Genomic DNA, 220,477 nt, shown 5'->3' with positions numbered 1-220,477 from the left:
TCTCGGGGCTGTTTGGGCCGCGACGTGAGGTCTGGTCCCCAGCTGCAGCAGCAGAGCCTGGCTCGCCCGACGGACGACCCGGCGCCGCGGCTGGTCCTGATCCGCCCGGTCGAGTACCACCTGACCCCGCATCGCCGGCATTGGAGGCATCCGAAGTCGCCGCGGCGGCGGGAGGCTCGTCTTGCGCCTGGGCTGAAGTCCCGCGCATCTCATCGATGAGTCTGCGGAAATCATCCGTGCCCACCTTCAGACCGCGGCGGGTGTTGAGTTCACCAGCCTTGAAGCCACGTAGCAACCGAGCGAGAGCTGCTACGTGGGCGTCCGTCGACGGACGACTCGTCAGGTTGCCTTCGTCGTCGAAAGCGATGCCGATCGCGGATTGAATCGCCGAGTTGCGGTAGGCGTACTCGAACGCCGACATCGGCAACTTGCTACTGACGGCATACTCCTCCAATGCGGGATCTCCGAAGGAGATCTCGCCCAACATCTGCCTGACGTTTCCCATACGGATCAGACGCACAACATCCTTGATCGCGGGCAACTGCTCCTTCAGCGCCCTGACCGTGATGCCGTCGGTCAGTTGAGCGAAGACAAATTTGGCTTGTTCGTCGAGATTCCACCGTCGCTTGTTTTCCCCGATATGCAATCGCGCCAGAACTGGAGCAGCGGCCTCCCTATCCGGGAATCGCATGACGCGGATCTTCTCCGGCAGGTCGGCTGCCTCAAGCGGATAGCGTCGCAGCAGATGCTCGATCTCTGTCTGGTGAGACGGAACGAGCGACGGGTCGAGTAGCGCTCTGAGGGCGGACAAGCGCCGATTGCCCTCGAGAATGACGAACCCGCCGTCCTCCTCAACGACTAGAGGCAACTCGTTATCAACGTAACCGTCCGGCAGAATGAGCCGTACAACTTCCATCACATCGGAAGCGGCGAACAGGTAGTTCATGGCGGCGTGCTCGCTGGGCTGATCTATCGGGAACCGGTAGTTGCTGACATCGAGCCGCAGATCGCTTACCGACACCTCGTCGATCGGGAACTGCGAGTAGACCATGATTCCTCCCCTGGCAAACACACCCTGTTACCGGGGGAGATTCTGCCAGTACCGGTCCAGTCCTGCGCGGGATTTGGTGTCGCATGCGGTCGCGGTGCCAGACCGGCGTCCGATGGGGGCACAGTTGTGGGCTGGCCAGGGTCTCAAAGTGGGTCTCATCCACGACGGTTCAATGCCGTTCGCCGCCGTCCGCGACTCCGCGGCCGCGGCGCTGAGACTAGGCCGCGTACCGCCCCGAACGTCGACTCGCGGTCTTGGAAAGCGTGTTGGGGGCAACCCCTCACGAGTTCGAATCTCGTATCCTCCGCCACTCTTCGAGCGGCCGATCGACCAGCTTCCATCTGGTCGGAGCACCATCCGGCCCTCCGCAGAGACCGCAGTGGAACCGGCCCGGGCGCATCAGCGACCGGGCCGGTTTCTGGTTGCGTCGCGCTGGCTCACTTCGAGGCAGGTGCAACTGATTGCGGAAAGCAGCGCCCGCTTGGAGGGTGCTGGGGAGGCAGCAGATCGCCCGGCTCCGCTGCTCCGCGTTCGGGAAGGGGCTGCGATGGCGTACAGCCGCAGCACCGGCGGGCTTGGCGAGCCAGGAGGTCCGACCGAGGAGCTTGAGATCGCACTGCTCGGGCCGTTGCGAGTGCGGCTGGGCGGTCACGACCTGGCCATCCCCGCCGGGCGGCTTCAGGCGGTGCTCGCCATGTTGGCGATGGAGCCGGGGCGGGCTGTGTCGAACGGGCGGCTGGCTCGGGCGGTGTGGGGTGAAGATCTGCCCGTCAACGTGCGGAAGAGCGTGCAGACGCACATTGTGCGGTTGCGTCGTCTGCTGGGTCGTTCTCGGATTCGCACCGAGCCCGGTGGTGGGTACCTTCTGGACGTCCGGCCGGCCCAGGTGGACGCAGTGCGATTCGGCGAGTTGCTCGCTGCTGTCCCGCTGGAGCCGGATCCGGGTGGGCAGCGGCGGTTGCTGGCGGAGGCGTTGCAGCTCTGGCGGGGAGCGCCGTTCGAAGGCGTCGGGTCGCAGTGGCTGGACGAGGTCGAGTCGACCCGGATGGTCGAGTTGTACGTGAGTGCGCGCGAGCACTGGGTCGACCTCGACCTCGCAGCGGGCCGGCATGACGCAGCGGTCGCCGAGTTGCGCGAGGTCACCGCGCGGTACCCGCTGCGAGAGGCACTGTGGTCGCGGCTGCTGCTGGCCCTTCGCCTCAGCGGTCGGCAAGCGGAGGCTCTTGCTTGCTACGAGGAGGTCCGGGTCCTGCTCGCCGATCAACTCGGCGTCGACCCAGGTCCCGAACTGAAGCGCCAGTACTCCGAACTGCTTCACAGCGGGCAGCCCGCCCCAGCACCGGACAGCGGTTCCTCGGCTGCAGCGGAGGACAACACGCCAGCCCCGGACCACCCGCCGGCCGCAGTACCGCGGCAGCTTCCGGCGGCGCGCGGGGTGTTCGTCGGGCGCGGGCGGGAGCTGCGAGTGATGGACGAACTGTTCGACAGCGCGGCCGATGAGCCGGCGGAGCCCGAGATGATCGTGCTGCACGGGCTCGGCGGTATCGGCAAGACCGCGCTGGCGCTGCACTGGGTGCACAGCGTGCGCGAGCGATTCCCCGATGGTCAGCTGTTCATCGACTTGCAGGGGTACGGGCCGGGCGAGCCTGTCGATCCAGCGTCCGCGCTGCACAGCCTCCTGGTCGGAGTGGGACTCCCCGAGGCGCAGATACCTGACGACGTCGAGGCACGCAGCTCGATGCTCCGGACGATGCTGGCGGACCGTCAGGCCCTGCTCGTGCTGGACAACGCTCTGAACGCCGACCAGGTCCGGCCGTTGATCCCGGGCCCGGGATCGCTCTCCGTGGTGACCAGTCGCAACGAGCTCCACGGACTCGCCGTTCGGGAAGGTGCGGACCGGATCGCGCTCGACGAACTGACCTCCGCGGAGTCGAAGGCCCTGCTGCGGGCCCGGCTCGCGACTCAGGACGTCGGTGACAATCTCCTCGCCGAGCTGGCGAACCTCTGCGGCCATGTACCGCTGGCACTGTCGATCGCCGCCGAGCGCTCCGGGTCGGCACCCGAAGCGCAGATCACGGCGCTCATCGACGAGCTGCGCACCCGGCACCACCCCCTCGCAGCGCTGGCAGTCGGTGACGAGAGCGGGGACCTGCGGGCAGTGTTCGCCCGGTCGTACCAAGCGCTCGGACCTCGCGCCGCGCAAGCGTTCCGGGTCCTCGGCCGGCATCTCGGCTCTCAGTTCGGCCTGCCGGCTGCGGCTGCCCTCCTCGGCACCACCCCGTACGACGCGGTGCCGGTGCTGGAGTCTCTCGCGGACCAGCATCTCCTCAGCCGGGTCGATGGCCGGCGGTTCGAGTTCCACGACCTTGTCCGGGCGTACGCGGTGGAGCTGGCGCATCACGACGGCCCGCCAACCGCACGCGACCGGGCGGCCAGGAACGTGCTGCCCCTGGCCACCCGGTCGCCGGCTACTTACTGAAAGTACGCCTCTTACTGGAAGTACGCCTCGATGCTCTGGGCGTGCGACCAGCAGTAGTGGGCGAAGCTGACCGAACCCCACGGGCCGACCCACTTGGTCTGGTCGGCATCGTTGTCGCCCAGTCCCCAGCAGTCGACGTGGAAGTGCGCGTACCTCGCCTGATCGGTCTGGTTGTAGCAGGTGGCGACGACGTTCTCCGTGTTGATGCCGCTCTGCTCGCACCAGTAGCCGTCGTCGGCGGCGCTCACGGCACTCTTGCTGGTCACGGGCGCCGGGTCCGCGGCCGGCGCCGCGAAGGCGGAACCCACTCCGGTCAGTTGCACAACCATCGTCCCGACCGCCGCAACACCCAACATCGCAGTCTTCCTCATGCTGACTCCTCTGTGGACCTGGAAACTTTTGATGTCCTCAGGCAACCAAGAGCCGGCGTCACCCCGGCGTCACCCCGGCGTCACCGGTCCGGGCGGACGAGGAGGCTCAGTCGACCAGAGCGCCCCCGGACAGGTTGGCGACCGTGCCGGTCATCACGCCGGCGCGGTCCGATGCCAGGAAGGCGGCGGTCTCCGCGATCTCGGCGAGCGTGGGCAGCCTCTTCAGCAGTGTGCCCTGCGCCAGTCCGCCGTCGAGGAACTCCTGGACCGACTGCCCGGAGGCTGCCGCGGACGGCTGGAACAGGTCCTTGGTGTACGAGCCCGCGGCCGGCGCATCGGCGATCGCGTGGGGACGGAGGTTGACGACACGGACGTTGGCGGGCGCCAGCTCCGCGGCCAGGAGCCGGGCGAACGCCTCCTTGCCGGCCGCGCTCACGCCGTGGCCCAGGATGCCGCCGATGGCGAGTTTGGCGCCGGGCTCGGACAGCGTGAGGATGACGCCGGGACGGTCGCTGCCCATGTGCTGCGCCACCGCCTTGGTGGTGATGAACAGCGTGCGCAGGAAGCCGTCGATCGGCCGCATGAACTCCTCCACCGAGAGGTCGGCCAGCACGGTTCCCTGGTCGTGCATGACGCTGACGGCGTTGAGAGCGATGTCGATGCCGCCGGCTGACGCCGCGACCGCGCTCGCGTGCTTCTCGACCGCCTCCTGGTCGAAGACGTCGACCTGCGCGGTTTCGACCGTTCCGCCGGCGGCAGCGATGTCGCCGGCCACGGCGTCGAGCTTGTCCTGGGTCCGTCCGGCGAGAAAGACCTTCGCGCCCTCCCGGGCGAAGACCCGGGCGACGGCGCTGCCGATGGCACCCGCGCCCCCGTAGATCACGGCGTTCTTGTTCTCGAGCAGCAAGCCAGTCATGTGGTTCCTCCGGGTGGTGGTTGATCAGGCAGGGTCGGAAGTCAGAGCTGTTGCGGTCGTCGGCGGTTTCAGGAAGCTGGCGGCCCAGGCGATCGGGATGGCGACGACGGCGATGACCAGACCGGTGATCACCGCGGCCGAGGCGGTGAAGGCGCCGATCGCCACGCCCCCGGCGTACGCGCCGAACGCGATGCCGACGTTGGCGGCGGAGGCCGGGAGCGAGGACGCGAGCTGTCCGCCGGGGCCGGCCAGGCTCACCACGCGGTACTGCATCGAGGGCACCATGCCCATGGCGAACAAGCCGAAGGTCAGCAGCGCGAGCGCCACCAGTACGGCGATCGAGCCGGCGAGGTAGAGCACCAGCAGGGAGGCCGCCACCCCGATGGCGCCGACGATCAAGGTCCGCGCCGCGTCCTGGTCGGCGAACCGGCCGCCGGCGAACGAGCCCGTCGCGGTGGCGGCCCCGTAGGCCAGCAGGAACAGGCTGATCAGCGCGCCGGAGATCCCTGTCACGTCCTGCAGGAACGGCACGATGTACGTGAGGGCCGAGAAGACGGCGGCGAACGCGACGACGTTCACGACCAGTGCGGCGAGCACCCGCGGCGCGAACGCGTACCTGGCCTGGCTGGCCGCGCCGCCGCCCGAGCTGGGCATGGACGGAATCAGCATCAGCGTGGCGACCAAGGCCACCACCCCCAGTACGGCGACCGCGGTGAACGAGCCGCGCCAACCCAGCAGTTGGCCTACCAGCGTGCCCAGCGGCACCCCCAGTGCGGTCGACACGAAGAGACCGGAGACGACCACCGAGATCGCCCGCCCCATGCGCTCCGGCGGGACGATCGACATGGCCAGGACGAAACCGACGGCGACGAACAGGCCGTGCAGCGCTCCGATCGCGGCTCGGACCGCGACGAACAGGCCGAAGCTGCCGGTCAGCACCGGGATCAGGGTGAGCACGACGACCAGAGCGATCGCGCCGATCAGGATCGTCCGCTTGTTCACCTTGATGGTGAGCGCGGTCAGGACCGGACCACCGGCGGCCAGACCCAGCGCATAGGCCGTCACCAGGACGCCGGCCGCGGGGATGGAGACCTGGAGATCCACCGCGATCAGGTGCAGCAGTCCCACCACGAGCAGTTCGCCGCTGCCCAGCACGAACATGCCGACGAACAGCGAGGCCAAAGCGAGGTTCGTCCCGCTTCGGCTCAGCGCGCCTGACCGAGTACTTGTCTGCCGCATTCGGTTCCACCCCTCATCGCCGTGCCGCGGACCACACGGCTCCACGGTAAGCGGAGGGAGTTGTTAAAAGCAACTACTGATCATTGTAAAGAACAACTGAATGTTATGGTGGTTCCGCAGTGAACGGGACGAGGAGAGTGCACATGCCAACGAGCCGCAGCTATCGGGACTCCTGCGGGATCGCCCGGGCTCTCGACGTCGTCGGGGAGCGGTGGGCCTTGCTGGTCGTCCGCGAGCTGCTGCTGGAGCCGCAGCGGTTTTCGGAACTCCGGCATGCGCTGCCCAACATCAGCTCGAACCTGCTGGCCGACCGGCTCCGCGAGCTCGAGCACCGCGGCGTGATCCGCCGGAGGCCGGCCGCGACCGAACGCGCGCAGGCCTACGAACTGACCGAGTGGGGGCGGAAGCTCGAGCCGATGCTGGCAGCGCTGGGCGAGTGGGGAATCGACGCCCCGGAGCCCCCGGCGCCGGCAGCTCTCAGCGCCAGCTCCGTACTGATCTTCCTCCGCGGTGCCGCCCGTCCCGACCCCGCCGCGGAACCGACGACGTGTCGCCTCGAGCTCGACGGTCGGGTGTGGACGGTCCGGATGGCGTCCGGGCGGGTCGCGGTGGAGCCCGGCGAGCCCGCGACCGCTGCCGCCTCACTGCGTGCCGACCCCAAGACGTTCAGCGCACTGCTGACCGATCCGGCCACGCTGCCGACCGCCCGCGACGACGGCAGCGCCACCGTCGTCGGGGACGTCTCGGCGATCGACCGGCTGCTGCGTTCGGTCAGCGAACCGTGGTCCGCCGGCGAGCAGCGGCCCGCGGAAGTGCGCAGCCTGTAGCGGGTGGAGCGAGCTTGACTCCGGCCCGCCCCGCCCGCGCGCCTTCACTGTGCGCAGTGGATCAGGAGTTGAGGATGACCAACCGCTGAGTGGCCCGGGTCATCGCCACGTAGCGATCCACCGCACCCTCGATGCCATCGCCGAACGATTCCGGGTCGACGAGCACGACGAGGTCGAACTCGAGTCCCTTGGACAGTTCAGGGGTGAGCGTGCGAACGCGCGGACCGGACGGGTGGCCGATCGGTTCGGTGGCGATGATGCAGGCGACGCCCTCCGGGTGCTCGGCCTGCCAGCCGGCGAGGATGGCATCCAGGTCGGCGACAGCACCGTGGCTGACCGGGATCCCGCTGGTGCGGATGGAAGTGGGGACGTTGGCGTCCGGGAGGACGGCGCGGATGACAGGCTCGGCCTCGGTCATGACCTCCGCCGGGGTGCGGTAGTTGATGCTGAGCGAGGCCAAATTCACGCGGTCCAGGCCTACTCGTTCGAGGCGTTCCTGCCAGGACTCGGTGAAGCCGTGGCGGGCCTGGGCTCGGTCGCCGACGATGGTGAAGCTCCGGGAGGGGCAGCGAAGCAGCAGCATCTGCCACTCGGCGTCGGTCAGTTCCTGAGCCTCGTCGACCACGATGTGCGCGAACGGCCCGGCCAGCAGGTCCGGGTCGGCGGCCGGAAGGGCGGCAACGTCGATCAACGACTCCTGGATGTCCTTGCCGCGCAGCATCGGCACCCAGCCTTCGTTGTCGTCGTCGGCCTCGATGATGTGGTCGATGACGTCGGCCATCCGCTCGCGTTCGACCGCGGCGGCGGCCGCTTGGCGACGCTTGCGACGGGACGCCTCCGGGTCACCGAGGCGCTGCCGGGCCGCGTCCAGGAGCGGGAGGTCGGCGACGGTCCACGCCTGGGGATCGCTCCGCTGCAGCGTGCGCACCTCGTCGGGGGTGAGCCAGGGGGCGCACATTCGCAGGTAGGCAGGCACGGACCACAGATCTCCGACCAGGTCGGTCGGGTCGATCAGCGGCCAGGCCTTGCCGAAGGCGTCCATCAGGTCCTCGTTGCCCAGCAGGGACCTGCGCAGCATCTCGGGCGAGACGTCGTCGTCCTCGTACTCGTCGGCGTGCTTGTCCATCAGGATCGTGAGCAGTTCCTCCAGGACCTGGTCGCGCGCCTCGTTGTGCGGCGTACTGGGGTCGGCCGATCCGAACGCCTCGGCCCAGTCGGCGGCGGTGAGCCAGATGTCGGACCAGTGGGTCTCGACCGTCATCGGCTTCGTCGGCGGTTCCTCGTACAGCCGGACCGCCGGTTCGATCGCCGCCACCATGTCCGCGGACGACTTCAGCCGGGCGACCTCCGGGTCCGCCTCGGCCGGCGCGGAGGCTCCCTCGGGCAGCAGGTCGCGCAGGGTGCAGATCTGTACGCCTTCCTCGCCGAGGCTGGGCAGTACGTCGGAGACGTAGGCCAGGTACGGCTGGTGCGGCCCGACGAACAGCACGCCGCCCCGGCTGTGCCCGAGGCGCGGGTCGGAGTACAGCAGGTACGCGGTGCGGTGCAGGGCGACGACGGTCTTGCCCGTGCCGGGACCGCCGTCGACGACGAGGGCGCCGCGGGATCCCGCCCGGATGATCGCGTCCTGGTCGGCCTGGATGGTGCCCAGGACGTCGCGCATCCGGTCCGACCGGTTGCTGCCCAGGCTGGCGATGAACGCGGACTGGTCGTCGAGCGCGGCGGCGTGCCCTTCGAACCCATCCGAGCTGAACACCTCGTCCCAGTAGTCGCTGATCCGGCCGCGGGTCCAGCGGTACCGGCGACGGCTGGCCAGCCCCATCGGGTTGGCGTGCGTCGCTCCGAAGAACGGCTCGGCCGCTGGGGAGCGCCAGTCGATCAGCAGCCGGCGGCCGTCGCTGTCGGTCAGGCCGAGGCGGCCGACGTACACGGGGTCGGGGTCGTCCGCGCCGACCATGTGCCCGAGACACAGGTCGAGACCGAAACGCCGAAGGGTCCGCAGGCGGGCGGTCAGGCGATGGATTTCCAGGTCCCGGTCGAGCGCCTCCTGGCCGGCGCCGCCGGGCGTCTTGCGGGCGGCGTCGAGGCGGTCGGACAGGTCGGCGATCGACTGCTCGAGGCTGGTCGCGATGGCCGCGAAGTGCTGCTCGTCGGCGGCGATCAGCCTCGGGTCGGCCTTGGCGGCCAGGTTGCCGGGAAGGGCGAACGCGCTGCTGGAGACGGAAGCCACGTCAGGACCTCCAATCCGAGGCCAGAGCCCGGCGATCGTCCGATGTCCCGTTGATCAGCTCGACCAGGTAGCGCGCGGCCACGGCGGCCCCGTCGGTACGGACGGAGGCGGCCACGGTGGTCGCTCGTGCGCCGGTCTCGGGAGTCAGGGCCGTCTCGAGCGCGACCGAGAGCGACTCGACGGTCGGGATCGGGCCGTCGTGGGCCACACCGATGCCGAGGTCGGCCACCCGGCCGGCCCAGTACGGCTGATCCGCCGCCTGGGGCACCACCACCTGCGGCGTACCGGCGCGGGTGGCCGTGGTCGTGGTGCCGGCACCACCGTGGTGCACGACGGCCGCCACCCGGGTGAACAACTGCTGCTGGTTGATCTCGCCGACGGCGAAGCAGTCGTCCTGGTCGTCGATCAGGCCCAGGTCGGCCCAGCCACGCCGGATGATCACGCGACGGCCCTGGGCCCGGACCGCCTCGATCGCGACCCGCGCCGCGTCCGTCGCCGCGTGCAGCGGCATGCTGCCGAAACCGACGAACACCGGTGGGCCGCCGGCTCCCAGGAAGTCCTCCAGGTCGTCCGGCAGCGGGCGCTCGTCGGGCAGGATCCACGCACCGGTCTGTACGACGTCGAGGTCGGCCGGCTCCAGCCACGGGTCGAGCACCGGGTCGGACGCCAGCCACGGGCGGTCGCCGACGACGTAGTCGCGCACGTTCGGCACCGGGGGCAGGCCGATCGACGCCCGGTTGCCGTTCAGCGCCTCGCCGAACAGCACGTTGTTGCTCTCGGCATCCAGGTCCCACAGCGCCTGGTTGTCGGTCACGTCCGGCGGGAACGACCGGCCCGCGTAGGCCAGCGGCCGGTGGTGCGGCGACGGCAGGGTCAGCTGCTGGAACGTCACCGAGACCGACCGGATGCCCAGCTTTTCGGCGATCGACAGCGCGCCGGCCACGGTCGGGATCATGCCGGTCGCCACCAGCGCGTCACACCCTTGCGCCGCGGCGGGCAGCACGGCGAACTGGCTCGCGATCAGCTCGGCCGCGCGCTCCGGGATGGAGGACGGCGGTGGCGCCGACTTCGTCAGGGCACGCGCCGACTGGCCGACCGGCACCAGCGGTACGCCGGCCCCCGCCAGCAGCTCCGCGAACTCCTCGTCCGGCGGTGCGCACACCACCGCCTCCACGCCGAGAGCCTGCAGCTGCACGCCCAGCGCAACCACCGGCTCGACGTCACCGCGCGACCCGTACGTCGACAACAACACTCGCACTTGCGACTCCCCGCATCCGTCCGTTTTTCGTCAAGGCGGACGATTCTGCGGCACCACCTGGGTCTTGCGGCAAGCCCCCCGGTGCGCTATAAGTTGAGAGTGGAAAGAGAGCGTCGCGCTCCTTTCCCTTTTTTGTGCCCGGAGCAAGGCACCGATGCGGCTACTGCTGCAAGCGGGTGGGGATCGGCGCCAACGGGTAGGTACGCCAGAAGAACGCGTCGGCGGCGTGCTGGTCCGACGGGTAGTTGACGGCTTCGACGATGCGGCGGTCGGCGATGCGGAAGGCCAGCGCCCAGGTGAGGTCGAGGCCTTCGGGCGTGGTGCTCCAGCCGCGGTGCAGGTCCACGACCCAGTCACCGTCGGCCGCCAGGAACAGCGGATCCGCGCGGAAACCGGCGCGAGCCAGCTGGGCGAAAAAGGCGAGCACCTCCTCGACGCCCTCCTTCGTGCCGGCGAGCGGGTGGTGGCCGGGGATCGTCCAGCGGATGCCGGGGGCGAAGTAGCGGTTGCGCAGGGCGGCCAGATCGCCCGCGGCATAGGCCTCGTAGTAACCGCGGATGAGCTTGACGTTGGGATGCTCGGGCCGGGCGGCGTACGCCGTACCGGGGATCGCTGCTGCTGCGGCGGCTACGGCGGCGCCGCGGAGGACGGTGGCTCGGGAGACGGAAACGTTCATGGGAAAAGCACACCTCGCCGAGGTGAGCGGCGTCCAAGACCTGCAGGTATGCCTTTCGTGCATAGGTTGCCTGCCGACGGACTCCCGGCGCCGCGTCCGCAGTACGGCGTACGCGGCGCCGAAGCGTCACATCAGCGGGATCAGCTGGGCTTCCTCCCGGTCGAGGTGGTCGGTCAGTTCCTCGATCAGGCGGTCGATCTCGGGCAGGATCGCCGCCGGGCTGCCGGTGCTGAGCAACAGCTGGAACTCCTCGAGCAGCAGGGCGATCTTGTCGTGGTCGGCCTGCAGCGCCGAGATCGTGTCGGTGAGCTCGGGATAGCGGTCGAGCAGGCTCGGAAACAGCCCGTCGCTCTCGACGGTGTGGTGGAAGTGCAGACCTCGGCAGAGCGTCAGGCAGTTGATGCGGAGCTGGGCGCCCAGGCCCACCGAACCACTCGCGGCGGAGGTGGCGACTTCCTTGCGAATCAAGGCGAGTTCGCGGCGAAAGGCGGCGTGGATGAGGATCAGGGCCTCGCCGAAGGAGGAGGCGTTGGGCGGGCCGCCCGCGACCTGGGTGAGGGCGACGACCGGGATCGTGCGGGTGGTCCGGCGCTGGTACTCGGCCCAGCCCGGGTCCGCCTCGGCGAGGCGGGCGAAGGTCTCGTCGCGCTCGGCGCCCTGCAGGACGGTGGCTTCCGCCTCGTAGGTGAAGACGCCGGTCTCCACGGTGACGCGCGGATCGGCGCGCAGGTTGTGGAACCAGTCGGGATGCTTCGGGCCACCACCGGCCGAACCCACGACCAGCAGGCGGTCCTCGGTGTCGGGGTAGTAGCCGAGCACGGCCGTGTGCGGGCGACCGGAGCGGGCGCCGGTGGTGGTGAGCAGGAGCAGCCGCGCGCCGTCGAACGGGCCGCCGACGCGGCCCTGGTTGGCACGGAACTCGGTGATGATCTGTTGGGTGAAGTCGTTCAGCATTCGCTACTTTCTGTGCGGATTCTCGATTGACGCAGGAGAAATCGACACAGAGGCGGGCCGCGATCGGCCCTCGCCGCGCTCAGAACGCGGCCGGGAACCCAACTAGTCCTTGGCTCGAGGCCGACCCGGCAGTCACCCGCCCATGGTAGGGCAGCGCCGGGCCGAAGCGCACCCCTGGTGAGGGATCCCCCCAAGCACCCCCACCCGCAGAGATGAGGGATCGACCCTCATGCCCTCAGGCCGGGGAAGCGACAGAGTTGGTGTCACCGAGCCACACCGAACAATCATCACTTGGGGGTAGCACCACCATGAAGCGTCACCGCCTTTCCGTTCTCGCCGGCCTCACCGCCGCCACCGCGCTCTTCCCGGCCGCCGGCGCGTACGCCGCCCCGGCCGAGCTGCCGATCGCCCCGCTCTGCGCCGAGCAGAAGGACGTCGCCGGCCCGCAGTACGCGGTCAACCTGTGCGACGTGACGGATGCCGACCAGTTCCGCACCCACCTGGCCGCGGAAGGCAGCAGCCACTGCGGGCCGACCTCGCTCTACAACGCGATGTACTACCTCGGCGAGCACAAGGGCCTGCCGATGCGGATCACGCCGAACGGCCAGCTGCTGACGGAGTACGACCCGGGCAAGCCGGAGGACTACGACGAGGTGACCGCCTGGATCGGCTGGCTCGGCTACAAGGCCGGAATGGGGCCGAACGGTGGCGGGTCCAGCACGGGCGAGAACCGGGCCGCGTTCGACGCCGCCACGGTCGGGGCCAAGGCGGCCGGCTGGACGGTCAATCGGGGCGGCATCGGGACCGACAACACCCCGGAGTTCGGGCTGGAGATCGCCAAGCGGTTGCGGCAGGCACCGGTTCAGCTCTGGTACGGCCGGTACGTGCTGAACGCCGACAACACGCACAGCCGGACCGGCGGCCACGCGGTCACCGTGGTGGCGGCCAAGGGTGACGTCGGCTCCGGCAAGGTCGAGCTGACCCTGCACGACCCCGCCCGCGCCGACGACCACAAGACCCCCGGCTACAAGGACACCCAGTCGGAGGTCCGGGGCGAGAAGGTCACCCTGTACCGGGTCGCGATCAACGTGAAGTCGGTGTCGGACGACGGCGTGACGACGATCAAGCAGCGCACCTACTGGCGGCTGTTCGGAGAGCAGTACCAGGGCTCGACGATGGGGTACGTCGAGGCGATCAACTGGTTCGAGGCGGCGCCGCCGGTCGGCTGAGCCTCGCCGGATCCCGGTTCCGAGCGGCCCCTGGAGGGAGGGGCCGCTCGGAGCCACGTTCGGCTGCCGGCAACCCGCTACGTCAGCGCGCGGGCCAGTTCGCGCCGGCCGGTGATGCCGAGCTTCACGTAGATCCGGCCGAGGTGGTTTTCGACCGTCTTCGGCGAGACGAAGAGCTCGTGCGCGATGTCCCGGTTCGTCCGGCCGCTCACTGCCAGTCCGGCGACCCGGCGTTCGCTGGCGGTCAGCGAGTCCTGGCCGGTGGAGATCAGTGTGCGCGGGCGATCTCCCAACGCCTGCAGGGCTTCTGCCGCTCGCTGCCTGATCACGGCAGACCCGCAGACCGCCGCCAGTTCACCGCCCCGGGCCAACGCTTCCCGTGCCTCCGTACGACGTCCGACCACGCGCAGCGCCTCGCCCAGCTCCACCAGAGCCTTCGCCAGCTCCAGCTGGGCCGGCGACTTCTCCAGTACGGCGACCGCTTCGGCCAGGGTCGCCACCCGGCGGGCACCCTGGCCGACGTCCACCTTCGCGGTCAGCCGGAGCGCGGTACCGAGATCCGATGCGGCGCCCCACCGGCGAGCGAGCTCCAGCTGGTCGGCGGCGAGTTGCCGTGCCTCTTCCTCCGAACCCAGCCGCAGCAGGGCCCACGCGGCCGGCGTACGCCAGGGCACGGCCAGTGGATCGAGCTCAGCCGCGGCCATCTCGTCGCGCAGCCGGTACGCGTGCTCGAGCGCGGCCGCCGGATGGTCCTGCTCCAGCGCGATCCGGGCCCGCAGCTCGTGCAGCCACATCATCGCGATCACCCGCGGCGCGTCCTGGCACTGCGTCTCGAAGTCGGCAAGCAGCGCCTGCGCCGCTGCCACGTCGCCCCGCTCCAGCGCGGCGTACCCGCCGAAGTGCACCGCGGTCGCCCGCAGCGCGACGACCTGGGGCGTCAGGTCCTCCGGTTCCACCGCCGCCAGCACGCCGTCCGCGTCGGCCTCGACGGCGGGCAGGTCCCCGCACCGCCAGGCAACGAAGTCGGCGACGTTCGCCACCATCGCGAACTCGATCGGCGAGCCGTGCCGCCGGACCCAGTCGCGGGCTCCGGCGATCTCCTCGCGGGCCAGGGTCACCCCGTCGGCGGCGACCAGCGACATCATCGCCAGCAACCACCCGACCAAGGTGTCCGAGTGACCGGCCGAGTCCTTGAACAGGGCGCCGTGCCGCAGTGCGCGTTCCGCCGTACGCCGCACGTCGGCCGCGGGGCTGACCTCGTAGCGGCCGCGCTGGGCGAGCAGAGCCAGCAGTGTCCGCTCGTCGGGCGTCTCGCCGGGCAGGTCGGCGAACCGGCGCAGATGCTCGGACGCCTTCTTGCGTTCGGTGGGCAGGTAGGACCGCAGGATGCCCAGTCGCGCCTCCAGGGTCAGGCGGTCCGGGGCGAAGGGCGGTCCTGGCCAGTCGGCCAAGGTGTGCACGAGCTCGTTCGCCGCCGCGAGTGGGCCGTCGATCAGGGACGTGGCGGTTGCCGCCGCTGCGAGCAACGCCGCGCGCTCCGGTACGGCGCTCGCGGCCGCCGCGGCCAGCAGGTGGTGCCGCGCCTGCGGGGCGTCGCCGCCTCGGAGCAGCGTGAGACCCAGTTGCCCCTGCAGCGAACTGTTGCCTGGGGCACCTTCCAGCGCGCGGGTCAGGTAGCTGATCGCCGTCGCGGTGTCGCCGGCGGCCGCTGACGAGGCCGCCGCCTCGCACAGCACCTCGACGGTCTGCGCAGACGAGTCCGCAGGGGTGTGGATCAGGTGGGCGGCGACCCGGGCCGCGGGGGCTCCGGCCGCCGACAGGGTCTCGGCGGCCCGGGCATGCAGCGCTGCCTTCTCGATCGGGCCGAGCATCGAGCGAACCGACTCGCGGATGACCGGGTGCAGGAAGCTGACCTGCGCGGAACTGGTGGTGACGACGTTCGCGGCGACCAGCCCGTCGATGGCTGCGGACAGCGGCGCATCGGCGAGACCGGCGATCGACCCGGCCGCCCAGAGGTCGGCGCGGGCTCCGAGAATCGCCACCGCACTTGCGAGCGCCAGGGCATCCGGAGACAGCCGGGCCAGCGTGGTGCGACTGACCGCGCTCGACGCCAGGCCCCGGACCGCGTCTGCTGTCGCCGGGTCTGTCACCGACCGGTGGAGCACAGACAACTCGTCCAGCAACGACTCGGCCAGGAACGGATTGCCGCCACTGGCCTCCAGGACCGCATCCACGACCTTCTCCGCCGGCGCCTCTCCCGTCCCAACTGCCGGGTGGGGGGCGCTCGCGAGGTGCTCCGCCGTCAGGGTGCCGATCGCCTCGCGGGACAACGGCCTCGGCAACAGACGTTCGACGTGGCGCGAGACGGTCAGTTCGGCCAGCGGACCCAGACGGTCGGACGGCGGACGGGTCGCCACCACGAGGGCGATCGGCAGGTCGGCGACGCGTTTCGACAAGTACGAGAGAAACCGCAGCGACGGCAGGTCGGACCACTGGGCGTCGTCCACGCTGATCAGCAACGGACGGGGCGAGGCCAGATCGACCGCGACCCACCAGAGCGCGTGCATCGTCCGCGCGACCTCGGCGTCACCCGCGTTCGGAGTTGCCTTGTCGAGAGCGTCCAACGCGCGGCCGGCGGGCCCGGCGAGAATCGCGGCGCGGACCTCACCGGCGTACCGGGCGATCGACCGCTCGACCATCTGCCGGACGACACCCCAGGCGAGCGCGCTCTCCAGCTCGTCGCCGATCGCCTGCATCCGGACGAACCCGCGCTGCTTGGCCAGCGCCCGCGCCTCGCCGACCAGCCGGGTCTTGCCGATGCCCGCCTCGCCCTCGATCACCACGACCCGGCCGTTGCCCTGGCCGGCGGCGTCGAGGGCCGCCGCGATCCGGCTCAGCTCACCGGGTCGCTCGAGAGTGCTGCCCATTCAGAACCGCGTCCTGGACGCCGGCAGCGCCTCGGCCACCCGGGCCAGCCGGTCGGGATCACGCAGCGGACGGCCGTGACCGAACAGCACCAGCTCCGGGCGCAGCTCGGCCAGCCGGCGCATCGAGTCGTAGTTCCGCTGGACGTCGACGGTCAGGAACTTCCACGGCTCGGACAACCGCGGCAGCCGGAAGAACACGTCACCGCACAGCAGCGTGCGGTCCGCCTCCCGCCACAGCGCGATGTGCCCGGGCGAGTGCCCCGGTACGTCGAGCACGGTGAAGCTGCCGACCTGGTCACCCTGGACCAGCCGGCGGGTGACCGGATGCGCGGGCGGCATCTTGGACTTCGCCATCAGCGCCGGGATCCGGCCGGGACCGACCACCGGAGTCGCCGTCTCGATCGCCTCGGCGTCCGCTGCGCCGGTCCACAACGGGATACCCAGCGCCTCGCAGACGGCATGACTCGAACCGAAGTGGTCCGGGTGCGCGTGCGTCACGACGTGGGCGGCGACCTGCCGGTCGCGCAGCTCGCGCAGGATCCGGCGCGCGGCAGCCGGCGTACCGGCGTCGACGAGCACGTCGTCGACCAGGTACGCGTTGATGAAATGCGGCGGTCTCCCCAACAGCTGGTGCACGCCGTCCGTAAGCTGCCGCACCTGCCGAATCCTATCCGCGGAGTCACCGCTCCGCTGCGGCATCGCCGCGCCGTCAACGCGCCCACGTCACCTGACGCCAGTACGGCGTGCGTGTTGCTCAGAGCAAGGTCAGGTCGGCGACCAGGCCGTAGTGGTCACTGAGGGGTGGGTTGACGCCGACGAGGTCGACCGTGTCGATGGTCGCCTGGGTGTCGGGGTGAGCGTGACGGGAGCCGACGAAGATGTAGTCCAGGCGGCGGTGGTGGGGCGACTGGCCGATCAGGGTGGCGATCTCCTCGCGGGCGAGAGGGTTCGCGGTGGTCCAGGTGTGGCCGGGGCCTTCGCCTCGGGTGGTCCAGGCGTCGTGGAAGTGGACGCTGGTGCCGTCGAGGGACTGGTGGCCGGAGAGGAAGCGGATGCTCGCGGAATCCGGGGTCGCGTTGAAGTCGCCGGCCAGGACGGTGGGCAGGGCGGTTCGGTGGCGGGCGTCGAGGGCGGCGATGTCCAAGGCCTGCCGCTCGCGCGCGTACTCGTGGTCCAGCTGCCAAGGAGTGGTCGGGGTGATGGCGAGCACCTCGCCCACTGGCCCCAGGTCGACCGTGACGGCCAACGTCCACCAGTGCGGATCACCCCGTACGCCGGTCCCGCGGTGCTCCAGCACTTCGGCGACGCGGTGCGGGTGTCGCGTGGCGATCGCCGTTCCGTCGTGGCGGAAGAGTTCGGGCAGGTCGGGCAGGACGTCGCGCTGGTGGGTCCGATGGGTGAGCCCGGTGCCCTCGAGCAGTTCGGCCAGCTGGTCATTGGATCCCGCCGGGTAGCAGACCTCCTGCAACGCGACCAGGTCCGGGGAAAGCCGGCGGAGCTCTTCGTTGATCAGCCGGAAGCGGCGTGGGTCGCCTACGTCGTTCTGCACGTTCAGCGTCAGCACTCGGTATCGCATCGTTGTCCGAGTGCCCGATCCGGACGTCGCGAACCGCCGGAACCGTCAAGGACCTCCGCGCCGCATGTAACCGTGCGTAATGACCAAATTCCGCATTGCGACATTTCCCGCACACATGCCTGATTCCGCAGAAATCCTGCGGAGTTTCTCGAAAAAAGGTGGAGAAAAGCTGTAACGGACTTCACCTGCACCCGATAAACGGATCGAGCGGCCTGGCTGGGGGGCTTGGTGGACGCTCCGGTGCTTCTTCGGGATCACCGGTTCGATGGAGGGGCCCCAGCAGGTGCTCGCCCGGGGCGGGGTGAGCACCTGCACACGGGGACCCGCCAGGGGGGCAACGAGGGGGGGGGAACACGGGGCAACTCTCCGGGGGGAACCAGAGAGCCAACCGCGAAGAGCCGGCGTCGATCAGGTGGATCGACGACCGGCTCTTCGGCTGTCCGGGGTCAGCTCCGAACGGTCGGTTCCGGACGGTCAGCCCTTGATGCCGACGTTCGCCATGCCCTCGACGAAGCGCTTCTGGGCGAGCACGAACATCACGATCATCGGCAGTGTCGCCAGCGCCGTACCGGCCATCAGGTACGGCCACTGCACCTCCGCCGGGTTCTGGGCGAAGATCGCCAGCCCCAGCTGCAACGGCCGCAGCGAGTCCGACGTGGTGATCATCAGCGGCCAGAGGAACCCGTTCCAGGCCGCCTCGATCTGGAACACGCAGATCGTGATCAGGGCCGGCTTGATCAGCGGCGTCATGATCCGCCAGAAGATGCCGAACTCGCCCAGCCCGTCCACCCGGGCCGCCTGCGCCAGCTCGCTCGGCAGCGACACGAAGAACTGCCGGGCCAGGAACGTGAACAGCGGCGCGGCGCCGAGCGGGATGATGAGGCCCCACCAGGAGTTCAGCCAGCCGATGCCGCCCTGGCCGAGAATGTTGTTGCCGCCGAACAGCGGGATCGACTTCACGATCAGGAACAACGGCACCAGGATGATCTGGAACGGCACCAGCAGCAGCAGGATGAAGTAGTTGAGCAGCGCCTTCGAGCCGCGGATCGGCAGCTTGGCCAGGGCGTACCCGGCCGTCGTGCAGACCGCCAGCGTGAACGCCGTCTCACCGACCGCGATCAGCAGGCTGTTGCGGAAGTAGCGCAGGAACGGCCCGGACTGCATCGCCTCGACGAAGTTGCGCCAGCGCAACTCCCCCGGCAACCAGGAGAACTTGGCGATCTCCAGCTCGTTCTTGAACGCCGTCAGCACCATCCACACGAACGGCAGGATCATCAGGATCGCGCCGACCGTCAGCGCGGCGTACAGCAGGATCCGGCCGATCCGCAGCGACGAGGGCTTGCCGGCCGCGGCGGCGGGCAACGGGACGCTAGTCATGGGAGTCCGCCTTCTGGAGCAGGCGTCCGGCGCCGATGAAGAGCGCGATCACCAGCATCATGATCACGGTCTCGGCGGACGCGTAGCCGAGTTTCAGGTCCTGGAACGCGTTCTGGTAGATGTCCAGCACCAGCACGCGGGTCTCGGTGCCGGGACCACCTCTGGTCATCACGTACACCAGGTCGAAGACCTGGAAGGTGCCGACGATCGAGGTGATCAGCACGAAGAACTGCACCGGGCCGAGGGCCGGCCAGGTGACGTGCACGAACCGCTGCCAGCGGCCGGCACCGTCCAGGTCCGCCGATTCCAGCAGGCTGCGGGAGACGCCCTGCAGCGCGGCCAGGTAGATGATGATCTTGGTCCCGAGGCCCTGCCAGATCCCGACCACCATCAGCGAGCCGAGCGCGGTCGACGGATCGGTCAGCCAGCGGTTCGGGGCGAAGCCGAACAAGCTGAGGAACCCGTTCGCCAGACCGGAGCCCGGGTTGTAGATCCACAGCCAGATGGTGGCGATCGCGACCGTCGCGGTGACCGTGGGGATGTAGAACGCGGTCCGGAAGAAGCCGAGGCCGCGGATCTTCTGGTTGAGGCCGACCGCGATCAGCAGGGAGATCGCCATCGAGATCGGGATCACCACCACGGCGTACAGGACCGTGTTGACCAAGGACGCCTGGAAGTCGACGTCGCGGACGAGGTCGCGGTAGTTGGCGAGGCCGACCCAGGACCACGAGTCGCCGAAGCTGTAGTCGGTGAGGCTGAGCACCAGCACGGCGATCACCGGGATCACGATGAAGATCGCGGAGTGCGCCAGCGCGGGCGCCAGCAGCACCCAGCCGGCCCGGACCTGGCTGCGGATCAGCGCGCGGCTGTCCTTGCCCGGAGCCACCTTGCGCGGCTCGGCGACGGCGGTCGGGCGTTCCAGTGTGGCGCTCATCGTGACTGTCCTGCCAGGTTGGCCAGTACCTTGGCGGGATCCTTCTGACCGAGGATCGCCTGGGTGAGCTGGATGTCGAAGTTGCCCCGCATCTCCAGCCAGTTGGTCGGCGGGCTGTTCTCGTTCACGGCGTGCGGCAGGCCCTCGGCGACGAACGCGCTCAGCGGGTTCGACTTCGCCTGCGGCGAGTTGATCGCGTCCCGGTAGGCCGGCAACTTCTTGTTGAGCTTGGCCATCTCGTCCAGGGTGCTCGGCTGGGTGAGCGCCTGGATGAACGCCCAGGCCGCGTCCTTGTGCCGGCTGCGCGACCCGATCGAGGCGAGGTCGCCACCGACGTACTCGATCTCCTGGCCGCTGTCGAAGCGGAAGAACCGCAGATCGTCACAGTTCTTCTGGCCGATGCCCTTGTCGGAGCAGTCGACCGCGCCGCCGACGATGCCCATCGCGGCCTCACCGCTCAGCACCAGCGGCTGCTGCGACGCGTTCTGCTGGCCGTAGGGCTGGACCTTGTTGACCATCGACTTGATCCAGTTGAGCGTCTCCAGGCCCTTCTCGTTGCTGTAGTTCGGCTCCCCGTCGACGTACAGCGGCGTGCCGGTCGAGGCGAGCAGCGTGGTGTAGGTCTGCCGGTAACTGCTGGCCCCGGCCAGGAAGTCGAACCCCGGCCTGGTGATCGTGCCGCTGCCGTCCCGCTTGGTCAGCTTCTCGGCCGCGACCTCGAGCTCGGCCAGCGACGCCGGCGGGCGGTCCGGGTCCAGTCCGGCTTCGCGGAACGCGCTCTTGCGCAACGCGACCGCGCGCGCGTCGGCGAGTAGCGGGTACGCGTACAGCCTGCCGTCGTACGTGGCCGGCTGGATCAGCGCCTCGAGGCTGCGCTGCTCGATCACCTCCGGCGTCACGCCGTACTGCGCGAGATCGAGAAAGATCCGCTTCGACGCGAAGGGCTGGATCCAGCCGACGCCGGTCACCATCACGTCGTACGAGATGCCGGCGGCGATCGACGTCGACATCTTCTCGTTGAGGTTGTTGTACGTCGCGAAGTCCGGCTCGACCTTCATCGCCGGATAGGTCTTCTGGAACTCTTGCACGACCTTGGCGAACGCCTCGCGGCCCTTCGTGCTGGCCGGGAACGACGGGATCAGCACCCGCAACGTCCCGGTCGCCTCGGCCGGTGGCACGCCGTCCGTCGACTTGTCGATCACCCCGTTGCCACAGGCACTCGCGGCCAGTCCGACCGCGGCCGCCAGCACCACCAGTCCAGCACCACGTCTCACAGGGGGCTCCTTCGCTGCCGTGTGCTCCGCCCGTGCGTGACGGCCGGACCACCGAGTGCAGCGAAAGTATGGGAAAGGGCTTTCCGCGTCAATACCTGGCGCTCGAATGATCAGATTCGATCAGCGAGGACCGCTCCGCAGGATTCCCGGACCCGCAGTTCCGGCAAGAGGCTCAGATGCTGCGTCACTCCCCGCCGGTCGCTGCCCGCCCGCAGCCGGCGCAGTAGCAGCTCACACGCGGTCTCGCCGAGCTGGAACTTGGGCGGACAGACAGCGGTCAGCGGTACCACGGCCAGCGCGGCGGTCTCGTCGTTGTAGGCGATCACGGCCAGGTCGTCGGGGACCCGCAGCCCGCGTTCCATCGCGCGCTCGACCAGCCGGGCCGCATGCTCGTCGGAGTGCACCACCACGGCCCGGGCCCCGTACGCCTCGCACTCGGCGAGGAACGCGTCGAGCTGGGCGATCGAGTGCGCATCCTCGCCGCGCGCGGGCAGCACGACCGGGGAGACGAACAGGTCGACGCCGAGGGTGTCGGCCGCTCGCGCGACGCCCTGCCGCAGCCAGTGCGCGGTGGCGCTCGCGTCCAGGCTGATCCCGATCCGGCGATGGCCGAGCGAGACGAGGTGCCGCAGCGCGAGCAGCGCGCCGTACGCGTGATCGGTCCGCACGTGGTCGTACTCGTGGTCCACGTCGGGGAATCCGAAGGCCCGCTCCATCAGCACGACCGGTACGTCGATGTCGTCCAGCCGGCGACCGACCTCCGCGGCCCGCTCGTCGCCGAGCGCGGTGGCGATCAGCAGGCCGGCGACGTCGAGGGCGAGGATCTTGTCGATCCGCTTCTGCTCGACCTGCACGTCGTACCCGGAGACGCCGAGCACGAGACGGGCGCCGTACCGGTCGGCCATCGCCTCGGCGCCGCGGATCACGTCGGTGTAGTAGAAGGTCGAGCTCGGGACGACGAGGCCGACGGTGAGCTGGGGCCCGGCTTGGGAGACGCCGGCGGGGGAGGTGCCGACCGCCCCGCCGTGCACCCTGCGGAGCAGTCCGGCGGAGTCCAGCTCGGCGAGATCGCGGCGTACTGTGATCGCGGAGACGCCCAGCTCGGCGGCCAGCTCGCCGACCCGGAGCCGGCCGCGGCGGCGCAGGCTCCGCAGGATCAGCTCGTGGCGCTCAGGTACCAGCATCGCGACGGCCCCCTGGAATGGTGCACAGTGATCTGTGCGTGATTGTTCGTGATCATACGATCATCCGCGCCGACGAACCGAAGGAGACGGTGTGAGCGAGGGAACGAGCCGGACCAACGTCGTGATGTCCAAGCTCTCGACGGCCGGCGACCTGCTGATGCTGCAGCTGGCCTTCCTGGTGCTGAGCGTCGGCATCGTCACGCTGTTCCCCGCCGCGTTCGCGCTGCAACGGGTGTTGCCGTACGCGATCGGTCAGGAGCATCCCTCGTTGCTGCGCCGGTTCTGGGGCGAGTTCAGGTGGGCCTTCCGGCACTTCTGGCTGGCCGGCCTGGGCCTGTACTTCGGCGGCGTGGCGCTGGCGTTCGGCCTGCTCTTCTGGGCCTCGACCGGCGGCCCGATCCGGATCTTCGCACTGGCGGTGCTGATCCCGCTGACCGGGATGATCATCGGGCTGTACCTGAGCGCGCTCGCCGTCCTGCCGGACACCGCGGAGGACGCGACGCCGCGCAGCCTGTTCCGTGCCGCCAACCTCTTCCTGCTCCGGCGCTCGCTCGCGGTCGCCGGTGGGGTGATCGGCCTGGCCACCTGGTTCCTGCTGGTCGGCCGGCTGCCCACGCTGTTCGTGATCGGCTCCGGCCTGGTGCCGGCGCTGCTCGCGTACTGGATCTCGCGCACCACGACGAACCGGCCGCAGAAAAGTTCTCCCGACGTGTCAATCTGAGCGGTCCCGGTTCGACGTAGGGGTGTAGGCAACCCCACGGACCCGAGGAGACCCAGCATGTACGCGACGACCGAATCCCTGGCGACGACGCCGGCCGCGCAGGGCAGCGGCCGTTCCCGCTGGCTCGCGCTCTACACACTCTGCGCGGGCATGTTGATGATCGTGCTCGACGTGACCGTGGTGAACGTGGCGCTGCCCGCGATCCAGGACGATCTCGGCTTCACCAGCTCGTCCCTGGCCTGGGTGGTGAACGCCTACCTGATCGCGTTCGGCGGGCTGCTGCTCCTGGCCGGACGGCTCGGCGACCTGCTCGGTCGGCGCAACATCTTCGTCGCCGGACTCGCCGTGTTCACGGCGGCCTCGGTCTGGTGCGGCTTCGCCGGCTCGCAGGAGATGCTGGTCGCGGCACGGTTCCTGCAGGGCGTCGGCGGCGCGCTGACCTCCGCGGTGATCCTGGGCATGATCGTGACGCTGTTCCCGGAGCCGCGCGAGCAGGCCAAGGCGATCGGTGTCTACGCGTTCGTCGCGTCCGCGGGCGGTTCGATCGGTCTGCTCGCCGGTGGCGTGCTGACCCAGGCGATCAGCTGGCACTGGATCTTCTTCATCAACCTGCCGATCGGTATCGCGACCGCCTGGCTGGCGATCCGGCTGATCGACAAGGACAGGGGCCTCGGGATGAGCCGCGGGACCGACGTACCGGGTGCCGTGCTGATCACCGCGGCGCTGATGGTCGGCGTGTTCACCATCGTCAGCCCGGCCGCCGAGCTCGGCTGGACCGCGCCCCGCACGATGGCGCTGTCGCTGCTGACGCTGACACTGCTCGGCAGCTTCATCCTGCGTGAGTCGACCGCCGCCACCCCGCTGGTCCCGCTGCGCATCTTCCGCTCCCGCACGCTGACCGGGGCGAACCTGGTCCAGGCGCTGTCCAGCTCGGGCATGTTCGGCATCTTCTTCCTCGGCTCGCTCTACCTGCAGCGGGTGCTCGGGTACGACGCGCTGGAGATCGGGCTGGCGTTCCTGCCGACCACGCTGGTGATGGGCGTGCTGTCGGTCCGGTACTCCGAGCAGCTGGTGACGCGCTTCGGTCCCCGGCGGCCGCTGATCGCCGGGCTGGTGCTGATCGTGATCGGGCTGGTGCTGTTCACCCAGGCGCCGGTCGGCGGCAACTACGTCGTACACGTGCTGCCGGTCCTCATTCTGCTCGGTCTGGGCGGCGGCATCTGTTTCCCGGCGCTGATGGGCCTGGCGATGGCCGACGTCGAGCCCGAGGACGCAGGTCTGGCCTCCGGCCTGATCGGCACCACCGCCGAGGTCGGCGCCGCCCTCGGCCTGGCCGTCCTGGCCACCCTGTCCGCCACCCGCACCGAAGACCTGGCCGGGGCCGGCAAGCCCGCCCTGGACGCCCTGACCAGCGGCTACCACCTCTCCTTCGCCGTAGCCGCCGCCATCGTCGCCGCCGCGGTCGTCATCTGCTGCACGGTGATGCGCCCGGCAGCGCAGCCTGCCCCGGACACCGAAGTGGTTCCCGACGCCGCCTGACCCACCGCCGTACGCCGGTCCGTCGTCCATCCCGGACGGCGGACCGGTGCGGTGTTTCAGCGCGGACGCCGAAGTTCGCCCGGAACGACGAAGACGGCAAGAACCACCCCGACCGGAACGCCGAGCGGCGGGGCGGTTGTCCACAGGGTGAGGGGTGGAAGTCGTCGTTCGTCGGCTCGATGGTGAAGGATGTGGGCAGCATCGAGGCCGCGGGCGATCGGCGGCAGGGTGCCTCGGTTTGTTGGACGTAGAGGGGAACGGCACAGTGGTTTTGCAGTCGATCGAGCAGCGGATCGCCGACGAGCTGGAAGTGGGTGTCGGGCAGGTCCGGGCGGCCGTCGGGCTGCTGGACGAGGGCTCGACGGTCCCGTTCATCGCGCGGTACCGCAAGGAGGTCACCGGAGAGCTCGACGACGCGCAGCTGCGCGCGCTCGAGGAGCGGTTGCGCTACCTGCGCGAGCTGGAGGAACGCCGGCAGACCGTGCTCGAGTCGATCGAGAGCCAGGGCAAGCTGGACGACGCGCTCAAGGCCTCGATCCTGGCCGCCGAGACCAAGTCGCGGCTGGAGGACATCTACCTGCCGTTCAAGCCGAAGCGGCGGACCAAGGCGATGATCGCCCGCGAGGCCGGGCTGGAGCCGCTCGCCGACGGGCTGCTCGCCGACCCGTCGTACGAGCCGCTGGCCGCGGCCGCCGTCTTCGTGAACCCCGACGCCGGCGTCGCCGACCCGCAGGCCGCGCTGGACGGCGCCCGGGCGATCCTGGTCGAGCGGTTCGCCGAGGACGCCGATCTGATCGGCGAGCTGCGCGAGCGGCTCTGGAGCCAGGGCCGGCTGGCCTCCAAGGTCCGTGAGGGCAAGGAGACCGAGGGCGCGAAGTTCTCCGACTACTTCGACTTCGACGAGCCGTTCACCAAGATGCCGTCGCACCGGATCCTGGCGATGTTCCGCGGCGAGAAGGAGGACGTGCTCTCGCTGACCGTCGAGCCGCTGCCGGCCGGCGTCGAGGTGGACGGGCCGACGGAGTACGAGACCACGATCGCCCGCAAGGTCGGCATCGAGAACCAGGGCCGCCCGGGCGACCGGTGGCTGGTGGAGACGGTGCGCTGGGCCTGGCGGACGAAGATCCTGGTGCACCTGGGCATCGACCTGCGGATGCGGCTGCGGCAGACCGCCGAGGACGAGGCGGTCCGGGTCTTCGCGGCCAACCTGCGCGACCTGCTGCTGGCCGCGCCCGCCGGAACGCGCGCCACGATGGGCCTCGACCCGGGCTTCCGGACCGGCGTCAAGGTCGCCGTCGTCGACGCGACCGGCAAGGTGGTCGCCACCGGCGTCATCTACCCGCACGTTCCGCAGAACCAGTGGGACAAGTCGATCGCCCAGCTGGCCGCGCTCTGCGCCGCGCACCAGGTCGACCTGATTGCCATCGGCAACGGTACGGCGTCGCGGGAGACCGACAAGCTGGCCGCCGAGCTGATCGCCAAGCACCCCGAGCTGAAGCTGACCAAGGCCGTGGTGTCCGAGGCCGGCGCGTCGGTGTACTCGGCGTCCGCGTTCGCCTCCCAGGAACTGCCCGGCATGGACGTCTCGCTGCGCGGCGCGGTCTCGATCGCCCGCCGGCTGCAGGACCCGCTGGCCGAGCTGGTGAAGATCGACCCGAAGTCGATCGGCGTCGGGCAGTACCAGCACGACCTGCCGGAGAACTCGCTGTCCCGCTCGCTCGACGCAGTGGTCGAGGACTGTGTGAACGCGGTCGGCGTCGACCTGAACACGGCGTCCGCGCCGCTGCTGACCCGGGTCTCCGGCATCACCCCGGGCCTGGCCGAGAACATCGTCCAGCACCGCGACCAGAACGGCCCGTTCGCCACCCGGACGGCGCTCAAGGAGGTGCCGCGGCTCGGCCCGAAGGCGTTCGAGCAGGCGGCCGGCTTCCTGCGCATCCCCGGCGGCGACGACCCGCTGGACTCCTCCAGCGTGCACCCGGAGGCGTACCCGGTGGTGCGACGGATCCTGGACAAGACCGGCTCGGACCTGAAGTCCCTGATCGGCAACACCGCCGCGCTGCGGTCGGTCAAGGCGGCCGACTTCGTCGACGAGACCTTCGGTCTGCCGACCGTCACCGACATCCTGGCCGAGCTGGAGAAGCCGGGCCGGGACCCACGGCCGGCGTTCAAGACCGCGACCTTCGCCGAGGGCGTCGACAAGATCGCCGACCTGAAGCCGGGCATGCGGCTGGAGGGCCAGGTCACCAACGTGGCCGCGTTCGGCGCGTTCATCGACATCGGCGTGCACCAGGACGGCCTGGCGCACGTGTCGGCGCTGTCGAAGAACTACGTCAAGGACCCGCGCGAGGTGGTCAAGCCCGGTGACATCGTCAAGGTGAAGGTGCTCGAGGTCGACATCCCGCGTCAGCGCATCTCGCTGACGCTGCGGCTGGACGACGAGATCGGCGCCCCCACCTCGGGCCGTTCCGGCGGCGGCCAGAGCCGCGGCGCGGCGGGGCAGGGTCAAGGCGGCGGACGTGGTTCGGGCGGCCGTGGACCGGGCAGCCAGGGCCGCGGTCCCGGTGGCCAGGGCGGTCGGGGTCCCGGTGGCCAGGGCGGCGGGCGCGGCCCGGGTGGTCAGGGCGGCCGCGGCGGCGCCAAGCAGGGCACCCCGATGGACGAGGGTTCCCTCGCCGACGCCTTCCGCAAGGCCGGCTTCACCGTCCGCTGAGCGCACCGGCGTGGCGACGGTCCTGTTCCAGCCAGGACCGTCGCCGCGTCGTACTGCCGCGCCGGAACGCCTGCGGAACGGCCTGGCCGCCAGTTCGTCGCCGCTGGCCCGAGGTGGAGATGGAGCCGGTCGGCGGTTCAAGCTGCCCGATCGTTCGGCCGGTGCCGAACCGTCGCGGGTTTACCGTGGGGCGATGAGTCGAGAAGCGATCAGGCAGCGGTATCTGGAGATCAACGGCGACCACCCGATGACCGCCGAGGACGACGCCTACGTGACCAGGCAGTTCCGGGTCCTGGACGAGCTGTGCGCGGAGCAGGGCCGGGACGCCGACGAGGTCCGGCGACTGATGCTGGCGGAGAAGCTCCCGATGCCGGGTTACCTCCGCTCGGACGGCGCCGAGATGGTCCCGGCCGACCTGTTCGCCTTGGCCGACCAGGCCGAGGATCTGCGCGCGTGGTTCGTCGCTCAGTGGGCGGATGTGGCCGAGGGCACCGAGGAGTGGGGCGCGTACTTGAGCGGTCAGTACGTGTGTCTGCACTCGGTGACCCCGGCGACCATCCAGCGAAAGGGCCAGTTGATCGAGGCGATCAAGTCGGCCACGGATCCGGCCGAACTGAAGTCACTCGTCGACGAACTGGACGCACTGGAGCCTGAGTTCACCGCCTACGACCGGCTCCGCTTCGGCGGCCCGGTCTCCCGCGACGTCTACATCACGCCTTTCCGGTCGGCGACCTCCGCAGTCTCCGCGACAACGAGCAGCGTCACCGCCAACTGAGCTGGCCCAGCGACCTCCGCGATCTCCGCGACCGCGAGCGGCGTCGCTGCTGACTGAGCCTGTCCTGCGACCGGCTTGCTCGCCTGCCCACCAGACGTCAGCAGTTCGCCATCACGATCGTGCGCACTCTGGTGCTCGACGAACTGGACGGCGTACTCGACTTCCAGCCGCGGACCGATGGTCGGCGAGCACGCGGCGGTTGACGTCTCCATCACGTTGCGGCCGCGGTTTGGCCGCGTCCGGCCGGCGGATCGATGCGCGCTCACGACCGCCCCGACGTACCGGCCGAGCAGGTCGCGACCGGCTGGCGTCCTCCGGACCACACCGGGCTGGGTCAGCGGAGGTCGGCCAGGTGGCCGCCGGGGTCGCCGAGGTGCACGGCGGTGGCCTTCGGCTCGTAGCCGAGGCGGCGATAAATGCGGTCAGCGCCGTCGTCTCCGGGCGTGAGCCAGGCGAGAGTCGCGCCGCCGACCTCAAAGGCCTGCTGGGTCGCGTAGGCGGTCGCCAGTGCGCCCAAACCCTGCCGACGATGGGAGTGCAGCGTCCCGACGCCCGCCACCTCGGTCACGCCATCCGCGATCGCGGTCCACGCCGCGGTCGCCACTGGTACGCCATCCATCCGGATCAGTACGGCGCCTCCGTCGGCGGGCTCGGGCTGGAACGGGCTCGCGACGTCGTCCGTTTCGTACGCGTCGCCCGCGATCGCATTCGCCGCCTCCTGCTCCTCGGCCGACGCCACCACCGCCGCAGTCACCCCGGCAGGAAACTCCGGAACCAGCAGATCACCCGGCTCGACCGCCAGCAGCGGCGGACGCGACACGATCGTCATCCCGTGCTCGACCAGTACGTAGGCAAGCCCCGGGTTCGCTTCCTCGACCAGCTCCGCACTCAACCACCTGCCCTCGGCGGCGAACGCCTTGCGAATCGTCTCCAGCGCCCAGGGCACCTCCGCGGGGTCGAACGGCACACCCGGTTCGGCGGCGACCGCACGGGACAGGAACCAGACGTCCTCGTCGTGCAGCAGCCCAACCAGCGGCCCGGCGACGACCTGACGGCGCGACCGAACCAGCCCTTGCAACTGAGCGGAGGCAATCCGCGCGGCAATCCCCATCCCCCGACCCTATCCGCGCCGCCACCCGGCAAGCACCCGCACCGTCCCGACACCCACCGCGCCGTACGGGCTGACCCGAGGCCACGTACAGGCTGACCCGAGGCCACGTACTGGCTGACGCCGAGGCCAGTCCCCGGCCACCCCGTCGCGCATCTGGCGGGTTAACCGACCAAATGCAGGGTTGGCCCACGACATTCCGGCGGGCCAACCCTGCACTTGCAGGGTTAACCCCCGAAAGACCGCCATCCCGGCCGGAGCCATGCCCCCTGACGCCGTACGGACGGATGCCGCAGCGCGTCCCCCGTGCGCCATCGCGCGTCCGGTGGGTTAACCACCCAGACGCAGGGTTGGCCCACGACATTCCGGCGGGCCAACCCTGCACTTGAAGGGTTAACCCACGAGGGAGTGCTTGCTGGGGCCGGGTGGTGCCGAGGTGGACGGGTGCTGAGGTGGGCGAGCGGGGCTAGGTGGTGGAGAGCAGGAGGAGGTCTAGCAGGCGGTCGAGGTCGGTGGGGGTAGGAGTGGTGGGGAGGATTACGGCTAGTGCTTGCAGGGTGGTCAGGAGATCGCCTTGGATCGCGGAGCGGGGGCGGTTCGACGCGACGGCCAGGCGGTCGATCACCTGAGCGGTACGAGGTGAGGCAGCCAGGAGCGCGGCGCAGGGGTCGACGGCGCTTGCAGCGTCGACGGCCGCGCCTGCGGCGTTGGCGCCATTGCCCGCGCCGCCCGCGGTAGCCGCGTTGCCCACCCGGTCCGCGTTGGCCCTAATGCCCGCGCCGCCCGCGGTAGCCGCGTCGCCCACCCGGTCCGCGTTGGCCCTATTGGCCGCGGCGACCGCGTGGCTTGGCTCGTCGACGGTTGGCGCGTTGGCGGCGTACGCCCCGCCCCCGGAGGCGTCGGCTGCAGCGTTGGTGCCGGTGCCGGTGGCGGGGGCGGTGTCAGGGTTGGTGGTGTCGGCGTGGGTGGGGAGGTTCTCCAGTTCGACGCGGAGGTGGGTGCCGAGGGCGGTGGCGAGGCGGTCGAGGGTTGCCAGGGTTGGGTTGCCGCGGCCGTTCTCCAGGTTGGCGATGTACGGCACGGACAGGCCGGCGTCGACCGCGACCGAGGCGATCGTGCGGCCCGCGGCTTTGCGTCGTGCTCTGAACTCTGGTCCTAGTTCCACCTGATTCAGACTATCCTCACAAAATAGTATTGACCACGATTCTTCCGTGGAGATACTGTCCAGCCGGTGAGCGTCTGGGCGAACCGCGACTTCCGGCTGCTGTGGACGAGCAATGCCGTCTCCGGCGCCGGTTCCTGGCTGCTGGTGGTCGCGGTCCCCGTGCACGTCTTCCAACTGACCGGGTCTGCCGCCGCGACCGGGCTGACTCTCGCGCTCGAAGCCTTGCCGGCTCTGCTCCTTGGCCCCTGGGCCGGCGTACTGCTGGACCGGTGGGACCTGTCTCGCGCGATGTGGATCGCCGATCTGGTCAGTGCCGCTGCGGTCGGGCTGATCCTGTTCGCGGATCGGCCGGAGCGGCTTTGGCTGATCTACCTCGCCGTCCTGGTCGAGAACGTCGCGAGCACCGTCTTCCGCCCGGCGGCACGAGCACTGCTCCCGGCGGTGGTCGGCACCGGTCGCGAACTGGCCGCGGCGAACGCGCTGACCGCCTTCACCGGCAGCGTGAACAGACTCGCCGCGCCGCCGCTCGGCGCCCTCCTGCTGGCCGGCCCCGGCATCACCTTCGTCCTGACCGTCGACATCGTCAGCTACTTGTTGTCGGCAGCAACCATTGCTGCGATTCGCCGTCGTCCGGACCGTGCGCTCCGGCAAGCCCTGCATCCCCTCGAAGGACTGCGGTACGCCGTGCGCAGCAGACCGCTCCGAGGACTTCTCACCGGCAACGGCATCTTTCTCACGGCCAACGCGGGCCTGACAGCCCTTCTGGTTCCCCTGACCGTAGAACGTCTCGACGCTCCCGGCCACACCGTCGGCTACCTGATTTCCGGCCTCGGCGTCGGCTACCTGGTCGGCGCCGCTGTCAGCGTGAAAGCCCTGTCCTGGCTGGGCATCCGCGAGCTCATCGCCGCGACCCAACTCGCCACCGCCGCCGCATTCTTCGCCTTGGCGAACGCACCGAATGTCCCCTGGGCCATCGGCGCCGCTGTGCTGATCGGACTGCCGGGCAGCGTCCTGCTCATCACCACCGAGACCACCGTGCAGCGCGTCACCAGGCCCACGATGCTGGCCCAGGTCGGCGCGCTCTTCTTCGCCGTGGATGCCTTGGCCACGGTGATCGGCGCCGTCGTCGCTCCGGCCGCTGTCCTCGTCGCCGGACTGCCGCTGACCCTCAACCTGCTGGCCGCGGTCGCCGTACTGGCCGCACCGGTCACGCTTCTCGTCCTACCGGGGCATCCAGCCGAGTTGACCCGGAAGCCGGCGCCCGAACGCTTCTCTCGCTGACGGCAACGACGAGTTACCCCCAAGCAGTGGACAAAGCTGTGGACAACCTGAAGCAGAAGTTGCTGTAGGCATCGACCGCGCCGAACCCACCGAACTACTGGGCCGACGGCCGGATGATGTGCTGCTCGATCGCGCGGGCGACGGCGGCGGCGCGGGTGTCGACGCCGAGCTTGGTGTAGATGTGCGACAGGTGCGACTTCACCGTGGCCTCGCTGACGAAGAGGCGTTTGGCCAGTTCGCGGTTCGACTGCCCGGTGGCGAGCAGGCCGAGGATCTCCACCTCGCGTTCGGTCAGCACCGGCCCGGGAGAGCCGGCCCGCTTCACCAGCCGGGCCGCGACCGCCGGGGCCAGGACCACCTCGCCCCGGGCGGTACCGCGGATCGCGCGGAACAGGTCGTCGGGTGGCGCGTCCTTCAGCAGGTACCCGGAGGCGCCGGCGTCGATCGCGCTCATGATGTCCGCCTCGGTGTCGTAGGTGGTGAGCACGAGCACCTGCGGCGGCTCCGGCAGCGCCCGCAGCCGCGCGGTGGCCTCGACGCCGCCGGGACCACGACCGAGGTTGAGATCCATCAGGACGACGTCCGGCCGGACCGCCGCGACGAGTTGCTCGGCGCTGTGCGCGTCGGACGCCTCACCGACCACGGTCAGGTCGTCCTGCCCGTCGACCAGCGCGCGCATCCCGGCCCGGACCACCGGATGGTCGTCGACCAGCGCCACCCGGATCACGAGCGCTCCAAGGGAACCGAGGCCGCGAGCGCAGTACCCTCCCCCGGCTCGCTCTCCAGGACCAGCGTGCCGCCGAGTTCCCGGAGGCGGCTGCGGATGCCGGCCAGTCCCCGGCCGCGGTCCGGATCGGCAGGCGGCGGGCGCTCGGGCAGACCGCGACCGTCGTCACGGACGTCGAGCGCGACAGCGTCCGGCTGGTAGGTGAGCGTGACCACCGCGGTGGTTGCGGCGGCGTGCTCGAGCACGTTCGCAAGCGCACCCCGCGCAGTGCGCAGCAGGGCGGTCTCGATCTCCGGGTCGAGGCGTACAGGCGTTCCATGGACCTGCACGCGGATCTCCACCGCACTGTGGGCAGCGAGCCGCTCGCACGTTTGCCGCAGTACGGCCGGCAACGCCGGATCACCCGGCCCCGACGCGAGCTCCGCCGGTGCGAGGTCGCGGACCACCCGGCGTACTTCGTCCAGGCCGTCGCGGGCAGTCGCCGCTGCCTGGGCCGCGTGCTCGCGCGCCGCGGCCGGGCGGCTGTCCCACTCGCGGTCGGCCGCCTGCAGCAGCAGGTTGATGCTGGACAGGCCCTGCGCGACGCTGTCGTGGATCTCCCGCGACAGCCGCGTCCGCTCAGCCAGTACGCCGGCCCGGTGCTGCGCGTCGGCCAGGTCACCCTGAGCTGCGTGCAGGTCGTCCAGCAGCGCCTGCCGGGCGAGCGCGTCCCGCTCCAGCGCCCGGTACGCGCCGACGGCGAGCACTGCGACGCAGACCGGGCCGAGCACGATCGTCGGGTCCAGCCGGTCCGACATCCGGGTCCAGGTGACCACCGTGGTCACGACCATGCCGGCGACCACCGCACAGGCCGGCCGGAACGGCAGCACGCGCAGCGCCACGAAGGACAGCGGCACAGCACACCAGGCGAACGACGGCGCCAGCAGGACCAGGCCGAACCAGACCGCGATGAGCAGGGCGAGCCATACCTGGCTGGGCAGCACCCGGTGCGCGGCGTACGTCGCCAGCAGGGTCGCGGCTCCGGCGAGCACCCAGGGCGCCCGGTCGCCGAACCCGTGCCCGGACAGGTACCGCACCGCGGACGCCGCGACGAGAACGACCAAGGTCGCGTGCAGCAGCGTCACGAGCCCGTTGGCACGGCCGAGAATCCCGGCGGCCCAGGTCGGTGCGGTCGGACGCGAGCGTGAAGTGGTCATCTGGAGCCGATGGTAGGCCCGCGGACCGACGGATCGAATCATCCGATCGGCTACTTCATCGTCCCCGAACGCCCGTCGTGCGCCCGCCGTCCGCGGACCAGGCTGGACCGTGTCGACCGTCCAGCACACCAGGGGCGTGTCCCCAATTCCGCGCAGCAGGCGGGGAATTGGAAGACACGCCCGAAATGCGAGGTATTCATGTCTGTTCGTTCCTTGTCCGCGACGCTGGCGCTGTCCGCCGTGCTGCTCGGCGCCGGGATGCCCACGGCCTCTGCCCGCCCGGCAAGCTACGAGTTGCCCGGGGACCCGGTGGTGAGCGGCGCGGGCGGGTCGAAGTACGAGGGGATCGGGTACGACGCCCGCACGCAGCGGTTCTACGTGTCGGAGACCACCGGCGGCGAGATCCACCGGGGGTCGCTGCGGTCCCCGGCCGCGGCCGAGTGGCTGGCCGGCGACGGCACCGACGGCCGGTGGACCGCGCGCGGCATCACCGTCGACGCGCACGGCCGGGTGTACGTCGCGGGCGGGCCGAACGGCATCGACCACCCGGGTGCACCCGACTTGTGGGTGTACGACCGGTCCGGCCGGCTGCTGGCCGCGCTGCGTACCGGCGTACCGAACGCGTTCCTGAACGACGTGGTCATCGGCCCGGACGGCGCGGCGTACTTCACCAACTCGAACGCAGCCCAGGTGTTCCGCGTGGCCGAGCGGGACGGCCGCTGGGCGGTGCGCACCTGGGCCGACGCAAGCGGGACGATCCCGACGCAGGCCGGGTTCAACCTCGGCGGCATCGTCGTGTCGGCGGACCGCCGCGCGCTGGTCGTGGCCCAGGGCAACGTCGGCAAGCTGTGGCGGTTCGACCTGCGGACCGGCGCGGTCTCGGCGGTCGGCACGGGTGGCGCTGACCTGGTGAACGCCGACGGCCTGGTGCGCCAGGGCGACCTGCTGTGGGTGGTGCGGAACTTCTCCCGGACCCTGACCACGCTGCGGCTCTCCGCCGACGGACGCACCGCCACCCTGGTCGCTGCGACTCCCACCGACCCGGACCGCGTGTTCACCACCGCGAAGCTGGCGCAGGGACGGCTGCTGCTCGTGGACAGCAAGTTCGACGAGCCGGTCGGGCTGCCGCCGTACCAGGTCGTTGCGCTGACTCCGCCGGGCCGATGACCCGTACTGCGACTGCCGTGGCCGCCGTCATCCTGGTGACGACGGCCACGGCCTGCTCGCCTCAGCAGGCCGCCTCGCCCCCAACCAGTACGCCGTCCGCCGCGCAGACCAGCCCGACCACCACGCCGATGCGAACACCAACTGCGAGGACCTCCCCCGTGCCGACCACCGACAGCCTGGACCGGCAACTGATCGCCGCCGCCTGGAAGAACGACGTGGCCACGGCCCGGCGGTTGATCGCCGCCGGGGCCGACGTGAACGCTGTCGACGACACCGTGCAGAGCGCCTTCCTCATCGCCGCGAGCGAGGGCTACCTGGACCTGCTCGAGCTGACCCTGCAGCACGGAGCCGACGTCCGCCGCCTCGACAGCTACCGCGGTACTGCGCTGATCCGCGCCGCCGAGCGCGGGCATGCCGCAGTGGTCGCCCAGTTGCTGCGCGCCGGTACTGCCGTGGACCACGTCAACCGGCTCGGCTGGACTGCGCTGCACGAGGCAGTCCTGCTCGGTGACGGCAGTCCGCGGTACGTCGACACTGTGCGCCTGCTGGTTGCTGCCGGAGCAGACCGCCACCGTCCGGCCGAGCGGGACGGGACAACCCCGCTGCAAGGAGCTCGGACTCGCGGACAGACGGCAGCGGTCGCAGTACTGAGCACCGCGCCGCCGAGTCGTACGGAGGCGGCTGCGGCGCTGCTGACGGCAGCCGAGGCGGGTGACGCAAACCGGGTCGCGGCAGCACTGGCCGCGAAAGCGCCGCTGGAACACAAGGACGGGCAGGGCCGTACCGCCCTGCTGCTCGCGTCGCTGCACGATCGGGTCGACGTGGCGCGCCTGCTGGTCGGGCTCGGCGCGGATCCGGACGCGCAGGACGAACGCCAGGACTCGGCCTGGCTGGTGACCGGGGTGACCGGCAGTGTCGCGATGCTGGAGACCCTGCTGCCGGCGAAGCCTGATCTCAAGCTGCGCAACCGCTTCGGCGGCGTCTCCGTCATCCCGGCGAGCGAACGGGGGCACGTGGACTACGTCCGACGCGTGGTCCGGACCGGTATCGACGTGAACCACGTCAACGACCTCGGCTGGACCGCGCTGCTGGAAGCGGTGATCCTCGGCCAGGGCACCGAACGGTGGCAGCAGATCGTCCGCATCCTGCTGGCGGCCGGCGCCGATCCGTCCCTGCCCGACCGCGACGGCGTCACCCCGCTGCGGCACGCCACCACCCGCGGCCACGACCAGCTCGCCGCCATCCTGCGCGCCGCCGGCGCACGCTGACTCCGGCGATGGCGGGCGGCGTCAGGAAGAGACGGAATCGCGGGCGTCGTAGTGAGCGCGGGCGGCGGCGATCTCCGACTGGTGGATCTCGGTCCAGCTGACCAGGGACTGGATGGTGTCGTGCAGGGTCACGCCGAGCGGGGTGAGCTCGTAGTCGACGCGCGGCGGCACGACCGGATGCACGGTACGCCGGACCAGGCCGTCGCGCTCGAGCTGGCGCAGCGTGACGGTGAGCATCCGCTGGCTGATGCCGTCGATGGTCTTCTTCAGCTCGGTGAAGCGCATCGTGCGGTTGTCGAGCAGCGCGATCACCAGCAACGACCACTTGTCACCGATCCGGTCCAGGATCTGCCGGACGTCGCAGTCCTCCCGGGTGTCCCACTGGAACGCGTCCTCGGTGCAGCAGGAGTGACTCGGTTCCTTCGAAGTGCCTTCTTCCATAACCCTTGATGGTTCCTCACGATGGGTTCAGTTACAAGTGATAACCGACCTGACGACGAGGAACCAGCTATGTCTACGACCAACGCCCCGGACCGCCTCACCGGGCGGGCCTGGGCCGTTCTGCTCGTGCTCTGCGGCGCGATCTTCCTGGAGGGCATCGACATCTCGATGATGGGCGTCGCGCTGCCGTCCATCCGAGCGGAGCTCGGCCTGACCACCAGCGAACTGCAGTGGGTGGTCAGCGCGTACGTGCTCGGCTACGGCGGCTTCGTGCTGCTCGGCGGCCGGGCTGCGGACCTGCTCGGCCGGCGCCGGATGTTCGTCGGCTGGCTGACGGTCTTCCTGGTCTTCTCTGGCCTCGGCGGTCTGGCCACCGAAGGCTGGATGCTGATCGTGGCCCGCTTCATCACCGGCGTCGCGGCCGGCTTCATGACGCCGGCCGGCCTGTCGATCATCACCACCAGCTACCCGGAGGGCCGGCAGCGCACCAAGGCCCTGCTCGTGTACGCCGGAATCGCGGCCGCCGGCTTCTCGCTCGGCATGGTCGTCGGCGGCCTGCTCACCTCGATCGACTGGCGCTGGGTGTTCTTCGCGCCGGTGGTGCTCGCCGCCGTCCTGCTGCCCGCCGCGCTCGTGCTGCTTCCCCGTGAGGACTCCACGAGCGCCGAGGACGCACCACGGACCGCCCGCCGGTTCGACGTCCCCGGCGCACTGATCCTCACCGCCGCGATGCTGCTGCTCGTCGCCACCGTCGTCCGTGCCCCGGACGTGCCGAAGGGGCAGACCCTGATCACCTTGGCCGGTGGACTGCTCCTGCTCACCGCCTTCGTCCAGGTCGAACGCCGCAGCCCGGCACCGCTGATCCGGTTGGGAATCCTGCGCAACGCGCCCCTCGTCCGGGCGAATCTCGGCGCGATCCTGCTGGTCGGCTCCTTCGTCGGCTTCCAGTTCATCGCCGTGCTCTACCTCCAGGAACTGCGGCACTGGTCCGAGCTGGAGACCGGCCTGGCCCTGATGGTGCTGGGGATCGACGCCGTGCTCGCGCCCACCCTCACGCCGTGGCTGGTGAACCGCTTCGGCGTCGGCCGGGTGATCCTCGGTGGCTTCGCGGTCGCCGTGGCGGCGTACGCGCTGTTCCTTCCGCTGGGCGCCGATCGGACCTACCTCGCGATGCTGCCGACGTTCCTGCTGCTCGGGCTGGCCTTTGCGCTCGCGTACGGCCCGTTGACGATCGCGGCGACCAACGGCGTCGCCGAGGAGGAGCAGGGGCTGGCGAGCGGCGTACTGACCACGTCGTTCCAGTTCGGGTCCGCGCTGGGGCTGGCCGCGGTGGCCGCCGTGCTGGCCGCGTTCGACGAGCTGACACACACCGGCCTGCGGACGGCGCTGCTCGTGCCGCTGGTGGCCGCGGTCCTCGGACTGCTCGCCGGAGCCCCCGAGCTGGCCCGGCGGACGGCCCGGGTCTGAAGGGAATCCTTCCGCGCGAAGCCCGCGACCCTCGCCCGGTCGCGGGCTCTGCGCACTCACTCGACCAAGGGTGCCCGCGCGATCGCGAAGAGTTACCAGGATGTGCGACATTTCGACCAGGCCCGAATAGCCGGCGGCGTTCCGGATCGTTATCGGCAAATCCGCAGGAACATTCTTGACAGTAGAAAGCCACTGCTTGTCCGGAACCGGTCCCAGGCGGTCTGACCAGCGGTTTCGGTGCTGCCGCGGAGTCCGGCGTAAGGCCTCTGTAAAGGTCCTCGGCGGCCTATTCCCGGCGCACCGCTTTATGCGGTGTTCTTTCCTTACCACCCGGAAGCACGTGAGCTGGATCACCGTCGTCCTCACTGTCGGCAACCAGCTCGAGACCCGCGGTGGATGTGCCTCACCCGTCCCCAGGCGGCCGAGCGTCCCACTCGGCGCCGGCAGAGCAGAAGGAAACGCCCCCATGACCGAGTCGCTGGAGATCCCCGCAGAGCAGCGCCGCGTGCGGGTCTGGTTCGGCGCTCACCCGATCGCGGACCACACCGCGACCCCCGACCAGGCCGCGCAGTACGAAGAGGCCATGCGGCGGCGGTTCGCCTCGCTGCGGGTCACCAACGAGCCGGCTCTCGTCACCAGCGGTCCGGTCCGATGACCACCCGTCCGACGCTGCTCGGCTACGTCCGCGCCGACGCGCTCAGCTGCGCGGAGGAACTGGCCGCCGCAACCGACTCCCTGGTCGCCTTCGCCAGCGCCGAGGGGTTCACGCTCGGCACGGTCTACACCGAGCGGGACGCCGCCGAGTCCGCCGCGTTCCACGCGCTGCTGGACGAGGTGAAGCGGTCCGACGTCCGCGCGGTCGTGGTCCCCACCCTGCAGCACCTCGGCGCGGTCGGATCGCGCGGGGCGATGCAGCACCTCGAGTTCCACCAGGCCCAGGTCTGGCCGGCGGGCGCGAGGTAACCCCAGACAAGCGGAGCCGGCGTCTTGACCCCTGCATCGGCGCCGGTTCCGCTCTCCAACCTCCACAGCTGCACCGGGTCCGCCCGGGTGGTAGTGGACCACACAAGGCCCCACCGGCTGCTACCGGTGGGGCCTTGTCGTTGCTGCAGGCCATCAACGCGCCGCAGCCGGCCGCGGTACGGCGGACGGCCGGTCAGGCGATGATCGTGTAGCCGTACCGTCGCATCACCGAGGCCGTGCCGGCGTCGAACACCCCGGTCACCGGCAGCCCGAAGCGCCGCTGGATCTTGCGGGTCATCTGCTGGAAGTGCACCCGCCACGGCACCCCGGCCGGCGGCCTGACCTCGTGCCTGCCGATCGCGGCGACCTTCGGGTGCGCGGCCCAGGCCAGCACCTGCGCCCGGTCGGCGCCCCAGACACCGCTCATCGAGTCGTGGGCGCGCGCGTACGCCATCGCGCCCAGCGAGATGCTCGTGTTCGGCGGCGGCTGCGCCACCGGGCCCGTGACCGGGTGGTGCTTGAGATGGATCTCCCAGGTCATCCCGTAGTAGCCCGGAGGCCCGTCGTCGCGACCACGGTCGGCCAGCCCGTTCTTGCACCGCCGGTACTCCGCGACCTGGTGCGCGGCGCCGCGAGACAGGTCCTTGTCGCCGACCGCGATCGCGTGCACGTGGTACGGCCAGTTGCCCTGGGCCGGCGTCCGCAGCCAGGCGGCGAAGCCGACCTGCCGCATCGCCAGCACCACCGCCTTGCGCTGCGCCGCGGTCAGCCCGGTCGCATCCAGGTCGACCGCACCCCCGCCGTCGTGGGTGCCAGCCGACGCGGCCACGCCACCCTTGTTGTACGACCCCTGGACGATCCTGAACTGCCGCCCGGCCAGCTTCTCGGCCGCCTGCAGCATCGCCACCGTCCGCCGGTTGAGCTGCTTGCCCCGCCAGGTGATCCTTGCTTCAGGCATCTACTTCACCCCGGACCGCGGCCAGGATCCGGTCCGCGTCCTCCGCGGCGCCGAGTGCCTCCAGCTCGTCCAGCTCGTCCTCGGTCAGCTCGTCGCCGACCAGCCCCTCGGAGACGTCCGCCATCGTGCCACCCCTCCCCCACGTCACGTCCGGGGCCTCCCCTGCCCCGGAACCGCGCTCCAGGGTAGGCAGCCGCGGCGCGATCCGTCCACGGTCGCCGGCGGCCGGACGTTTGAGGAATGCAAAGTTTTCGCTTGCGAGCGGGTGTGACCACCCCGGCCTGGGGTACGAGTTGAGTGTCCCGCGGTTCGGTCGGCCCCATTCGGGCATGGGTGGAGCTCACCGAGCCGCGAGTTCTCCCACTGAGGGGCGGGAGAACGACCGAAGGCGGCGGGCGCATCCCACGGTGCGCCCGCCTCCCGGCCACCCTCCACCGCGCCCTCGGTGACAGTTCGGAGCCGCCATGAGTCCGCAGGTGTACCGCGCGCCACTGCGCTCCCGCCGCGACGAGGTCCCGGCCGGCCTGGCCGTCGACCGTGCGTTGTCCGAGGGTGTCTGCGGCTTCGGTGGCGCTCTGATCCCGCCACCGCCCGACCTGGACGCCGCGGTCGAGGGATTGACCAGCACGTACGACGAGCGCGCGGGCCGGAGTCTCCGGCGGTTCGCGGACGTGCCCGACGGGGCGTTCGTCTGGACCCGGGAGCCGGACGGGCTCTACCACCTCGGGCGGCTGACCGGTCCCTGGCGCTACGACGACTCCCCTGCGGCCGCCGCGGCCGATCTCGTGCACGTCCGGCCGTGCGAGTGGCTCGAGCGGGCCTTTGCCGAGACGGACGTGCCCGCCGGTACGGCGTACACGTTCTCGCGGGGCGGGCGGAACTTCCAGCGGATCCGGGATCCGCAGGTCGAGGACGCGACGGCCGCGCTGTGGGGCTTCCCGTCAGAGGGCTGAGGCGACGAAGAGGTAGCGGTTGAGGCTGAAGAAGTAGCTGTCGCCCTGGCTGCGCAGGTCGTCCGCCCAGGCCTGCGCCTCCGCCTCGGTCACGCCGGCCCGGCCGGGCACGAACGCGGAGACGATGTCGATCAGGCCGGCGCTGTAGGTCCGGTAGTCGAAGCCGGCGTTGAGCAGCGGGATCACCTGGAGGTGGGTCCGGGTGAAGCCGGCCTTGGCGAGCGCGTCGCCCAACGTGCGCGGCAGGTGCGGGTCCTGCAGGTGTTCCTCGAAGGCGGTCAGCACCCGCCGCATCCGCGCATCGTCGCTCGAGCGCCAGACGATCGAGTCCCAGTCGGTGTCCAGCAGCACGACCCGGCCCGCTGGGCGGAGTACGCGGCGGACCTCGGCGAGCGCGCCCGCCACGTCGTCGACGTACTCGAAGACCTGGGTGGAGACGACGACGTCGAAGTCGCCCGAGCCGTACGGCAGCCGGTCCACCGACGCCGCGTGCAACTCGACCTCCGGCCCACCCGGCACCTTCGCCCGGGTCGCGGCGATCGCCAGCATGCTGTCGCTGACGTCGACCCCGCACACCCGCCCGTCCGGCCCCACCTCGGCCGCCATCTCCGCGGCCAGCAGTCCCGGCCCGACCCCGACGTCGAGCACCCGGTCCCCCGGCCGCAACGCCAGGGCGATCCGCACCACCCGCCGCTGCTCGACCACGTCCGGCGTCGTGTACACGGTCTCGATGTGTCGAGACACCTCCGGATCGAACCTCAAACTGCTCATCCCCATCCCTCCGACGTGCTCCTCATCATCACCCCGCCCACCGCCTCCCGGCGAGAGCAAACGCATGAGCAGATGCACGCGAGCAGGCTCGTGGGAGGTGTGAGGGGACCGTCGCGGCGTACGGGGTTCGGCTAGCGTGCTGGGGTGATCGAGCTGCCGGAGAGCTTTCTCGCGATGCCGCGGTGGTGGAAGGAAGGGGGCGAGTGGCTGGCCGGGCTTCCTGGGGCGGTGGAGGAGCAGTGCGCGCGGTGGGGGTTGCGCATCACCGGCGAGGTTGCCCACGGCTCCAACGCGGTGGTGGTGCCGGTCGTCCGCGACGGGGTTGAACTGGCGCTGCGCATGTCGCCGCCCGGCGATGAAGTAGCAGCCCAGGTCCGCGCCCTGCGGTGGTGGAACGGGCGGGGAACGGTCCGCCTGTACGACGCCGACGCCGGCCGCGGCGCCATGCTGCTCGAGCGGCTCGGGGAGTCGCTGGCCGAGCGGCCTGTCGGGGAATCGATGCAGGTCCTGGGACGGTTGATGCGGCGGCTGGCGGTCCCGGCGCCCGCGGACGCGTTGTCGACCGCGGACATCGTCGCGACGCGATCGGCCGAGCTCGAACGCGACTGGCAAGCCCTCGGCCGCCCGTTCGACGAGAGCTACCTCATCGCCGCTCTCCGGGTCGCCGGTTCGCTCGCCGTCACGGATTCCCAGGCGTCGGTCGACGGTGACCTGCACGCGGACCAAGTACTCCGCGACATCCAGCCGCTCGACGCGGTCCCCGGCCGCCGGCGCGAACCCTGGCTGGTCGTCGATCCAGTCCTGCTGCGCGGCGACGTCGAGTTCGACCTCGCCCGCATCCTCTGGACCCGGCTCGACGAGATGGGTGACGACGCGGAGATCCTGCAGCACTTCGCGACCGCCGTCGGGGCAGCCGGCCTCGACCGTCGGCGCGCTCGGGACTGGATCGTCTTCAGGACCGTCGACTACTGGCTGTGGGGCTTGACCGCCGGTCTCACCGAAGACCCTGTCCGCTGCCACCGCCTGCTCGACGCCTTCCTGCCCTGAAGTGTCGGCAGGACGAAAGGCGGATCGCCACCACTCCCCAACCTCCGTCGGCAGGCGTGACCGACGGAGGTTTCGGCGTGCCGCGTCCGACTGCTGCGCCTTGCTGAGTGGTGGAGATCCGCCGCGCAGAGAGCTCAGTGCGCCGGGGCGAAGTCCAGGAAGCCGATGACCTGCTGGATCTGGCCGGCGGGAGTGAGCGTGACGATGTCGGTGCCGCCGGCGATCGGCGCCCGACCCTCGGCGGCCAGCTCCCACGTCCAGCGGAGGTGGTTGTGGTGGTGGTCGATCTCGCCGGTACGGGTGAACCGGTGGCCGGGGAAGAGCTGCTGGGCGCCGGCGATCAGGGCGTTCAGTTCCTGGTGGCCGGTGGCCTCGAAGCTGGGGTCGACGAAGGCGCCGTCGGAAGCCCAGGTGGTCGTGATCGCGGTGGCCCGGCGGTCGCTGTCGGTCTCGTTCCAGAGGGCGAAGTAGCGGTCGGCCAGCGCGGCGGCGTTGCCCTCGGCGCCGGTGGCGGCCGGGTCGTGGGCGGTGGTGGCCGGGGTGGAGTCGGTGCTCATCTCGGGTTCTCCTCGAGTCGTTGGTTGACCGGAAGCTTGCCGCCGGTCCGGGCACGGCGGCGATGACCTCGGAGGTCATGGTGGTGATCACCTGGACGGCTACCGTCGGAGCATGACGATGATCGCCGAGGAGACTTTCCAGCGGCCGGTGGGCGAGTTGTTGCGGAGCTGGCGCGAGCGGCGGCGGCTCAGTCAACTGGACCTGGCCAACCAGGTCGAGGTGTCCACCCGCCATGTCAGCTTCGTCGAGACCGGCCGGTCAAAGCCGAGCCGGGAGATGGTGCTGCGGCTGGCCGAGCACCTCGACGTACCGCTGCGGGACCGCAACCAGCTGCTGCTCGCCGGTGGGTACGCCCCGGTCTACAGCGAGGCGTCGCTGCACTCGCCGGTGATGCTCGCGATCCGGGAGACGCTGCGCCGGTTGCTCAAGGCCCACGAACCGTTCCCCGCGCTGGTCGTCGACCGCTGGTGGAACGTCGTCGAGGCGAACGCCGGCATCGCCCTGTTCACCGAGGACGTCGCGCCCGAACTGCTCGCCGCTCCGATCAACGCGCTCCGGCTCACCCTGCACCCGGACGGCCTGGCGCCGCGGATCAGCAATCTCGCCGAGGTCCGGGTCAGCGTGCTGAGCAGCTTGCAGCGCCAGGTCACCGGCACCGCCGATCCCGACCTCCAGGACCTGTACGACGAGCTGCGCGGGTACGGCGCCGACGGGGAGCGGGCGGAGTTGCCGGTGACGGCGGAGGTCGTCGTACCGATGAAGCTGCGGCGCGGGGACCGGGAGCTGTCGCTGCTGACCACGATCGCGACGTTCGGCACGCCGTTGGACGTGACCGTGTCGGAGTTGATGATCGAGCAGTTCTTTCCGGCCGACGAGGCAACGGCCGACTACCTGAAGGAGTTGTGAATGCCGCCTGACCAGCGACTTGGTGACGCCGTGGAACTGCACCTGGCGTGGCTGGACTTCTACCGGGAGACCGTGGAGCGCAAGCTCACGGGGCTCAGCGAGGAAGAGCTGCGCAGCAGCCGGCTGCCGTCGGGGTGGACGCCGTTGGAGCTGCTGAAGCACCTCGTGTTCGTCGAGCGGCGGTGGTTGCGCTGGGGCTTCCTGGCGGAGGACGTCGACGAGCCGTGGGGTGACAACGGTCCGGACGGTCGCTGGGGGCTCGACGGCGACGACACCTTGCCCAATCTGCTCGCGGAGCTCCGGTCCGGTGGCGAACGGACCCGAAAGATCGTCAGCGGGGTGGACGGCGACGGGTCCGGTGAGGTCCTCGCGACGGTCGCTGCCGAGGGTGGGCGGTTCGGCGCCGACGACGTGAAGCCGACGCTGGGGTGGATCCTGTTCCACGTTCTGCAGGAGTACGCCCGCCACACCGGTCAGCTGGACGTCGTCCGGGAACTGGCCGACGGCGTCACCGGCGAGTAGGCCCACCCGCCGGATTGCTTGCCCAGCGCAACCCGGCCGCAGCTGGTCTCGGTGTTACCAGCTGTGGCCGGGCCGACCGGCGTGGGGGAAGGGCTACCGGTGGGTCGGCAGCACGGTGGGCCGCTGGGTGGGCAGGGAGGGCAGGCTCGGCAGGGCCGTCGGCAGCGTCGGCTTCGCGGTCGGCAACGGCGGCAGCGTGGGCTTGCCGGGCAGCGTCGGCTTGGCGGTCGGCAACGGCGGCAGCGTCGGCTTGCCGGGCAGCGTCGGCTTCGGCACCGAAGGCTTTCCGGGCGCGGACGGCTTGGTCGTCGGCACGGTCGCCGGCGGGAGCGTCGGCACGTGCTCGGTCACGCACGGCGGCACCGGTGGCTTCGCGGTCGGCACCGACGGTTTGGCAGTCGGGACCGGCAGCCGCGTCGGCTTGCCGGGAAGCGGCGCGGCAGTCGGGTTGGCGGTCGGCAAGGATGGCTTGCCCTTCGGCAGTTCGGCGGGGACCTTGACCGACGCCGAGACCTCAGCGGTGACCGTGGGCACCTGCGGCCGACAGGTGCGGTCCACGGACGGGATCGGGGTCGGCGTACCGGTCGGCAGGGCGACCGGTACCGACGGCTTGCCGCCGCCGGCCAGCAGGTTGCGGACCTCGGTCGGTCCACCGACCGCCGCGGACACCGTCGCGACCGTGCCGGCGAGCCCGGCCACTCCCACGGCGGCGAGTCCGCGCCGGATCCAGGCGAACCGCCGCCCCCGGCGCATCAGGTCGGCCGGGTCGGGCTGCCACGGGTCGAGGTCGTACTCGAGCGCGCTGCGCACCCGCTGCTCGTCGCTCATCTTGTTCCTCCCACTGGGGTTTCGATCAGATCGGGTGCCAGACGCAGCTTCGCCAGCGCGCGGGACGCGGTGCTCTTCACCGTGCCGGGCGCCATCCCGAGCAGGTCCGCGGTCTCGGCCTCGGAGAGGTCCTGGGAGTACCGCAGCGCGACCACCGCCCGTTCCCGCACGGTGAGCCCGGCCAGCGCGGCGAGCACGGCCTCGCGGGTCTGCACCTCGGCGGCGAAGTCCGCGACCGCCCGGTCGTCCCAGCCGTTGTCGACCGGGTCGCTCGGCACCTCGTTGGACCAGCGCCGGCGGGCCTGGGAGAGGAACCGGTTGACCAGCACCCGGCGGACGTAGCGCAGCCGGTCACCGTCCAGCCGGTGCCACTTCGGGTACGACCGCATCAACGCCTGCTGGACCAGGTCCTCGGCGGTGTGCCGGTCGCCGCAGAGCATCTCCGCGAACCGCAGCAACGGCGTCGACTGGGCCCGCACGAACCGCTCGAAGTCGGCGTCGCCGGCCCGGCTCATCGCTTCTCCTCTGCCTCTGTCACACCGGTCCAAACCCGCTGGGTCACCGATCCGGTTCTGTTCGGTCACCAGATCAAGCGAAGAAATTAATTCACGCGCTATACAAGAGCGCAGTTTGTTTGTCACATTAGGTGCGCCGGGTGTCGCACCCGGTGACAGCGTCCTCACCGCCCCGGAGGTACCGCCATGCGTATCACCCGCAGGTCCGCGGCCGCACTCTGCGTCGCCGCCGCCCTGGCCGCCGTACCACTCACCGCCACGGTGCTGCCCAGCACCGCGGCCGGCACCGACCCGGTCACGGTCGCCGCCCGACCGGCCGAAGGCTCCACCAACGTGCGCGCCGACGGTCGCCGGATCGTGCTCGGCGACGCCGCCGCCACCACCGGTTCCGCCGAGATCAGGCAGCGGTCCGGCATCGCCAACCTCGATCCGGTCCGCTTCCCGGCCCCCACGTCCGCCGTCGTGGTCGACTACACCACCGGTACGCCGGACCGGTCGACCGCCGAGGTCGACGTTCGGGCCCTGGTCAAGGACAGGTGGTCCGAGTGGACTCCCGCCAAGGCCGGTACGCCGACCGCGCTGCCCGGCGCGAGCGATCTCGTCCAGCTGCGCATCATCGTCAGCGCTCCGCCACAAGGCGGCAGCCCGTGGGTGAGCGACGTCCGGGTCCAGCCGACCGACCAGGCGTCGCCCAGCGCAATGACGATCCAGGCCGCGCCGCTCAAGTCGCGCGTCTTCGCCACCCGCGAAGGACTCGTCGGCGGTACGACGGCCAACGGCCACGTGATCGTCAACCGCGACCACTTCGTCGCCCTGCCGTCCCGGCGCGGGCTGGCGAACAACGGCTCGGGCAACTACTCGGTCAAGGTCTGCACGACCGCCGGCACGATCCGGTGCGCGTTCGAGCCGGTCTGGGACGTCGGCCCGTGGAACACCAAGGACGACTACTGGAACCCGAGCTCGATCCGGGAGATGTGGAAGGACCTGCCGCAGGGCCGGCCGCAGGCGCAGGCGGCGTACCAGACCGGGTACAACGGCGGCAAGGACCAGTTCGGCCGTACGGTCGCCAACCCGGCCGGCATCGACCTGGCCGACGGCACCTTCTGGGATGCGCTTGCCCTCAGCAACAACGCCTGGGTGGACGTGACCTACCTGTGGACCGGTGACGGCGGGCGCGGAACGGTCTCGATCAGCTCCGGGTACCTGAACGTACGCAGCACGCCCAGCTCCACCGGCGCGATCGTCGGGATGGCGGGCAAGGCCGCGCAGGTGCCGGTCGAGTGCCAGACCACCGGCCAGAGCGTCAGCGGTTCGCAGGGCACCTCGAACGTCTGGTTGCGGGTGCACACCGGGATGTACGTGGCGAAGGCCTGGATCAGCGCCGGCACCTTCGGCGCCTGCTGAGCCGACCGCGTCCGGAGAGCCTCGGGCGGGACTCTCCGGACGCGGGTCCGGCTCAGCCGTTCAGCGGATCGCCCACAGCGTTTCCGAACCGTCCGAGCAGCCGGCCGCCGGCGTCGTACGCGAACACCGAGACCCCCGGCCCCTTCGCGTCGGGACGGGGCTGCTTGGCCCCGCTCATCACCACCGAGGACTGCACCCACCCAGGGATCCCGGCCAGCCGGTACACCTTGGCGTACCAGGCCTTGCCGCCGAGCGTGTACACGACCGTGCTGACGCGCTCGTTGCGGAACACCGAGCTGTGCACCGGACCGACGCTCTGCAGCCCGAGCGCGCGGCCGTCGCCGAGGTTCGTGTTGCCGACCGTCCGGCGCCAGCCGAACGGCTCGTACTGCGGTTCGCCCGGCACCCGGCTGATCACGGCCCACCGGGTGCCCCGGGTGGTGAAGGAGAGGTGGTGGCCCAGCTTCACCTGCTGTCCCGGCGCCAGCGTTCCCACCGCCGGCCGCTTGTTCTGGAACGTGTACTTAGTTGCCTTTGACTCCTTCTTTGAGGGTGCCGCGGCGACGGCCGCCGCGCTGCCGGCTGCCGCGACCTGGGTGTCCGCCGCGGCGGTCCCGCCGGTTCCCCCGGTGAACGCGGTCGCGGCGATCGCCACTCCGGCCACGGCCGCCGCCGCGACGCCGGTGGTGAGCAGCTGGATACGGTTGCTCCTTCTGCGCATTGATGTCCTCCACAACAATCGGTGATGCTGTCTCGGGCTGAAGACGCGAACCGACGTCGCCAGGTTCTTCACCGCAGCAAAGGCTCCGGAGCGTCGCCGTACCGAGCCAGCAGCGTCCCGTCGGCGGAGTACGCGAACACCGAGACCCGTTCGCCGGGTGCCTGCGACGCGGCCTTCAGGTCGGCCCAGACCGCGATCCAGCCCGGAATGCCCGCCAGCCGGTTCACCTGCCCGTACCAGGCTTCGCTGCCGCGGGTGTAGACGACCGTGCTGACCCGCTCACCCCGGAACACCGAAGTCTGGACCGCTCCGACGCTCTGGACGCCGGGCTGCCGCGCATCGGCGAGGTTCGGGTTGCCCACGGTCTTGCGCCACCCGAACGGCTCGTACGGCGATGCGCCCGGGGCTCGGCTGATCACCGCCCAGCGGGTGCCGCGGGTCGCGAAGAACAGGTGTCCGGCGATCGGCGCCTCGCCGGTGACGGGCACTGTGGCGATCGGGCGCTCGGTATTGCGGAAGGTGTACCGGGCGGACGGCGTGAGCACCGGGGACGGCGTACTGGCGACCGGTGGCGCGATCGGGAGCTCGCGCGCGGGTCCGCCGCCGAGCACCACGCCGGTCGCGGCCACAGCGACCACCGCGGCGCAGGCGACGACCCCGCCGGCGGCGACCCGCAGCCGGCGCCGTCGGTAGGCGCCCGCGATGACCTTGCTCGGATCGAGCGGGCCGGCCGGTTCCGGGGCGGAGCGCAGCAGGGTGATCAGCTCGTCGTCGTTCATGTCCGTTCTCCTACGTAGCTGCCGCTCAGGTGCGGGGCGGCGCGCAGCTTCTGCAGGGCGCGGCTGGCGGCGCTCTTCACCGTGCCGACCGCGACCCCGAGGATCGACGCCGTCTGGGCCTCGGACAGGTCCTCGACGTACCGGAGCACGACGACGGCCCGTTCCCGCGCGGTCAGCGTCGCCAGCGCGGCCGCGATCGCCAGCCGGCGGTCGACGTTCGCGGCCTGGTCCGGAGCCCCACCGCCGAGCCGCTGCTCGAGGTGCTGGTCCAGCTCGGCGGCGTGACCGCTCGGACGCTCCCGCCAGAGCCGGCGCCGGGCCCAGGAGATGTGCTGGTTGACCACCGCCTGCCGGACGTAGCTGAACGGGTCGCCCAGCTCGATCCGGTCCCAGCGCAGGTAGGCCTTCTCCAGCGCGGTCTGGACCAGGTCCTCGGCGAGCTCGGGGTCGCCGCAGAGCATCCGCGCGATGTGCACCAGCCGCGCGGACCTGGCCAGCACGAAGGCCGTGAAGTCCTCGTCCCGTCGCTCGCTCCGCCCCATACCCTCTCCGTCCTTCCACCGCTCAAGACGCCGCCGGGCGGCGGGAGGTTCTGCCGGCGGGGAAGTCGGTCGTCAGCGGGGGCGGACGGTGGGACCGACGCGCTCGACGGAGGACAGCTGGCCGACCGGGTCTGCGGGGATGGCCGGTCGGAGAGGAGGCACAGCGGGCATGGCCGGGGCCGGCGGCAGGGTGAGGTGGGCCAGGCCGGTCGGGGCCGCGTCCGCGGCCAGGCGGACCCGGTCGCGGCCGGCGGCTTTGGCGGCGTACATGGCGCGGTCGGCGCGGCGCAGCAGTTCGTCGACGGTGTGGCCGTCGGACGGGTAGACGGCGACGCCGACCGAGACCGTGAGGTGGAAGGTGTCCGGATCCAGCTCCGGGTCGTCGAGCACGCCGGCGCACATCGCGGCCAGCGGGCTGGCGGCGACCGCGCTGCGCAACCGGTCGGCGGTGACGGCGGCATCGGTCCCGTCGGTGTCCGGCAGCGCGATCACGAACTCCTCGCCACCGAACCGCCCGATCACGTCCTTGGCCCGGATCGCGCTGCGCAGGATCGTCGCGACCGCCCGCAGCGCCTCGTCGCCGACCAGGTGGCCGTGCCGGTCGTTCACCTGCTTGAAGTGGTCGATGTCGATCAGCAGCACCGCCATCGGCTCGCGCTGGGTGCGGGCCGTGCGCAGCATCTCCTCGGTCCGCTGCCGCCACCAGTCGACCCGGCCGAGCTTGGTCTTCGGATCGGTCTGCACCTCGGACTCCAGCTGGCCGAGCAGCAGCGCGCGCTGGGCGGTCAGCGAGATCGGCACCGCCAGGAACGCGAACCACGGGCTGACCAGCGCGGCGGCGGCCAGCAAGCACCCGAACGTCGCCGCGGTGGCATCGACCCAGAGGTCGTCCTTGCCGCCGATGGTGTCCCGGCGACCGCTGCCCGGGACGATCAGCGAGATCGCGAGTCCGCAGAGCAGCGTCTCGGTGGCGACGTAGGCGAAGGCTGCCGCGGCCATCGCGGCGACCAGTCCGAACGAGGCGTCACCGGTCATCTCCCGCGCACCGGTGAAGACCGCGTGCGCGGCACCGACGCCCAGGACGTGCACCGCGGTGCTGAACGCCCAGCGGTACGGGATGCACTTGCCGGCGCGGATCCGCCACCAGATCCGGAGCAGCACCGCGACCAGGATCGCCAGCGCCGGGTGCAGCACGAGCGCGGCCGCGATCATCCACGCGGGCGCGAGGTCCTTGTGCAGCGCGCCGCCGCGGTTGCGCCGGTTCTCCACCCGGCGGGCGCCCTCGACCGCAACGAGCGCCGACACGGTCAGCGCGAAGACCAGGTCGAGCCCGCGCCACGACGGCAGCTCGGCGAACGCGCGCACGCCGTACCCGATCGCGAGCAGGTCGACCAGCACGACGAGGCCGAACGCGGGGACCGTGAGGGTCCACAGCGCCCAGTTCCACACCGCCCGCCTACTCTGCGCGACCATCCCTCCACGGTACGACGTGGTTCCGGATCGTCCCAATCGGTGGCGGCGTGCTGTGGATGACGATGTGGAAACGAAAGCCATCGCTGATAAAACAGGCGTTTGATCAACGATCACCGATCGGACCGGTGGGAGCGCACGCCTGGCGAGCGCGGACCTCGGGCACCTCGACCGGCCACGAGAGCCTGCCCGGCGAGGGCCCGAAGGCCTGTCCGGACAGGGCACGAAAGGCCTGCCGGACAGGGGATATCAGCGTTTGCGGCGGGCCGCGCCGAACAGCCCGCGGACGATCTCGCGCCCGGCCGACCGGGCGAACTGCTTGAAGGCCGACGAGCCGATCACCTTCTCCACCATCGACTTGTCCTGCTTCGGCGCCCGCGGCGTCGGCTCGCTCCGCTGCGGCTGCGCCTCGGCCTCCGCCTGCGCGGCCCCGGCCTGCACCTTCGCGGCCAGCTTCTCGTACGCCGACTCGCGGTCGACCACCTCGGTGTACTTCGCGGTGTTCGGCGACGCCGCGACGGTCGCCGCCAGCTGCTCGGCGGAGGCCGGGGCCATCAGCGACTGCGGCGCCCGCAACCGGGTCCAGGCGACCGGGGTCGGCGCACCCTTCTCGTTCATCACGGTCACGATCGCCTCGCCGATGCCGAGCTGGGTGAGCACCTCGGCCAGCTCGTACGACGAGTTCGGGAACGTCGACACGGTCGCCTTCAGCGCCTTCGCGTCGTTCGGGGTGTGCGCGCGCAGCTGGTGCTGGACCCGCGACCCGAGCTGGGCCAGCACGTCGTCCGGCACGTCCTTCGGGGTCTGGGTGACGAAAAAGACGCCGACACCCTTGGAGCGGATCAGCCGCACGGTCTGCGCGATCGAGTCCAGGAACGCCTTCGAGGCGTCGTCGAACAGCAGGTGCGCCTCGTCGAAGAAGAACACCAGCTTCGGTTTGTCGACGTCGCCGACCTCCGGCAGGTCGTGAAACAGGTCGGCCAGCAGCCACATCAGGAAGGTGGAGAACAGCGCCGGCCGGTCCTGCAGGTTCGGCAGCTCCAGCAGCGAGATGACGCCCTTGCCGTCGCGCTGCTGCAGCAGGTCCGCGGTGTCGAACTCCGGCTCACCGAAGAACGCCTCCGCGCCCTGGTCGGCGAACCCGATCAGTGACCGCAGGATCACCCCGGCCGTGGCCGCGGACAGCCCGCCGAGCTCCTTCAGGTCGCCCTTGCCCTCGTCGCTGGTCAGGTGCGTGATGACCGCGCGCAGATCCTTCAGGTCCAGCAGCGTCAGGCCCCGCTTGTCGGCGTAGTGGAAGATCAGCCCGAGCGAGGACTCCTGGACGTCGTTCAGCCCGAGCACCTTCGACAGCAGCACGGGCCCGAACGACGTGATGGTGGCCCGGACCGGTACGCCGCTGCCCTGCCCGCCCAGCGCGTAGAACTCGGTCGGGAAGCCGGTGCCGACCCAGTCCTGGCCGATCGTCTTCGTCCGGGACAGCAGCTTCTCGCTGCCCTCACCCGGCTGGGAGATGCCGGACAGGTCACCCTTGATGTCCGCGGCGAACACCGCGACGCCGGCCGCGGACAGCTGCTCGGCCATCAACTGCAGCGTCTTGGTCTTGCCCGTTCCGGTGGCGCCGGCGACCAGGCCGTGCCGGTTCACCATCGACAGCGGGATGCGCACCGCCGCCGACGGGTCCGGCGTACCGTCGACCAGCAGCGCGCCGAGCTCGATCGCCGCACCCTCGAACGCGTACCCCTGCTTGACGGTCTCCACGACGTCCGGTGTCTCGGCCATCTCCACGCTGCCTTTCGAGCGACGGAACTACCCCTGCGCTCGGCATGCTAGTGCCCCGCCGGCGAAGTTCGGTGAACCTGGCCAGCGGGGCAGCGAGCGCGGTCAGCGAACGACGACGACCTTGGTCGTGCTGGTGGTGAAGGCCCAGATGGTGTCCGACATCGCCTTCTGCACCCGGATGCAGCCGTGCGAGGCCTTCAGGTTCGTGCCGAGCAGCCAGTCGGCGTGGATCTGCGCGCCGCTGCTCTTGTAGGTCGGGATCTGGTGGAACCCGATCCCGCAGGGCGCGAACCGGACGAAGTTGTTCAGGTAGAGGCTGCCGCCGTCGGTGTTGCGCTTCACCCGGGCCGGCCGGCCGCACTTCGAGCCGGTCGTGTAGGTGCCGGGCCTCAGGTAGGCCGGGTTGTCGATCATGCCGCCCTGCCGGACCACCTTGCCGGCGGCATCGATCAGCCACAGGTAGTTCTGGCTCTGGCTGATCACGATCCGCTTGCCGCCGCCGCTGGCCGGGACCGCCCGGACGTCGCAGCGCTTCGCCGACGCCGCCAGCAGCCTGCTGTACGTCGTACCGGCGAGTGAGCCGTTCTGGGTCATCTTGTTGGCGGCCTGGAACCGGATGGTGGCGGCCTTGGTCATCTGGCCGACCTTGCCGTCGACCGGGCCGGAGTTGCAGCCCAGCTTGTTCAGCCGGGCCTGGGCCGCCTTGTTCTGGCTGATGGTGAGCGCCTCGGCCGGGAGCGTCGTACCGGCCACGGCGACGACCACGGTGGCCGCCCCCGCGACCAGCTTCGTCAGTACCTTCATCGTTACCCCCTGGTTGTCCTGTTCCTTGGTGGACGCCGCGCAGCGGTGAAAGGTTGAGTCTTGGTATCGACCTTCTCCGGTGACGTTCCCGACCTCTCCCGCGACCTCCCTCCCCGCTAGACTTCGCTGGGTGATCTTCAAGCGCGTCGGCGAGGAACGGCCGTACCCCGATCACGGGTACAAGGCCAAGGACTGGTCCGTGCTGCCTCCACGGCAGATACGGCTCGACGAGCTGGTCACGACCAAGGGCACGCTCGACCTGAACGCGCTGCTCGACGAGGACTCGACCTTCTACGGCGACCTCTTCGCGCACGTGGTGGAGTACAAGGGGGAGCTGTACCTCGAAGACGGTCTGCACCGGGCCCTGCGCGCGGCCCTGCAGCAGCGGCTGGTCCTGCACGCCCGGGTTCTGGTCGTGGACTGATGCGCCCGACGGGAGGCGTCCGCCGATGACCGCCATCCACCCACAGCCGAGGCCGCACTCACGGTTCCACTGGCGTACCCCGATCACCCTGGTCGTCCTGCTGGCGATCCTGGTCGGCGGCTTCTGGTGGGGCTGGAACTCGCTGACCAACAGCAGCGCCGAGCAGACCTGCGTCGAGCAGAAGCTGCCGAACAACCGGATGGTGCCGAAGCAGGTCGTGGTGAACGTCTACAACGGCGGTGCCCGGGCCGGTACGGCGAAGCAGATCGCCGCCGAGCTGCGCAAACGCGGCTTCAACGTCGGCAAGGTCGCGAACGAGCCGAAGGGCGACAAGGTCGACGTCGTCGAGATCCGCGGCACGGCACCCGACGCCCCGGAGTTCAAGCTGATCGCCGGCCAGCTGAACCAGAAGGCCCACCCCGCGCCCGACAACCGCCCCGACCACACCGTCGACGTGGTGCTGGGCATCGGCTTCACCAAGCTCAACACCAAGGGCCTGCCGTCGGTCGCCGTCCCCCCGAACAGCATCCACTGCCTGCCCTCCATCCGCCCCACCCAGGCCATCCCCTCCGGCCAGAACCCGAACTGACCCGCCCGGGCTGCTTGCCTGAGTACCAAGAATCAGTTCGACTGGCTGAAGGTGCGTGGTCCGGCGTCGTGGACCACATGGTTGTCTCCGCGAGCTTGCTCGCGTGCCGGGCCCGGCACCCCGGCGCGCCACCGCGGCGACGCCCACCAGGCACCTGGCTGATGTTCTTGTTCTGTTCTTCTGCGGGTTCAGACCTGTTCGCGGCCGCGTTCGCCGAACCAGCCGGCCAGGCGGCCGGCTCGGCTGACGGCCCGCAGGCGGCGAATGGTCTGGTCCCGCAGCGGGCTCGGCGCAACCACCAGCATCGCGTCGCCGGCCCGCAGCACGGTCCGGCGTTCGGGCACGAACGAGTCCTGGGACCGGATGATCAGCGAGACCGACACCCCCCGCGGCAGCCGGAGCTCGCCGATCTCCACCCCCGCCAGCCGGGACTCGCTCGGAATCTGGACCTGCAGCATGTCCGCGCCCAGCGTCTCCAGCGGCGCCACGTCGATGTCGACCTCGTGCGCGGCGTTGTCGTCGAGCACCTTCAGCCGGCGGGCCAGCCACGGCAGCGACGGGCCCTGGAGCAGCGTGAACAGCAGCACCAGCACGAACACCACGTCGAACACCCGATCCGCCTGCGGCACGTGCTCGGACAGCGGGATCGTCGCCAGCACGATCGGGACCGCGCCGCGCAGTCCGGCCCAGGCGATGAAGGTCTGCTCGTTCCACGGCATCCGGAACGGCGTCGCGGACAGGGCCACCGCCGCGAACCGGCCGACCACCGTCACCGCGATACCGATCACCAGCGCCACGCCCACGTCGTCCAGGCCGATCCGCCCCGGGGAGGCGAGCAGACCGAGCATCACGAACAGCCCGATCTGGGCCAGCCAGGCGATGCCGTCCACGAACGACTTGGTCGCGATCCGGTGCGGCAGCTCGGCCCGGCCCAGGATCAGGCTGGTCACGTAGACGGCGGCGAACCCGCTGACGTGCAGCAGCACCGTGCCCCCGGCGTACGAGACGAAGGCGAGCGAGACGATCGCGAGCGGGTACAGACCGGCGGAGCCGAGGGCGACCCGGCGGAGCAGGCCGACGCTGACCCAGCCGATCACGAAGCCGAACAGTGCCCCGACCACCAGCTCGTAGACCACCAGTCCGATGAAGTGCAGCAGCCCGTCCTCGACGATCGCGCCGGTGCTGACCAGGGTGACCAGCAGCACGGTCGGGGCGTCGTTCAGCCCGGACTCCGCCTCCAGCGCGCCGCGCAGCCGCGGCCGGATCGGCACCCGGCGCAGCACCGAGAACACCGCCGCGGCGTCCGTCGGGGAGGTGACGGCACCCAGCAGCACGGCGAGCTGCCAGTCCAGCCCCAGGACGTAGTGCGCGACGCAGGCGACCACGCCGACCGACACGGTGACACCCAGAGTGGCCAGCACGACGCCGAGCGGCATCACCGGGCGGACCTCGTTCCACCGGGTGGTCAGACCGCCCTCGGTGAGAATGATGACCAGCGCCGCGAACCCGAGCGCGTGCGCCAGCTGCGCGTCCTCGAACTGGATCCCGATCGCCGACTCACCCAGCACCAGCCCCATGCCGAGGTAGATCAGCAGCGACGGCAACCCGAGCCGGCCGGACAAGCGCACGGCGACGATCGCCACCAGCAGCACCGCGGCACCGGCGAGCAGAATCCGGTCGAGCTCGTGCACGTCCACAGCGTCGGCCCTTTGGGGTCGGGGGCTGCATCCTAATTGACCCCTGCCTCCGGCAACGAATCATCCGGCCCGCGCGACCACGGGCCCGGCCGCACCGATCCGGCCCGGCCCGCGAGCCCCCCGGACACAGGCGAAGACCCTGACGCATCACACAGCATCAGGGTCTTCGGCGTTACTACCGCCCGAAGGCGGTTGGCGGTGGCGGAGGGATTTGAACCCTCGGAAGGGGGGTACCCTTCACGCGCTTTCGAGGCGCGCTCCTTCGGCCGCTCGGACACGCCACCGCCGGAGAGGCTATCAAGACCTGTGCCCAATGAAGAAATCGCGCAGCCGGGCACCCGCTTCGTCGGCCAGCACACCGCCCACGACCTCGGGCCGGTGGTTCAGCCGGCGGTCCCGGACGACGTCCCACAACGACCCGACGGCGCCCGCCTTCTCGTCGTACGCCGCGAAGACCAGCCGGTCCAGCCGGGACAGCACGATCGCGCCCGCGCACATCGTGCAGGGCTCCAGCGTGACCACCAGCGTGCAGCCGGTGAGCCGCCACTCGCCGACGTGGCGGGCCGCCGCCCGGATCGCCAGCACCTCGGCGTGCGCGGTCGGGTCGCCGGTCGCCTCGCGCTCGTTGTGGCCGCGGCCGATCACCTCGCCGCCCGCGTCGACGACCACCGCGCCGATCGGTACGTCGGCGCTGCCGCGGGCGTGCTCCGCCTCGGCCAGCGCGAGCTCCATCAGCCGGGACCAGGCCCGGTGGGCCGGGTCAGCCAACGGCCTCGATCGCCTCGTGGAACTCGGTGCCGAACCCGAGCGCGTCGGCGATCTCCTCGAGCATCTCCTCGGGGTACAGGTCGACGTCGTCGATCAGCGCGCCGAGGTCCATCGCGCTCATTCCCAGGTCGGCCACGATCGCCAGGTCACCGGCCGGCACCTGCTCGTCGTCGTCCTCGGCCAGCGGGATGTCCAGCTCGTCGATCACCTGCTTGGCCAGCGGCCACTCGGTGGCGGCGGTGACGTCGGACAGCAGCAGCCGAGCCCGGCCGCCGACCACCCGGAGCACGATGAAGAAGTCCTCGTCCACCGAGATCATCCCGATCACGCCGGCGTCGCCGGGGTAGCGCCGCAGCGCGGACACCACCGAGGACAGGTCGGGCTCGCCGCGCAACGGCAGCGGCGTGACGGTCCAGACCCCGTCCTCCCGGTACGCCGCGAGCGCGAAGTCGAGCTCGGTGGTCGTCATCGGCCCAGCCGTGGGATCAGACACCCGGTCATCGTCGCAGACTCGGGCGTCCGGTGGGAGCTTTGCCCGATCTCGAGCCGGTATCGGTGCCCCGGCGGTTCCGCGAACGACCGCGCGTCACCGCACGGGTGCACAACGGCCTCCCGGACGTCGGCGCGGCGGCGGAGTCAGTGGTGGTACGTCGCCCGGCGCATCGCGGCGCGGATCCGGCGGACCCGGGCGCGCCGAGGAGCGATCCGGTCGCGCAGCGCCTTGGCCTCCTCCAGTTCCCGGAGGAAGGCCGCGCGGCGGCGCAGGCGTTCGAGCTGCTGGGGCGACTTGCCGGTGTTCTCCGTCACGGGCGCACGTCCTTGGCCGGTTGAGGTGAGGCGCCCTGGGGCGGGCGGGGACCGGCGTCGGGACCACCGGACCCTCGGGCACAAACCAGAATCGACTGCTTCCCGACCGTAACAGCGGGCGAGGTTTCCGGTGCCGAAACGCCGGGCGGTACCGTTCCGGCCATGCAGATCCTCGTCGTGGACCACCCGCTCGTCGCCCACAAGCTCACCGCGCTGCGGGACGAGCGGACGGACTCGCCGACCTTCCGGCGACTGACCGAGGAGCTGGTCACGCTGCTCGCCTACGAGGCGACCCGCGACGTCCGGACCGGCCCGATCACCGTGCGCACGCCGGTGGCCGAGGCCGAAGGCATCAAGCTGACCTCGCCGAAGCCGCTGGTGGTGCCGATCCTGCGCGCCGGGCTCGGGATGCTGGAGGGCATGACCCGGCTGCTGCCGACGGCCGAGGTCGGCTTCCTCGGCATGATCCGCAACGAGGAGACGCTGAGCGCCTCGACGTACGCCGAGCGGCTGCCGGAGGACCTGTCCGGGCGGCAGTGCTACGTGCTCGACCCGATGCTGGCGACCGGCGGCACGCTGGCCGCGGCGATCCAGTTCCTGGTGGACCGCGGCGCCGACCACATCACCGCGATCTGCCTGCTGGCCGCGCCGGAGGGGGTGGAGCGGATCGAGCGGGAGCTGGTCGACCTGCAGATCCCGTGCAACCTGGTGATCGCCGGGATGGACTCCCACCTGAACGAGAAGGGCTACATCGTGCCCGGCCTGGGCGACGCCGGCGACCGGCTGTACGGCGTCGCCCAGTAGTCCGCGGACCAGCGCCTCTCCGGCTAGAAGGCGTACGGGTACGGCGACCAGTCGGCCGGACGCTTCTCCAGGAACGAGTCGCGGCCCTCGGCGGCCTCGTCGGTACCGTAGGCCAGCCGGGTCGCCTCGCCGGCGAACAGTTGCTGGCCGACCAGGCCGTCGTCGATCAGGTTGAACGCGTACTTGAGCATGCGCTGCGCCGTCGGCGACTTCGCGCAGATCCTCCGGCCCCAGTCGAGCGCGACCTGCTCGAGCTCGGCGTGCGGGACGACCTTGTTCACCATGCCCATCCGGCAGGCGTCCTCGGCGGAGTACTCGTCGCCGAGGAAGAAGATCTCCCGGGCGAACTTCTGCCCGACCTGCCGGGCCAGGTACGCCGAACCGAAGCCGCCGTCGAACGAGGCGACGTCCGCGTCGGTCTGCTTGAACCGCGCGTGCTCGGCCGAGGCCAGCGTCAGGTCGGCGACCACGTGCAGGCTGTGCCCGCCGCCCGCGGCCCAGCCGGGCACGACGCAGACGACCACCTTGGGCATGAAGCGGATCAGCCGCTGCACCTCCAGGATGTGCAGCCGGCCGGCCTTGGCCGGGTCGATGGTGTCGGCGGTGGCGCCCTCGGCGTACTTGTAACCGTCCTTGCCGCGGATCCGCTGGTCACCACCGGAGCAGAACGCCCAGCCGCCGTCGCGCGGGGACGGGCCGTTGCCGGTGAGCAGCACGCAGCCGACGTCGGTCGACATCCGCGCGTGGTCCAGCACCCGGTACAGCTCGTCCACCGTCTGCGGGCGGAACGCGTTGCGCACCTCCGGCCGGTTGAAGGCGATCCGGACCACTCCGGCGTCCACCGCCCGGTGGTACGTGATGTCGGTCAGGTCGAAGCCGTCCACCGCTTTCCAGGCGGACGGGTCGAAGAGGTCGCTGACGTGCGCGGGCTCGGTCACCCGCCGAGCATATTTCAGCGCTGCGGCGTGCTCTCGCGCAGCACGACCTCGGCCGGGAACGTCTCCGTCCGCGGCTCGCCGCCCTCGATCGCCAGCTCCAGCGCCCGGCGGCCCATCTGCTCCAGCGGCAGCCGCACGGTGGTCAACCCCGGCCAGACGTCCCGCAGCGTCGCGATGTCGTCGAACCCGGCCACGCTCAGCTGCCCCGGCACGTCGACCCCGCGCTCGCGCAGCGCCGACATCGCGCCGACCGCCATCACGTCGTTCACCGCGAACAGGCAGTCCAGGTCGAGCTTGTTGTCGAGCAGTTCCAGGGCCGCCGCGTGCCCGCCGTCCCGGGTGAACTCCCCGGCCCGCACGGCCACCGGCTCCAGCCCGGTCTCGGCCAGCCCGGCCACGAACCCGTCACGCCGGTCGCGCGCCGTCGCCAGCGCGTCCGGCCCGGCCAGGATGCCGAACTTCCGCAGGCCCTGCCCGACCAGCGCCCGGGCCAGCTCGGCGGCGCCGGCCCGGTTGTCCGGCTCGATCGTGTGCGCCGGCATCCCGGCCTGGCTGACCAGCGCCAGCCCCGCCCCGGACCCGAGGAACGCCTCGATCTCGGTCGCCGTCCGGGCCAGCTGCTCGGCGTCGGTGCGGCGGCTGCCGATCATCACCGCGGCGCGGGCCCGCTGCGCGCGCAAGGAGGAGAGGTAAGCGATCTCACGGTCGGCGTCACGGAACGTGCTGGCCATCATCACCAGCAGGTGCCGCTCGTCCGCGGCCCGCATCACGCCGTTCGCGATCGCCGCGAAGTACGGGTCCTCGATGTCGTGGACCAGGATGCCGACCACGTTCGTCGACGACTTGGCCAGCGCCTGGGCCTGCGCGTTCGGCGTGTAGCCGAGCTCCGCGGCCGCCGCCCGGACCCGCTCCTGCAGCTCCGGGCGGGGCACCCGGTCGCCGCCGTTGAGCACGCGCGAAGCGGTCGCGACCGACACACCCGCCCGCTGTGCGACGTCCAGCAATGTCACCGGTGCTCGCAGATTCACTGGCCACCCTCCTTCGGCTCCCCCCGGGTGGCGGTCACCCTATCGGACCCGAGGCGTTCATCACGCTGCGTGGCGGGCAAGTGGCCGACAATGTCGTCAGGACCTGGCTTCTGCCCGCGCGAGTGGCTAGCCTTCCCAGCCATGACGACCGTCCGCTCCAGGGTGACCGTCCTGGTCTCGTCCGCCGTGCTCTGCCTGGGCACCGCGACCACCGCCACGGCCGCCCCGGTGCCCGACAGCCCGGGCGCGCCGCCGGCCGAGGCGTCGGCCGCCGCGCTCGCGCCGAGCCTGACCGGCGGGTTGCCGCCGCACGTGGACCCGCGGACGAAGAGCACCAGGCCGGTCTACGACTACGCCGGAGCGATCCGCGAGTCGGTGTTCGTGGACACCCGGATGGACACCGACTCCGACGGCACCGACGACGTGATCGCGGTCGACATCGTCCGGCCCCGGGAGACCGAGGCGACCGGCGTACGGGTCCCGGTGATCATGGACGCCTCGCCGTACTTCGGCTGCTGCGGGCGCGGCAACGAGGGCGAGCGCAAGACCTACGACGCGGCCGGCGTCGTGCAGAAGATGCCGCTGTACTACGACAACTACTTCGTGCCGCGCGGCTACGCCGTGGTCGGCGTCGACATCCTGGGCACCAACCGCTCGACCGGCTGCGGCGACGTCGGCGGCCGGGACGAGGTCGACTCGGTCGTCGCGGTGATCGACTGGCTGAACGGCCGCAACACCGCGCGCACCCGCGACGGCCGGCCGGTCGAGGCCGGCTGGACCACCGGCGCGGTCGGCATGATCGGCAAGTCCTACGACGGCACGCTGGCCAACGCCGTCGCGGCGACCGGCGTCCGCGGGCTGAAGACGATCGTGCCGATCTCTGCGATCTCCTCGTGGTACGACTACACCCGCTCCGGCGGCGTGCCGTACTCCGTCGACTACCTGCCCTGGCTCGGCGAGTACGTCGGGCACGACACCCCCGCCTGCAACGAGGTCCGCGCGGATCTCGCCGAGCGCGACGACGACGAGACCGGCGACTACACCGCCTTCTGGGCCGAGCGGGACTACGTCAAGGACGCCGCCAAGGTGAAGGCCTCGGTGTTCGTCGCGCACGGGCTGAGCGACTACAACGTGCAGAGCAACCACTTCGCCCAGTGGTGGGACGCGCTGGCCGAGAACGGGGTCCCGCGCAAGATCTGGCTCGGGCTCGAGGACCACGTCGACCCGTTCGAGTTCCGTCGCGACGCGTGGGTGGACGAGCTGCACCAGTGGTTCGACTACTGGCTGCAGGACCTGCGCAACACCGTGATGCGTGAGCCGCAGGCCTCGGTCGAGGTGGCGCCCGATGTGTGGCGCGACTACGCCACCTGGCCGGCCGTGGCGAAGACCGTCGGGGTGCCGCTGGCCGAGGGCAAGCTCGGGGCCTACGGCAAGGGAACGGTGACGGTCACCGACGACCCGTCGCTGACCGAGGACGCGATCGTGTCGACCCCGTCGGAGGTCATCGCGGGGCGGCAGATGTTCCTGTCGGCGCCGCTGCCTGCGTCGATCCGGGTCAGTGGCACGCCGAGCGTGACGCTGCGGGTCAAGACGGACTCGAGCACGACGCCGGTCACCGCGCGGCTGGTCGAGTACGGCAAGGCGCAGCGCTACGCCGGGGTCCGGCGGACCTCGACCAGCACCTGCGAGGGCGCGAGCACGGAGTACGACGACAGCTGCTACTTCACGGTGGAGAAGTACACCAAGGAGACCGATCACGGCATCGTCAGCCGCGGCTGGGTCGACGCGGCGCACAGCAACTCGCTGAGCAGGCCGAAGCCGCTGCCGCCGGGCAAGTGGACCACGGTGACGGTCCCACTGCGGGCGCAGGACGAGGTCATCCCCAAGGGCCGCGTGCTCGGGCTCGCGGTGACCTTGAGCGACACGGAGTGGACGACGCCGAACGACACCGGCGCGACCATCGACATCGACCTGGCGCACAGCAAGCTGAACCTGCCGGTGACGGCGGGCAAGGTGCCGGCGCCTGCGAAGACGCAGCCCCTGAACGTGGACATCACCACCCCCACCGAGCGCCCCGACCTGCACGACCCCCTCGGCTGACCCCTCCGGCCGGCCGGTCCCCGGGACCGCCCGCGATCGGCCGCTGATGCGTTGTGTGACGACTGACCCCGTAGACGGCCTCAGTGGTGGTCCGAGGCCCCGGTCGTCACCGAAGGCGTCAGCGGCGCAGGCCCGGGGACAGTTGCTGGGGGCAAGAATCAGCCGGCGACGAACTGCATCGGGTCGCCGAAGCCGAGGTCGCGTACCCCGGCGCTGTGGAACGCTCCTACCAGCAACGACCTCCGGTGGGCCGCGAAGGTCAGCACGTGCGCGACCATGCCGCCGTAGGTGAAAACGCGTGGCGGCTCACACGTCGTGTCGACGAAGCTCTCGTCGAACCGGCCCTGCTCGTTCAACTGGTTGATCAGGGCAACAAAGCGCTCACCCGCGACGGCGTGCCGGCTGCGCAGGTCCGGGATCGGTGTCCGCACCTCCCGACCGCACTCGGGCACCTGGAACGGGCGGTCCTCGACCGAGGCCAGCCACATCTCCTGCTGCCAGACCAGACGGTCCAGCAGGTAGCGGATCGTGACGTCGTCGTCGATGCCCTCGATGGAGAGCTCGATCGGCCGGTCCAGGGCCGCCGCGTCGAGCCGGCTGCCGCGGTCGATCAGTTCGCCGGTGAGCCACACGTGGTGCTCGACCATCCTGACCAGGACGTCCATTCCCTTCACCTCTTTCCTCGCGGGCAGGCGCAAGCCGGCCGGTGGCTGGAAGTGCACGCCGCTGGGGGCTGCCAGGAAGAAGACCCTGGACGGCTCTCGCCGCCAGGTCCGCGGCGACATCCCGTACGCCCGGGTGAAGGCACGGGTGAACGCCTCGTGCGAGCTGTAGCCGGCGTCGACGGCGATCTCCAGCACCCCGACCTGCTCGGCCAGCAGCCGGTACGCCGCGCGCTCCAGCAGCAACCTGCGCCGGAACGCCGCCGGCGACTCCCCGGCCGCGGCACTGATCACCCGGTCGAAGTGGAACCGCGACAGGTGCGCCCGCCGGGCGAGCGTCACCCCGGTCGCGGGGTCGTCGGTCGTCCCGCTGCCGTCCAGGCTCTCCGCAACCGCCGCCACGAACTCGGCGTACACATCGGTCATGTCTCCACTGTGCGGCCCCCGGGCCGTCCGGGACTTGATCGAAGTTGCGGAGAGCACGAAGCTGTAACGCAGTGAGGACTACTCCATGATGTGTAGTAGTGTGAACGGCAGAGCACCGCCCGTCCGGTCTGAGGGGGCCGGGTGGGCGGTGCGTCGGAGTCGAACGGGTTGGAGTGGTGATGGATCCGAGCCAGTTGCTCAAGGGCGTGCTGGATCTGGCCGTGCTCGCCGTGCTGCGGGACGGCGACGGCTACGGGTACGACGTGCTGCGGCGGCTGCGCGCAGCTGGGCTGGAGGACGTCGCCGACGCCTCGGTGTACGGCACGCTGCGGCGGTTGTTCGCGGCCGGCGCGCTCACGTCGTACGTGCAGCCGAGCGAGGAAGGACCGCACCGCAAGTACTACGGGCTCAACCAGACCGGCCACAACCTGCTGGCCGAGTCCACCAAGACCTGGAACCACTTCGCCGGAACGATGGCCGGTCTGCTGGCCCAGAAGGAGGAGGCGGCGTGAACAGCACTCTGACCGGAGCGATCGCGATCTACCTGGCCCAGGTCCGGGCGGAGCTGAGCGACCTGCCGCCGGGTGAGCTGGAGGACGTGCTCGAGGACGTCGCCGGCCACCTCACCGAGGTCGCGGCGGAGTTCCAGCAGGAGCCGACCGCCGACGAGCTGCGCGAGCGGCTCGGCAGCCCGCGCGAGTACGCCGGCGAGCTGCGCGCCGCGGCCGGCTACCCGCCTCCGGGCCGGCCCAAGAAGCCCACCAGCACCGCGGCCGACCGGGCGCTGCACTGGGGAATCGTGGCCGGCACCGTCGGCCCGTTCTTCGTGCTCATCGGTCTGCTGACCGGCGCCTCCGACGGCCTGGCGTTCTTCGGCGCGATCGGGTTGATCGTGCTGTTCGGCGCCGCGTACATCGGCCTGCGCGCACTCGGCGCCAACCCGCCACGCAGCGTGCTGGACACCCCACGCGGGGCCCGCGCCGCCGAGTACCTGCGCGGGGTGATCGACCAGATCCCGCCGAACGTCCGGCACGAGCTGGTCGCCGTCGGCCAGCCGGTCTGGTGGGTCGCTCGCGGCATGGCCGGGGGTGGCGGCTTCTTCGCGCTGTTCGGCGCCGGGGCGGTCGCGGTCGTCGGCGCGCTGGCCGGAGCCGGGGTGTCGATCTGGGTCGGCCGCCGGACCCAGCAGGACCGCCGGTGGCTCTGGTACGTCGTACCGCTGAACGTGGTCGCCGCGCTGGCGGTGCCGGCGGTCTTCGCGGCCGCTTTCACCGGGCAGTCGAACGGCCTGTTCTCGTTCTCCGGTTACGACGACGGCAGCTCGTCGAGCAGCTACGCGCCGACCGGGCTGACGCTGGACGGTGAGTCGATCTCGAACATCTACCCGTTCGACGAGCAGGGCCGGCCGGTCAGCGTCCGCCTCTACGCCCAGGACGGCAAGCCGCTCAACCTGCCGCTCGCCGACTGCGTCGCCCTCTACGGCGAAGGCGGTGCGGGCACCTGGGAGAGCACGGAGGCGGTGAGCAACCTGTTCCCGCAGCCGGTGATCGACCACACCCTGTCCACCGAGTCGCCCGGCTGGGAGGAGTGCCGCGACACCACCCGGGCGCCTTTCGTGCCACCGCCGGCCCCGGCCACCCCGATCCGGCCACTCCGGACTCCGAGCGCCGGCCCGGGCGCGACGACGACCCCGAGCACGACCCCGAGCACGACGCCGAGCACGACCCCGTCCGGGCCGTCGCAGACCCCGCCGGGCCCGTCGGTGCCGCCGTCGGCAACGCCCTCCGGCAAGCCGACCACCCCGGCCACTCCCGGCGTGACCCTTACGGTCGCCCCCACCCGCTGACCGTCCCTAGGCGTGGTGCGCGGCGGCGACAGGGCGGTACCGGTAGCCCAGCCGCTGGTAGACCGCGATCGCTGCCGCGTTCTCCGCGTCGACCATCAGCGCGGCCCGCCCGTGCTGCTTCACCAGCTCGGCCGTCACGAACGCACACACCTGCCGCGACAACCCACGGCCCCGCGCCACCGGTCTGGTCGCCACCCCGGCCAGGAAGCCGACCTCCGGCGCACTCCAGGCGTCAGCTGCGACGCTCACCAGCGCATCGCGGTCGTCGGCGATCGCGGCCCAGCGCCGGACGCCGGTGCTGCCCGGCCAGGCGTACGACGTCGGCGACGCCTCGTCCAGCAGCTCCGCGACGCCCCGGTCGTCGGGCAACCAGCGAGCGGTCGTCGTCTCGGCCGGCGCCGCGTCCGTCTCCATCCAGCCGAACGCCGCCCGGAACGACAGCCCTGGCACCCGCTCGGTCAGTCCCCGGATCAGCGGCTCCTCGCCGAACGGCCGAAAACCCGGTCCCACGATTTCGAGCACCTGCTCGACCAACGGAGCCAGCGCGTCCACCGGCCCGGCGACCGCCAGCCGGTCGCGCCGGGACAGATCGGGCGCCGCCACGGCGACCGCCCCCTCGGCGTACCAGGCCCGGACGTCGGCGCCGAGTCGCCCCTGGCCGGCCCAGACGGGGATCAGGTCGCCTTCGGCTGCCTCGACCAGCTCTGCCGGGGTGAGGAGTTCACGCACTCGACCATTGTCCGGTCAGCGGCTCGCCCGCACGCGGCGGGGTCAGCGCTCGGCAGCCCGTTGCAGCGCGTACGGCGTGAGGTGGTGGTAGCCGCGGACCGAGACCCGGCGCAGGCGCCGCAACCGGTACGCCGAGTGGCCGTCGAGGGCGGCGGCCAGTTCGCGATCGGCCAGCACGCGACCGGGTTTGCACTCGGAGGTGAGCCGCGCGGCCAGGTTGACCGTTTCGCCGTACACGTCGCCGAGGCGGATCAGGATGCTGCCGTACGCGAGCCCGATCCGCAGCTCGGGCAGGCCCTCGGTCGCGGCAACCTCGTCCTGCAGCGCGAGCGCGACGGCGGCGCCCTGGGCGGCGGTGTCGGTGACGAACAGGACCTCGTCGCCGATCGACTTGATCACCCGGCCGCCGTTCAGCGCGACGACGTCGGCGGCCATGCCCTCGAACCGCTCGATCAGTTCGCCCAGCCCGGCCTCGGAGAGCCGCCGGGTCAGCCGGGTGTAGCTGACGATGTCGGCGAACCCGACGCAGCGGATCCCGCGGGCCAGCTCGTCGGACCCGGCCACGGCCCGGCCCGCGGCGGCGGCCAGGTGCCGGCGCCAGACGTAGGTCTGCAGCCGCTCCATCGCGGGCAGCAGCAAGCCCGCGACCTCGATCGCCTCGTCGGCCGGCAGCTTCGCGCCGGCCAGGAACTCCAGGAACATCGCCGACTGCCAGGAGGCCAGCCGCGACTGGGTCTGGCCGAGCTTGCGGGCCAGCGACGACTCGATCGCGGGGTCGATGAAGTTGTCGTCCTCCAGCGCCGCGACCAGCCGCAGCGCCTCCACGTCGTCGTCGGTGAAGGCGAGCTCGTCGTCCGGCACGGTCGCGAAGCCGAGCGCGCGCCACATCCGCTCGGCCCGCTCGGTGGAAATCCCGGCCCGCTCCGACACCTGCCGGCGGGTGAACTTCCGCTCACCCCCGAGCAGCGCCCGCTCGAACTCCTTCGCCAACGCGTCCAGGTCCGGCGCGCCGCCGGGCCGACCGCCGGAATCGCCGTCACGCGCGGCGGCGTCGCTCCGGGCATCTGCGGCGAAAACGCCTGCCGGGCCGGCGGCCCCACCGTCCGCGGTACCGGCGCTGGGGTCAGGCGTCGGGCTGGGGGCCACGGCGTTCGGCGATGGTGGCGTCGACGGCGTCGCGGAAGGTGGGCAGCCGGCGGGTCAGCTCGTCGAACTTCTCCCGGGTGAAGTGCAGCAGCTGCAGCCGCGACTTCGCCGTGACCGTTGCCGTCCGCAACCGGTTCTGCCGGACCGCGACCTCGCCGGCGATGTCGCCCGGTCCGAGCTCGGCGATCTCCTCGCCCTTGACCCGGACCGCCGCCGTCCCGGCCAGGATCAGGTACGCCGCGTCCGGCGGCGTCTGCTCCAGGATCAACGACCAGCCGGCCGGTACCGAGACCTCCTCGCCGGCCCGGAAGATGTCCTTGATCTCCCGCCCGGACAAGTCCGCGAACAGCGGCAGGTCCCGCGGGGACGTCCTACCCAGCGCCACGTCGATCCTCCGAGCCCGCCGGGCACCGCCCGGCGCTAGAGCCGATGTTTCCCGTCGGTAACTCTAACGGCTGACCGCGCCCGGGGTCACAAGGCCGTCGTCGCCGGGGCGCCGAAGTCCGGACCCGAGTGGGTGCTGGGCCTGATGGAAAACCCGTCGAAGGCCCAGGGCTACGACGTCATGACGGCGAACTTCCCGCCGCCGATCCGCTGGCTGCGGCCCGTGCTGCTGCGCAGGTACGCGACGGCGCGCAGGGTCGCTCGCCGTCGACTGAGCCGAGCCCTCCCTGCGCGGGTCAGCCGCGCGCGGAGACGACCAGCAACGGTGGTCTGCGGCGGTGAAGTACCAGGTGCGGCGACCGGCGTACCTGCTCGGCGGTGGGTTGCGGCTCGCGTACCGCCTGGACGGTGAATCCGGCGGACAGCAGCGCCTCCAGCGTCGACCCGATGGTCCGGTGGTACTTCACCACCCCGTCGACGAACCACTGTCGTTGCCGTTGGCCCTCGTCCGCGTAGTCGTCGACCACGAGATCGGCCTGCTTCACCGGAGCTGTGACCACCGGATGCTCGACCGAGAACACGAACTGTCCACCCGGCACCAACCACGCCGCCACCCGCCGTACGAGCCCAGAGAAGTCCTCGACGTAGTGCAGCGCCAGGCTGCTCACCACCAGGTCGATCGAGTCCGCCGGCAGCTCGAGCTCCGCCAGGTCGCACCGGATGTACCGGACGCCGGGGTGCGGTCGGGCGTTCGCGAGCATGGCGGCCGACGCGTCAACCGCGACCACCTGAGCACCGGACTCGGCCAGCCGTACGGCGAGGCTCCCTTCGCCACAGCCGAGGTCCGCGACCCGCAGCCCGCCGACGGGCGGCAGCAAGGCGTCCACCGCGGGGATTTCCAGCACCTCGTTGAGGCCGAGCCCGCTGCGCCGCAACTCCCGGTAGCCCGCCAGGAAGTCCGGATCGTCGTACAGGTCGGCGCCCTTCACGACAGCCACCGGACCAGGTCGTCGACGTCGATCATCGGCAGCTCCCAGCGCATCGCGAACTGCTCCAGCTCGGCCGCCTGCGCCATCACGCCGTCCGGCCGCATCACCTCGCAGCACACCCCGACCGGCGCCAGCCCGGCGGCCACGCACAGCGCGACCGTCGCCTCGGTGTGCCCCTTCCGCTCGGCCAGCAGACCAGGACGTGCGGCCAGCGGAAACACGTGCCCGGGCCGGAGAAAGTCCGACGGCACGGCGTCCGGCGCGGCCAGCCGGCGAATGGTCGCGGCCCGGTCGGCCGCGCTCACCCCGGTCCCCGGCGACGACGCCAGGTCCACCGGAACGTGCATCGCCGTTCCCTGGCGATCCCCGCCCCCCGGCATCGGCGGGACCTCCAGCCGCTGGAGAACCTCAGCAGCACAAGGGATCGTGGTGTGCCCGCAGACCTGGGTGAGCAGGAACGTCATCGCCTCCGGCCGGAACCGCTCGGCGGCGAAAACGACGTCGCCCTCACCTTCCAGCGCCGGGTCCCAGACCACCACGCCGCCTCCCGCCGCCAGCTGCGCCACCACTTTCTGAACGCCGGCCTCGCCGCTCAGGTGACCGGTCCAGGGCAGGCGGGCGACAGCCCGCAGCAGCTCGGGACCGTGCCCCTCCCGGGCCATCCGGGTGACCAGGTCGCTCTCCACGTTGACCCGGTCGCCGACAGCCAGGTCGCCGAGCGTCGTACGGCGCAGCGTGTTCGGCACCAGGACGACGGTGAAGCGGTCCTTGAGCACCTCGGCCACGGTCAGGCTGACCCCGTTCACCGCGACCGACGACTTCGCCACGAGCCGGGCGAGCAACCGGTCGGCCGGCTTGATCCAGACCCGGCGGCCGGCCGGCTCGTCATCGACCCGCAGCACCTTGCCGACTCCCTCGACATGACCCTGGACCAGGTGCCCGTCGATCCGGTCCCCCGCGGCGACCGGCAGCTCGAAGTGCAGCCGCGCGCCGGCGGCGACCCGGTCCAGCGTGGTCCGGCGACGGGTCTCGTCGGTGACCGTGGCGACCAACTCGCCGGGAGCGACCGACTGCATCGTCATCCGGACCCCGTCGAGGCAGACCGCGCCGCCCTCCACCAACGGCGCCGACGGATCGATCTGGACCCGTAGCGCGTCCGCCTCCACCGCGGTGACGATCGCGGTGTGCTCGATTTTTCCTGTGAACATGTGCCAGCTCCTGTGTCAGCGACGACCAGGGACCCTGACAGGTCCGAGCAGAGGTGCCCTCGACGGAGCACCGAGCGGGGTATCACCGCGTGGCCCCGGTTGTCGCCGGGTCACTCCGTACGCCGTACGGAGCCGACGGGCCCGGGATCAGCTCCCTGCCGTCACACCTTGGAATCGCACCAGCAGCAGTAAAGCACGGACCGAGGGGCGGGCGAGGGCAAGACTCGGGCGGTCCCGAGCACCTAGCATCGGGGGTTCGTGCGCGCAGGGTGGTGGACCGAGCTCGGGGGTGGGCTGGTGCGGGTGGCGATGGTGGGGATGGGCAGCCGGGGTGACGCGCAGCCGATGGCGCTGCTCGGCGCGGAACTCACCGCGCGCGGGTACGACGTCGAGGTGGCGCTGGCGTCGGACCTGGCCTGGATCGGTACGGCGCTCGGCTTGCGCACCACGGACCTCGGGTTCAGCGCGCGCGACTTCCTGGACTCGGAACAGGGTCGCACGTGGCTGGCGGCCGGCGACGTCGCGTCGTACGTGCGGTGGCTGCTTGCCTTCAAGCAGGAGATCGCCGAGGAGCTGCAGGCCCGGCTGGTCCGGCTCACGGACGGCGCCGATGTGGTGGTGTCGGGGACGGCGACCGAGCTGGAGTGTGCGGTGATCGCCGAGGCGCGCGGCGTCCCGTACGTCGCGGTGCACCACGTGCCACTGCGCAGCAACAGCGCCTTCCCGCACCTGCTGGTGTCGACGGAGATCCTCTCGCCGGAGCAGAACCGGCAGACGTACCTCGACGTGGATCGCGCGAACTGGCCCGTCTTCGAACCGCTGCTGAACGCCTTTCGGGGACAGCTCGGTCTGCCGCCGACCGCGGACAACACCGCGACCCGGCTGGAGCGTGCGGATTCGTTGGAACTGCAGGCGTACAGCCGGTTTCTGCTGCCCGAGTTGGCCGACTGGAGTCCGCGAAGACCGCTGACCGGCTTCATCACCCCGACCGAGTCGCAGCGTGCGGTGCTGAGCGGCGCACGGGGTGATCGCGACCTCGACGCTTGGCTGGCAGCCGGAGACCCACCGGTGTACTTCGGTTTCGGCAGTATGCCGGTGCTCGATCCCCCGGCGGCCCTCACGCTGATCGAGAAGGTCAGCGCGACACTCGGCGTACGGGCGCTGGTGGGGCTGCGGGGTGCGACGTCGAGCAATCCCGCCGTACGGGTGGTCTGGGAGCTCGACCACGAAGCTGTGCTGCCGCGGTGCCGCGCGGCCGTGCATCACGGCGGCGCCGGTACGACCGCTGTGTCGTTGCGGGCCGGTCTGCCCACGGTCGTCTGCGCCGTCTTCGCGGACCAGCCCTTCTGGGGCGCGCTGCTCCACCGCCGCGACCTCGGCAGCACCCTGCCCTTCACCGGCCTCGCCGAGCTCCCCCTGCTGGCTGCCCTCGAACCGCTGCTGACTTCGCAAGCCCGCGCCCGAGCAGCGGCGATGTCGCAGCAGCTCCACTCCGAGAACGGTTCTGCACAAGCCGCCGACGCGTTCGAGCACGCGCTCGGCGAGTGACCTGACTTCGCCTCGCGCGGCTGACCCGTTGACCCTCGTGGAGCACCCCGCTACGGTGGCGGGAAATCGATTTCTTCGCTGGCCGCCCCACCAGGAGACCTCGCATGCTGAAGCGATCCGCCCTCGTTCTGCCCTTGCTGCTCGGCGCGGCCGTGCTACCCGCCAACCCGTCCACCCCGGCGCAGGCCACCGCCGTTCCGTCGCCCGCCGCGAAGGTGGCCAAGCTGACCGGGCCGGAGTCGATCAACGACACCGAGCGCCGGTTCGCCCTGAAGTCGACGGACCTCGGCATCCTCTGGGACAACGGCGCCGGCGAGATCCTGTCCGCGTTCGGCGACAGCTACGGCAGCGGCTGGACCGGGCCGGGGGGCGGCGTCGGCGATCCGGCGACGCTCGACTGGCGCTGCAACCTGCTGCTCCGGAGCAAGGACCGCCACCTCGCCGACGGGATGACCTTCGACAGCGCGGCCGAGGACCGGCCCGGGCACGCGGGGCAGTTCCTCGACTGCAAGAAGGTCGACCGCGACGAGCACACGGTCATCCCGACGGCCGGGATCGCGGTCGGCCGGCGGCAGTACGTGCAGTACATGTCGGTCAACTACTGGGGTCCGGCCGGCAGCTGGTTCACCAACCACTCCGGCTTCGCGTACTCCGACGACAACGGCGAGACCTGGACCAAGGACCCGAACGCCCGCTGGACGAACACGGCAGTCTGGAACAGCAACTTCCAGATGACCGCGCTGGTCCGCGACCGGGGCCACGTCTACATGATCGGTACGCCGAACGGCCGTTTCGGCAACGCGTACCTCGCCCGCGTCCCCGAGCACCAGGTGCTCAGCAAGCGGGCCTGGCGCTACTGGGACGGCAGGACCTGGTCACCCAAGGAAAGCGCGGCCGTCCCGGTCGTTGCCGGCCCGGTGAGCGAGGTCTCGGTCCAGTGGAACGCGCACCTCGGCAAGTGGTTGATGCTCTACCTCGACGAGAGCCGCGCGTCCGTCGTACTACGCTCCGCCTCCGCACTGACCGGTCCGTGGAGCGGCGAGCGGGTGGTTGCCAAAGGCACGGACTTCCCCGGCCTCTACGGCACCTACATCCACCCTTGGTCGTCCGGCCAGGATCTGTACTTCACGATGTCGCAGTGGGACCCGTACAACGTGTTCCTGATGCACACCAAGCTCACTGACGACGGCAGGCCGACCAACCTGGTGACCGATCCCGGCTTCGAGGAGCAGACCGGGACGTCGCCGTCGCCGCCGTGGCAGCTCAACGGCCGAGGCGGCATCGACAGCGCCGACCTCGCTCACACCGGCGCCCGGAACGCTTACCTGCGCGACTCGATCGGTGCGCACTCGCTGCAGCAGACCGTCGCCGTCCGGCCGCACCACCGGTACCGGTTGTCCGCGTGGGTCCGCACCGCGGAGAACAACCGGGAGACCGTGCTCGGCGTCCGGACCCTGCGCGGCAGAACCGTGGCGGAGAAGCCCGGCGGCGCGCATCCGCAGTACACCCGGGTGAGTGTGGAGTTCACCTCCGGCCGGGAATCGCTCGTTCAGCTGTACGCCGGATTCTTCGGGCCCGGGCAGGACGTCTGGTACCAGCTCGACGACGTGGTGCTGGAGGAGATCCGGTGATCAACACGGCCTAGTGGGTGATGCGGCCGGACCGGCGGTTTCGGCGCGGGCGGGGCTGGCGGGGGCGGACCGGGCGGCGCGGGCCGACGAGGCGCGGGCCGGCCAGGCGGTCCTCGAGGCGACGGGCCTCGCGGCGAATGGGCTGAGCGACGTACTCGCCGAGAATGACGCCCGAGGCGAGCGCGACGCCGATCGCGACCGCGGTCGCCAGGCTGACGACGCCGATCAGGTTGCCCAGGCTCAGCAGCTCGAACAGGCCCTTGTAGATGGTCAGTCCAGGCAGCAGCGGCACCGTGCCGGACACCACGACCACCAGCGGCGGTACGCCACAGCGCCGGCCGAGCGAGTACCCGCCGAGGCCGACCACGAAGGCGCCCGCCGCCGTCGACCAGGCCGGCCCGAACTCCGCCCGCGCCATCAGCGTGAACGCCAGCGACCCCGCGGCCCCGACCACCCCGACCGGCAGCAGCGACCGCAACGGGGCGTACGACGCGTAGGCGAAGGCGACCGCCATCAGTGCACTGGCGCCGACCATGACCGGCAGGTTCGCCAGCTGGATCGTCTGCGCCTCGATCGCGACCGGCAGACCGAGCTTCAGCCCGAGCGTCAGGCCGAGGCTGACCCCGGCGATGATCCCGCCGGTCAGCAGCATCGCCTCCAGGCTGCGGGCGGCCGCGGTCACGTAGTACCCGGTGATCGCGTCCTGGACCGCACCGGTGAGGGCGATGCCGGCCAGCAGCATGATGATGCCGGCCGCGACCACCAGCGACGGCTTCACCGGCGCGTCCACGGCGTACAGGATCAGCGCGACGGCGGTGGCCACGAACGCGCCGGCGACCTGCTGGTAGAACGCGGGCAGCCGCTGCCGGTTGAACCAGCGGTTGTTCGTCTCGATCACGATCGCGGTGACGAAGGCGACCAGCGTGATCAGCCAGCCACCGCCGAGCAGCAGCGTCGCGCCGCCGGCCATCACGCCCCAGGCGAGCACCGAGGTCCACCGCGGGAACGGCGGTCCGGCGGAGACGATCCGGGCCAGCTCGCGGCTCGCCTCCTCCCGGGTCACGTCACCGCGGGCGAACCGGCGGACCAGGCGGTCGACATCGGTCAGCCGGGAGAAGTCCTGGCCGCGGTACCGGACGACGCGCACGTGCGTCTCGGGCGCGACGTCGGGCGCGGCCTGGTACGAGATCGCGATCGAGGTGAAGGTGATGTCCACCTCGCACCCGCGCAGACCGCCCGCGGCGGTCACGCCGAGAATGGTCGCGGTGGTGTCCGCCGTACCGGCACCGCTGGACAGCAGCACCTCGCCGACCCGCAGCGCGAGGTCCAGCGTGCTGTACACCTCACGCTGCTCGTCGCGAGCCCGCTGCTCCTCCACCACCCGCCGGTCCTCGGCCCGCCGGCCGCGCTGCCGCCGCTCGACCATCGCCTCGTCCGTCGGTCCTCCGCCCGCCGCCACCTTGCTGCTCTCGTCCACTCGCTCGACGCTAACGCCCTTGCCCGGGCCATTCCCAACCGGACCTGCACCACCCACCACCGTGCCACCGGCGGCCAGGCCCCCGCTCCGGCGGGGCCCGCGGCCGCTCGGCGCCGCCGCTTCCCGAGTGGTGCAGTTCCGCCCGGACGCGGCGACCCGGCCTGCAATCGCTTTCCCTGCGGCCGTACGGCCGGAACCGGCAACCGGTTGACTCGCCGTGACACCCCACCTAAGGTTGCGATCACACGCTCGGAAAGCCCTTTCCAAGCGATTCGACACCAGGAGGCCGAGCATGTGCGCCCTCGACGGTGAGTCCACCGCGACCGAGCCCGCGGAGCGGCCCAGCCGGCCCGATGCCGCGCTGCCCGGCGGGATCGGCGTCTCCCTGCTCACGGTGTACGACGTCGAGGCCCCCGACGGCCTGGTCGGCGGCACCCCGCACGTCCACCTGGCCTGCTCCGAGGGGTACTACGTGATCGCCGGCTCCGGCGCGGTCCACACCCTCAACCCCAAGGGCTTCACCGAGACCCCGTTGCAGCCCGGCACGGTCGTGTGGTTCGACCCCGGCACGATCCACCGGCTGGTCAACGGTGGCGGCCTGCAGATCCTCACGCTGATGTCGAACTCCGGCCTGCCCGAGGCCGGCGACGCGGTGCTCACCCTGCCGCCGGAGCACCTGACCGACCGCGAGACCTACCTGGCCGCGACCACCCTCACCGGCGAGGGCGAGGCCCGTACGCCGTCCGCGATGCGCCGCCGCGACCTCGCGCTCGAGGGCTTCGCCGCCCTGCGCAGCGCGTACGACGCCGAGGGACCGGGCGCGCTCGACGCGTTCTACCAGGCGGCCATCGGCATCGTCCGACCCCAGCTTCCCGACTGGCGACGCCGCTGGCAGCAGGGCGCTCGCCGCCTGGCCGACGAGACCGGCGCGGCGCTCGACGCGCTCGAAGCCGGGACCGCTCCGCACCTGCAGTCCGCGCAGCTTCACCAGCTTCCCGCGCCGACGGAGCTCGGTCGCCACGGGATGTGCGGGCGCCTCGACGTGTACGACCTGGCCTCCGGGGCCAGCCACACCTGACCCCCGGCGTACCAGCCAACGCCCCGACCGAGACCAGCGCAGCAGCGCCGAAGAGAGGCACGAACAGTGAACGAGCGACGCGTCGGCATCGTGATGAACGGCGTCACCGGCCGGATGGGCCTGCGCCAGCACCTGGAGCGTTCCATCGTGGCGATCCGCGAGCAGGGCGGCATCGCCGCCGCCGACGGGTCGATGATCATTCCCGAGCCGATCCTGGTCGGCCGCAACGAGCTGAAGCTGCGCCGGATCGCCGAGCAGTACGGCCTGACCCGCTGGACCACCGACCTGTCCGAGGCACTGGCCGAGCCGGACGTCGAGATCTACTTCGACTCCCAGCTCACTCAGCTGCGGGAGAAGGGTGTGCGCGCCGCGGTCGAGGCCGGCAAGGCGATCTACTGCGAGAAGCCGATCGCCGAGGGCCTGGACGCCGCGGTCGACCTGGCCCGGCTGGTCCGCGACTCCGGCCTGAAGAACGGCGTCGTCCAGGACAAGCTGTCACTGCCCGGCCTGCGCAAGCTCAAGCGGCTGGTCGACGGCGGCTTCTTCGGCCGGATCCTCTCGGTCCGCGGCGAGTTCGGCTACTGGGTGTTCGAGGGCGACTGGCAGGAGGCGCAGCGGCCCGCCTGGAACTACAAGCAGGCAGAGGGCGGCGGCATCGTGGTCGACATGTTCTGCCACTGGCGGTACGTGCTCGACCAGATCTTCGCGCCGGTCCGGTCGGTGTACTGCCAGGGCGCGGTGCACATCCCGACCCGGTGGGACGAGCAGGGCACCGAGTACGCCGCCACCGCCGAGGATGCGGCGTACGGCGTGTTCGAGCTGGAGGGCGGGATCATCGCGCAGCTGAACTCGTCGTGGACGACCCGGGTGTTCCGGGACGAGCTGGTCGAGTTCCAGGTCGACGGCACCGAGGGCTCGGCGGTCGCCGGGCTGCGGAACTGCCACGCCCAGCACCGGTCGGCGACGCCCAAGCCGGTCTGGAACCCGGACCTGCCGGTGACCGAGAAGTTCCGGGACCAGTGGTCGGTGGTGCCGGACAACGAGGTGTTCGACAACGGCTTCAAGGTGCAGTGGGAGATGTTCCTGCGGCACGTGGTGGATGATGCGCCGTTCACCTGGGACTTCGTCGAGGGCGCGAAGGGTGTGCAGCTGGCGGAGCTCGGGCTGCAGTCCTGGCGCGAAGGCCGCAAGCTGGAGGTCCCGGCGCTGTCGATCGAGGCCGGGTCATGACGCTCGCTCTGAAGCTTCCCGCCGTCGGCGGGCAGAGAAAGGGTGGCGAGGGAACCGGCGGCGGCTCCGGCCCGAGCCCTGCGGTGCGCGGTGACCTGGTGGAGTACCGACTTGTGGGTAAGCCGGTTGCTGAGGGCACCTACACGCCGGCGGTGAGCCGGCTGGCCTTCGCGGCGGCGCACGTGGTGGCGGATCCGCTGGGCGACAACGCGCCGGGAGCACCCGCGGCGATCGACTGGGAGCACACGCTGCAGTTCCGGCGGCACCTGTGGTCGCTCGGGTTGTCGGTGGCCGAGGCGATGGACACCGCGCAGCGCGGGATGGGGCTGGACTGGCCGGCGACCCAGGAGCTGATCCGGCGTTCCGCCGCGGAAGCACCGGACGGCCGGATCGCGGTCGGCGTCGGCACCGACCAGCTGCCCGCGGGTGAGCACACCCTGGACGCCGTGATCGCGGCGTACGAGGAGCAGCTGGCGGTCGCCGAGCAGGCCGGCGCGCAGCCGATCCTGATGGCCAGCCGCGCGCTCTGCGCGGCGGCGAACTCGCCCGACGACTACCGCAAGGTGTACGACCGGCTGCTCGCGCAGTCGTCCCGGCCGGTCATCCTGCACTGGCTGGGCGCGATGTTCGATCCGGCGCTGGACGGCTACTGGGGCAGCGACTCGCTGGACACCGCCGCGGACGTCGTGGTCGGCCTGATCGCCGACCACACCGCCAAGGTGGACGGCATCAAGGTCTCTCTGCTCGACGCGGCCAAGGAAGTTGCTCTGCGCAACCGCTTGCCCGAGCAGGTCCGGCTCTACACCGGCGACGACTTCAACTACCCGGAGCTGATCCGCGGCGACGGCCTGCGGCACAGCGACGCGCTGCTCGGCATCTTCGCCGCGATCGCACCGGCGGCGGCCGCGGCCCTGAAGGCCCTCGACGACGGCGACCTCGGGCGGTACGAACAGGTCTTCGCGCCGACCGTGCCGCTGGCCCGGCAGATCTTCTCCGCGCCGACGTACTACTACAAGACCGGCATCGCCTTGCTCGCCTGGCTGAACGGGCACCAGCCCGGCTTCGGCATGGTCGGCGGCCTGCAGACCGGCCGCTCGCTGCCGCACCTCGCCGAGACCTTCCGGCTGGCGGACCAGGCCGGCGTCCTGACCCGGCCCGACCTCGCCGTCGACCGCTTCCGGCGGCTGCTGGCCGTGCACGGAGTCGACGCATGAACCGCTACAGCCTCAACCAGGCGACCACGAAGTACTGGCCGCTGGAAGACGTGGTCGCGGCCAGCTCGAAGGCCGAGCTGTCCTGGATCGGCCTGTGGCGTGAGCCGGTCCAGGAGTACGGCGTCGAGCGCGCGGCCAAGCTGGTCGCCGACGCCGGGCTGCAGGTCTCCTCGTTGTGCCGCGGCGGGTTCTTCACCGCCACCGACGAGGCCGAGCGGCAGGCCAAGCTCGACGACAACCGCCGCGCGATCGACGAGGCGGCGACGCTCGGCACCGAGGTGCTGGTCCTGGTCAGCGGCGGCCTTCCGGCCGGCTCCCGGGACCTGGACGGCGCCCGCAGCATGGTCCGTGACGGACTGGCCGAGCTCGCGCCGTACGCCGGTGAGCGGGGGGTGCGGCTGGCGATCGAGGCGCTGCACCCGATGTTCTGCTCCGACCGGTGCGTGGTGTCCTCGCTCGGCGGCGCGCTCGACCTGGCCGAGCAGTTCCCGGCCGAGCAGGTCGGCGTGATCGTCGACGCCTACCACCTGTGGTGGGACGCGGACGTCTACCGCCAGATCCAGCGGGCCGGCGACCGGATCTGCTCGTACCAGGTGAGCGACTGGGTGGTGCCGCTGCCGGCCGACACCCTGCTCGGCCGCGGTCTGATGGGCGACGGCTCGATCGAGCTGCGCCGGTTGCGCGAGGCCTGCGACGCGGCCGGTTACACCGGGCCGGTCGAGGTGGAGATCTTCAACCAGGACCTCTGGGACGCGCCCGGTCAGCACGTCTTCGACCTCGCCCTCGCCCGCTACCGCGAACACGTTGCCTGAAGCAATCATCTGCCCGAGGCCGACGCAAAGGAGCACCGCCCCGTGACCGACCGCAGCATTCCCGCCGACGGCATAGGCATGCACCTGTACACGATGCGCGAGGCGCTCGCCGACGACTACCCGGGCACGCTCCGGCGACTCGCCGAGATCGGCTACCGGACCGTCGGGGTCAGCGGCCGGTTCGGCCACTCCGCCGCCGAGATCCGCTCGTACGCCGACGCGGCCGGCCTGCGGATCGTGCTGGAGCACGTCGGCTACCAGCGGCTGACCGACGACTGGGAAGGCGCCCTGGCGGACGTGCACACGCTCGGCGGCCGCTGGATCGTCGTACCGTCGCTGCCGGTCGAGCTGCGCACGCCGGACGGCTTCCGGGAGGCGGCCGCCGCGTTCAACCAAGCCGGTGAAGCGGCCCGGGCGGCGGGACTGAAGCTGCTGTTCCACAACCACGGGCACGACTTCGCCGAGGTGGACGGGCAAGTGCTGTTCGACATCCTGCTCGCCGAGGTGGAGCCCGACCTGCTCGGCTTCGAGCTGGACCTGTACTGGGTGGTGGACGGCGGGAAGAACCCGGTCGACTACTTCCAGCAGTACCCGGGCCGGTTCCCCGCGCTGCACGTCAAGGACATGGCCGCGGACGGGTCGTTCGAGGACGTCGGGATGGGCCGGCTGGACTTCCCGGCGATCTTCGACCGGGCCGACCGCGGTGGCGTCGAGCAGTGGCTGGTGGAGCACGACGCGCCGGTCGACCCGTGGGCGTCGGCCCGGACGAGCTACCGCTCGCTGGCGCAGCTGCGGTTCTGACGTCGGCGGCCGGCCAGCGACGCGCTATCGTTGTCACGGAACGCAAGTGATCGGCTACCGTCCGCGGTACGCACGATCGGGCATCGGCGTGCCGGACGCGTTGCTCTGACGGCGCGATCTGTCACTCTGTGAGGGGGCCCTCACCACGGCGGGGTTCCTGTCAGGCCGCCGACGCCGTGACGCCGGAGATGTGCAGTGCAGAACGAGCCCACCGTGCGGATGACGGCCGTGCGCCGTCTCTACGAGGTGAGCGCCCGGATGGGCGCGGGGCGCAGCCTGGGCGAGACCCTGCAGGCCGTGGTGGACGGGGTCGTCGACGGCCTCGGCTTCGGCATCGCCGTGCTGAACCTGCGGCAGCCGGACGGCAAGTTCGAGGTGATCGCGGTGGCCGGGTCGCCGGAGGCGAAGGAAGCGCTGCTCGGCACGGTCAGCGCGGCCGACATCTTCGACGCCGAGTTCGCGATCGCCGACGTCTGGGGCGGCCTGCGGTTCGTGCCGCACGAGCGGCTGCCCGAGGGTGAGGTGGTCGGCTGGGTGCCCGACGTACCGGTGTCCGCCGACCCGAACGCCTGGCACCCGCTGGACGCGCTGTTCGCGCCGCTGTGCTCGTCCGAGGGCGAACTGGTCGGCATGCTCTCGGTCGACCTGCCCGAGGACCAGCGCCGGCCGGGGCCGATCCACCGGGAGCTGCTGGAGATCTTCGCGACCCAGGCCGGGCTGGCGATCGACAAGGCCCGGCTGACCGACCAGCTGCTGGCCGAGAAGGTCCGGCTGGAGGCGAGCGAGACGACGTTCCGGCTGGTCTTCGAGGGCGCCGGGAACGGGATGGCGACGATCGCGTTCGACGGCCCCGAGGCCGGCCGGGTCCTGCGGGTGAACGACGCGTTCTGCCGGATCACCGGCTACACCACCGACCAGCTCGTCGGGTCGGCGCTGGCGGACTACCTGGAGGACGAGGACGCCGGGCAGAGCCGGCGTGAGCTGGACCAGCTGACCGCGGGCCAGGGACCGTACCGGTTCGAGCGGACCTTCCGGCGGGCCGACGGCCACGACATCTGGCTCGGCGGCACCGCCGCGATCGTCGGCCAGGGCAAGGACCAGCCGCGCATCCTGCTGATCCAGATCGACGACGTGACCGCGCGCAAGGACGCCGAGCGGGAGCTGCAGCACCACGCCGCGCACGACGCGCTCACCGGCCTGGCGAACCGACGACTGCTGCAGCACCGGTTCAACGCGGTGCTGCAACGGTCGCGGCAGAGTGGACGCCGCGGGGTGCTGCTGTTCTGCGACCTGAACCACTTCAAGCAGGTCAACGACAAGTACGGCCACGAGGCCGGCGACCTGGCACTGCGCGAGATCGGCACCCGGCTGCAGGCGGCGGTCCGGCAGGGCGACACCGTCGCCCGACTGGGCGGCGACGAGTTCGCCGTCCTGGCCGAGGAGATCGACGGCACCGACCTGACCGCGCTGGTGCGCCGCATCGAGGACTCGATCAACCGCCCACTGACCGGCATCGACGTCCCCGTCACCGCCAGCCTCGGCACCGCCGTCGTCAGCCCGTACACCGCCGACCTCGAAGAACTCCTCCGCACCGCCGACCACGCCATGTACGAGGCCAAACAACACAGCAGACGCTGAGCACCCTGGCCGTGCGCGGCCGCGACGGTGTTCAGCGGCGGCGGGTTCTGCGGGGGGTGCGGGTGGGTTTCTGGTGTCGTTCCTCGTCCCAGAGTTGCAGCAGGGCGAGGCAGACCGCGTTGTGGCGTTCGATCATCCGCAGCTGTCCGCTGCTGCCGGAGAACGCGGAGATCGGGGTCCAGCGCGGCTTGCCGTTCGTGTCCTTCCAGCGCACGGCGGGGAAGTCCGTCACCTGCGTGACCTGGTTCCTCTGGATCCGCCGGGTACGGAAGTAGCCGCGGACCTCGATCCCGTCCGGCCCGTACGTCGCCCCGACCCGATAGGCCCGGACCGCCAGCACCCCGCTCGCGGCGATCACCACCACCGCGACCGCCGGCACCCACGACCGCGCCCCGGCACCATCCAGCAGGGCCGCCACAATTCCGACTCCCACCACCAGCCACAGCCCTGCCTGAGCCACCCGGCTCAGCATCAACGGCCTGACCTCGTGCTCGCCAGCGGGGCTCATGCGCCGAGTTCGGCGAGGGCGGCGTCGGTGAGGCGGAAGGTGGTCCACTCGGCTTGGGGATTGGCGCCCAGGGACTGGTAGAAGTCGATGGCCGGGGTGTTCCAGTCCAGGACGGACCACTCGAGGCGTTCGTAGCCGTGCTGGACGCATTCCTGGGCCAGGGCGGTGAGCAGGGCCTTGCCGAGGCCGGAGCCGCGGTGCGCGGGGCGGACGAACAGATCCTCCAGGTAGATGCCGTGCACGCCGCGCCAGGTGGAGAAGTTGAGGAACCACAGCGCGCAGCCGACCACCTCGCCGTCGTGCTCGGCGACGTGGCAGAACACCGCCGGCGCGGGCCCGAACAACGCGGTCCGCAGCTGCTCGGCCGTCAGCCGGCACGCGTCCGGCGCCCGCTCGTAGTCCGCCAGCGCGTAGACCAGGTCCACGATCGTGGGGATGTCGTCGGGGCGCGCCCGGCGGATCCGTTCGTCAGTCGGCATGCGGACATCATCTCCGGCGCCGCAGGCGCGGCGACGGGCGGACGACACGGCTGATACGACGTCCGGGTTGTTAACGCGCAATCATGGTAAGTCCGCAGCATGACGGGTGATTTAACGCGTCGCGCTGCCTGGGCTCAGCAGGTGTCACCCGGTTACGGCGATCAAGCGATACACGGCACTCGTTCACCTTCGCGTCGACTCGTCGTCACCGGACGACTGCAGGCTGGCCCGGACCCCCCACCCGCCAAGGAGGATCCTCATGTCACTCTCCCGTCGGCGTTTTCTCGGGTACGGCGGTGCCGGCACCGCCGCGGTGCTGCTCGGCACCGGCGCCTGGGACGCCTCGACCACGTACGCGGCGCCCAGCGGCTCCGGCAACCCCTTCACCCTCGGCGTGGCCTCCGGCGACCCGAGGTACGACAGCGTCGTGCTGTGGACCCGGCTGGCCCTCGACCCGTTCGCCGTGGACGGCCGCGGCGGGATGCCGGCCAAGCCGGTCCGGGTCGAGTACGAGGTGGCCCGGGACGAGCGGTTCCGGCACGTGGTCCGCCGGTCGAGCGTGCTGGCGACCCCGGAGCTGGGCCACTCGGTGCACCCCGAGATCCACGGGCTGCAGCCGGACCACGAGTACTACTACCGGTTCCGCACCGGCCACGAGGTCTCGGCGACCGGCCGCACCCGGACCACGCCGCACCCGTTCTCCTCGCCGCGGGAACTGCGGTTCGCGTTCGCGTCGTGCAACGCCTGGCAGGACGGGTTCTTCACGGCGTACCAGCACCTGGCGGCCGAGGACCTCGACCTGGTCGTGCACCTGGGCGACTACCTCTACGAGTCGGGCGTCCGGACGAACCGGCGGGGCGTGGTGACGGATCCGCGGTTCCACACCGAGACGTTCGACCTGGCGCGCTACCGGCTGCAGTACTCGCTCTACAAGTCGGAGGCGCCGCTGCAGGCAGCGCACGCCGCGCACCCGTGGATCCACACCATCGACGACCACGAGGTGGAGAACAACTGGGCCGGCGACCTGTCCCAGGCCGACACCGAGCCGGACCAGGACCCGGCGGTGTTCCGGATCCGTCGCGCGCAGGCGTTCCAGGCGATGTACGAGAACATGCCGCTGCGGCACGACCAGATGCCGTCCGGCCCGGACGTCCGGCTGCACCGGCGGCTGCCGTACGGGCGGCTGGCCGACATCACCATGCTGGACACCCGGCAGTACCGCTCCGACCAGCCGTGCGGCGACGGTGCCTCGGCGACCTGCAACGACCGGTTCGACCCGGACAACACCATGCTCGGCGGCAAGCAGAAGGCCTGGCTGCTGGACGGGTTCCGCCGCTCGAACGCCCGCTGGCAGGTGCTCGGCAACCAGGCTCCGATGGGTCAGACCGACTGGAACCCCGGCCCGGAGACGCACGTCTGGCTGGACCCGTGGGACGGCTACGTCGCCGAGCGCAACGAGGTGCTCGGCGCCGCCCAGGACGCCGGCGTTCGCAACCTGGTGGTGATCACCGGTGACCGGCACCAGAACTACGCGCTCGAGCTGAAGCGCGACTACGCCGACCCGGCCTCGGCCACGGTCGGCACGGAGTTCGTCGGCACGTCGATCACCAGCGGTGGCGACGGCTCCGACACCACCGACCAGGGCAACCAGTTCCTGGCCGCGAACCCGCACCTGAAGTTCTTCAACTCCCAGCGTGGCTACGTCCGGGTCAGCGTCGACCGGTTCCGCTGGCGCTCGGACTTCCGCGTTGTCCCGTACGTCACCACCCCGGGCGCCCCGATCAGCACCCGCGCGACGTACCTCGTCGAGGACCGCACCCCGCACGTCCACCCGGCCTGACCTTGGCCTCCCTCCGGACCGGACGGGATTCAGCAGCCGCAGTGCTTACTCTGAACGCATCTTGCTGTTGGATTTCGTCCGGCCGGTGGGGGAACTTGGAGGGCATGGTTACCCACAAGATCCGCCGGATCGGCGACGTCGAGGTCAGTGCGATCGGGCTCGGCGCGATGCCGATGTCGATCGAGGGCCGGCCCGACGAGGACCGCTCGATCGCGACCATCCACGCCGCCCTCGAGGCCGGTATCACGCTGATCGACACCGCCGACGCCTACCACCTGACCGCGACCGACGTCGGGCACAACGAGTCCCTGATCGCGCAGGCGCTCGCCTCGTACGGCGGGGACACGTCGAACGTGCTGGTCGCCACCAAGGGCGGCCACCTCCGCCCGGGCGACGGCTCCTGGACGCTGAACGGCTCACCCGAGTACCTGAAGCAGGCCGCCGACGCGTCGCTCAAGCGGCTCGGCGTGGACGCGATCGGCCTGTACCAGTTCCACCGGCCGGACCCGAACACGCCGTACGCCGAGTCGGTCGGCGCGATCCGGGACCTGCTCGACGCGGGCAAGATCCGGCTGGCCGGCATCTCGAACGCGAACCCGGAGCAGATCAAGCAGGCCAGTGACATCCTCGGCGGCCGCCTCGTATCGGTGCAGAACCAGTTCTCCCCGGCCTTCCGGTCCAGCGAGCCGGAGCTCGAGCTGTGCGACGAGCTCGGCATCGCGTTCCTGCCCTGGTCGCCGCTCGGCGGCATCTCCAGCGCGTCCGAACTCGGCGAGAAGCACCCGGCCTTCCACCAGATCGCCTCCGAGCTCGGCGTCAGCCCGCAGCAGCTCACGCTGGCCTGGATGCTGGCGAAGTCCGAGCAGGTCATCCCGATCCCGGGGTCGAGCCGGCCGGAGACGATCCGCGACTCCTACGCCGCGGTCGAGCTGGAGCTGACCCCGGAGCAGGTGGCCGCGCTCGACGCCGCCTGAGCCGCGGAATACCGGCGTACCGGCCGTCGTTGCGGCTGACGTTCGAAGAGGCGTCAGCCGCGACGGGAGGTCCCCCATGGAAGACATGCGTGCACTGAGCTACGGCCTGGGCCGGCAGTACTTCGAGGAGAAGGACTACCGCGGCGCGATCCGGGCCCTGCGGCCGGTCGTCGAGGAGACGCCGGACGACGTCGGCACCCGGCTGCTGCTCGCCCGGGCCTACTACCACTCCGCGCTGCTCAAGCCGGCCGAGGAGCACCTGCACGAGGTGCTGACGCGCGAGCCCACGGAGTACTACGCGCATCTGATGATGGCGCGGACGCTGGAGCGTCAGTCCAGGCACGACGAAGCCGTCAAGCACCGGCGCATCGCCGCTGCTCTGACGGGCAACGACGAGCTGCTGCAGCCGCATCGGGTGTAGTGGTGTTGGGCGGAGGAGCCCCCACGCGGGTTCCTCCGCTCCCAGCAAGTCCCCTGCAGCCCCGAGCCGACCAGCACAGCACGTGTTACCAACACCACGCTCCTCAGCCCCCACCCACGGAATGGTGCCTGCCCGAGTAGCGTTATGGATGCATCGGTAGTTTAATAGTGAACTACCTACCCGAGGAGGGCAGATGCAGTTCGGTGTGTTCACCGTCGGCGACGTCACCGAGGACCCCACCACCGGGACCACGGTCAGCGAGGCCGAGCGGATCAAGGCGATGGTGACGATCGCGCTGAAGGCCGAGGAGGTCGGGCTGGACGTGTTCGCCACCGGCGAGCACCACAACCCGCCGTTCGTGCCGTCGTCGCCGACCACGATGCTCGGCTACATCGCGGCGCGCACGTCGAAGCTGATCCTGTCCACCTCGACGACGCTGATCACCACCAACGACCCGGTGAAGATCGCCGAGGACTACGCGATGCTGCAGCACCTGGCCGACGGCCGGGTGGACCTGATGATGGGTCGCGGCAACACCGGGCCGGTCTACCCGTGGTTCGGGCAGGACATCCGCAACGGCATCCAGCTCGCGGTCGAGAACTACGCGCTGCTGCGCCGGCTCTGGCGCGAGGACGTGGTCGACTGGGAAGGCAACTTCCGGACCCCGCTGCAGGGCTTCACCTCGACGCCGCGGCCGCTGGACGGCGTACCGCCGTTCGTCTGGCACGGCTCGATCCGCAGCCCGGAGATCGCCGAGCAGGCGGCGTACTACGGTGACGGGTTCTTCCACAACAACATCTTCTGGCCGGCGTCGCACACCCAGCAGATGATCGACCTGTACCGGCGGCGGTTCGAGCACTACGGGCACGGCGCCGCGGACCAGGCGATCGTCGGGCTGGGCGGACAGGTGTTCATGCGGAAGAACTCGCAGGACGCGGTGCGCGAGTTCCGGCCGTACTTCGACAACGCCCCGGTCTACGGGCACGGGCCGTCGCTGGAGGACTTCACCAGGGAGACGCCGCTGACCGTGGGCAGCCCTCAGGAAGTGATCGAGCGGACGCTGACGTTCCGGGAGAAGTTCGGTGACTACCAGCGGCAGCTGTTCCTGATGGACCACGCTGGTCTGCCGCTGAAGACGGTGCTCGAGCAGCTGGACCTGCTCGGCGAGGAGGTCGTTCCGGTGCTGCGCAAGGAGTTCGCGACGCTGAAGCCGGCGCACGTGCCGGACGCGCCGACGCACGCGTCGCTGAAGGTCGCCGCCGAGCGGGCGCACGCGCTGGAGTCGCTGTCCGCGCCGGAGCCGGTCGCGACGGGCGAGGGGGCCGAGCGATGACCGCGCCGGGTGGGGAGCGCACGATCGCCGTGGTGACCGCCGGACTGACCACTCCGTCGTCAACCCGGCTGCTCGCCGACCAGCTCGCCGCGGCCGTCCGGGACACCCTCGACGGCCGGGGCATCCCGCGCCGGGTGGTGACGATCGAGCTGCGCGACGTGGCGCACGACCTGACCAACAACCTCCTCACGGGCTTCCCGTCGGAGAGCCTGCGCGAGGTGCTGGAGACGGTGGTGAAGGCCGACGCGCTGATCGCAGTGACGCCGACCTTCAGCGCGTCGTACAACGGGCTGTTCAAGATGTTCTTCGACGTGCTGGACGACAAGGCGCTGGTCGGCAAGCCGGTGCTGCTCGGCGCGACCGGCGGCACCGAACGGCACTCGCTGGTGCTGGAGTACGCGCTGCGCCCGCTCTTCGCCTACCTGCAGGCGGTCGTCGTACCCACCGCCGTGTACGCCGCGTCGTCGGACTGGGGCCCGCACGCCACCGCCCTCCGCGCCCGCGTCGAACGCGCCGCCACCGAACTCGTCGACCTCATCTCCCACGAGCCCACCAAGCCCCCGATCGACCCGTTCGCCAACCCCACCCCGTTCGAAGACCTCCTCAAGGGCTGAGACCAGGTGTGCCGGGCCGCCCGCCCGGCTCATACTCGGCCCCATGCTCCTGCTCGCCGGTTACGTGCTCACAGCACCCACTCGCCGTGAGCCGCACCGCGACCACGCCGTACCTGATCCCTACCTGACGATCAGCGCCTGCTCGATGGACGCCGGCATCCAGCCCGAGCTCATCGACTGGTTCACGGATCGCGCCGAGGCAGAACGCGTCCTCGACCCGGCCGGCCCGCTCGACCTGTACGCCGTGGGCCTGTCCGCTCACCACGCGGCCGATCTGCGCGCGCAGTACAACGGCGAGGCGGACCTTGCCTTCGCCTTGCTCGACCAGAACCGGTCGTTGCCCGCCGACGCGGAAGTGCTCGGCCACGAGATCATCGGCTGCGAGGACCACTTCAGCTTTCACGACTGGCACTGCTACGACTTCGCTGTCGAGGCCTGCGCCGCGCTGGACCTTCGGCTCAACCGTCACGGGCTGCTCGATCGCCTCAGCGACGCCGACCGCGCCCTACGCTGGGTGCTCGCGCGCCCGGCCAGTGAAGCCCTTCCCCCTGTGCCGTGGACGGTGGTTGCCGTCGCTCGTTGTGCAAGGCCCTCAACTCCCGGTGCGGTCTGATCTCCAACGGACGAGGAGTGATCAGGCGGAAAACCGGGTATCTGGGGTGGATGGAGCTTCGGGATGGTGGGGTGGGGCGGGCCGCTTGGCGGTTGCCGTACGTCGCCGAGCGGGTCGGCGGCGCCGGGGCCGCGCGACGGGTGGCTCAGGTGGTGGGACGGCTCGAAGGCGCGCGGCGAGGCGGCGTGCACCGGGTGGCGACCCGGATCTCGCCGCGGCTGGCGGACCGAAATCCTGAGCTGGTGAAGATCTCCCCGGACTGGGCCGTCGACGCGATCGACGTCCGCCGGCACGGTCTGCGGCTGCAGCTCGACCTGCGCGACAACCTCCAGGCCGTCCTGTACTACGCCGGCCGCTACGAGCCGACCACCTCCCGCTTCCTCACCGCCGAGCTGCGCGCCGGCGACGTCATGCTCGACATCGGCGCGAACATCGGCCTGCACACGCTCGGCGTGGCCCGGCGGCTGCGTGAGCTGAGCTCCGGCCGGGTGATCGCGTTCGAGCCGGCCGAGGACTCCCTGGCGAAGTTGCAAGAAGCTGCCGAGCGCAACGGTCTCGACGAGCTGATCGACACCGTCCCGGCCGCCCTCGGCGATCGCACCCAAGAGGCCGCCCTGCACGCCGACAGCCGGTACGACGTCGCCGACACCGGCGTTCGCTCCCTGTCCGCGGACGGCGAGGTCGTGCAGCAGGTGACCGTGGTCCGGCTGGACGACTGGGCCCGGGCCAACGACCTGAACCGCCTCAACCTGGTGAAGATCGACGTCGAAGGCGCCGAGCTCGACGTACTGCGCGGCGCCGCGCACACGCTGACCCGGCTGCGGCCGCGCGCCATCCTGGTCGAGGACAAGCTGGAGGACCAGCGGTCCCGGCTGTACGAGGTGCTCGACGAGCTCGGTTACCGGCCGACCGGCGACCTGCTCGACCACAACCGGCTGTTCCGCCGGGACCGGTCGCTCAAGGCATCAACTGGCCGCCATTCACTTCGATGACCTGACCGGTGACGTAGGAGCTCATCGCGTCGGAGGCGAGGAACAGGATCGTGCCGACGCACTCGTGCGGCGTTCCGGCGCGGCCCATCGGCACGGTGCCGAGCAGGGCCCGCATCTGCTCCGCGCCGGTGTGGCGGTCGTGGAACGGCGTACTGATGATGCCGGGCGCGATCGCGTTGACCCGGATCCCGTCGGCGGCCAGCTCCTTGGCCAGACCGCGGGTGAAGGTGCTGACGGCCCCCTTGCTGGTGGCGTAGGCCACCGAGCCGCCTCCGCCGCCGTTGCGGCCGGCGATCGAGGTGACGTTGACGATCGCGCCGCCGCCCTGGGCGCGCAGTACCGGCACGATCCGCCGGCTCATCGCGAACACCGAGGTCAGGTTCACGTCCAGGATCCGGTGCCACTCCTCGTCCGCGATCTCGGTCACCGGAGTCCGCTTGACCAGGTCGCCGGCGTTGTTCACCAGGACGTCGATCCGGCCGTGCCGGGCGATCACGGCGCCGACCAGCGCGTCGGCCGCGGCCGGGTCGGCGAGATCGGCCTGGTGCACCGAACCGCTGCCGCCGGCGGTGTTCACCGCGCTCAGCGTGTGCCCGGCGCCGGACTCGTTGTGGTGGTAATGCAGAGCCACGGTCGCGCCGGTCTGCGCGAACCCCACCGCCGCGGCCGCCCCGATCCCGCTGCTGGCACCGGTGACGAGCACGACCTGGTCGGAGAAGTCGAGAAATCGCATACCCCCATCCTGCCGGACCTGCACCACTCACCAAGCTGACTGCGGCGGGAGACGGCCCGCGGCGCGGTGGCCGGGTGAGCCGCTCGCGGGCGGGTTGGTGAGTGGTGGTGGTACGGCGCTGGTGAAGGGGTTTGCGGCCGGGCCGCCGGAGGTAGCCTCGACGAATGGGGTACGACCTGGCGAAGCTCGAGCTGCGGTGGTGGCGGGTGGCCGACGCGGTCCGGCTGACCGCGGCGCACGAGGACCCCGCGATGGCCGGCCAGGGCGGCATCCGGGACACCGCGAGCGCGGTCGACTGGATCGGCCGGGTGGCCGACCTGGACAACGGCCACGTGTACGCCGTCGCCGACGCCGACGACCACCCGGTCGGCTGTGTCGCGGTGACCAACATCGACCGGCACCAGGTCGGCTGGACGTGGTACTGGACGATCGCCGCGGTCCGCGGCCAGGGCGTCGCCCGGGACGCTCTGCGCGCGCTCGTCGACTGGGCCCACCACGACGCCGGTCTGTACCGGCTGGAGCTCGGCCACCGGGTCGACAACCCGGCTTCCTGCCACGTCGCGGCCGGCGCCGGCTTCCTGCGCGAAGGGCTCGAACGCGAGCGCCTGGCCCACGACGGCGCCCGGTACGACGTCGAACGCCACGCCCGCCTGGTCTCCGACCCCCTGGAGCCACCGAGCCGCCCGGTCACCGTCGCGACCTAGGTCTCCCGGGCGGCGCGGGACAGGCGTTGCGGGCAGGCGACCGAGCGCGGCAAGCCCTACGGTTGACCCATGGCCAAAGGCAACCGGTTGTCGTTCTTCTCGCTCGTGATCGGCGGTGCGGCCGGCTTCGGGCTGCTCTGGCTGACCCGGCGCGCCTGGGACACCTGCCGGGTCGAGGTCAACGGCGTCGGCAACGGCCCGACGCTGCTGTTCGTGGGCCTGCCGGTCGCGCTGGTGGTGAACATCGTGCTGTTCAGCGTGGTGTGGCGGGTGATGAAGAAGGGCGGCGGCGGGAAGTTCCTGATGCCGCTGCTGGGCGCGCTGATCGCGATCACCATCGCCGACCTGGCCCTGTTCTCCTGGGCCGGTACCCCGGCCACCCTGCCCGCCGCCCTCTGCCCCGCGAACGTGCCACCGTGGTGGCCGGAGTGGATCCCGACCTGATCCCCGGGCGCTACCCGGTCGACGCGACCGGCGGCGCGTAGCTGCGCCACCGTTCCTCGACCACGTATCCGAGCGCCAGGTTCGCACCCAAGCTGGCGCCGTTGAGCGCCGCGCCACCGGTACCGAAGACCCGCACCCCGTCGGCGAGCAGCGCCAGGATCGACGCCGCCTTGACCGCCTGCCCGATCCCGCGCCCGCGATACCCGTCCAGGACCGACGTGAACCCGGTCTCCCCGTCCGGCCGGATGTGCGTCGCCCCGACCAGCCGGTCGCTGTCGAGCGCGCCGAACACCCGCCCTGCGGACCACAGCCCGCGGACAACCTCGACCGTACCGACCACTCGATGCGTCGCCGGGGTGTAGGGGTAGTCCCGCTCGTTCGCCGTCTCCAGCTCGTGCAGCGCGACCGCGTACTCCGGTCCGAGCTCCCGCACGATCACCCCGGCCGCGACAGCACGGCGTACGGCGTGGTCCAGCAGGGCGGGAGCGGGGTCGCGCAGCCGGGCGGCCCAGGACTCGCCGACGACGGTGTACCCGGCCGCCTCCAGTACGGCGCAGCGCGGGTCGTCGGCACGGACCACCTCGAACGTCATCCCGGCGATTGTCGCGGTCGCCGGACCCGGGCTCAACCGAGTTCGACGCCGAGGCGCCGGGCCAGGCCCTCGGCGTCGAACGGGGCCCGCACCTTCACGTCGTTGTCGAAGTACACGTACACGTTCCGTCGCTGACGCGGTGCGGGGGATCCGACCCGCTGCCCGTCGGTCGGCGTCCGGCCGCTGTGCCAGGTCTTGATCCGGCGCGCCCAGCGGTCCAGCGCGTCGTCGTCGTACCCGCTGACGTACAGCTCCTCGGCCCCGTGCAGCCGGACGTAGACGAAGTCGGACGTCACGTCGTCCAGCATCGGCCACTTGCCCGCGGTGTCGGCACACACCAGCGCGACGTCGTGCGCACGCAGCAGCTCGACGAACTCGCTCCGCTCGTACGACGCGTGCCGAACCTCCAGCGCATGCCGGATCGGGACGTCGACCGCGCACTCGAGCAGCGCGCGACCCTCCATCCGCTCGTCGTGCCGCTTCGCCAGCTCGGCCGCTTCACCAGTTGTCCTGGGCAACAGCTGGAAAAACGCGGCCAACCGGTCCTCGTCGTAGCCCAGGTTCGGCGGCAGCTGCCACAGCACCGGGCCCAGCTTGTCGCCGAGCGCCAGCACCCCGGAGGCGAAGAAGTTCGCCAGCGGGGCGTCCACCTCGGCCAGCTTCTTCATGTGCGTGACGAACCGCGGCCCCTTGACCGCGAAGACGAACCCGGCCGGCGTCTGGTCGCACCAGCGCTGGTACGACGCCGGCCGCTGCAGCGAGTAGAACGAACCGTTCAGCTCGATCGAGTTCAGCCTGCGCGCGGCGTACTCGAGCTCTGCCCGCTGCGGCAGCCCGTCGGGATAGAAGGCCTTTCGCCACGGCGCGTACCGCCAGCCGGAGATCCCGATCCGGTACGGCCCGTCCGTCCAGCGCTCCATGTCCCCGCCGGTCCCCACCCGTCAAACGGGGCCCGGCTCAGCCGAGCTTGCGCAGCAGCGGTACGACGTCCTCGGTGAACTGGGTCAGGAACCGCTCCTGGTCATGGCCCGGCCCGTGCACGACGAAGTGGTTGAAGCCGGCCTCCAGGTACGGACGGAACTGCTTGACGGCCTGCTCGGGGTCCGAGGCGACGATCCAGCGCTTGGCGACCTGCTCGATCGGCAGCTCGTCGGCCAGCCGCTCCATCTCGGTCGCGCTGTCCACGCTGTGCTTCTGCTCCGGGGTGAGCGACAGCGGCGCCCAGAACCGGGTGTTCTCCAGTGCCGCCTCCGGGTCCCGGTCGTAGGAGACCTTGACCTCGAGCATCCGGTCGACGTCCTCGAAGGTCTTGCCGGCCTTCTCGGCGCCCTCCTTGACGGCCGGGAGCAGCTTCTCGGTGTACAGCTCCATGCCCTTGCCGGACGTCGCGATGAAGCCGTCACCGGCGCGGCCGGCGTACTTCGCGACCAGCGGGCCGCCCGCCGCGACGTACACCTTGACCGGCGTCTCCGGCCGGTCGTAGATCGAGGCGTCGACGGTCGGGTAGAACGGGCCGTCGGAGCTGACACCCTCCTTGGTCCACAGGTCGCGGATCAGGTCGACGGCCTCCCGCAACCGGGCGAAACGCTCCTTGAACTCGGGCCACTCGCGGCCGGACACGGCGATCTCGTTCAGCGCCTCGCCGGTGCCGACGCCGAGCATGATCCGGCCCGGGTACAGCAGGCCCATCGTGGCGAACGCCTGCGCGATCACGGCCGGGTTGTAGCGGAACGTCGGCGTCAGCACCGACGTACCGATCAGCACCCGGTTCGTCCGCTCGCCGACGGCCGCCATCCAGGCCAGCGCGAACGGCGCGTGCCCGCCCTCGTGCCGCCAGGGCAGGAAGTGGTCCGAGACGGTGACGCTGTCCAGCCCGAGCTCCTCCGCCCGCACCGCGTACTCCACCAGGTCCCGCGGCCCGAACTGCTCCGCCGACGCCTTGTAGCCGATCCGAATGCTCACCCTCTGCTCCTCCGTTGTGGCTCGTTCATCCACTGACAACCCGGCCACCGCCCGGTCTATGCCGGGCCCTGGCGTGTCGCCACCGTACTGCGAGCGGCCGGCGTGCCGGAGATTGACGGCCGGCCGTCGTCCGGGCGACGATGGTCCGCGCGTGGCCTACGCCGAACCTCCGTCGACCGTCCCCAGCACGGTCCACCCTGGAGGCAAAGGGACTCAGTCTCAGGTCGCTGTCGAGGTCCGACCGTCTCGGACGAGGTCGCTGGGGGATGCCGTTCGAGGCTGGAAGGCCGGATGACAGCCAACAGGAGTCTCAAACGCCAGGTCCGGGCGCGCGCCGCCAAGACCGGCGAGTCCTACACGACCGCCCTCCGGCACTTCCGTCCGACTCTCCGAGGAGACGAGATGCCGAAGACCTTGCGACTGGCCGTGGCGCAGACCACCTACCGCGACGACCCGCGCGACCCCGCGCTGCTGCGCGCGAGCGGGCAGGAGATCCGCCGGCTGATGCGGGACGCGCACGCGGCCGGCGCCCGGATCGTGCACTTCACCGAAGGCGCGACCTGCTTCCCGAACAAGCACCTGATGTCGTCCACCGGGCCCGACGAGGTCGGTCCGGCCGACTGGACCCGGTTCCGGTGGGACGTGCTGCGCGACGAACTGACCGCCATCACCCGGCTGGCGGGCGAGCTCGGGCTGTGGACGGTCCTTGGCTCGGTGCATCCGCTGACCGCGCCGAACCGCCCGCACAACAGCCTGTACGTGATCTCCGACCGCGGAAAGGTGGCGACCCGGTACGACGAACGCACGCTGTCGACCACCAAGCGGACCTGGATGTACACGGCGGGGACGGCGCCGGTGACGTTCGAGGTGGACGGGTTCACCTTCGGGTGCGCCCTGGGGATGGACGTTCACATGCACGAACTGTTCAGCGCGTACGAGGACCAGGAGGTCGACTGCCTGCTCGTCTCGACGACGGGCGGCGTCCCGGTCGGCCCTGCGGAAGCTGCCGAGGCCCAGGGGTACGCGGCAACGCACCACTTCTGGGTCAGCTTCGCGGTGACGGCCGAGCACAGCCTGGCCGTTCCGTCGGGCGTGACCGGGCTGGACGGCTCGTGGACAGCCCAGTGCCCGGCCGACGGCCGGCCGGCGGTGACGCTGGTCGAGCTGAACCCCGAGGACCGGAGCCCCGGCCTGCGGACCTGGCGCCGCAACACCCGCCGCGCCCTCGCCGACCATCTGACCGCGCCCGCGGACACCCGAAGCACCACCCGCACCAGCTTCTGACCGCTCAGGCCGCGCCCCAGGTACGCCGTACGGCGTGCCGGGGCGTGGCACGTCAGCTGGTCTGGCGCCAGATGTCGTTGACGACCTGCTCGGCCCACTGCTCCCGGCCCGGGCCCGCGGTCGCGGCGACGCCGACCAACCACGACCGGCCCTGCGCGCTGAACGCGTGCGACATCATCACCGCGTGCGGCTTGCCCGGCGCCTGCAGCGAGTACCAGGTGCGGTTGTCCTTGGCCGTCCGCGGCACCGGCACCTTGTACGCCGTCGTCCACTCCTTGTCGAACGCCGCCCGCGCGGCCAGGCACCCTGGCAGATCAGCACACGGCCGTACCGCAATCCGTACGTCGAGGCTGCTGTCCTGCGGCGTCTTCGCGGTCAGCACCCGGCGGTAGATCGTCGAAGCCGACTCGACCGCCGTCCGCTCCTCCAGCACCGGCGGCTCCGGCACTCCGAACTCGAACGGCAACCCGATGCCCCGCACCACCTCCACCGAGGCATTGAGCTGGTAGGTCGACCCCACCAGCCCCTCGAACCGCTGCAGCCGCGACCACGGCGCCGACGGCGGCTTCACGATGCCCGGCAGCAGCACCGGCGACGGCAACGGCCCAGGACTGACCACCGCCGGCGGAGCAGCAGCCGGCTCCTGCTCCTTGATCTTGCTCCCCACCGCCGCCCCGACGGAGTACGCCAGGCTGAACGCGACCAGCACCACGACAACCGCCGCGGCGTAGATCCACTTCGCCGACCGCGGGCGGTCCTTGCCGTCGGCCCCTACTTGGCCCGGCCCGGGCTGCGCTCCGGCTCCGGCTCCGGCGCCTTCCGCGCCGCCCGCGCTCGCCCCTCCGCCCACGATCCCTGCACCGCCCGCGCTTGCCGCGCTCCCCGGGCCGTTCGCGCTCCCTGCTCCAGCCCTGCTTCCCGCACCGGTCGTGCCAGGCCCGCCGCTCGCGCTTCCCGCACCGGTCGCGCTCGCCGCGCCCGACCCGTTGTCCGCGCTCGGCGCAAACTCCTGCCCCTGCCCGATCCCCGGCGAATCGGCGTACCGCGGCAGGCCGCTCTCCCCGCCGACCGCGCCCTCCGACAACCCCACCGCAGGCACGGCCGCCGCGCCGTACCCCGCAAGCTGCTCGCGCACCGCCGCGATCGACTCCTGGTCGTTCCCCAGCAACCCGTCCAGCGGGTCGATCAACCGCTCGGCCCCCGTCTGCCCCGGAATCAGCTGCGTGATCGCGTACGGCGTACCGGCCGTCAGGTTCGCCGCCCACAACGGCGTCTCGTCCTGCCCCGCCCCGAACGCCGCCCCACGGCTCGCCGCACCCAGCCGCTCACGAATCACCGGATCCCCAGCGCCGGCCTCACTCAGCACCAGCGCGACGACCTCCATTCCCGTGGACGACCGCCCCCGCCAGATCTCCGCCAGCGGATGCGCCAGCAGCCGCTGGTCGAGCCGGTACCCGGGAATCTCCGGCGTGCTGTTCACTTCGTCTCCCAGATCGCGCGATCGGCCAGCACCAACGCCGCCTGCTCCGCCTTCTCGGCCGTCACCGGATAGGCCGCGTAATCGACGTGCACGACGATGTCGCCGCGCAGGACGACGACGCCGATCAGCCAGTCCTGCCCGCCGGTCCGCCCGGTGCGCTGGATTTTCGTCGGGTACGGCCGGTCCGGCACCACCTTGCCCGCCTGCCGATCGAACGCCTTGCGCGCGATCTGGTCCGGCCGGAACGGCAGCTCCCCCGCACCCCCGTCCCGCCCGGCGTACGGCGTGATCCGGACGTCAAGGGTCGCGGCGGTGAACGTGCTCTGCTGACTCTCGTCGACCACCGCCCGGCAGCGCACCTCGGTCGTCCCGGTCTGCACGAACGTCACCGGCTCAGTGGCCTTCGGCAACAAGCCCGAGATGTCCCCCAGCCGAGCGCACAGATCCGCCGGCAGCTTCCGCGCCGGCAGGATGTCGTCCTCACGCACCGGCTCCCCGGCCGCGAACCCGATCCCGAGCCCCACCACAACCGCCACCACCGCGGCGATCACCGTCCCCCGAACCACCCGACCAGCCACACCCCCGACCCTAACCACGCGAAGGTCCTGCCCGCCCACTCACCAACACCCCAGCCACCGACACGCGCACTTAGACGCACCCACCCCACACCCCGGTTCCCGCGTATCGCCCCGCCGACGAACCCCGTACCCTGCCACGCTCGCCCGCCTCCACGCCGTCACCCTCGCCCACTGCGGCCCCTCGAATCGACCAGTCACACGAACGTCGAGCCGACCAGACCCGACCGACCGCGCCGCCCACGCCGTCGTCGGCAACGACCGGATAGTCCTTGCCGCATCCCCCGACGCCCGACCTACCGGCCCGTCCGCCGGTCCGTCTGTACGCCGGTCCACCGGCGTGCCCGTACGTCCCGTACGCCGGTTCACCCATACGCCGCCTGCGCCCGAACGGGCTCCACCCCACCCGCCTCACCCCAGCAGCGTCTTGACCGTCCCACCCGACTCGCTCAACTTCGTCCCGAGCCCCGCCAGCGCTTCACCGACCGACGCCAAGATCCCTGACAGATCCTGCAGGTTCCCCGCCAGGCTCTCGATCTCCGTCGCGACCCCGCCGACCTGCCCGCTCCCGTCGTTCAGCCGCTTGGCCGCCGCGTCCCCGATCCCCGGGATCTTGTCCAGCTCGCCGGCCAGCCCCGCGAGCATGCCCGCCGCATCCTTCAGCCGGTCCTTCGCCGCGTGCATCGTGTCCGCACTCCCACTCAGCGCCTTCCGCGCCCCACCCTCCCCGTCGTCCCCGACCAGCGCCCCCGCAGCCTTCGCCGCCTGCTCCCCAGCCTCCGCCAGCCCACCACCGATCGTCTTCAGCAACTCCGGCAACCGCCCGATGAACCCCACCGCGTCATCCGGCAACTCCCGCACCAGCTTCAGCACCTTCTCGAAGTCGTCCGAGTTCTCCACCACGAACCCAACCGCCTTCTTCACGTCCCCCAGATCCCGCCCACCCAGCAGCTCACCGATATCCATGTCCGAAAGGTAGTGCCCCCGCCTCCCCCGCCACCCCACTTCCACCCCAAGACGCGCCGCCCCACCGGCGGCAGCCAACGACAAGACGGAGGCCCCAGCCCACCCCGACCCCCGATTACCACCCCGAGCCCGTCTCCATGTACAGTTTTCGTCGTTGCCTGCGCTCGTAGCTCAACGGATAGAGCATCTGACTACGGATCAGAAGGTTGGGGGTTCGAATCCCTCCGAGCGCGCCAGCAAAGCCTCAGGTCATCCAGGTGGACGACCTGAGGCTTTGTCATGTACTGCGCCCCGCACGCCCGCTCCTGCGTCGCCCGCTTGGCAACGGCCAGCAATCCCCGGCGCGGCCGAGTCGTACCTCGCGCGCTGACTCCGAGCGATCCCCCACCCGCGCCTCGCGAGTTCTGTCCAGCTGACCGCGCTTTGGCTGCCCGAATCGGCCACTGGCGCGGGTAGTTCCGCGGGACCGCCTGGCGGCCATCTGCAGAACCCGGCGAACGCACGGATCTGCCGGCGAGCGGGCGGTTCGTACCGGCTAACCGGTTGCGAGCTGGACGGCGCTCAGGATGCTGGACAGGCTCTCCGGGTGGGCCAGCTTCAACTCCGCGAGATCGCTGGGCCGGAACCAGCGAAGATCGTCGTGCTCATCCGGTGCGGCGTTGACAGGTTCACCTTCCCAGCGCGTCACGAGGAAAGCGTGCATGTCGAGAGTAGGGTCGCTGACCGTCAGAGGAATGGGGAGCGGGTCGTGGACGTGGACACCGAGTTCTTCGAGGCACTCCCGACTGACAGCCTGGTGAGGCAACTCTCCGACCTCGACATGCCCGCCGGCGGAGAAGCTCCAGCAGTCGGGATACCACCGACGCGATGGATGGCGATGGACTAGGAGCACAAGACCGTCGCGCACCAGCACGGCGACTGAGATCGGAATCCGGGCGACCATGGCGACACACTAGAGACGAACGCACCCTGATGCGGCGATCCGTGCGGTCGGGCTGACTCTTGACCCTGACCGCGCGGCCGGTCCCCGGGAGCCTGAAATCGTTTGCTTCGGTCGGGATTGCTCGCTCACACTTCGATGGCATGGAGGATGCCGAGCTCGACGTGCTGCTGAGGAACGACCGCTACCCGCGGTCCGCCGCGTACTCGGCTCGGTGGATGGTCGACAACGCGATGGGGCCGAACCCCGTGTGGCAGGCGGAGGCCCTGACCGACGTCATGTCGCTCGAGCCCGGGATGCGGGTGCTCGATCTGGGATGTGGCACGGCTTTGAGCTCGGTCTTTCTCGCGAAGGAGTTCGGGGTCGAGGTGTGGGCGACCGATCTGTGGATCAAGCCCGACGACAACCTCCGCCGCGTGATTGAAGCCGGCGTCGAGGATCAGGTTCGTCCGGTGTACGCCGAAGCCCACGCTCTGCCCTACGCGGAAGACTTCTTCGACGCACTCGTCAGCATCGGCGCCTACCACTACTTCGGTACCGACGACCTCTATCTCGGCTACTGCTCGCGTTTCGTGAAGCCTGGTGGGCGGATCGGTGTCGTCCAACCCGGTTTCGTAGCGGAACCCGGGGCGGTTCCACCACCACACCTCCAGCCCCACTGGAAATGGGACTTCTGTGCTTGGCACAGCGCCGCTTGGTGGCGGCGGCACTGGGAGAAGACCGGGCTGGTCACCGTCGAGGTCGCTGACCAACTGCCTCATGGGTGGCAGGACTGGTTGCAGTGGAACGAAGCCTGCGACCTCGATGGTGGTGAACCCGGACGGGAAGAAGCTCGCATGCTTCACGCTGACGGCGGCCGCGCCCTCGGCCTGACCCGGATGGTGGCCCGCCGCAACAGTCAACCTCTGCACAGCAGTCTGACGGCTGAGTAAAACCGTACCGTTCCGTCCAGTCGCAGCGGCATGATGGCCGCATGGGGCGAAGGCGAAGGACGGGGCAGCAGGCGGGCTTCGAGGAGATCGTGGAGCAGCTCGAGGCGGATAACCCGGAGGTGCCGGGGCAGCCGGTCGAGTTCAGGTCGCTGATCGCCGATGGGGAGTACGTCGATGAGCAGGGCGCGTGCTGGTCGATGCGGGGTGGGGAGCTTCGGTGGAGTCGCATCCAGCATCTGGCAGATGATCCCGAGGTGCGGGTTGTGCACGTGTACTTGAGCGAGGTCCAGAAGGTGGCGACCGGCGAGCGTGAAGGGTTGTTGGCGAAAGTGCGGCCTTACCTGCAGGGTGGCGTCGGGCTGGACGAGCACACCGACTTCCGGGTGGCGGAGTTCAAGGACGATCGGCATCGGTCCTTGCTGGTCGTCGAGGAGTCTTGTTAGGACTGGGCCCGCCTCGATCCCGTTGGCGGAGGCGTCAAAGGAGATACAGATGCGCTACGACCCGCACGCTCTCGCCGAGCCGGCGGACGACTTGCGGTACGCGGCGAACAAGCTGCACGGAGACGAGATCGTCACGGCCGGCGGCGCTGCGTTTCGCGAGCTGAAGCCGGCTGAGTGGCTCGGGCGCGGGGAGGTCGAGGAGTTGATCGGGCGGACTCCTGGCGTCGAGTTGCTGCTGGTCGACGACACCGTGGACATGCCCAAGGTGTGCCGGGTGCCGGGGCCGGCGAGGAAGGCGTGGCGGCAGCGGTTGTCGGCCTTGTGCAGCTCGGATGACGGGGAGTTCGATCCGCAGGTGGGCTGGGGACTGATGGCGTACAGGTGGGCGACCTCGGGTGGCCGGGAGGCGTTGGTGTTCCGCTTCGAGTGTTGAGACGGGCCCAGGGCGTGTCTCCCAACTCCGCGCCGCAGCAAGCAGGTGCTTGGTGCAGCGAGGTGCCGTGCCGAGCGCCGCACAGTAGGCGGGGAATTGCGCCCTAGTCCTCGTCGGTGCGGAAGGCGTCGACGGAGCGTTCCCGGAGCATGTCGAGCTGGACGGTGAGAGCGCCGATCGCCTCCTCGACGTTCAGGCCCTCGGTTTCGCGGAACGCCCAGCTCGAGTGGCCTTCGTCGTCGAGGCACTTGACCAGGACGATGCCGTCGAGGGCGGTCCAGCCGGGCAGCAGGGGTGGTATCTGGAAGCCGTCGCCGAGGACCCGGCCGATGGGTTCTCCGTAGTCCGTCGCCATATCCCGCATACTGGGCGACTGTGGAGTACTTCGTCTACGGGCGCGACCGTGCCGGCGGCTACGAGATCAAGGTTCGCCTGGCCGAGCCGCACTGGACGTTCATGGACGGGTACGCCGATCGGCTCATCGCCCGCGGTCCGACGCTGACCGAGGACAGCGAGGAAGCGGAGACGACGGGCAGTCTGCACATCGTCGAACTGGCGGACGTGGATGCCGCCCGGGCGTTCGCGTACGACGAGCCGTACTACCGGGCCGGGGCGTTCGAGTCGGTGCTGCTGTACGGCTTCCGCCGGCACCAGGACCGGACGATGTGGGACTTCACCGGAGCGGTCCAGGGGTACGGCCGGTTCCTCGTCCTCACCACCGACGAGCCTTCGCCGACGCCGGACTCGGAGCATCTGATCCTCTCCGGCGACCTGCTCGCGCTCGACACCGGACAACCGATCGGCCGCGCGGCCCTCGTGGAAGCCCCCGACGCGGCAACCGCCGCAACCGTGCTCGCGCCCACCGACCCCCGCCGTACCGACGTACACCACTGGCGCTTCGGCGGCAGACCGACGCTGCAGTAGTACGGCGCACCGGCCCGGCCGCCGACGCGCCGCCGTTGGACGGGGAGAACTCGGCGATGATCGACTGCTGCGCCTCCGACCCCTGCGGTCTTTCACCGGCCGCACGGCTGGCGCCGTATTAGTCGACTGAGGCCGTCTCGGCGGCGCCGCGTCCTGCGCCGATGGCGCCGTCTGCGACGGCTGACGCTGTGTTGGTCGACTGAGGCCGTCTACGGCGTCAGTCGCGGCGGAGAGCAGCACTCGGCGAAGCGCTCGACCGGAGGAGGCAGCAGCGACTCTGCTCGGGACGCGACTCGCCGACGTACGCGACTGGCGCTTCGACTGGGAGGCGGAGTCGGGTGCGCGTGTTCTGCTCGTCGCAGTGCCGACGAGGGCCGGTACACCGCCTCGACGGTCCTCCGCCATCCGACAACGTCCGGCGCGCCGACTCGGTGGGTCACGGAAGTTCCGTGGACCACGCCACCCGGCAGCAGCCTGCGAGGACCTGCGCCGGACCACCACGCCGGAGGGCTGGCCGCAGTGATCGAGCCGGTGCCGATCAGGTTGACGACCGCCTGCAGCGCGCCCCGCGCGCCGGCTCGCTGGTCCCGGACTTCTACTGGGAGTTGGAGCATCTGCTGGTCGACGGCAGTTGGCTGAGGGCGCGCCTTTCATCCCCCCACCTCGGGCGCATCGGCGGCTCTGCAGCCGTCGCCGACGGCGCCGTCTGCGACGACTGACACCGTGTTCGTCGACTGAGGCCACCTACGGCGTCAGTCCTGGCGGAGCGCGTCAGTCCTGGCGAAGCGCGTCAGTCCTGGCGGAGCGCGTCAGTCCCCGCGAAGGCCGTCAGTGCTGGCGAAGGCCATCAGTGCTGGCGAAGCGGCGTCAGTCCTGGCGAAGCGCGTCAGTCCTGGCGGAGGGCCGTTAGGCGGGGGCGGAGCGCGTCAGGCAAGCGCAGGCCAGCGGCGATTATTGTCAGGACAAATCTTGTTGCTTCAAGCAACAACCGACCCAATCACACCCAGCCCTCCCGGGGCAGATCTTCCTGGGATTACGCCACCAAGTGGGCACCGGACAAACGATCCACCCGACCGACCATCGAAATTCCACCGGAAAGCGGTTGTCGGCGGAGGTTTGTGATCGGGCTCACGTATTGGCGGTTCTCAACACGCCATGGGGTCGCGTACGGTTAGTACCACTTGCACACTGGTATACGCCCACCAGCTGTACTGGTATGCGCTAGATCACACCGCCACAACAAGCTGGATCGACCGCCGGAGACCCCGGCGGCCGGTGCCGTTCCCCCCTCAACGGTGAGGGCGTGGACGGGCGCCGGTCCGATCACCGAGAGGGAATGAGCCGCCGATGACGACCACCGCCAGCCCTGCCCAGACCGAGGAAGCGCTCAGCGTCGAGAGCTCCACCGCACCGCCCGCCCACCTCGACCTGTCCGATGCCCCGACTGAGCACGCGGGTCTGCTGGCCTGGGTCGCCGAGGTCGCCGCGCTCACCCAGCCCGACCGGATCCACTGGGTCGACGGCAGCGACGCGGAGTACACGCGGCTGACCGACGAGCTGATCGCGGCCGGCACGCTGGTCCGGCTCAACGACAAGTTGAAGCCGAACTCGTTCTGGGCCCGGACCGACCCGTCCGACGTGGCGCGGGTCGAGCAGCGCACGTTCATCTGCTCGGTCGACGAGGCCGACGCCGGTCCGACCAACAACTGGATGGACCCGGCCGAGATGAAGGCCCTGATGACGGACCTCTACCGCGGCTCGATGCGCGGCCGGACGATGTACGTCGTGCCGTTCTGCATGGGTCCGTTGACGGCCGAGAAGCCGATGTTCGGCGTGGAGATCACCGACTCGGCGTACGTCGTCGCCTCGATGCGGATCATGGCCCGCACCGGCGCCGACGTGCTGGCGAAGATGGGCACCGACGCGCCGTACGTGCCGTGCCTGCACTCGGTCGGCGCGCCGCTGGAGCCGGGCCAGAAAGACGTCAGCTGGCCGTGCAACGACGAGAAGTACATCGTGCAGTTCCCGGAGGAGCGCACGATCTGGTCGTACGGCTCCGGGTACGGCGGCAACTCGCTGCTCGGCAAGAAGTGTTACTCGCTGCGGATCGCCTCGGCGATGGCCCGCGACGAGGGCTGGCTGGCCGAGCACATGCTGATCCTCAAGCTGATCTCGCCGGAGAAGAAGGTGCACTACGTCGCGGCCGCGTTCCCGAGCGCCTGCGGCAAGACCAACCTGGCGATGCTCGACCCGACCCTGGAGGGCTGGCAGGTCGAGACGCTCGGCGACGACATCGCCTGGATGCGGTTCGGCGAGGACGGCCGGCTGTACGCGGTGAACCCGGAGTTCGGCCTGTTCGGCGTGGCCCCCGGCACCGGCTGGAAGACGAACCCGAACGCGATGCGCACGATCGAGAAGGGCAACTCGGTCTTCACCAACGTCGCGCTGACCGACGACGGCGACGTGTGGTGGGAGGGGTACTCCGAGACGCCGCCGAACCACCTGACCGACTGGAAGGGCCGCGACTGGACGCCGGACTCCGGCGAGCTGTCGAGCCACCCGAACAGCCGGTTCTGCACCCCGATCAAGCAGTGCCCGATCATCGCCGACGAGTACGACGACCCGAACGGCGTACCGATCTCGGCGATCATCTTCGGCGGCCGGCGCGCGACCACCGTGCCGCTGGTCACCGAGGCCCGGAACTGGCAGCACGGCGTGTTCATGGGCGCGACCCTGTCGTCGGAGACCACCGCGGCCGCGGTCGGCGAGGTCGGCGTGGTCCGGCGCGACCCGATGGCGATGCTGCCGTTCCTCGGCTACAACGCCGGCGACTACCTGAACCACTGGCTGACCGTCGGCCAGCAGCACGACGACGCCTTGCTGCCGAAGATCTTCTACGTGAACTGGTTCCGCAAGGACGACGCCGGCACCTTCGTCTGGCCGGGCTTCTCGGAGAACAGCCGGGTGCTCAAGTGGGTCATCGACCGGATCGAGGGCCAGGCCGCCGCGGACGAGACGCCGATCGGCTACGTGCCGACACCGGACGCGCTCGACGTCGGCGGGCTGAACCTGACGCCGGAGGCGCTGCGGGTCGCGCTCGACGTGGACGCCGAGGAGTGGAAGGCGGAGATTCCGCTGATCGAAGAGTGGTTCGCCAAGCTCGGCGACAAGGTCCCGGCCGAGTTGAAGCTGGAGCTCGACGGTCTGCGGTCGCGCCTCGGCTGATCACCCCGTACGCCGGCCGGCCGCGCGCCGGTCGTCGTACGCCAGGAACGCCGGCGGCTGACCGGAAGCCAGTACGCCGGCCACGTGAAGCGCCTCGCCCCTCACCAGGGTGCGGGGCGCTTCGCTGTTTCCCTCAGCCGCTGATTCCCTCAGCCGTAGATCAGTTCGGTGGGGCGAGGCGGTCGATGGGCAGGCGGAGCGTGTGCTCGTGGCCGGTCACGGCCGTGTACTGGACGAGGCCGATCCAGCCGTCACCGCAGTGCAGGCGGCTGATCAGCCAGGCCGGGCGCCAGCCTCCGTCGACCCAGGCGGTGACGTGCGCCGGCAGGGACAGCTGGAGGATCGAACGGAGGTCGTACGTCTGCGGTCGGATGGCTGAGTCCGTCACCGCCACCACACCCTTTCGTGAGGTCCGAAGAGCTGATCCGAACGCCCGCTCCTCACCGCGACCTCACCCGCCGGGCACCACCCCAGTTACCCACAGCAAACGCACCGCACACCAACAGTCACGTCAAGATCTCGACCCATCCCGCACCTAACCGGTTCAGGCTGCGCGATCGGTGCCGCGCGCGCACGTCGCGGTGGGTTCCGGCGAAGCTGAGCAGCCCCTAGGTTGTGGGGATGAAACTTGGCGTGATGGTCCCGGTCGGCGGGTCGGACGGACCGGACGGGCAGCTGCCGGGATGGGCGGACACCCGCCGGCTGGCCGAGGCCGCGGAGCAGAGCGGGCTGGACTCGGTCTGGCTGGCGGACCACTTCTTCTACCGCGATCCCGCCGGTACGACGTACGGGATGCACGAGGCGTGGACCTTGTTGAGCGCGCTCGCGGTGGTGACGAGTCGGGTGGAGCTCGGCACGATGGTGCTCTGCGCGTCGTTCCGGGATCCGGGGCTGGTGGCGAAGATGGCCGCGACGCTGGACGAGGTGTCGGGCGGGCGGCTGATCCTCGGCGTCGGCGCCGGCTGGCACGATCCGGAGTACGAGGCGAACGGGCTGCCGACGGATCACCGGGTGGGGCGGTTCGAGGAGTGGCTGGAGATCGTGGCGCGGCTGGTGCGCGGCGAGACGGTGAGCATGGAGGGCAAGTACTACACGGTCGTGGACAACGCGCTGGTACCGGCGCCGCAGCGGCGGATTCCGGTGCTGGTGGCGGCGCTGCGGCCGCGGATGCTGGACCTGACCGCGCAGTGGGCGGACGCCTGGAACACGGCGTGGTTCGGCGCGGTGGACGAGAAGGTGCGCGAGCGGCTGGACGACTTCGACGCGGCGCTGGAGCGCAACCAGCGGCCGGCGGGTGAGGTGGCCACGACGGTCGGCGTCACCGTCCGGGACCCCGACCAGCCGGCCATCCCGGACGGCGCCTCGAACGCTCTGGCCGGGACCGTCGAGGAGTTGGCCGAGGCGCTCACGGAGTACGCCGCGCTCGGCGTCGACCACCTGGTGGTTGGGCTGGAGCCGATGACGCCGCGCTCGGTGGAACGCCTCGCCGAGGCCGGTCGCCTCGCGTTCGGCTGACCCCGAGCCGCAGCCCCGCCACACGGGTTCCGCCGGAGTCTGGCGGACCTGCGGGCACATCGTACGCCGGGTCCACGGCCGCGATCGGACGCGGCGGCCGGGCCCGCGCCGGGCACCTGCCCCGGAACGGCAAGAGCCGCCAGCGGGTGCTGGCGGCTCTCGGGTGGTGCGGAGGCGGCGGGATTTGAACCCGCGAGAGGGGATTACCCTCAACCCGCTTAGCAGGCGGGCGCCATCGACCGGACTAGGCGACGCCTCCTCCGACGGTCCCTACGGGACACGACGACGGCCAAGACTATCCGGCCGGACGCCATCGGAGCAAAGCGGGGACCCGGTGGCTTGGGAGTGTCGTCCTCCGCCCCTGTAATCTGGCCGGAATCGACGGGGGTCGAAGCGTCACGTCAACCGAGGAGGCCGTGCCGGCGTCTGAACTACGGAAGTGCTGATCCCCCCGGGGTGCCAGCACGCCATCCGGGTCGTCCACGGCCCGCATCGCCGCCACGTCGTCGATCAGGGAACGGAGCCATGTCGCGGAGCACTCGCGCAGCCGGACGGAGAGCTGCCCCCCGGGGCAACCGGTCGCGCCATCGGGCGTACCGGACCCGTTCGGTCTCGAAGGCGATCGGTCTCACGCTGGTCAGTGCCCTGATTCCCGGCTCCGGATTCGTGATGGGCGGACGGACCAAGCTGGGCGCCTTCGTGATGACCCTGAGCTTCGGACTGCTCGCGCTGGCGGCGTACATCGGGCTGACCAACCGCAACGCGGTGCTCGAGCTGGCGGTGGATCCTCGCCGGCTGCTGATCGCGACCGCCGCCGTGGTGGTGCTCGGTCTGCTCTGGATCTGGGTCGTGGTCGCCTCGCACAAGCTGCTCCGCCCGGTCAGCCTGACCGCGTTGGGCCGGCTGGCCGGTTCGGCGTTCGTCGGGCTGATCTGCTTCGGCATCGCGGTGCCGACCACGGTCGCGGCGCAGACGGTGATGGCGCAGCGGGACCTGGTCGGCAGCGTGTTCGCCTCCGAGGGCAACTCCAAGAGCGCGACCCGGCCGGACGTCGAGGACAAGAAGGACCCGTGGGCGGACCAGCCGCGGCTGAACATCCTGCTGCTCGGCGCGGACGACGGCGCCGGCCGGGAGGGCACCCGGACCGACACCGTGATGGTCGCCAGCATCGACACCAAGAGCGGTGACACCAAGCTGATCTCGCTCAGCCGGAACTGGATGCGGATGCCGTTCCCGGAGGACTCGCCGCTGCACAAGCTCTACCCGGACGGCTTCTACGACCCCGACCTGGGCAACGTCGAGCAGCCCGAGTACTACCTGGACGCGATGTACCGCAACCTGCCGGCCGCACACCCCGGCGTGCTCGGCCCGTCCGACAACGAGGGCGCCGACGTGCTCAAGGTGTCCGCCGGCGCGGCGCTCGGGCTGGACATCGACTACTACATGCAGGTCAACCTCAAGGGCTTCGAGTCGATCGTCGACGCGCTCGGCGGCATCACCGTGAACATCAACTACCGGGTGCCGATCGGCGGCGACTACCGCGGCGCCGGCAGCGCGGACGACGTGCTGCCGAAGGACTACCTGGAGCCCGGCCGGAACCAGAAGCTGAACGGTCACGACGCGCTCTGGTTCGCCCGCGGCCGGTACGGCCTGAGCGACATCTCCCGGCAGGAGCGGCAGCGCTGCACGATCCACGCGCTCGTCAGTTCGGCCAACCCGGGCACCCTGGTGACGAAGTACCAGCAGATCGCCTCGGCGAGCAAGAAGCTGCTGCAGACCGACATCCCGCAGGAGATCCTGCCGGCCTTCATCGAGCTCGGCCTGAAGGTGAAAAACGCCAAGGTCTCGAACATCGACCTGGACAAGAACAAGAACTTCCCCAGCGGCCGGAACCCGAACTACGAGGCGATGCGCGAGATCGTGCAGAAGGCGATCGCGCCGAAGAAGACGGTCGCCTCGACGCCGGCCAGCCCGGTCACGCCCAGGAAGCCGTCCACCGGCAAGTCGACCGCCCCGCCGAAGGCGCCGGCCGGTGGCACCGAGGACCTCAGCGACGCCTGCGCCTACCACCCGGCCAATCCCTGACCGATGCGGCCCACCCGTGGCGAGGACGCGGGTGGACCGGTGACATCCTGGGGCGATGCGTACGACGTACCGGATGCGGGCAGGGCGGTTCCTCGGGATCCTGGCCGTCGGGTTGATCCTGTTCGGGGTGGCGGCGATCGCCTGGGCGGTCGGACTCCCGGACGCGGTGGTGGGGGTGTTCGCCGTGCTCGGTGGACTGGTCGCGCTGGCCGGGCTCTGGGTCCTGGCCCGGCCGCCGGTACTGCTGAAGCTCGGCGAGGACCGGATCGAGGTGCGCGGGCTGAAGACCGAGTGGACCGACGTCACCGAGGTCGGCCGGGTCGCGACCACGCACGGCGAGGCGATCGCGCTGCGGACCAAGCACAAGGACGGCTCGATCCTGATCCCGCTGCGCTGGCTGGCGCCGGGGCGGACCGAGCAGCTCGAGCAGGAGCTGCGGGAGCGGCTGAACACCGCGCACGGGTACACCATCTGGGACGGCACTGCCGGTCCGGCCGACGATCGCGCAGAATGACCGGGGTTTGTTCGGACCTGTCCGGTTCTGATCGAGGGAGTCGCGCGTGCTGTCGTTCGAGATGTCTGCCGAGGAACTGAGCGTCTACCAGGGCACCAATCCGCGGCCGGACGACTTCGACCAGTTCTGGGACAAGGCACTGGCCGAGCTGGCCGGGACCGACGCCGACGCGTCGTTCGTCGACGCGACCGACTTCCCGCTGACCACGGCGACCGCGCAGCACCTGTACTTCAACGGCACCGGCGACTACCGGGTGCACGCCAAGGTGATCCGGCCGCAGGAGCCGGCCGGACCGGCCGTCCTGATGTTCCACGGGTACGGCGGTGAGCAGCCGCGCTGGGTCGACCTGCTGCCGTACGCCGCCCGCGGGTTCACCGTGGCCGCGCTGGACGTGCGGGAACAGGTCGGCTTCCGCACCAGCTCCCAGGAGCCGAACAGCTTCAGCCTGCACAACCACCTGGTGCACGGGCTCGACGGCGGCCCCGACAGCCTGCTGTACAAGCACGTCTTCCTGGACACCCGGCGGCTGGCGGACATCATCCGCGGCCTGCCCGAGGTCGACGGGGCCCGGGTCGCGACCACCGGCTGGAGCCAGGGCGGCGGCCTCAGCCTGGTCTGCGCCGCGCTCACCCCGGAGATCAAGTACGCCGCCAGCGTGTACCCGTTCCTGACCGACTACCAGCGCGCGTGGGAACTCAACCTGGACACGAACCCGTACAACGAGATCACCACCTGGTTCAAGAAGCGCGACCCGCGGCACCTGCGTGAGCAGGAGGTCTTCACCACCCTCGGCTACATCGACCTCCAGCACCTGGCCCCGCGGGTGCAGGCCGAGGTGACGCTGTTCGTCGGACTCGAGGACCAGGTCTGCCCGCCGTCGACGCAGTACGCGGTCTACAACAAGCTCACCGGCGTCAAGGAGCTCCGCACCTACCCGGACCTGGGCCACGACGACCTGCCGGGCGCGCACGACGACATCTACCAGCTGATCGGCGCGAAGCTCTGACCAGCCTCACAGTTCTCGGCACCGCCGCTCCCTACCCGCTTCCGGACCGCCCCTGCTCGGGCTACCTGTTGCAGGGCGGCGGCGCCAAGGTCTGGATGGACGCCGGACCCGGGTCCCTGGCCGAGCTGCTGCGGCACACTTCGCTGGACCAGCTCGACGCGATCTGGGTGTCCCATCTGCACCTCGACCATGTCGGCGACGTGCTGAACGCCTATTACGCGCTGGCCTACGGTCTCCTGCCGCCGCTGGTCCGGCCTTTGCCGGTGTACGCGCCGGCGGGGTTGGGGAAGCGTCTTGCTGGGTTCTTCGAGCAGCCCGACGCAGGGTTCGTCAGCAACGTGCTGGAGCTGCGGGAGCTGCGCGACGGGCTCACTGTGGAGCTGGGCGGGCTGCAGCTGGTCAGCGGCGCTGTGGAGCACGGCTGCGACGCGTACGGGCTGCGGGCTTCCGCCGAGGGCCGGACGCTGGCGTACTCCGGCGACTGCGAGCCCTGTCCGGCACTGGACGAGCTGGCTGCGGGCGTGGACCTGCTGCTGTGCGAGGCCGACTCCGGTGAGGCGAGCGGAGGCCACCACACACCTGAGCAGGCCGGAGCGGTTGCCCGGCGTACCGGCGTACGGCGGCTGGTTGTCACCCACGTCGGCCCGTCGCTCACCCCGGACGCGGCGACTGCCAGAGCTGCTGCGGTCTTCGGTGGACCGACAGCGTGCGCTGAGGTCGGACTAACCATGCCATGGTGACGCCGAGCGCGTCGTACACCCGCGGGGCGTTCCGCAGGTGTACTTCAGCCCTTGGTAGGCCCGCAGTACCCGCCACCACCTGATGCTTGGTGAGTACTGCGCGTCCGCCGTTGGCCGCGCGCTAGTTCGCTTCTTTGCCGGCCCAGTAGTGCCAGGTGGGGGAAGCGACTGGGGACCGGGTCAGACCGTCCGGCCAGGTCGCCGGCAGGTCGTGACTCCGAGCCGCGTACAAGATCACCTCCGAGGCGAATCTGTCACCGCGGACGGCGACCCGGGCGGCCGTTTCCGCCCGCATGTCGGCCAGGTAGTGGATCGCCGGCAGGAACTCGGCGCTGAGCCGCGGACTGAGCCGGCCCACCGGTTCGTCGTCGAGCCGGACCTCCACCACCGTCCGGGGCCGGTCGTGCACGCCGTCGTCCTCGTCGGCGGCGTGCAACGTCGCGTAGGCCCAGCACTCGCCTTCCGGCCGGAAGAACGGCGCCAGCACCTCCGGACGGATCTCGCTGCCCGGCACCACGATCCCGCTGCCGGGCGGCAGGACGTGGAAGCTGCCGGGCGGTGGCAGGTTCACCGGCACCAGCATGTGTGGCTGCCCCAGCGCGACGGCCACGCTGGCGTGGAATTCTTTGGTGTGGTTGCCTTTGCCCTCCCAGTCGGCCGGTTCCCATTCACTGACCCACAGGTGGCACGGGACCTGCGGTTGCAGGCCTTGGGCCACCAGTTCTGACAGCACCGGGTGGTACCGGTGCGCGTCGTCCCTCGGCAGGTAGCCGACCACCTTGCCCTGCACCCGAACGGCGATCGAGCGCGGGTCGAAGCGGTTGTGCGGTTCCGGGACGAGATCCGCGTCGGTGTCCAGGTCTGCTCCTCGCGCTGGGATCGGATCCGGGAACAGGCTGCGAATCGCCTGCTCGTGGGCGGTTTCCCGCACCACTTCCTGTCCGCACCACAGGGCGTCTCCCCACAGACTGAACGGAATCAGTTCCATACGTTGCCCTCCAGTCCCCGTTGACCGGTGACTCGGCTCATCCCGTCCAGGAACCCCTGGCCGTTACACCGAGTGAGCGTATGAGAACTAGACTCCCCAGCCGGAGCCCCTTTCACGCATGCGAAAAGGGACCTGTTGCCCAACGGTGTCCGGCCCGTCCGTAGTGTGGACGCACCGTGTCTTGTGCAGCGAGAGAACCGGTGAAGAACGTGCAGATGCACGGGAAGGAACGCCATGCAGGGCAGTGAAACAGTGGCTCGACCGACCGTCGGCGCGGCTGAGGTCGAGGCCGCCGTCCGGCGACTGGACGGGGTCGCGCTCCGGACTCCGCTGCAACGCAACCCGCGACTCTCCGCACGCACCGGCGCCGAGGTGTGGCTGAAACGCGAGGACCTGCAGATCGGCCGGTCGTACAAGCTGCGCGGTGCCTACAACCTGATCGCCCAGCTCGACGAGGCCGCCAAGCGGGCCGGCGTGGTCTGCGCCTCGGCCGGCAACCACGGGCAGGGCCTCGCCTACTCCTGCCACACGCTCGGCGTCTCCGGCCGCGTCTACGTACCGCGGACGACGCCCCGGCAGAAGCGGGACCGGATTGCCGCGCTCGGCGGCGCGCAGATCGAGGTGATCGTCACCGGCGACACGTACGACGACGCCGCGGCCGCCGCACTCGCCGAAGCCGCCGCGACCGGAGCGACGCTGGTGCCGGCGTTCGACGACCCGCGCACTGTCGCAGGGCAAGGGACGGTCGCGGTCGAGCTCGTCGAGCAGCTCGGCCGTACGCCGGACGTCCTGGTCGTCCCGGTCGGCGGCGGCGGACTCGTCGCGGGCGTCGCGGCGTACCTGGCCGAGCGGCATCCCGGCGTGCGGATCGTGGGCGTGGAGCCGGCCGGCGCCGCGAGCATGGCGGCCGCGCTGGCCGCGGGCGAGCCGGTGACCTTGCCGCAGCTGGACAGCTTCGTCGACGGCGCGGCGGTCCGGCGGGTCGGCGACGTCACGTTGCCGCTGGTTTCGGCGGCCGGGGTCGAGATGATCTCGGTGCCGGAAGGGCTGGTCTGCTCGGAGATGCTGGAGCTGTACCAGACCGACGGCCTGATCGCGGAGCCCGCCGGTGCGCTGTCAGCGGCGGCGCTGGGGCACGGCGTCGAACTGAAGCCCGGCGAGACGGTCGTCTGCTTGCTGTCCGGCGGGAACAACGACGTCAGCCGGTACGGCGAGATCCTCGAGCGGTCGCTCGTGCACGAAGGGCTGAAGCACTACTTCCTGGTGACGTTCCCGCAGGAGCCGGGCGCTCTGCGGCAGTTCCTCGACGGGGTGCTCGGGCCGGACGACGACATCACCCTGTTCGAGTACGTCAAGCGCAACAACCGGGAGACCGGCGTCGCGCTGGTCGGCATCGAGATCGGCCGGCCGGGTGACCTGGCCGGCCTGCTGGACCGGATGGACGCGGCGCCACTGGACATCGAACGGATCCGCCCGGACTCCGCGGAGTTCCGGTACCTCATCTGAGTTCGATGAGAATGCTCTCATGTCGGGCTCATCCAGGTCTTCGGGAGGGGGCGCAGACTGTGAGCATGCGATCGCCCCGTCTCGTCTACCTCGCCGTTGTCCTGGTGCTGGCCGTTGGCGGGTTCGCGCTGACGCGCTACCTCGCGGACCGGTCGTCGCCGGGCCTCGGCGAGACGGTCGTGGTGCCCGCGGGGTCCGGGGTCTCGGTGCCGCCGCGCTCTCCCGGTACGCCGCCGGCCACAGCGCCGACCACAGCACCGCCGACCACCGCGCCGACCACGCCGGGCGCCGATCCGGTCGCGCCCGGCAGTCCGCGGACGGCCGGTGAGAACGACGACCGGGACGACGACGGAATCGACGACGATCTGGACGATGCCGTGCAGGGCGATGACTGACGCGCGGTGCGGGTGGTCGGGCTGAGGCGCCGCGGGGGCGGTGCTCCGGGCGGTGCCGGGCTTCCGAGCGGAGCCGGCCCGCGAGGTGGGGTCGGTGGTCGGGGTGGGGTCAGTGCGCGGGTACGCATCATCGGGTGGATGCTCGGCGTACTCGCGCTGGCCGTCACCGCGGTGGTCTTCCTCACCTGGCAGGTGCTGTCCGCGCGCTCCGACGCCGCGGCGGATGCCGAGCTCACGCACGAGGCAACCAAGTTCCGCGCGTACGCCGGCTCGCCGACCGCCGCGTCCCTCACCACTCCCGAGGACCTGCTCGATCGCTGGCTGCAGAGCAACCTGCCCGACACCTCGGAGGCGTTCTTCACGATCGTCGACGGCCGCGCCTACCACCGCAGCCAGGGCACGCCGCCCGCACGCCTCGACACCGACACCGCCTTCGTCCAGCGGATCGGGTCGGCCACCACCCCGCAGTACGGGTGGGTCGACAGCACCGCCGGCAAGGTCCGGTACGCCGTGATCCCGGTGCGGGTGGGGACGGAGCCGGTGCGGGCGCAGCTTGTCCTGCTGGAGTTCCGCGACCTCTTGGCGCAACCGCTGGAGGACGCGGCGAAGGCGCTGGCGTTGATCGGCCTGGTCACGCTGGCGATGGCGGCCGGCGCCTGCTGGATCGTCACCGGACGAGTGCTGGCGCCGATCCGGCAGGTGCGCGCGACCGCGGAGCAGATCGGCGCCTCCGACCTGCGCCGCCGAATCGATGTCGTCGGCAACGATGACGTCGCGCAGCTGGCCCGCACGTTCAACACGATGCTGGACCGGCTGGAGTTCGCGTTCACCGCGCAGCGCGAGTTCGTCGACAACGCCGGGCACGAGCTGCGGACGCCGATCACGGTGATCCGCGGGCATCTCGAACTCATGAGCGACGATCCGCGCGACCGCGAGCAGACCCGCGCGCTCATCCTCGACGAGCTCGCCCGGATGAACCGCATGGTCGACGACCTGCTGGTGCTGGCCAAGTCCGGCCGCCCGGACTTCCTCGAGCTGGAGCAGGTCAACCTGACCGAGCTGGTGGTGGAGGCCGTCGCCAAGGCTCGCCCGCTGGCCGACCGCACCTGGCGCGTCGACGAATCGGCTGACGCCAGCATGCTCGCCGACGGTCAACGGCTGACGCAGGCCCTGATGCAACTGGTCTCGAACGCCGTCCGCCACACCCGACCCGGCGACCGCATCTCGGTCGGTTCCCGGGTGATTCCCGCTGATCCGGACGGTCCGGCGCGGGTGCTGTTGTGGGTCGAGGACTCGGGCGCCGGGGTCTGCGTCGCCGACCGGGAACGGATCTTCGACAGATTTGCCCGAGGCAACGATCAGGGGCGGACCGACGGGGCGGGGCTCGGGCTGGCGATCGTCCGGTCCATCGCCCGGGCGCACGGTGGCGACGCCCGGCTGGCGGACGGCGGCGGGCCTGGTGCGCGGTTCGAGCTGGAGTTGCCGTTCGGGCCGGCGGTGGAGCAGTCGGTGGACGAAGAGCTCGGCGAGATCGTGGAGAGCGAGGAGGTGCGATGAACCGGATTCTGATCGCCGAGGACGAGCAGCGGATCGCGTCGTTCGTCGAGCGGGGACTGCGCAGCAACGGTTTCGTCACCACGGTCGTGGCGGACGGCGAAACGGCGTACCAGGAAGGGGTGAGTGGCGGCTACGACCTGCTGCTGCTCGACCTCGGCCTGCCGCGGGTGGACGGGTTCACCGTGCTGCGGCGGCTGCGGGAGGCGCGGGTGACGATGCCGGTGGTGATCTTGACCGCACGGGACGGGGTGCGCGACACGGTCGCCGGGCTGGAAGGTGGGGCCGACGACTACATCGCCAAGCCGTTCGCCTTCGAGGAACTGCTGGCGCGGGTCCGGCTCCGGTTGCGCAGCGACGGCTCCGGCACGGCCGACGCGAACATCCTGCAGGTCGGCGACCTCAGCCTTGACCTGCGCACCCGCCGCGCCTCCGTCGACGGCCGCACGGTCGACCTCACCGCCCGGGAGTTCCTGCTCGCCGAGGTCTTCTGCCGGCACCCCGACCAGGTGCTGTCCCGCGAACAACTGCTGTCCCAGGTCTGGGGCTTCGACTTCGATCCCGGCTCGAACGTGGTCGACGTCTACATTCGCTACCTGCGCCGCAAGCTGGGGCCCGACCGCATCCAGACCATCCGAGGCATGGGCTACCGCCTCCGCCCCGGCTGACCACCTCCGCCGCCATCCGCCGCTGTTTGACCGGCCCGCCCCGCCTGACCACCTCCCCCGACATCCCGCCCGCTGTCTCACCGGCCCGCTCCGGCTGCCATCCGCCCGGCTGTCTCACCGGCCCGCTCCGGCTGCCATCCGCCCGCTGTCTCACCGACCCGCCCCGGCTGACCCCCTCCGCCGCTGTCTCACCGAACCGCCCGGAGCCAACGATCCGCCCGCAGACGACCGCTCCCGCCCGGAGCAGTTGGTCCGGGCGGGAGCGGCGTGGAAGTCCGCGCGAGAGCGGATGGCCCGCGCAACGGCTTGTGTGATTACTGCTGTGACGAGTGCCGGGGAGTACGACCGTCGCCGTCGGGATCGACGACGGGATCGGCGTCGACCGGACGGTCGTTCGCAGCGTGCTGCGCTCGCCCGTCATCCATCAGCCGACCGTCCGCATCGCGGTCGCCGACCTGACCGCCGGCGTCGCGGTCGCCGACCTGACCCGCATCACGGTTGCCCAGTTCTTCACGCGCTCCGGGAGCACTCAGCTGATCCTCGGTAGCGCCACGCATCGGCGCACCGGGGGAACCAGCCGTACCTGCGGCCTCAGGCGAACCCCTGCGAAGCCCGTCATCGCCCTGCACGTCCCGGCGGTGCCGGTCCGCCCCCTCGGCGTGCTCTGCATCGGTCCCCCAGCTCGCCGCGTGCGGCGACCGGTCGGCGCTGTCGTCGTCATCCCGCCGCTGAGCCTCCGGGTGGAGTTCCTGAGCCTTCGTCAGGTGTTCCGAGGACTCGGAGCTCGCCTGCTCGGCTGCTTCCCGCCGCTCAGTGGCCCCCGCGGCCAGGCGGCGAGCCTCCGCAGCCTTCTCGTCGGCGATGGCCTGGGCCTTGCGCGACCGGGCCTCGACCTCATCGGCCGCGGCATGCTGACGCTCGGCGTGCACTGCGGAAAGGCGGGCCTTCTGCTCGTGCTCGACTGCTGCCTGCCGGTCATGCTCGATGCGCCGCTGCTTGGCCTTCTTCGCGGCAGCGGCGATCAATGCCAGCAGGATCAGCACGACCACGGCGGCCACGACGATCCACAGGACGGTGTTTCCGTCCATCACTCCTCCTAGGCTCGATGTCCGCGCAACCCGGTACCCGAGCCGTTCCGCCGGCTAACGTTGCCGGGGGCCTGGACGACTGCCCCAGGCCCCCGGAAGCCGCTCACCGCCGGCCTTCGATCAGCCGGCGCGCGACCTACGAAGCCTCAGGGGCGAACAGCAAACCGGTAGTTGCCCGAGCCGACCGTCAGTGCGACCGTCGTGCCCTCGTCGACCACCCCGCTGACGCCTACCGCGCGGCTCAACGCCCGCCCGCTCTCGGTGATCTGGCGAGCCTCGGCCGCCGGCAGCCGCACGGTCGCCGTCGTGTTCGCCGGCACCTCGACCTCCAGCGTGAACCGCCCGTCCGCCAGCCGCCGCCACTGGCTACCGACCTCGCCGTACGGCGTCCGGTGGCGCAGCTGGGCGGTGTCGATCCCGTCGCCCGGGGTCGGTGCGATCAGCGCCTTGCGGTACCCGGGCTCGGCCGCGGACAGCCCGGCCAGCGTCCGGTACATCCACTCCCCGACCGCGCCGTACGCGTAGTGGTTGAACGAGTTCATCCCGACGTCGTTGAAGGTGCCGTCGGGGTTGATCGAGTTCCACCGCTCCCAGATCGTGGTCGCACCCTTGCCGATCTCGTAGCCCCAGGACGGGTACGAGGTGTTCTGCAGCAGCCGGTACGCCAGGTCCGTGCGGCCGATCTTCGTCAGCACCGGCAGCAGCCCGTCCACGCCGAGGAACCCGGTGGACAAGTGCGTGTCCCGGCGCAGGATCGTCGCGGCGAAGTGCTCACCCGCGGCCGCGATCCGGTCGGCCGGCACGAGGTCGCTCGTGAAGGCGAGGATGTAGCCGGTCTGGCTGTCCGACCCCACCTTGCCGTCCGCCGCCACGAACCGTGCCGCGAACGCCGCCCGCACGTCCTCGTACACCCGCTGGTACTTCGCCGCGTCCGCGGTGTGACCGATCGCGGCCGCCATCTGGCTCAGCTGGCGCGCGCCTTTCGCGACGAACGACGTCCCGATCAGCTCACCCGGCGTCGGGTCGTCCAGGTTCAGCCAGTCGCCGTAGTCGCCGCCGCCCCTGATCAGCCCGTTCGAGCTGGCGACGAGGTAGTCGACGTACCGGGTCATCGAGGCGTAGTGCTGCCGGATCACCGAGGTGTCGCCGTACGCCTGCCACAGCGTCCACGGCACGTTCACCCCGGCGTCGGCCCAGCCGGCGTTGCCCATGCCGCCGTCGAAGGAGTTCGGCACGGTCGGCGCGACGCTCGCGTACGCGCCGTCCGCGCGCTGGGTGTCGCGCAGGTCCTGCAGCCACTTGGTCAGGAAGGCCTGCGAATCCAGGTTGTAGACCGCGGTCCGGGCGAACACGTTGATGTCGCCGGTCCAGCCCATCCGCTCGTCCCGGGCCGGGGTGTCGGTCGGGATGGAGAGGAAGTTGCCACGCTGGCCCCAGACGATGTTGCTGTGCAGCTGGTTCACCAGCGGTGAATTGGTCCGGAACTCGTTCACCTGCTCGGCGTCGGTGCCGAGGACCACACCGACGATCGCGCTGGCCGGCGGCGCCGTGGGCAGCCCACTGACCTCGACGTACCGGAAGCCGTGGAAGGTGAACCGGGGTTGGTAGGTCTCCGGTCGGCTGGTGGCGAAGGTGTAGTGGTCGGTCGCCTTCGCCGAGCGCAGGTTGTCGGTGTAGAGCGTGCCGTCGGGATTGAGCACCTCGCCGTACCGGATCTTCACCGTCTGGCCGGGCCTCCCGTGCAGGGTCAGCCGGGCGATGCCGACCATGTTCTGGCCGAGGTCGTAGAGGTACGCCCCGGGCGTCGGCGACGGGATGGCGCGTGCCTTCAGCTCCTGCGTCACCCGGACCGGCTGGTCCGTCTGCGGCACGATCTTCGCGGTGGCACTCGGCCGGACCTGCGCCGGCACCCACTCCGACGCGGTCCGCCGCGCGTCGTAGCTCTCCCCGTTGAGCAGATCGGCCACCCGTACGGCGCCGGGCGCGGTCTGCCAGCTCGAGTCGGTGGCGAACACGTCCGCCGTGCCGTCGGTGTAGGTGACCCGGAGCTGGGCGATGAACGCGGTGTCGGTGCCGTACTTGTTCGGGCCGAACATCGCCAGGTTGCCGGTGAACCAGCCCGGCGCGACTTCCGCCCCGAGCGTGTTGGCACCGCTCTTCAGCAACTTCGTGACGTCGTACGTCTGCGACTGGATCCGCCGTGCGTAGTCCGTCCAGCCGGGTGCCAGCTGGTGGTCGCCCGCCTTGCGGCCGTTCACGGTCAGCTCGTAGATGCCCTGGGCGGCGGCGTCGATCCGCGCCGAGGCGACCTTTTTTGCTTTCGGCAACGAGATCGCCTTGCGGAACACCGGGATCGGCTTGCCGGGCAGCCACAGGTCGGTGGTGCCCTTCACCTGCAGGCCGCCCTCGGCCCTGACGGTCCCGTCCGGGAAGGTCTGGTCGCCGGCCGGGAAGGCGGTGTCGACCAGCACCTCGCCGGCAACGTTGGTGACCTTGAGGCTGTGCACGACGCCGTGCTCCGCGCCGTCGGTGCGGAAACCGACCACACCCGGCGCGTTGTGGTCGGAGCGTTCGCGGCTGTCGACCTGGACGCCGTCGAGCCAGGTGGTGATGGTCCGCCCGGCGACCGTGATGCGGAGGTGGTGCCGCTGCTTCAGGTCCGTCCCCGCGGCGAGCGGGATCTCACCGAGCAGCACGTACCCGCCTCCGGGTTGGCGGACGTGCGGCCGGAGCAAGGGTTTGTCCGGGGTGAGCTGGTTGAGCTGCCACATGTACCCGACTCCACCGCGGCCGCGGAAGAAGACGCCGAGGGCGTCCTTCACCAGCGTCACGTCCGCGTCGATGGTGGTGTCGGTCCACTCGGGTCCGGGCTGGTTGTCGGCGCCGATCCAGTCGCCCTGCCAATCGCCCGGCCGCAGGGGACCGGTCTCGAAGGTCGCGACCGGCGACCACGCGGACGCCTTGCCGGCGTCGTCCCAGACCCGGACGGTCCAGTGGTACGCCGTACCGGTGGTCAGTGCGGGGCCGCCGTACGGGACCTCGATGGAGTCCGTCGAGCGGACGACGCCGCTGTCCCAGATGTCCGGCCGGGCAGTCTTGGCCGGTGTGGATGCGACGCGGATCTGGTAGCGGCTCTGGGTGATGCCGCGGCGGTCGCCGTCGAGCTGCCAGCTGAGGCGCGGTGGCGTCCCGGGGACGCCGAGCGGGTTGGTCAGGTTGTTGGTCTTCAGGTTGCGGACTTGCAGCGTTTCCCGGGTCGCGGGTGGCGAACCGGTGGCGGGGACCAACGGGGTCAGCAGCAGGACGGCGGCCAGCAGGCAGCCGAAACGGGTACGGAACGACATCGGGCGGACTCCTCACGAGACGGGGCGATCTGCAGGGGAGGAACGTGGCGTGCGCGGTGCGGCCGGACGGGCTGCCCGGAAGCGGCGGCCCGTCGCGGAGGTTGAGCGACGGGACGGGGTCGGCCGCCGCTCGGCGGTCGAGTCAGGGTCGGCGTTCAGGCGGACGAGCGTGGCACGAAGCAGGCGAGGCGGTCAGAGCAGGCCGCGGTGGGCCGCCCAGACGATCGCTTCGATGGCGGTGCCGAAGCCGAGGCGGTCGCAGGCGGCCCTGGTTCGGCGGCGGACGGTCCGCTCGGACAGATCGAGCCGGCGGGCCACCGCGTCCATCGGCAGCCCGGTGGCGAGCAGCCGCAGCAGCTTGAGGTCTTCGTGGCTGATCTCTCGTGGCAGGGCCGGCTCGGGCGTCGCCCGCGGCAGCCCACACTGGTGGGTGGCCCGGAGGAACCCGCAGTGCTCGGACGCCCGGGCGAGGTCGCTCAGCTCCGGACGTGGCCGGGTCTCGTTGTGCAGGACGGTCATCGGATCACCTGGTTCCGAACACCCGGGACTCGGCGGCGTCCCAGTCGGCCGGTCTACCTTGCGGCTCGTAGCGCCGCAGTCGATGGGTCGCGCGGACCAGCGCACGCATCGCGTCCAGGTCCGGCAACGGTTCCCCCAGGGCGCGTGCCTGGACCAGCACGTTGCCCAGCGCGGACGCCTCGACGGGACCGGCGAGCACCGGCACCCCGCAGGCGTCTGCGGTCAGCTGGCAGAGCAGCTCGTTCTGCGAGCCGCCCCCGATCACGTGCACGACGTCGACCTCACGCCCGGCCACCTGCTGCGCGCGCCGCAACGTCCGTCGGTAGGCCAGCGCCAGACTCTCCAGCACGCACCGCACGATCACGGCGCGCGACGTCGGCGGCTCCTGCCCGGACTGAGCGCAGAACTCCGCGATCCGGGCCGGCATGTTGCCTGGCGCAAGGAACGACGGATGGTCCGGATCGACCAGGACGCCGAAGGCGGGAACGTCCGCGGCACCCTTCAGCAGCTGCACCAGGTCGTCGGTCCCCCACACCCGCAGGCACTCCTGCAGGATCCACAGGCCCATCACGTTCTTGAGGAAGCGCGTCCGGCCGTCGACGCCACCCTCGTTGGTGAAGTTCGCCTCCTGGGCCGCCGGGGTGAGCACCGGCTCGGGCAGCTCCAGCCCGACCAGCGACCAGGTGCCGGAGGAGATGTACGCGAACCGATCACCCGCGGCCGCCGGCACCGCGACCACCGACGAGGCCGTGTCGTGGGAACCGACCGCGATGACGGGTGTCGTGGCGTCGAGCCCGGTCTCCTCGGCCACCTCCGGAAGAACCGGCCCGATCACCTGACCGGGCTCACGCAGTGGGGGCAGTAGCTCGAGGGGTACGCCGATGCGCCCAGCCAGGTCGGCGCTCCAGGTGCGGAAGCGTACGTCGTACAGCTGGGTGGTGGAGGCGTTGGTTGCCTCGGCGCCGGCGACACCGGTGAGCCAGTAGCTGAGCAGGTCGGGGATGAGCAACAGGCTCGTCGCGCGATCGAGGGCGCGCTCGGCGACGAGTTGGTAGATGGTGTTGAACGGGAGTTGCTGGAGCCCGGTGACCGCGTACAGGTCCTCGGCGGGGATCTTGCGCAGCACGCCGTCCATCACGCCGTCGGTCCGGGAGTCGCGGTAGTGCACCGGGTTGCCGAGCAGGCGGCCTTCGGCGTCGAGCAGCCCGTAGTCGACCGCCCAGGAGTCGATCCCGAGCCCGTCGAGCGGTCCGGTGCGGGCGGCTTCGCCGAGGCCGGCGAGAGTCTCCTGGTAGAGGCGCAGGATGTCCCAGTGCAGCGTCCCCTGGACCCGGACCGGGCCGTTGGAGAACCGGTGGACCTCACTGAGCTCCAGCGTGTCCGGACCGACGCGACCGACCATCACCCGGCCGCTGGACGCACCGAGATCAACCGCGGCCAACCGAAGGCTCATGGCGGCGAAGCTCCTTCTCTGACAGGTGATGCAGCGGGTCGTCCTCGGGCGGCGCGGTGGTCAGCTGGGGTCGACGACCTCCAGCGGGAGGTGCAGCAGGCTGGCGGTGGCCTTCAGCTCGGGGACCCTGTGGCCGGTGCCGAGGGCCCAGTGGTGGGCGACGCCGGAGGCCGACCAGGCGTCGGTCCACTCGCCGGGGTCGCAGCCGAAGTCGACGCGGCTGGTCGTGTTGCCGATCTGCAGCAGAGGGCCGGGAACGACAGTGCCTTCGGAGGCGATCATTTTGAAGGAACCGTCACGCAGCTGACCGAGGCCGAGCGCGGTGACCGGCCCGTGCGCCACGTCGAACTCGACCGAGACGCCCCAGCCGCGCTTGCCGTGGTAGACGCCGAGACCGCGCAGCAACGGCTTGGCCGAGCTGATCGCCAGGTGCGCCGGCCCGTCGTGGCCCATCTCGACCACGTTGTCGTGGAAGTTCAGCGCCTGCAGCTCGGTGAAGGACCCGCCACCGCCGAGCTTGTGCATCATCAGCATCGCCAGCGACGTGCGCAGCTCGTACTCGCCGGCGGCCGGCACCCCGCGGGCCGTCAGCAGCGACGCGCCCAGAATCATGCCGGCCGCGACCCGCTCGTGCGTCTCCCCGTCGAGCCCGCGGTGGTAGTACGCCAGCGAGTCCAGCTCGAAGTCCTCGACCAGCCGGTCCAGCGCGACCGAGACCGTCGCTCCCCAGCGGAAGTCGTGCTCGACCACCGACTCGTCGAGCGTGAAGACGTCCTGGGCGACCTTCATCCGGGCCTCGGTCTCGGCCGGGGTCACCTTCTCCACCCGGACCCGCAGGTCGTCGATCTCCAGGATCTCCACGTGCCCACCGAGCTGCGCGGACACCAGGGTCGGATCCGTGATCACGTCCATCATGCCGGGGTAAAGATGCCCGAGCAGGCCGTGCCGCCCGTGCCGCAGCGCCGCCCGGACGCCGGCCGCCCGCAGCCAGCGGCCGATCCGGTCCCAGGCCCGCTCGTCCTCCAGGTAGCCGGACACGGAGCGGAAGTCGATCCCGCACCGTTCGAACGCGTTCGCCATCTCCGGCAGCGGACAGGCACCGCAGTACGCGAGCCAGGCTCCGGTGTCGAAGGTCGCGTGGTCCATCGCCTCGGTGGGCTGCAGGTTGAGCAGCAGCACGGGTGCACCGCTGCGCTGGGCGACCGGTACCAGCATCGACGCCGTCATGTAGGTCGTCAGGAAGCCGACGATCAGGTCGCAGTCCGCGAGCCGGAGCTTCTCCGCGGCCGCGGCACCCTCCTGGGCGTCCGAGATGAAGCCGGCGTCGACGACCTCGCAGTCGAACTCGGCGAACCGCTCGGAGACCCGTCGCGCCGACGCCTGCAGCTGCGGCAGCAGCTCCGGGAACTGCGGCCAGTACGCGCCGAGGCCGCCGGCCACCAGGCCGATCCGCGTCCTGCGCGGCTCGACCCACGGCAGCAGCCCGTTCCCGTCGACCGAGCGCGTCGGGTTAGTGCTCCACATACAAGGTCCTCCTCGGCACAGGGTGCGGGCTCAGCGCAGGAACGCGGCGGCGACGCCCGCGTCCACCGGCACGTGCAGCCCGGTCGTGTGGGACAGGTCGCCACCCGCGAGAGCGAACACGGCGGCCGCGACGTGCTCCGGCAGCACCTCCCGCTTGAGCAGCGTCCGCTGCGCGTAGAACGCGCCCAGCTCGGACTCCGGTACGCCGTACACCGCGGCCCGCTGCGCACCCCAGCCCTTGGCGAAGATGCCGGACCCGCGCACGACGCCGTCCGGGTTCACGCCGTTGACCCGGATGCCGTGGCCACCGAGCTCGGCCGCGAGCAGCCGGACCTGGTGTGCCTGGTCCGCCTTGGCGGCACCGTAGGCGACGTTGTTCGGCCCGGCGAAGACCGCGTTCTTGCTGGAGATGTAGACGATGTCGCCGCCGATCGCCTGGTCGATCAGCACCTTCGCGGCGGCCCGGGAGACCAGGAACGAGCCCTTGGCCATCACGTCGTGCTGCAGGTCCCAGTCCTTCTCGGTGGTTTCCAGCAGCGGCTTCGAGATCGACAGGCCGGCGTTGTTGACCACCAGGTCGACCCCGCCGAACGCCAGCACCGCCTGCTCGAACGCCGCGGCGACGGCCGCCTCGCTCGACACGTCCGCGCCGACCGCGATCGCCTGATCCGGGCCGCCGATCTCCTTGGCCACCGCCTCGGCCGCGGCGGTGTCGAGGTCGGCCACCACCACGCAGGCGCCCTCGGCGGCCAGCCGGTGCGCGATCGCCTTGCCGATGCCGGAGCCGCCGCCGGTGACGAACGCGATCCGGGTGGCCAGCGGCTTCGGCTTCGGCATCCGCTGCAGCTTCGCCTCCTCCAGCGCCCAGTACTCGATCCGGAACTTCTCCCGCTCGTCGATCGGCGCGTAGCTGGAGACCGCCTCGGCGCCTCGCATCACGTTGATCGCGTTCACGTAGAACTCGCCGGCCACGCGCGCGGTCTGCTTGTCCTTGCCGAAGCTGAACATGCCGACGCCGGGCACCAGCACGACCGCCGGATCCGCACCCCGCATCGGCGGGCTGTCGGGCTCGGCATGCCGGTCGTAGTAGGCGGCGTAGTCCTCGCGGTACTGCAGGTGCAGCTCCTTGAGCCGCGTGACCGCCTCCTCCAGGGGCGCGGCCGGCGGCAGGTCGAGCACGAGCGGCCGGACCTTGGTCCGAAGGAAGTGGTCGGGGCAGGACGTGCCCAACGCGGCCAGCTCGGCGAGCTTCTCGCGCGCGGTGAACTCCAGCACCACGTCGTCGTCGTTGAAGTGCCCGACCTGCGGGTTGCCCGTCGAGGCCAGGCCCCGGATCACCGGCGCCAGCGCCGCGGCGCGCTGCCGACGCTGCTCGGTCGGCAGCGCCTCGAACCCGGGCACGACCGCGCCGAACGGCTCGGCCTTGCCCCGCTCGGCCAGGAACCGCTCGGCCGTCCGGATGATCTCCAGCGAGTTCGCCTCGCACTCCGCCGAGGTGTCACCCCAGGCGGTGATGCCGTGGCCGCCCAGGATGACGCCGATCGCCTGCGGGTTGTCCCGCTTCACCTGCGCGATGTCCAGTCCGAGCTGGAAGCCAGGTCGCCGCCACGGCACCCAGACCACCCGGCCGCCGAAGCACTCGGCGGTCAGCTTCTCGCCGTCCGCGGCGGTCGCCAGCGCGATTCCGGAGTCAGGGTGCAGGTGGTCGACGTGCGGCGCGTCCACCAGGCCGTGCATGGCGGTGTCGATCGACGGCGCCGCGCCGCCCTTGCCGTGCAGGCAGTAGTCGAACGCGGCGACCATCTCGTCCTCGCGCTCGACGCCGGGGTAGACGTCGACGAGGGCGTTCAGCCGGTCCTGGCGCAGGACCGCGAGTCCCGCCGCGGTGAGGGTGCCGAGGTCACCGCCCGAACCCTTCACCCAGACCAGGTCGACCGGTTGCTGGGTCACCGGGTCGGTCGCGGTGCCCTTGGCGGAGGTGTTGCCGCCGGCGTAGTTCGTGTTCCGCGGGTCGGCACCAAGTCTGTTGCTGCGCGCAACAAGTTCGGCTGCAGTGTCGGTCACGGTCATGCTCCCCATCCGGCCTGCCGGCCGTCGGCTCGGTCCTTGCTGATCTGCTCGAAGTAGCCGCTGCGCCGGTACGCCGCGACCGGGTCCGGATCCATCCCCTGCTCGGCCCTCAGGTCGGCCAGCAGCGGGCGGACGTCGGTGTTGTAGGCATCCATCAGCGCCGCGTTGGCACCGAGCACGTCACCGTCGGCCTGCGCCTTGCGCAGCGCGTCGCGGTCGACCAGCAGCGCCTTCGCGGTGGCCTCCTGGACGTTCATCACCGAGCGGATGATGGCCGGGATCTTCGCCTCGATGTTGTGGCACTGGTCGAGCATGAACGCGATCCCGCGGTCCGGGTCGAGCGCGTCGCCGCGCACGATCTCGTTCATGATCCGGAACAGCTGGAACGGGTCCGCGGCACCGACCATCAGGTCGTCGTCGGCGTAGAACCGGCTGTTGAAGTCGAACGCGCCGAGCTTGTTCACCCGCAGCAGGAACGCCACGATGAACTCGATGTTGGTGCCCGGCGCGTGGTGCCCGGTGTCGATGCACACCGTCGCCTTCGGCCCGAGCTCCAGGCAGTGCGCGTACGACGTACCCCAGTCCGGCACGTCGGTGGTGTAGAAGGCCGGCTCGAACAGCTTGTACTCCAGCAGCATCCGCTGGTCGTCGCCGAGCCGGTCGTACACCTCCTTGAGCGCGGTGGCGAGCCGGTCCTGGCGGTCCTGGATGTCGTCCTGGCCCGGGTAGTTGGTGCCGTCGGAGAACCACAGCTTCAGGTCCCTCGAACCCGTCGCGTCCATGATGTCGACGCACTCGAGCAGGTGGTCGGTGGCCTTGCGACGGACCCGCGGGTCCGGGTTGGTCACGCTGCCGAGCTTGTAGTCGTCGTCCTGGAACACATTGCTGTTGATCGCGCCGAGCCGGACGCCCTGCTCCTTGGCGTACGCCGCCAGCGCCGCGTAGTCGTCGACCTTGTCCCAGGGGATGTGCAGCGCGACGCTCGGCGCCACCCCGGTGTAGCGGTGCACGACGGCGGCGTCGGCGATCTTCTCCTCCGGCGACCGGGGCACGCCGGGCTGGCTGAAGACCTTGAACCGGGTGCCCGAGTTGCCGAACGCCCACGAGGGCAGCTCGATCTCCTGCCGGCGCAGGGCGTTCTTCACAGCTTCGGTGGTCATGGCTTCAGTCCTCTGCGGGTGGGGTCAGGTGGAAGATCTCGCGGAGCAGCAGGAACGACTCGTCCGGCGGCCGGCCGTCGCTGCCGGCGAAGAACTGCTGCATCTCGGCCTGCCAGCGCGCGTTCACCTCGGTGGCCGCCATTGCCTTCTGCGCCGCCTCCAGGTCCTCGGCCTCGACGTACCCGATCAGCAGGCCGTCGTCGCGCAGGAAGAGCGAGTAGTTGTGCCAGCCGGCCTCGTGCAGCGCGGCCCGCATGTCGGGCCACACGTCGCGGTGCCGCTCGACGTACTCGTCCAGCCGGTCCGGCTTGACCTGGAGGCAGAAGCAGTAGCGGTTCACGGATGCTCCGGAGCGAGGTCAGAAGTTGAACTGGTCGATGTTGGCCGCGGTGAACTCGGTCGGCGGGCCGAGCACGATCTCGCCGGCCGCGCCGACGGTGTACTCGCCGAGCTTGCCGGCCTTGAACTTCTCGCCCTGCGCGCCGGTGATCTGGCCCGACTTGAGCGCCGCCCCGGCGTACGCGGCCAGGTAGCCGATGTCAGCCGGGTTCCACAGGGCGAACTTCTTCACCGTGCCGTCCTTGACGTACTGGCGCATCTGGTTCGGCAGGCCGAGGCCGGTGATCGCGACCTTGCCCTTGTAGCTGGACGCGCTGACATAGCGGGACGCGGCGGCGATGCCGACCGTGGTGGGCGAGACGATCACCTTGAGGTTCGGGTAGGACTGCAGCAGGCCCTGGGCCTCGGTGAAGGACTTCTGGTCGTCGTCGTTGCCGTAGGCGATCTTGACCAGCTTGAGCTTCGCGTTCTCCGGCTTGGCCAGCTCGGTCTTCATCACCTCGATCCAGGAGTTCTGGTTGGTCGCGTTCGGGGTGGCGGACAGGACGGCGATCTCACCGGAACCGCCGGCCAGTTCCTTGGCCATCTTCACCAGGCTCTCGCCGATGCCCTGGGTGGTCGCCTGGTTGATGAAGGCGTCCCGGCAGGTCTTGGCCGCGTCGGAGTCGAAGGTGACCACCTTGATGTCGGCCTTGCGCGCCTGGTTCAGCGACGGGCAGACCGCGTTCGGGTCGTTCGCCGCGACCACGATCACGTCCTGCTGCTGCTGGATCAGCGTGTTGATGTAGCTGACCTGGGAGGACGCGCTCGCGTCGTTCGGGCCGACCAGCTTGTACTCGCCCTTGATCTCGCCGACGGCCACCTTGCCGCCGCCGACCTCGACGTCGGTGTAGGGGTTGTTCAGCTGCTTGGGCAGGTAGGCGATCTTGAGGCCTTCCTTGAGCGGCGCGTTCGGGTCGGCCGCGGCCGAGGTCGTCGCACTCGGCGCCGCGGTGGCGTCGTTGGCGGTGCTCTCCTTGGTCGTGCCACCACCACAGGCGGTCAGCGCGAGGGACAGGACGGCCACCGTCGAGAGCGGTACCGCCGTACGGCGTGAGAGACGGAAAGACATGGGGTGTCCTTTCTGGACAGGTGGCCTTACAGGAGATCGGTGCGGTGCCGGCGCCGCTGCACCGCACCGCGGACGGCGTTCGCGAGGTTGGGGGCGAGCACGGACGCGATCAGCAGGACGCCGGTCACGACGTTGAGCGCCTCGTTGGACACGTCGGACAGGCGGAGTGCGTTCTGCAGCGACGCCAGCAGCACCACCCCGGCGATCACGCCGGGCAGGGCGCCCTTGCCACCGAAGATCGACACCCCGCCGAGCAGCACGGCCGCGACCACCGCGAGCTCGAGCCCGGCGCCGTTGTCCGCGCGGGCACTCGAGTACCGCAGGGTCCAGAGCACTCCGGCGAGACCCGCCACCAAGCCGCTCACGACGTACAGCCAGAACTTCAACCGGCCGGGCCGGACGCCGGCGAACCGGGCCGCCTGCTCGCTGGCGCCGACGGCGAACACCGCCCGGCCGATCGGGGTGGCGTGCAGAATCACTCCGAACACCACGGCCAGGGCGACGATCACGATCAGCACGTTCGGCAACGGCGTCCCGCCGATCGTCCCGGTGACCCAGTTGGTGTAGAGCGCGGGGAAGTCGGCGACCGCGCCGTCACCCAGGACGACGAAGGCCAGGCCGCGATACAGCGCGAGGGTGCCGATGGTGACGGCCAGCGAGGGCAGCCCGAGCACGGTGACGAAGAAGCCGTTCACCGCGCCGAGCACCGCTCCCAGCAGCAGGCAGACCGGGATGATCGTCTCGATCGGCTGGTTTGCGTTCCACAGTGAGCCCATCACCGCGCTGCACAGGCCGAGCGTGCTGGCCACCGACAGGTCGATCTCGCCGGTCACGATCACCAGCGTCATCGGCAGCGCGACCAGCGCGATCGGCAGCAGGTCGAGCACCAGGAAGCCGAAGTTCTGCGAGGTGCCGAAGTTGTCGACGGTCGCCGCGGCGACGGCGATCACCAGCACGGTGACCGCGATGATCGCGACGTTCCAGTTGGCGAACCGGCCGGCCAGGCCGGTCGGGTGGTCGGTGACCGCCGCGGTCTCAGCTGACATGGGAGCCTCGCTTCTTCAGCGTCGCGGCCACCCGGGCCGCGACCAGCCGGTCGGCGCCGATCGCCAGCAGGATCAGCCCGCCGACGATGGCCTGCTGCCAGAACTGGTTGATCTCCAGCACCGCGAGCGCGCTGCCGATCGTGGTCAGCAGCAACGCGCCGAGCGCCGCGCCCCAGACCGAGCCGCTGCCGCCGAAGACGGCGACGCCGCCGACGACCACCGCGGCCACGACGTTCAGCTCGTAGCCCGTGCCGGCGGCCGCGTCGATGGTGCCGAACCGGGCGGCGAACAGCACCCCGGCCAGGCCGGCGAGGGCGCCGCTGACCAGGAACGCGAGGACCGTACGCCGGCCGACCGGGATGCCGGCCAGCTCGGCCGCCTGCGGACTCGAGCCCATCGCGTACAGCTCGCGGCCGGCCCGGTAGTTGCGCAGCACCAGCCCGGTGACCACCAGGACCACGACCGCGATCAGCACCAGGAACGGCACGCCCAGCAGGGTCGCGTTGCCGAAGTCGAGGAACCCGCTGGGCAGCTCGTCGGCGTTGATCTGCTGGCCGCCGGCCCAGAAGTAGGTGATGCCGCGGACGACGTACAGCGTGCCGAGGGTGACCACGAGGGCGGGGACGTTGCCGTAGCGGACCAGAACGCCGTTGACGGTCCCGCACGCACCGCCGACGGCGGCACCGGCGAGCAGGGCCACGACGACCGGGAGGCCCGGGTTGTCCCGCAGCAGGGTGCCGACCGTGAAGGCGCTCAGGCCGAGCACCGAGCCGACCGAGAGATCGATGTTGCGGGTGATCACCACCACCGCCTGGCCGACCGCCAGAACGGCCAGGATCGCGGTGCCGAGCAGGATGTCGCGAATGCTCTGGGCGGACAGGAACCGGGGGTTGGAGATCGCGGTCACCGCGACCAGCAGGGCGAGCGCGAGCACGATGCCCAGCTCACGGGCCCGCAGCACCAGGTCGAGCGACGACCTGCGGGTGCTCACGCCGGGCAGACCGACGGCCGTCACACCGACACCTCCTGGCCGGTGGCGGCGAACATCACCGACTCCTCGGTGGCCTCCGCGCGGTCCAGCTCGGCGACCAGCCGGCCCTCGCGCATCACCAGCACGCGATCGGCCATCCCGAGCACCTCCGGCAGCTCCGACGACACCATCAGAACGGCGACTCCCTCCGCGGCGAGACTGGACATCAATCGGTGCACCTCCGCCTTCGTGCCGACGTCGATGCCCCGGGTCGGCTCGTCGACGATCAGCAGCTTCGGTGCCATCGACAACCACTTGGCCAGGACGACCTTCTGCTGGTTGCCACCCGACAGCGTGCCGACCTCGTCACTGAGCCGGCCGTACTTGGTCTTCAGTCGCTGGGTCCACTCCGTGGCCGACCGGCGCTCGCTGCCACCGGTCAGGAAGCCCAGCCGGGACAGCGCCCGGGACCGGGGCAGCGTCACGTTGCGCTCGATCGACAGCTCCATCACCAGGCCCTGCTGGCGGCGGTCCTCCGGGACGAGCGCGACGCCGGCGGCCATCGCGGCCCGCGGCGAGCCCGGCTTGAGCGTCCGGCCGCCGACCTTGACCGTGCCCCCGTCGCGCGGGTCCACGCCGAAGACGGACTGCACCACCTCCGACCGGCCGGACCCGACCAGCCCGGCCAGCGCGACGATCTCGCCGGCCCGGACCTCGAAGCTGACGTCGGTGAACACCGGGTCCCGGCGCAGGCCGTCGACCGACAGCACCACCGCGCCCGGCGTGACGTCCTGCTTGGGGAACAGCGCGTCGAGGTCGCGGCCGACCATCCGGCGCACCATCTCGTCGACGCTCAGGTCCGCCAGCAGGTCGGTGGAGACGTGCCGGCCGTCGCGCAGGATCGTGACCCGCTCGCACAGCGCGGTGATCTCCTCGAACCGGTGGGAGATGAACACCAGCGCGGCGCCGTCGTCACGCAACGACCGCGCGACGCTGAACAGCCGCTCGACCTCGACCCCGGTCAGCGCCGCGGTCGGCTCGTCCATGATCACCACCCGCGCGTCGGCGGAGAGCGCCTTGGCGATCTCCACCAGCTGCTGGTCGGCGATCGACAGGCCGCGGGCCGGCCGGTTCGGCGCGATCGCGACGCCGAGCCGGGTGAAGAGCTGCTCGGCCTGCCGCAGCATCGCCGTCCGGTCGACGGTTTTGAAACGACCCAGTGGCTGGCGGCCCATCGCGATGTTCTCCGCGACGGACAGGTCGGGGAACAGCGTCGGCTCCTGGTAGATCACCGCGATGCCGGCGGCCTTCGCGTCGGCCGGGGCGTTCAGCTCGACCGGCACGCCGTCCAGCTCCACGGTGCCGGAGTCCGGGCGGTGCACGCCGGCCAGCATCTTCACCAGGGTGGACTTGCCGGCGCCGTTCTCCCCGACCAGGGCGTGCGCCTCACCGCCGTACAGGTCGAAGGAGACGTTCTGCACGGCGGCGACGGCGCCGAAGGACTTGGAAATCTCGCGCAACCGCAGCACCGGAGCGTCCGCCGCCATCTGGCACCTCCGCATCCTCGACCGTTGTTGCTGAAAGGTTTCAAGAAGATTGCACGAAGGTAAGGGTGGGCGGCTGGCGTCGTCAAGACCGAAAGTGGAACTCTGTGGACAACGTGCCGCGAGGATTCCGCGCCCGGCCAGGTAGGCTTCGTCCGCTATCACGTTTCAACCGGGGAGGCCACGTGGCATCACCCAGCGCGGCAGGACGCTCCGGCGTGCCGGAGCCTGCCGCCGGTCGCGGCGGAGCCGGCTCAGGTCGCGGTGGGGGCTCGACGTCGCGTGCCGCTGCGGCAGCCCCTCGAGCCAGCGCCACCCCGGCTTCACGAACTGGCGCTTCCCCGAGCCCACGGACCGGCGCAGCACCGGCCGCCCGGAGCGGAGCGCGTACGCCGCGAGGTGGCGGCGCGGTCAAGCGGGTGCCGGCCGGGGCATCGCGGACGACCGCCGGCGAGCTGCCGGAGACCGGCACCACGGGCCGTCGTACGCGGGTCGCCGGCAAGCCTGCCGCGCGGAACCGCTCGCGTGGAGCTGCCGGGGTCAAGGACGTCGCTGCCGCCGCGGGCGTGTCGCTGGGCACGGTGTCGAACGTGCTCAACCGGCCGGAGATGGTCAGCCCGGCCACCCGGGCCAAGGTCGAGGCAGCGATGGAGTCGCTGGGCTTCGTGCGCAACGAGTCGGCGCGGCAGTTGCGCGCCGGCAGCAGCCGAATCGTGGCGTACCTGATGCTGGACGCCGGAAACCCGTTCTTCACCGACGTCGCCCGGGGTGTGGAAGAGGCAGCGCGCGAGGCCGGTCTCTCGGTCTTCCTGTGCAACAGCAACGAGGACGCCGGGCGCGAGGCCGACTACTTGGACTTGCTGGAGCAGCAGCGCGTCCAAGGCGTGCTCATCACACCGATCGACCCACACTCCAGCCGCATCGCGACGCTGCCACTGCGCGGTACGCCGGTCGTCGTGGTGGACCGGTCCCTCGACGACGCCCAGCACTGCTCGGTCGCGGTGGACGACGTGCTCGGCGGTGAGGTGGCGCTCACCCACCTGATCGAGCTGGGCCACGAGCGCGTCGCGTTCGTGGGCGGGCCGAACACCATCGGTCAGGTCACCGACCGCCGCGAAGGCGCTCGCAACGCCCTGGAGGAAGCCGGGTTGCCCGCGGAGAACCTGGTGGAGCTGACGACCGCCGCACTGACCGTCGCCGAGGGCCGCGGTGCGGGTCAGCGCCTCGCCGGGCTGCCGGCGGACCGGCGGCCGACGGCAGCTTTCTGCGCGAACGATCTGCTCGCGCTGGGCCTGCTGCAGCAGTGTGTGAGCCTCGGACTGCGCGTGCCGGAGGACCTGGCGATCGTGGGCTACGACGACATCGAGTTCGCCGCGGCCGCCGCCGTACCGCTGACCTCCGTGCGCCAGCCGCGCCAGCTGCTCGGCAAGACCGCCGCCGAGTTGCTGCTGGACGAGTCGTCCAACCCCGACCACGAGCACCAGCGCGTCACCTTCACGCCGGAGCTCGTCGTACGGACTTCCACCCGCGGCAAGACCTCTCGCTGAAGGCCGGTGTACTCGGGGCCCGGACCGCCACCACGGGACCGGGACTCTTCAGCGGCAGCAGTTTTCCAGAGCGCGTCCACAATACGAAACTGATCGTCTCACTACGTGACTCCGGTGCTTGACCTTGAGTGGACTCCAGATCGGATCGTGCTGGGCATGACTGATCTGAGAATCGCCCTGGGTGCGATGGAGTTCGGAATGCGCATCGACGAGCAGACCTCGTTCGCGCTGCTCGACCAGTACGTCGATGGCGGCGGCGAATGGATCGACACGGCCAACTGCTACGCCTTCTGGCAGGACCCGAGCGGTCACGGCGGGCAGAGCGAGGAGCTGCTCGGCCGCTGGTTCGCCAAACGGCCCGGCGTTCGTGACCGGGTCAAGCTGGCCACCAAGGTCGGCTGCGAACCGCTCTGGCCCGGCAGCTTCCCCGAGCACACCGAAGGGCTCAGCCAGAAGGCCGTCGACGCCGCGGTGGAGACCTCGCTGCGACGGATGGGCGTCGACCACATCGACCTGTACTGGGCTCACCGCGACGACCTGCAGACGCCGCTGGAGGAGACGGTCGCGGCATTCGGCAAGCACGCGGCGGCCGGCACGATCGGCCGAATCGGGCTCTCCAACTACGCGCTCTGGCGGGTCGAGCGCGCCCGAGCCATCGCCGAGCGGCTGGGCGTCACCGGCCCGACCGCCCTGCAGATGCGCTACACGTACCTGCAGCCGCGTCCCTTCGTCCGCGACCACGCCCACGACCACCGCTTCGGCTGGATCACCGACGAGATGCTCGACTACGCCGAGCAGAACCCCGAGCAGGACCTGTTCGCCTACAGCTCGCTGATGTCCGGCGGCTACGAACGCCCCGACCGGCCCTTCCACGAGGCCTTCGACCACCCCGGCTCCACCCGCCGCCTGCAGGCCCTCACCGAGGCCGCCGAATCCCTCGGCGTCACCCGCAGCGAGGTCGTCATCGCCTGGCTCACCGGCGGCTCCCCCAGCATCATCCCCATCGTCGGAGCCAGCACCTCCGCCCAACTCACCACCGCGCTCACCGCCGCCCGGCTCACCCTGCCCACCACCCTCCGAACCGAACTGGACGAACCCTGGTGAGCAGAACCATGTCCTGAAGGCTCCTCCGTTGGCCGAGTTTCATGACAGGCTTTGGGGGTGGACAAGGAACGGTTCTGGGGGCTGGTGGAAGCGGCCCGGGAGCAGGTGGATGACACGGTCGTGGATCCGGACGGGGTCGCGGATGCGTTGACCAAGGCGCTGAGCGGGTTGCCGGCCGAGGAGATCGTCGGGTTCGGGGTGCGGTTCGAGTTGCTGCTGGGCGAGGCGTACCGGTGGGACCTGTGGGGTGCGGCCTACCTGATCAACGGTGGGCTGGGCGACGACGGGTTCGATTTCTTCCGCGGCTGGCTGGTGGCGCAGGGGCGGGAGATCTGGGAGGCGGCGCTGGCCGATCCGGACTCGCTGGCCGACGTGATCGACGAGGACCTGGACGACGGCTTCGAGGGCTTCGACGGCGAGGCGCTGCTGGCGGTCGGGGCCGAGGCGTACGCCACGGTGGCCGGGTCGGAGAAGGACTTCTGGTCCGCGGTCGACGCGGCCACGCCGGACGCGGCGGACGTGCCGGCCGGCGAGGACTTCGACTTCGACGACAAGGCGGAGATGCACGCCCGCTTCCCCCGGCTGGCGGCGCTCTACCTCGACGACTGAGCCACCAGCGCGCGGAAGTCGCCCAGGTCGCCGACGGTCTGCTCGAAGTGGTCCCGCCGGCGCGCGAGCTCGTAGTACCGCTCGCCGATCAGGTCGGGATCGCCGTCCGGGCTGCCCGGTACGACGCCGGTCGCGATCGTCAGCGTGCCGACGTACACGCCGCGAGCGCGGACCTCGGTCGCCAGCGCGCCGGCCCAGTTCTTCAGGGCCGCCATCGCTGGTCCGACGTTGCCGAGAAAGGGTGCGGGGACCGTCGACGAGACGCCGGTCGTCAGCAGGACGGCGCCGTCGCCGCGCGCCAGCATCCCGGGCAGCACCTCGCCGACCGCGGTGATCGCACCCAGCATGTGCAACTCGAACTGTTGCGTGGCCGACTCCACCGTCGTGCCCAGCGCGGTCGTGATCTCCCCGGTGGGACTGGGTCCGTACTCGAGCACGGTGATCGGCCCGAACGCCGCCGCGGCCTCCCGGAGCGCACTGCGCAACGCCTCCCGGTGGTGGATGTCGGCCGGGAAGGCCTCGGCCTGGATGCCGTCCGCCGCCAGCTTCTCCGCGAGCGAGATCAGGGTCGCGCGCGTCCGGCCGATCAGCGCGACCCGGTACCCGCGCCGCCCGAACGCCCGGGCGACGCCTGCCCCCAGGCCGGGTCCCGCTCCCACGATCGCCAGTGTCTTCGGCACGTCGTCCTCCATGGTTACTGTTTGTTCGTTGCCCCAAGCGTTGTGCCTGTGAACGTCGGCGGCAAGACGGCACATTTTTGTTCGTGACGCACCCGGAGGTCAGTTGTGGAGTCCGACGAGCAGCGGTGCCGGCAGGTGCTGAGCATCCTCGGCCTGATCGGCGACAAGTGGACGATCCTGGTCGTCGGGCAGCTCAGCGACCGCACGCTGCGCTTCGGTGAGCTGCACCGCGCTGTCACCGGCATCTCGCAGCGCATGCTCACGCTGACGTTGCGGCAACTGGAACGCGACGGCCTGATCACCCGGACGGCGTACCCGACCGTGCCGCCGCGGGTGGAGTACGCCCTGACCGACCTGGGCGAGGGGCTGCTCGACGCGGCACAGGCGATGAGCGCGTGGGCGACCGCCAACCGAGCCCGGATCATGGAGCACCGCGCCCGCTTCCAGGCAGGGTCAGCCGGGCTCGCCGCCGAGGCGCTCGATGAAGGTGCGCAGCGAGCGGCGCCAGTTCGCCTGACCGGCCTCCGGGTCGGCGGCGGCGAGGCTGACCAGGTGCTGGGTCATCTCGAAGCCCGCGACCGCCTCGCGCAGCGCGGTGAGGGTCTCGTCCGGGATCTCGTCGTCGACAGCGCCCTCGGTACGGCGTACGGCGTCTTCGGTGACCGAGTGGTTGGCCCAGCTCCCGAAGCCGGCGGGGACCAGCAGCTCGGGCACCAACGACTCGTGCGCCAACCCGGCGAGCTCCTTGTCGCCGTTGTCGATGCTGAAGATGGTGGTCCCCCGGCGGCGCACGTCGTCGATGCGCTCGAGCAGGGTGTCCGCGGGCCGGTCCTCGGCGACCACCAGCAGGGACTCGCCACGGCCGGACTCCCGCAGCCGGTCCAGACCGATCGCCAGGTGCGGCGGAGCACCGGGCGGCGGCGTCCAGCGGACCAGCGCCGGGCGGACGTCCTCCACGCCGGCGCGGTGCAGCTCGTCGTCCAGGTGCGCGGTCAGGTGCCACGGCTCGTCCTCGGGCGGGCCGAACAGGAGCAGACCGCCCCTACGCGTGGTGTACCGCCGCATGGAGTGAGCGAACGAGGTGGTCCGGCTGCCCAGCTCGGTGCCGGTCAGCATCTCGCGCAGCAGCGATGCCTTGGTGAGGTCCACTGCTCCAACCTGACACATCCACCCGGCCGCCGCGACCCGGCCGTGAGACGCGCGTCAGGTCCCGAGCCGGTCAGCCTTCGACTGCAGGTAGTCCCGCTCCGGCACCGACGTCGTCCGGCGGGCGGCCAGCAGATAGCTGGCCCGAGCACCGGCCAGGTCGCCGGACATCTCCAGCAGGTGCGCCCGGACCGCCTCCAGCCGGTGGTGGTCCTTCATCCGGCCGTCGGACTCCAGCGGCTCGAGCAGTGCGAGTCCTTCCTTCGGACCGGTCGCCATGGCCACCGCGACGGCGTGGTTGAGGCGGACCATCGGGTTGTCCGAGATCTGCTCCAGCACCTGGTACAGCGCGACGATCTGCGGCCAGTCGGTGTCCTCGGCCCGCTCAGCGGTCCCGTGCACGGCGGCGATGGCGGCCTGCACCTGGTACGGCCCCAGCTGCGTCCGTGACAACGCGTCCGTGACCAGCGCCTCGCCCTCGACGATGGCGTCCTTGTTCCACTTCGAGCGGTCCTGCTCGGCCAGCGGAACCAGCGCTCCGTCCGCATCCGTGCGGGCCGGCCGGCGAGCGTCGGTCAGCAGCATCAACGCCAGCAGCCCGGCCACCTCGCCGTCGTTGGGCAGCAGCCGCCGGACTCCGCGCACCAGCCGGATCGCCTCCGCGGTCAGCTCGGCACTGTGCAGGTTGTCGCCGGACGACGCCGTGTAGCCCTCGTTGAAGATCAGATACAGCACGTGCAGGACGGCACCCATCCGGGCGTCGCGCTCGGCCTCCGGCGGCATCTCGAACGACGACCCGGCCTGCTTGATGCTGCGCTTGGCCCGGCTGATCCGCTGGGCCATCGTTGCCTCAGGCACCAGGAAGGCGGCGGCGATCTGGGCCGTCGTGAGACCGCCGACCGCGCGCAGCGTCAGTGCGATCTGGGAGGCCGGCGACAGCGCCGGATGGCAGCACAGGAAGAGCAACGTCAGCGTGTCGTCCCGGCCGGCCAGGTCCTCGATATCTGGGCCGGGGGCAACGAACTCCTCGGGAGCGGACAGCGCGGCGGCGTTCTCCTCCCGCCGGCGCCGGGCCGTGTCGCTGCGCAGCAGGTCGGTCAGCCGTCGTGAGCCGACCCGGATCAGCCAGCCGCGCGGGTTGTCCGGCACGCCCTCGCGCGGCCACTGCTGGGCGGCGGCGAGCAGTGCCTCCTGAACCGCTTCCTCGGCCAGGTCGAAGTGCCCGTAGTGCCGTACCAGCGCACTGAGCACCTGCGGCGTCTGCTCCCGCAGCAGGAGCTCGAAGTCGCTCACATCTCCAGCCCGGAGGTGTCCATCACCGGCCGCACCTCCACCGCGACGTACTGGGCGTCCGGCATTCGCGCGGCGTACCCGATGGCCTGGTCGATGTCCTCGCACTCCACCAGGTAGAACCCGGCCAGGTGCTCCTTGGCCTCGGCGTACGGGCCGTCGGTGGTGGTGCGGGAGTTGTCGTCGCCGATCGAGACCGTGCGGGTGGTGATCGGGTCGGCCAGTCCGGCAGAGCTCACCAGCAGGCCCTGCTCGGTCAGTTCGGTGGCCAGCTCCTGGTGGGCGCGGGTGAGGTCGTCCCGCTGCTCGGCGGACAGGGACGCCCAGCTCTCCGGGTTGGAGTAGATCAGCAGCATGTACTTCACGGTCACCATCCTGACGGTCGTTAGGGCCCCTGTGACCCCCTCTCACCCGGTACGTCGAATCCGGACCCGCCGTTCTCGACACCCGGCGCGATGTCGAACCGGCCCACCCCGGCCTCGACGTCCCCGGCGAGCGGCGCCCGGCCTGGGCGCCCCGCCGTACTGGAGGACCCATGCAGAATCCACCTGATCCGAAGCGCTGGTTCGCCCTGGCCCTGCTCTGCGTCACCGGCTTCATGATCATCCTGGACGCGTCGATCGTGCTGGTGGCGGTGCCATCGATCGAGCGCGACCTCACCTTCTCCACCGGGGGCGTGCAGTGGGTGCCGAGTGGCTACGCCCTGATGTTCGGAGGCCTGCTGCTGCTCGGCGGTCGGGTGTCCGACCTGCTCGGCCGGCGACGGGTGTTCCTGGCCGGTCTGGTCGGGTTCGCCGCCTCGTCACTGCTCTGCGGCCTGGCCTGGAGCGGCGACGCGCTCGTGCTGGCACGCGGCCTGCAGGGCATCGCCGCCGCCGTGCTCGCGCCGAGCGCGCTGTCGATCGTCATGACCACCTTCGCTGGTGGCCCCGAACGCAACAAGGCGCTCGGCATCTGGGGTGCGACCAGCGGCGTCGGCGGTACGGCCGGATCGTTGATCGGCGGTCCGGTGACCGACGGCCTCGGCTGGCCGTGGATCTTCTACATCAACGTGCCGATCTGCGTGCTGGTCCTGGTCCTGGCGCCGCTCGTGCTGCAGGACAGCCGCGGCCCGGCCCAGCGCACCTTCGACATCGCCGGGGCGGTGACGGTGACCGCCGGACTCATCGTGCTCGTGTACGCCGTGATCGAGGCGCCCGGGTCGTCCGCCGGGCGCACCGCGGCGCTGGCCCTGCTCTCGGCGGCCCTGTTCGCGGCGTTCGTGCTGATCGAGCAGAGGTCGTCGGCGCCACTGGTCCCTCTGCGGCTGTTCCGGTCGCGGGCCCTGGTCGGCGGGAACCTGATCGGAATCGCCTTCGGCCTCGGCGTGTTCGGGCTGAACATCCTCTACACCCAGTACGCCCAGCTGGTCGCCGGGTACTCCGCGATCAAGTACGGCCTGGTGTCGTCGGTGCTAGCGGCCGCGGCGGTCGGTGGTTCGATGATCGGCCAGCACCTGGTCACCCGAGTGGGCGCTCGACCGGTCGCCGCCGTGTCACTGCTGCTGACTGGTGCGGGCGTGACCGTCATGAGCCGGCTGACGGTCGACACCGGGTACTTCGAACTGGCCTTCTGGGGTCTGACGATCTACGGCGCGGGCCTGGGCGCCGGGACGGTCGCCGGGTCGATCGCTGCGTTGGGTGAGGTGGCCGGAAACGACGCAGGAGTCGCCTCCGGGTTGCAGAACGCGTGCTTCCAGATCGGCGGCGCTGTGGGCATCGCGGTGATCTCGGCCGTGGCGGTGGCGAACACCAACGGGTCGACGCCGGCGGCACTGACGGCCGGCTACCGCGTGGGGTTCGCGGCCTGCTGGGCCTTTGTGGCGGTCGGCCTGGTCGGCGCAGCGCTGCTGGTCAGCCGCAAGAAGGCGCCGCAGCCCGTGGCCGCAGGACAAGGCGCCGCCTGACGACCGGCGGTCAGGGCGCGGCGAGCAGCGTCCCGCGCAGTTCGACGCGGTCGCCGACGATGCGGGAGACCTGGCCGGCGATTTCTTGGGCGCGCTCGTCGGAGGCGTCGACCATGAAGTAGCCGGCGATCTGTTCCTTCGCCTCGCCGAACGGCCCGTCGGTGACCACCCGGACGCCGTCGCGGACCTGGACCACCCGGCCCGAGCTGGGGTAGCTCAGACCTTCGGAGCTGACCAGCTCACCCGTGCCGGTCAGGTCGCGCTTGAGCTCGGTCAGCGCCCGGACGGCCGCGATGTCGTCGTCCGAGCCGGTCCAGGTGTCGTCGGTGGTGCCGTAGATCAGTACGAGGTACTTCATCTTCGGGATGCTAACCCCGGCCGCGGACAGAAACCGAGGCCGAACGCACGGGACCCCGCGAGCAGAACGCTCGCGGGGTCCGGTCGTGCAGCCGTTCCGCGGGCCTGACCGGCCCGGGAAACCACCGATCAGAACCAGTGACGCCGTCCCCCGACAGCGCGCCCGGTCGAACCGAGCAGGAACAGCACCGCTCCGACCACGAGCAGGACGATGCCGATCGTCCACAGGACCGGGATGTTCAGCAGGAATCCCAGCAGCAGCAGGATGAGTCCGAGGATGAGCATTGAAGTTCTCCTTCGTAGAAAACGCCGCCCAGGCGGGGGACGGCATCGACTCCAGTGCCCGCTGCGCGGAACCCCAATCTCCAACGCTCGTTTGATCGATCCGGCCTATGACTGCCGGTGAGGTCGTCGGCACGCACCGCTGCCCACGTCCGGAATGCAGCCCGCTGCCCGGACTTTCGACCCCCGGCACGTTCGTAATGCGTTAAAACTGCGGCCGAGTTGGCAGTGCGGCCGGGATGTGTGCTTGACTCCTCCGGTCGATAACGTTTTGGTCTCGGCAGAATGGGAATACCAGTGGCTGAAGGACGGCATAGGCAGGCGCGGCATCGTCAACCGCGCCGCAAGGTGATCGGCCCCGGCATCGTGAAGGTCGCGATTCCGGGAGCGACGGTGGCACTGCTGGCCACCGGCTCGGCGGTCGCTTTCCCCGAGCAGCAGCAGAACACCCCGACGTCGGAGGCACCACTCGCCAGCTCTCCCCTGCAGCTGGCGCGTGAGACCCAGACCAGCCGGGACGCGTACCGCCCGTCGCTGAACCTGAAGCCCAGCACGCCGCCGGCGGCCACGGCCAAGCCGAAGGCCCCGCCGGCCGCGAAGCACCTGAAGAAGCAGGCGCCGATCCCGACGCCGAACTCGGTGAAGACGCGCGCCGCGCAGGTCGCGAAGGCGCTGCCACCGAAGATCGTCGGCAGCAAGTTCACCACCACGGATCTGAACGTGTGGACCGCGCCCCAGCAGAAGGGCACCCTGCTGACCGTGCTCGCCAAGGGCACGAAGGTCTCGGTCACCGGCGAGGTCGACGGCCAGTGGGCCCAGATCGTGCGCAACGGCCTGGTCCGCTGGGTCAAGGCCGAGTACCTGGCCGCGACCAAGCCGGTCGAGAAGGTGGAGAAGGCCGAGGAGACCGAAGAGGCTGCCGACGGCGTCTCGTCCGCGGCCTGCAAGTCCGGCTCGGGCGTCGAGGACGGCCTGACCGCCGACGCGATCCGGGTCCACCGGGCCGTCTGCGCCGCGTTCCCGTCGGTCTCCTCGTACGGCGGCGTCCGCTCCGGCGACGGCGGTGCGCACGGCAGCGGCCGCGGGCTCGACATCATGGTCACCGGCTCGCTCGGCGACGAGATCGCGGCGTACGTGCGCTCGCACGCCAAGGAGCTCGGCGTCAGCGAGGTCATCTGGGAGCAGCGGATCTGGACCGTGCAGCGCGGCAGCGAAGGCTGGCGCGGCATGGAGGACCGGGGCGGCGCCACCGCGAACCACTTCGACCACGTTCACGTCTCCGTCTACGGCAACGCGGGCACGGTCTGACCGCGAAGCCGCCGGGGCGCTGAACCGCCTCGCGTCAGGGCCCGGACTCGCCGTGAGTCCGGGCCCTTCGCGTTGCCCCTCAGGGCGCGATGTTGGGGTTCAGGTGGAACAGGTTCTCCGGGTCGTAGGCCCGCTTGACCGCGCGCAGCCGGGCGTGGTCCGCCGGGGTGTACGCGGTCGCGGTGCTGGAGTGGTCAGCCAGGAAGTTGACGAAGGTGCGGCCGGTCCGGCGCAGCACCGGGGCCAGCTCGGCCACCTCCTGGTCGATGATGAGCGAGTACGGCGCGTCGCGGTGCGCGACCGGTCCCGCACCGGGACCCGGGTTCGCCATCGCGCCGGCCCAGTGCCGGATCTCGACGGTCGGAGCCGCGTCGCCGGTCAGCGCCGCGAGGCCGTCGAGCAGATCGTCCGGCAGGGCGTCGACCAGGTCGAGGTAGCGGGCCGGCGTACCGCCCATCGCCGCCTGCGCGAACGGCATGGTCGCCAGTTCGCCGTCGACGATCGGCCCGGCGACCGCGTACACGGGCTTGAGCAGGTGCTCGGCCAGCGCCGCCTCCCCGCAGTACATGACCTTGAGACCGACCACGCGGCGGCCGTCGGGGCGGCGGGTGAGCACGATCGCGGTGCTCAGCTCGTTCGGCACGGTGGCAGTCCAGTCGCGGTAGGTCTTGAGGATGCACGCGGCCTGGGCGGCGTCGAAGTAGACGATGCCGGCGTAGACCGACCGCACCGGGTACAGCCGAAACTCGAGCGACGTGACGATGCCGAAGTTGCCCGTGCCGCCGCGCAGCGCCCAGAACAGGTCGGGGTGCTCGTCCGCGCTCGTGGTGACGACCCGGCCGTCGGCGGTGACCACCTCGGCGCGGACCACGCTGTCGGCCGCGAAGCCGTACTTGCGGGCCAGCCAGCCGAGGCCGCCGCCGAGCGTGTAGCCGGTGACACCGACGTCCCGTGACGAGCCCGCGAGCGGCGCCAGCCCGAACTCGGCGGCCGCGTCGATCACCGCGCCCCAGCGAACGCCCGGGCCGGCCTTGGCGATCCGGCGCTCGGGATCGATCAGCAGTGACGTCATCGCGGAGGTCTTCAGCAGAATGCCGCCGTCGGCCGGCATCCGAGTCCCGTGCCCGGTGGCCTGCACCGCGATCGGCAGCCCGTGCTCGCGGGCCGTCCGCACCGCCGCCTGCACGTCGGTCCGGCCGAACGCCTCGGCGACCACCAAGGGCCGCGAGTCGAGCGTCGGCACCAACGCCTTGCGCTGCTCGTCGTACTGCGCGTCGCCCGGCCGGTGGATCGCCCCGCCGAACCCGTTGCCCAGCAGCCCCGCCACCACACCGACCCCGCTCGGGTGAATCACCTGCACGCTCATCGCCAACTCCGTTCTCCTGGTCTCACCCGTACGTCGAGCGGCCGGGCCGGGAATTGACACGCCGATCAAACTTTTGTCAGGAGGCTTGCCCGATGAGTCAGACCCACCACGTGACCTCCACCGGCGACACCGTCACGAAGACCTACACCGACCGCAGTCGCGGCGAGGATCAGCGCGAGTGGACCGCCCTGCGGGTGATCTCGACCGCCCGCCCGGGCTTGGTCCCCGTCCCCCTCCGGCTGACCGGCGCGACGCTGACCATGACCAGGCTCCCCGGCACGCCGCTCGCCGGCGAGCTCACCGCGCAGCAGCTCGACGGTCTCGAGACGGCTCTGCGCGATCTCTGGTCGATCCCGCCCGCCTCCTTGGCGCCCGTCGACCACCCGGCACTCGTCGCCCGCATCCGGGCGGACCTGCAGCACTCACCAACGGGTGAGACCACGGCGGCTGGAGCTGGCCCTCCGCCTGAGGCGAGCCGCGCGGGCGCGGTTGGTGAGTGCTGGAGATCTGGGCCGCGCCAAGACCTCCTGCGGGAAGCCCGCCAGGTCGCCTTGGACTGGCTGGACGGCGACGAGGCCGCGGAGTTGGCGCGGCCGGCGAACGCCGTGATCGGGCACGGGGACCCCAACCTCGCGAACTACCTGTGGGACGGCGTGCGGGTGCGAATCGTCGACTTCGAGGATGCGGGGCGCAGCGACCTCGCCTATGAGCTGGGCACCTTGGTCGAGCATCTCGCCTCGCGAGGGACCCGGTGGGACGGGTTCGCCGAGCGGTTCGGGGTGGATGCCGCGCGGTTCCGTGCAGCGCGGTGTCTGTGGGCGAGCTTCTGGCTGACGATGGTCGGCCCCGGCGGGCCGGCGGCCGAGCGCAACCCGCCCGGCACCGGCGTACGGCAGGCCGCGCGGGTGCTGGAGCTGATCAGGCCGGGAGGGGAAGCGACTCCAGGCGGGACAGGTCGGCGAGGATGTTGATCTCGACGATCCGGCCGTCGCGGATCTCGGGCGACATGACGCCGAGCAGCCGGCCGTCGACCACGGTGACGAGGCCCGGCGCTCCGTTGACCGTCGCCACCTGTGCGTGCGGCGACAACCTGCCGAAGAGCAGTGCCTGCTCGACAACCGTCTTCGCCCCACGAACCAGCCGCGAGGTCGCGAGCCCAGTTGCCGGCACAGCGCCGGCGTCGGCGCGCAGTACGACGTCCGGGTCGAGCACTGCCAGCAGACCGTCGAAGTCACCGCTGCGGGACGCCGCCAGGAACGCCTCGACGACCTCACGCTGCCGGCCGAGGTTTCCGTCGCTCGTGGGCGCGCCCTGGACCCGCCGCCGCGCCCGGCTGGCCAGTTGCCGAGTCGCTGCCGGGGTCTTGTCGACGATCGGCGCGATCTCGTCGAAGCTCACCCCGAACAGGTCGTGCAGCACGAACGCGAGCCGCTCCGCGGGCTTCAGCGTCTCCAGCACGACCAGCATGGCCAGCCCGACGGAGTCCGTCTGGACGGCTTCCTCCTCCGGGTCCAGCCGGCTCACCACCGGGTCAGGCACGTAGGTGTCGTACGGGTCCTCCCGCCGCGACTTCCGCGCGCGCAGCATGTCCAGGCACACCCGCGAGACGACCGTCGTCAGCCAGCCGCCGAGATTGGCGATCTCGCTGCTGTCGGAGCGGCTAAGTCGCAGCCATGCCTCCTGGACGGCGTCCTCGGCCTCACTCAGCGACCCGAGCATCCTGTACGCCACCGCACGCAGGTGACGGCGGTTCTGCTCGAACTGCCGGGCAAGGTCGTCCTGGTTCACTCTGGCATCTTCCCGTCGAACGGTGTCATCGCACTGACGGAGTCACCGTGACATCTGTGACACCGGAACCGATGATGGGGCGATGCTGGTCTTCGAGGACACCTTCGACCGTCCGGAGCTGGACACCTCGGTCTGGTCACCCCACTACCTGCCGCACTGGAGTTCCCGCGCGGCCACAGCAGCGCAGTACGAGTTGGACGGGTCCTGCCTGCGCCTGGTCATCCCCCCGGAGCAGGGCCTGTGGTGTGCTGACGACCATCAGCCGCCGCTGCGGGTGTCCGGCATCCAGTCCGGCAACTACTCGGGCCCGGTGGGCAGCACGGTCGGTCAGCAGCCGTACCGCGACGGCTTGGTCGTCCGCGAGGAGCAGGAAGCGTTCTGGGGCTGGACTCCGCAGTTCGGCCGCATTGAGCTGCATGCCCGGGCCGAGCTGTCGCCACGCTCGATGGTCTCGCTGTGGATGGTCGGACTGGAGGACCGTCCGGAGCGCTGCGCCGAGATCTGTGTGATGGAGGTCTTCGGCAAGGCGCTCGAACCAGGGTCGGCCGCGGTCGGCATGGGGCTGCACAGCTTCCGCGACCCCGCCGTACCGGAGGACTTCGAGGCCGTCCGGCTGCCGATCGATGTCGCGGAGTTCCACACCTACGCCGTCGACTGGACCGCCGAGCAGGTCAGCTTCTCCGTCGACGACGAGCCCGTACGCCGGTGCGCGCGTCCGCCGGCCTATCCGATGCAACTGATGCTCGCGGTCTTCGACTTCCCCGACTGGTCGACCGGTGCGGACGACCACCTCGTGCCCAGCTTCACGGTCGACCACATCCGCTGCTACCGCAGCTGACCTGCGGGTGGTGCACGCCCTAGCCTGAGCCGGTGGATGGGGATGCCTTCGGGCGGTTGGTCGGACCGTTGCGCGGTGAGCTGCACGCGCACTGCTACCGCATGCTCGGCTCCAGCCATGACGCCGAGGATGCGGTGCAGGAGACGTTGCTGCGGGCCTGGAACAACCTGGACCGCTTCGAGGACCGCGGCACACTGCGTCCCTGGCTCTACAAGATCGCGACGAACCGCTGCCTCACGCTGATTGAGCGGAGGGGTCGTCGGGAACTCCCGACCGACCTGTCTGCTCCACAGGCCGAGACAGCTTGGCTCGAGCCGTACCCGAACCACCAGCTTGCTTGGACTGATCGGCTGAGCCCGGAGGCCCGTGTCGTAGCGCTGGAGAGTGTGGAGCTCGCCTTCGTCGCGTCTCTGCAGCACCTGTCGCCGCTGCAACGCGCAGTGCTGCTGCTCCGCGACGTACTGGCGTTTGCCGCACGGGAGGTCGCTGAACAGCTCGACACCAGCGTCGCCGCGGTCAACAGCGCGCTGCAGCGAGCCCGCCGCGTCGTTGGCGAGGTTCCTAGTCAGCAGCGAACCCTCGCCGAGCTTGGCGAGGAGGCGCAGCGCGACCTGGCCCGCCGCTACCTGGCTGCCTGGGAGGCGCGGGACGTCGACGCGATCGTCGCGATGCTGACCGAGGACGCGAAGTACTCGATGCCGCCGCTGCCGCAGTGGTTCGCCGGCCGGGCCCGGATCCGCGGCTTCCTGGTGGACGGCCCGTTGCGGGAGCAGTGGCGGTTCCTGCCGACGCGGGCCAACGGGCAGCTGGCGTTCGGCACGTACCGGTGGCAGTCCGGCCGGTACGTCGCGTCCGGGCTGGACGTGGTGATGCTGCGCGGGGCGTCGATCGCGGAGGTGGTGTCGTTCCTGGAGGCGGACTTCGCGGCGTACGGGCTGCCGGCAGAGTTGTTCTAGCCGGGCGCGATGAGTTTCGGGTCCGGCCGGGGTTCCAGTTCCGACCATCACCGTCGAGAGGAACTGACATGGACGAGCAGGAGATCCGCACGCTGATCGAGCGATGGGCGGATGCGGTGCACACCGGCAACCTGGCCGGCGTACTGGCCGATCACTCCGCGGACGTGCTGATGTTCGACGTGCCCCCGCCGTACGAGGGACTGCGCGGGCTCGCGGCGTACGAGCGGACCTGGCCCGGGTTCTTCGAGTGGCAGGCGCAGGGCGCGACGTTCGAGATCGTGTCGCTGGACGTGACCGCGGGTGCGGACGTGGCGTTCGCCGTCGCCCTGCTGAAGTGCGGGATGCCGGACGAGACCGCCGAACGACGCCTCCGGCTGACGATCGGCCTGCGCAAGCTCGACGGCCGCTGGACGATCACGCACGAGCACCACTCGTTCCCGCTGGAGGAGATCCCCGCCCCGGTCGGCGAATCAGCGGTCCGCGAGCTGCTCGACGACTGGTCCGTCCAGACCGCCGGCAAGGACCTCGACGCGATGATGGCCGGCATCGCCCCCGACATCGTCTCCTACGAACACGCCGGCCCTCTCCAGTACGTCGGCCGCTCCGCCGTCCGCGAGGTCTGCCAGGCCGGCCTCGACACCTCCGGCAGCATCGAGCTCACCCAGTCCGACCTGACCGTGCTCGCCCGCAACGACCTCGCCGTTGCCTGGGGCATCGACCACGTCACCGTCGAATCCCCCGACGGCCCGACCGAGTCCCGGTCGAGAGCCACCCGTATCTTCCGCCACGGCCCCAACGGCTGGCAGCTCGTGCACCAGCACTTGTCCTTCCCCCGGTGACGCCGAGGCATGGCGGCCCGGGCACGACAAAGCTGCACCGTCCACGGATCGGTGCAGCTGCTGGGTCGGCCGGAGGCCTCATCGCCGGAGTGCGGCGGTGGTGTCGGTGGGGGTGCGTTACTTGCCCTGGCGGCGCATTTCCTCGTTGATGCGCAGGGCTTCGGCGAGTTGGTCTTCCAGGATGATGATGCGGCAGGCGGCCTCCAGGGCAGTGCCCTGGTCGACCAGTTCGCGGGCGCGGGCCGCGATGCGGAGCTGGTAGCGGGAGTAGCGGCGGTGGCCGCCCTCGCTGCGTTGCGGGGTGATCAGCTTCGCCTCGTCCAGGCTGCGCAGGAAGCCCGGGGTGGTGCCGAGCATCTCGGCGGCCCGGCCCATCGTGAAGGCGGGATAGTCGTCGTCGTCAAAGCTGGCCGGCCCGGGTTTCGGGTCAACGTTCATCGGTACCTCCGTGGACACATCTGGGGTCATCGCACCTCCACGCCGAAGGGCCCCGGTGCCGAAGCACCGGGGCCCAGGGGTTGGGATCAAACCATCTACCGGCCGTGAAGCCGGTCTTTCACATCCGCAGCGCGCCAGGTGAAGATCGGGGCTGCGGGGATCGCTGAATGCGTAACCGAAGACCACCTTCCCATCCGATGAGCTACGGCACCTGCCCGGCGAAGTACTGGCACTGGCAGGCGATCCGACGGCGTAATCCTTCCCTTCCTGTCGCTAACAACTTCCTACTGCAAACCACAACTGCAACGGGTACTGCTGACTACAGGTACTGCTTGGCAAGTACTGAACTACACCTTCAACTGCTGATGACTACAACTGCTACCAACTCACTTCAACAACTTCATCCGTCCGCGCCCGGAACCCTCTTCAACCACTGGCCCCAAGCGCTCTTCGCGGATCCTGGCAGAAACCCGAGCCCTTCTGGTGATCGGCCCGGCGGGATCCGCCGTCGTACCTTGCACAACCTGTGGACAGTCGTCCGCTGTCCGCCTCAGCTTCACTCTTGTTCTCTGTCGACAAGAAGAACACTACACACGCCGCCACCGAATGTCTAATCCCGTCACCGTAGATTTTGAGACAGCACCACCGGAGATTCAGCTGAGCGTGGATCAAGCCTGCACGAACCCGAGTTCGTTGCCGTCCGGGTCGCGGATGGTGAACTTGCGGGTCCCGTACGGCGTGTCGAACAGCGGCTCGAGCACGTCGGCGGTCTCCCCCACGCGAGCCCACCAGGCGTCGACGTCGTCGACCTGGAAGTTGAACCGCGCTCCCGTCGCCGGAACAGGCTCGTACTGCCCCACGGCGAACTGCACCGGCCCCAGCGTGAAATGCGCGTACGTCGGCTCCTCAGGCGGCCAGTGCCCGGCCGCCTCGACACCCAGCAGTCGCTCGTACCACTCGATCGCTTCGCCGAGATCGGTCACGTTGACTCTCACATGGGTCAGCCGGGGAGCGTCCATGCTCGGCACCCTACGGCTTCCGGGCGATGACGTAGCCCTGCGGTGTCTTCTCCGCATCCTGCGGCTCGCGCACCGCGGTCATCCACAGGTCGAAGCCCGCGGCGCGCAGCAGCTCGGCCACCTCGTGCGGCTGCTGACGGTAGAAGTCGAGGGAGATCGCCTCGCCCAGGAACTCGTCGCGATGCACCTTCTCCTCCCCGACCTGGAAGACCAGCATCACCACACCGCCCGGCGTCAGCACCCGGTGAAACTCGGCGAAGACCTGCGGTCGCTGGTCCCACGGCACGTGGATGATCGAGTAGTAGGCGAGCACGCCGCCGAGCGAGGCGTCGGGCAGGTCCAACGCCAGCATCGACCCCTCGTCGAACCTCAGCTCCGGATAGGTTCGCCGAGCCAGCTCGAGCATGCCCGGCGACAAGTCGATGCCGAACGCGTCCAGCCCCAGCCGCGACAGCAGAATCGTCACCCGCCCCGGCCCGCACCCCACATCAGCGACCGGCCCGTTCCCGCCCTGGCGGACCAGCTCCGCGAAGGTCGCGAACAGCGCATGGTCCAGCGGCCGGTCGTCCAAGGCCGAGGACACTACGTCAGCATGCGCCGAGGCCAAAGCGTCGTACGAGTCCCGCGTAGCAGTCATGGCGGGGGACGCTACGCGAACCGAGGTACTAGCTGCGCCGCAGAACGACGTACCGGCCGAAGTCGGTGACCGCCACCCGGACCAGCTCGAAGCCGGCCGCCTGGCCCTCCACGGCCAACTGCTCGGCGGTCCGGCCGAAGGGCACGCCCCAGCCGCGATTCACCAGCCGGCGTACTGCGTACGCCGGTCTGCTGCTCGGCTGCGGTTGTGGATCCGTCTCCTGCATGAGGAGCAGCCCAGCGGGTTTGAGCGCGCGCCGGATCACCGCGAGTGCCTCCGCCCGGGTCGCCTCGGGGAAAAACGGCTGAGCCCAGAAGGCGCCGCCGAACTGCTCGACTTCCTGCAGCTCCCGGATGTCCTGACAGCGGATGTCGACCCGATCGGCCACGCCGTGCGCTTCGGCCCGCCGGACCGCTTCGGCGGCAACCTTCGGCACCAGTTCGACCGCGACCGACCGCATCTCGGGAAACAGCGTGCCCAGCGTGAGAGTCGAACCGGCGACACCACAGCCGACGTCGAGCCACCGATCGGTGCGGACCAACTCGGCCAGCTCGGGCAGCTGCGGCAGGAAGACCTGCTCGAACAACGCCCTGGTCTCGTCGGTCGCACGACCGCCCGAGGCTCGCGCGATGACGAGAGCGTCGTCCTCGCTCAGCGGCAGCGGCCCTGGATCCTCGACTGACGTACGAACCAGCCTGGTCATCACCTCGGACCGGTCGAGCAGCTCCCCGAGACCGATCCACGCGTCGTCCGCGGCCAGCGCCTCGTACTGCGGACTCAGGCGAACCGTGGTGCCCTCGAGCTCGGCGATCCCGTACTCCTCGAGCACAGCCAGTACGTCGGCCAACCGGGCCGGCGGCAGACCGGAGTACTGCGCCAGCTCGGCGAGCTCACGGGGTTCGGCGAGGAACCGTGGCCAGCCGAGCTCTTGGATCGTCGACAGCAAGGACAGCACCTGAGCACCGGCAGCCCAGCTCTCGATCTGCTTCCGGCCTTCGAGCGCAAGGGCGAATCGGCTGCTCATGCCCCCAGGATGCAGGACCGACCGTTCAACCGTCTCCGCTCCGGCGGCCTCACCCCCCGGCCGCCGCCGGTGTTGTGTCGCGGAGCCCACCCGCTGAGCGTACGAGTGACGCAATGGCCGGCGAGTAGCTGCTCGGCGGCCAGGCGATCACCGTGGTGACGTCCGGCGCATCGACGACCGGCACCGCGACGTGATCCGGCCACTGCCAGGCGCGACTGGAAGCCGGGATGACCAGCAAAGTCTTGCCGAGCGCCACCAACTGGGCGAGCTGCGACTGCGTGTGCACCTCCGGTCCAGGGCCGTCCGGGTAGGACCCGTCGAGCCGGGGCCAGCGAGCGATCGGCAGGTCCGGTACGTCGCGGACCTCGGCCATCGTCAGCTGCCGGCGTGATGCGAGCGGGTGCCCGGCGGGAAGAAGCGCGATCTGGCCTTCGACGGACAGGTCCTCGGTGTCGAACCCGGCGAGGTCGTCGAACGGCCTGTGCATGATCGCCACGTCGGCACGCCCGTTGCGCAGCAGCCCTGCCTGTTCGCCGACCTCGCAGAGCAGGACCTCGACCGGCACTGCACCGGGTTCGCTCGCGTGCTCGGCGAGAAGCCGTTGCAGCAACTCGTGAGATGCCCCGGCTTTGGTCACGAGCACCAGTGGCCGCTTCTCATCCCCGGCACGCCGGGTGCGACGCGCAGCAGCCGCGACCGCGTCGAGCGTCGCTCGCGCCTCGCGGAGCAGGACGCTCCCCGCGTCGGTCAGCGCGGTTCCCCGTCGGTCCCGGTCGAGAAGCCGGACGCCGAGCCGATGCTCGAGCTGACGGATTGCGCGGGAGAGCGCGGGCTGGGCGATGCCGAGCCGGTCAGCGGCCCGTCCGAAGTGCAGCTCCTCGGCGACGGCGACGAAGTAGCGGAGCTCGCGGGTCTCCAGATCGTCCACGAACGGAGCCTACCGACCGGCTGATCACCGCAGGGCATCACGAGGTGCCGGATCGGCCTTGGACACCGTCGACGTCACCCGCTGAGCATGGATGCGTGACTGAAACGAAGACCGCGCTGATTACCGGCGCGAACAAGGGAATCGGCTTTGCCATCGCGGCAGGTCTCGGAGCGATGGGCTTCACGGTGGCGGTGGGCGCCCGGGACCAGGTCAGGCGGGAGGAGGCCGTCGAGCGTCTGCGAGCCGCGGGCGTCGACGCGTTCGGGGTGGCGCTCGACGTCACCTCCGACGACAGCGTCGCCGCGGCCGCCGCGACGATCGAGCAGACGACGGGGCGGCTCGACGTACTGGTCAACAACGCCGGCATCTCCGGCCGAACCGACGGTGGCGCGCAGGACCCGACGACGCTCGACCTCGACGTCGTCCGCACCGTGCTCGAGACGAACGTGTTGGGGATCGTCCGGGTGACGAACGCGATGCTCCCATTGCTGCTGCGGGCGAGCTCGCCGCGCATCGTCAACATGTCGAGCAACATGGGTTCGCTGACCCTCCAGACGGGTCCGGTGATGGCCGCCTACGCGCCGTCGAAGTCGATGCTCAACAGCGTCACGGCGCAGTACGCCCGCCGGCTCGCCGAGACGAAGGTGATCGTGAACGCCGCGTGCCCGGGGTACGTCGCGACCGACTTCACCGGTCACGCCGGGGTGCGGACGCCCGAACAGGGGGCCGCGATCGCGATCCGGCTCGCCACCCTGCCGGACGACGGGCCGCGCGGCGGGTTCTTCGACGACGAGGGGGTGGTCCCCTGGTGAGCCGGCGGTTCTGCTGCCCGCAAACCCGCAAACCGCCTGCGTCCGGTGCCGGGCGCGGTTTAAGGTCGGAGGATGAGTTTGCAATGGGAGCAGGTCATCGTGCACTCCGTCGACCCGGTGACCTTGGGACAGTGGTGGGCAACGGCTCTCGGGTGGGTCGTGGTGCATGCCTCGGACGACGAGTTCGAGATCCGGCCGGCGCCGGACCGCCTGCCGGGCCTGGACTTCGTCCGGATCGAGGAGACCAAGAAGGCCAAGAGCCGGCTGCACCTCGACTTCAGGCCCGACGACCAGGACGCCGAGGTGGCTCGGCTGGTGGCTCACGGCGCGCAGCGGGTCGACATCGGCCAGGGCGAGGAGGCGTCCTGGGTCGTCCTGGCCGACCCCGAGGGCAACGAGTTCTGCGTGCTCGGCCAGCGGCCTCAGTAAGACAGCCGAGCATCCAGCAGCACGGCACAGGCCGCGACGGTCAGTAGGCCGCCCAGCAGGAAAGTGCCCCGTACGTCGGCGAGCGGCAGGACGTCAATCGGTGCAGGGCCCGGGGCTGGTGCCCGTGGAGGAGTAGAACACGCCGGACCTGGTCTGTCGTTCGATGCTGCTGACCTTGACGCAAACGGCCATCCGGTCCGGATCGTCGTCCGTCGCACTCGCCTCGGTGATCTCGTACCGGCTCTGGACCTCTCCCTCGCTGGTCTGGCTCTTGATCTCCCGGACTCTCAGGTCAGCGGGCACCAGGTCCTCGACCGCCACCCTGATCCGGTCCTGGGTCACTCCGTCGGTGGTGCCGTCCATGGTGGCGACTGCGTGCACGGCCGCCTCGTGCAACTCCTCCTCGGACAGCTGGAGCTCGTCGATGCCCCAGACCGCGATCGCCACCGCGATCACCGCGACCGCCCAGTTCCGCCAGAACAGCAGCCGGAAGCCGCTCTCGGTCGGCGCTGCCACGTCCGGACGGATCTGAGAACGAACCTTCTGGTGCCATCGCTCCGGGCCCGCCAGCGCCCGGACGACGAGCGCGGCTGCCAGGCAGCAGAGGACTATGACGACGTACAGCACGTTCTCTCCCTCCGGACACCGGAGACCAAAACTAAGCGGTCAGGGGTTCGCAACCGTTCAACCAGCGCCGTACGGCATGGCGCCTGTCCCTCACCGGACGGCCTCGATCCGCAGTGGGTTCGGCACGGGGTGGTGTACGGGCAGCGAGGCGTTGCGATCGAGCCCAGCCCTTCCCGCCCTGGCGACCAGCCCACGGTGAGATCGAGTGGTAGCGCTGATCCACTGGTCGTCCGGGGCAATCGTCTGTGGCGGAAGTTGCACCGAGCAACCTCCGCCGCAGGTCACCGGCCGCTACGAGCCGCAGGCCGGCTGCGGGTCGGGGGCCTCGGTGCCCGCCGGGACGGCCGGCAGCGGCACCGACTTGACGACGTAGCCCGCCCCGGAGTCGTACGTCGTGAAGGGCGCCGGGCCCAGACCGAGCGGAACACACGCGGGATCGACCACCCCCCAGGAGAACCCGAGCCGGTCGAACCGGCGCCCCCGCGGGTCGTCGTACACGCTGATCGACAATCGCTGGCCCGCGGGGAATCCGATGTTGCCGGTGCTCTTGCCCGACACCACCGCGACCGGGCCCGCCGTCATCACGTAGTCCACGTCGATGGTGCCCCAGTTGTCCTCCATGCCGCCCTGGCCGTCCGGAGTCGGGTGGTTGAAGCGGATCGTGCCACGGGCGTCGCCCCACACCAGCTTGTTGCCGACCACCTTGTACGGATTGCCGTGCGCGTCGACGACGAACCTGCGCAGCGGATTGCCCGGGTCGAGCGAGAACGAGATCCAGGCGTCACCGGTCACATGGCCCTCGGTCCGCTTCGGTGGCGCCGCCTCGGAGGGCGCGCCGATCAGTACCAGCCCGCCGGCCACCATCGCCCCAGTGGTGGCCAGTCGTACCAGGCGGTTGACGAGTGTGCTGCGCATCCCGATTCTCCTTGTGTGGTTGAGGAAACTCTGTTCCCCAACCCTCGCGGATCCGGTCCGCCCAGACCTCCCCCGCGGGGGGGGAACCGGTTACCTCGCGCGAGTGAACCGTGGCTCGGACGCCCTCAACGCCTCGTTGCGTACCTGGTCAGGACCACGCCGCCGGGAAACGTCCGCGTCTCCACCAGGCTCAGCTTCACCCAGCTGTCCAGCGCGGTGAAAAACGGTGTGCCGCCGCCCACCAGCACCGGATGGGTGACGATCTCGTACTCGTCGACCAGCCCGGCCCGCACGGCCGCCCCAGCGAGCGTGGCGCCGGCGACCCTCATCGGCTCGCCGTCCTCGGCCTTGAGCCGGGTCATCTCCGCTGCCGCGTCGCCGGTGACCAGGCGGGTGTTCCAGTCGACCTTGTCGATCGTCGAGGAGAACACCACCTTCGGCGTGTCCCGCCAGTTCCGCGCGAACTCGATCTGCGCCGGGGTGGCGCCGGGCTGCTGGTCGGCGGTGGGCCAGTTGGAGCTCATCTCCTCCCACAGTTTGCGCCCGTACATCAACAGCCCGATCGCCAACTCCTGGTCGAGCCACCACTGGAACAGCTCGTCGCTCGGCGCGCTCCAGCCGAGGTCGTCGCCGGCCGCGGCGATGTAGCCGTCCAGGGTCAGGTTCATGCCGTAGATCAGTTTCCGCATCGCGCCATGCCTTTCTGTCGGTCCGGCGTCCATTCTCCGGCCGCCGCCACCCCTACTACGAACGCCTCACTCCGGATCCGACAGGTCATTGGCACAAATTCTCACGACACTTCTCCGTCGGCGCTTCGGCTGTCCCAGCCACCCGCCGTACCGGTTCCGAGGCAATGCCCTGGCCAGCGCCCGGCCGGATTCATCATCAGCCGGCCAGTCCCTTGTCGATGGTCGCCGTGAAGTCCAGCAGAGCCGCTGCGAGTGCATCGGGTGCTTCCTGGGCAATGAGATGGCCTACCTCCTTGATGTGCACCGCAGTGAAGTCTGCGCTGCTCACCTGACGGAAGGAGTGTTCGGTGAACGGGTGGTTGACCCCGTCGATCGCCAGAACGGGCACGGTGATCGGCTTGGTCGCGGCCAGCGCCGCGGTCGAACCCTTGTCGGTGAAGATCGCGCCGTAGAGCCCCTCTGTGCCCCGCCAGGCGTGAGGTCGCGAGTAGGTGCGAAGGAACTCGTCGAGGTCCGCGTCCAGAATCGATCCCTCCGTGCCGTTCATCAGCGGATAGGCCCAGCCGGCCAGCAGCTCCCGCTCATGTCCGGGGATCAGCATGCCGGCGATGCCCGGAGCCCCGAGAAATCCGACGTGCCACGAGCCGAAGTTGTTCACGTCGGCGAGAGCTTCGAGGCCGAAACCGGCCAGGGTCGACTCGACAGCGGTGAAGCTGACAACGTCGTCGGGATGCGTTGCGGCGAAGCGGAAACCGACGCCGCCGCTGATGTCCTGGCACAGCAGGTGCACCGGCCCTTCACCGAGGTGCTCGACGAGGTGGTGCAGATCCTCGGCGGTGACCCGCTCCCCGAACTCGAGGTCGCCGTTGTCGGAGTCTCCGAAGCCGCGCAGGTCGAGAGCGCAGACCCGGTGCGTTGCTGCGAGCAGCGGGATCAATTTCCGAAAGGCCCACCACGTCTCGGGCCATCCGTGCACGAGAACGATCGGCGAGCCGGACGTTCCGGCGGAGACGTAGTGCAGCTCGGCGCCGTTGAGTGCGACGAGATGATGGGTGACGCCGGGAAGGGTTGCACCGGACGGGACGACGGGCATGAGCAGTCTCCTTGATAGACAACAACATTGTCGATTATTCGACAATGTTGTTGTCGTGTCAAACCGTGATCTAGGCTGAAATCGTGACTCGTCGTGGTGGTGATCTCGCGCTCCTGCTGCTGGCCGCGTTCCGTACGCTCGCCGACCGCGCCACCGTCGAACTGGCGAACCGTGGCTACGAGGACTTCCGGCCGGTTCACGACTTCGCCCTGCACTCGATTCTCGGCGGAGCCGACAATGCGTCCGAGCTCGGGCGGGCGATGGCGGTCACGAAACAGGCTGCTGCCAGAACGATCGGCATCCTGGAGGAACGCGACTGGGTGGTACGCGAGGTGGACCCGAACGACCGGAGAAAGCTGCGGCTGCGCGTGACGGAGCAGGGCATGACCCTGCTGCGCGAGGGCGAGGCGATCTTCAACGAGCTGCGCGACGAGTGGGAACGCCAGGTGGGCAGGGATTCGATCGAGTCGCTCGAGCACTCGCTGCGATCGCTGGTGGGCGAGAATGTGATCCGCCTCAATTCGCCCGGCTGGTCGGCACAGGGCATCACCGAGCAGCCCGCCTAGCGAGAAACCGCCCCAGCTGAGGACCAGCCGGCACCCACACACCGTAGGGGCGCCGGCAACGTCGACGCGCTTTCGCCAGCGAGCGGCCACCCCGTTGGCCGTCCCCGAGCGGAGGGTGTGGGATTCGAACCCACGATGACGGTCACCCGCCATACCGGTTTTCAAGACCAGCGCACTCGGCCACTATGCGAACCCTCCAGGCGGGGCCGGAGTGCGGACCCACCGATGGTCGAGGATAGCGGGCGGCCACGGTGGGCTCGGGATGGTGGGGTGGCCGGGCGGCGCCTGGCAAGGGTTGCGGTGGCCAGTAAAGGTGTGGAGAGCGGCGGGCCGGATTGTTACGCTCGACGGCCGAGATCGGAGTCCTTCACCATGCCTTCTGCCGCGACGCTCGGCCTGCCCAACGTGCGCGGGCGTATCCCGCTTCTCGCCGGACTGGCGATCGACTCCTTCGGGGGTGGTTGCGCGGGTCCCCTGCTGCTGCTCTTCTTCGTGCGGGTCGCCGATATTCCGCTCGGTACTGCAGGGCTGCTGCTGACCGTTGCGACGCTGTTCTCCATCGCGGCGCCCGCAGTGGTCGGTCAGGTGATCGACCGGGTGGGACCGCGCAACCTGGTGATCGGGGCCCAGTTCGCCCAGGGGCTGGCGTTCGCCGGGTTCTTCTTCGGGAGGTCGACCTGGTTGCTGTTCCTCTGCGCGCTGGTCACGACAACCGGCCAGCGGGTGTTCTGGTCGTCAGTCTTCAGCCTGCTGTCGGACGTGTCCGACGCGGGGGACCGCGATCGGTGGTTCGGGCTCGGCGGCATGATGCAGGCCGGCGGTTTCGGACTCGGCGCGCTGGCGGCCGGTGCGCTGCTGACCTTCGACGGGGATCGGCCGTTCCTGATCGCGATGGCCTTGAACGCGGCGACCTTCTTCGTCGCAGGCCTGTTGCTGCTGCGGATCCACGCCGGTCACGCGGCCAGATCGGCCGAGGACAGCGGGCCGGCGCCGCTGCTGCGCAAGGACAGGCCGTTCCTGGTGCTGATCGGCGCGAACACCATCCTGGCGCTCTGCACGATGCTGATGGGAATCGGCCTGCCGGTGTACGTGAGCGAGGCGCTGCCGGCTCCGAAGTGGCTCGTCGGAGTGCTGCTGGCGGCGGTCTCCGTGGTGCTGGCGACCGGACAGACGCTGGTGGTGCGGCACACGGAGAAGCGGCGGCGTACGAACGTGATGATCGTGGCCGGACTGCTCTGGGCAGTGTGGGGCGTGATGATGGCTGGGTTGCTGCACCTCCCTGCCGGACTGGTGGTGCCCGTGCTGTTGCTGGGGACAGCGGTCTTCGCAGCGGCAGACGTCTTGCACGCGGCTACGTCGAACGCGCTTGCGGCAGCGATCGCGCCGGAGCGCGGCCGCGGGAAGTATCTCTCGTACTGGCAGTACTCCTTCACCTTCGCCAGCGTGCTGGTACCGGCCTTCTTCGCCCAGCTGTTCGAGGTACGCCGGGAATTCCCGTGGCTGGCGATCTCGCTCCTGGCCCTGGTCGCGGCGGGCACGATCCTGGTGCTCGACCGGGTGCTGCCGCAGGCCACGACGCGGCGTAGCTGACCACCTGCTGAGCCGTCAGGATTTCTTGCATCTGTTCGAACAGGTGTTCTAATGTCTTCCTTGTTGGCTCGCGGTTCTCCTTCCAACCCAGACCTTCGCCCGAGCGGCCGAACCTCCCACCTCCGACGTGGACGGCCGGTACCGGGCGATGGCCGCCCGGGGAGTGAGGACCCGGGCGCTGGAGGAGACAGGGCCCAACGGTGGAAGCTGCTCAGGAAGGTCGAGGAGGTAGACGAGGAGAGGACACACCCCATGCTGCTGGAACATCGCGGCCGTCAGCCGGTCGTCCCTGAGTCCGCGTACGTCGCACCGTCGGCGGTGCTGTGCGGAGCGGTCGTCCTGGGCGAAGGCTCGCGGGTCCTGCACGGCGCGGTCCTGACCGCCGAGGACGGTGAGGTCAGGATCGGTACGAACAGCGTGGTGATGGAGAACGCCCTGGTCCGCGGCCGGGCGGCTCACCCCGCGCTGATCGGTGACGCGGTGCTGGTCGGTCCGCACTGTCACGTGAACGGCGCCACGGTCGAGGACGAAGCGTTCCTCGCCACGGGCGCCGCGCTGTTCCCCGGTTCGGTCGTGGGCGCCGGCTCCGAACTGCGGATCAACAGTGTGCTGCACGTCAACTCCCGGCTCACCCCCGGTACGGTCCTGCCGATCGGCTGGATCGCGGCCGGTGACCCCGCCCAACTCTTCTCGCCCGACCGGCACGAGGAACTGTGGGCGGTCCAGGGTGCGCTGGACTTCCCCGGCACGGTGTACGGCGTACCGCGCGGCACGCCGATGCAGGAGGTCATGGCGCGCCAGTCCACCTACTACGGATCCCACCGGGAGGACCGCCTGCTCGACGATCCCCGAAGCAGCTAGCTCCACTCACTTCGCGCCTTCTTCAGGCGTAGTGCGTTGCAGAGCGCGCGGCTCGCACCGGACGACTCCGTGGCACTCGCCGCTCACGGAATACCCGGCGGAGCGGCCGGCCGGCCGAGTGCGGTGACCAGGTTGCTGCGCCGCGGAGCGGCTGGACGGCTGAGCACTGCGACCAGGTGGCTGCACAGCGGCCCGTCCTGTCAGCCGAGCCCGTGGCCAGCACGACCGAGCCGTCGTGGTCGATCAGCCTGGGGTGCGCCGACGGTCAGGCCTGGGGCCGAGCAAGCGATCCATCCCGGGGGACCCTTGGGCGCCCACGCGAACTACACCCCGTGGAGAACCCCCTGAGCGCCCACACGAACGACCCTGCGGGGCACCCCCGGGCGCCCACACGAACGAGTCCTGCGGAGAACCTCGCGCACACGCGAAGTACCCCGGCGGAGAACCTCGGACGCACACGCGAACTCTCACCTCCCCGCGGAGACCGCGCGGAGACCGCGCGGACGAGAACTACCCGGCTCCGCTGGGCCTGAGCTGCGGGTCGTAGCCATTGCACGCTCGACGACCGCGCGCTCCCACTATCGCGCCATGTTCATTCACTCGGGCGGCCCGTTTCCATACGCGGGTCATCCACCGGGACAAGGGCCACGGGCGATCCGGATCAGCGGGCGCGGAGTGCCTCGGATTCTGCAGCGAGTGTCTCGGCTCGACCCCCACTACGCCGTGAGTGGGGGCGGGGCGCGAATCCCCGTGCAGCCGCCGGCTCGACACCACCACGCCGCAAGTTGTGCGGCACCTCGCCAACCCCGTGCAGCGGCCGGCTCGACGTGAACTATGCAGGAGTGTCGCGGCGCGGCGCGAACCCGGTGGTCGGCCGGCTGGAAGGGAACTACTCCGTGGAGTCTCGCGGCTCTACGCGTACTGGACCTTCGAGGGTGAACTGGCGGACCTGCCCGGGGGGACGGGCGGCGCAGGTCATCTGCCCGTCGATGGTGACCAGTCGAGCGCGAACCTCGACGACGATTTGCAGTCCACCACCGTCCCCGGGACGACTTTCAGCAGCCCGGCTAGATCCGTCGGTGGAGTTCGTGGAGCCGTCGGCCGGAGTCGTCGCTTCTCTCGAGGTGGTCTCGACTGCACCGATGGCGTCGCTCGTGAGGAGGCTGGCACGAGGCGGGGGGCTTTCGGCTACGGCGGCAGCGTCGGCTTCGGGGGCAGTGTCGACTACGGCGGCAGCGTCGGCTTCGGGGGCAGTGTCGACTACGGCGGCAGCGTCGGCTTCGGGGGCAGTGTCGACTACGGGGGCAGTGTCGGCTTCGGCGATGGCCTCGGCAGAACCGGTTGGGCTGGTGCGGTTCTCGGCGGAGTTGGCGGCGAGGGATATGCGCCAGTGGTTCGGGGTTGGCTCGGTGAGGTGCACAGGGTGAAGGGCGTTGACGGACAGCGAGTGGCCGGCGGTGCGGGCGAAGTGTTGGGCTGCCTGGACTGCGGGGAGGTGGGCGCCCGAGCCTCGGTAGTAGGCGGGGACGATGTGGCCTTCGTCGTACGCCTGGGCGAGGCGAACGGCCTCGGCGGGTGGGACGTGGCCGTAGAAGAGGCTGTGCGGGAGGAAGACCAGGTTGGCGGCGAAGCGGTCGCCGCCGATGTGGCTGCATTCCCAGGTGCGGTCGGGGTACGCGGCGGCGAGGGCGGCTGCGGCTGGGCGGCCGCGGACGGCGCAGCAGGCGTCGTGGCGGCCGTGGGTGCAGACGAGATAGATCGGGTCTGTGGTGGGGGTGCCGGGGTCTGCGCCGGAGAGGACTTTCAGCAGGTGTTCGTCGGTGGGGAGGTGGCCCTGGCGGATGGATTCGTGGCCGGGGCGGCTGTCGACCAGCATCCAGCGGCGCGGTTCGGTGCCGGCTGCGCGGCCGTGGCGGCGGATGAGGACCGGGCGGCAGCGGGCTGCCGTACACAGGCGGGCGACTTCGGCGGCCAGGTCGTCGGGGGCGGGCTCGGCGCGGATGGGGTCGTCGGCGGTGGGGTTGGTGGCTTCGCCGGAGGCGGTGGGGTTGGTGGCTTCGCCGGAGGCGGTGGGCGGGGTTCGGCGGAGGGCGGTGAGGGCGGCGCGGGGCCAGGCGCCGTTGTGTTCGATCAGCAGCCAGCGCTCGGCCGGGGGTGCCGAGGCGATGAGCGAGTCACCGCGCCCCTCCGCCGAGGCGGCACAGCCGGTCTCGGGGCGATAGCGGTCAGCAGGTGCAGACGCCGACGCCGAGCGCGCCCGTTCCGCAGGCGACCCCGTGGCTGACGCCGAGCGCGCCGGCCCTACGTCGGAGCCTGATGCCGACTGCGCCGGCTCCACCTGCGTTCCGGGGGCGGACGCCGACCACCTCGAGCCGGCATGTGGCCCGGAGGCCGACGTCGACCGCGCCGAGCCGGAAGCCGACGCCGATCGCGCAGGCGGTCCGGAGGCCGGCGCCGAGCGCGTCGGCTCGGTGTGCGGACCGGACGCTGGTGCTGGTCCGGCCGGCTTCGCGGGCGGGGCGGAGGGTTGGGGATCCCAGGCGGCTGTGGGGTGTTGGGCTTGCAGCGTGGGACGAGCGGGCAGGTGTTTGGCGGTCGAACTGCCCGGCTTCGAGTTGGGCGAAGTGGGCGGGGTGGGGGTTGCTGGGGTCACGTAGGGCTCGCGACCAGCACGGCTTCTTTGAGGAGGCGGCGGGTGAGGACCAGCTGGTCCTCGGAGGAAAGGCCCGGAAGGTCGCCTACTGCGAAGGGGGTGCCGGAGCAGGCCTGCGTGACGGCTTCGGCGGTGTTGGCTGGGAAGGAGATGGTGCGGTCGGGGAGGTGGAGCAGCACCGGGTCGCCGGGGACCAGGCGGTGGCGCAGGCCAGGGCGGAGGCGGAGGGTGTCGCCGACGGCGAGGTTCGCGATGGTGGCGGCGTGGGCCAAGGGGGCGAGCGGCGCCGGGCGGTTGCCGGACCAGGTACGACGGCGCAGGCGGTCGGTGAGGTCGTCGGCCGTTGCCGTCTGGAGGTGTTCGGCGAAGAGGGCGACGACCTTCTCGAGCTCCGGGGCGAGCTGGTGTGGGTCGCCGGGGTCGAAGCCGAGTGGGAGGGCGCTGCGGAGGTCGGGGACGTTCGCAGCAAGGGCCGCGAGCTCCTGGACGAGCAGATAGCGCGTCATGGTGTGCAGACCGACCGTCAGGTGGGCGCTGACGCCACCGAGCGCCTTGGCGGAGTGCAGGAAGCCGCGCGGGACGTAGAGCGCGTCGCCGGGGCGCAGTACGGCGTCGACTACCGGCTGCTCGGTGCTGGCAGCCTCAGCGACGGCCTTGGAGTGGTCTGTCCACGGCTGGTTGCGCAGCGGGTCGACATGAACGGGCTCATGCACCGTCCAGTGCTTCTCACCGGCTACCTGTAAGACGAAGACGTCATGTACGTCGTAGTGCGCCGAGAACCCCTGGGACTCCGCAGGCGTGATGTAAGCGTTGATCTGCACCGGATGCCCGGCCTCGGACGACAACTGTGTCGCAAAGTCGACCAGAGGCGGCCAGGTGCGATGCAGCGCCTGCAGTACGACGGTGTGGCCGCTCGCGAACAACGCGGCGACCTTGTCGTCCTGCACCTGGTCACCGATCTCCGCGCCGACACCGCCGGGCCCGGTGAACTGGTTGTCGCCGACCACCGAGCCGTTCTTGGCGATGCGCAGGAACGGCGTACGGAGTCCGCGGCGGGAGAGCAGTTCGTCGACGGCGTCCAAGCTGAAGAGGTCGCTGAAGCCGGACACCTCCGAAGCCGGCGCGCCCCCGCCGCCGGCAAGCTCGGCGGCAGGGGACAGCAGAGCCCGCGAACCCCAGTAGTTGCTCGCGAACTCCTCGGGATCACCCGCGACGCAGCGCCGGAGAGCCGGGCGCTGGTCCGGCTGTGGCCCGGTCTCCGGCACTGCACTCACCAGCTTCCGGAGTTCTGGGCACCGCCGTCCGCGCCGCCGTCGGTCGCGTTCGGGTCGGCTCCACCGTCCGCCGGTCCTTCGCCGTTGCCGGCGCCACTGTCCGCGCCGCCGTCGGCGCCACCGTCACTGACGCCCGGTGACGCGCCGCCGTCCGCGGTGCCTTCCGAGCCGCCGCCGGCGCCGCTGTCGGCTCCGCCGTCCTGGGTCCCCGGCGATGCTCCGCCGTCCGCCGGGCCCTCCGACCCGCCGCCGGCGCCACCGTCCGCACCGCCGTCGCTCACGCCCGGGGCGGCGCCGCCGTCCGCGGTGCCTTCTTCGGACATCTGGCCGTAGCCGCCGGACTGGTTGCCGCGCCCCGCACCGGTGTCCGCTCCACCGTCAGCACCGCCGTCGGTCGCACCTGGTGTCGCGCCTCCGTCGGCCAGACCCTCGCCGTTGCCGGCCGAGGTCGTCATGTCGTCGTCGTTCAGACCCATGATGCTGCTCCCTTCGAGTGTGCTTGCGTGGTTGTCCTGTGCGCACAGTAGACCCGGACTAAACCCTGTCCGGATCACAGCGGGTCGTCGGTTCGGCGGCGATCGCGCCGCTCAGCCGAGGACGTCGCGCCAGGCCTTCAGGAACGCGTCGGTCACCACCTCCGGGCGGACGGCGATTCGCAGCCAGTCGGCACCCAGCCCGGGGAAGGTGTCGCCGCGCCGGACGGCGAAACCGCGCTCCCGCAACTGTTGGCGAAGCTGTTCCGCACCGTCGATCCGCACCAGCACGAAGGGCGCCCGGGGGACGCCGTGAACAGCCACCCTCCCGTCACGCGACACCCGCACCGCTTCGCCCCCGTACGCCGTACTGCCGTGCGGCTGGTCGCCGGCCCGGGTGTCGAGCTCCGCCTCGGGACAGTTCAGCAGACCGGCGAGGAGGTGCTTGCGTTGGGCGTCGAAATCGGCGGCAGCCTGGGCCGCCTCGGTGGTGGCGCGGGGAGTCGTGCAAGCGATGGCGGCGGCAAGAGCTGGTGTGGAGACAGGCCAGTGGGGCTGCACGGCGGCCAGCTGGTCGATCAGCGGGGGCGCGGCGACGACGTAGCCGACGCGAAGGCCCGCGAGGCCCCAGGTCTTGGTCAGGCTGCGGATGACGACGAGGCCGGGGATGCCCGCGCCGACCAGTGACTCGGGTTCGCCGGGCACGGCGTCCATGAAGGCTTCGTCGACGACGAGGATGCGGTCGGGGCGGGCCAGTTCGCGCAGGGTGTCGGCGGGGTGCAGGACCGAGGTCGGGTTCGTGGGGTTGCCGATGACGACCAGGTCGGCGTCGGCGGGGATGGCGCCGGGGGCCAGGACGAAGCCGTTCTCGGGGCGCAGGATGACGCGGTCGACCAGGTGTCCGGCCGAGCGGAGGGCCGATTCGGGTTCGGTGAACTGCGGGTGGACGACCACTGCGTGGCGAGGGCGAAAGGCGCGCGCGACGAGGACGAAGGCCTCGGCCGCTCCGGCGGTGAGCAGGACCTGATCCGGCGAGCACCCGTGGCGCGCGGCGGTTGCGGCGGTCGCGGCGTCGGCGCGTGGGTAGGCGGCGAGGTCGGTCAGGCCGGCGGCGATCTCGTCGACCAGCCAGGGTGGCGGAGTACCGGCTCGCACGTTGACCGCGAGGTCCACGAGGCCGTCGCCGACTTCGAGATCGCCGTGATGATCCAGGTCGAAACCGTCCACAGTCACCCCAGGAGGCTAACCCGCCGCTGTCCGCCCGCCTGAGCCACGCTGGGCGGACGGGTCTGCGGCGGACCGGGCCGGGATGCGGCACCATGGAAAGGTGAAGATCGCTGTGGTGCAGACCGCCAGTACCGACGACAAGGCGGCCAACCGGGAAGCGGTGGTGCGCTGGGTCGCCGAGGCGGCGGCGGGGCGGCCGGATCTCGTCGTGCTGCCCGAGGCGATGATGGCCGACTTCGCGGTCGAGGGCGGATCGGTCGGCGGGCTGGCCGAGGCGCTCGACGGTGAGTTCGTCAGTACGTTGCGCAAGTGCGCGCTGGAGCACGGCACCGCGATCGTGGCCGGCATGTTCGAGCGGAGCTGCGACGAGGCCCGGCCGTACAACACGCTGCTCGCGGTCGGCGCCGACGGCGAGCTGCTCGGCGCGTACCGCAAGATCCACCTGTACGACGCGTTCGGGTACCGCGAGTCCGACCAACTGACCCCCGGCAACGTCGCCCCCGTAGTGGTCCGGATCGGCGGCGTCGGGTTCGGGCTGATGACGTGTTACGACCTGCGCTTCCCCGAGCTGTCCCGCGCTCTGGTCGACGCCGGCGCCGAGGTGCTCGTCGTACCGGCGGCGTGGGTCCGCGGACCGCTGAAGGAGCATCACTGGGCGACGCTGCTCACGGCCCGCGCGATCGAGAACACCTGCTACGTCGCGGCCGCCGCGCAGAACGGCCGGAAGTACTCGGGCTTGAGCCAGGTCCTGGACCCGCAGGGCGTCGCCGTCGCGGCGGTCGGTGAAGCGGACGGGTTCGCCACCGCCGAAATCTCCGCCGATCGGCTGGCCGAGATCCGCCAGCGCAACCCGTCCCTGCAGAACCGGCGCTTCACCGTCGCGCCCCGCTGATGCCGTCCGACCCGCTGACCCCGCACGACCATCAACCCCACCCGGATTCGTTGATGCCGTTCGACGCGTTGGTCCTGGCCGGTGGCGCGTCGCGTCGGTTCGGCGGTGTGGACAAGGCCACCCTTGTCCTGGAAGGCGTTTCACTGCTCGATCGAGTGCTGACGGCAACCATTCGAGCCGAAACGACGGTAGTCGTCGGGCCGATCCGCCCGACAGCCCGCCCGGTCACCTGGACTCAAGAGCACCCCGCCTCCGGCGGACCCGTCGCCGGCATCGCGGCCGGTCTGGGACACGGCTCGGCGCCGGTCATCGTCCTGGTGTCGTGCGACCTGCCGTGGCTGACCGGGGCCGACGTCGCCGCACTGGTCGACGGAATCGCCGGGCACGACGGCCACGGCCTCCGCGACGATGGGGGCCGTGAGCAACCACTCGCGGCGGCGTACCGGCGTACGGCGCTGGAGCGGGCGCTGGCGGAGATCGGCGACCCGCGGGACCAGTCCGTGCGCAGGCTGTTCGCCGGGTTCACCATGCGCTGGAGCGAACCGACCCGCGCCGGCAGCGACGTCGACACCTGGGCCGACCTCGACGACCCCACCACCGCCGCCGAATAACCTGTCGCCGCGAACCCGGCGAACTCCTACGGTGGCCGGATGGAGCACGACATCGCCGCCCTGCTGCACAAAGCCGCACCCCGCAGCGAGATCGCCGAGGTCCTGCCCCGCTCCGGCGGTCAGCTCGCCACCGTCTTCGAGGTACGCCGGATCGCCGCCGCGCCGCTGATTATCAAGCTTTACTCCCCCGAATGGGCCTGGAAGCAGGCCAAGGAAATTCACGTCTACGACCTCCTGGCACCTCACCTCGGCACCGCGATCCCGCAGGTCGTCCACGCGGAGCCCGAAGGTGAGACCCACGCGTTCACCGTGATGACGATGCTGACCGGCGTCCCGCTTTGCGAGACCACGGCGCCGGACTACCAGGTCGTCTACAAGCAACTGGGCGAGCTGCTCACCGCGATCCACCGGATCCCGCAGCCGGCGTACGGCTATCTGACCGACGAAGTGCTCGAGCCGCTGCCGAGCAACGACGCGTACATGCGCCGGCAGTTCGCCAAGAAGCTGCAGGAGTTCGAGGAGCTCGGCGGCGATCGGGCGCTGCACGCCCGACTGACCGAGTACGTCGAACAGCACAGCGGCCTGTTCGCCTCCAGCAGCAGACCGGTGCTGTGCCACAACGACTTCCATGAGGGCAACGTGCTGGTGGATCCGGACACCTGGCAGGTGCAGGGCATCGTCGACGTCGAGAACGCGATCGCCGCCGATCCCCTGATCGATCTGGCGAAAACGCAGTACTACTCGATCAAGAACGACCAGGCCAAGCTCAGCGGCCTGCTCACCGGGTACGGCGAACTCCCGTCGGACTGGGTGGAGCGCACCGCCGTGTACCGCCTCTACCACGCGCTCGAGCTATGGGACTGGTTCCGGCTGATAGGCGTCATCGATCCGCTGGAGTCCATCGCCGCCGACCTGGTCTCGCTGCTGGGGACGAGTCGCGTCGCGGGACGGCCGGACGCAGTACGGTGAGTGGCATGCGTGCTGTCGTGTGTGAGGGTGCCGGTGGCGTCGAGGTGCTGACGGTCGGCGAGATCGAGGACCCGAAGGTGGCCGTCGACGAGGTGGTCATCGACGTGGTCGCGGCCGGGGTCAACCGGGCCGACCTGCTGCAGCGGCAGGGCCACTACCCACCGCCGCCCGGTGCGCCCGGCACGATCGGCCTGGAGGTGTCCGGCCGGATCAGCGCGATCGGCTCCGAGGTCGAGGGCTGGTCCGTCGGTGACGAGTGCTGCGCCCTGCTGGCCGGCGGCGGGTACGCCGAGAAGGTGGTGGTCCCGGCTCCGCAGGTGATGCCGGTGCCGGCGGGCATCGACCTGGTCAGTGCCGCGGCGCTGCCGGAGGTGGTCGCGACGGTCTGGTCGAACGTGTTCATGACCGCGCACCTCAAGCACGGCGAGACGCTGCTCGTGCACGGCGGCGCGTCGGGGATCGGCACGATGGCGATCCAGCTCGCGGTCGCGCACGGTGCCCGGGTGCTCTGCACGGTCGGCAGCGCGGACAAGATGGAGTTCTGCACCCGGCTCGGCGCGGACGTCGCGATCAACTACAAGGAAGCCGAGTGGGCGTCGGTGGTCAAGGAGGCGACCGGCCAGGCCGGCGCGGACGTGATCCTCGACATCATGGGCGCGAAGTACCTGCCCGACAACGTGAAGTCGCTCGCCTTCGACGGCCGGATCGTGGTGATCGGCCTGCAGGGCGGCGTGAAGGGCGAGCTCGACCTGGGCCGGCTGATGGCCCGCCGCGGCTCGATCACCGCCACCGGCCTGCGGGCCCGCTCGGTCGAGGACAAGGGCCGGATCCTGGCCGAGGTGGTCGGCCACGTGTGGCCGCTGGTCGAGGCGAAGAAGGTCCGCCCGATCGTGCACGGCATCTTCCCGCTGGAGCAGGTCGCCCAGGCGCACGAGGCGCTGGAGCAGTCCGCCCAGACCGGCAAGGTCCTGCTCACCCTCTGATCCTTGCCGTCCTGCGTACCGATGGCCGGTCGCCACCGGTACGCAGGACGAACTGCTCGGTCATGACGGCGTGTTCGCGGCCACCCAGTCGGGGTCGGGCGCGACGAGCTGGATGACGTCCAGCCAGGTGCCCTCAGGGTCCCGGACGTAGAAGTGCCGCTGACCCCACGGCTCGGTGACGACCTCGGTGGCGAGCTCGACGCTGCCGTCGGTCAGCCGGGCGGCGACCTTGTCGGCGTCGTCGACGACGAAGCCGAAGACGTTCGAGCTCTCGGTGGTGGCCGAGACCGCGGCCGGGACGGAGCTGTGACCGCGTTCGCAGATGGCCAGCTCCCAGTCCGACTCGCCGCGGCGCAGGCAGACGAACCAGCCCAGGTCGACGGTCACGGCCAGGTCGAAGTACTGGGTGTAGAACGCGGCGACCTCGGCCGGACGCGCGGTGACGACGGTGGCGCCGAAGGCGGCGGGTTGCATAGAGCTCCTCGGGTTTCACTACAACTGTCGTGGTTGACAACGACATTTGTAGTGGTCGACTGCTAGGTTGTCAACATGCCCCGCAACCCAGAACGCCGCACCCAGCTCGCGGACGCCGGCCTGGCGGTGATCGCCGAGGCCGGTGCGCGCGGCCTCACCCACCGTGCCGTCGACGCGGCCGCCGGCCTGCCGGCGGGCACGGCCTCCAACTACTTCCGGACCCGCGACGCACTGCTCGGCGCACTCGGTGAGCGCATCTTCGAGCGACTCGCGCCCACCGGCGACCGGCTCGCCCCACTGGCCTCACGCGAGCCGTCGGTCGACCTCGTCGTCGACTACGTGCGCTACATCGTCGAGCGCCTGCTCGGTCACCCCGAACTGCCGCTCGCGCTGTTCGAGCTTCGCCTGGAAGCGGCCCGCCGGCCCGAGCTGCACGAGATCCTCACGCGCACGCTGCGCCAGGGGTTCGACGCCGACGTGTCGTTCCACCTCAACGCCGGCCTGCCCGGCGGTGCCGAGGAGATCCGTCTGCTGCACTTCGCCATCGACGGTCTGGTGCTCGACCAACTCACCCCCGGCACCGGCCACCCGTACGACGTCGACGCCACCGTGGCCCGACTCGTCCGCCGGCTGACCCGTGAAATTTAGCGCCAACTTATATAGACTGCGAGGCATGGACTTCACCGGCGGCTTGAACCTCGCGATGAAACTGCCCAAGGCCGACTTCGACCGGACCGTCGCGTTCTACCGCGACGTGCTGGGATTCGAGGTGGTCGACGAGTCCGGCCCGCACGTGGTCGACGCCCGTACCGCGCTGTGCGTCGCTCAAGTTCGGCCCGGTCACGCTCTGGCTGGACCAGGTCGACAACTACGCCCGAGCCGACCTGTGGCTGGAGCTGTTCACGCCGGATGTGTTCGCGGCGATGGAACATCTGGCGTCCCACGGGATCCACCCGCAGGACGAGCTCGAACCCCTGCCCGCAGGCAGCGACGGCCACTGGATCACCAACCCGGCCGGCATCACCCACCTGGTGCGCAGCGCGGACTGAACGCACCGGGCGACGCATTGACCGGTGGATACCGGGTATGCATACTCAGTATCTATGTCGATCAAACACGGACTGCTCGCCCTGCTCCAGGCCGACGCCAAGTACGGCTACCAGCTGCGGGCGGAGTTCGAGGCCGCCACCGGCTCCACCTGGCCGTTGAACATCGGGCAGGTCTACACCACCCTGACCCGGCTCGAGCGCGACGGCCTGGTGCAGCCGGCCACCGGAGCGGGCGACGGCGACGGGCGGTCGCGGTACGAGATCACCGCCGCCGGCCGCGACGAGCTGGTCAGCTGGTTCGAGACGCCGGTGACCCGCGAGTCGCGGCCGCGGGACGAGCTGGCGATCAAGCTCGCCCTGGCCCTTGCCGTTCCGGGCGTGAACGTGGCGGCCGTGGTGCAGCGCCAGCGGTTGGCCACGATGGAGTCGCTGCAGGAGCTGACCCGGCTGAAGCGGAACAGCCGCGACGGCAGCATCTCGTGGCTGCTGGTCGTCGAGTCGATGATCTTCGCCGCCGAGGCTGAGATCCGCTGGCTGGATCACTGCGAGGCGATGCTGTCGCGGCACCGCCAGTCCACCGCGCGGCCGGTCACGGCCGGCGTACCGGAGCAGGACGAGACCGAAGCGGAGGCGCGGCGATGATTCTCGATCTCCGCCAGTTGACCCGGGTACACGGCACCGGCGAGCAGGCCGTGCACGCGCTGCGGGACGTCGACCTCGCCGTCGCGGCCGGCGAGCTGGTCGCCGTGATGGGCCCGTCCGGCTCCGGCAAGTCCACCTTGCTGACCTGCGCCGGCGGGCTCGACCAGCCGACCCGCGGCGAGGTCCTCGTCGACGGCACCGACATCACCACGCTCAAGCGGTCCGCGGTCGCCGCCCTGCGCCGGCGGCTGATCGGCTACGTCTTCCAGGACTTCAACCTGATTCCGGCGCTCACCGCCGCCGAGAACGTGGCGCTGCCGCTGGAGCTCGACGGCGTCCGGGCCCGCACGGCCCGCAAGCATGCCGAGGCGGCGCTGACGGAGGTGGCCATCGGCGAGCTGGCCGACCGGTTTCCCGACGACATGTCCGGTGGCCAGCGGCAGCGGGTGGCGATCGCCCGCGCGATCGTCGGTGACCGCCGGCTGCTGCTCGCCGACGAGCCGACCGGCGCGCTGGACTCCGACACCGGCGAGGCCGTACTCCAGCTGCTCCGCGACCGCTGCGACCAGCACGGCATCGCCGGGATCCTCGTCACCCACGACGCCCGGCACGCCGCCTGGGCGGACCGGGTCGTCTACCTGCGCGATGGTGTCCTGGTAGGCCAGTCCGGCCCGCTGCCCGACGCCGACGTGCTGCTGCAGGGCACCCACTGATGGGCACCTGGGGACCTCCGCTGCGGATCGCCCGCCGTACGACGCGGCGCGCCCTCGGCCGGACCCTGCTGGTGGCGGCGCTGATCGGTCTTCCGGTGTTCGTCGCGACCTGGTTCGGCGTCGTCTACCGGACCGCGAGCCCGACCGGAGAGATGCTCGCCGCCCGGGAGCTCGGGTCCGCCGATGCCCGCGTCGACGTCTCGCCGTACAAGGCGTTCGGGGCGTTCTGGGCCGAGCCGTCACTGGAGACCGGCGAGCCGATGCCCGCGGACGGAGCCGAGGACCCGGTCCGGCACCCGGCGACTTTCGACCCACGGCCGTTGCTGCCGCCGGGGACTCAGCTGGCCCGGGCGTTCCACGAGTCCGGCATGGTCGACCTGCGCGGGCCGGGAGCGAACAGCACGGTGGCTGTCGTCACTGGCGACGGCCGCAGTGCGCTGACCGCGGGCACCTACCGGCTGGACAGCGGCCGGATGCCGGCCACCGACGGAGAGGTCGCGGTCTCGCCGTCGCTCGCCCGGCATTTCGGCCTGCTGGACGGCGACCAGCTGCGGACCGGCGCGACGATCACCACCAGTGCGGGTCGTCAGGTCGCGGTCGTCGGCCTGGCCCGCACTCTGATCCGGCCTGGGACACCGACCGTCTTCGCGGTTCCGAACACGGCGCTGGTTCCGGTCGCCACGACCTCGTCCGTGCGGTACCTCGCCGACCTGCCGGACACCGTCGACCCGGTCACCCTGGTCCGCCCGCTGCACGGGCAGGGCATCAGGGTGTTGCCCAGGGCAAATGTCGTCGATCCCCCGTTCGGGCCTCAGTCGACCAGCCAGGACAGCAGCGCCATCGCGGTGACGGCGCTGATCATCGGCTTCGGCGTGCTGGAGATCGTGCTGCTGGCCGGTACGGCGTTCGCGGTCGGTGCCCGGCGGCAGACCCGCGAGCTCGGCCTGATCACCGCCACCGGTGGGACCGCACGCGACGTCCGCCGGGTGGTGCTGGCGCAGGGCCTCTTCGCCGGGGTCGTCGGCGCCGGGGCCGGAGCCGGACTGGCCATGGTCGCCGTCTTCACAGGCGAACCGCTGTGGGAGCGGATGACTTCGACCGTGTTCACCGGCTGGCAGATTCCCTGGCTGCGGGTGGCCGTGATCTGTCTGCTCGGGCTGGGCGCGGGCCTGGCCGCCGCGGTCGTCCCGGCGATCAGCGCCGGCCGGCAGGCGCCGATGGCCGCCTTGTCCGGCCGGTTCGCCGCCACCACGGCATCCGGCCGGATCCGCCCGGTCTCCGTGGCCCTGCTGCTCGCCGGCATCACCTGCGCCCTGGTCGGCAGCGGACTGATCGGCGCCGTTTACCAGCAGGCCAAGGAGAACGCGACCAGCGATCTCTACCAGCCGACCGCGACCCCGACCGGTCCGATCGCCCTGGTGCTGCTCGGGATCACCGCCGTCATTGCCGCGCTCGTGTGGATGCTGCCCGGCCTGGTCGCCAAGGTGGCCGGCCTGGCCCGGATGCTGCCGCTGAGCGGACGCCTCGCCGTTCGCGACGCGGCCCGGCACCGGCACCGCACCGGTCCGGCGGCCGCGGCGATCATGATGGCGGTGGCCGCGACCTCGGCGGCCGCGTTCGCGGTCTCGAACGCGCTCGCAGCCGAAGCCGAGCAGTACGTGCCGAGCGCCCGGCACGGTGACGCTCTGATCCGGTTCGGCACCGGCGGACCGACTGCGGTCACCTACTCGCCGGCACTGGTCGAGCGCGTCGCGAAACTGCTGCCCGTCAAGGACACCTACTCGCTGGGCACCGTCTCCCACTACTCCGCGCAGCGAACCGGCGACTACCTGCCCGTGCTGGCGACCAAAGGCAGCCCTGACAGCGCCAGCGGGGTGTCCGGCGCGATGCTGCTCGCCGTCGACCCGGCGCACCTCGAGCGCTTCGAGGGCTACGGCCCGCGGGCGGCGGCGGAGCTCCGGGCCGGCCGCATCGTGGTCCCGGCCGCCGACCAGGTGACGAACGGCAAAGCCGCCCTGCTGCAGGAGACCGGTGAGCCGAACCCGCCCACCTTCGGGCACCCGGCGGCCTACGTTCCCGGTACGCCGAACGTCGGCCAGTTCCGCACCTCCTCGCTGATCAGCCCCGCGGCGGCGGCCAAGCTCGGCAAGGTTCAGGTGGTGCAGGTCCACTTCGAGCTCAACCGGGAGCCGACCGAGGACCAACTGTCCGCGGCGGCCGTGGCACTCGGCCAGGACGACGCCTTGCTGATCGAACGCGGCTACCAGAGCCCCGCGAAGTACTGGTTCGCGGGCATCCTGGCCGCGGCGTCGGTGGTCACGCTGCTCGGGGTCGCGATCTCGGTGTCGCTGTCGGCGGCGGAGGGGCGCGCCGACCTCGCCACCCTGGCCGCGGTCGGCGCACCACCGCGCCGGAGGCGCAGCCTGGCCGCCGCGCAGGCCTGGATGCTCGGCCAGATCGGCTGCCTGCTGGGAGTCGGCGTGGGCGCCCTCTACGGCTATACCGCGCACGCGGCGTTCGGTTCGCCGTACTTCGCGGTGCCGTGGCGGGAGATCGCCGGGATCGTCGTGCTGGTGCCGTTGCTGGCCGGGCTGCTCGCGTGGCTGCTGACCCGGTCGCGGTTGCCGATGGTCAGCCGGCTGAACTGATCGGCGGCTCGCCGGACCATCCCCCGTTTTGTTGCCTCAAGCACCTACTATGCGGAGGCCGGTCCGGCGAGCAGTGGTTTCGGCGACCGGTTCCGGCGGGGTGGTGGTCACCTGCCACTGGCCGCAGGAGCACTGGCGGTAGACGACCAGGCCGGCGCTGACCGGGTGGGCCGACGCCACCCGCCAGCGATGCCGGTGGACTTCGGGTGTGGGGGTCATACGGCCATCGTGATGTAATGGGATTATGCATCTCAACCCTTACGGCGCCGATGCGGTCCTGCTCGCGGTGAACCTGGCCACCGACCCCGCCCACAGTCCCGACGAGCTGGCCACCCGCTGCGAGCAGAGCGGCGTCGAGAGCCGCCTGGTCCGCGACCGCCAGGTGACCGCGGCCGACCTCGCCGCCGTCCGGGTCGCGCTGGACGAGTGGCTCGCGGTGGTGGACGCGACCGACGAGCACGAACGGGTCGCGCTGGTGAACGCGATGCTCGCCAAGTACACCGAGCATCCCCGGCTCACCAACCACGCCGGCGACGGCTGGCACGTGCACTACCGGCCCGACGACGTACCGGTCGGGCGGCTGGTGGCGACGCTGATCAGCACCGGCACCGCGCTGCACCTGGCCGGCCGCGGCATCAGCCGCCTCGGCCGCTGCTCCACCGACGGCTGCGACACCGTGTACGCCGACCTGTCGCGCAGCGGCCGGCAGCGCTACTGCAGCCCCGCCTGCTCCAACCGGGACGCCGTCCGCCGGCACCGCGCCCGCGCCCAGCGGGTGTGACCTGCGTTCGCCCGGCGGATCGGGGTACCGCATCCCTGACGGGCGGGACTTCGGCCAGCTTCTAGGATGACAAGATGAGTGAGAGCAGCAACGAGGGCCAGGAAGTTCCGATGGCGGGGACACGGACCGAGGACGGCAAGGTGCTGATCGTCGGCCCGGACGGGATGGCGGTCGAGGGCCCGCCGCGTGGCGAGCACGACGAGCAGTCCGACGGACCACGCTCGGTGACGGAGCTGGTGGAGCAGCCGGCCAAGGTGATGCGGGTCGGGAACATGATTCGCCAGCTGCTCGAAGAGGTGAAGGCCGCTCCCCTGGACGAGGCCTCCCGGCAGCGGCTGAAGTCGATCCACGCTGCCTCGATCAAGGAGCTGGAGAGCGGTCTGGCGCCGGAGCTGGTCGAGGAGCTGGAGCGGCTGAGCCTCGACTTCACCGACGACAGCACGCCGACCGAGGCCGAACTGCGGATCGCGCAGGCCCAGCTGGTGGGCTGGCTGGAGGGCCTGTTCCACGGCATCCAGACGGCGCTGTTCGCCCAGCAGATGGCCGCTCGCCAGCAGCTGGAGCAGATGCGGCGCGCACTGCCCGGCGGTCAGCAGCTGACGCCCGAGGACAGCCCGTTCCCGGGCGGCCCGCAGGCCACCGGCCGCACCGACGGCCCGGGCAGCGGCGGGATGTACCTGTAGCAACTAGAGGTTGAACAACTCTTCGAGGACGGTGGCGACACCGTCCTCGTCGTTTGTCCGGCACACCTGGTCGACGACGGCCAGCACCTCGGGATGCGCGTTCGCCACGCCGTACGACGTACCGGCCCAGGCGAGCATCGGCAGGTCGTTCAGCGAGTCGCCGAACGCGATCGTCTCGGCGGCGGAAATTCCTTGTTCTGCGGCGAAATCGGCCAGCATCGCGGCCTTCGACACCCCGCTCGCGGCGATCTCCACCAGGCCGTGACCGCCGCTGTGGCTGGCCGCGACCCGCTCGCCGACCAGCGGCGCGACCCGGGCCAGCAATTCGTCGGAGTGCAGACTCCGGTGCCGGACGAGCAGCTTCGCGGCCGGCTCGGCCAGCAGTTCCTCGATCCCGGCGATCAAGGTGTTCTCGGGGCGGGGCCAGCGGTTCAGGTAGTGCGGTTCCTGTCCGTAGCGGTCCGATCGCTCGATCGCGAACTCCACGTCCGGCACCTCGTCCCGGATCGCCCGGGCCACTTCCAGGCCGACGGCCGGATCGATCAGCCGGGTCCGGATCGCCCGGCGCCGGCCGACGTCGTACAGAATGGCGCCGTTGGCAACAATCGCCACGCCGTGCGCGCCGACCAGGTCGGCCAGGTCGTGCAACCAGCGCGGCGGCCGGGCGGTGACCATCACGAAGACCGCGCCGGCCTGCTGGATCGCGAGCACGGCCGCGCGGGTGCGGGCGGAGACGGTGCCGTCGTCGCGGACCAAGGTCCCGTCGAGATCGGTGGCCACCAGGCGGGGGGTTTCACGGTCTGACACCCGCCTACCGTAACGGCTCCCGCGATCCCCCTTACCGTCTGGGCAAGTCATCGCGCAACCACCTGGGGGTCATTCCTCGGGCAATCTGATTGACCGTTGAACAATGTCACCAGACCGTTACGGCAGGATGCTGCAAAGGCAGCTAGTTCCCATGCGGTGCAGGGTTTGCGCATGATTTCATGCGGAGGCCGGAGGGGAACCAGGGGCGGATCGCACGCGTCGTAGGCCTTGTTCCGAACCGTCGGGTCCGGGACGACCCACACCGGGAAGAACGTCGAGGGACCGATGCGAAATTGGGTGCAACCAAATCCTCTTCGGTGACGTCAACAGTAATGGATCGGTGCGTCTTCGCGCCGGACAACAGGGGTGGGTCGGCAACTGAGTGTCGGTCCATCAGCTAGTGGGCCCGGAGTTCGAACGTGCTTCATCGTTCGTTCACCTGGGTCCTGGAACTTGGGGAGCCACGATGACTGTCCACACCGCCAACCCACCGGGGGCCAGAACCACCCGTGCGGCTGTCGACACATCTTCCATCATGGAAGGGGCCATGACCGGCTGCACTGCACGATCGGACATTTTCCAGCACCGCCTGATGGAGGAGCCGCCGCCCGCGTCGGCGACCCGTCGGACCAGGGAGCGGTACGAGCAGCTGGTCCGGGAGGCCAAGGCGGTCTGCGCCTCCTGCCCGTTGTTCACCGACTGCCTGTTCAGCGCGGTGGCCGAGCACGACGTGAGTGGCTTCGTCGCGGGAACGACGGCCGCGCAGCGTCGATCGATGCGCAACCTCCTGGACGTCGAGGTCCAGGCCGACGACTTCGACCAGCTCGCCGGCGCGCGGGGGACCCGCCGGCCGGTCAGCCACGAGGAGGTCCTGCGGCTGCGCACGCAGTACCCCAGTGACAGCCTGGAATCCCTGGCCATGCGGCTCGGGTGCTCGCTGTCCACGGTGAAGCGGCACCTGCGCAGGGCCCGCCGGGGGCAGAGCCCGGCCAGCAAGAGACCGCGTCCCCGCCCCGAGGTCAGCGCCGTCCTGGACGCGTTCGACGCCGTGGTGGACCAGTCGGGGCCCGCCCCGCGGACCCGCAGCACCCGCGTCGCCTGATCCGATCCTCGGCCCGCCAGCGGTCGATCGGCTCGACGTACACCGAGGCCCGGAACACCTGCGCCAGCAGGGGTTCCGGGCCTTGTGGTTGCCGTGGTCAAGTGTTCGACCAGCAGAAAAAGGCTTGACAGACCGCCCGTCGGTCAGAACCAGCGGTTCAGCACCGCGGCGACGCCGTCGTCCTGGACCGTCTTGGTGACCTCGTCGGCCGCGGCCTTCACCTCGTCCGGGGCGGCGCCCATCGCGACGCCGAGGCCGGCGTACGTCAGCATCTCGATGTCGTTGCGGCCGTCGCCCATCGCCAGCAGACCGTCCGCCTCCAGGCCGAACTGGGCCAGCGCGACCTTCAGGCCGGTGCTCTTGTCGACGCCCTCGGGCGCGATGTCCAGCCAGGCCGTCCAGCCGACGAAGTAGCTGACCCCGTGCAGGCCGAGGCGTTCGGCCAGCTCGACGAAGTCCGCCTCCGACTGCTCCGGGTCACGGATGATCAGCCGGGTCACCGGCTCCGGCGCGAGCTGCTCGTCGGAGACCACCCGGATCGCGGTGCCGTCGCCGAGGTCGCCGTCCGGGAACGGCGCGGTGACGCGGTAGCCGAAGTCGTGCTCCTCGACCGCCATCCGGGCGTTCGGCGCGTGCTCGCGCACCGAGGCGATCACCGTCGACGGGTCGAAGGTGCGCTCGTCGACCACCTCACCACCGGGGTAACCGATCGTCATCGCGCCGTTGCTCACGACAACGAATCCGTCCGGCAGACCGAGCAGTTCGGCGATTGGCCGGGTGGACTGCCAGGACCGGCCGGTGGCCAGGATCACCGGGACCTGCGCGGCGGCACGGCGGACCGCGTCGACCACCGCCGTCGAGATGCGTTCGTCGTGGTCGACGAGAGTGCCGTCGATGTCGAGCGCGATCGCCCGCGGCCGCCAGTCGTCCGTCATCCGCGGGCCGGTTCGAGGACCTCGCGGCCGCCGACGTACGGGCGCAGCGCGGCCGGGACCCGGACCGAGCCGTCGGGCAGCTGGTGCGTCTCCAGGATCGCCACGATCCACCGGGTGGTGGCGAGCGTGCCGTTCAGCGTGGCGACGTGCCGGGTCCTGCCCTCGGCGTCACGGTGCCGGATGTTCAGCCGGCGGGCCTGGTAGTCGGTCGTGTTCGACGTCGAGGTGAGCTCGCGGTAGGCGCCCTGGGTCGGCACCCACGCCTCGCAGTCGAACTTCCGGTACGCCGAGGCGCCCAGGTCGCCGGTCGCGGTGTCGATCACCCGGTAGGCCAGCTCCATCTTGTCGAGCATCTCCTTCTCCCAGCCCAGCAGCCGCTGGTGCTCCGCCTCGGCGTCCTCGAGGCTGCAGTAGGAGAACATCTCCACCTTGTCGAACTGGTGGACACGAATGATCCCGCGGGTGTCCTTCCCGTACGAGCCGGCCTCGCGGCGGTAGCAGGACGACCACCCGGCGTACCGCACCGGGCCGCCGGACAGGTCGAGGATCTCGTCCATGTGGTAGCCGGCCAGCGACACCTCCGACGTCCCGACCAGGTAGAGCTCGGGCTCCTGCAGCCGGTAGACGTCGTCGTGGGCGTTCAGGTACCCGGTGCCGTCCATCACCTCGGGCTTGACCAGAGTGGGCGTGATCATCGGGGTGAAGCCGTACTCCACCGCCTGGTTGATCGCCAGCTGCAGCATGCCGAGCTGGAGCTGGGCGCCGACACCCTTGAGGAAGTAGAACCGGGCGCCGGACACCTTCGCGCCGCGCTCCATGTCGATCGCGCCGAGCAGCTCGCCGAGCTCCAGGTGGTCGCGCGGCTCGAAGCCCTCGGCGGCGAAGTCGCGCGGCTTGCCGATCTCCTCCACCACCACGTAGTCGCTCTCGCCGCCGACCGGCGCCTCGTCGGAGACCAGGTTCGGCAGGGCACGGGAGAGCTGGTCGAAGCGGCGCTCCGCCTCGTTCGCGGTCGCCTCGTGGGCCTTCACCTCGGCCGCCAGCGCCTTGGTCCGCTCCAGCAGCGCGGCGCGCTCGTCGCCCTTGGCCTGCGCGACCTGCTTGCCGAGGCCCTTCTGCTCGGCCCGCAGCGCCTCGAAGGCGGCGATCGACGATCGACGCTCCCCGTCGGCGACCAGGATCTCGTCGACCCGGGCCGGACTCTCGCCGCGCTTGGTCAGGGCCGCGCGGACGACATCGGGGTTGTCACGGAGCAGTTTGGCATCGATCACACGCACACATTATCGGGGTGTGTCGAAGGCGCGGAATTTTATTCGGGATGATGAGCTTGCACCAGCCGGACGGCCGGGAATCTTCGAGGGGGTAGCAGAGGGGCGATGAACCACCATCCACCCAGTCACCTCGGCCGTGCCGTCACGGTCGTGCTGGGTGCGCTGCCCTTCACCGTCGTCACCCTGCTGGTCTTCCAGAACTGGCCTCCGCTGCGCCGCTGGGACCTGTCGGTCTCCGACCGCGCCGCGGCGTACGGCGCCTCGCGGCCGGGCTGGGTGGACCTGTGGCAGGTGATGGGCGCGGTGATCCTGCCGTGGACGTCGCGCGTGCTCATCCTCGGCGTCGCGATCTACCTGTGGCACCGCCGGGCCAGGCTGCTGACGGTCTGGCTGGTGGTCTCCGCCGGGGCTGAGCTGGGCCTGGTCCAGGCGGTGAAGCACACCTTCGACCGCCCGCGCCCGGACAGCATGCTGGTGCAGATCGAGACCTTCTCGTACGTGTCCGGGCATGCCGCCGCGGCGTTCGTGATGGCCGGCGCGCTCGGCGTGGTCCTGCCCTCGGTGCGGGGCTGGCGGCGCCGGTACCGGGTGCTGGTGATGCTGCCGGCGATCGCGGCGGTGCTGCTCGCGTCCGCCGACCGGATCTTCCTGAACGTGCACTACGTGTCCGACGTGGTCGGCGGCTGGGCGCTCGGGCTGGCGATCCTGACCGCCACCTCGATCGGCTTCGGGCTGCGTCCCGGGCTGCGCCGCCGTCGCCGCCGGACCAGCCCGGAGATCCCGGGCGAGCCCCCGCCCCGGGCCGCCGTGATCGTCAACCCGATCAAGGTCGGCGACGGCGTGGCGTTCCGGCGCAAGGTCGACCGGGCGCTGGCGGTGCGCGGCTTCGACGACCCGCTGTGGCTGGAGACCCGCGAGGACGACGCCGGCAACGCGATGGCCAAACGCGCGATCGAGAACGAGTCGGACCTGGTCCTGGTCGCGGGCGGCGACGGCACCGTCCGGGTGGTCACCGCGGCGCTGTCGCGGACCGGGATCCCGGTCGGGGTGATCCCGGCCGGCACCGGCAACCTGCTCGCCCGCAACCTGCACATCCCGCTCGACCTGGACGACGCGCTGGAGCGCATCCTGGACGGCCGGGACCGCCGGATCGACCTGGTCAAGGTGCACGGCGACGGGCTGGACACCGACCGGTTCGCGGTGATGGCCGGGCTCGGGCTGGACGCCGCGATCATCACCGGCGCCCCGGCACAGCTCAAGGCCCAGCTCGGCTGGACGGCGTACCTGGTGTCGGCGGCGCGGAACTTCAACCACCCGTCGGTGAAGGTCCGGATCGCGCTGGACGACGAGGAGCCGTTCGAGCGCCGGGTCCGGACCGTGGTGATCGGCAACGTCGGCATGCTGCAGGCGAACATCCCGCTGCTGCCGGACGCGCGGCCGGACGACGGGTTGCTCGACGTCGTGGTGATCGCGCCCCGGCGGGTGACGCAGTGGCCGGTGCTGTTCTGGCGGGTGATGACGCGGACCAAACGGACCGACATGTACCTCGAGCGGCGGACCGGGCGGAAGGTGGAGATCACCGCGGCGGCCGACGTCCAGCGTCAGCTCGACGGCGACGGGATCGGCCCCGGCCGGTCGCTGGTCGCCGAGGTGGAGCCGGGCACGCTCGTCGTCCGGGTGCCGAAGCGCCGCTGACCCGGTGAGGTCAGCGCTGGGCGGCTTCCTGAGCGGCGGGCTGCGCGGGTGCGGCCGGGGCTGATGCGGCCGGGGCCGGGGCCGGGGCCGGGGCCGATCCGGCGGGGGCCGAGGCCGGGGCCGATCCGGCGGGGGCCGGAGCGGGCGCGGCGGCGGCCTGCGGCGGTGCTGCCTTGGCCTGGGCAGGCGCTGCTGCGGCCTGAACAGGCGCAGTGGTTGCCGGGGCAGGTGGGGTGTTGGCCTGCGCAGCGGCGGGGGCCTGAGCAGGCTGGGTGCTGGCTTGAGCAGGCGCGGCGGGGGCCTGGGCCCGTGCGGCGGCGGCCTGGGTGCGCAGGGTTTCGAGCGCTTGCTCCTCCTCGGGCGACAGCTTGACGTCGCTCGCGAAGGCCCGCACCTCCTTGGCGTAGGAGCGGGCGTCGTTGCGGCTGTTGATCGAGGTCAGCACCACCCCGTCGCCGTTGTCGTCCAGCAGCGCGACCGACCAGGACAGCCGGCCGCCCATGTCGCCGAAGGCGTCGTACCGAACGACGGCCAGGTGCTGCAGCGTCCGGCGCAACTCCGCGCGGGCCTCCGCCAGTTCGTGGCCGAGCCGGTGCAGCTCCGCGCCGACCGTGCCCGGCTTGGGCTCCGGCAACGGCGGAGTCGGCGGCAGCACCTCGGGCTCCTTCGCGGTCTCCTTGGCAGCTCGCAGTTGCCCGCGCAGCGCCTGGATGGCGAACACGAGGGCGAGCACCGCCACGAACAGGGCCACGAGCGCGAAGGCACCGGCTAACGTCGAAGACACGTCCGGAGCCTAACCCTTGAGTGACCGGTCGTTGCTGAGCGTGGCCGACGTCGGCGCGGGACAACCTCGAATCTGCGGATCCCGGCACCGCCACGTAGATTCACGACGTGACTCATCTGCCTGACCCCGGACCCCAGCCCGGCGTGCACGACCTCGGTTACGCCCGGCTCGACACCGACCGGTTGGAGCGCACAGGCGACGCGGAAGTGGTCTACGGCGCCGGCAAGACGCCCGCCCAGGTCGTGGAGCTGCTGCGCACCCTGCACGCCACCCACCCCGACCGCGCCGTGCTCGCCACCCGCCTGACGCCCGAGGCCCAGCAGGTCGTCGGCGCCGAGCTACCCGAGGCGGTCGTCGACCCGGTCGGCCGGACCGCGATGCTCGGTACGCCGCCGCCGGCGCGCGGCACGGTCGCCGTCGTCGCTGCCGGTACGTCGGACGCGCCGGTCGCCGCCGAGGCCGCGACGACCCTGCAGGTCTTCGGCGCGGGCGTCGACCTGATCACCGACGTCGGCGTGGCCGGGCTGCACCGGCTGCTCGGCGTACGCGAGCGGCTCGCGGTCGCGGACTGCCTGATCGTGGTCGCCGGAATGGAGGGCGCGCTGCCCAGCGTGGTCGGCGGGCTGGTCGGGGTACCGCTGGTCGCCGTACCGACCTCGGTGGGCTACGGGGCGTCGTTCGGTGGGCTCGCCGCCTTGCTGGCGATGCTGAACTCGTGCGCGCCGGGGGTGACCGTGGTGAACATCGACAACGGCTTCGGGGCCGCAGTCTTCGCGGCGCGGGTTGCTCGGCGCGCGGCGCCGGCCGAGGTGAAGTCCCCGTGAGAGTCGCCTGGATCGACTGCTCCGCCGGCGCCTCCGGCGACATGCTGCTCGGGGCGTTCCTGGACGCCGGGGCGGACCCGACGGTGGTGAATGCGGCGGTCTCCGCCGTCGACCCGTCGCTGTCGGTCCGCGTCGAGGCAGCCGTCCGGCACCAGATCGCCGCCACCAAGGCATCGGTCTACGTGCACGACGAGCCTCATCCCGAAAACGACCCGAACGCCGCCTACGCCGGCACCGAGCACGGCGAAGGCGTGGAGGGCGGCCACGGGCATGGGGTCGGGGCGGGGCACGGACATGTGCACAGCGGGTCCGGTGGTGGTGGGACTCGGAGCTGGGCCGAGGTTCGGGGGGTGATCGAGGCGGCGGGGCTGGACGACGCAGTGCGGGAGCGGGCGTTGGACACGTTCGCCCGGCTGGCCCGGGCCGAGGCGGCGGCGCACGGGGTGCAGCCGGACGCCGTGCACTTCCACGAGGTCGGGGCGCTGGACGCGATCGCGGACATCGTCGGCGTCGCGGCCGCGTCGGTCTCGCTCGAGCTGGACCGGATCGTGGTGTCGACCATCGCGCTCGGCGGCGGTCGCCAGGTGCGCGGGCAGCACGGCGGGATCCCGGTCCCGGGCCCGGCCGTCCTGCATCTGCTGACCGAGGCGGAAGCGCCGGTGGTCGGCGGCACCGCGCCGTACGAGATGACGACGCCGACCGGCGCCGCCCTGCTCGCCACGCTGGCCGACGAGTTCGGCCTGATGCCGCCGCTGCGGATCCTGCAGACCGGTGTCGGCGCCGGCGGCCGTGACCCGGTCGAGGTACCGAACATCCTCCGGGTGGTGATCGGCGAGTCCGTCGGCGCTCCCGCGACCGAACTGGTCTACGAGACCAACGTCGACGACCTCGACCCGCGGATCTGGCCGCAGGTGCTCTCCCGGCTGTTGCAGGCCGGCGCGGCCGACGCCTGGCTGACCCCGATCCTGATGAAAAAGGGCCGCCCGGCGCACACCCTGTCGGTGCTGGTCAGCAGCGCGAACGCCGAGGTGGTCCGGGCCGTGATCCTGACCGAGACCTCTGCGATCGGGCTGCGGGAGTTCCCGATCCGCAAGCACGCGGCGGACCGCGAGTTCGCCAGCGTCGAGGTCGGCGGCCAGTCCATCCATGTGAAGATCGCCCGGTACGGCGGTCAGGTGGTCAACGTGCAGCCCGAGTACGAAGACGTGGTCACCGCGGCCAACGCACTCGGCAAACCGGTGAAGTCGGTGCTGGCCCAGGCCGTCGCCGCCGGCCACGACCTCTGGGGCTGACCAGCCTCGCGGCGTCCGGCGGTCCTGAGGCCACAGCGCCAGGGTCGCCGGACGCTGGGATGCGTCAGCGGCCGGAGTACGGCGGGGCGAAGAAGACGAGCAGGGCGAGGTCCTCGGTGACCTCGGCGAAGTGGTGCGGCTCCCCGGCGGGCACGAACAGCACGTCGCCGGGACCGACCGGTTCGGCGCCACCGGGCGTCACGATGCTGGCCCGGCCGGACGTCACCACGTAGATCTCGTCCTCGCGGTGCGGCGCCTGGTCGTCCACCCCACCGGCCGGGATCGAGTACGTGCCGACCGACAGCGACTCGGTCCGCAGGTGCTCGGCGAAGTGGTTCGGCTCAGCGGCCGCGTATTGGCCCGCGCCTGACAGCTTGTGCATCCGGCCGAGAGTAGTGCGGCCGGAGGCCGTCGGCTACTGGCTGACGGTTTGCTCGGACTTCGCCTTGGCCTTGCGCCGCGGCCAGTCGTACGGCCACCACTGGGCCCCGCCGCGCCGGGCCCACAGGATCAGCCCGATCAGCACGGCCAGCTCGACCGCCGGGGCGACGGTGTCCCGCAGCCGGGCGCTGAACCACTCCAGCGAGTCCGACAGGGAGGCGGCGACCTGGCGGGCGTTCGGATCGCGGCCGGGCACGTAGGCGATCGCGAGCATCGTCGTCCGGATCACCATCAGCTTGTCGACCTTCGAGCCGGCCACCGCGGCCAGCGCCATCCAGGCGATCACGTCGTACCAGGGCAGCGAGTACATCGCCGTCAGCAGCCAGGCGACCGCGTAGATCGCGGTGTAGCGGATCGCGTCGGGGGTCCGGTCCTCAGGATGGGTCCGCGGGACCAGCGACTTCGGGAACACCTGCGAGAGCAGGATGGCGACCAGCACCAGCCCGATCCAGGCCGCGACACCGATCACCGTCCGGACCAGCGGCCCGGGCAGGAACAGGTCGAACAAGCTGAAGATCACCTTGTGCGGCGTGCCGGTGGAGATGAACGACGTCTGCGACCGGGCCTGCTGGAACGCCTGCAGCCCGACCACGGAGTACAGGCCGATCATCGCGATCGCGCCACCGGCGCAGAACTGGAGCGCCCGGCGCCGGTCGTCGCGCAGCGACCAGAGCATCGCCACGCCGACCAGGCCGATCGACAACTTGGTGCAGCCGGCGACGCCGAGCATCAGGCCGGCGGCGAAGACGTGCCGGCGGAAGAGCACCAGCGCGACCACCGCGAACATCACCGCGATCGCGTCGTTGTGCGCGCCGGCCAGCACGGTCCACAGGATCAGCGGGTTGGCCAGGCCGAGCATCACCACGCGACGGCGGTTGACCGGGTTGGGGCCGACGAGCTTGAGCAGCAGCAGGCCGGTGACGACGAGGCTGACCGCGACCGTCAGCTGCAGCATCCAAACGGTCAGCTGCATCGAGTCGCCGCCGACCCAGGAGGAGAACCACTGGATCCAGGTCGCGATCGGCCCGTAGACGCTGCGCGCGCCCTGCCACGGCCGTTCGGTGGCAGCGATCACCGAGTCGTAGCCGAGCCGGATGGTGTCGGCCGGTGCGGTCGTGTACGGGTTGCCGCCGAGCGACATGATCCGCCCGTACGCCGCGTAGATGAGCACGTCGCCCGAGGCCATCGGCGGCACCAGCGTGATCGCCGCCGTCGTACCGATGCCTAGGGCAACCAATCGGCGGACCTGCGGGGCCCAGCCGTTCTTCAGCGCCCGGGCCGCCAGGAAGACGCCGTACCCGCCGAGCAGGATGGCGACGTAGATCATCACCGACACCAGCCAGTCGTTCGGCTTGGCGTCGAACCAGTACGACGGGAGCCAGGCGTGCCGGTTGGTCAGCGTCAGCACGACCACCGACGGGCCCAGCAGCCCGACGGCGACGATCAGCGCGGCCGAGACCAGGTACAACCCGACCGCGCGCCGGCCGTCACGCTCGGCGCGCGCGATCTGCTCGCCGGTGGACTGGTCGGTGCTCATAGCGCCTTCCGCGGGGGCAGCGCGCTGCGGGCGGCCAGCGCACGGCGTACGTGCAGGAACTGGCGGCCCCGGTGCAACTGGCCACGCCAGTCGGTGCCGGTGGCCCGGTGCCGGACCTCGATCGGCACCTCGAGAATGCGAAAACCCTTGCGGCCGAGGTCGATGCTGAGCGCGGTCTCCACCCCGAAGCCGCTCGCCAGCGGGACCGCGGCGTCGAAGGCCGCGCGGGTCAGGCACCGCTGACCGGACAGCGGCTGCTCCGGCGCCCAGCCGGTCGCCAGCGCGATGCCGTCCCGCGCGAGCCGGACGACGAACCCGTGACCGCCGGCCTTGCTGCCGTCGGCGCGGACCTGGGCCGGCAGCGTGCCGATCGTCATGTCGGCCTGCCCGGCCTGCACCGGGGCGATCAACGGCTCGGCGCCGGTCGCGGTGTCGGTCAGGTCGGCGTCCAGGAAAAGCAGGTGCCGCGGGCGGGCGCCGTCGCGACGGGCGACCTCCGCGGCGCCGGTCTCCATCGCCGCGGCCTTGCCCCGGTTGCGTTCGTGCCGGACGACCACGGCGCCGGCCCGCTCGGCCTCCTCGCTGGTGCCGTCGGTGGAGCCGTCGTCGACCACCACGACCAGGTCGACGCCGACGATCTTGCGCACGGCGTCCACCGTGGCGGCGATCCGCGCGGCCTCGTCCTTGGCCGGAATCACGCAGGCGACCGCGCGCTGCTGCTCGACCGACGGCTGATCATTCCCGGACACAGCACCGCAGCCTAATTGCTCCGGAGCCGATCACTGTCCTCCGCACCGGCAGGCTGTGGACATCTCGTTCTTTCGAACGACGGCGGTCGAGTTGGTATTGGGCAGGAATTGTCGGACAATCAGACAGAATCACGCATCCACGCACCCGTGCGGGGCCTGCCGTAGCGTGGTGGGACGAGTCTCGATCGAGAGGGCACAGGCATGACTGAGGCATATGGCGTCGACAGCGAGGTCGGGCCGCTGCGGACGGTGATGCTGCACCGGCCGGGCAACGAGCTGCGCCGGCTGACCCCGCGCAACAACGACAAGCTGCTCTTCGACGGGATTCCCTGGGTCGGCCGCGCGCAGGACGAGCACGACGCGTTCGCCCAGGCCCTGCGCGATCGCGACGTGGAGGTGCTGTACCTCGGCCGGCTGCTGACCGAGGCGCTCGGTGACCCCGAGGCCCGGGCCACCGCTGTCACCGGCGCCACCGAGGACCTGCGGCTCGGCGACAGCCTGCGCGACTACCTGCGGACCGCGCTCACCGCACTGGATCCCGAGCAGCTGGCGGAAGCGCTGATGGCCGGTGTCCGCAACGACGAGGTCCGCGCCGGCGGGCTGGTCACCTCGCTGCTGGCCGACGAGGACTTCCTGATCGACCCGCTGCCGAACCTGCTCTTCACCCGGGACTCCAGCGTCTGGATCCGGGACTCGGTCGCGGTCACCTCGCTGGCGATGCCGGCCCGGGTCCGCGAGACCCAGCTGACCGAGCTGATCTACCGGTTCCACCCGCGCTTCGCCGGTGCGGACAAGGTGTACGACCACCAGCTCGAGCACGTCGAGGGCGGTGACGTGCTGGCGCTCGGTCCCGGCGTGCTCGCGGTCGGCGTCGGCGAGCGGACCACGCCGGCCGGGGTGGAGCGGCTGGCCCGCCGGGTGTTCGCCAAGGACCTCGCGCACACCGTGCTCGCCGTACCGATCGCCCAGCAGCGCGCGACCATGCACCTGGACACCGTCTGCACGATGGTCGACGTCGACGCCGTGCTGATGTACCCGAACATGGCCGAGGAGATGCGGGCGCTGGCGGTCACCACCGATGGCGAGCAGCTGCACGTCGCCGAGCCCGAGCCGTTCCTGGTCGCCGCGGCCAAGGCGCTCGGCATCGACACGCTGCGCCGGATCGACACCGGGCTGGACCCGGTCACCGCCGAGCGCGAGCAGTGGGACGACGGCAACAACACCCTCGCGCTGGCACCGCGGGTGTGCATCGCCTACGAGCGCACGGTCGAGACCAACGCGCGGCTGGAGGAGTCCGGCATCGAGGTGATCCGGATCTCCGGGTCCGAGCTGGGCTCCGGCCGGGGCGGCCCGCGCTGCATGTCCTGCCCGGTGCTGCGTGACCCCCTCGTGCTGTGACGCATCGGCCTGGTCGCAGGCGCAGGGCATGGTTGAAGGCGCAAGTAAGGGCAGCGACACGCGGAGTGAAATCGGGGGTTGTCGAGGGCCCTGGTTGTGAGTACTCTTCATGCCTAGGCCCAGGCCCTGTTGCTCCCCCGTCAGCAGGACTTGGGCCGTCCACGTTCGAAGAGCCCCGCACCCCTTCAGGTGCGGGGCTTTTCGCGTGTCCCCCCGGCCGCCGCGGACGTGGAGCTCCGGGACATCAGGCGGTGACCTCGGACAGGATCTCGGGACCTCGGACAGGAAATAACGTGTCCGAGGTCCCGGATGCCTGTTCCAGCTCGCCGTACGAGGTGGGGTCGAGCCGATCGGGTCAGCGGATGGTGAGTTGGCGGCTCGCCAGGCCCGCTCGGGCGGCGCGCTCCTCGGTGGTGAGTGCCGCGTCCGCGGCCAGTGCCTTCTCCAGCGCGGTGGCGAACTCGGCGGCCGGCTTCTCCAGGTCCGCGGCCTCGGTGTCGGCCGGCAGCTCCCAGACCGGCGCGAGCACGCCGAGGGCCCGGAACGAACCGATCAGGCGGCTGCCGTCGGTGAGGGCCGAGTTGCCCGCGGCGTGCAGCCGGGCCAGTGCGTCCAGCAGCTCGTCCTCGGCGTACGGCAGCACCCAGCGCAGGTAGCGGCGGTCGCCGATCTGCGTCCAGTACGCCGCTTCGACGGACTCCAGCCGGACGGTCGGGGCCGCGGCGGCGTTCGCCCGCTCCAGGCCCGCGGCGACCTCACCGGTCGGGTCCTCGACGTTCTCGCCGACCCAGAAGTCGAAACCCTCGTGCACCTTCGCCACGATCGGCTTGCTGGTGTCGAGCAGGTCCTGCAGGCGCGGGCCGTCCTTGAGCAGGTCGCCGAGCTGGATCGGGTTGCCGGGCTCGGTCTCCAGGGCCGCGGTGATCGCGTGCGCGACGTCGCGGCTCGGGTCGCCGGAGGAGGCGTGCGTCTGCAGGCCGATCCAGATCGACTCGTCGTCGCGGACCAGGCCGGGCATCGCCATCGGCAGCAGGGTGACCAGGGTGACCTTGCGGTCTTGGTGCTCACCGGCCAGCGTCACCTCGGCGGTCCCGGCCGGCACGATCTCGCGGAACGCGATCAGGTCGCACTCAGCCGGCAGGCCCTCGAACGGCCGGACCACGAACGCGTCGGCGGCCTGCGCCCGGTCCTTGCCGTGGCACTGCTTGAACCGCTTGCCGGAACCGCACGGACAGGGCTCCCGCGGGCCCACGTCGACCAGGTCGGCCGGGTCGAGCGTGACGGTCGTCGTGTTCTTGGCGCGGTTGCGCGACTTCTTTCCCATGCCCGCAGTCTTGCAGGATCTGCCCGCCCGCAGTTAGTCCGGCGCCGCCCTCAGAGCGGGACGACGGCGTGCACGGTGCGCTGGCGGTCGGAGGTGCGCACGGCCCAGGCGGAGGTGAGCACGTCGACGATGGCCAGCCCGCGCCCGCCGAGGGACTCGGGGTGGGCGTCGCTGATCCGCTGCGGCTCGGTCTCGCCCCGGCCGTCGGTGACCTCGAGGTGGATGCCCGCCTTGTCCAGCCACCAGGCGGCCCGGACGTCGCCACTGGGCAGCGGCGGTGCGTACCGGATCGCGTTCGAGAGCAGTTCGGACAGCACCAGCTGCGCGTCGTCGCGTACGTTGTCGGCGACCCGGGCTCGCTGGAGATAGCCCAGCAGACGGCGTCGGGCGTCCGCCACCGCAGACACTTCGTGCGGCAGGACGACGTCCACAACGCTCACGTCGGCAGGCAAGGTCGCAGAGGACAAGCAGGGTCTCCTCGAGTCGGTACAGCACTAGCACATCTGCCCATCATCACGCCGTTGAAAACACCACCCGGTATTCCGTTACACAGTCAGGCAGAACATCACACCGGCAGTGCGGAAGTTGTGACACAAATGACAAATTCGCCCGGAAATGATGACTAGTTGCATTCACGGGGTCACGCACAATCACCTGGGCAGACCGGTCCGCCGCCGGGACCGGGCGGCTGGCAGCGGCGGGCGATCGGGGTGCTCGGCCAGCGTGGCGACGGCCAGCTCGGGGCGGTCGCTGATGATCGCGTCCACCCCCAGGGCGTGGCAGTACCGGACGTCCTCCGCGGTGTTCACCGTCCACACGTGCACCTGGTGGCCGTGCTTGTGCGCCCGGTCCACGTACTCCGGGTGCGCGGCGACCAGCTCGACGCTCGGTCCGGCGTACGAGACGCCGGTCGGCAGGGAGCCGTCGCGGAACCGCAGCGGGATCCGGTCCATCAGCAGGACGGTGCGGACACCGGGCGCCATCGACCGCATCCGGCGCAGCGACAGCCAGGAGAACGACATCACCCGGGCCGGCGACTCCGAGCCGACCTTCGGGTGCGCCCAGCCGAACCGGTCGAGCGTCTCGATCAGCCGGCGCTCGACCAGACCGGCGTACCGGGTGGGGTGCTTGGTCTCGATCGCGAGCTCGATCGGGCGGCCGGCGTCCCGCACCGTCGCGAGCAGCGTCTCCAGGGTGAGCACCTTGGTCAGGTCGGGGCCGGCCAGCTCGGACTCGTCGTCCAGCTCGGCCCACGGGTTCTTCCACGAGCCCCAGTCGAAGACGTCGAGCTCCTCCAGACTCATCGTCGACAGCACACCGCGGCCGGTGGAGGTCCGGTCGATCCGCCGGTCGTGCACACAGACCAGGTGGCCGTCGGAGGTCAGCCGGACGTCGCACTCGAGGCCGTCCGCTCCCGCGGTCACCGCCCGCTGATAGGCCGCCAGGGTGTGCTCGGGACTGATCTCACTCGCGCCGCGATGAGCCACGACGCTCGGGCGTTTCGCCATGAGGACAACTCTGGCACGCCTTTTCGGCACCTTCGCAATCGGGCGCGCCCAGCACCGGAAATCGGTTGCTCGGGAACTGCGAACCGCTAATTCGACGGTCAAAACAATGCGCGCGGTGGTATTGCCCGGCCCGGTGGCGGCCAAAGACCTGATGAGCCGGGGACCGCTGCCGGATCCACCCGCCGGCTGGATCCGGATCAAGGTCGACCACCCGCTGGTGGACGACGGCGACGGCGCGGCCCAGGTCCGGGAGATCTGCCCGCCGGGGTGACCGCGGCGCTCGAACTGGTCGGCACCAACGTGCTGCCCGACACGCTCCGGGCCACCGCGGTCCACGGCACGGTCTGCTTCACCGGCATGCTCAGCGACACGCTGGACGAGATCGCCGAAGGCCATCAGCTGATGGAGGACGGCGGCGCCGGCGGCAAGCTGGTCGTCCGGATCGGCTGAGGGCCCGGCTCAGGCGGTTGCCTCCTGCAACGACTTGCTCGGGTCCTGCTCGCGGCGGCCGGAAGGACGAGGCAGGCCGTAGTGGTCGCGCAGGGTCGTCCCGGTGTACTCGGTGCGGAACAGGCCGCGCTGCTGCAGCAGCGGGACGACATGGTCCGCGAAGGCGACCAGCCCGGACGGCAGCACCGCGGGCATGATGTTGAAGCCGTCGGCCGCGCCGGCGTCGAACCACTCCTGGATCGCGTCGGCCACCTGCTCCGGCGTACCGGAGAAGGTGCGGTGACCGCGGCCGCCGCCCAGCCGGCCGATCAGCTCGCGCACGGTCAGCTGCTCGCGCCGGGCCAGCGTGACGATCAGCGTGTAGCGGCTCTTCGCGCCCTCGATCTCGTCCTCGTCCGGCAAGTCTGCCGGCAGTTGCCGGTCGAAGGGCAGGTCCTCCGGCTTCACCCGGAGCGTCCGGGCCAGCTGCTCCCGCGCGTACTCCGGCTTGATCAGCTCGTCCAGCTCCCGCTCCAGGGCGAGCGCTTCGGCTTCGGTCGCACCGATCACCGGCACGATGCCCGGCAGGATCTTCAGGCCGTCGGGGTTCCGGCCGAGCGCCGCGGTCCGGGCCTTCAGGTCGCTGTAGAAGGCCTGCGCGTCCGCGAGCGTCTGCTGCGCGGTGAAGACCGCCTCGGCGTACCGCGCCGCCAGGCCCTTGCCGTCCTCGGACGATCCGGCCTGCACGATCAGCGGGTACCCCTGCGGCGACCGCGGCAGGTTGAGCGGCCCCCGCACCTGGAAGTGCCGGCCGACGTGCTCGATCGGCCGCACGTGGGCGTTCTCGCCCCAGACCCCGGACTCCTTGTCGGCCAGCGTCGCGTCGTCCTGCCAGGAGTCCCACAGCTTGAACGAGACCTCGAGGAACTCCGCCGCCCGCTCGTACCGCTCCGCGTGCGCCGGCTGGTCGGCCAGGTTGAAGTTCTTCGCCGCCTCCGGCCCGGCCGTCGTCACCACGTTCCAGCCGGCCCGCCCGGCGCTGACGTGGTCCACGCTGGCGAACCGCCGGGCCAGGTTGAAGGGCTCGTTGTACGTCGTACTGGCGGTCGCGATCAGCCCGATCCGGGACGTCACCGCGGCGATCGCGGTGAGCAGCACGGTCGGTTCCAGCGATCCCGCCGGTCGCCGGCCGACGTCGCTGAAGAGCACCGGCGAGTCGGCGAAGAAGACCGAGTCGAACTTGCCGCGCTCGGCGATCCGGGCCAGCTCGCGGTAGTGCTCGACGTCGGTGTTGGCCAGCGGGTTGCTCTCCGGCAGCCGCCACGACGCCTCGTGGTGGCCGGTGCTCATCAGAAAGGCGTTCAGGTGCAACTGCTTGCTCACAGCGAAACCCCCAGGGCATCCAGAAGCCGGGACCGGACGGCGGCGAAGCCGGGATCGGCCGGGCTGCGCGAGATCGCCGGCTCGATCCGCTGCTCGGCGGCCACCCGGCCCTCGTCGAGCACGATCACCCGGTCGGCGAGCACGATCGACTCGTCGACGTCGTGGGTGACCAGCAGGACGGCGGGCCGGTGCGCCGCGCACAGTTTGCGCAGCAGCGCGTGCATCTTCAGCCGGGTCAGCGCGTCCAGGGCGCCGAACGGCTCGTCCGCGAGCAGCAGCTCCGGCTCGCGGACCAGCGACCGGGCCAGGGCGACCCGTTGCTGCTCACCGCCGGAGAGCTCGTTGGGCCAGGCCTTCTCGCGACCGGCCAGCCCGACCTCGGCCAGACTCTGCCGGCCGCGGTTCTCGGCGTTCGCAGTCCGCAGGCCCAGCACGACGTTGTCCAGGACGCGGGCCCAGGGCAACAACCGGGAGTCCTGGAAGACCACCGACACGTTCGCCGGCACGACCAGCTCGCCGTGCCCGTCCACGTCGTGGTCCAGGCCGGCCAGGGCCCGGAGCAAGGTGCTCTTGCCGGACCCGCTCTTGCCCAGCAGCGCGACGAACTCGCCGGGCGCGATGCTCAGGTCGAGGTCGTCGAGCACCGCCCGGTCGCCGTACGAGCGGACCAGGCCGCGGACCTCGACCGCCTTCTCGAGGACTAGTCCGCCAGTGTGCGTCGCCATGACAGTGCCTTCCTCTGGATCAGCCGGACGGCTCCGTCGGAGAGCAGCCCGAGAATGCCGTACAGGACCAGACCGACGATGATGATGTCGGTCTGCCCGTAGGTGCGGGCCAGCTCCATCATGTAGCCGATCCCGCTGGTGGAGTTGATCTGCTCGACGACCACGAGCGACAGCCACGCCCCGGTCACCGCGAACCGCAGGCCGAGCAGGAAGCCCGGCAGGGCCCCCGGCAGCACGACCCGACGGACGAACGTCCAGCGCGACAGGCCGACGGTCTGGGCGAGCTCGACGTAGCGGCTGTCGATCGTGCGCAGGCCGTTGTGGGTGTGGATGTAGATCGGCACGAAGACGCCGAGCGTGATGGTGGTGATCTTCATCGTCTCGCCGATGCCGAGCCACAGGATCAGCAGCGGCAGCAGGGCCAGCGACGGGATCGCCCGCTTGATCTGGATCGGGCCGTCCAGGACCGCCTCGCCGATCCGGCTCAGGCCGGACGCCAGCGCGAGCACCGTTCCGAGCAGGATGCCGAGCCCCAGGCCGACGAAGGCCCGCTGGGTCGAGGTCAGCAGGTTGGACTGCAGCCGCCCGTCCGCGATCAGGTCGCCGGTGGTGGTGACAACCGTCCACGGCGCGGACAGCACCCGCGGGTCGAGCCAGCCGGCCGCCGAGCCGATGCTCCAGATCGCCAGCAGCAGCACCGGTCCGATCGCCGCGCCGAACCGGATCGGCTTGCCCGGTCCCAGCCGCCGGCGACGCCGTACCGGCCGGGTGGTGACGGCCTGCTGCTCCCGCTTCGCCCGTACGCCGCCGATCGTCGCGGTCTGGCCGCTCACTTGGCGGCCCCGGCCTTGATGGCCTCGGCCGCGACCGCCTGGAACCGCAGGTCGTAGAGGTCCGCGGCCTTGATTTCCTCGTTGCCGGTTTCCTTGGCAAGCAGCTGGATGGTCTCCTGCTGCCGCTCGATCGCGGCGCTCCAGTCGGCGGTGATCTCCGGGTGGCCGGCGTTGTCCACCAGCCACTCGCCGTCGGCCTGGCTCAGTCCCTGGTCCTTCACGTAGTAACCCTCGATCCACTGCTTCGGGTGCTTGTCGATCCAGTCCTGCGCCACACCCCAGGCGGCGACGTACGCGCGGATCGCGGCGGCCTTGCCCTCGTCCTCCAGCGACGCGGTCTGCACGTAGAGGTGCGCGGCGTCGTCGCGTAGGCCGTGCCGGATCGTGGTCGCGCCGTCCTTGCCGTACTTGCTCAGGTAGCGCTTGATCGCGACGCCGCCGATCGGGGCGACCTCCACCTGCCGGGCGGCCAGCGCGTTGGGGTAGATGTCGCCGGTGCTGGGCAGCTCGACCAGCTCGACGTCCTCCTTGGTCAGGCCCGCCTTCTTCAGCACCTTGAGCACCAGCGCACCCTGCGCCTGGCCGGGGCTGTAGGCAACCTTCTTGCCGCGCAGGTCGGCGAGCGTCTTCACCTCGACGCCGGGCGCGACGCCGAGCTCGTAGATCGGGTGGTTCAGCGGGTCCTGGCGGAACTTGGAGGCGACGATCCGCACGTTCAGCCCCGTCCAGGTGGCGTGGATCGGCGGGATCTCGGCGACCGCGCCGACGTCCAGCGCCTTGGCCCGGAACGCCTCGGTGGTCTGCGGACCGCCGCTGAGGTTGGCGAACTGGACGAATTTCGTGACCTTGCCGAGCTGCCCGGACAGTTCCAGGGCCTTCTGCGTGGTCGGGTCGCCGACGACGATCCGGGCGCCGTCGGGCACCGAGGCCGGCAGCGCGGCGTCGAGCGCGAGCTTGGGGCCGCCCCCGGCCGCGGCGTCACCGCCGCAGCCGGCCAGCAGCGTGATCGCCGCAGCGGCTCCGGCCAGGACGGCGAGTCTGTTCTTCAGCATGTGGGATTCCTCTTCGGAGCAGGGGTTTTCAGGCGGTGGTGACGTACTGGCCGTCGTGGTAGAGCAGCGGGTCGTGGATCCGGCGCTCGGCGTGCACGGCCAGCCGTGCGACGACGATGTGGTTGGCCCCGACGGCGAAGCGGTGCTCGACCAGCGCCCGCAGGTAGCTCGGCGCGTCGTCGAGCACCGGCTCACCGGTGCGCAGCCGGGACCACCGGGTCGGCTCGGCGAACCGGTCGATGCCGCTGGTCGCGAACCGGCCGGCCAGGTCGCGCTGGCCGGCGTCCAGGAAGTTGACCACCAGGCTGCGCGCGGCCTGGACGGTCGGCCAGCTGGACGCGGAGGTGGCGATCGAGAACGAGACCAGCGGTGGCAGCGAGCTGACCGAGACCAGTGAGGTCGCGGTGAAGCCGGCCGGGCCGTGGCCGGCGTCCGCGGTGATCACCACGACGCCCGCGGCGTGCCGGCGGAAGACGGACCGGAACAGGTCGGTGTCGACCGGCCGCTCCTCGGTGTGGTCGGGCACGACGCTGAGCCCGGGACGGCGGTTCTGGGCAGGGTTGAACGCATGGACGGACATGGCACTCCCTCGGGGCAGGGATGAACCCGGTAGCGGACCTGCGACAACGTCACCGCGACCGGTGGATGGGATTCAGCGGGCCGCGACGGGCCCGGGATCGGCGAGCGGTCCGGCGTACCGGACCGGGACAGCGGCCTGTCAGCGACAGGTGGCGCTGGCCGTCAGCATCTGGTCGATGACCCGACGGCGGGTGAGCAGACGGGTGGTCAGCACCGGCAGCGTGACCGTCCGGCCCTCGCCGCGGTGCTCACCGGTCGTCGTCATGTCGAACACTGTCTCATCAAAGTCGATCAAGAAACTAGACAATCTCGCCATCCGGGACGGCTGTCCGCGAACGGTCGGGTGCCGGTGCCCCTCACACCCGGCCGCGCGAGTGCGTTCTACTGACGTGATGGTTGCGAAGAAGACGAGCCTGCCGCCGTTCCAGTTGCTGCTCGACGAGCACTGGCGCGACGTCGTCCGGCTCGCCCGCGCCCTGGCGGGGCGGGTCGACGGCGACGACGTGGCTCAGCGCGCCTGGGAGAAGGCGTACGCGGCGTACCCGAAGCTCACCTCGGCGCGGAACCTGCGCAGCTGGTTGCTGACGATCACCGCGCGGTGTGCCACCGATGTGCACCGGGCCCGCAGACCACAGAGCCCGCTGGAGGAGGCGCCACCTGTCGCGGTCGACGGACCGGACGCCGCCGAGTGGCCCGATCCGATCCTGTGGAAGGCGGTGAACGCGTTGCCGGAGCGGCAGCGGGTCGCCGTCACGCTGAAGTACGTCGGCGACCTGGACCACCACGGGGTGGCCGCTGCCCTCGGCACCACCCCGGCCGCCTCCCGTCGGCTGGTCAGCGACGCCCTGGCCACCTTGCGCACGACCCTCGGAGCAGATGATGAATGACCTCGAACGCCGCCTGGCCCAGCTCGGCGGACCCCGTCCTTCCCGTCCGCCGGTGCTGCCGGAGGCGGACGTGTCCTACACCTTGCACGACTCCCCGATCGGCCGGCTCCTGCTGGCCGTGGCCGGCGGCAAGGTCGTCGCCAGTTCCTTCGGCGACGAGGAGACGCTGACGAACCGGCTCGCGCAGACGATCTCTCCGCGCGTCCTGCGCCAGGCCGGACCGCTCGACGACGTCCGCCGGCAACTGGACGAGTACCTCGACGGACGCCGGAAAACCTTCGAGCTGGCCGTCGACCTGACGCTGGCCACCCCGTTCCAGCGGCTCGTGCTCAGCGACCTGCCGCAGCACACCAGCTACGGCCGGACCACCACGTACGGCGAACTGGCGGGCGAGATCGAGCGGCCGAAGGCGGCCCGGGCGGTCGGCACGGCGCTCGGCGCGAACCCGCTGTGCGTCGTCCTGCCGTGCCACCGGGTGATCGGCGCGAACGGGGCCCTCACCGGTTACGCCGGCGGGCTCGACGCGAAACGTTTTCTCTTGAACCTTGAATCGAAAAGCTGAGTTTTCCGGGCGTCGTTCGGCGGCCTTTAGACTGCTCGGCGAAAGAGGCAGGTCCCCATTGTGGAGTGGGGATCTGCCTCTTTCGTTTCCGTTCCCTGCAAGGCGATTCGGGGCGGCGCACACGTTTCCTGATTTGTCAGTCTTTTCAGCTGGACGTCGGCTGGTGAATCTCCAGAATCAGCCGACGGCGGCCACCCCAGTCGCGTTTGTAGACCTGGTAGTCCTTGATGCCGGCCGCGGCGCAGAGCCGGCCGTAGCTGGCCTCGTCGTGAATGAAGTGGATGCTGCTGCTGCCGAAGTGCTCGGTCGTCACGATCCGGTGCTCCGGTCCCTGCCGCAGCCCGTTGGCGATCTCCGAGGCGGTCGCCGGACCCCAGATCGGGCCCTCGATCACCGCCAGGCCACCGGGCTTCAGCACCCGGGAGATCTCCCAGATCGTCGACAGCTGCTCGTCCTCGGCGAACAGCTCGTGGAACGCGGTCCACAGGCAGATCACCGCGTCGAACGAGTCCGACCGGTACGGCAGGTCGGTCATCGAGCCGATCGCCCAGTCGATCTTCAGGTCCTGCTCGGCGGCCTGCGCCTGGCCGGCGGCGACCAGGTTGGGCGAGATGTCCAGCGCGCGAACCACCTTGCCGGCCCGGCGCAGCGGCAGCGCGATCCGCCCGTAGCCGCAGCACAGGTCGAGCACCGACTCCCGGCCCTCGAGCAGTTCCTCGACGGCGCGGACGGTGGCGGCGTCCCGTTCAGGGGTGGTGCGACTGGCGAGCCCCTCGGCGCCGAGCTCGGCGTACTCGGCGCGGCTGCGCAGTGCGGAATTCAGCATTGCGCAAGTATCCCGAAGTCGGAGGGTCGGTGTCAGGTCCGGAACCGGCCCGGTGCACAACCGTTGTGCACCGGGCGAGGCGGCCGTGGACTCAAGCGGCCCGGCGACGGCCGATCGCGCCGAAGGCGACGGCGGCGACCATGGAGACGACGATCGAGGTGTACGTCGCCCCGAGCCAGCCCGGCACCGCGTGACCGGCGAACACGGTGCTCTGCAGCTCCAGCCAGAACGGCGACCAGCCGCCGACCGTGCCGGGGTTCACCAGCTGGTACGCGACGAAGCCGCACAGCCAGGCAGCCGCGGGCTGCCAGCGGAACGGCGCGGTGTCGCTGACGTCCCAGCGCATCCGGCTGACCAGGAAGAAGTCGGCGATCGCGACCGCGAACAGCGGGATGAAGACCGAGCCGATCAGGTACAGGAACTGCGTGTAGTTGCCGAGGTCAACGAACAGGGCGAGCACGGTGGCGATCACGCCGATCACCACCGAGATCCAGCGCCGGTCCAGGTGGCCGACCAGGTTGTGCGCGGCCATCGTGGTCGAGTAGACGTTCGCGTAGGCCTCGTCCACCTCGTCGACCAGCAGCACGAACAGCGCGATCGCGCCCGCCGGCAGGGTGACCAGCGCGGTGATCACGTCGGCACTGTTGGTCTGCAGGGTCGCGACGGCCAGCACGCCGAGCCCGTAGTACAGGATCGCGGCCAGGCCGTAGCCGAGCGCGGAGCCGGCGAAGGCGGCCTTGTTCGTGCGCGAGTGCCGGGTGTAGTCGGCGGCCAGCGGCGCGAACGAGACCACCCCGGCCGCGGCCAGGTCGACGGCCGGCCAGAAGCCGAAGACGCTGTCCTGCGGCAGGTCGTGCACCGGCTTGCTGAGCACCTGGAAGAACAGGTACACCGAGGCCAGCAGGACCAGCCAGACCATGAACTTGCGCAGCAGCTTCACGCTGCCGAGCGGGCGGACCGCCATCGCGGTCGCGAGCACGCCGGCCAGGATCACGAACAGCCAGCGCCAGCGCTCGCTGGTCACCGCGACCGCGGCCTGCGAGATGACGATGATCTCCATCGTGGCCCAGCCGACGTTCTGCGCGATGTTCAGCACGGTCGGCGCGGCCGAGCCGCGGCGACCGAACAGCCCGCGCAGGCTGGCCATCGCGGGCGCGCCGGTCTGCGAGCCGAATACGGCGGCGCCGCCAAGCACCAGCGCGCCCATCCCGCAGCCGACCACAACCGCGAGCAGGCCCTTGACCAACGAGCCCGTGTACGCCGCGACCAGCGCGCCGGTGACCGGGCCGAACAACGAGATGCCGAGATTGCCCCAGAGGGTGAACTGGTCCCAGAAGCCGAGCGTGCGCGGCGCGTCCGTGGTCAGGACGAGCGGCGCCTCGGTCGGCACCGGGGTGGACTTGCGGACAGCAGTGAAGGCCATCGGACCTGGCTCCCTACGCCGGCATTACCCGGTCAGGTTCAGGCGGTCGGCGACCCGGCCGGGTAACAGCTCGTCGCCCTCTCAGCCCGCAGTTCGGTGCGAGCTCCCGCAGAGGTGTGTCGTGATCGCGTCAACGATAACCGGTCAGCCGGTTTTGTATACACCGGCCGTGCGGTGGATGAACGCCGCCAGCTCCCGGCCGTTAGTCAGCACCGGCATGTGCGACCCGCTCGGCAGCGTCCACGCCTCGCCGCCGGCCAGGTCGGCGACCCGCTGCGCCCACTCCGGCGGGCACAGGCTGTCGTGCCGGCAGCGCAGCACCACGGTCGGTACGCCGACGTGCACCAGCGCGGCCGCGAGGTTGTAGTGGCGGCCGACGTCCTCGGCGCGGGCCATCGCGCGGAACGTGGTCCGGAAGTACTGCTTGCTCAACGTCGGAATCAGGTACGGGCGCTCCCAGACCGCGGACCGGACCCAACGCTCGGCGAGCCGTGGCCAGCTGGACGCTTCGACATCGCCCGTCGGACCGATCAGGACCAGCCCGGACACCAGTTCGGGATAGGCCACGGCCACCGCGACGACCACGTGACAGCTCGCCGAGTGTCCGACGAGAAGGGCCCGGCCCTCGGGCCGCCGGTCCTTCACCTCGGCCGCGAGGCGGTCGGCCTGCGCGTCGACGCGCAGATCGTCGTGCTTGTCGGCCGGATACCCGAAGCCGGGCAGCGTGATCACCTCGGACGGGATCTCCAGGTGCTTGCGGGTCGGCCCGTACGACTCCGGTCCCAGGCCGAGGCCGGGAACCAGGACGGCGAGGGGGGTCATTCCCATGGTGGTCGCTCCGGGGCCGCCTGAACGACCGGGTTGGGGATTTCGGGCTTCAGCTCCCGGTACCCCAGGGCGAACCCGAGCGCCAGCACGAGCAACCCCAGCCCACCCCACCCGTACGCCGTGGGCAGGCGGTCCAGGGACTCGTCGACCGCGCCCAGGCCGGTGCTGAGCACGATCCCGGCCCAGATCAGGATCGGGATCAGTGACAGGCCGACCAGACCGAGGCCGGCGAGCTCGACCGGGTCCGGCCGGCGGCGGGCCTGGCGGCGGACCCGCAGGTCGCGCAGCCACATCACCAGCGCAGCCACGCCGACGACGACGGTCAGCAGCTGGCCGATCGTGTCAATCACGTCGGTGCGCAGCGGGTGGTTCAGCGGAGAACCCGGCGCCTGGGAGATGTCGCGCAGGGAGACCCGCTGGACCGAAACCACGAGCAGGCCGTAGACGGCCGCGATGATCGTGGCGAGCAGCACGACGCGGGCCGCGCGGGGATCGCGCCGCGGTCCCGGGGTCGGACCGTACGTCGGGAGCTCGTGCGGCTGCGGGGACGCGGCAGCGCCGTAAGGGTGGCCCGGGCGGTAGGCGGGCGGCTGGGTGTAGGCGTCGGCGGGCTGGGGATGGCCGGGGTCGGCGGGCTGGCCGTAGCCGGGTCCGTAGCCGGGCAGTGGCGGCTGGCCGGGGCCCGCGGGGGCTTGCGGCTGGCCGGGGCCAGGCGGAGCGGGGTACGGGGGGTGGCTGTAGTTGCCGGGGCCGTAGGGGGCGGGCTTGGCGTAGTACTCGCTCCGGTCCTCGTCGTCCGGGTCGTCGCCCCGGCCGTAGGTGGGGAACTGGGGTGACGACATCAGGGCTCCCTCGGCTCGGTCTCCCGACAGGTTCTCACGAGCTGGGTGTCCGCGGCAGGAAGGACTCAGGTCGCCTTCGTCGTCGGCCAGGCGTTCGGCAGGCAGCCGTCGAGGCCCTTGGTCTGCTGCATCATCACCGGGGCCGGGGTGTTCGGTTCGGGGCAGGGGGAGTGGCCGTAGCCGAGCGCGTGCCCGACCTCGTGGTTGACCAGGTAGTTGCGGTAGAGGTCGATCTTGCCGGCGTACGCAGGCACGGCGTACATCCAGCGCTTGGCGTTCAGCACCACCCGGTCCTCGACCCGGCAGGAGACCTCGCCGCCGGTGTCCAGCGGCAGGCACAGCTTGTCGGTCAGCGTCGGCGTGGCGAGGATGATCCGCAGGTCGGCGTCCGGGCGGTCGGTCCGCTCGAAGCTGACCTGGTGCAGGGCCTGCCAGCCGCGCGGGTCGGTCAGCGTCTTGTGCACCGCGGCGGCCACGGCAGCACCGTTGAACGACAGCCCCTGCTCGATCTCGACCCGGTAGGTCATCGTGCCGACGTCGCGGGTCGCCTTGTCCGTGCCGGGCACGACGCCCAGCTTGCCGGACGACACCGTCACGTTCGGCTTCGCGCCCTTGGGCGGCCGGATCAGGGACGGCGCCGGGCGCTGCGGCTTGGTGAAGGTCGCCGTCGGCGTGGGCACCGGGGTCGGCGGCACGATCACCGGCGGCAGCGTCGCCTCACGGGATGCGGTCACCTCACCGAACTGCGCGGCCAGAGTCTGCCGGCCCGCGTCCGGGTGAACCACCATCACCGTGCCGAGCACGGCCAGCGCGGTCACCGAGAACCACTGCGCCTTGTACGACTTCTTCCGGCTGTGCCGCCCGGCCCGCCGGCGTCCGCGCGCACGCGTGCTCGCACGCTGGCCAGTCCGCCGGGTGGTCATGACGATTCACCCTAGCGACTCCCGGGTAATTCCCGAAAGGGCACCCACGTCAGCTTCCGGTCAACTCCGCGCAGCCGGCCCCCGGCCACCAAGGTCAGCAACTGGCCCACACGACAACCCGACACATCGCGCTAGGGTTGTTCCACCATGGTCACGCGCCCCCTGCCTACCAAGGTCTTCCACTTCACCAGGGTCGAGCACCTCTCGACGATTGTCAGTCAGGGGCTTCTCTCCGACTCGCTGGCACAGGCCAAGGGCCTGATGCAGATCGAGGTCGGCCAGCAGACGATCAAGTAGCGGCGTGCCGAGACGCCGGTCCCTGTAGGCCCGCGGGGACGCGTTGCCGACTACGCTCCGTTCTACTTCGCGCCACGCAGTCCGATGATGCACAACATCCACACGGGCAAGGTGCCGTCATACCAGGACGGTTGTGATCGGCTGATCTATCTCGCCACCACGACTCAGAGGCTCGCTGCGAGTGGAACCTGGGTCGCGAGTGACCGCAACGCCGTACTGCAGCACGCAGAGTTCACTGTGGATGACGACCGCCTGACCGAGATGGTCGACTGGCATGTTATGACAGTGGAGCCTTGTGTGCCGGTGCCCGAGCATCCGGATCGCATCGAGCGGCGGATGGCAGAGTTCTTGGTGCACGAACAAGTGCCTTTCGACGCCTTCATGGCCGTCGGAGTCGCATCGGAAGACCTCAAAGCCGAGGTCGATGCGGCACTGGGGGGCCACGGTCGGTCATTACGGGCGCTTGTCCGACCCAACTGGTACTTCTAGGTGTGTAATCAAATGTCAGGGAGGTGGCGTCCGTGATCAGGAACGTGACAGGCGATCTGCTGCGTCAGGACGCCGACGCGCTGGTCAACACGGTCAACACGGTCGGCATCATGGGCAAGGGAATCGCTCTTCAGTTCAAGCGGGCGTGGCCGCAGATGTTCGAGGACTACGTGGCCGCCTGCGAACGCGGGGAGGTGCAGCTGGGAAGCATGCACGTCTGGACTCCGGACGCCCTCCCTCCTCCTCGGTACATCATCAACTTCCCAACCAAGCAGCATTGGCGGTCACGATCCAGACTGAGTGACATCGAGACAGGCTTGCAGGACCTGGCTCGCACCATTGCCGACCTGAACATCACCTCCATAGCGTTGCCGCCGCTGGGATGTGGCAACGGTGGCCTGGACTGGGCCGACGTCGAACCCTTGATCCACTCGTATCTCGGTCCCGTGGCCCACAAGACGGACGTTCGCATCTTCGCTCCGGCAGGAGCTCCCGAGCCGCAGAAGATGGTCAATCGAGAGAAGCCGCCGCCACTGAACTCGACGAGGTCGGCCATGCTCGCCTTGATCCATGCCTATGTCCAGTTCACGTTCGGACCGCCGAGTCTGATCGAAGTACAGAAGCTTGCTTACTTCCTCCAACTGAGCGGCGAAGACTTGAACATGGAGTTCAGGCCGCACATCTATGGACCGTATGCCGACGCACTTCGGCGCGCCCTGTCCGCGATGGAGGGTCACTACATCACTGGCTTCGGCGATGGTTCTGCCCGTGTCGCGGATGCCGCGCCGATCGAAGTACTGCCCGAGGCGGTCAGTCAGGTTGAGTCGTACATCGCTGAGCACCCGGAGACAGCCGCACGGATCGCATCCGTCATGGACGAGATAGCCGGTTTCGAAAGTGCCTACGGCCTGGAGTTGCTCGCCTCGGTTCACTGGGTGATGACCCACGACGCCGAGGCACGATCGAGCCTGGAGGCGGCTCACACAGCCGTGAGGCGCTGGAGTCAGCGCAAGTCCACACTGTTCACTCCCTCACACGTCGAGCGTGCGTGGCGCAGCCTGCACGAGCGGAGGCTTCTCCAAGCGATATAGCGCGCCGGGCTAGGCGGTGCGGGTGCGGAGGAACTTGCCGAAGTGGGGCACGGTGAAGGCCACGGTGCCGCGTTCGGCGGAGAAGACGAGGCCCTTCTTGATCAGGCCGTCGCGGGCCGGGGAGAGGGACTGGGGTTTGCGGTTGAGGGTGCTGGCGACCTCGGCGGTGGGAACCGAGCCGTCGGCGACTCCGACGCCCAGCTCGGCCATCGCGCGCATGTACTCGCGTTCGGCGGGGGTGGCGCGTTCGTACCGGGAGCCGAAGAAGCCGACGGTGAGCTCGGCGGACGCCTCGGGCGCGGCGACGGCGACGTCCTTGACGGTGATCGGGCTCGCGGGGGCGTGGTCCCAGGTGGCGTGGGCGAAGGCCTGGACGAAGTACGGGTAGCCGTCGGTCTGAGCGTACAGCTCGTCGAGCGCCTCGTCCTCGAAGTACACGTCCTCGGACTCGGCCGGGATCATCAGCGCCCGGTCGCAGGCGTCCCGGGCGAGCCGGTCGACCCGGATGTAGCGGAACAGGCGTTCGGAGTACGACTTGCTCGCGGACAGTACGGCGGGCAGGTGCGGCAGGCCGGCTCCGACCACGACCAGCGGGGCGCTCTGCTGGGAGATCTCGTGGCAGGCGGCGCACAGCGCGGACAGGTCGTCGGTGGAGATGTCCTGCATCTCGTCGATGAACAGGCCGACGCCGACCGACAGGTCGCCGGCCAGGTCCGCCGCGTCGGCGAACAGCTCGATCAGATCCATCTCCAGGTCACCCGAGTCGGCCCGGCCCTTGGCGGCGACCACGTCGACCGGCGGGTGCCAGCGAATCCCCTTGCGGTCGTTCTGCGCGGTCCGCAGCGCGAACGCCTTGAGCACGGCGCTGAACTGGTCGACCCGGTCGTCGTCGCGGTGCCGGTGGCCGAGCTCCCGCATCGCCGTGTGCATCGCCTGCGCGATCGGCAGCCGGATGCTCTGGTCGGGCCGGGCCTCGATCTTGCCGGTTCCCCAGGCGCGCTTGATCGCCTGGCTGCGCAGGGTGTTGAGCAGTACGGTCTTGCCGACTCCGCGCAGCCCACTCAGCACCAGACTCCGCTCGGGCCTGCCTGCCGCGACACGTTCGAGCACCACCTCGAACTGCCGCACCTCGGTGTCGCGACCGGCCAGCTCAGGCGGTCGCTGACCGGCGCCGGGCGCATAGGGATTCCGGATCGGATCCATGCTGTCACTGTATGAGCCCGTCTAGCGTTTTCCGTAGATTTCGCTAGCGACCCCGAGCGCGTGTCGCTACCCCAATGCGATCCCGAGGAACATTCCGGCCAGCACCAGTCCGATCACGACGACCAGGGCGTACCAGTACCAGTGCATGACCCAGTCGGCGTCTGCGGCCAGCACGTTCGAGGGGTCGTCCGGATCGACGATCACCGGGATGCTGTTCCCGACCTTCGGCACCGGGTCGAGATCGGCGGCACCGCTGATCGCCACTGCGGACCCGTCGTCCGGATGGGCGACCGTGATCGTCAGGTCCTCGTTCTTCGACCACTTGTCGACTTCGACCGACAGCACTGTCGCTTGCTGCGCGGGGCCTGCTGCCGCGACTCGTTCGTCGTGGCGGCCGGTCGAGATTCCGACGGGGATGATGGCCAGTGCGGCCAAGGCCAGGAGACCGAAGAACCTTCCACCAAGCGAAGCGTTCGGCCAGGAACCGGGCTGGATAGCAGGCGGTGCCCGCAGCGGCGAAGGCTGCCAGCGGCGTGTCCCAGAGCCAGTTCGGCCGGGTGAGCCACGCGCTCAGGAGCAGGAGGCCGGCCGCCGATGCGAAGAAGGCGAGCAGGGTCAGGAGCTGGCGGCCGTGCAGGTCGTCGTCGGTCATTGGTCAGCGGTGGCGACCGCTTGCGAGAGGGCGCGGCCGAGGTTGCTGGTGGCGGTGACGTGGATCTGGGTGAGGTCGAGCCAGTGGGCGAGTTGGGTGAGTTCGGCGGCCAAGGGGTCGACGAGGTAGGAGATCGGTACGCCGGGTTCGGGGGTGACGGTGGGGACGAGCAGGGTGGTGGTGCGGCGGTCGGCTTTGAGGTCCACGCGGGCGACGAGGCGGTCGCCGAGCAGGAACGGCAGGACGTAGTAGCCGTGCACGCGGTGGGACTGCGGGGTGTAGATGCTGATCCGGTAGAAGAAGTCGAACAGGCGGTGGGTGCGGTCGCGGTTCCAGATCAGCGTGTCGAAGGGAGACAGCAGAGCGCGCGCCTGGATCGGGCCGTCGTCGGCGTCACGCCAGCGGTAGCTCTGCTGTGGAGTGTCTTCCACGCGCACGGGGACCAGGTCGCCGGCTTCCACCAGCTCGTCGACCGCCTGCCGCGCTGTTGCTCTAGGCAAGGGGTAGTGGCCGTGGGTGGCGCCACAGAGTTCTTGCGCGGTGGCGACGCCGAGCGTGCGGGCCGAGCTGCGGACGAGCTCTCGCCGGGCCTGGTCGCCGTCGAGCTCCGGAGCTTGCAGGACGTCGGCGGGCAGGACCCGCTCGCTGAGGTCGTACAGGCGTTCGAAGTTGCGACGTGCGGCGATGGTGACCCGGCCTGCGCAGAAGAGGTACTCGACGGCGATCTTCGCGTCCTGCCAGTTCCACATCCGGCCGGTGGTCGGGTCCGGGTCCGGGTCGCCGGGCTTGCGGCGCCGCCCGTCCGGGTCCGCCTCGCCGGCGCCGATCGGGCCTCGGTCGGCGACTCTCGCCAGGACGTCGTCGACGAGCCCGGGCCGTTCGGTGCTCAGCCGGCGCATCCCGGTGACGACCGACCACGGCACCGCCAGCTCCGGGTCCGGGTCGGCATTCCAGTCCTGCCGTTCGGCCGCTCGCATCCGCCAGCGCAGCAACGGGTAGCTGCTGAGTGGCAACAAGCTGGCCTTGTGGCCCCAGAAATACTCGAACAGCTCCCGGTCCGCACCCCAGCACATCCGGTCCAGCGTCGCCCGCGGATACGGCCCGAGCCGGGCGAACAGCGGCAGGTAGTGCGAACGGCACAGCACGTTGACCGAGTCGACCTGCAGCACGCCGACCTGCTCGATCATCCGCCGCAGATGCCGTACGTCGACCCGCCCGGTCGGCCGCGGCTCGGCGAAACCCTGCGCGGTGAGCGCGATCCGGCGGGCCGCGTCCCGCGAGATCGCCTCGCCCACCGGGCGCCGGACCGCTGCCATGGGCCGAACCTATCCCGCCGACGAGCCGGTCCGGTATGGGTCGTTTCGGACTAGGCAGCGGCGAGCAACCGGCCGATCCGGTCCGCGACGGCGACCGGGTCACCTGTCGGTTCCACCGCTACCGACACATGACCGGCCCCCGTCGGCACGACCACCTGGAAGAAGTTCCCGTAACGGATCACGAGGTAGTTCAGTCCGCCGCAATCGATGTCGCCGCGCTGCCGGGCGAGCAGGACCAGAGCGGGGTTGACCAGCAATTCCTCGTAGCGGTCGGACTCGCCCGACGAGGCATCGGCCAGGCCCTCGCGTTGCCAGGTCTCGAGCTCCTGTCCAGCGGCCACGGCGATGTACCGCGCGTCCAGTCCGCCGTTCAGCAGCCTCTCGATGACCTGGCGTCCGTCCATGTCGACCTCCGTCGTCTTTGTTCTGGCAGTCCGTCTAGCAAAATCCCTAGATTTTGCTAGACGCGGGTAGCGGGTCCTAGCGGTATGGACCAAACGTTACTCAAGGCTCGCTGGCGAGTGGGGTGGCGGAGCAGGGCGGGGCGGGCACTAAGGTCGGGCGCATGGGTGGGGTTGAGGTCAGGGACTGGGCCCAGCAGGCGGCGGCGCAGTACGAGCGGATGCACCAGCAGTACGTCGGCGGTGCGCGCAAGCTGGAGGCGCTGATCGACGAGCTGATCGGCGAGGAAGAGGGCATCAACTACCTCAGCGCGACCGCGCGGGCCAAGGACCCGGAGTCGTTCCTGGCGAAGGCCTCCAAGGCGCACCCCGAGGACCCGGACCGCCCGAAGTACGACGACCCGCTGAACCAGATCACCGACCTGGTCGCGGCCCGGGTGATCACGTTCCTGGTCGAGGCGGTGGACCGGGTCTGCGAGGTGATCGAGGCCGAGTTCGAGATCGTCGAGCACACCGACATGGGGGCGCACACCCGCGCCCAGGGCGTCTTCGGCTACGCCAGCAAGCACTACCTCGTCCGGCTGAACGCGCACCGCCGCGAGCTGCCCGAGTACGCCGTCCTGCGCCACCTGGTGATGGAGATCCAGGTCCGGACGGCGGTCCAGCACGCGTGGGCCGAGTTCGAGCACGACATCCGCTACAAGCTGGACATCCCGCCGGACCGCAAGCCGGAGTTCGACCGGCGGTTCCTGCTGGCGGCGGCGTTGATGGAACTGGCCGACAACGAGTTCACCGAGATCGACCGGCTGTACCGCGAACTGGCGGCGGCCGCCGACGACGAGGCACCGCGCGACCTGACACCGGCGACGCTGACCACGTACCTGACCCGCCGCTACCCGGACGCGCCGCACGCGAAGACGAACCACTACGCCTGGATCCTGGGCATCCTGGCCGAGCTGGGCGTGACGACGGAGGAGCAGCTGACCGAGCTGCTGCAGGGCATCGACAGCGCGGCGGTCCAGGCGGCGATGACGCACCGCTTCCCGGCCGGCACGGTCCGCCGCCTCGACGACGACCTGCTCGCGGCCAAGGGTGCGCAGTACGTCGAGCTGTTCCCGGACGAGGAGCGCCGGCAGAAGATCCTGCGCGGCCGGCTCAAGGCGCTGGCCCGCGCCGGCCTCGCCGAACTCTGAGCCGGGCCTTGCGCCGGGCTCTGCGCCAGGCTCTGCGCCAGGCTCCCGGGCGGCCGGATCGTCAGATTCGGGCGAGGTCGTCGGCGACGGCGTCCGCGGTACGGCGGGCCCAGCGGCTGGTGGTGACCAGGCCGAGCACCAGGACGAGCGCGCCGCAGCCCGCGATGATCAGCCAGCACAGGTGTGCAGCGGAGACGAAGCCGGTCTCCAGCGCGCCGGTCAGCCGTGCGGTGAGCACGGTCCCGACGATCGCGACGCCGAGGGAAGCACCGACCTGGCGGCTGGTGGAGGCGATGGCGGCCGCCACTCCTGCCTGCGCGCGCGGCATACCGGAGACGGCGGCGTTGGTGATCGGCGCGTTGAGCATGCCGAAGCCGAGGCCGAAGACGAGGTAGGCCACAAGCAGCTCCACCGTCGGCGTCGAGGTCGTGAGCCGGGACAGGATCAGTCCGCTCGCGGTGAGCATGAGGCCTGCGACGACCAGCGGAAGCCGCGGCCCGCGGTTGCCGACCAGCCAGCCGGACAGCGGCGCGAACACCACCGTCATCGCTGCCATCGGCAACGTCAGCAAGCCGGCGTGCAGGGCCGAGAAGCCACGGACCTCCTGCAGGTACAGCGAGTTCAGGAACAGGAAGCCGGCCAGCGCCGCGAAGCCCGCCACCGCGATCAGGGTCGCCCCGGAGAACGGCGCGCTGCGGAAGAAGCGGGGTTCCAGCAACGGTTCTTCCCGGCGCCGCTCGTAGGCCACCAGGCCGGCCAGCGACGCGACCGCGATCGTGAAGCACCCGATGATCAGCGGCGATGCCCAGCCCGCCGCCCGGCCCTCGATGATGCCGAACGTCAGCCCGACCAGCAGCAGCACGACCAGCACCTGCCCGACCGGGTCGATCCGGCGGGCGACGGCGGCCCGCGACTCCGGCACGAACTTCGCGGTCAGCAGCAGGGCGGCCAGCGCGACCGGCACGTTGATCCAGAAGATGTAGCGCCAGCCGGCCGAGTCGACCAGCGCGCCGCCGGCCAGCGGCCCGACCGACATGCTGAGGCCGACCACACCGCCCCAGACACCGATCGCCTGGGCGCGCTCGCGCGGGTCGGTGAAGGTGTTGGTGATGATCGACATCGCGACCGGGTTGAGCATCGAGCCGCCGATCGCCTGCAGCATCCGGGAGGCGATCAGCAGGTCCACCGTCGGCGCCAGCCCGCACAGCAGCGAGCCGAGCCCGAACAGCACCAGTCCGACCTGGAAGGTGCGCCGCCGCCCGACCCGGTCGGCGGTCGAGCCGGAGATCATCAGCAGGCTGGCCAGCACCAGCGTGTACGCGTCGATGGTCCACTGCAGCTTCGACACCGACGCGTCCAGGTCGGCCCGGATCGCGGGCAGTGCGAGGTTCACGATCGTGGAGTCCAGTCCGACGATGAACAGGCTGAGGCAACAGATGCCGAGGACCAGCAGCCGTCGGCGCCTGGTCAGTTCCGGCATGGGCCTCCGATCGCTGAAACGTTCCCGCGATCGACAGTACAACCGGCCGCCGACCGGCTCCCGGCAGCTCGGCCGGGCGCCGGAGGCCGTCGTGCCACAGGGTGAAAACGGTTTGAGCGGCCGTCGCCGCAGCGCCTAGGCTGGGCAGGTTCGCCTGGTCAGGTGTCCCGAAACCCTCCTACGCCTCCTGTGAGACGTCATGTCGTTGCGCCTTGTCCCGTTCGCCGACCCGGGTGTGCCGGACACCCGATCCGGTCTCCGACTCATCCTCTGGCTGGAACGCCGTCAGCTCCGCGGACAGTTCGCCGCGCTGGGCTGGGGCATGCTCTACTTCGGCGGCATCGCCGCCGCGCCGGTCGCGGTCGGCATCGCGATCCAGGCCGTGATCGACAAGTCCTGGTCCCGGCTGATGCTGGCCGGGGTGCTGCTGCTCGCGTTCGGCGCCGCGAAGTCCGCCGCGGACTCCTACTTCCACCGCGCGGTGGTGACCAACTGGATCTGTACGGCGTCCCGGCTGCAGCAGCTGCTGTTCCGGAAGGCCTCCGAGCTCGGCTCGCTGCTGACCCGCCGGATCGCGGCCGGCGAGGTGGTCGCGGTGAGCAGCGGCGATGTCGAGAAGATCGGCTGGTTCGTCGAGGTGCTGGGCCGGTTCGCGGCCGCGCTGCTGACCTGCTTCGCGGTCGTGGTCGGACTGCTGCTGTACGAGCCGCAGCTGGGCCTGGTCGTCCTGGTCGCCGTGCCGGTGCTGGCCTTCTCGATCGTTCCGCTGATGGGTCCGGCCGAGCGCCGCGCCGACCTCCAGCGGGCCAAGGGCGGCCGGGCCACCGAGCTGGCCGCCGACACCGTCGCCGGTCTGCGCGTGCTGCGCGGCATCGGTGGCGAGCAGCTGTTCCTGGACCGGTACCGCTCCGCCTCCCAGGAGTACCGCGCGAGTGCGGTGCACAGCGCCCGGATGTGGTCGCTGATCGCGGCGCTGCAGGTGCTGCTGTTCGGCCTGTTCCTGGTCGCCGTGGTCTGGCTGGGTGTCCGGCTGGTGCTGGCCGGGCGGATCACGGTCGGCGAGCTGGTCACGACGTACGGCTTCGTCACGTTCATGATGGTGCCGCTGCACACGTTCGAGGAGACGGCGAGCGCGTTCATCTTCTCCAAGGTGTCCGCGCGGCGGGCGGCCCGGGTGCTGTCGCTGCAGCGGATGGACGACACCCGCGGTACGGGTGCGGCGCAGGTGCCCGAGGGTGACCTGCTCGACCCGGTCTCCGGGCTGGAGGTGCCGGCCGGCGGCTTCACCGCCGTGGTGTGCGGCAACCCGGATGCTGGTGGCCGGCTGGCGGATCGCCTGGGCGGTCACAGCCCCGAGGCGGAGCCCGGCGACGCGTCGGTGCTGCTGGACGGGGTCGCGCTGGACGACCTGCCGCTGGAGTCCGCGCGGACGGCCGTACTGGTGCAGGACAAGGACCCGGTGCTGCTGTCCGGGACGGTGCGCAACCTGTTCGACGTGCCGTCGAGCGGGGCTGTCACGGTGGAGCAGGCCCTGGAGGCGGCGCAGTGCGCCGACATCCTCGACGTACTGCGGCAGTCGCTGCCCGCAGGTGGCCCCACCGATCCGATGGACGCGGTGCTGACCGAGCGCGGCCGGTCGCTGTCGGGTGGTCAGCGGCAGCGGGTCGCTCTGGCCCGTTCGCTCTACGTCGACCCCGCGGTCCTGGTGCTGGACGAGCCGACGAGTGCGGTGGACGCGCACACCGAGGCGCGAATCGCCGACGGCCTCCGCGCACTGCGCTCCGGCCGGACCACGGTGGTGTTCACCTCCAGCCCTTTGATGCTGGACCGCGCCGAGCGAGTCGTGTTCGTGCCGGACGGCCAGGTGGTGGCCGTCGGCACCCATCACGAGCTGGTGCACAGCGAACGGCAGTACCGCGCGGTCGTCACCCGCGCTGTCCTTACTGATGAAGGCGAGCCAACCCTCGAGGAGTCGGTGTGAAGCGCCCTGAGTACGACCCGGCCGCCCCGCAGGAGGCAGCTCGCCTTCCGGTGGCCGGTCCGGCGACCGTCCGCGCCTACCTGAAGACACTGTTCCGCCGGCACCGCCGGTCGTTCGCCTGGCTGACCGTGGTGAACGCGGTGGCGGCGCTGAGCGGCATGGTCGGGCCATGGCTGCTCGGCGGCGTGGTGGAGAAGCTGTCGCTCGGCGAGCGGGACGTCCAGCTGCCCTACGTCGTTCTCGGCTTCGTCGTCGCTTTGCTGGTGCAGACCGTGTTCGTGCGGATCACCCGGTTGCGCGGCGCCGTGCTGGGCGAGGAGATGCTCGCCGATCTGCGCGAGGACTTCCTGGTCCGGTCGGTGGCGCTGCCGCCGGGCGTACTGGAGCGGGCCGGGACCGGTGACCTGCTGTCCCGGATCACCACGGACGTCGACCGGCTGTCGCACGCCATGCGCGACGCGGTGCCGCAGCTGACCATCGCGGTGGTCTGGGCCGGGCTGCTGATCGGCGCGCTGGTGGTGACCGCGCCGGAGCTGGCCGTCGCGCTGGTGATCGCCGCGCCGATCCTGATCGTCGGTGGCCGCTGGTACTTCCGCCGCGCGCCTTCGGCGTACCGGTCGGAGGCCGCGGGGTACGCCGCGGTGGCGTCGGCGCTGGCCGAGACCGTGGACGCGGGCCGCACGGTGGAGTCGCACCGGCTCGGCCGGCGCCGGATCGAGCTGGGCGACACCCGGATCGGGCAGTGGGTCGGCTGGGAGCGGTACACGCTGTTCCTGCGGATGATCCTGTTCCCGGTGATCAACATGACCCACGCGGTCGCGCTGGCCGCGGTGCTGACGATCGGTGGCGCGCTGTCGATCCAGGGCTGGATCACGGTCGGCGCGCTGACCACCGGCGCGCTCTACATCCAGATGCTGGTCGAGCCGGTGAACATGATGATCCGCTGGTACGACGAGCTGCAGGTCGCCCAGGTCTCGCTGGCCCGGCTGGTCGGGGTCCGCGAGATCGAGGAAGCCGCCGACGGTGACGAGCGTGAGCCCGACGGCCGGACCGTGCTGGCCGACGAGGTCCGCTTCGGCTACCTGGAAGGGCGCGACGTGCTGCACGGCGTCACCCTGACGGTGGAGCCGGGAGCCCGCGTCGCGCTGGTGGGCCCGTCCGGGGCGGGCAAGTCCACGCTCGGGCGGCTGCTGGCGGGGATCTACTCGCCGCGCGTCGGTGACGTCACGCTCGGCGGAGCCGCGCTGGGCAAGATGTCGGCCGAGCAGGTCCGTACTCATGTGGCGCTGGTCAACCAGGAGCACCACGTCTTCGTGGGCAGCATGCGCGACAACCTGCTGCTGGCCCGGCCGGACGCGACGGACGCGGAGCTGTGGGACGCGCTCCGCTCGGTCGACGCGCACGCGTGGGTGGCCGGGTTCGAGCACGGCCTGGACACCGAGGTCGGCTCCGGTGGAACGACGCTGACGCCGGCCCAGGCGCAGCAGGTCGCGCTGGCCCGGCTGGTGCTGGCCGACCCGCACACGCTGGTCCTGGACGAGGCGACCTCGCTGATGGACCCGCGCGCGGCACGCCACCTGGAGCGCTCACTGGCCGGCGTACTGGAGGGCCGGACGGTGGTGGCGATCGCGCACCGGCTGCACACCGCGCACGACGCGGACGTGATCGCCGTCGTCGAGGACGGCCGGATCGTGGAGCTGGGCGGCCACGACGAGCTGGTCGACGCGGACGGCCCGTACGCCGCTCTGTGGCACTCCTGGCACGGGGATCGTTGAGCCGTCAGCTGAGTAGGGTCGGCGGCATGCTGCCGGCCCTGCTCTCGCTGCCCTCCCTGGTCGCCTTCGACATCGACAGCGAAGGACGGCTGCTGATCGGGTACGACGGCAGCGGGGTTCGCCAGGTGCACGAGGTCGCGCCGGACGGGACCTGGCGTGCACTGACCGCCTTGAGCGAGCGGGTGGTCGCGGCGAAGTACGTGCCGGGCAGCCGCCGGGTGGTGGTCGAGCACGACACCGGCGGCGACGAACGTGGTCAACTCTCCCTGCTGGACCTCAGCGAGCCCGGTGACCTGCCGACGCTGCAGCCGTTGGTGCACGACGCGGCGTACTTCCACCACCTGGTCACGGCCCGGCCCGGCCGCGTGCTGTTCACCACCAACCGCCGCAACGACGTTGACTTCGACCTGGTCGCGCTGGACCTCGGCACCGGCACGCAGACCACGCTGTACGACGTCGGCGGCTACCTCGCCACCGTGGAGCCGTCGCCCGATGACCGGTGGGTCGGTGTCATCCGGGCCGGCGGCCCCGCCAACTCGGGCCACGTCCTGCTGGTCGAGACGAGCACCGGCCGGATCACCGACGTCACGGCGTACGAGGACGAGACGTGCGCGCTGGAGCTGTCGTGGCTGCCGGACTCGACCGGCCTGCTCGTGTCGAGTGACGCCGGCCGGGACCGGATCGCCGTCTTCCGGTACGACGTCGCGGACGGGTCGACCACCGAGCTGGTGACTGACGCCGAGAGCGACCTGATCGGCTGGGCGAGTCCCTCCGGTCAGCACCTGCTGGTCGCGCGCAGCGCCGACGGGGCGGTCACGCTGGCGCTGCACAGCACGGAGGGCGAGCGGCTGACCCCGATCGAGCTGCCTCCCGGCGGCTGTGCCGCGCTGCTGGTCGAGTCGGCCCCGCACTGGTCGCCAGACGGCGGCCAGCTGGTGATCACCTACAGCAGCCCGGCGGAGCCGCCGTACGTGTTCCGCTACGCCGTGGCGACCGGGGAGACCGTCGCCGTCCGGGCTCCGGAGGCCGCTGAGCTTCCGGCCGGACTGCGGCAGCCGTCGTCGCACCGGGTGGCGTCGTTCGACGGCGAGCAAGTGCCGGTGTTCGTGTACCGCCCGGAGAGCGGTGGCGACGGCTCGGCCGTGATCGTGGTGCACGGTGGGCCGGAGTGGCACGCCGGACTCGTCTTCAACCCGCTCGTCGCCGGACTGGTTGCCGAAGGCCACACGGTGCTGGTGCCGAATGTGCGCGGGTCCGCCGGCTACGGCAAGCGCTGGTACGCCCTCGACGATCGCGAGCTGCGGCTCGACTCGGTCCGGGACCTGGCCGCGCTGCACGCCTGGCTGCCGGAGATCGGCGTCGACCAGTCCCGGGTCGCGCTGTGGGGCGGCTCGTACGGCGGCTACATGGTGCTCGCCGGACTCGCCTTCCAGCCGGAGCTGTGGGCGGCCGGCGTGGACATCGTCGGGATCGCCTCGCTGGTGACGTTCCTGGAGAACACCTCGGCGTACCGGCGGGTGGTCCGGGAGCGCGAGTACGGCTACCTCGACCGCGACCGGGAGTTCCTGGAGCTGGCCAGCCCGCTGAACCGGGTGGACGCGATCGAGGCTCCGCTGTTCGTCATCCACGGCGCCAACGACCCACGGGTGCCGCTGTCCGAGGCGGAGCAGGTCGTGGCGGCGCTGGCGAAGCGTGGGGTCACGAGCGAACTGCTCGTCTACCCGGACGAGGGGCACGGGCTGGCGAAGCGGAAGAACAAGCTGGACGCCTATCCACGGGCCTTCGCCTTCCTCCGCGAGCAGCTCGGCCGCGAGTGACACCTCAGGATGTGGAGCAGCTCAGTCCGCGGTGATCGCGGCCGCCAGCGCCGTGACGACGCCTTGCCAGTGGCGACGCTGCTGCTCCCGCTCGGTGGCGTCGGCCAGCCGTTCCTGGTGCATCACCAGCCGGGCCCGGCCGGAACCGGTCGGGCTGACCGCCAGTTGCAGGGTCGTGTCGTGCGACCAGTCCGGCGGCTGCCAGGTGAGCCGGATCCGGTCCAGGTCGCGGTAGCTGCGCAGCTCGCCGTGGGTGCCGTCGGTGGTCTGGTAGCCGGTGCCCTTCGCGGTGAGCACGGTGACGCCCTCGCCCAGCCAGATGGCCACCCCGGCCGGCGAGGTGACGAAGTCCCACACCTCCTCGACCGGGCGGTCGATGGTCTTGGACACGCCGATCTGCCAGCCCGCGCCCTTGGTCCGGCCGACCTGCTTGCTCACCTCGTGCGACTTGCCCGTCTCGCTCATCGCATCACCGCCGCGACGGCGCTGACCTCCAGCAGCGCACCCGGAACGCCCAGGCCGGCGACCCGGACGGCCTGGACGGTCGGCACCGCGCCCTCCAGCCCCGCTGCCGCGACCGGGTAGGCCTGGGCGAGATCGACGCCCTCGACCAGGTAGATCGTCATCGACACCAGGTCGTGCACGTCCGCGCCGACGGCGGCCAGCGCGGTCCTGATGTTCTCCATCACCCGCTGGGTCTGGGCGGCCGCGTCGTCACCGCCGACCAGCCGGCCCTCGGCGTCGACGGCGTTCTGGCCGCCGATGTAGATCGTGGTCGCCCCCGGCGGCACGACGGCGACGTGGGTGAACGCGGGAGAGTTCACGAGTCCTTCGGGACGAAGCAGTGCGATCTCGGTCATGACTTCAGCATGCCGCACCACCCGGTCGGTTTCTGTCCGGGTTTGGCGCCAGAATGGCCGTATGAGTACCGCCGGCCGTCGGCTCGAGACCCTCGCGCAGCTGCAGTCGCACCCGGGCATCTCCGCGCCCGGCCTCGCCGAGCGGCTCGGCGTCACCGAACGCACCGTCCGGCGCGACATCGCACAGCTCCGGGAGCTGGGCTACCGGATCGACGGTGAGGCCGGACGAACCGGCGGCTACCGGCTGGCGCACGGCCGGGCCATGCCGCCGCTCCTGCTGGACGCCGACGAGGTCGCCGCGGTGGCGCTGAGCCTGCGGACGGCGGTCGGCGTGGACGGGTTGGAGACCGCCGCGGTGACGGCGCTGGCCAAGCTCACCCAGGTCGTGCCGTCACGCTGGCAGGCCCGGCTCACCGCGCTGACCGAAGTACAGGCCCTCCCGGGGCAGTCGTCGCGTCGGGCCGGTCGCGACGTGCTCGTCCCGATCGCGCTCGCCTGCCGGGCCGGCGAGGCCGTCCGTATCCGGCACCGCTCGGCGGGGTCCGGAGAGACGAAGCCGATCGAGGTGCAGCCGCACCGGCTCGTGACGCTGCGCCGGCTCTGGTACCTCGTCGGCTGCCCGCGAGGGACCGAGGACTGGCGGGTGTACGCCGTCGACCGGATCGAGCAGGTCCAGCCCCTCGGCACTCGCTTCCCCGCGCCCGAGCCGCCGGGCGACGCTGCTCAGCTCGTCGCGCAGACGCTGGCGCACGGACGGTGGCGGCACCAGGTCCGGGTGCGGGTCCACACCTCGGCCGAGCTCGTCCGGGAGCTGGTGAACCCGAGCGTCGCGGCGGTGATCGAGCGCGGTGACGAGTGCGAGCTGCACTTCGGCACCGACGATCTCGACTGGGCCGCGCGCTGGCTGGCCTACCTGAATCTCGACCTGGACGTGCTCGAGCCCGAGCTGCTCAACGACCACCTGCGCGTCTTCGGCCGGTGGCTGGCCGAGCGCTACTGATTCAGCGGAACGGGACCTGCAGCGGTTGCAGGGTGGCGCTGGTCGCGTCGAGGCGGACCGGCAGGCCGAGCGGTACGGCGAGGTTGAGGTCCTCGTGACCGATCGCGGCGCCGACGACCATCGGCAGGCCGAGGGGCGCGAGGCGCTCGCGGATCACGCCGGCGACGAGCGCGCCCTCGTCGGTGTCGCTGAAGTCGCCGATCACCAGGCCGGTGACGTGCTGGAACCAGCCTGCGCGCAGCAACTGGGTGAGCATCCGGTCTACGCGGTACCCGTTCTCGCTGACGTCCTCCAGCACCACGATGCCGGCCGGGTTCGCGAGGGTCGGCGTCCCGAGGCTGGAGGCGAGCAGCGCCAGGTTGCCGCCGAGCAGCCGGCCTTCCGCCGTCCCCGGGACGACGGTTCGGGCGCCGGCCGGGGCGAGCAGGTCGGTCACGGACTCCGGCTCGAAGAGCAGCGCGCGCAGGCGTTCGCGGCCCGCCTCGGCGCCGAGCTGCTCGACCGCGGCGGCCATCGGGCCGTGCACGGTGACCAGGCCGCGCGCGTTGAACCCCTCGTGCAATCCGGTGATGTCGCTGAACCCGACGAACACCTTCTCCACCGCGGCCAGCTCGTCCAGGTCCAGCAACGGCAGGATTCGCTGGACGCCGTACCCGCCGCGGCCGCAGAAGACGCCCTGGTACCGGTCGTCGAGCCAGGCCGCCCGGAGGTCCGCCACCCGCGCGGCGTCGTCCCCGGCCAGGTAAGGCAGCCGCTGGTCCCGGGCCAGCACCGAGGGCATCACCTCGACCTCGAGCCCCCAGTCCCGCAGGTACTTCGTCCCGAGCTCCAGCCGCTCCGCCTTGATCGGCCCCGCCGGCGCCACCACCGCCACCCGGTCACCCGGCACCAGCCGCCGCGGCCTCCGCACATCAGTCACCCGCAGACGCTATCCGACCACGTGCGCCCCCTGCTGCCGCGCCCACCGGGCAGACTTGTGCGCCCTAATCCTCGGCCGGCAGCCGAGACAGTACGGCGGTGATGAACGGCGCCTTGCCCGCGCGGTACGCCGGGCGGTCCTGGTCGTCGGCGGCGGCCAGCTCGCGCTTGATCCGCGCGTACTCGGCCCGGTCCGCCGGGTCGGCCCGCAAGTGGTCACGAAAGGCGAGCCACGTACGCCAGCCCGGCGACGCCTGCTCCACGACGTGCAGGTGGTGCGTGCGGTGCTCGACGCTCGGGTAGCACCACGAGTGCTTGCGCGCCTCGTCGTCCCCCGGCTCCGGGGCAGGCACCCAGCCGACGGCGGCCAGCTCGCCGAAGCAGCCGGCTACCGACCGGTGGTCGGTGATCACCGCAACCATGTCGACGATGGGCTTGGCGGGCAGACCGGGCACCGCCGTACTGCCGATGTGGTCGACCGGTCGTACCAGCCACGGCTCGAGGACCGGCTCCACCCGCCGGCGCTGCTGCTCGAACAGCGCCGGCCAGTGGACGTCGTACTCGGTGATGGTGATGCGATCGAGGCGCACTCCGCCTGTTTACCAGTCGACGCGGATGCTCGTCGTCCTGGTGGTGTTGTTGACCGTCACGGTGAGATTCACAGTGCCGGGGCGGAGGGCGGTGAGTTGGTTGGTCGCCGGGTCGTAGGCGGCGACTGCCCACGGCGGGGCGGAGGTGGCCGGGCCGAGGTGCAGGAAGGTGGAGCCGGTCCAGTCGGCCGACACCGGGAAGGCGACGGGGACGCGGCGGTTCTCCTGGACGACGGTTGCGGTGGCCGTGGCGGTCTGGCCTCGGCGCAGCGTGGCGGGTGCGGACAGTTCCAGCGCGTCCACGTGCGGCCGGAACTCGGTCTGGAACCACGCGCGCTCAGGAGCCGACCAGCGCCGTACGCCGGCGTCCGCGGCCCGGGCCGTCGGGTCGATGCCGACCAGCGCCCAGCCGGTGAAGCCACCCGCGTCCGGAGCGCCCGACGGACCCTTGCCGGAGTTGCCGGTCAGCGGCAGCAGGACGCCGTCCGTGCGCGTTGCCGCGAACGTGCCCGCGTGCGCCGCCAGGTACGCCGCGCCCTTGCCGGACGCCGCCCGGAAGCCGGCCAGCCAGCGGACCAGCAGC

Annotated in this window: 220 protein-coding genes, 4 tRNA genes, 5 pseudogenes and 1 riboswitch (2 of these 230 only partly in view); of the genes and pseudogenes, 102 read left to right on the top strand and 127 right to left on the bottom strand. The window is 70.8% G+C overall.

What is annotated here, in order from left to right; genetic code table 11:
- Positions 1–1,051: the 5' portion of a hypothetical protein gene (locus KFLA_RS01895; RefSeq protein ID WP_012918062.1), read on the bottom strand. It extends 425 nt beyond the left edge of the window; 1,051 of the gene's 1,476 nt are visible here — the first part of the coding sequence; it begins with the start codon at positions 1,049–1,051; its stop codon lies off the left edge, out of view.
- On the opposite strand from KFLA_RS01895, the pseudogene KFLA_RS39580 reads away from it, so the two are divergent.
- Positions 1,050–1,907, top strand: a pseudogene (locus KFLA_RS39580) (AfsR/SARP family transcriptional regulator); the annotation flags it as partial. The gene KFLA_RS01895 and the pseudogene KFLA_RS39580 overlap by 2 nt on opposite strands.
- Before the next feature lie 39 nt (positions 1,908–1,946).
- Positions 1,947–3,530, top strand: coding sequence for an AfsR/SARP family transcriptional regulator (locus tag KFLA_RS01890; RefSeq protein ID WP_237706686.1), 1,584 nt, complete (start codon positions 1,947–1,949; stop codon positions 3,528–3,530).
- Positions 3,531–3,541: 11 nt separating this feature from the next.
- On the opposite strand, the gene KFLA_RS01885 is transcribed toward KFLA_RS01890, so the two are convergent.
- From KFLA_RS01885 to KFLA_RS01875, 3 genes are all read right to left on the bottom strand, one after another.
- Entirely contained in the window at positions 3,542–3,901 is a 360-nt protein-coding gene (locus tag KFLA_RS01885) for a hypothetical protein (protein WP_012918060.1), read from the bottom strand.
- Between the two features lie 106 nt (positions 3,902–4,007).
- Positions 4,008–4,817 carry an SDR family NAD(P)-dependent oxidoreductase gene (locus tag KFLA_RS01880; RefSeq protein WP_012918059.1) on the bottom strand — a complete coding sequence of 270 codons (810 nt, stop codon included), beginning with the start codon at positions 4,815–4,817 and terminating at the stop codon, positions 4,008–4,010.
- Positions 4,818–4,841: 24 nt separating this feature from the next.
- Positions 4,842–6,056: an MFS transporter gene (locus KFLA_RS01875; protein ID WP_012918058.1), complete on the bottom strand. Its 1,215-nt coding sequence runs from the start codon at positions 6,054–6,056 to the stop codon at positions 4,842–4,844.
- 143 nt (positions 6,057–6,199) lie between these two features.
- Between KFLA_RS01875 and KFLA_RS01870 the strand changes: the two genes are divergently transcribed.
- On the top strand, positions 6,200–6,883 hold the full coding sequence (locus tag KFLA_RS01870) for a winged helix-turn-helix transcriptional regulator (RefSeq protein WP_012918057.1): 684 nt from the start codon (positions 6,200–6,202) through the stop codon (positions 6,881–6,883).
- Between the two features lie 61 nt (positions 6,884–6,944).
- Here KFLA_RS01870 and helR read toward each other — a convergent pair whose 3' ends face one another.
- The 4 genes from helR to KFLA_RS01850 form a co-directional block, all read right to left on the bottom strand.
- Positions 6,945–9,113 carry an RNA polymerase recycling motor ATPase HelR gene (helR, locus tag KFLA_RS01865; RefSeq protein WP_012918056.1) on the bottom strand — a complete coding sequence of 723 codons (2,169 nt, stop codon included), beginning with the start codon at positions 9,111–9,113 and terminating at the stop codon, positions 6,945–6,947.
- A 1-nt stretch (position 9,114) separates the two neighbouring features.
- The gene (locus tag KFLA_RS01860; RefSeq protein ID WP_012918055.1) at positions 9,115–10,371 is read right to left on the bottom strand and encodes a glycosyltransferase; all 1,257 of its coding nucleotides are present in this window, start codon (positions 10,369–10,371) and stop codon (positions 9,115–9,117) included.
- 160 nt (positions 10,372–10,531) lie between these two features.
- The gene (locus KFLA_RS01855; RefSeq protein ID WP_012918054.1) at positions 10,532–11,047 is read right to left on the bottom strand and encodes a nuclear transport factor 2 family protein; all 516 of its coding nucleotides are present in this window, start codon (positions 11,045–11,047) and stop codon (positions 10,532–10,534) included.
- 126 nt (positions 11,048–11,173) lie between these two features.
- A complete protein-coding gene (locus tag KFLA_RS01850) occupies positions 11,174–12,001 on the bottom strand; it encodes a nitroreductase/quinone reductase family protein (protein ID WP_012918053.1) in 828 nt (275 codons plus the stop codon).
- A 308-nt stretch (positions 12,002–12,309) separates the two neighbouring features.
- On the opposite strand from KFLA_RS01850, the gene KFLA_RS01845 reads away from it, so the two are divergent.
- A complete protein-coding gene (locus KFLA_RS01845) occupies positions 12,310–13,230 on the top strand; it encodes a hypothetical protein (protein WP_012918052.1) in 921 nt (306 codons plus the stop codon).
- 77 nt (positions 13,231–13,307) lie between these two features.
- On the opposite strand, the gene KFLA_RS01840 is transcribed toward KFLA_RS01845, so the two are convergent.
- The 7 genes from KFLA_RS01840 to KFLA_RS01810 form a co-directional block, all read right to left on the bottom strand.
- A complete protein-coding gene (locus tag KFLA_RS01840) occupies positions 13,308–16,157 on the bottom strand; it encodes a helix-turn-helix transcriptional regulator (protein ID WP_012918051.1) in 2,850 nt (949 codons plus the stop codon).
- Entirely contained in the window at positions 16,158–16,814 is a 657-nt protein-coding gene (locus tag KFLA_RS01835; RefSeq protein WP_012918050.1) for an MBL fold metallo-hydrolase, read from the bottom strand.
- 97 nt (positions 16,815–16,911) lie between these two features.
- Positions 16,912–17,733, bottom strand: coding sequence for an endonuclease/exonuclease/phosphatase family protein (locus tag KFLA_RS01830; protein ID WP_012918049.1), 822 nt, complete (start codon positions 17,731–17,733; stop codon positions 16,912–16,914).
- A gap of 474 nt (positions 17,734–18,207) precedes the next feature.
- The gene (locus KFLA_RS01825; RefSeq protein ID WP_012918048.1) at positions 18,208–19,110 is read right to left on the bottom strand and encodes a carbohydrate ABC transporter permease; all 903 of its coding nucleotides are present in this window, start codon (positions 19,108–19,110) and stop codon (positions 18,208–18,210) included.
- Positions 19,103–20,044 (bottom strand): carbohydrate ABC transporter permease, encoded by a 942-nt coding sequence (locus KFLA_RS01820; RefSeq protein WP_012918047.1) that lies wholly within the window; start codon positions 20,042–20,044, stop codon positions 19,103–19,105. Before KFLA_RS01820 ends, KFLA_RS01825 begins: the two co-directional genes overlap by 8 nt.
- Entirely contained in the window at positions 20,041–21,318 is a 1,278-nt protein-coding gene (locus KFLA_RS01815) for an extracellular solute-binding protein (protein ID WP_012918046.1), read from the bottom strand. Before KFLA_RS01815 ends, KFLA_RS01820 begins: the two co-directional genes overlap by 4 nt.
- Before the next feature lie 110 nt (positions 21,319–21,428).
- A complete protein-coding gene (locus KFLA_RS01810; RefSeq protein ID WP_012918045.1) occupies positions 21,429–22,502 on the bottom strand; it encodes a LacI family DNA-binding transcriptional regulator in 1,074 nt (357 codons plus the stop codon).
- 91 nt (positions 22,503–22,593) lie between these two features.
- Here KFLA_RS01810 and KFLA_RS01805 point away from each other — a divergent pair, with 91 nt between their 5' ends.
- The 4 genes from KFLA_RS01805 to KFLA_RS01790 all read left to right on the top strand — a co-directional run bounded on the left by KFLA_RS01805 (position 22,594) and on the right by KFLA_RS01790 (position 28,250).
- The gene (locus tag KFLA_RS01805; protein ID WP_012918044.1) at positions 22,594–23,223 is read left to right on the top strand and encodes a DUF624 domain-containing protein; all 630 of its coding nucleotides are present in this window, start codon (positions 22,594–22,596) and stop codon (positions 23,221–23,223) included.
- 57 nt (positions 23,224–23,280) lie between these two features.
- Complete coding sequence (locus KFLA_RS01800; protein WP_012918043.1) at positions 23,281–24,762, top strand: MFS transporter; 1,482 nt, start codon at positions 23,281–23,283, stop codon at positions 24,760–24,762.
- A 265-nt stretch (positions 24,763–25,027) separates the two neighbouring features.
- Positions 25,028–27,475, top strand: coding sequence for a Tex family protein (locus tag KFLA_RS01795; RefSeq protein WP_012918042.1), 2,448 nt, complete (start codon positions 25,028–25,030; stop codon positions 27,473–27,475).
- A 193-nt stretch (positions 27,476–27,668) separates the two neighbouring features.
- Positions 27,669–28,250 carry a DUF6058 family natural product biosynthesis protein gene (locus tag KFLA_RS01790; protein WP_012918041.1) on the top strand — a complete coding sequence of 194 codons (582 nt, stop codon included), beginning with the start codon at positions 27,669–27,671 and terminating at the stop codon, positions 28,248–28,250.
- A 334-nt stretch (positions 28,251–28,584) separates the two neighbouring features.
- Here the strand turns inward: KFLA_RS01790 and KFLA_RS01780 are convergent, their stop codons facing one another.
- Both KFLA_RS01780 and KFLA_RS37010 read right to left on the bottom strand, forming a co-directional pair.
- Complete coding sequence (locus KFLA_RS01780) at positions 28,585–29,361, bottom strand: GNAT family N-acetyltransferase (RefSeq protein ID WP_012918040.1); 777 nt, start codon at positions 29,359–29,361, stop codon at positions 28,585–28,587.
- Between the two features lie 463 nt (positions 29,362–29,824).
- The gene (locus tag KFLA_RS37010) at positions 29,825–30,523 is read right to left on the bottom strand and encodes a helix-turn-helix domain-containing protein (RefSeq protein ID WP_012918039.1); all 699 of its coding nucleotides are present in this window, start codon (positions 30,521–30,523) and stop codon (positions 29,825–29,827) included.
- Positions 30,524–30,589: 66 nt separating this feature from the next.
- On the opposite strand from KFLA_RS37010, the gene KFLA_RS01770 reads away from it, so the two are divergent.
- The gene (locus tag KFLA_RS01770; RefSeq protein ID WP_012918038.1) at positions 30,590–31,804 is read left to right on the top strand and encodes an MFS transporter; all 1,215 of its coding nucleotides are present in this window, start codon (positions 30,590–30,592) and stop codon (positions 31,802–31,804) included.
- A 94-nt stretch (positions 31,805–31,898) separates the two neighbouring features.
- Here the strand turns inward: KFLA_RS01770 and KFLA_RS01765 are convergent, their stop codons facing one another.
- Both KFLA_RS01765 and KFLA_RS01760 read right to left on the bottom strand, forming a co-directional pair.
- The gene (locus KFLA_RS01765; protein WP_012918037.1) at positions 31,899–32,531 is read right to left on the bottom strand and encodes a response regulator; all 633 of its coding nucleotides are present in this window, start codon (positions 32,529–32,531) and stop codon (positions 31,899–31,901) included.
- A complete protein-coding gene (locus KFLA_RS01760; RefSeq protein WP_148256528.1) occupies positions 32,528–33,727 on the bottom strand; it encodes a sensor histidine kinase in 1,200 nt (399 codons plus the stop codon). The genes KFLA_RS01765 and KFLA_RS01760 overlap by 4 nt, the downstream gene beginning before the upstream one ends.
- A gap of 198 nt (positions 33,728–33,925) precedes the next feature.
- On the opposite strand from KFLA_RS01760, the gene KFLA_RS01755 reads away from it, so the two are divergent.
- Positions 33,926–34,894, top strand: coding sequence for an SMP-30/gluconolactonase/LRE family protein (locus KFLA_RS01755; protein WP_012918035.1), 969 nt, complete (start codon positions 33,926–33,928; stop codon positions 34,892–34,894).
- A gap of 17 nt (positions 34,895–34,911) precedes the next feature.
- Complete coding sequence (locus KFLA_RS36355) at positions 34,912–36,162, top strand: ankyrin repeat domain-containing protein (RefSeq protein ID WP_237706685.1); 1,251 nt, start codon at positions 34,912–34,914, stop codon at positions 36,160–36,162.
- Between the two features lie 21 nt (positions 36,163–36,183).
- Here KFLA_RS36355 and KFLA_RS01745 read toward each other — a convergent pair whose 3' ends face one another.
- Complete coding sequence (locus tag KFLA_RS01745; RefSeq protein ID WP_012918033.1) at positions 36,184–36,603, bottom strand: winged helix-turn-helix transcriptional regulator; 420 nt, start codon at positions 36,601–36,603, stop codon at positions 36,184–36,186.
- A gap of 69 nt (positions 36,604–36,672) precedes the next feature.
- On the opposite strand from KFLA_RS01745, the gene KFLA_RS01740 reads away from it, so the two are divergent.
- The 3 genes from KFLA_RS01740 to KFLA_RS01730 all read left to right on the top strand — a co-directional run bounded on the left by KFLA_RS01740 (position 36,673) and on the right by KFLA_RS01730 (position 39,033).
- The gene (locus KFLA_RS01740) at positions 36,673–38,070 is read left to right on the top strand and encodes an MFS transporter (RefSeq protein WP_012918032.1); all 1,398 of its coding nucleotides are present in this window, start codon (positions 36,673–36,675) and stop codon (positions 38,068–38,070) included.
- A gap of 466 nt (positions 38,071–38,536) precedes the next feature.
- Entirely contained in the window at positions 38,537–38,725 is a 189-nt protein-coding gene (locus KFLA_RS01735) for a hypothetical protein (RefSeq protein ID WP_012918031.1), read from the top strand.
- Positions 38,722–39,033 (top strand): hypothetical protein, encoded by a 312-nt coding sequence (locus tag KFLA_RS01730; protein WP_012918030.1) that lies wholly within the window; start codon positions 38,722–38,724, stop codon positions 39,031–39,033. Before KFLA_RS01735 ends, KFLA_RS01730 begins: the two co-directional genes overlap by 4 nt.
- 193 nt (positions 39,034–39,226) lie before the next feature.
- Here KFLA_RS01730 and KFLA_RS01725 read toward each other — a convergent pair whose 3' ends face one another.
- Positions 39,227–39,991, bottom strand: coding sequence for a hypothetical protein (locus KFLA_RS01725; RefSeq protein ID WP_012918029.1), 765 nt, complete (start codon positions 39,989–39,991; stop codon positions 39,227–39,229).
- Positions 39,984–40,115, bottom strand: coding sequence for a hypothetical protein (locus KFLA_RS39255; RefSeq protein ID WP_012918028.1), 132 nt, complete (start codon positions 40,113–40,115; stop codon positions 39,984–39,986). Before KFLA_RS39255 ends, KFLA_RS01725 begins: the two co-directional genes overlap by 8 nt.
- Positions 40,116–40,455: 340 nt before the next feature.
- Here KFLA_RS39255 and KFLA_RS01720 point away from each other — a divergent pair, with 340 nt between their 5' ends.
- Positions 40,456–40,944 (top strand): hypothetical protein, encoded by a 489-nt coding sequence (locus tag KFLA_RS01720; protein ID WP_012918027.1) that lies wholly within the window; start codon positions 40,456–40,458, stop codon positions 40,942–40,944.
- On the opposite strand, the gene KFLA_RS01715 is transcribed toward KFLA_RS01720, so the two are convergent.
- Positions 40,933–41,715: a class I SAM-dependent methyltransferase gene (locus KFLA_RS01715; protein ID WP_012918026.1), complete on the bottom strand. Its 783-nt coding sequence runs from the start codon at positions 41,713–41,715 to the stop codon at positions 40,933–40,935. The two genes, KFLA_RS01720 and KFLA_RS01715, sit on opposite strands and share 12 nt — an antisense overlap.
- A gap of 144 nt (positions 41,716–41,859) precedes the next feature.
- On the opposite strand from KFLA_RS01715, the gene KFLA_RS01710 reads away from it, so the two are divergent.
- Positions 41,860–42,762, top strand: coding sequence for an aminoglycoside phosphotransferase family protein (locus tag KFLA_RS01710; RefSeq protein WP_012918025.1), 903 nt, complete (start codon positions 41,860–41,862; stop codon positions 42,760–42,762).
- Positions 42,763–42,896: 134 nt separating this feature from the next.
- Here the strand turns inward: KFLA_RS01710 and KFLA_RS01705 are convergent, their stop codons facing one another.
- Positions 42,897–43,319, bottom strand: coding sequence for a nuclear transport factor 2 family protein (locus KFLA_RS01705; RefSeq protein ID WP_012918024.1), 423 nt, complete (start codon positions 43,317–43,319; stop codon positions 42,897–42,899).
- Between the two features lie 112 nt (positions 43,320–43,431).
- Between KFLA_RS01705 and KFLA_RS01700 the strand changes: the two genes are divergently transcribed.
- Positions 43,432–44,226 carry a helix-turn-helix transcriptional regulator gene (locus KFLA_RS01700; protein WP_148256527.1) on the top strand — a complete coding sequence of 265 codons (795 nt, stop codon included), beginning with the start codon at positions 43,432–43,434 and terminating at the stop codon, positions 44,224–44,226.
- A complete protein-coding gene (locus KFLA_RS01695; RefSeq protein WP_012918022.1) occupies positions 44,227–44,748 on the top strand; it encodes a DinB family protein in 522 nt (173 codons plus the stop codon). It begins immediately after the preceding gene.
- A 93-nt stretch (positions 44,749–44,841) separates the two neighbouring features.
- On the opposite strand, the gene KFLA_RS01690 is transcribed toward KFLA_RS01695, so the two are convergent.
- Together KFLA_RS01690 and KFLA_RS01685 are read right to left on the bottom strand one after the other, a co-directional pair.
- Entirely contained in the window at positions 44,842–45,576 is a 735-nt protein-coding gene (locus tag KFLA_RS01690) for a hypothetical protein (protein WP_012918021.1), read from the bottom strand.
- Positions 45,573–46,091, bottom strand: a complete 519-nt coding sequence (locus KFLA_RS01685) for a SigE family RNA polymerase sigma factor (RefSeq protein ID WP_012918020.1) — start codon at positions 46,089–46,091, stop codon at positions 45,573–45,575. Before KFLA_RS01685 ends, KFLA_RS01690 begins: the two co-directional genes overlap by 4 nt.
- Positions 46,092–46,277: 186 nt before the next feature.
- Between KFLA_RS01685 and KFLA_RS01680 the strand changes: the two genes are divergently transcribed.
- Positions 46,278–47,495, top strand: coding sequence for a hypothetical protein (locus tag KFLA_RS01680; RefSeq protein WP_012918019.1), 1,218 nt, complete (start codon positions 46,278–46,280; stop codon positions 47,493–47,495).
- Between the two features lie 52 nt (positions 47,496–47,547).
- Here the strand turns inward: KFLA_RS01680 and KFLA_RS01675 are convergent, their stop codons facing one another.
- The 6 genes from KFLA_RS01675 to KFLA_RS01650 form a co-directional block, all read right to left on the bottom strand.
- Entirely contained in the window at positions 47,548–48,216 is a 669-nt protein-coding gene (locus KFLA_RS01675) for a hypothetical protein (RefSeq protein WP_012918018.1), read from the bottom strand.
- 68 nt (positions 48,217–48,284) lie between these two features.
- A complete protein-coding gene (locus KFLA_RS01670; protein WP_012918017.1) occupies positions 48,285–48,995 on the bottom strand; it encodes a hypothetical protein in 711 nt (236 codons plus the stop codon).
- Positions 48,992–49,537, bottom strand: coding sequence for a SigE family RNA polymerase sigma factor (locus KFLA_RS01665; protein WP_012918016.1), 546 nt, complete (start codon positions 49,535–49,537; stop codon positions 48,992–48,994). Before KFLA_RS01665 ends, KFLA_RS01670 begins: the two co-directional genes overlap by 4 nt.
- Before the next feature lie 72 nt (positions 49,538–49,609).
- On the bottom strand, positions 49,610–51,010 hold the full coding sequence (locus KFLA_RS01660) for a GGDEF domain-containing protein (RefSeq protein ID WP_012918015.1): 1,401 nt from the start codon (positions 51,008–51,010) through the stop codon (positions 49,610–49,612).
- Positions 51,011–51,256: 246 nt separating this feature from the next.
- Positions 51,257–52,789, bottom strand: a complete 1,533-nt coding sequence (locus KFLA_RS01655) for a helicase HerA-like domain-containing protein (RefSeq protein ID WP_012918014.1) — start codon at positions 52,787–52,789, stop codon at positions 51,257–51,259.
- Positions 52,790–52,891: 102 nt separating this feature from the next.
- Positions 52,892–53,593 carry a L,D-transpeptidase family protein gene (locus KFLA_RS01650; RefSeq protein WP_012918013.1) on the bottom strand — a complete coding sequence of 234 codons (702 nt, stop codon included), beginning with the start codon at positions 53,591–53,593 and terminating at the stop codon, positions 52,892–52,894.
- Between the two features lie 130 nt (positions 53,594–53,723).
- On the opposite strand from KFLA_RS01650, the gene KFLA_RS01645 reads away from it, so the two are divergent.
- Together KFLA_RS01645 and KFLA_RS01640 are read left to right on the top strand one after the other, a co-directional pair.
- A complete protein-coding gene (locus KFLA_RS01645; RefSeq protein ID WP_012918012.1) occupies positions 53,724–54,017 on the top strand; it encodes a type II toxin-antitoxin system VapB family antitoxin in 294 nt (97 codons plus the stop codon).
- 25 nt (positions 54,018–54,042) lie between these two features.
- Entirely contained in the window at positions 54,043–54,606 is a 564-nt protein-coding gene (locus KFLA_RS01640) for a LytR C-terminal domain-containing protein (protein WP_012918011.1), read from the top strand.
- A 188-nt stretch (positions 54,607–54,794) separates the two neighbouring features.
- Here KFLA_RS01640 and KFLA_RS01635 read toward each other — a convergent pair whose 3' ends face one another.
- The 5 genes from KFLA_RS01635 to KFLA_RS38145 form a co-directional block, all read right to left on the bottom strand.
- Positions 54,795–56,303: a potassium/proton antiporter gene (locus tag KFLA_RS01635; RefSeq protein WP_012918010.1), complete on the bottom strand. Its 1,509-nt coding sequence runs from the start codon at positions 56,301–56,303 to the stop codon at positions 54,795–54,797.
- A gap of 193 nt (positions 56,304–56,496) precedes the next feature.
- Positions 56,497–56,587: transfer RNA gene (locus KFLA_RS01630), tRNA-Ser, on the bottom strand.
- 13 nt (positions 56,588–56,600) lie between these two features.
- A complete protein-coding gene (locus KFLA_RS01625) occupies positions 56,601–57,035 on the bottom strand; it encodes a nucleoside deaminase (protein ID WP_012918009.1) in 435 nt (144 codons plus the stop codon).
- Between the two features lie 28 nt (positions 57,036–57,063).
- Positions 57,064–57,564, bottom strand: coding sequence for a tRNA adenosine deaminase-associated protein (locus tag KFLA_RS01620; protein WP_337466396.1), 501 nt, complete (start codon positions 57,562–57,564; stop codon positions 57,064–57,066).
- A 143-nt stretch (positions 57,565–57,707) separates the two neighbouring features.
- The gene (locus KFLA_RS38145) at positions 57,708–57,878 is read right to left on the bottom strand and encodes a hypothetical protein (RefSeq protein WP_012918007.1); all 171 of its coding nucleotides are present in this window, start codon (positions 57,876–57,878) and stop codon (positions 57,708–57,710) included.
- Positions 57,879–58,040: 162 nt separating this feature from the next.
- Here KFLA_RS38145 and upp point away from each other — a divergent pair, with 162 nt between their 5' ends.
- Positions 58,041–58,682 (top strand): uracil phosphoribosyltransferase, encoded by a 642-nt coding sequence (upp, locus tag KFLA_RS01615; RefSeq protein ID WP_012918006.1) that lies wholly within the window; start codon positions 58,041–58,043, stop codon positions 58,680–58,682.
- Positions 58,683–58,705: 23 nt separating this feature from the next.
- Here upp and KFLA_RS01610 read toward each other — a convergent pair whose 3' ends face one another.
- Both KFLA_RS01610 and KFLA_RS01605 read right to left on the bottom strand, forming a co-directional pair.
- Positions 58,706–59,620 (bottom strand): 1,4-dihydroxy-2-naphthoyl-CoA synthase, encoded by a 915-nt coding sequence (locus KFLA_RS01610; protein ID WP_012918005.1) that lies wholly within the window; start codon positions 59,618–59,620, stop codon positions 58,706–58,708.
- 14 nt (positions 59,621–59,634) lie between these two features.
- The gene (locus KFLA_RS01605; protein WP_012918004.1) at positions 59,635–60,648 is read right to left on the bottom strand and encodes a LacI family DNA-binding transcriptional regulator; all 1,014 of its coding nucleotides are present in this window, start codon (positions 60,646–60,648) and stop codon (positions 59,635–59,637) included.
- 141 nt (positions 60,649–60,789) lie between these two features.
- Here KFLA_RS01605 and KFLA_RS01600 point away from each other — a divergent pair, with 141 nt between their 5' ends.
- Positions 60,790–62,748 (top strand): Xaa-Pro dipeptidyl-peptidase, encoded by a 1,959-nt coding sequence (locus KFLA_RS01600; RefSeq protein ID WP_012918003.1) that lies wholly within the window; start codon positions 60,790–60,792, stop codon positions 62,746–62,748.
- 158 nt (positions 62,749–62,906) lie between these two features.
- Here KFLA_RS01600 and KFLA_RS01595 read toward each other — a convergent pair whose 3' ends face one another.
- Complete coding sequence (locus tag KFLA_RS01595) at positions 62,907–63,836, bottom strand: helix-turn-helix domain-containing protein (RefSeq protein WP_012918002.1); 930 nt, start codon at positions 63,834–63,836, stop codon at positions 62,907–62,909.
- Between the two features lie 179 nt (positions 63,837–64,015).
- On the opposite strand from KFLA_RS01595, the gene KFLA_RS01590 reads away from it, so the two are divergent.
- On the top strand, positions 64,016–64,348 hold the full coding sequence (locus KFLA_RS01590; protein WP_012918001.1) for a PadR family transcriptional regulator: 333 nt from the start codon (positions 64,016–64,018) through the stop codon (positions 64,346–64,348).
- A complete protein-coding gene (locus tag KFLA_RS01585; RefSeq protein WP_012918000.1) occupies positions 64,345–65,682 on the top strand; it encodes a DUF1700 domain-containing protein in 1,338 nt (445 codons plus the stop codon). The genes KFLA_RS01590 and KFLA_RS01585 overlap by 4 nt, the downstream gene beginning before the upstream one ends.
- A 6-nt stretch (positions 65,683–65,688) precedes the next feature.
- Here KFLA_RS01585 and KFLA_RS01580 read toward each other — a convergent pair whose 3' ends face one another.
- From KFLA_RS01580 to KFLA_RS01560, 5 genes are all read right to left on the bottom strand, one after another.
- Positions 65,689–66,411 carry a GNAT family N-acetyltransferase gene (locus tag KFLA_RS01580; RefSeq protein WP_012917999.1) on the bottom strand — a complete coding sequence of 241 codons (723 nt, stop codon included), beginning with the start codon at positions 66,409–66,411 and terminating at the stop codon, positions 65,689–65,691.
- A 42-nt stretch (positions 66,412–66,453) separates the two neighbouring features.
- Positions 66,454–67,557: an adenylate/guanylate cyclase domain-containing protein gene (locus KFLA_RS01575; protein WP_012917998.1), complete on the bottom strand. Its 1,104-nt coding sequence runs from the start codon at positions 67,555–67,557 to the stop codon at positions 66,454–66,456.
- Complete coding sequence (locus KFLA_RS01570; protein WP_012917997.1) at positions 67,535–67,942, bottom strand: cyclic nucleotide-binding domain-containing protein; 408 nt, start codon at positions 67,940–67,942, stop codon at positions 67,535–67,537. The genes KFLA_RS01575 and KFLA_RS01570 overlap by 23 nt, the downstream gene beginning before the upstream one ends.
- 295 nt (positions 67,943–68,237) lie before the next feature.
- A complete protein-coding gene (locus tag KFLA_RS01565; protein ID WP_158307256.1) occupies positions 68,238–68,939 on the bottom strand; it encodes a class I SAM-dependent methyltransferase in 702 nt (233 codons plus the stop codon).
- Positions 68,927–70,138 (bottom strand): 3,4-dihydroxy-2-butanone-4-phosphate synthase, encoded by a 1,212-nt coding sequence (locus tag KFLA_RS01560; RefSeq protein WP_012917995.1) that lies wholly within the window; start codon positions 70,136–70,138, stop codon positions 68,927–68,929. The genes KFLA_RS01565 and KFLA_RS01560 overlap by 13 nt, the downstream gene beginning before the upstream one ends.
- A 258-nt stretch (positions 70,139–70,396) precedes the next feature.
- Here KFLA_RS01560 and KFLA_RS01555 point away from each other — a divergent pair, with 258 nt between their 5' ends.
- Positions 70,397–71,686 carry a glycosyltransferase gene (locus KFLA_RS01555; RefSeq protein ID WP_202797065.1) on the top strand — a complete coding sequence of 430 codons (1,290 nt, stop codon included), beginning with the start codon at positions 70,397–70,399 and terminating at the stop codon, positions 71,684–71,686.
- 104 nt (positions 71,687–71,790) lie between these two features.
- The gene (locus KFLA_RS01550; protein WP_012917993.1) at positions 71,791–73,317 is read left to right on the top strand and encodes a DUF4185 domain-containing protein; all 1,527 of its coding nucleotides are present in this window, start codon (positions 71,791–71,793) and stop codon (positions 73,315–73,317) included.
- Between the two features lie 10 nt (positions 73,318–73,327).
- Here the strand turns inward: KFLA_RS01550 and KFLA_RS01545 are convergent, their stop codons facing one another.
- Positions 73,328–74,794 carry a threonine/serine exporter family protein gene (locus tag KFLA_RS01545; RefSeq protein WP_237706684.1) on the bottom strand — a complete coding sequence of 489 codons (1,467 nt, stop codon included), beginning with the start codon at positions 74,792–74,794 and terminating at the stop codon, positions 73,328–73,330.
- A 292-nt stretch (positions 74,795–75,086) separates the two neighbouring features.
- Between KFLA_RS01545 and KFLA_RS01540 the strand changes: the two genes are divergently transcribed.
- From KFLA_RS01540 to KFLA_RS01515, 6 genes are all read left to right on the top strand, one after another.
- Positions 75,087–75,872 (top strand): cupin domain-containing protein, encoded by a 786-nt coding sequence (locus KFLA_RS01540; protein ID WP_012917991.1) that lies wholly within the window; start codon positions 75,087–75,089, stop codon positions 75,870–75,872.
- A gap of 66 nt (positions 75,873–75,938) precedes the next feature.
- On the top strand, positions 75,939–77,102 hold the full coding sequence (locus KFLA_RS01535; protein ID WP_012917990.1) for a Gfo/Idh/MocA family protein: 1,164 nt from the start codon (positions 75,939–75,941) through the stop codon (positions 77,100–77,102).
- Positions 77,099–78,316, top strand: a complete 1,218-nt coding sequence (locus tag KFLA_RS01530; protein ID WP_012917989.1) for a dihydrodipicolinate synthase family protein — start codon at positions 77,099–77,101, stop codon at positions 78,314–78,316. The genes KFLA_RS01535 and KFLA_RS01530 overlap by 4 nt, the downstream gene beginning before the upstream one ends.
- A complete protein-coding gene (locus tag KFLA_RS01525) occupies positions 78,313–79,128 on the top strand; it encodes a sugar phosphate isomerase/epimerase family protein (RefSeq protein WP_012917988.1) in 816 nt (271 codons plus the stop codon). Before KFLA_RS01530 ends, KFLA_RS01525 begins: the two co-directional genes overlap by 4 nt.
- A 42-nt stretch (positions 79,129–79,170) precedes the next feature.
- A complete protein-coding gene (locus KFLA_RS01520; RefSeq protein ID WP_012917987.1) occupies positions 79,171–79,929 on the top strand; it encodes a sugar phosphate isomerase/epimerase family protein in 759 nt (252 codons plus the stop codon).
- Positions 79,930–80,124: 195 nt separating this feature from the next.
- Positions 80,125–81,567 (top strand): diguanylate cyclase domain-containing protein, encoded by a 1,443-nt coding sequence (locus KFLA_RS01515; RefSeq protein ID WP_012917986.1) that lies wholly within the window; start codon positions 80,125–80,127, stop codon positions 81,565–81,567.
- A 31-nt stretch (positions 81,568–81,598) separates the two neighbouring features.
- Here the strand turns inward: KFLA_RS01515 and KFLA_RS01510 are convergent, their stop codons facing one another.
- Both KFLA_RS01510 and KFLA_RS01505 read right to left on the bottom strand, forming a co-directional pair.
- Complete coding sequence (locus KFLA_RS01510; protein ID WP_049797239.1) at positions 81,599–82,075, bottom strand: hypothetical protein; 477 nt, start codon at positions 82,073–82,075, stop codon at positions 81,599–81,601.
- A complete protein-coding gene (locus KFLA_RS01505) occupies positions 82,072–82,554 on the bottom strand; it encodes a GNAT family N-acetyltransferase (RefSeq protein WP_012917984.1) in 483 nt (160 codons plus the stop codon). The genes KFLA_RS01510 and KFLA_RS01505 overlap by 4 nt, the downstream gene beginning before the upstream one ends.
- A 259-nt stretch (positions 82,555–82,813) precedes the next feature.
- Between KFLA_RS01505 and KFLA_RS01500 the strand changes: the two genes are divergently transcribed.
- From KFLA_RS01500 to KFLA_RS01470, 7 genes are all read left to right on the top strand, one after another.
- Positions 82,814–84,394, top strand: coding sequence for an alkaline phosphatase D family protein (locus KFLA_RS01500; RefSeq protein ID WP_012917983.1), 1,581 nt, complete (start codon positions 82,814–82,816; stop codon positions 84,392–84,394).
- Positions 84,395–84,498: 104 nt separating this feature from the next.
- Complete coding sequence (locus tag KFLA_RS01495; RefSeq protein ID WP_012917982.1) at positions 84,499–85,368, top strand: aldo/keto reductase; 870 nt, start codon at positions 84,499–84,501, stop codon at positions 85,366–85,368.
- Between the two features lie 76 nt (positions 85,369–85,444).
- Positions 85,445–85,789, top strand: a complete 345-nt coding sequence (locus tag KFLA_RS01490; protein WP_012917981.1) for a tetratricopeptide repeat protein — start codon at positions 85,445–85,447, stop codon at positions 85,787–85,789.
- Positions 85,790–85,982: 193 nt separating this feature from the next.
- Positions 85,983–87,122 (top strand): LLM class flavin-dependent oxidoreductase, encoded by a 1,140-nt coding sequence (locus tag KFLA_RS01485; protein ID WP_012917980.1) that lies wholly within the window; start codon positions 85,983–85,985, stop codon positions 87,120–87,122.
- Positions 87,119–87,736 carry an FMN reductase gene (locus KFLA_RS01480; protein ID WP_012917979.1) on the top strand — a complete coding sequence of 206 codons (618 nt, stop codon included), beginning with the start codon at positions 87,119–87,121 and terminating at the stop codon, positions 87,734–87,736. Before KFLA_RS01485 ends, KFLA_RS01480 begins: the two co-directional genes overlap by 4 nt.
- Positions 87,737–87,779: 43 nt before the next feature.
- Positions 87,780–88,349, top strand: a complete 570-nt coding sequence (locus KFLA_RS01475; protein ID WP_012917978.1) for a hypothetical protein — start codon at positions 87,780–87,782, stop codon at positions 88,347–88,349.
- A gap of 50 nt (positions 88,350–88,399) precedes the next feature.
- A complete protein-coding gene (locus KFLA_RS01470; RefSeq protein WP_041289096.1) occupies positions 88,400–89,341 on the top strand; it encodes an FkbM family methyltransferase in 942 nt (313 codons plus the stop codon).
- Here KFLA_RS01470 and KFLA_RS01465 read toward each other — a convergent pair.
- Positions 89,307–90,074: an SDR family NAD(P)-dependent oxidoreductase gene (locus KFLA_RS01465; protein ID WP_012917976.1), complete on the bottom strand. Its 768-nt coding sequence runs from the start codon at positions 90,072–90,074 to the stop codon at positions 89,307–89,309. The genes KFLA_RS01470 and KFLA_RS01465 overlap by 35 nt on opposite strands.
- Before the next feature lie 164 nt (positions 90,075–90,238).
- Between KFLA_RS01465 and KFLA_RS01460 the strand changes: the two genes are divergently transcribed.
- Both KFLA_RS01460 and KFLA_RS01455 read left to right on the top strand, forming a co-directional pair.
- Complete coding sequence (locus KFLA_RS01460; protein WP_012917975.1) at positions 90,239–90,778, top strand: GNAT family N-acetyltransferase; 540 nt, start codon at positions 90,239–90,241, stop codon at positions 90,776–90,778.
- 69 nt (positions 90,779–90,847) lie between these two features.
- Positions 90,848–91,222, top strand: coding sequence for a hypothetical protein (locus KFLA_RS01455; RefSeq protein WP_012917974.1), 375 nt, complete (start codon positions 90,848–90,850; stop codon positions 91,220–91,222).
- 10 nt (positions 91,223–91,232) lie between these two features.
- Here the strand turns inward: KFLA_RS01455 and KFLA_RS01450 are convergent, their stop codons facing one another.
- From KFLA_RS01450 to fgd, 3 genes are read right to left on the bottom strand one after another with little or no spacing between them, the layout of a single operon-like run.
- Positions 91,233–91,814, bottom strand: coding sequence for an N-acetyltransferase (locus tag KFLA_RS01450; RefSeq protein ID WP_012917973.1), 582 nt, complete (start codon positions 91,812–91,814; stop codon positions 91,233–91,235).
- A 32-nt stretch (positions 91,815–91,846) separates the two neighbouring features.
- On the bottom strand, positions 91,847–92,734 hold the full coding sequence (locus KFLA_RS01445) for a DUF72 domain-containing protein (protein ID WP_012917972.1): 888 nt from the start codon (positions 92,732–92,734) through the stop codon (positions 91,847–91,849).
- Between the two features lie 37 nt (positions 92,735–92,771).
- Positions 92,772–93,776 (bottom strand): glucose-6-phosphate dehydrogenase (coenzyme-F420), encoded by a 1,005-nt coding sequence (gene fgd, locus KFLA_RS01440; protein ID WP_012917971.1) that lies wholly within the window; start codon positions 93,774–93,776, stop codon positions 92,772–92,774.
- 291 nt (positions 93,777–94,067) lie between these two features.
- Between fgd and KFLA_RS01435 the strand changes: the two genes are divergently transcribed.
- On the top strand, positions 94,068–95,060 hold the full coding sequence (locus KFLA_RS01435; RefSeq protein WP_012917970.1) for a carbon-nitrogen hydrolase family protein: 993 nt from the start codon (positions 94,068–94,070) through the stop codon (positions 95,058–95,060).
- A 52-nt stretch (positions 95,061–95,112) separates the two neighbouring features.
- On the opposite strand, the gene KFLA_RS01430 is transcribed toward KFLA_RS01435, so the two are convergent.
- The 3 genes from KFLA_RS01430 to KFLA_RS01420 form a co-directional block, all read right to left on the bottom strand.
- Positions 95,113–96,540 (bottom strand): hypothetical protein, encoded by a 1,428-nt coding sequence (locus KFLA_RS01430; RefSeq protein ID WP_012917969.1) that lies wholly within the window; start codon positions 96,538–96,540, stop codon positions 95,113–95,115.
- On the bottom strand, positions 96,537–97,118 hold the full coding sequence (locus tag KFLA_RS01425; protein WP_148256526.1) for a hypothetical protein: 582 nt from the start codon (positions 97,116–97,118) through the stop codon (positions 96,537–96,539). The genes KFLA_RS01430 and KFLA_RS01425 overlap by 4 nt, the downstream gene beginning before the upstream one ends.
- Positions 97,119–97,526: 408 nt before the next feature.
- Positions 97,527–98,081 (bottom strand): hypothetical protein, encoded by a 555-nt coding sequence (locus KFLA_RS01420; protein WP_012917967.1) that lies wholly within the window; start codon positions 98,079–98,081, stop codon positions 97,527–97,529.
- Positions 98,082–98,241: 160 nt separating this feature from the next.
- Between KFLA_RS01420 and KFLA_RS01415 the strand changes: the two genes are divergently transcribed.
- A tRNA-Arg gene (locus tag KFLA_RS01415) sits at positions 98,242–98,317 on the top strand.
- 299 nt (positions 98,318–98,616) lie between these two features.
- Here KFLA_RS01415 and KFLA_RS36350 read toward each other — a convergent pair.
- Entirely contained in the window at positions 98,617–99,024 is a 408-nt protein-coding gene (locus KFLA_RS36350; protein WP_012917966.1) for an NUDIX domain-containing protein, read from the bottom strand.
- A 140-nt stretch (positions 99,025–99,164) separates the two neighbouring features.
- On the opposite strand from KFLA_RS36350, the gene KFLA_RS01405 reads away from it, so the two are divergent.
- From KFLA_RS01405 to KFLA_RS01395, 3 genes are all read left to right on the top strand, one after another.
- Complete coding sequence (locus KFLA_RS01405; RefSeq protein WP_012917965.1) at positions 99,165–99,953, top strand: SAM-dependent methyltransferase; 789 nt, start codon at positions 99,165–99,167, stop codon at positions 99,951–99,953.
- A gap of 89 nt (positions 99,954–100,042) precedes the next feature.
- On the top strand, positions 100,043–100,396 hold the full coding sequence (locus KFLA_RS01400; RefSeq protein ID WP_012917964.1) for a hypothetical protein: 354 nt from the start codon (positions 100,043–100,045) through the stop codon (positions 100,394–100,396).
- 49 nt (positions 100,397–100,445) lie between these two features.
- Entirely contained in the window at positions 100,446–100,829 is a 384-nt protein-coding gene (locus KFLA_RS01395) for a hypothetical protein (protein WP_012917963.1), read from the top strand.
- Positions 100,830–100,932: 103 nt separating this feature from the next.
- Here the strand turns inward: KFLA_RS01395 and KFLA_RS01390 are convergent, their stop codons facing one another.
- Positions 100,933–101,184, bottom strand: a complete 252-nt coding sequence (locus tag KFLA_RS01390) for a hypothetical protein (RefSeq protein ID WP_148256525.1) — start codon at positions 101,182–101,184, stop codon at positions 100,933–100,935.
- 20 nt (positions 101,185–101,204) lie between these two features.
- Here KFLA_RS01390 and KFLA_RS01385 point away from each other — a divergent pair, with 20 nt between their 5' ends.
- Both KFLA_RS01385 and KFLA_RS01375 read left to right on the top strand, forming a co-directional pair.
- Positions 101,205–101,753, top strand: coding sequence for a YciI family protein (locus tag KFLA_RS01385; RefSeq protein ID WP_012917961.1), 549 nt, complete (start codon positions 101,205–101,207; stop codon positions 101,751–101,753).
- Positions 101,754–103,100: 1,347 nt separating this feature from the next.
- Positions 103,101–104,978: a phosphoenolpyruvate carboxykinase (GTP) gene (locus KFLA_RS01375; protein ID WP_012917960.1), complete on the top strand. Its 1,878-nt coding sequence runs from the start codon at positions 103,101–103,103 to the stop codon at positions 104,976–104,978.
- Between the two features lie 160 nt (positions 104,979–105,138).
- Here KFLA_RS01375 and KFLA_RS01370 read toward each other — a convergent pair whose 3' ends face one another.
- Positions 105,139–105,366 carry a hypothetical protein gene (locus KFLA_RS01370; RefSeq protein ID WP_148256524.1) on the bottom strand — a complete coding sequence of 76 codons (228 nt, stop codon included), beginning with the start codon at positions 105,364–105,366 and terminating at the stop codon, positions 105,139–105,141.
- A gap of 233 nt (positions 105,367–105,599) precedes the next feature.
- On the opposite strand from KFLA_RS01370, the gene KFLA_RS01365 reads away from it, so the two are divergent.
- Complete coding sequence (locus KFLA_RS01365; protein WP_012917958.1) at positions 105,600–106,493, top strand: LLM class flavin-dependent oxidoreductase; 894 nt, start codon at positions 105,600–105,602, stop codon at positions 106,491–106,493.
- A 169-nt stretch (positions 106,494–106,662) separates the two neighbouring features.
- Here KFLA_RS01365 and KFLA_RS01360 read toward each other — a convergent pair.
- Positions 106,663–106,752 (bottom strand) — tRNA-Ser (locus tag KFLA_RS01360).
- A 410-nt stretch (positions 106,753–107,162) separates the two neighbouring features.
- On the opposite strand from KFLA_RS01360, the gene KFLA_RS01355 reads away from it, so the two are divergent.
- From KFLA_RS01355 to KFLA_RS01340, 4 genes are read left to right on the top strand one after another with little or no spacing between them, the layout of a single operon-like run.
- On the top strand, positions 107,163–108,578 hold the full coding sequence (locus tag KFLA_RS01355) for an LCP family protein (RefSeq protein WP_237706683.1): 1,416 nt from the start codon (positions 107,163–107,165) through the stop codon (positions 108,576–108,578).
- 55 nt (positions 108,579–108,633) lie between these two features.
- Positions 108,634–109,092 carry a hypothetical protein gene (locus KFLA_RS01350; protein WP_012917956.1) on the top strand — a complete coding sequence of 153 codons (459 nt, stop codon included), beginning with the start codon at positions 108,634–108,636 and terminating at the stop codon, positions 109,090–109,092.
- A 46-nt stretch (positions 109,093–109,138) separates the two neighbouring features.
- A complete protein-coding gene (locus KFLA_RS01345) occupies positions 109,139–110,098 on the top strand; it encodes an acetylxylan esterase (RefSeq protein WP_012917955.1) in 960 nt (319 codons plus the stop codon).
- Positions 110,095–110,838: an MBL fold metallo-hydrolase gene (locus KFLA_RS01340; RefSeq protein WP_012917954.1), complete on the top strand. Its 744-nt coding sequence runs from the start codon at positions 110,095–110,097 to the stop codon at positions 110,836–110,838. The genes KFLA_RS01345 and KFLA_RS01340 overlap by 4 nt, the downstream gene beginning before the upstream one ends.
- Positions 110,839–110,959: 121 nt before the next feature.
- Here the strand turns inward: KFLA_RS01340 and KFLA_RS01335 are convergent, their stop codons facing one another.
- The gene (locus tag KFLA_RS01335) at positions 110,960–111,826 is read right to left on the bottom strand and encodes an HIRAN domain-containing protein (protein ID WP_012917953.1); all 867 of its coding nucleotides are present in this window, start codon (positions 111,824–111,826) and stop codon (positions 110,960–110,962) included.
- A gap of 234 nt (positions 111,827–112,060) precedes the next feature.
- Between KFLA_RS01335 and ilvA the strand changes: the two genes are divergently transcribed.
- The 4 genes from ilvA (at position 112,061) to KFLA_RS01315 (ending at position 115,949) form a co-directional block, all read left to right on the top strand.
- Positions 112,061–113,332 carry a threonine ammonia-lyase IlvA gene (gene ilvA / locus KFLA_RS01330; RefSeq protein WP_012917952.1) on the top strand — a complete coding sequence of 424 codons (1,272 nt, stop codon included), beginning with the start codon at positions 112,061–112,063 and terminating at the stop codon, positions 113,330–113,332.
- Between the two features lie 65 nt (positions 113,333–113,397).
- A complete protein-coding gene (locus tag KFLA_RS01325; RefSeq protein WP_012917951.1) occupies positions 113,398–113,727 on the top strand; it encodes a hypothetical protein in 330 nt (109 codons plus the stop codon).
- Between the two features lie 138 nt (positions 113,728–113,865).
- The gene (locus tag KFLA_RS01320; protein WP_012917950.1) at positions 113,866–115,284 is read left to right on the top strand and encodes a sensor histidine kinase; all 1,419 of its coding nucleotides are present in this window, start codon (positions 113,866–113,868) and stop codon (positions 115,282–115,284) included.
- On the top strand, positions 115,281–115,949 hold the full coding sequence (locus KFLA_RS01315) for a response regulator transcription factor (RefSeq protein ID WP_012917949.1): 669 nt from the start codon (positions 115,281–115,283) through the stop codon (positions 115,947–115,949). Before KFLA_RS01320 ends, KFLA_RS01315 begins: the two co-directional genes overlap by 4 nt.
- 314 nt (positions 115,950–116,263) lie before the next feature.
- Here the strand turns inward: KFLA_RS01315 and KFLA_RS35240 are convergent, their stop codons facing one another.
- From KFLA_RS35240 to KFLA_RS01255, 12 genes are all read right to left on the bottom strand, one after another.
- Positions 116,264–117,037, bottom strand: coding sequence for a hypothetical protein (locus tag KFLA_RS35240; protein WP_012917948.1), 774 nt, complete (start codon positions 117,035–117,037; stop codon positions 116,264–116,266).
- A gap of 146 nt (positions 117,038–117,183) precedes the next feature.
- On the bottom strand, positions 117,184–120,381 hold the full coding sequence (locus tag KFLA_RS01305) for a family 78 glycoside hydrolase catalytic domain (protein WP_012917947.1): 3,198 nt from the start codon (positions 120,379–120,381) through the stop codon (positions 117,184–117,186).
- A 192-nt stretch (positions 120,382–120,573) separates the two neighbouring features.
- Entirely contained in the window at positions 120,574–120,900 is a 327-nt protein-coding gene (locus KFLA_RS36170) for a helix-turn-helix domain-containing protein (protein WP_012917946.1), read from the bottom strand.
- A gap of 4 nt (positions 120,901–120,904) precedes the next feature.
- Positions 120,905–122,353, bottom strand: a complete 1,449-nt coding sequence (locus KFLA_RS01295) for a rhamnulokinase (RefSeq protein ID WP_012917945.1) — start codon at positions 122,351–122,353, stop codon at positions 120,905–120,907.
- A 60-nt stretch (positions 122,354–122,413) separates the two neighbouring features.
- Entirely contained in the window at positions 122,414–123,877 is a 1,464-nt protein-coding gene (locus KFLA_RS01290; RefSeq protein WP_012917944.1) for an L-fucose/L-arabinose isomerase family protein, read from the bottom strand.
- Positions 123,878–123,907: 30 nt separating this feature from the next.
- Positions 123,908–125,947, bottom strand: coding sequence for a bifunctional rhamnulose-1-phosphate aldolase/short-chain dehydrogenase (locus KFLA_RS01285; RefSeq protein WP_012917943.1), 2,040 nt, complete (start codon positions 125,945–125,947; stop codon positions 123,908–123,910).
- Positions 125,944–127,107, bottom strand: a complete 1,164-nt coding sequence (gene rhaI / locus KFLA_RS01280; protein WP_012917942.1) for an L-rhamnose isomerase — start codon at positions 127,105–127,107, stop codon at positions 125,944–125,946. Before rhaI ends, KFLA_RS01285 begins: the two co-directional genes overlap by 4 nt.
- A 4-nt stretch (positions 127,108–127,111) precedes the next feature.
- Positions 127,112–127,447: an L-rhamnose mutarotase gene (locus tag KFLA_RS01275; protein WP_012917941.1), complete on the bottom strand. Its 336-nt coding sequence runs from the start codon at positions 127,445–127,447 to the stop codon at positions 127,112–127,114.
- An 18-nt stretch (positions 127,448–127,465) separates the two neighbouring features.
- A complete protein-coding gene (gene rhaS, locus KFLA_RS01270; protein WP_012917940.1) occupies positions 127,466–128,557 on the bottom strand; it encodes a rhamnose ABC transporter substrate-binding protein in 1,092 nt (363 codons plus the stop codon).
- A 26-nt stretch (positions 128,558–128,583) separates the two neighbouring features.
- Complete coding sequence (locus KFLA_RS01265) at positions 128,584–129,603, bottom strand: ABC transporter permease (RefSeq protein ID WP_012917939.1); 1,020 nt, start codon at positions 129,601–129,603, stop codon at positions 128,584–128,586.
- On the bottom strand, positions 129,593–130,618 hold the full coding sequence (locus KFLA_RS01260; protein ID WP_012917938.1) for an ABC transporter permease: 1,026 nt from the start codon (positions 130,616–130,618) through the stop codon (positions 129,593–129,595). Before KFLA_RS01260 ends, KFLA_RS01265 begins: the two co-directional genes overlap by 11 nt.
- The gene (locus KFLA_RS01255) at positions 130,615–132,120 is read right to left on the bottom strand and encodes a sugar ABC transporter ATP-binding protein (RefSeq protein WP_012917937.1); all 1,506 of its coding nucleotides are present in this window, start codon (positions 132,118–132,120) and stop codon (positions 130,615–130,617) included. Before KFLA_RS01255 ends, KFLA_RS01260 begins: the two co-directional genes overlap by 4 nt.
- Positions 132,121–132,536: 416 nt before the next feature.
- Here KFLA_RS01255 and KFLA_RS01250 point away from each other — a divergent pair, with 416 nt between their 5' ends.
- The 3 genes from KFLA_RS01250 (at position 132,537) to KFLA_RS01240 (ending at position 135,377) form a co-directional block, all read left to right on the top strand.
- A complete protein-coding gene (locus KFLA_RS01250; RefSeq protein WP_012917936.1) occupies positions 132,537–133,664 on the top strand; it encodes a LacI family DNA-binding transcriptional regulator in 1,128 nt (375 codons plus the stop codon).
- A 156-nt stretch (positions 133,665–133,820) separates the two neighbouring features.
- Positions 133,821–134,768, top strand: coding sequence for an aldo/keto reductase (locus KFLA_RS01245; RefSeq protein WP_012917935.1), 948 nt, complete (start codon positions 133,821–133,823; stop codon positions 134,766–134,768).
- Positions 134,769–134,825: 57 nt separating this feature from the next.
- Positions 134,826–135,377: a DUF4240 domain-containing protein gene (locus KFLA_RS01240; RefSeq protein ID WP_012917934.1), complete on the top strand. Its 552-nt coding sequence runs from the start codon at positions 134,826–134,828 to the stop codon at positions 135,375–135,377.
- Here the strand turns inward: KFLA_RS01240 and KFLA_RS01235 are convergent.
- Both KFLA_RS01235 and KFLA_RS39250 read right to left on the bottom strand, forming a co-directional pair.
- Positions 135,362–136,057: an SDR family NAD(P)-dependent oxidoreductase gene (locus KFLA_RS01235; RefSeq protein WP_012917933.1), complete on the bottom strand. Its 696-nt coding sequence runs from the start codon at positions 136,055–136,057 to the stop codon at positions 135,362–135,364. The two genes, KFLA_RS01240 and KFLA_RS01235, sit on opposite strands and share 16 nt — an antisense overlap.
- A 99-nt stretch (positions 136,058–136,156) precedes the next feature.
- Positions 136,157–136,336 (bottom strand): hypothetical protein, encoded by a 180-nt coding sequence (locus KFLA_RS39250; protein ID WP_272941282.1) that lies wholly within the window; start codon positions 136,334–136,336, stop codon positions 136,157–136,159.
- On the opposite strand from KFLA_RS39250, the pseudogene KFLA_RS39245 reads away from it, so the two are divergent.
- A pseudogene (locus KFLA_RS39245) lies at positions 136,265–136,414 on the top strand (winged helix-turn-helix transcriptional regulator); the annotation flags it as partial. The gene KFLA_RS39250 and the pseudogene KFLA_RS39245 sit on opposite strands and share 72 nt — an antisense overlap.
- A gap of 96 nt (positions 136,415–136,510) precedes the next feature.
- Here the strand turns inward: KFLA_RS39245 and KFLA_RS01230 are convergent.
- Genes KFLA_RS01230 through KFLA_RS01220 form a run of 3 tightly spaced genes read right to left on the bottom strand, consistent with a single transcriptional unit; the run spans position 136,511 to position 138,849 of the window.
- The gene (locus tag KFLA_RS01230) at positions 136,511–137,206 is read right to left on the bottom strand and encodes a hypothetical protein (protein WP_012917932.1); all 696 of its coding nucleotides are present in this window, start codon (positions 137,204–137,206) and stop codon (positions 136,511–136,513) included.
- Positions 137,207–137,260: 54 nt separating this feature from the next.
- A complete protein-coding gene (locus KFLA_RS01225) occupies positions 137,261–138,496 on the bottom strand; it encodes an RNA polymerase sigma factor (RefSeq protein WP_012917931.1) in 1,236 nt (411 codons plus the stop codon).
- Positions 138,493–138,849: a YciI family protein gene (locus KFLA_RS01220; RefSeq protein WP_237706834.1), complete on the bottom strand. Its 357-nt coding sequence runs from the start codon at positions 138,847–138,849 to the stop codon at positions 138,493–138,495. Before KFLA_RS01220 ends, KFLA_RS01225 begins: the two co-directional genes overlap by 4 nt.
- Positions 138,850–139,028: 179 nt before the next feature.
- Between KFLA_RS01220 and KFLA_RS01215 the strand changes: the two genes are divergently transcribed.
- Positions 139,029–140,438: an MFS transporter gene (locus KFLA_RS01215; RefSeq protein WP_012917929.1), complete on the top strand. Its 1,410-nt coding sequence runs from the start codon at positions 139,029–139,031 to the stop codon at positions 140,436–140,438.
- A gap of 10 nt (positions 140,439–140,448) precedes the next feature.
- Here KFLA_RS01215 and KFLA_RS01210 read toward each other — a convergent pair whose 3' ends face one another.
- Both KFLA_RS01210 and KFLA_RS38140 read right to left on the bottom strand, forming a co-directional pair.
- Positions 140,449–140,796, bottom strand: a complete 348-nt coding sequence (locus tag KFLA_RS01210; protein ID WP_012917928.1) for a YciI family protein — start codon at positions 140,794–140,796, stop codon at positions 140,449–140,451.
- Between the two features lie 128 nt (positions 140,797–140,924).
- Positions 140,925–141,080, bottom strand: a complete 156-nt coding sequence (locus KFLA_RS38140) for a DUF6131 family protein (RefSeq protein ID WP_012917927.1) — start codon at positions 141,078–141,080, stop codon at positions 140,925–140,927.
- Between the two features lie 294 nt (positions 141,081–141,374).
- On the opposite strand from KFLA_RS38140, the gene KFLA_RS01205 reads away from it, so the two are divergent.
- Positions 141,375–142,385: an SH3 domain-containing protein gene (locus KFLA_RS01205; protein ID WP_237706682.1), complete on the top strand. Its 1,011-nt coding sequence runs from the start codon at positions 141,375–141,377 to the stop codon at positions 142,383–142,385.
- Between the two features lie 79 nt (positions 142,386–142,464).
- Here the strand turns inward: KFLA_RS01205 and KFLA_RS01200 are convergent, their stop codons facing one another.
- Entirely contained in the window at positions 142,465–143,751 is a 1,287-nt protein-coding gene (locus tag KFLA_RS01200; RefSeq protein ID WP_012917925.1) for an FAD-binding oxidoreductase, read from the bottom strand.
- A 92-nt stretch (positions 143,752–143,843) separates the two neighbouring features.
- Here KFLA_RS01200 and KFLA_RS36340 point away from each other — a divergent pair, with 92 nt between their 5' ends.
- Complete coding sequence (locus KFLA_RS36340; protein ID WP_012917924.1) at positions 143,844–144,722, top strand: aminoglycoside phosphotransferase family protein; 879 nt, start codon at positions 143,844–143,846, stop codon at positions 144,720–144,722.
- Here the strand turns inward: KFLA_RS36340 and sigJ are convergent.
- The gene (sigJ, locus tag KFLA_RS01190; protein WP_012917923.1) at positions 144,670–145,539 is read right to left on the bottom strand and encodes an RNA polymerase sigma factor SigJ; all 870 of its coding nucleotides are present in this window, start codon (positions 145,537–145,539) and stop codon (positions 144,670–144,672) included. The genes KFLA_RS36340 and sigJ overlap by 53 nt on opposite strands.
- 82 nt (positions 145,540–145,621) lie before the next feature.
- Here sigJ and KFLA_RS01185 point away from each other — a divergent pair, with 82 nt between their 5' ends.
- The 3 genes from KFLA_RS01185 (at position 145,622) to KFLA_RS01175 (ending at position 148,172) form a co-directional block, all read left to right on the top strand.
- Positions 145,622–146,377, top strand: a complete 756-nt coding sequence (locus KFLA_RS01185; protein WP_012917922.1) for a glycoside hydrolase family 16 protein — start codon at positions 145,622–145,624, stop codon at positions 146,375–146,377.
- A 32-nt stretch (positions 146,378–146,409) separates the two neighbouring features.
- The gene (locus KFLA_RS01180; protein ID WP_012917921.1) at positions 146,410–147,333 is read left to right on the top strand and encodes a sigma-70 family RNA polymerase sigma factor; all 924 of its coding nucleotides are present in this window, start codon (positions 146,410–146,412) and stop codon (positions 147,331–147,333) included.
- A gap of 68 nt (positions 147,334–147,401) precedes the next feature.
- The gene (locus KFLA_RS01175) at positions 147,402–148,172 is read left to right on the top strand and encodes a nuclear transport factor 2 family protein (protein ID WP_012917920.1); all 771 of its coding nucleotides are present in this window, start codon (positions 147,402–147,404) and stop codon (positions 148,170–148,172) included.
- A 117-nt stretch (positions 148,173–148,289) separates the two neighbouring features.
- On the opposite strand, the gene KFLA_RS01170 is transcribed toward KFLA_RS01175, so the two are convergent.
- The 5 genes from KFLA_RS01170 to KFLA_RS01150 all read right to left on the bottom strand — a co-directional run bounded on the left by KFLA_RS01170 (position 148,290) and on the right by KFLA_RS01150 (position 152,218).
- On the bottom strand, positions 148,290–148,610 hold the full coding sequence (locus KFLA_RS01170; protein ID WP_041289672.1) for a MerR family transcriptional regulator: 321 nt from the start codon (positions 148,608–148,610) through the stop codon (positions 148,290–148,292).
- A 668-nt stretch (positions 148,611–149,278) separates the two neighbouring features.
- Entirely contained in the window at positions 149,279–149,629 is a 351-nt protein-coding gene (locus KFLA_RS01165; protein ID WP_012917918.1) for a VOC family protein, read from the bottom strand.
- A 10-nt stretch (positions 149,630–149,639) separates the two neighbouring features.
- A complete protein-coding gene (locus tag KFLA_RS01160) occupies positions 149,640–150,266 on the bottom strand; it encodes a class I SAM-dependent methyltransferase (protein ID WP_012917917.1) in 627 nt (208 codons plus the stop codon).
- Between the two features lie 28 nt (positions 150,267–150,294).
- Positions 150,295–151,290 carry an SAM-dependent methyltransferase gene (locus KFLA_RS01155; RefSeq protein WP_012917916.1) on the bottom strand — a complete coding sequence of 332 codons (996 nt, stop codon included), beginning with the start codon at positions 151,288–151,290 and terminating at the stop codon, positions 150,295–150,297.
- Positions 151,291–151,339: 49 nt separating this feature from the next.
- Complete coding sequence (locus tag KFLA_RS01150) at positions 151,340–152,218, bottom strand: LysR family transcriptional regulator (protein ID WP_012917915.1); 879 nt, start codon at positions 152,216–152,218, stop codon at positions 151,340–151,342.
- 95 nt (positions 152,219–152,313) lie between these two features.
- On the opposite strand from KFLA_RS01150, the gene KFLA_RS01145 reads away from it, so the two are divergent.
- Together KFLA_RS01145 and KFLA_RS01140 are read left to right on the top strand one after the other, a co-directional pair.
- Positions 152,314–153,030, top strand: coding sequence for an SDR family oxidoreductase (locus KFLA_RS01145; protein WP_012917914.1), 717 nt, complete (start codon positions 152,314–152,316; stop codon positions 153,028–153,030).
- 72 nt (positions 153,031–153,102) lie between these two features.
- Positions 153,103–153,459, top strand: a complete 357-nt coding sequence (locus tag KFLA_RS01140; protein ID WP_012917913.1) for a VOC family protein — start codon at positions 153,103–153,105, stop codon at positions 153,457–153,459.
- 93 nt (positions 153,460–153,552) lie between these two features.
- On the opposite strand, the gene KFLA_RS38070 is transcribed toward KFLA_RS01140, so the two are convergent.
- From KFLA_RS38070 to KFLA_RS01120, 4 genes are all read right to left on the bottom strand, one after another.
- A complete protein-coding gene (locus KFLA_RS38070) occupies positions 153,553–154,086 on the bottom strand; it encodes a hypothetical protein (RefSeq protein ID WP_012917912.1) in 534 nt (177 codons plus the stop codon).
- Positions 154,087–154,377: 291 nt separating this feature from the next.
- Positions 154,378–155,001, bottom strand: coding sequence for a hypothetical protein (locus KFLA_RS01130; protein WP_012917911.1), 624 nt, complete (start codon positions 154,999–155,001; stop codon positions 154,378–154,380).
- 125 nt (positions 155,002–155,126) lie between these two features.
- The gene (locus KFLA_RS01125) at positions 155,127–155,690 is read right to left on the bottom strand and encodes a dihydrofolate reductase family protein (protein WP_012917910.1); all 564 of its coding nucleotides are present in this window, start codon (positions 155,688–155,690) and stop codon (positions 155,127–155,129) included.
- Between the two features lie 196 nt (positions 155,691–155,886).
- Positions 155,887–156,828: an alpha/beta fold hydrolase gene (locus KFLA_RS01120; RefSeq protein WP_237706681.1), complete on the bottom strand. Its 942-nt coding sequence runs from the start codon at positions 156,826–156,828 to the stop codon at positions 155,887–155,889.
- Between the two features lie 38 nt (positions 156,829–156,866).
- Between KFLA_RS01120 and KFLA_RS01115 the strand changes: the two genes are divergently transcribed.
- The gene (locus KFLA_RS01115; protein ID WP_012917908.1) at positions 156,867–157,349 is read left to right on the top strand and encodes a MarR family winged helix-turn-helix transcriptional regulator; all 483 of its coding nucleotides are present in this window, start codon (positions 156,867–156,869) and stop codon (positions 157,347–157,349) included.
- 109 nt (positions 157,350–157,458) lie between these two features.
- Here KFLA_RS01115 and KFLA_RS01110 read toward each other — a convergent pair.
- Positions 157,459–157,547, bottom strand: a tRNA-Ser gene (locus KFLA_RS01110).
- Between the two features lie 174 nt (positions 157,548–157,721).
- On the opposite strand from KFLA_RS01110, the gene KFLA_RS01105 reads away from it, so the two are divergent.
- Positions 157,722–158,939 (top strand): MFS transporter, encoded by a 1,218-nt coding sequence (locus tag KFLA_RS01105; RefSeq protein ID WP_012917907.1) that lies wholly within the window; start codon positions 157,722–157,724, stop codon positions 158,937–158,939.
- A gap of 252 nt (positions 158,940–159,191) precedes the next feature.
- Positions 159,192–159,800 (top strand): gamma carbonic anhydrase family protein, encoded by a 609-nt coding sequence (locus tag KFLA_RS01100; RefSeq protein WP_012917906.1) that lies wholly within the window; start codon positions 159,192–159,194, stop codon positions 159,798–159,800.
- Between the two features lie 889 nt (positions 159,801–160,689).
- Here the strand turns inward: KFLA_RS01100 and KFLA_RS35225 are convergent.
- From KFLA_RS35225 to cobC, 4 genes are all read right to left on the bottom strand, one after another.
- Positions 160,690–162,138: a sucrase ferredoxin gene (locus tag KFLA_RS35225; protein ID WP_012917905.1), complete on the bottom strand. Its 1,449-nt coding sequence runs from the start codon at positions 162,136–162,138 to the stop codon at positions 160,690–160,692.
- Positions 162,139–162,449: 311 nt separating this feature from the next.
- Complete coding sequence (locus tag KFLA_RS01090; RefSeq protein WP_012917904.1) at positions 162,450–163,727, bottom strand: cupin domain-containing protein; 1,278 nt, start codon at positions 163,725–163,727, stop codon at positions 162,450–162,452.
- The gene (locus KFLA_RS01085) at positions 163,724–164,203 is read right to left on the bottom strand and encodes a hypothetical protein (RefSeq protein WP_012917903.1); all 480 of its coding nucleotides are present in this window, start codon (positions 164,201–164,203) and stop codon (positions 163,724–163,726) included. The genes KFLA_RS01090 and KFLA_RS01085 overlap by 4 nt, the downstream gene beginning before the upstream one ends.
- A gap of 111 nt (positions 164,204–164,314) precedes the next feature.
- Entirely contained in the window at positions 164,315–165,433 is a 1,119-nt protein-coding gene (cobC, locus tag KFLA_RS01080; protein WP_012917902.1) for an Rv2231c family histidinol phosphate aminotransferase CobC, read from the bottom strand.
- A 94-nt stretch (positions 165,434–165,527) separates the two neighbouring features.
- Here cobC and KFLA_RS01075 point away from each other — a divergent pair, with 94 nt between their 5' ends.
- The 4 genes from KFLA_RS01075 to KFLA_RS01060 are packed head-to-tail and all read left to right on the top strand — an operon-like array spanning position 165,528 to position 168,882.
- Positions 165,528–166,319 (top strand): carbon-nitrogen hydrolase family protein, encoded by a 792-nt coding sequence (locus KFLA_RS01075; protein WP_148256522.1) that lies wholly within the window; start codon positions 165,528–165,530, stop codon positions 166,317–166,319.
- Positions 166,320–166,372: 53 nt separating this feature from the next.
- On the top strand, positions 166,373–166,930 hold the full coding sequence (gene mobA / locus KFLA_RS01070) for a molybdenum cofactor guanylyltransferase (protein WP_041289090.1): 558 nt from the start codon (positions 166,373–166,375) through the stop codon (positions 166,928–166,930).
- Positions 166,931–166,969: 39 nt separating this feature from the next.
- Positions 166,970–167,899, top strand: a complete 930-nt coding sequence (locus KFLA_RS01065) for a phosphotransferase family protein (protein WP_012917899.1) — start codon at positions 166,970–166,972, stop codon at positions 167,897–167,899.
- Positions 167,900–167,904: 5 nt separating this feature from the next.
- Entirely contained in the window at positions 167,905–168,882 is a 978-nt protein-coding gene (locus KFLA_RS01060; RefSeq protein WP_012917898.1) for an NAD(P)H-quinone oxidoreductase, read from the top strand.
- Between the two features lie 60 nt (positions 168,883–168,942).
- Here the strand turns inward: KFLA_RS01060 and KFLA_RS01055 are convergent, their stop codons facing one another.
- Entirely contained in the window at positions 168,943–169,356 is a 414-nt protein-coding gene (locus tag KFLA_RS01055) for a VOC family protein (RefSeq protein WP_012917897.1), read from the bottom strand.
- Between the two features lie 75 nt (positions 169,357–169,431).
- Here KFLA_RS01055 and KFLA_RS01050 point away from each other — a divergent pair, with 75 nt between their 5' ends.
- From KFLA_RS01050 to KFLA_RS01020, 8 genes and pseudogenes are all read left to right on the top strand, one after another.
- Positions 169,432–170,004 (top strand): TetR/AcrR family transcriptional regulator, encoded by a 573-nt coding sequence (locus KFLA_RS01050; protein ID WP_012917896.1) that lies wholly within the window; start codon positions 169,432–169,434, stop codon positions 170,002–170,004.
- A 25-nt stretch (positions 170,005–170,029) separates the two neighbouring features.
- A pseudogene (locus KFLA_RS39575) lies at positions 170,030–170,107 on the top strand (hypothetical protein); the annotation flags it as partial.
- Between the two features lie 172 nt (positions 170,108–170,279).
- Positions 170,280–170,405 (top strand): hypothetical protein, encoded by a 126-nt coding sequence (locus tag KFLA_RS39240; protein WP_272941281.1) that lies wholly within the window; start codon positions 170,280–170,282, stop codon positions 170,403–170,405.
- Positions 170,406–170,459: 54 nt separating this feature from the next.
- Complete coding sequence (locus KFLA_RS01040; RefSeq protein ID WP_012917895.1) at positions 170,460–171,047, top strand: PadR family transcriptional regulator; 588 nt, start codon at positions 170,460–170,462, stop codon at positions 171,045–171,047.
- A pseudogene (locus tag KFLA_RS01035) lies at positions 171,044–171,771 on the top strand (ABC transporter ATP-binding protein); the annotation flags it as partial. The gene KFLA_RS01040 and the pseudogene KFLA_RS01035, both read left to right, overlap by 4 nt.
- Positions 171,760–174,408 (top strand): FtsX-like permease family protein, encoded by a 2,649-nt coding sequence (locus KFLA_RS01030; protein ID WP_012917893.1) that lies wholly within the window; start codon positions 171,760–171,762, stop codon positions 174,406–174,408. The pseudogene KFLA_RS01035 and the gene KFLA_RS01030, both read left to right, overlap by 12 nt.
- 244 nt (positions 174,409–174,652) lie before the next feature.
- Entirely contained in the window at positions 174,653–175,189 is a 537-nt protein-coding gene (locus KFLA_RS01025) for a CGNR zinc finger domain-containing protein (RefSeq protein WP_012917892.1), read from the top strand.
- A 74-nt stretch (positions 175,190–175,263) separates the two neighbouring features.
- Positions 175,264–175,872: a bacterial proteasome activator family protein gene (locus tag KFLA_RS01020; protein ID WP_012917891.1), complete on the top strand. Its 609-nt coding sequence runs from the start codon at positions 175,264–175,266 to the stop codon at positions 175,870–175,872.
- A 3-nt stretch (positions 175,873–175,875) separates the two neighbouring features.
- On the opposite strand, the gene KFLA_RS01015 is transcribed toward KFLA_RS01020, so the two are convergent.
- Positions 175,876–176,679 carry an HAD family hydrolase gene (locus KFLA_RS01015; RefSeq protein WP_041289089.1) on the bottom strand — a complete coding sequence of 268 codons (804 nt, stop codon included), beginning with the start codon at positions 176,677–176,679 and terminating at the stop codon, positions 175,876–175,878.
- A 592-nt stretch (positions 176,680–177,271) separates the two neighbouring features.
- Here KFLA_RS01015 and KFLA_RS01010 point away from each other — a divergent pair.
- Positions 177,272–177,781, top strand: coding sequence for a WhiB family transcriptional regulator (locus KFLA_RS01010; RefSeq protein ID WP_237706680.1), 510 nt, complete (start codon positions 177,272–177,274; stop codon positions 177,779–177,781).
- 143 nt (positions 177,782–177,924) lie between these two features.
- Here KFLA_RS01010 and KFLA_RS01005 read toward each other — a convergent pair whose 3' ends face one another.
- Together KFLA_RS01005 and serS are read right to left on the bottom strand one after the other, a co-directional pair.
- Positions 177,925–178,716, bottom strand: a complete 792-nt coding sequence (locus tag KFLA_RS01005; protein ID WP_012917888.1) for an HAD family hydrolase — start codon at positions 178,714–178,716, stop codon at positions 177,925–177,927.
- Positions 178,713–179,987 (bottom strand): serine--tRNA ligase, encoded by a 1,275-nt coding sequence (gene serS / locus KFLA_RS01000; protein ID WP_012917887.1) that lies wholly within the window; start codon positions 179,985–179,987, stop codon positions 178,713–178,715. The genes KFLA_RS01005 and serS overlap by 4 nt, the downstream gene beginning before the upstream one ends.
- Before the next feature lie 105 nt (positions 179,988–180,092).
- On the opposite strand from serS, the gene KFLA_RS00995 reads away from it, so the two are divergent.
- Positions 180,093–181,682, top strand: a complete 1,590-nt coding sequence (locus KFLA_RS00995) for a bifunctional phosphatase PAP2/diacylglycerol kinase family protein (RefSeq protein WP_012917886.1) — start codon at positions 180,093–180,095, stop codon at positions 181,680–181,682.
- A gap of 10 nt (positions 181,683–181,692) precedes the next feature.
- Here the strand turns inward: KFLA_RS00995 and KFLA_RS37195 are convergent, their stop codons facing one another.
- Positions 181,693–182,466 (bottom strand): DUF4446 family protein, encoded by a 774-nt coding sequence (locus tag KFLA_RS37195; protein ID WP_012917885.1) that lies wholly within the window; start codon positions 182,464–182,466, stop codon positions 181,693–181,695.
- Positions 182,467–182,573: 107 nt separating this feature from the next.
- Here KFLA_RS37195 and larB point away from each other — a divergent pair, with 107 nt between their 5' ends.
- Both larB and larC read left to right on the top strand, forming a co-directional pair.
- Positions 182,574–183,290 (top strand): nickel pincer cofactor biosynthesis protein LarB, encoded by a 717-nt coding sequence (gene larB / locus KFLA_RS00985; RefSeq protein ID WP_012917884.1) that lies wholly within the window; start codon positions 182,574–182,576, stop codon positions 183,288–183,290.
- Positions 183,287–184,582: a nickel pincer cofactor biosynthesis protein LarC gene (gene larC / locus KFLA_RS00980; RefSeq protein WP_012917883.1), complete on the top strand. Its 1,296-nt coding sequence runs from the start codon at positions 183,287–183,289 to the stop codon at positions 184,580–184,582. Before larB ends, larC begins: the two co-directional genes overlap by 4 nt.
- Before the next feature lie 64 nt (positions 184,583–184,646).
- Here the strand turns inward: larC and KFLA_RS00975 are convergent, their stop codons facing one another.
- Genes KFLA_RS00975 through KFLA_RS00965 form a run of 3 tightly spaced genes read right to left on the bottom strand, consistent with a single transcriptional unit; the run spans position 184,647 to position 187,309 of the window.
- Positions 184,647–184,964 (bottom strand): cupin domain-containing protein, encoded by a 318-nt coding sequence (locus KFLA_RS00975; RefSeq protein ID WP_012917882.1) that lies wholly within the window; start codon positions 184,962–184,964, stop codon positions 184,647–184,649.
- Between the two features lie 33 nt (positions 184,965–184,997).
- Positions 184,998–186,560 carry a polyprenol phosphomannose-dependent alpha 1,6 mannosyltransferase MptB gene (gene mptB / locus KFLA_RS00970; protein WP_012917881.1) on the bottom strand — a complete coding sequence of 521 codons (1,563 nt, stop codon included), beginning with the start codon at positions 186,558–186,560 and terminating at the stop codon, positions 184,998–185,000.
- Complete coding sequence (locus KFLA_RS00965) at positions 186,557–187,309, bottom strand: glycosyltransferase family 2 protein (RefSeq protein ID WP_012917880.1); 753 nt, start codon at positions 187,307–187,309, stop codon at positions 186,557–186,559. The genes mptB and KFLA_RS00965 overlap by 4 nt, the downstream gene beginning before the upstream one ends.
- Before the next feature lie 201 nt (positions 187,310–187,510).
- Here KFLA_RS00965 and KFLA_RS00960 point away from each other — a divergent pair, with 201 nt between their 5' ends.
- Entirely contained in the window at positions 187,511–188,707 is a 1,197-nt protein-coding gene (locus KFLA_RS00960) for an arginine deiminase (protein ID WP_012917879.1), read from the top strand.
- A gap of 355 nt (positions 188,708–189,062) precedes the next feature.
- Here the strand turns inward: KFLA_RS00960 and KFLA_RS00955 are convergent, their stop codons facing one another.
- From KFLA_RS00955 to KFLA_RS00945, 3 genes are all read right to left on the bottom strand, one after another.
- Complete coding sequence (locus KFLA_RS00955) at positions 189,063–190,031, bottom strand: DUF5926 family protein (RefSeq protein ID WP_012917878.1); 969 nt, start codon at positions 190,029–190,031, stop codon at positions 189,063–189,065.
- Between the two features lie 50 nt (positions 190,032–190,081).
- On the bottom strand, positions 190,082–190,471 hold the full coding sequence (locus KFLA_RS00950) for an ATP-binding protein (RefSeq protein ID WP_237706679.1): 390 nt from the start codon (positions 190,469–190,471) through the stop codon (positions 190,082–190,084).
- 210 nt (positions 190,472–190,681) lie between these two features.
- Positions 190,682–191,539: a glycerophosphodiester phosphodiesterase gene (locus KFLA_RS00945; protein WP_012917876.1), complete on the bottom strand. Its 858-nt coding sequence runs from the start codon at positions 191,537–191,539 to the stop codon at positions 190,682–190,684.
- 106 nt (positions 191,540–191,645) lie between these two features.
- Here KFLA_RS00945 and KFLA_RS38130 point away from each other — a divergent pair, with 106 nt between their 5' ends.
- Positions 191,646–191,810: a hypothetical protein gene (locus KFLA_RS38130; protein ID WP_012917875.1), complete on the top strand. Its 165-nt coding sequence runs from the start codon at positions 191,646–191,648 to the stop codon at positions 191,808–191,810.
- A complete protein-coding gene (locus KFLA_RS38125) occupies positions 191,807–191,989 on the top strand; it encodes a hypothetical protein (RefSeq protein WP_012917874.1) in 183 nt (60 codons plus the stop codon). The genes KFLA_RS38130 and KFLA_RS38125 overlap by 4 nt, the downstream gene beginning before the upstream one ends.
- A 9-nt stretch (positions 191,990–191,998) precedes the next feature.
- Here KFLA_RS38125 and KFLA_RS00935 read toward each other — a convergent pair whose 3' ends face one another.
- The 6 genes from KFLA_RS00935 to KFLA_RS39235 form a co-directional block, all read right to left on the bottom strand.
- Positions 191,999–193,351 carry an LLM class flavin-dependent oxidoreductase gene (locus KFLA_RS00935; RefSeq protein WP_012917873.1) on the bottom strand — a complete coding sequence of 451 codons (1,353 nt, stop codon included), beginning with the start codon at positions 193,349–193,351 and terminating at the stop codon, positions 191,999–192,001.
- Entirely contained in the window at positions 193,348–194,076 is a 729-nt protein-coding gene (locus KFLA_RS00930) for an ABC transporter ATP-binding protein (RefSeq protein ID WP_012917872.1), read from the bottom strand. The genes KFLA_RS00935 and KFLA_RS00930 overlap by 4 nt, the downstream gene beginning before the upstream one ends.
- Entirely contained in the window at positions 194,052–194,909 is an 858-nt protein-coding gene (locus KFLA_RS00925; protein ID WP_012917871.1) for an ABC transporter permease, read from the bottom strand. The genes KFLA_RS00930 and KFLA_RS00925 overlap by 25 nt, the downstream gene beginning before the upstream one ends.
- Complete coding sequence (locus KFLA_RS00920; RefSeq protein WP_012917870.1) at positions 194,906–195,961, bottom strand: ABC transporter substrate-binding protein; 1,056 nt, start codon at positions 195,959–195,961, stop codon at positions 194,906–194,908. The genes KFLA_RS00925 and KFLA_RS00920 overlap by 4 nt, the downstream gene beginning before the upstream one ends.
- A gap of 28 nt (positions 195,962–195,989) precedes the next feature.
- Positions 195,990–196,541, bottom strand: coding sequence for a flavin reductase family protein (locus KFLA_RS00915; RefSeq protein ID WP_012917869.1), 552 nt, complete (start codon positions 196,539–196,541; stop codon positions 195,990–195,992).
- Positions 196,542–196,679: 138 nt separating this feature from the next.
- Positions 196,680–196,805, bottom strand: coding sequence for a hypothetical protein (locus tag KFLA_RS39235; RefSeq protein WP_272941279.1), 126 nt, complete (start codon positions 196,803–196,805; stop codon positions 196,680–196,682).
- A gap of 127 nt (positions 196,806–196,932) precedes the next feature.
- Here KFLA_RS39235 and KFLA_RS00910 point away from each other — a divergent pair, with 127 nt between their 5' ends.
- Together KFLA_RS00910 and KFLA_RS00905 are read left to right on the top strand one after the other, a co-directional pair.
- The gene (locus KFLA_RS00910; protein ID WP_012917867.1) at positions 196,933–197,427 is read left to right on the top strand and encodes an RNA polymerase sigma factor; all 495 of its coding nucleotides are present in this window, start codon (positions 196,933–196,935) and stop codon (positions 197,425–197,427) included.
- Positions 197,420–197,989 (top strand): methylated-DNA--[protein]-cysteine S-methyltransferase, encoded by a 570-nt coding sequence (locus KFLA_RS00905; protein WP_012917866.1) that lies wholly within the window; start codon positions 197,420–197,422, stop codon positions 197,987–197,989. The genes KFLA_RS00910 and KFLA_RS00905 overlap by 8 nt, the downstream gene beginning before the upstream one ends.
- 145 nt (positions 197,990–198,134) lie before the next feature.
- Here the strand turns inward: KFLA_RS00905 and KFLA_RS00900 are convergent, their stop codons facing one another.
- From KFLA_RS00900 to KFLA_RS00880, 5 genes are all read right to left on the bottom strand, one after another.
- Positions 198,135–198,815: a class I SAM-dependent methyltransferase gene (locus KFLA_RS00900; protein WP_012917865.1), complete on the bottom strand. Its 681-nt coding sequence runs from the start codon at positions 198,813–198,815 to the stop codon at positions 198,135–198,137.
- Between the two features lie 91 nt (positions 198,816–198,906).
- Positions 198,907–200,238: a purine-cytosine permease family protein gene (locus KFLA_RS00895; RefSeq protein ID WP_012917864.1), complete on the bottom strand. Its 1,332-nt coding sequence runs from the start codon at positions 200,236–200,238 to the stop codon at positions 198,907–198,909.
- Positions 200,231–200,358, bottom strand: a riboswitch (TPP riboswitch). It overlaps the preceding gene by 8 nt.
- A 24-nt stretch (positions 200,359–200,382) precedes the next feature.
- The gene (locus KFLA_RS00890; protein WP_012917863.1) at positions 200,383–201,066 is read right to left on the bottom strand and encodes an alpha/beta fold hydrolase; all 684 of its coding nucleotides are present in this window, start codon (positions 201,064–201,066) and stop codon (positions 200,383–200,385) included.
- Positions 201,057–201,908: a hypothetical protein gene (locus KFLA_RS37775; protein WP_012917862.1), complete on the bottom strand. Its 852-nt coding sequence runs from the start codon at positions 201,906–201,908 to the stop codon at positions 201,057–201,059. Before KFLA_RS37775 ends, KFLA_RS00890 begins: the two co-directional genes overlap by 10 nt.
- A gap of 65 nt (positions 201,909–201,973) precedes the next feature.
- Positions 201,974–202,831, bottom strand: coding sequence for a DUF3152 domain-containing protein (locus tag KFLA_RS00880; protein WP_012917861.1), 858 nt, complete (start codon positions 202,829–202,831; stop codon positions 201,974–201,976).
- A 147-nt stretch (positions 202,832–202,978) separates the two neighbouring features.
- Here KFLA_RS00880 and KFLA_RS37770 point away from each other — a divergent pair, with 147 nt between their 5' ends.
- From KFLA_RS37770 to darG, 3 genes and pseudogenes are all read left to right on the top strand, one after another.
- Positions 202,979–203,128 (top strand): hypothetical protein, encoded by a 150-nt coding sequence (locus tag KFLA_RS37770; RefSeq protein WP_158307254.1) that lies wholly within the window; start codon positions 202,979–202,981, stop codon positions 203,126–203,128.
- A 12-nt stretch (positions 203,129–203,140) separates the two neighbouring features.
- Positions 203,141–203,617: pseudogene (gene darT / locus KFLA_RS00875) on the top strand (type II toxin-antitoxin system toxin DNA ADP-ribosyl transferase DarT); the annotation flags it as partial.
- Positions 203,618–203,649: 32 nt separating this feature from the next.
- Positions 203,650–204,708, top strand: a complete 1,059-nt coding sequence (gene darG, locus KFLA_RS00870) for a type II toxin-antitoxin system antitoxin DNA ADP-ribosyl glycohydrolase DarG (RefSeq protein WP_012917860.1) — start codon at positions 203,650–203,652, stop codon at positions 204,706–204,708.
- 9 nt (positions 204,709–204,717) lie between these two features.
- On the opposite strand, the gene KFLA_RS00865 is transcribed toward darG, so the two are convergent.
- The 4 genes from KFLA_RS00865 to KFLA_RS00850 all read right to left on the bottom strand — a co-directional run bounded on the left by KFLA_RS00865 (position 204,718) and on the right by KFLA_RS00850 (position 208,283).
- Entirely contained in the window at positions 204,718–205,911 is a 1,194-nt protein-coding gene (locus KFLA_RS00865) for an ATP-binding protein (RefSeq protein WP_012917859.1), read from the bottom strand.
- A gap of 66 nt (positions 205,912–205,977) precedes the next feature.
- On the bottom strand, positions 205,978–206,256 hold the full coding sequence (locus KFLA_RS00860; RefSeq protein ID WP_012917858.1) for a hypothetical protein: 279 nt from the start codon (positions 206,254–206,256) through the stop codon (positions 205,978–205,980).
- Positions 206,257–206,559: 303 nt separating this feature from the next.
- A complete protein-coding gene (locus KFLA_RS00855) occupies positions 206,560–207,879 on the bottom strand; it encodes a winged helix-turn-helix domain-containing protein (RefSeq protein ID WP_012917857.1) in 1,320 nt (439 codons plus the stop codon).
- Positions 207,880–207,929: 50 nt separating this feature from the next.
- On the bottom strand, positions 207,930–208,283 hold the full coding sequence (locus KFLA_RS00850; protein ID WP_012917856.1) for a hypothetical protein: 354 nt from the start codon (positions 208,281–208,283) through the stop codon (positions 207,930–207,932).
- A 161-nt stretch (positions 208,284–208,444) separates the two neighbouring features.
- Here KFLA_RS00850 and KFLA_RS00845 point away from each other — a divergent pair, with 161 nt between their 5' ends.
- A complete protein-coding gene (locus KFLA_RS00845) occupies positions 208,445–209,473 on the top strand; it encodes a GTP pyrophosphokinase (RefSeq protein ID WP_012917855.1) in 1,029 nt (342 codons plus the stop codon).
- A gap of 61 nt (positions 209,474–209,534) precedes the next feature.
- Here the strand turns inward: KFLA_RS00845 and KFLA_RS00840 are convergent, their stop codons facing one another.
- Positions 209,535–210,953 (bottom strand): MFS transporter, encoded by a 1,419-nt coding sequence (locus tag KFLA_RS00840; RefSeq protein WP_012917854.1) that lies wholly within the window; start codon positions 210,951–210,953, stop codon positions 209,535–209,537.
- Positions 210,954–211,152: 199 nt separating this feature from the next.
- Here KFLA_RS00840 and KFLA_RS00835 point away from each other — a divergent pair, with 199 nt between their 5' ends.
- Genes KFLA_RS00835 through KFLA_RS00825 form a run of 3 tightly spaced genes read left to right on the top strand, consistent with a single transcriptional unit; the run spans position 211,153 to position 216,526 of the window.
- Complete coding sequence (locus tag KFLA_RS00835) at positions 211,153–212,934, top strand: ABC transporter transmembrane domain-containing protein (RefSeq protein WP_012917853.1); 1,782 nt, start codon at positions 211,153–211,155, stop codon at positions 212,932–212,934.
- A complete protein-coding gene (locus KFLA_RS00830; protein WP_012917852.1) occupies positions 212,931–214,709 on the top strand; it encodes an ABC transporter ATP-binding protein in 1,779 nt (592 codons plus the stop codon). Before KFLA_RS00835 ends, KFLA_RS00830 begins: the two co-directional genes overlap by 4 nt.
- A gap of 26 nt (positions 214,710–214,735) precedes the next feature.
- On the top strand, positions 214,736–216,526 hold the full coding sequence (locus KFLA_RS00825) for an alpha/beta fold hydrolase (protein WP_012917851.1): 1,791 nt from the start codon (positions 214,736–214,738) through the stop codon (positions 216,524–216,526).
- Positions 216,527–216,547: 21 nt separating this feature from the next.
- On the opposite strand, the gene KFLA_RS00820 is transcribed toward KFLA_RS00825, so the two are convergent.
- Positions 216,548–216,991 carry an SRPBCC family protein gene (locus KFLA_RS00820; RefSeq protein ID WP_012917850.1) on the bottom strand — a complete coding sequence of 148 codons (444 nt, stop codon included), beginning with the start codon at positions 216,989–216,991 and terminating at the stop codon, positions 216,548–216,550.
- Positions 216,988–217,386: a RidA family protein gene (locus KFLA_RS00815; RefSeq protein WP_012917849.1), complete on the bottom strand. Its 399-nt coding sequence runs from the start codon at positions 217,384–217,386 to the stop codon at positions 216,988–216,990. The genes KFLA_RS00820 and KFLA_RS00815 overlap by 4 nt, the downstream gene beginning before the upstream one ends.
- Before the next feature lie 61 nt (positions 217,387–217,447).
- Here KFLA_RS00815 and KFLA_RS00810 point away from each other — a divergent pair, with 61 nt between their 5' ends.
- Positions 217,448–218,386 carry a helix-turn-helix transcriptional regulator gene (locus tag KFLA_RS00810; protein ID WP_012917848.1) on the top strand — a complete coding sequence of 313 codons (939 nt, stop codon included), beginning with the start codon at positions 217,448–217,450 and terminating at the stop codon, positions 218,384–218,386.
- Position 218,387: 1 nt separating this feature from the next.
- Here KFLA_RS00810 and KFLA_RS00805 read toward each other — a convergent pair whose 3' ends face one another.
- The 3 genes from KFLA_RS00805 to KFLA_RS00795 all read right to left on the bottom strand — a co-directional run.
- Complete coding sequence (locus KFLA_RS00805) at positions 218,388–219,305, bottom strand: S66 peptidase family protein (protein ID WP_012917847.1); 918 nt, start codon at positions 219,303–219,305, stop codon at positions 218,388–218,390.
- A 64-nt stretch (positions 219,306–219,369) separates the two neighbouring features.
- The gene (locus tag KFLA_RS00800; RefSeq protein ID WP_012917846.1) at positions 219,370–219,894 is read right to left on the bottom strand and encodes a GrpB family protein; all 525 of its coding nucleotides are present in this window, start codon (positions 219,892–219,894) and stop codon (positions 219,370–219,372) included.
- Between the two features lie 9 nt (positions 219,895–219,903).
- On the bottom strand, positions 219,904–220,477 hold the final stretch of the coding sequence (locus KFLA_RS00795; protein ID WP_012917845.1) for a phosphodiester glycosidase family protein. Its footprint extends 2,918 nt past the window's final position; only the last 574 of its 3,492 coding nucleotides appear in the window; its start codon lies beyond the right edge, outside the window; the stop codon is at positions 219,904–219,906.

The sequence above is a fragment of the Kribbella flavida DSM 17836 genome (assembly GCF_000024345.1).
Classification (GTDB): domain Bacteria; phylum Actinomycetota; class Actinomycetes; order Propionibacteriales; family Kribbellaceae; genus Kribbella; species Kribbella flavida.
Note: the sequence above shows the minus strand (reverse complement) of the source record. Positions and strands in the feature narration are given on the sequence as shown.

What these genes read in the sequence shown, in the direction of transcription:
- KFLA_RS01885 (WP_012918060.1), bottom strand. Translation starts at nt 3,901, where the DNA reads ATGAGGAAGACTGCGATGTTGGGTGTTGCGGCGGTCGGGACGATGGTT.
- KFLA_RS01880 (WP_012918059.1), bottom strand. Translation starts at nt 4,817, where the DNA reads ATGACTGGCTTGCTGCTCGAGAACAAGAACGCCGTGATCTACGGGGGC.
- KFLA_RS01875 (WP_012918058.1), bottom strand. Translation starts at nt 6,056, where the DNA reads ATGCGGCAGACAAGTACTCGGTCAGGCGCGCTGAGCCGAAGCGGGACG.
- KFLA_RS01870 (WP_012918057.1), top strand. Translation starts at nt 6,200, where the DNA reads ATGCCAACGAGCCGCAGCTATCGGGACTCCTGCGGGATCGCCCGGGCT.
- KFLA_RS01855 (WP_012918054.1), bottom strand. Translation starts at nt 11,047, where the DNA reads ATGAACGTTTCCGTCTCCCGAGCCACCGTCCTCCGCGGCGCCGCCGTA.
- KFLA_RS01850 (WP_012918053.1), bottom strand. Translation starts at nt 12,001, where the DNA reads ATGCTGAACGACTTCACCCAACAGATCATCACCGAGTTCCGTGCCAAC.
- KFLA_RS01845 (WP_012918052.1), top strand. Translation starts at nt 12,310, where the DNA reads ATGAAGCGTCACCGCCTTTCCGTTCTCGCCGGCCTCACCGCCGCCACC.
- KFLA_RS01840 (WP_012918051.1), bottom strand. Translation starts at nt 16,157, where the DNA reads ATGGGCAGCACTCTCGAGCGACCCGGTGAGCTGAGCCGGATCGCGGCG.
- KFLA_RS01830 (WP_012918049.1), bottom strand. Translation starts at nt 17,733, where the DNA reads ATGCGATACCGAGTGCTGACGCTGAACGTGCAGAACGACGTAGGCGAC.
- KFLA_RS01825 (WP_012918048.1), bottom strand. Translation starts at nt 19,110, where the DNA reads ATGACTAGCGTCCCGTTGCCCGCCGCCGCGGCCGGCAAGCCCTCGTCG.
- KFLA_RS01820 (WP_012918047.1), bottom strand. Translation starts at nt 20,044, where the DNA reads ATGAGCGCCACACTGGAACGCCCGACCGCCGTCGCCGAGCCGCGCAAG.
- KFLA_RS01810 (WP_012918045.1), bottom strand. Translation starts at nt 22,502, where the DNA reads ATGCTGGTACCTGAGCGCCACGAGCTGATCCTGCGGAGCCTGCGCCGC.
- KFLA_RS01800 (WP_012918043.1), top strand. Translation starts at nt 23,281, where the DNA reads ATGTACGCGACGACCGAATCCCTGGCGACGACGCCGGCCGCGCAGGGC.
- KFLA_RS01790 (WP_012918041.1), top strand. Translation starts at nt 27,669, where the DNA reads ATGAGTCGAGAAGCGATCAGGCAGCGGTATCTGGAGATCAACGGCGAC.
- KFLA_RS01780 (WP_012918040.1), bottom strand. Translation starts at nt 29,361, where the DNA reads ATGGGGATTGCCGCGCGGATTGCCTCCGCTCAGTTGCAAGGGCTGGTT.
- KFLA_RS01760 (WP_148256528.1), bottom strand. Translation starts at nt 33,727, where the DNA reads ATGACCACTTCACGCTCGCGTCCGACCGCACCGACCTGGGCCGCCGGG.
- KFLA_RS01755 (WP_012918035.1), top strand. Translation starts at nt 33,926, where the DNA reads ATGTCTGTTCGTTCCTTGTCCGCGACGCTGGCGCTGTCCGCCGTGCTG.
- KFLA_RS01745 (WP_012918033.1), bottom strand. Translation starts at nt 36,603, where the DNA reads ATGGAAGAAGGCACTTCGAAGGAACCGAGTCACTCCTGCTGCACCGAG.
- KFLA_RS01740 (WP_012918032.1), top strand. Translation starts at nt 36,673, where the DNA reads ATGTCTACGACCAACGCCCCGGACCGCCTCACCGGGCGGGCCTGGGCC.
- KFLA_RS01735 (WP_012918031.1), top strand. Translation starts at nt 38,537, where the DNA reads ATGACCGAGTCGCTGGAGATCCCCGCAGAGCAGCGCCGCGTGCGGGTC.
- KFLA_RS01730 (WP_012918030.1), top strand. Translation starts at nt 38,722, where the DNA reads ATGACCACCCGTCCGACGCTGCTCGGCTACGTCCGCGCCGACGCGCTC.
- KFLA_RS01725 (WP_012918029.1), bottom strand. Translation starts at nt 39,991, where the DNA reads ATGCCTGAAGCAAGGATCACCTGGCGGGGCAAGCAGCTCAACCGGCGG.
- KFLA_RS39255 (WP_012918028.1), bottom strand. Translation starts at nt 40,115, where the DNA reads ATGGCGGACGTCTCCGAGGGGCTGGTCGGCGACGAGCTGACCGAGGAC.
- KFLA_RS01720 (WP_012918027.1), top strand. Translation starts at nt 40,456, where the DNA reads ATGAGTCCGCAGGTGTACCGCGCGCCACTGCGCTCCCGCCGCGACGAG.
- KFLA_RS01715 (WP_012918026.1), bottom strand. Translation starts at nt 41,715, where the DNA reads ATGAGCAGTTTGAGGTTCGATCCGGAGGTGTCTCGACACATCGAGACC.
- KFLA_RS01705 (WP_012918024.1), bottom strand. Translation starts at nt 43,319, where the DNA reads ATGAGCACCGACTCCACCCCGGCCACCACCGCCCACGACCCGGCCGCC.
- KFLA_RS01700 (WP_148256527.1), top strand. Translation starts at nt 43,432, where the DNA reads ATGACGATGATCGCCGAGGAGACTTTCCAGCGGCCGGTGGGCGAGTTG.
- KFLA_RS01695 (WP_012918022.1), top strand. Translation starts at nt 44,227, where the DNA reads ATGCCGCCTGACCAGCGACTTGGTGACGCCGTGGAACTGCACCTGGCG.
- KFLA_RS01690 (WP_012918021.1), bottom strand. Translation starts at nt 45,576, where the DNA reads ATGAGCGACGAGCAGCGGGTGCGCAGCGCGCTCGAGTACGACCTCGAC.
- KFLA_RS01685 (WP_012918020.1), bottom strand. Translation starts at nt 46,091, where the DNA reads ATGAGCCGGGCCGGCGACGCCGACTTCGAGCGGTTCGTGCGGGCCCAG.
- KFLA_RS01680 (WP_012918019.1), top strand. Translation starts at nt 46,278, where the DNA reads ATGCGTATCACCCGCAGGTCCGCGGCCGCACTCTGCGTCGCCGCCGCC.
- KFLA_RS01675 (WP_012918018.1), bottom strand. Translation starts at nt 48,216, where the DNA reads ATGCGCAGAAGGAGCAACCGTATCCAGCTGCTCACCACCGGCGTCGCG.
- KFLA_RS01670 (WP_012918017.1), bottom strand. Translation starts at nt 48,995, where the DNA reads ATGAACGACGACGAGCTGATCACCCTGCTGCGCTCCGCCCCGGAACCG.
- KFLA_RS01665 (WP_012918016.1), bottom strand. Translation starts at nt 49,537, where the DNA reads ATGGGGCGGAGCGAGCGACGGGACGAGGACTTCACGGCCTTCGTGCTG.
- KFLA_RS01660 (WP_012918015.1), bottom strand. Translation starts at nt 51,010, where the DNA reads ATGGTCGCGCAGAGTAGGCGGGCGGTGTGGAACTGGGCGCTGTGGACC.
- KFLA_RS01655 (WP_012918014.1), bottom strand. Translation starts at nt 52,789, where the DNA reads ATGGCCGAGACACCGGACGTCGTGGAGACCGTCAAGCAGGGGTACGCG.
- KFLA_RS01650 (WP_012918013.1), bottom strand. Translation starts at nt 53,593, where the DNA reads ATGAAGGTACTGACGAAGCTGGTCGCGGGGGCGGCCACCGTGGTCGTC.
- KFLA_RS01640 (WP_012918011.1), top strand. Translation starts at nt 54,043, where the DNA reads ATGACCGCCATCCACCCACAGCCGAGGCCGCACTCACGGTTCCACTGG.
- KFLA_RS01625 (WP_012918009.1), bottom strand. Translation starts at nt 57,035, where the DNA reads ATGGAGCTCGCGCTGGCCGAGGCGGAGCACGCCCGCGGCAGCGCCGAC.
- upp (WP_012918006.1), top strand. Translation starts at nt 58,041, where the DNA reads ATGCAGATCCTCGTCGTGGACCACCCGCTCGTCGCCCACAAGCTCACC.
- KFLA_RS01600 (WP_012918003.1), top strand. Translation starts at nt 60,790, where the DNA reads ATGACGACCGTCCGCTCCAGGGTGACCGTCCTGGTCTCGTCCGCCGTG.
- KFLA_RS01595 (WP_012918002.1), bottom strand. Translation starts at nt 63,836, where the DNA reads ATGACCGATGTGTACGCCGAGTTCGTGGCGGCGGTTGCGGAGAGCCTG.
- KFLA_RS01590 (WP_012918001.1), top strand. Translation starts at nt 64,016, where the DNA reads ATGGATCCGAGCCAGTTGCTCAAGGGCGTGCTGGATCTGGCCGTGCTC.
- KFLA_RS01560 (WP_012917995.1), bottom strand. Translation starts at nt 70,138, where the DNA reads ATGTTCACAGGAAAAATCGAGCACACCGCGATCGTCACCGCGGTGGAG.
- KFLA_RS01550 (WP_012917993.1), top strand. Translation starts at nt 71,791, where the DNA reads ATGCTGAAGCGATCCGCCCTCGTTCTGCCCTTGCTGCTCGGCGCGGCC.
- KFLA_RS01540 (WP_012917991.1), top strand. Translation starts at nt 75,087, where the DNA reads ATGTGCGCCCTCGACGGTGAGTCCACCGCGACCGAGCCCGCGGAGCGG.
- KFLA_RS01530 (WP_012917989.1), top strand. Translation starts at nt 77,099, where the DNA reads ATGACGCTCGCTCTGAAGCTTCCCGCCGTCGGCGGGCAGAGAAAGGGT.
- KFLA_RS01525 (WP_012917988.1), top strand. Translation starts at nt 78,313, where the DNA reads ATGAACCGCTACAGCCTCAACCAGGCGACCACGAAGTACTGGCCGCTG.
- KFLA_RS01510 (WP_049797239.1), bottom strand. Translation starts at nt 82,075, where the DNA reads ATGAGCCCCGCTGGCGAGCACGAGGTCAGGCCGTTGATGCTGAGCCGG.
- KFLA_RS01505 (WP_012917984.1), bottom strand. Translation starts at nt 82,554, where the DNA reads ATGCCGACTGACGAACGGATCCGCCGGGCGCGCCCCGACGACATCCCC.
- KFLA_RS01500 (WP_012917983.1), top strand. Translation starts at nt 82,814, where the DNA reads ATGTCACTCTCCCGTCGGCGTTTTCTCGGGTACGGCGGTGCCGGCACC.
- KFLA_RS01495 (WP_012917982.1), top strand. Translation starts at nt 84,499, where the DNA reads ATGGTTACCCACAAGATCCGCCGGATCGGCGACGTCGAGGTCAGTGCG.
- KFLA_RS01490 (WP_012917981.1), top strand. Translation starts at nt 85,445, where the DNA reads ATGGAAGACATGCGTGCACTGAGCTACGGCCTGGGCCGGCAGTACTTC.
- KFLA_RS01485 (WP_012917980.1), top strand. Translation starts at nt 85,983, where the DNA reads ATGCAGTTCGGTGTGTTCACCGTCGGCGACGTCACCGAGGACCCCACC.
- KFLA_RS01480 (WP_012917979.1), top strand. Translation starts at nt 87,119, where the DNA reads ATGACCGCGCCGGGTGGGGAGCGCACGATCGCCGTGGTGACCGCCGGA.
- KFLA_RS01475 (WP_012917978.1), top strand. Translation starts at nt 87,780, where the DNA reads ATGCTCCTGCTCGCCGGTTACGTGCTCACAGCACCCACTCGCCGTGAG.
- KFLA_RS01470 (WP_041289096.1), top strand. Translation starts at nt 88,400, where the DNA reads ATGGAGCTTCGGGATGGTGGGGTGGGGCGGGCCGCTTGGCGGTTGCCG.
- KFLA_RS01465 (WP_012917976.1), bottom strand. Translation starts at nt 90,074, where the DNA reads ATGCGATTTCTCGACTTCTCCGACCAGGTCGTGCTCGTCACCGGTGCC.
- KFLA_RS01460 (WP_012917975.1), top strand. Translation starts at nt 90,239, where the DNA reads ATGGGGTACGACCTGGCGAAGCTCGAGCTGCGGTGGTGGCGGGTGGCC.
- KFLA_RS01455 (WP_012917974.1), top strand. Translation starts at nt 90,848, where the DNA reads ATGGCCAAAGGCAACCGGTTGTCGTTCTTCTCGCTCGTGATCGGCGGT.
- KFLA_RS01450 (WP_012917973.1), bottom strand. Translation starts at nt 91,814, where the DNA reads ATGACGTTCGAGGTGGTCCGTGCCGACGACCCGCGCTGCGCCGTACTG.
- KFLA_RS01445 (WP_012917972.1), bottom strand. Translation starts at nt 92,734, where the DNA reads ATGGAGCGCTGGACGGACGGGCCGTACCGGATCGGGATCTCCGGCTGG.
- KFLA_RS01435 (WP_012917970.1), top strand. Translation starts at nt 94,068, where the DNA reads ATGACAGCCAACAGGAGTCTCAAACGCCAGGTCCGGGCGCGCGCCGCC.
- KFLA_RS01420 (WP_012917967.1), bottom strand. Translation starts at nt 98,081, where the DNA reads ATGGATATCGGTGAGCTGCTGGGTGGGCGGGATCTGGGGGACGTGAAG.
- KFLA_RS36350 (WP_012917966.1), bottom strand. Translation starts at nt 99,024, where the DNA reads ATGGTCGCCCGGATTCCGATCTCAGTCGCCGTGCTGGTGCGCGACGGT.
- KFLA_RS01405 (WP_012917965.1), top strand. Translation starts at nt 99,165, where the DNA reads ATGGAGGATGCCGAGCTCGACGTGCTGCTGAGGAACGACCGCTACCCG.
- KFLA_RS01395 (WP_012917963.1), top strand. Translation starts at nt 100,446, where the DNA reads ATGCGCTACGACCCGCACGCTCTCGCCGAGCCGGCGGACGACTTGCGG.
- KFLA_RS01390 (WP_148256525.1), bottom strand. Translation starts at nt 101,184, where the DNA reads ATGGCGACGGACTACGGAGAACCCATCGGCCGGGTCCTCGGCGACGGC.
- KFLA_RS01375 (WP_012917960.1), top strand. Translation starts at nt 103,101, where the DNA reads ATGACGACCACCGCCAGCCCTGCCCAGACCGAGGAAGCGCTCAGCGTC.
- KFLA_RS01365 (WP_012917958.1), top strand. Translation starts at nt 105,600, where the DNA reads ATGAAACTTGGCGTGATGGTCCCGGTCGGCGGGTCGGACGGACCGGAC.
- KFLA_RS01355 (WP_237706683.1), top strand. Translation starts at nt 107,163, where the DNA reads ATGGGCGGACGGACCAAGCTGGGCGCCTTCGTGATGACCCTGAGCTTC.
- KFLA_RS01350 (WP_012917956.1), top strand. Translation starts at nt 108,634, where the DNA reads ATGCGTACGACGTACCGGATGCGGGCAGGGCGGTTCCTCGGGATCCTG.
- KFLA_RS01335 (WP_012917953.1), bottom strand. Translation starts at nt 111,826, where the DNA reads ATGGAACTGATTCCGTTCAGTCTGTGGGGAGACGCCCTGTGGTGCGGA.
- ilvA (WP_012917952.1), top strand. Translation starts at nt 112,061, where the DNA reads ATGCAGGGCAGTGAAACAGTGGCTCGACCGACCGTCGGCGCGGCTGAG.
- KFLA_RS01325 (WP_012917951.1), top strand. Translation starts at nt 113,398, where the DNA reads ATGCGATCGCCCCGTCTCGTCTACCTCGCCGTTGTCCTGGTGCTGGCC.
- KFLA_RS01320 (WP_012917950.1), top strand. Translation starts at nt 113,866, where the DNA reads ATGCTCGGCGTACTCGCGCTGGCCGTCACCGCGGTGGTCTTCCTCACC.
- KFLA_RS01315 (WP_012917949.1), top strand. Translation starts at nt 115,281, where the DNA reads ATGAACCGGATTCTGATCGCCGAGGACGAGCAGCGGATCGCGTCGTTC.
- KFLA_RS35240 (WP_012917948.1), bottom strand. Translation starts at nt 117,037, where the DNA reads ATGGACGGAAACACCGTCCTGTGGATCGTCGTGGCCGCCGTGGTCGTG.
- KFLA_RS01305 (WP_012917947.1), bottom strand. Translation starts at nt 120,381, where the DNA reads ATGTCGTTCCGTACCCGTTTCGGCTGCCTGCTGGCCGCCGTCCTGCTG.
- KFLA_RS36170 (WP_012917946.1), bottom strand. Translation starts at nt 120,900, where the DNA reads ATGACCGTCCTGCACAACGAGACCCGGCCACGTCCGGAGCTGAGCGAC.
- KFLA_RS01295 (WP_012917945.1), bottom strand. Translation starts at nt 122,353, where the DNA reads ATGAGCCTTCGGTTGGCCGCGGTTGATCTCGGTGCGTCCAGCGGCCGG.
- KFLA_RS01290 (WP_012917944.1), bottom strand. Translation starts at nt 123,877, where the DNA reads ATGTGGAGCACTAACCCGACGCGCTCGGTCGACGGGAACGGGCTGCTG.
- KFLA_RS01285 (WP_012917943.1), bottom strand. Translation starts at nt 125,947, where the DNA reads ATGACCGTGACCGACACTGCAGCCGAACTTGTTGCGCGCAGCAACAGA.
- rhaI (WP_012917942.1), bottom strand. Translation starts at nt 127,107, where the DNA reads ATGACCACCGAAGCTGTGAAGAACGCCCTGCGCCGGCAGGAGATCGAG.
- rhaS (WP_012917940.1), bottom strand. Translation starts at nt 128,557, where the DNA reads ATGTCTTTCCGTCTCTCACGCCGTACGGCGGTACCGCTCTCGACGGTG.
- KFLA_RS01265 (WP_012917939.1), bottom strand. Translation starts at nt 129,603, where the DNA reads ATGTCAGCTGAGACCGCGGCGGTCACCGACCACCCGACCGGCCTGGCC.
- KFLA_RS01255 (WP_012917937.1), bottom strand. Translation starts at nt 132,120, where the DNA reads ATGGCGGCGGACGCTCCGGTGCTGCGGTTGCGCGAGATTTCCAAGTCC.
- KFLA_RS01245 (WP_012917935.1), top strand. Translation starts at nt 133,821, where the DNA reads ATGACTGATCTGAGAATCGCCCTGGGTGCGATGGAGTTCGGAATGCGC.
- KFLA_RS01220 (WP_237706834.1), bottom strand. Translation starts at nt 138,849, where the DNA reads ATGCTGCTGATCTACTCCAACCCGGAGAGCTGGGCGTCCCTGTCCGCC.
- KFLA_RS01215 (WP_012917929.1), top strand. Translation starts at nt 139,029, where the DNA reads ATGCAGAATCCACCTGATCCGAAGCGCTGGTTCGCCCTGGCCCTGCTC.
- KFLA_RS01210 (WP_012917928.1), bottom strand. Translation starts at nt 140,796, where the DNA reads ATGAAGTACCTCGTACTGATCTACGGCACCACCGACGACACCTGGACC.
- KFLA_RS38140 (WP_012917927.1), bottom strand. Translation starts at nt 141,080, where the DNA reads ATGCTCATCCTCGGACTCATCCTGCTGCTGCTGGGATTCCTGCTGAAC.
- KFLA_RS01200 (WP_012917925.1), bottom strand. Translation starts at nt 143,751, where the DNA reads ATGAGCGTGCAGGTGATTCACCCGAGCGGGGTCGGTGTGGTGGCGGGG.
- KFLA_RS36340 (WP_012917924.1), top strand. Translation starts at nt 143,844, where the DNA reads ATGAGTCAGACCCACCACGTGACCTCCACCGGCGACACCGTCACGAAG.
- KFLA_RS01185 (WP_012917922.1), top strand. Translation starts at nt 145,622, where the DNA reads ATGCTGGTCTTCGAGGACACCTTCGACCGTCCGGAGCTGGACACCTCG.
- KFLA_RS01175 (WP_012917920.1), top strand. Translation starts at nt 147,402, where the DNA reads ATGGACGAGCAGGAGATCCGCACGCTGATCGAGCGATGGGCGGATGCG.
- KFLA_RS01170 (WP_041289672.1), bottom strand. Translation starts at nt 148,610, where the DNA reads ATGAACGTTGACCCGAAACCCGGGCCGGCCAGCTTTGACGACGACGAC.
- KFLA_RS01165 (WP_012917918.1), bottom strand. Translation starts at nt 149,629, where the DNA reads ATGGACGCTCCCCGGCTGACCCATGTGAGAGTCAACGTGACCGATCTC.
- KFLA_RS01160 (WP_012917917.1), bottom strand. Translation starts at nt 150,266, where the DNA reads ATGACTGCTACGCGGGACTCGTACGACGCTTTGGCCTCGGCGCATGCT.
- KFLA_RS01155 (WP_012917916.1), bottom strand. Translation starts at nt 151,290, where the DNA reads ATGAGCAGCCGATTCGCCCTTGCGCTCGAAGGCCGGAAGCAGATCGAG.
- KFLA_RS01140 (WP_012917913.1), top strand. Translation starts at nt 153,103, where the DNA reads ATGAGTTTGCAATGGGAGCAGGTCATCGTGCACTCCGTCGACCCGGTG.
- KFLA_RS01130 (WP_012917911.1), bottom strand. Translation starts at nt 155,001, where the DNA reads ATGCGCAGCACACTCGTCAACCGCCTGGTACGACTGGCCACCACTGGG.
- KFLA_RS01125 (WP_012917910.1), bottom strand. Translation starts at nt 155,690, where the DNA reads ATGCGGAAACTGATCTACGGCATGAACCTGACCCTGGACGGCTACATC.
- KFLA_RS01105 (WP_012917907.1), top strand. Translation starts at nt 157,722, where the DNA reads ATGCCTTCTGCCGCGACGCTCGGCCTGCCCAACGTGCGCGGGCGTATC.
- KFLA_RS01100 (WP_012917906.1), top strand. Translation starts at nt 159,192, where the DNA reads ATGCTGCTGGAACATCGCGGCCGTCAGCCGGTCGTCCCTGAGTCCGCG.
- KFLA_RS01085 (WP_012917903.1), bottom strand. Translation starts at nt 164,203, where the DNA reads ATGGGTCTGAACGACGACGACATGACGACCTCGGCCGGCAACGGCGAG.
- mobA (WP_041289090.1), top strand. Translation starts at nt 166,373, where the DNA reads ATGCCGTTCGACGCGTTGGTCCTGGCCGGTGGCGCGTCGCGTCGGTTC.
- KFLA_RS01065 (WP_012917899.1), top strand. Translation starts at nt 166,970, where the DNA reads ATGGAGCACGACATCGCCGCCCTGCTGCACAAAGCCGCACCCCGCAGC.
- KFLA_RS01060 (WP_012917898.1), top strand. Translation starts at nt 167,905, where the DNA reads ATGCGTGCTGTCGTGTGTGAGGGTGCCGGTGGCGTCGAGGTGCTGACG.
- KFLA_RS01055 (WP_012917897.1), bottom strand. Translation starts at nt 169,356, where the DNA reads ATGCAACCCGCCGCCTTCGGCGCCACCGTCGTCACCGCGCGTCCGGCC.
- KFLA_RS01050 (WP_012917896.1), top strand. Translation starts at nt 169,432, where the DNA reads ATGCCCCGCAACCCAGAACGCCGCACCCAGCTCGCGGACGCCGGCCTG.
- KFLA_RS39240 (WP_272941281.1), top strand. Translation starts at nt 170,280, where the DNA reads ATGGAACATCTGGCGTCCCACGGGATCCACCCGCAGGACGAGCTCGAA.
- KFLA_RS01040 (WP_012917895.1), top strand. Translation starts at nt 170,460, where the DNA reads ATGTCGATCAAACACGGACTGCTCGCCCTGCTCCAGGCCGACGCCAAG.
- KFLA_RS01030 (WP_012917893.1), top strand. Translation starts at nt 171,760, where the DNA reads ATGGGCACCTGGGGACCTCCGCTGCGGATCGCCCGCCGTACGACGCGG.
- KFLA_RS01025 (WP_012917892.1), top strand. Translation starts at nt 174,653, where the DNA reads ATGCATCTCAACCCTTACGGCGCCGATGCGGTCCTGCTCGCGGTGAAC.
- KFLA_RS01020 (WP_012917891.1), top strand. Translation starts at nt 175,264, where the DNA reads ATGAGTGAGAGCAGCAACGAGGGCCAGGAAGTTCCGATGGCGGGGACA.
- KFLA_RS01010 (WP_237706680.1), top strand. Translation starts at nt 177,272, where the DNA reads ATGGAGGAGCCGCCGCCCGCGTCGGCGACCCGTCGGACCAGGGAGCGG.
- KFLA_RS01005 (WP_012917888.1), bottom strand. Translation starts at nt 178,716, where the DNA reads ATGACGGACGACTGGCGGCCGCGGGCGATCGCGCTCGACATCGACGGC.
- KFLA_RS00995 (WP_012917886.1), top strand. Translation starts at nt 180,093, where the DNA reads ATGAACCACCATCCACCCAGTCACCTCGGCCGTGCCGTCACGGTCGTG.
- KFLA_RS00975 (WP_012917882.1), bottom strand. Translation starts at nt 184,964, where the DNA reads ATGCACAAGCTGTCAGGCGCGGGCCAATACGCGGCCGCTGAGCCGAAC.
- mptB (WP_012917881.1), bottom strand. Translation starts at nt 186,560, where the DNA reads ATGAGCACCGACCAGTCCACCGGCGAGCAGATCGCGCGCGCCGAGCGT.
- KFLA_RS00960 (WP_012917879.1), top strand. Translation starts at nt 187,511, where the DNA reads ATGACTGAGGCATATGGCGTCGACAGCGAGGTCGGGCCGCTGCGGACG.
- KFLA_RS00955 (WP_012917878.1), bottom strand. Translation starts at nt 190,031, where the DNA reads ATGGGAAAGAAGTCGCGCAACCGCGCCAAGAACACGACGACCGTCACG.
- KFLA_RS00945 (WP_012917876.1), bottom strand. Translation starts at nt 191,539, where the DNA reads ATGGCGAAACGCCCGAGCGTCGTGGCTCATCGCGGCGCGAGTGAGATC.
- KFLA_RS38130 (WP_012917875.1), top strand. Translation starts at nt 191,646, where the DNA reads ATGCGCGCGGTGGTATTGCCCGGCCCGGTGGCGGCCAAAGACCTGATG.
- KFLA_RS00930 (WP_012917872.1), bottom strand. Translation starts at nt 194,076, where the DNA reads ATGGCGACGCACACTGGCGGACTAGTCCTCGAGAAGGCGGTCGAGGTC.
- KFLA_RS00920 (WP_012917870.1), bottom strand. Translation starts at nt 195,961, where the DNA reads ATGCTGAAGAACAGACTCGCCGTCCTGGCCGGAGCCGCTGCGGCGATC.
- KFLA_RS00915 (WP_012917869.1), bottom strand. Translation starts at nt 196,541, where the DNA reads ATGTCCGTCCATGCGTTCAACCCTGCCCAGAACCGCCGTCCCGGGCTC.
- KFLA_RS39235 (WP_272941279.1), bottom strand. Translation starts at nt 196,805, where the DNA reads ATGACGACGACCGGTGAGCACCGCGGCGAGGGCCGGACGGTCACGCTG.
- KFLA_RS00910 (WP_012917867.1), top strand. Translation starts at nt 196,933, where the DNA reads ATGGTTGCGAAGAAGACGAGCCTGCCGCCGTTCCAGTTGCTGCTCGAC.
- KFLA_RS00905 (WP_012917866.1), top strand. Translation starts at nt 197,420, where the DNA reads ATGAATGACCTCGAACGCCGCCTGGCCCAGCTCGGCGGACCCCGTCCT.
- KFLA_RS00900 (WP_012917865.1), bottom strand. Translation starts at nt 198,815, where the DNA reads ATGCTGAATTCCGCACTGCGCAGCCGCGCCGAGTACGCCGAGCTCGGC.
- KFLA_RS00895 (WP_012917864.1), bottom strand. Translation starts at nt 200,238, where the DNA reads ATGGCCTTCACTGCTGTCCGCAAGTCCACCCCGGTGCCGACCGAGGCG.
- KFLA_RS00890 (WP_012917863.1), bottom strand. Translation starts at nt 201,066, where the DNA reads ATGGGAATGACCCCCCTCGCCGTCCTGGTTCCCGGCCTCGGCCTGGGA.
- KFLA_RS37775 (WP_012917862.1), bottom strand. Translation starts at nt 201,908, where the DNA reads ATGTCGTCACCCCAGTTCCCCACCTACGGCCGGGGCGACGACCCGGAC.
- KFLA_RS00880 (WP_012917861.1), bottom strand. Translation starts at nt 202,831, where the DNA reads ATGACCACCCGGCGGACTGGCCAGCGTGCGAGCACGCGTGCGCGCGGA.
- KFLA_RS37770 (WP_158307254.1), top strand. Translation starts at nt 202,979, where the DNA reads ATGGTCACGCGCCCCCTGCCTACCAAGGTCTTCCACTTCACCAGGGTC.
- KFLA_RS00865 (WP_012917859.1), bottom strand. Translation starts at nt 205,911, where the DNA reads ATGGATCCGATCCGGAATCCCTATGCGCCCGGCGCCGGTCAGCGACCG.
- KFLA_RS00855 (WP_012917857.1), bottom strand. Translation starts at nt 207,879, where the DNA reads ATGGCAGCGGTCCGGCGCCCGGTGGGCGAGGCGATCTCGCGGGACGCG.
- KFLA_RS00850 (WP_012917856.1), bottom strand. Translation starts at nt 208,283, where the DNA reads ATGGACGGACGCCAGGTCATCGAGAGGCTGCTGAACGGCGGACTGGAC.
- KFLA_RS00845 (WP_012917855.1), top strand. Translation starts at nt 208,445, where the DNA reads ATGGGTGGGGTTGAGGTCAGGGACTGGGCCCAGCAGGCGGCGGCGCAG.
- KFLA_RS00840 (WP_012917854.1), bottom strand. Translation starts at nt 210,953, where the DNA reads ATGCCGGAACTGACCAGGCGCCGACGGCTGCTGGTCCTCGGCATCTGT.
- KFLA_RS00835 (WP_012917853.1), top strand. Translation starts at nt 211,153, where the DNA reads ATGTCGTTGCGCCTTGTCCCGTTCGCCGACCCGGGTGTGCCGGACACC.
- KFLA_RS00825 (WP_012917851.1), top strand. Translation starts at nt 214,736, where the DNA reads ATGCTGCCGGCCCTGCTCTCGCTGCCCTCCCTGGTCGCCTTCGACATC.
- KFLA_RS00820 (WP_012917850.1), bottom strand. Translation starts at nt 216,991, where the DNA reads ATGAGCGAGACGGGCAAGTCGCACGAGGTGAGCAAGCAGGTCGGCCGG.
- KFLA_RS00815 (WP_012917849.1), bottom strand. Translation starts at nt 217,386, where the DNA reads ATGACCGAGATCGCACTGCTTCGTCCCGAAGGACTCGTGAACTCTCCC.
- KFLA_RS00810 (WP_012917848.1), top strand. Translation starts at nt 217,448, where the DNA reads ATGAGTACCGCCGGCCGTCGGCTCGAGACCCTCGCGCAGCTGCAGTCG.